This window comes from Curtobacterium sp. 8I-2 (genome assembly GCF_902506155.1).
Taxonomy (GTDB): Bacteria; Actinomycetota; Actinomycetes; order Actinomycetales; family Microbacteriaceae; genus Curtobacterium; species Curtobacterium poinsettiae.
Window position 1 is genome coordinate 531841 of sequence record NZ_LR732827.1, and the last position, 230686, is coordinate 762526.

At 71.2% G+C, this 230686-nt stretch carries 198 protein-coding genes, 4 tRNA genes, 1 rRNA gene, 1 other RNA gene and 2 pseudogenes (1 of these 206 cut by a window edge); 73 read left to right on the forward strand and 133 right to left on the reverse strand.

Translation table 11 applies throughout. From position 1 onward, the window contains the following. The first annotated feature begins 51 nt into the window (after positions 1-51). Positions 52-624, forward strand: a complete 573-nt coding sequence (locus tag BOSE127_RS06215; protein ID WP_159556606.1) for a hypothetical protein — start codon at positions 52-54, stop codon at positions 622-624. Between the two features lie 76 nt (positions 625-700). Here the strand turns inward: BOSE127_RS06215 and BOSE127_RS06220 are convergent, their stop codons facing one another. From BOSE127_RS06220 to BOSE127_RS06230, 3 genes are all read right to left on the reverse strand, one after another. Then, complete coding sequence (locus BOSE127_RS06220; protein ID WP_159556608.1) at positions 701-1180, reverse strand: hypothetical protein; 480 nt, start codon at positions 1178-1180, stop codon at positions 701-703. Between the two features lie 36 nt (positions 1181-1216). Then, positions 1217-1633 (reverse strand): hypothetical protein, encoded by a 417-nt coding sequence (locus BOSE127_RS06225; protein ID WP_159556610.1) that lies wholly within the window; start codon positions 1631-1633, stop codon positions 1217-1219. A gap of 61 nt (positions 1634-1694) precedes the next feature. Next, the gene (locus tag BOSE127_RS06230) at positions 1695-2222 is read right to left on the reverse strand and encodes a hypothetical protein (protein WP_159556612.1); all 528 of its coding nucleotides are present in this window, start codon (positions 2220-2222) and stop codon (positions 1695-1697) included. Between the two features lie 199 nt (positions 2223-2421). On the opposite strand from BOSE127_RS06230, the gene BOSE127_RS06235 reads away from it, so the two are divergent. Genes BOSE127_RS06235 through BOSE127_RS06250 form a run of 4 tightly spaced genes read left to right on the forward strand, consistent with a single transcriptional unit; the run spans position 2422 to position 5916 of the window. Next, entirely contained in the window at positions 2422-3261 is an 840-nt protein-coding gene (locus BOSE127_RS06235; RefSeq protein WP_236559516.1) for an ABC transporter ATP-binding protein, read from the forward strand. After that, entirely contained in the window at positions 3258-4055 is a 798-nt protein-coding gene (locus BOSE127_RS06240; protein WP_159556616.1) for an ABC transporter permease, read from the forward strand. The genes BOSE127_RS06235 and BOSE127_RS06240 overlap by 4 nt, the downstream gene beginning before the upstream one ends. Positions 4056-4084: 29 nt before the next feature. After that, on the forward strand, positions 4085-5287 hold the full coding sequence (locus BOSE127_RS06245; RefSeq protein ID WP_159556618.1) for a sensor histidine kinase: 1203 nt from the start codon (positions 4085-4087) through the stop codon (positions 5285-5287). Continuing rightward, complete coding sequence (locus tag BOSE127_RS06250; RefSeq protein WP_159556620.1) at positions 5284-5916, forward strand: response regulator transcription factor; 633 nt, start codon at positions 5284-5286, stop codon at positions 5914-5916. Before BOSE127_RS06245 ends, BOSE127_RS06250 begins: the two co-directional genes overlap by 4 nt. Before the next feature lie 75 nt (positions 5917-5991). Here BOSE127_RS06250 and BOSE127_RS06255 read toward each other — a convergent pair whose 3' ends face one another. The 15 genes from BOSE127_RS06255 to otsA all read right to left on the reverse strand — a co-directional run bounded on the left by BOSE127_RS06255 (position 5992) and on the right by otsA (position 21667). After that, a complete protein-coding gene (locus BOSE127_RS06255; RefSeq protein ID WP_159556622.1) occupies positions 5992-6132 on the reverse strand; it encodes a hypothetical protein in 141 nt (46 codons plus the stop codon). A 255-nt stretch (positions 6133-6387) separates the two neighbouring features. Continuing rightward, positions 6388-6499 (reverse strand): 5S ribosomal RNA (gene rrf / locus BOSE127_RS06260). A gap of 438 nt (positions 6500-6937) precedes the next feature. Further along, a complete protein-coding gene (locus BOSE127_RS06265; RefSeq protein WP_017888851.1) occupies positions 6938-7708 on the reverse strand; it encodes a fumarylacetoacetate hydrolase family protein in 771 nt (256 codons plus the stop codon). Positions 7709-7738: 30 nt separating this feature from the next. Further along, positions 7739-8848, reverse strand: a complete 1110-nt coding sequence (locus BOSE127_RS06270; RefSeq protein ID WP_071252121.1) for a branched-chain amino acid aminotransferase — start codon at positions 8846-8848, stop codon at positions 7739-7741. A gap of 15 nt (positions 8849-8863) precedes the next feature. Then, positions 8864-9937: a 3-isopropylmalate dehydrogenase gene (locus BOSE127_RS06275; RefSeq protein ID WP_031260625.1), complete on the reverse strand. Its 1074-nt coding sequence runs from the start codon at positions 9935-9937 to the stop codon at positions 8864-8866. Between the two features lie 13 nt (positions 9938-9950). Further along, entirely contained in the window at positions 9951-11540 is a 1590-nt protein-coding gene (serA, locus tag BOSE127_RS06280; protein WP_071252124.1) for a phosphoglycerate dehydrogenase, read from the reverse strand. A 217-nt stretch (positions 11541-11757) separates the two neighbouring features. After that, complete coding sequence (locus BOSE127_RS06285) at positions 11758-12138, reverse strand: hypothetical protein (RefSeq protein WP_017888847.1); 381 nt, start codon at positions 12136-12138, stop codon at positions 11758-11760. Then, positions 12135-12599 (reverse strand): hypothetical protein, encoded by a 465-nt coding sequence (locus BOSE127_RS06290; protein WP_042538764.1) that lies wholly within the window; start codon positions 12597-12599, stop codon positions 12135-12137. Before BOSE127_RS06290 ends, BOSE127_RS06285 begins: the two co-directional genes overlap by 4 nt. 73 nt (positions 12600-12672) lie before the next feature. Next, positions 12673-13863: a mannitol-1-phosphate 5-dehydrogenase gene (locus BOSE127_RS06295; protein WP_042538765.1), complete on the reverse strand. Its 1191-nt coding sequence runs from the start codon at positions 13861-13863 to the stop codon at positions 12673-12675. A gap of 209 nt (positions 13864-14072) precedes the next feature. Beyond that, positions 14073-15098 (reverse strand): ketol-acid reductoisomerase, encoded by a 1026-nt coding sequence (gene ilvC / locus BOSE127_RS06300; RefSeq protein WP_017888843.1) that lies wholly within the window; start codon positions 15096-15098, stop codon positions 14073-14075. Between the two features lie 70 nt (positions 15099-15168). Next, entirely contained in the window at positions 15169-15669 is a 501-nt protein-coding gene (ilvN, locus tag BOSE127_RS06305; RefSeq protein WP_017888842.1) for an acetolactate synthase small subunit, read from the reverse strand. Beyond that, on the reverse strand, positions 15666-17489 hold the full coding sequence (locus BOSE127_RS06310) for an acetolactate synthase large subunit (protein ID WP_031260624.1): 1824 nt from the start codon (positions 17487-17489) through the stop codon (positions 15666-15668). The genes ilvN and BOSE127_RS06310 overlap by 4 nt, the downstream gene beginning before the upstream one ends. 45 nt (positions 17490-17534) lie before the next feature. Further along, the gene (gene ilvD / locus BOSE127_RS06315; RefSeq protein WP_017888840.1) at positions 17535-19229 is read right to left on the reverse strand and encodes a dihydroxy-acid dehydratase; all 1695 of its coding nucleotides are present in this window, start codon (positions 19227-19229) and stop codon (positions 17535-17537) included. Positions 19230-19299: 70 nt separating this feature from the next. After that, on the reverse strand, positions 19300-20082 hold the full coding sequence (otsB, locus tag BOSE127_RS06320; RefSeq protein WP_159556624.1) for a trehalose-phosphatase: 783 nt from the start codon (positions 20080-20082) through the stop codon (positions 19300-19302). Then, complete coding sequence (otsA, locus tag BOSE127_RS06325; RefSeq protein WP_017888838.1) at positions 20075-21667, reverse strand: alpha,alpha-trehalose-phosphate synthase (UDP-forming); 1593 nt, start codon at positions 21665-21667, stop codon at positions 20075-20077. Before otsA ends, otsB begins: the two co-directional genes overlap by 8 nt. A gap of 238 nt (positions 21668-21905) precedes the next feature. Between otsA and BOSE127_RS06330 the strand changes: the two genes are divergently transcribed. Together BOSE127_RS06330 and BOSE127_RS06335 are read left to right on the forward strand one after the other, a co-directional pair. Continuing rightward, positions 21906-24680 (forward strand): hypothetical protein, encoded by a 2775-nt coding sequence (locus BOSE127_RS06330; RefSeq protein WP_159556626.1) that lies wholly within the window; start codon positions 21906-21908, stop codon positions 24678-24680. Between the two features lie 114 nt (positions 24681-24794). Further along, positions 24795-25766, forward strand: a complete 972-nt coding sequence (locus BOSE127_RS06335) for a magnesium transporter CorA family protein (RefSeq protein ID WP_159556628.1) — start codon at positions 24795-24797, stop codon at positions 25764-25766. Positions 25767-25784: 18 nt separating this feature from the next. On the opposite strand, the gene BOSE127_RS06340 is transcribed toward BOSE127_RS06335, so the two are convergent. Continuing rightward, the gene (locus BOSE127_RS06340; protein WP_056070958.1) at positions 25785-26936 is read right to left on the reverse strand and encodes an SLC13 family permease; all 1152 of its coding nucleotides are present in this window, start codon (positions 26934-26936) and stop codon (positions 25785-25787) included. Between the two features lie 93 nt (positions 26937-27029). Here BOSE127_RS06340 and BOSE127_RS06345 point away from each other — a divergent pair, with 93 nt between their 5' ends. Beyond that, positions 27030-27218: a hypothetical protein gene (locus BOSE127_RS06345; RefSeq protein ID WP_042538771.1), complete on the forward strand. Its 189-nt coding sequence runs from the start codon at positions 27030-27032 to the stop codon at positions 27216-27218. Between the two features lie 182 nt (positions 27219-27400). On the opposite strand, the gene BOSE127_RS06350 is transcribed toward BOSE127_RS06345, so the two are convergent. Then, on the reverse strand, positions 27401-28564 hold the full coding sequence (locus BOSE127_RS06350; RefSeq protein ID WP_017888833.1) for a mechanosensitive ion channel family protein: 1164 nt from the start codon (positions 28562-28564) through the stop codon (positions 27401-27403). A gap of 138 nt (positions 28565-28702) precedes the next feature. Here BOSE127_RS06350 and BOSE127_RS06355 point away from each other — a divergent pair, with 138 nt between their 5' ends. Continuing rightward, complete coding sequence (locus BOSE127_RS06355; protein WP_017888832.1) at positions 28703-30247, forward strand: amino acid permease; 1545 nt, start codon at positions 28703-28705, stop codon at positions 30245-30247. Positions 30248-30326: 79 nt separating this feature from the next. Beyond that, on the forward strand, positions 30327-30626 hold the full coding sequence (locus BOSE127_RS06360; RefSeq protein ID WP_042538775.1) for a hypothetical protein: 300 nt from the start codon (positions 30327-30329) through the stop codon (positions 30624-30626). 10 nt (positions 30627-30636) lie between these two features. Here BOSE127_RS06360 and BOSE127_RS06365 read toward each other — a convergent pair whose 3' ends face one another. The 7 genes from BOSE127_RS06365 to BOSE127_RS06395 form a co-directional block, all read right to left on the reverse strand. Then, positions 30637-31296 carry a PepSY domain-containing protein gene (locus BOSE127_RS06365; RefSeq protein ID WP_159556630.1) on the reverse strand — a complete coding sequence of 220 codons (660 nt, stop codon included), beginning with the start codon at positions 31294-31296 and terminating at the stop codon, positions 30637-30639. Between the two features lie 48 nt (positions 31297-31344). Then, positions 31345-32754: a sensor histidine kinase gene (locus BOSE127_RS06370; RefSeq protein ID WP_159556632.1), complete on the reverse strand. Its 1410-nt coding sequence runs from the start codon at positions 32752-32754 to the stop codon at positions 31345-31347. After that, on the reverse strand, positions 32747-33424 hold the full coding sequence (locus BOSE127_RS06375; RefSeq protein ID WP_017888828.1) for a response regulator transcription factor: 678 nt from the start codon (positions 33422-33424) through the stop codon (positions 32747-32749). Before BOSE127_RS06375 ends, BOSE127_RS06370 begins: the two co-directional genes overlap by 8 nt. Before the next feature lie 149 nt (positions 33425-33573). Next, entirely contained in the window at positions 33574-33786 is a 213-nt protein-coding gene (locus BOSE127_RS06380) for an SCO4848 family membrane protein (RefSeq protein WP_017888827.1), read from the reverse strand. 157 nt (positions 33787-33943) lie between these two features. Further along, on the reverse strand, positions 33944-34870 hold the full coding sequence (locus BOSE127_RS06385) for a hypothetical protein (RefSeq protein ID WP_159556634.1): 927 nt from the start codon (positions 34868-34870) through the stop codon (positions 33944-33946). After that, complete coding sequence (locus BOSE127_RS06390; RefSeq protein ID WP_159556636.1) at positions 34867-35328, reverse strand: ImmA/IrrE family metallo-endopeptidase; 462 nt, start codon at positions 35326-35328, stop codon at positions 34867-34869. Before BOSE127_RS06390 ends, BOSE127_RS06385 begins: the two co-directional genes overlap by 4 nt. Next, positions 35325-35765, reverse strand: coding sequence for a hypothetical protein (locus tag BOSE127_RS06395; protein WP_017888824.1), 441 nt, complete (start codon positions 35763-35765; stop codon positions 35325-35327). Before BOSE127_RS06395 ends, BOSE127_RS06390 begins: the two co-directional genes overlap by 4 nt. 100 nt (positions 35766-35865) lie before the next feature. Here BOSE127_RS06395 and BOSE127_RS06400 point away from each other — a divergent pair, with 100 nt between their 5' ends. Next, entirely contained in the window at positions 35866-36516 is a 651-nt protein-coding gene (locus BOSE127_RS06400; RefSeq protein WP_056071084.1) for a YigZ family protein, read from the forward strand. Positions 36517-36654: 138 nt separating this feature from the next. Here BOSE127_RS06400 and BOSE127_RS06405 read toward each other — a convergent pair. Next, positions 36655-36727, reverse strand: a tRNA-Lys gene (locus BOSE127_RS06405). A 95-nt stretch (positions 36728-36822) separates the two neighbouring features. Between BOSE127_RS06405 and bcp the strand changes: the two genes are divergently transcribed. Beyond that, entirely contained in the window at positions 36823-37293 is a 471-nt protein-coding gene (gene bcp, locus BOSE127_RS06410; RefSeq protein ID WP_017888822.1) for a thioredoxin-dependent thiol peroxidase, read from the forward strand. A gap of 79 nt (positions 37294-37372) precedes the next feature. Here the strand turns inward: bcp and BOSE127_RS06415 are convergent, their stop codons facing one another. After that, positions 37373-37804, reverse strand: a complete 432-nt coding sequence (locus BOSE127_RS06415; protein ID WP_159556638.1) for a hypothetical protein — start codon at positions 37802-37804, stop codon at positions 37373-37375. 261 nt (positions 37805-38065) lie between these two features. Between BOSE127_RS06415 and BOSE127_RS06420 the strand changes: the two genes are divergently transcribed. Next, positions 38066-38314 carry a WhiB family transcriptional regulator gene (locus tag BOSE127_RS06420; protein WP_017888820.1) on the forward strand — a complete coding sequence of 83 codons (249 nt, stop codon included), beginning with the start codon at positions 38066-38068 and terminating at the stop codon, positions 38312-38314. Between the two features lie 173 nt (positions 38315-38487). Here the strand turns inward: BOSE127_RS06420 and BOSE127_RS06425 are convergent, their stop codons facing one another. Next, the gene (locus BOSE127_RS06425; protein WP_042538784.1) at positions 38488-39990 is read right to left on the reverse strand and encodes a sensor histidine kinase; all 1503 of its coding nucleotides are present in this window, start codon (positions 39988-39990) and stop codon (positions 38488-38490) included. 118 nt (positions 39991-40108) lie between these two features. Here BOSE127_RS06425 and BOSE127_RS06430 point away from each other — a divergent pair, with 118 nt between their 5' ends. Beyond that, entirely contained in the window at positions 40109-40549 is a 441-nt protein-coding gene (locus BOSE127_RS06430; protein WP_017888819.1) for an Rv3235 family protein, read from the forward strand. A gap of 89 nt (positions 40550-40638) precedes the next feature. Here the strand turns inward: BOSE127_RS06430 and secA are convergent, their stop codons facing one another. The 6 genes from secA to mtrA form a co-directional block, all read right to left on the reverse strand. Further along, positions 40639-43419: a preprotein translocase subunit SecA gene (gene secA / locus BOSE127_RS06435; protein ID WP_056070934.1), complete on the reverse strand. Its 2781-nt coding sequence runs from the start codon at positions 43417-43419 to the stop codon at positions 40639-40641. Positions 43420-43590: 171 nt separating this feature from the next. Next, entirely contained in the window at positions 43591-44307 is a 717-nt protein-coding gene (gene hpf, locus BOSE127_RS06440; protein WP_159556640.1) for a ribosome hibernation-promoting factor, HPF/YfiA family, read from the reverse strand. Positions 44308-44466: 159 nt separating this feature from the next. Next, complete coding sequence (locus BOSE127_RS06445; RefSeq protein ID WP_159556642.1) at positions 44467-45129, reverse strand: ComF family protein; 663 nt, start codon at positions 45127-45129, stop codon at positions 44467-44469. Between the two features lie 97 nt (positions 45130-45226). Beyond that, on the reverse strand, positions 45227-46909 hold the full coding sequence (locus tag BOSE127_RS06450) for a GerMN domain-containing protein (protein WP_159556644.1): 1683 nt from the start codon (positions 46907-46909) through the stop codon (positions 45227-45229). Next, complete coding sequence (gene mtrB, locus BOSE127_RS06455) at positions 46909-48615, reverse strand: MtrAB system histidine kinase MtrB (protein ID WP_017888814.1); 1707 nt, start codon at positions 48613-48615, stop codon at positions 46909-46911. Before mtrB ends, BOSE127_RS06450 begins: the two co-directional genes overlap by 1 nt. A 5-nt stretch (positions 48616-48620) precedes the next feature. Continuing rightward, positions 48621-49295 (reverse strand): MtrAB system response regulator MtrA, encoded by a 675-nt coding sequence (gene mtrA, locus BOSE127_RS06460; RefSeq protein WP_017888813.1) that lies wholly within the window; start codon positions 49293-49295, stop codon positions 48621-48623. A gap of 331 nt (positions 49296-49626) precedes the next feature. Here mtrA and BOSE127_RS06465 point away from each other — a divergent pair, with 331 nt between their 5' ends. The 5 genes from BOSE127_RS06465 to BOSE127_RS06485 are packed head-to-tail and all read left to right on the forward strand — an operon-like array spanning position 49627 to position 55163. Further along, positions 49627-50892: a glycerophosphoryl diester phosphodiesterase membrane domain-containing protein gene (locus BOSE127_RS06465; protein WP_159556646.1), complete on the forward strand. Its 1266-nt coding sequence runs from the start codon at positions 49627-49629 to the stop codon at positions 50890-50892. Next, entirely contained in the window at positions 50889-51530 is a 642-nt protein-coding gene (locus BOSE127_RS06470) for a DUF4129 domain-containing protein (protein WP_056070922.1), read from the forward strand. The genes BOSE127_RS06465 and BOSE127_RS06470 overlap by 4 nt, the downstream gene beginning before the upstream one ends. Continuing rightward, a complete protein-coding gene (locus tag BOSE127_RS06475) occupies positions 51527-52798 on the forward strand; it encodes a DUF4350 domain-containing protein (RefSeq protein ID WP_159556648.1) in 1272 nt (423 codons plus the stop codon). Before BOSE127_RS06470 ends, BOSE127_RS06475 begins: the two co-directional genes overlap by 4 nt. A gap of 5 nt (positions 52799-52803) precedes the next feature. Beyond that, positions 52804-53811, forward strand: coding sequence for an AAA family ATPase (locus BOSE127_RS06480; RefSeq protein ID WP_371831414.1), 1008 nt, complete (start codon positions 52804-52806; stop codon positions 53809-53811). Continuing rightward, positions 53811-55163: a DUF58 domain-containing protein gene (locus BOSE127_RS06485; RefSeq protein ID WP_159556650.1), complete on the forward strand. Its 1353-nt coding sequence runs from the start codon at positions 53811-53813 to the stop codon at positions 55161-55163. The genes BOSE127_RS06480 and BOSE127_RS06485 overlap by 1 nt, the downstream gene beginning before the upstream one ends. A gap of 13 nt (positions 55164-55176) precedes the next feature. Here the strand turns inward: BOSE127_RS06485 and BOSE127_RS06490 are convergent, their stop codons facing one another. After that, a complete protein-coding gene (locus BOSE127_RS06490; RefSeq protein ID WP_042538793.1) occupies positions 55177-56175 on the reverse strand; it encodes a stage II sporulation protein M in 999 nt (332 codons plus the stop codon). A 42-nt stretch (positions 56176-56217) separates the two neighbouring features. Here BOSE127_RS06490 and BOSE127_RS06495 point away from each other — a divergent pair, with 42 nt between their 5' ends. Next, complete coding sequence (locus BOSE127_RS06495) at positions 56218-57087, forward strand: RDD family protein (protein WP_017888806.1); 870 nt, start codon at positions 56218-56220, stop codon at positions 57085-57087. Between the two features lie 115 nt (positions 57088-57202). On the opposite strand, the gene ahcY is transcribed toward BOSE127_RS06495, so the two are convergent. Next, positions 57203-58681: an adenosylhomocysteinase gene (ahcY, locus tag BOSE127_RS06500; RefSeq protein WP_017888805.1), complete on the reverse strand. Its 1479-nt coding sequence runs from the start codon at positions 58679-58681 to the stop codon at positions 57203-57205. Between the two features lie 102 nt (positions 58682-58783). Continuing rightward, a complete protein-coding gene (locus BOSE127_RS06505; protein WP_017888804.1) occupies positions 58784-58999 on the reverse strand; it encodes a DUF3499 family protein in 216 nt (71 codons plus the stop codon). Positions 59000-59058: 59 nt separating this feature from the next. Between BOSE127_RS06505 and BOSE127_RS06510 the strand changes: the two genes are divergently transcribed. Further along, complete coding sequence (locus BOSE127_RS06510) at positions 59059-59499, forward strand: metallopeptidase family protein (protein WP_017888803.1); 441 nt, start codon at positions 59059-59061, stop codon at positions 59497-59499. Between the two features lie 95 nt (positions 59500-59594). On the opposite strand, the gene BOSE127_RS06515 is transcribed toward BOSE127_RS06510, so the two are convergent. The 5 genes from BOSE127_RS06515 to manA all read right to left on the reverse strand — a co-directional run bounded on the left by BOSE127_RS06515 (position 59595) and on the right by manA (position 66861). Further along, on the reverse strand, positions 59595-61004 hold the full coding sequence (locus BOSE127_RS06515; RefSeq protein ID WP_159556652.1) for a DUF5719 family protein: 1410 nt from the start codon (positions 61002-61004) through the stop codon (positions 59595-59597). Next, positions 61001-63838 (reverse strand): glycosyltransferase, encoded by a 2838-nt coding sequence (locus BOSE127_RS06520; RefSeq protein WP_140449320.1) that lies wholly within the window; start codon positions 63836-63838, stop codon positions 61001-61003. The genes BOSE127_RS06515 and BOSE127_RS06520 overlap by 4 nt, the downstream gene beginning before the upstream one ends. A gap of 178 nt (positions 63839-64016) precedes the next feature. Continuing rightward, positions 64017-64349 carry a WhiB family transcriptional regulator gene (locus tag BOSE127_RS06525; protein ID WP_017888800.1) on the reverse strand — a complete coding sequence of 111 codons (333 nt, stop codon included), beginning with the start codon at positions 64347-64349 and terminating at the stop codon, positions 64017-64019. Positions 64350-64537: 188 nt separating this feature from the next. After that, entirely contained in the window at positions 64538-65500 is a 963-nt protein-coding gene (gene galE, locus BOSE127_RS06530; RefSeq protein ID WP_159556654.1) for a UDP-glucose 4-epimerase GalE, read from the reverse strand. A 152-nt stretch (positions 65501-65652) separates the two neighbouring features. Beyond that, positions 65653-66861 carry a mannose-6-phosphate isomerase, class I gene (gene manA / locus BOSE127_RS06535; RefSeq protein ID WP_071252171.1) on the reverse strand — a complete coding sequence of 403 codons (1209 nt, stop codon included), beginning with the start codon at positions 66859-66861 and terminating at the stop codon, positions 65653-65655. A gap of 66 nt (positions 66862-66927) precedes the next feature. Between manA and BOSE127_RS06540 the strand changes: the two genes are divergently transcribed. Beyond that, positions 66928-68307, forward strand: coding sequence for an O-antigen ligase family protein (locus BOSE127_RS06540; RefSeq protein WP_017888797.1), 1380 nt, complete (start codon positions 66928-66930; stop codon positions 68305-68307). Positions 68308-68320: 13 nt separating this feature from the next. Here the strand turns inward: BOSE127_RS06540 and BOSE127_RS06545 are convergent, their stop codons facing one another. After that, the gene (locus BOSE127_RS06545) at positions 68321-69673 is read right to left on the reverse strand and encodes a hypothetical protein (RefSeq protein ID WP_071252173.1); all 1353 of its coding nucleotides are present in this window, start codon (positions 69671-69673) and stop codon (positions 68321-68323) included. A 92-nt stretch (positions 69674-69765) separates the two neighbouring features. On the opposite strand from BOSE127_RS06545, the gene BOSE127_RS06550 reads away from it, so the two are divergent. After that, entirely contained in the window at positions 69766-71067 is a 1302-nt protein-coding gene (locus tag BOSE127_RS06550; RefSeq protein ID WP_056070899.1) for an O-antigen ligase family protein, read from the forward strand. A 155-nt stretch (positions 71068-71222) separates the two neighbouring features. Here BOSE127_RS06550 and BOSE127_RS06555 read toward each other — a convergent pair whose 3' ends face one another. Together BOSE127_RS06555 and BOSE127_RS06560 are read right to left on the reverse strand one after the other, a co-directional pair. After that, complete coding sequence (locus tag BOSE127_RS06555) at positions 71223-71969, reverse strand: polyprenol monophosphomannose synthase (protein ID WP_017888795.1); 747 nt, start codon at positions 71967-71969, stop codon at positions 71223-71225. After that, complete coding sequence (locus BOSE127_RS06560) at positions 71966-74452, reverse strand: glycosyltransferase (RefSeq protein ID WP_042538799.1); 2487 nt, start codon at positions 74450-74452, stop codon at positions 71966-71968. Before BOSE127_RS06560 ends, BOSE127_RS06555 begins: the two co-directional genes overlap by 4 nt. Before the next feature lie 138 nt (positions 74453-74590). Between BOSE127_RS06560 and BOSE127_RS06565 the strand changes: the two genes are divergently transcribed. Continuing rightward, positions 74591-75877, forward strand: coding sequence for a glycosyltransferase family protein (locus BOSE127_RS06565; RefSeq protein ID WP_159556656.1), 1287 nt, complete (start codon positions 74591-74593; stop codon positions 75875-75877). 80 nt (positions 75878-75957) lie between these two features. Here BOSE127_RS06565 and BOSE127_RS06570 read toward each other — a convergent pair whose 3' ends face one another. Continuing rightward, complete coding sequence (locus BOSE127_RS06570) at positions 75958-78450, reverse strand: hypothetical protein (protein WP_159556658.1); 2493 nt, start codon at positions 78448-78450, stop codon at positions 75958-75960. Between the two features lie 77 nt (positions 78451-78527). Next, the gene (locus BOSE127_RS06575; RefSeq protein ID WP_159556660.1) at positions 78528-79133 is read right to left on the reverse strand and encodes a hypothetical protein; all 606 of its coding nucleotides are present in this window, start codon (positions 79131-79133) and stop codon (positions 78528-78530) included. Positions 79134-79322: 189 nt separating this feature from the next. Here BOSE127_RS06575 and BOSE127_RS06580 point away from each other — a divergent pair, with 189 nt between their 5' ends. From BOSE127_RS06580 to BOSE127_RS06605, 6 genes are all read left to right on the forward strand, one after another. Then, positions 79323-80225 carry an ABC transporter permease gene (locus tag BOSE127_RS06580; RefSeq protein WP_017888790.1) on the forward strand — a complete coding sequence of 301 codons (903 nt, stop codon included), beginning with the start codon at positions 79323-79325 and terminating at the stop codon, positions 80223-80225. Positions 80226-80228: 3 nt separating this feature from the next. Beyond that, complete coding sequence (locus tag BOSE127_RS06585; protein WP_017888789.1) at positions 80229-81458, forward strand: ABC transporter ATP-binding protein; 1230 nt, start codon at positions 80229-80231, stop codon at positions 81456-81458. Between the two features lie 59 nt (positions 81459-81517). Continuing rightward, positions 81518-82534 carry a glycosyltransferase family 2 protein gene (locus BOSE127_RS06590; RefSeq protein ID WP_159556662.1) on the forward strand — a complete coding sequence of 339 codons (1017 nt, stop codon included), beginning with the start codon at positions 81518-81520 and terminating at the stop codon, positions 82532-82534. 74 nt (positions 82535-82608) lie between these two features. Then, entirely contained in the window at positions 82609-83760 is a 1152-nt protein-coding gene (locus BOSE127_RS06595) for a glycosyltransferase family 4 protein (RefSeq protein WP_159556664.1), read from the forward strand. After that, positions 83757-84611 (forward strand): glycosyltransferase family 2 protein, encoded by an 855-nt coding sequence (locus tag BOSE127_RS06600; protein WP_042538805.1) that lies wholly within the window; start codon positions 83757-83759, stop codon positions 84609-84611. The genes BOSE127_RS06595 and BOSE127_RS06600 overlap by 4 nt, the downstream gene beginning before the upstream one ends. A gap of 160 nt (positions 84612-84771) precedes the next feature. Then, on the forward strand, positions 84772-85311 hold the full coding sequence (locus tag BOSE127_RS06605) for a DUF805 domain-containing protein (RefSeq protein WP_042538807.1): 540 nt from the start codon (positions 84772-84774) through the stop codon (positions 85309-85311). A gap of 53 nt (positions 85312-85364) precedes the next feature. On the opposite strand, the gene BOSE127_RS06610 is transcribed toward BOSE127_RS06605, so the two are convergent. Genes BOSE127_RS06610 through BOSE127_RS06620 form a run of 3 tightly spaced genes read right to left on the reverse strand, consistent with a single transcriptional unit; the run spans position 85365 to position 88703 of the window. After that, the gene (locus tag BOSE127_RS06610; RefSeq protein WP_159556666.1) at positions 85365-87212 is read right to left on the reverse strand and encodes a glycosyltransferase; all 1848 of its coding nucleotides are present in this window, start codon (positions 87210-87212) and stop codon (positions 85365-85367) included. A gap of 8 nt (positions 87213-87220) precedes the next feature. After that, the gene (gene rfbA, locus BOSE127_RS06615; RefSeq protein WP_017888783.1) at positions 87221-88084 is read right to left on the reverse strand and encodes a glucose-1-phosphate thymidylyltransferase RfbA; all 864 of its coding nucleotides are present in this window, start codon (positions 88082-88084) and stop codon (positions 87221-87223) included. A gap of 10 nt (positions 88085-88094) precedes the next feature. After that, positions 88095-88703 carry a dTDP-4-dehydrorhamnose 3,5-epimerase family protein gene (locus BOSE127_RS06620; protein ID WP_017888782.1) on the reverse strand — a complete coding sequence of 203 codons (609 nt, stop codon included), beginning with the start codon at positions 88701-88703 and terminating at the stop codon, positions 88095-88097. 85 nt (positions 88704-88788) lie between these two features. On the opposite strand from BOSE127_RS06620, the gene BOSE127_RS06625 reads away from it, so the two are divergent. The 5 genes from BOSE127_RS06625 (at position 88789) to BOSE127_RS06645 (ending at position 95943) form a co-directional block, all read left to right on the forward strand. Continuing rightward, positions 88789-89730 carry a glycosyltransferase family 2 protein gene (locus BOSE127_RS06625; RefSeq protein WP_017888781.1) on the forward strand — a complete coding sequence of 314 codons (942 nt, stop codon included), beginning with the start codon at positions 88789-88791 and terminating at the stop codon, positions 89728-89730. Then, the gene (locus BOSE127_RS06630; protein ID WP_159556668.1) at positions 89720-92656 is read left to right on the forward strand and encodes a hypothetical protein; all 2937 of its coding nucleotides are present in this window, start codon (positions 89720-89722) and stop codon (positions 92654-92656) included. Before BOSE127_RS06625 ends, BOSE127_RS06630 begins: the two co-directional genes overlap by 11 nt. 90 nt (positions 92657-92746) lie before the next feature. Further along, positions 92747-93733, forward strand: coding sequence for a dTDP-glucose 4,6-dehydratase (gene rfbB / locus BOSE127_RS06635; protein WP_140449309.1), 987 nt, complete (start codon positions 92747-92749; stop codon positions 93731-93733). 11 nt (positions 93734-93744) lie between these two features. Further along, entirely contained in the window at positions 93745-94596 is an 852-nt protein-coding gene (rfbD, locus tag BOSE127_RS06640; protein WP_017888778.1) for a dTDP-4-dehydrorhamnose reductase, read from the forward strand. A gap of 204 nt (positions 94597-94800) precedes the next feature. Continuing rightward, on the forward strand, positions 94801-95943 hold the full coding sequence (locus tag BOSE127_RS06645; protein WP_017888777.1) for a glycosyltransferase family 4 protein: 1143 nt from the start codon (positions 94801-94803) through the stop codon (positions 95941-95943). A 13-nt stretch (positions 95944-95956) separates the two neighbouring features. On the opposite strand, the gene BOSE127_RS06650 is transcribed toward BOSE127_RS06645, so the two are convergent. From BOSE127_RS06650 to BOSE127_RS06675, 6 genes are all read right to left on the reverse strand, one after another. Continuing rightward, entirely contained in the window at positions 95957-96724 is a 768-nt protein-coding gene (locus BOSE127_RS06650) for a family 16 glycosylhydrolase (RefSeq protein WP_017888776.1), read from the reverse strand. Positions 96725-96963: 239 nt separating this feature from the next. Continuing rightward, on the reverse strand, positions 96964-97236 hold the full coding sequence (locus BOSE127_RS06655) for a hypothetical protein (RefSeq protein ID WP_017888775.1): 273 nt from the start codon (positions 97234-97236) through the stop codon (positions 96964-96966). Positions 97237-97286: 50 nt separating this feature from the next. Further along, positions 97287-97754, reverse strand: a complete 468-nt coding sequence (purE, locus tag BOSE127_RS06660; protein WP_081612388.1) for a 5-(carboxyamino)imidazole ribonucleotide mutase — start codon at positions 97752-97754, stop codon at positions 97287-97289. A 54-nt stretch (positions 97755-97808) separates the two neighbouring features. After that, the gene (locus BOSE127_RS06665; protein WP_159556670.1) at positions 97809-98909 is read right to left on the reverse strand and encodes a glycosyltransferase; all 1101 of its coding nucleotides are present in this window, start codon (positions 98907-98909) and stop codon (positions 97809-97811) included. Between the two features lie 57 nt (positions 98910-98966). Continuing rightward, positions 98967-100622 carry a glycoside hydrolase family 6 protein gene (locus BOSE127_RS06670; RefSeq protein WP_051067421.1) on the reverse strand — a complete coding sequence of 552 codons (1656 nt, stop codon included), beginning with the start codon at positions 100620-100622 and terminating at the stop codon, positions 98967-98969. A 206-nt stretch (positions 100623-100828) separates the two neighbouring features. After that, entirely contained in the window at positions 100829-101965 is a 1137-nt protein-coding gene (locus BOSE127_RS06675) for a 5-(carboxyamino)imidazole ribonucleotide synthase (protein ID WP_017888772.1), read from the reverse strand. A 113-nt stretch (positions 101966-102078) separates the two neighbouring features. Here BOSE127_RS06675 and BOSE127_RS06680 point away from each other — a divergent pair, with 113 nt between their 5' ends. Continuing rightward, positions 102079-102567 carry a GtrA family protein gene (locus BOSE127_RS06680; RefSeq protein ID WP_017888771.1) on the forward strand — a complete coding sequence of 163 codons (489 nt, stop codon included), beginning with the start codon at positions 102079-102081 and terminating at the stop codon, positions 102565-102567. 15 nt (positions 102568-102582) lie between these two features. Then, positions 102583-104139, forward strand: a complete 1557-nt coding sequence (locus tag BOSE127_RS06685) for a DUF2142 domain-containing protein (RefSeq protein WP_159556672.1) — start codon at positions 102583-102585, stop codon at positions 104137-104139. A 278-nt stretch (positions 104140-104417) separates the two neighbouring features. Here BOSE127_RS06685 and BOSE127_RS06690 read toward each other — a convergent pair whose 3' ends face one another. Beyond that, positions 104418-105449 (reverse strand): lysylphosphatidylglycerol synthase domain-containing protein, encoded by a 1032-nt coding sequence (locus BOSE127_RS06690; RefSeq protein WP_017888770.1) that lies wholly within the window; start codon positions 105447-105449, stop codon positions 104418-104420. Between the two features lie 101 nt (positions 105450-105550). After that, positions 105551-107422, reverse strand: a complete 1872-nt coding sequence (locus tag BOSE127_RS06695; protein WP_139179874.1) for a hypothetical protein — start codon at positions 107420-107422, stop codon at positions 105551-105553. Between the two features lie 106 nt (positions 107423-107528). Between BOSE127_RS06695 and BOSE127_RS06700 the strand changes: the two genes are divergently transcribed. Continuing rightward, complete coding sequence (locus tag BOSE127_RS06700; protein ID WP_017888768.1) at positions 107529-108812, forward strand: acyltransferase family protein; 1284 nt, start codon at positions 107529-107531, stop codon at positions 108810-108812. A 125-nt stretch (positions 108813-108937) separates the two neighbouring features. Next, positions 108938-109936 (forward strand): GH25 family lysozyme, encoded by a 999-nt coding sequence (locus tag BOSE127_RS06705; protein WP_201300439.1) that lies wholly within the window; start codon positions 108938-108940, stop codon positions 109934-109936. 107 nt (positions 109937-110043) lie between these two features. Here BOSE127_RS06705 and BOSE127_RS06710 read toward each other — a convergent pair whose 3' ends face one another. After that, entirely contained in the window at positions 110044-111267 is a 1224-nt protein-coding gene (locus tag BOSE127_RS06710; RefSeq protein WP_159556674.1) for a polysaccharide pyruvyl transferase family protein, read from the reverse strand. A gap of 48 nt (positions 111268-111315) precedes the next feature. On the opposite strand from BOSE127_RS06710, the gene BOSE127_RS06715 reads away from it, so the two are divergent. Beyond that, complete coding sequence (locus tag BOSE127_RS06715; protein WP_052481764.1) at positions 111316-112518, forward strand: glycosyltransferase; 1203 nt, start codon at positions 111316-111318, stop codon at positions 112516-112518. A gap of 71 nt (positions 112519-112589) precedes the next feature. Here the strand turns inward: BOSE127_RS06715 and BOSE127_RS06720 are convergent, their stop codons facing one another. From BOSE127_RS06720 to BOSE127_RS06730, 3 genes are all read right to left on the reverse strand, one after another. Then, positions 112590-113897 carry a UDP-glucose dehydrogenase family protein gene (locus BOSE127_RS06720; protein ID WP_042538819.1) on the reverse strand — a complete coding sequence of 436 codons (1308 nt, stop codon included), beginning with the start codon at positions 113895-113897 and terminating at the stop codon, positions 112590-112592. A 70-nt stretch (positions 113898-113967) separates the two neighbouring features. Continuing rightward, entirely contained in the window at positions 113968-114516 is a 549-nt protein-coding gene (locus tag BOSE127_RS06725) for a PH domain-containing protein (protein WP_017888763.1), read from the reverse strand. Positions 114517-114520: 4 nt separating this feature from the next. Beyond that, complete coding sequence (locus tag BOSE127_RS06730) at positions 114521-115321, reverse strand: biotin--[acetyl-CoA-carboxylase] ligase (RefSeq protein WP_056070837.1); 801 nt, start codon at positions 115319-115321, stop codon at positions 114521-114523. 74 nt (positions 115322-115395) lie between these two features. Between BOSE127_RS06730 and BOSE127_RS06735 the strand changes: the two genes are divergently transcribed. Both BOSE127_RS06735 and BOSE127_RS06740 read left to right on the forward strand, forming a co-directional pair. Then, complete coding sequence (locus tag BOSE127_RS06735; protein WP_017888761.1) at positions 115396-116991, forward strand: acyl-CoA carboxylase subunit beta; 1596 nt, start codon at positions 115396-115398, stop codon at positions 116989-116991. Beyond that, on the forward strand, positions 116991-117245 hold the full coding sequence (locus BOSE127_RS06740) for an acyl-CoA carboxylase subunit epsilon (RefSeq protein ID WP_017888760.1): 255 nt from the start codon (positions 116991-116993) through the stop codon (positions 117243-117245). Before BOSE127_RS06735 ends, BOSE127_RS06740 begins: the two co-directional genes overlap by 1 nt. Before the next feature lie 599 nt (positions 117246-117844). Here the strand turns inward: BOSE127_RS06740 and BOSE127_RS06745 are convergent. The 4 genes from BOSE127_RS06745 to BOSE127_RS06760 all read right to left on the reverse strand — a co-directional run bounded on the left by BOSE127_RS06745 (position 117845) and on the right by BOSE127_RS06760 (position 122305). Continuing rightward, entirely contained in the window at positions 117845-118894 is a 1050-nt protein-coding gene (locus BOSE127_RS06745; RefSeq protein ID WP_042538913.1) for a hypothetical protein, read from the reverse strand. After that, complete coding sequence (locus tag BOSE127_RS06750) at positions 118891-120144, reverse strand: sensor histidine kinase (RefSeq protein ID WP_017888758.1); 1254 nt, start codon at positions 120142-120144, stop codon at positions 118891-118893. Before BOSE127_RS06750 ends, BOSE127_RS06745 begins: the two co-directional genes overlap by 4 nt. A gap of 5 nt (positions 120145-120149) precedes the next feature. Further along, complete coding sequence (locus tag BOSE127_RS06755) at positions 120150-120869, reverse strand: response regulator transcription factor (protein ID WP_017888757.1); 720 nt, start codon at positions 120867-120869, stop codon at positions 120150-120152. A 176-nt stretch (positions 120870-121045) separates the two neighbouring features. Next, a complete protein-coding gene (locus tag BOSE127_RS06760; RefSeq protein ID WP_159556676.1) occupies positions 121046-122305 on the reverse strand; it encodes a class I SAM-dependent RNA methyltransferase in 1260 nt (419 codons plus the stop codon). A gap of 14 nt (positions 122306-122319) precedes the next feature. On the opposite strand from BOSE127_RS06760, the gene BOSE127_RS06765 reads away from it, so the two are divergent. Next, positions 122320-123114 carry a Maf family protein gene (locus tag BOSE127_RS06765; protein WP_042538823.1) on the forward strand — a complete coding sequence of 265 codons (795 nt, stop codon included), beginning with the start codon at positions 122320-122322 and terminating at the stop codon, positions 123112-123114. Between the two features lie 79 nt (positions 123115-123193). After that, on the forward strand, positions 123194-124981 hold the full coding sequence (locus tag BOSE127_RS06770) for an acetyl/propionyl/methylcrotonyl-CoA carboxylase subunit alpha (RefSeq protein WP_056070830.1): 1788 nt from the start codon (positions 123194-123196) through the stop codon (positions 124979-124981). A 79-nt stretch (positions 124982-125060) separates the two neighbouring features. Here BOSE127_RS06770 and BOSE127_RS06775 read toward each other — a convergent pair whose 3' ends face one another. From BOSE127_RS06775 to BOSE127_RS06840, 14 genes are all read right to left on the reverse strand, one after another. Further along, positions 125061-126014, reverse strand: a complete 954-nt coding sequence (locus tag BOSE127_RS06775) for a hypothetical protein (RefSeq protein WP_017888753.1) — start codon at positions 126012-126014, stop codon at positions 125061-125063. Positions 126015-126145: 131 nt separating this feature from the next. Further along, positions 126146-127822, reverse strand: coding sequence for a phospho-sugar mutase (locus BOSE127_RS06780; protein ID WP_071252214.1), 1677 nt, complete (start codon positions 127820-127822; stop codon positions 126146-126148). Further along, a complete protein-coding gene (locus tag BOSE127_RS06785; protein WP_056070821.1) occupies positions 127819-128661 on the reverse strand; it encodes a purine-nucleoside phosphorylase in 843 nt (280 codons plus the stop codon). The genes BOSE127_RS06780 and BOSE127_RS06785 overlap by 4 nt, the downstream gene beginning before the upstream one ends. Positions 128662-128690: 29 nt before the next feature. Beyond that, positions 128691-128969 carry a PTS sugar transporter subunit IIB gene (locus BOSE127_RS06790; RefSeq protein WP_017888750.1) on the reverse strand — a complete coding sequence of 93 codons (279 nt, stop codon included), beginning with the start codon at positions 128967-128969 and terminating at the stop codon, positions 128691-128693. Next, on the reverse strand, positions 128966-129412 hold the full coding sequence (locus BOSE127_RS06795; RefSeq protein WP_056070818.1) for a PTS sugar transporter subunit IIA: 447 nt from the start codon (positions 129410-129412) through the stop codon (positions 128966-128968). Before BOSE127_RS06795 ends, BOSE127_RS06790 begins: the two co-directional genes overlap by 4 nt. Before the next feature lie 3 nt (positions 129413-129415). Beyond that, on the reverse strand, positions 129416-130528 hold the full coding sequence (locus BOSE127_RS06800) for an adenosine deaminase (RefSeq protein WP_042538833.1): 1113 nt from the start codon (positions 130526-130528) through the stop codon (positions 129416-129418). 120 nt (positions 130529-130648) lie between these two features. Further along, positions 130649-131947 (reverse strand): thymidine phosphorylase, encoded by a 1299-nt coding sequence (locus BOSE127_RS06805; RefSeq protein ID WP_042538834.1) that lies wholly within the window; start codon positions 131945-131947, stop codon positions 130649-130651. 1 nt (position 131948) lies between these two features. Next, a complete protein-coding gene (locus tag BOSE127_RS06810; RefSeq protein ID WP_017888746.1) occupies positions 131949-132431 on the reverse strand; it encodes a cytidine deaminase in 483 nt (160 codons plus the stop codon). Positions 132432-132540: 109 nt separating this feature from the next. Continuing rightward, on the reverse strand, positions 132541-133830 hold the full coding sequence (locus BOSE127_RS06815) for an ABC transporter permease (protein ID WP_017888745.1): 1290 nt from the start codon (positions 133828-133830) through the stop codon (positions 132541-132543). After that, on the reverse strand, positions 133827-135194 hold the full coding sequence (locus BOSE127_RS06820) for an ABC transporter permease (RefSeq protein WP_194589691.1): 1368 nt from the start codon (positions 135192-135194) through the stop codon (positions 133827-133829). The genes BOSE127_RS06815 and BOSE127_RS06820 overlap by 4 nt, the downstream gene beginning before the upstream one ends. A gap of 114 nt (positions 135195-135308) precedes the next feature. Next, positions 135309-136829: an ABC transporter ATP-binding protein gene (locus tag BOSE127_RS06825; RefSeq protein WP_017888743.1), complete on the reverse strand. Its 1521-nt coding sequence runs from the start codon at positions 136827-136829 to the stop codon at positions 135309-135311. 194 nt (positions 136830-137023) lie between these two features. Next, positions 137024-138088 carry a BMP family lipoprotein gene (locus BOSE127_RS06830; protein WP_017888742.1) on the reverse strand — a complete coding sequence of 355 codons (1065 nt, stop codon included), beginning with the start codon at positions 138086-138088 and terminating at the stop codon, positions 137024-137026. A gap of 234 nt (positions 138089-138322) precedes the next feature. Beyond that, on the reverse strand, positions 138323-138880 hold the full coding sequence (locus tag BOSE127_RS06835) for a hypothetical protein (protein WP_159556678.1): 558 nt from the start codon (positions 138878-138880) through the stop codon (positions 138323-138325). Positions 138881-138956: 76 nt separating this feature from the next. After that, positions 138957-140072, reverse strand: a complete 1116-nt coding sequence (locus tag BOSE127_RS06840) for a mannose-1-phosphate guanylyltransferase (RefSeq protein WP_017888741.1) — start codon at positions 140070-140072, stop codon at positions 138957-138959. A 187-nt stretch (positions 140073-140259) separates the two neighbouring features. Between BOSE127_RS06840 and BOSE127_RS06845 the strand changes: the two genes are divergently transcribed. The 6 genes from BOSE127_RS06845 (at position 140260) to BOSE127_RS06870 (ending at position 145791) form a co-directional block, all read left to right on the forward strand. Next, a complete protein-coding gene (locus tag BOSE127_RS06845; protein WP_056071072.1) occupies positions 140260-141495 on the forward strand; it encodes a glycosyltransferase family 4 protein in 1236 nt (411 codons plus the stop codon). A gap of 78 nt (positions 141496-141573) precedes the next feature. Continuing rightward, on the forward strand, positions 141574-142023 hold the full coding sequence (gene sdhC / locus BOSE127_RS06850; RefSeq protein WP_017888739.1) for a succinate dehydrogenase, cytochrome b556 subunit: 450 nt from the start codon (positions 141574-141576) through the stop codon (positions 142021-142023). Between the two features lie 11 nt (positions 142024-142034). After that, positions 142035-142481 carry a succinate dehydrogenase, hydrophobic membrane anchor protein gene (gene sdhD / locus BOSE127_RS06855; protein WP_056070803.1) on the forward strand — a complete coding sequence of 149 codons (447 nt, stop codon included), beginning with the start codon at positions 142035-142037 and terminating at the stop codon, positions 142479-142481. 49 nt (positions 142482-142530) lie between these two features. Next, the gene (gene sdhA, locus BOSE127_RS06860) at positions 142531-144324 is read left to right on the forward strand and encodes a succinate dehydrogenase flavoprotein subunit (protein WP_042538838.1); all 1794 of its coding nucleotides are present in this window, start codon (positions 142531-142533) and stop codon (positions 144322-144324) included. A gap of 1 nt (position 144325) precedes the next feature. Next, the gene (locus BOSE127_RS06865; RefSeq protein ID WP_017888736.1) at positions 144326-145099 is read left to right on the forward strand and encodes a succinate dehydrogenase iron-sulfur subunit; all 774 of its coding nucleotides are present in this window, start codon (positions 144326-144328) and stop codon (positions 145097-145099) included. A 50-nt stretch (positions 145100-145149) separates the two neighbouring features. Further along, positions 145150-145791 carry a TNT domain-containing protein gene (locus BOSE127_RS06870; protein ID WP_031260557.1) on the forward strand — a complete coding sequence of 214 codons (642 nt, stop codon included), beginning with the start codon at positions 145150-145152 and terminating at the stop codon, positions 145789-145791. Between the two features lie 64 nt (positions 145792-145855). Here BOSE127_RS06870 and BOSE127_RS06875 read toward each other — a convergent pair whose 3' ends face one another. The 9 genes from BOSE127_RS06875 to ptsP all read right to left on the reverse strand — a co-directional run bounded on the left by BOSE127_RS06875 (position 145856) and on the right by ptsP (position 154340). Continuing rightward, positions 145856-146548 (reverse strand): DUF805 domain-containing protein, encoded by a 693-nt coding sequence (locus BOSE127_RS06875; RefSeq protein ID WP_056070800.1) that lies wholly within the window; start codon positions 146546-146548, stop codon positions 145856-145858. Beyond that, on the reverse strand, positions 146545-147069 hold the full coding sequence (locus BOSE127_RS06880; RefSeq protein ID WP_071251836.1) for a DUF805 domain-containing protein: 525 nt from the start codon (positions 147067-147069) through the stop codon (positions 146545-146547). The genes BOSE127_RS06875 and BOSE127_RS06880 overlap by 4 nt, the downstream gene beginning before the upstream one ends. Next, complete coding sequence (locus tag BOSE127_RS06885) at positions 147066-147632, reverse strand: DUF805 domain-containing protein (protein ID WP_017888733.1); 567 nt, start codon at positions 147630-147632, stop codon at positions 147066-147068. Before BOSE127_RS06885 ends, BOSE127_RS06880 begins: the two co-directional genes overlap by 4 nt. An 82-nt stretch (positions 147633-147714) precedes the next feature. Continuing rightward, positions 147715-148260 (reverse strand): DUF805 domain-containing protein, encoded by a 546-nt coding sequence (locus BOSE127_RS06890; protein WP_159556680.1) that lies wholly within the window; start codon positions 148258-148260, stop codon positions 147715-147717. Between the two features lie 103 nt (positions 148261-148363). Beyond that, complete coding sequence (locus BOSE127_RS06895; protein WP_159556682.1) at positions 148364-149296, reverse strand: NADP-dependent oxidoreductase; 933 nt, start codon at positions 149294-149296, stop codon at positions 148364-148366. Between the two features lie 90 nt (positions 149297-149386). Further along, positions 149387-150544: a mannitol-1-phosphate 5-dehydrogenase gene (locus BOSE127_RS06900; RefSeq protein ID WP_159556684.1), complete on the reverse strand. Its 1158-nt coding sequence runs from the start codon at positions 150542-150544 to the stop codon at positions 149387-149389. Next, positions 150541-150978 carry a PTS sugar transporter subunit IIA gene (locus BOSE127_RS06905; protein WP_017888729.1) on the reverse strand — a complete coding sequence of 146 codons (438 nt, stop codon included), beginning with the start codon at positions 150976-150978 and terminating at the stop codon, positions 150541-150543. The genes BOSE127_RS06900 and BOSE127_RS06905 overlap by 4 nt, the downstream gene beginning before the upstream one ends. Positions 150979-151066: 88 nt before the next feature. Then, positions 151067-152614 carry a PTS mannitol transporter subunit IICB gene (locus BOSE127_RS06910; RefSeq protein ID WP_071251839.1) on the reverse strand — a complete coding sequence of 516 codons (1548 nt, stop codon included), beginning with the start codon at positions 152612-152614 and terminating at the stop codon, positions 151067-151069. A gap of 67 nt (positions 152615-152681) precedes the next feature. Continuing rightward, positions 152682-154340: a phosphoenolpyruvate--protein phosphotransferase gene (gene ptsP / locus BOSE127_RS06915; RefSeq protein WP_017888727.1), complete on the reverse strand. Its 1659-nt coding sequence runs from the start codon at positions 154338-154340 to the stop codon at positions 152682-152684. 251 nt (positions 154341-154591) lie between these two features. On the opposite strand from ptsP, the gene BOSE127_RS06920 reads away from it, so the two are divergent. From BOSE127_RS06920 to BOSE127_RS06965, 10 genes and pseudogenes are all read left to right on the forward strand, one after another. Then, positions 154592-155362, forward strand: coding sequence for a DeoR/GlpR family DNA-binding transcription regulator (locus tag BOSE127_RS06920; protein WP_017888726.1), 771 nt, complete (start codon positions 154592-154594; stop codon positions 155360-155362). 69 nt (positions 155363-155431) lie between these two features. Next, positions 155432-155704, forward strand: a complete 273-nt coding sequence (locus BOSE127_RS06925; protein WP_017888725.1) for an HPr family phosphocarrier protein — start codon at positions 155432-155434, stop codon at positions 155702-155704. Between the two features lie 128 nt (positions 155705-155832). After that, the gene (locus BOSE127_RS06930) at positions 155833-156675 is read left to right on the forward strand and encodes an exodeoxyribonuclease III (protein ID WP_071251840.1); all 843 of its coding nucleotides are present in this window, start codon (positions 155833-155835) and stop codon (positions 156673-156675) included. Positions 156676-156716: 41 nt separating this feature from the next. Then, entirely contained in the window at positions 156717-157727 is a 1011-nt protein-coding gene (trpS, locus tag BOSE127_RS06935) for a tryptophan--tRNA ligase (RefSeq protein ID WP_071251841.1), read from the forward strand. Positions 157728-157729: 2 nt separating this feature from the next. After that, positions 157730-158284, forward strand: coding sequence for a GNAT family N-acetyltransferase (locus BOSE127_RS06940; RefSeq protein ID WP_052481769.1), 555 nt, complete (start codon positions 157730-157732; stop codon positions 158282-158284). Positions 158285-158375: 91 nt separating this feature from the next. Continuing rightward, on the forward strand, positions 158376-159455 hold the full coding sequence (gene ribD / locus BOSE127_RS06945) for a bifunctional diaminohydroxyphosphoribosylaminopyrimidine deaminase/5-amino-6-(5-phosphoribosylamino)uracil reductase RibD (RefSeq protein ID WP_236559586.1): 1080 nt from the start codon (positions 158376-158378) through the stop codon (positions 159453-159455). Between the two features lie 29 nt (positions 159456-159484). Then, positions 159485-160114 (forward strand): annotated as a pseudogene (gene ribA / locus BOSE127_RS06950) (GTP cyclohydrolase II); the annotation flags it as partial. Positions 160115-160333: 219 nt separating this feature from the next. Beyond that, entirely contained in the window at positions 160334-161713 is a 1380-nt protein-coding gene (locus BOSE127_RS06955; protein WP_159556688.1) for an MFS transporter, read from the forward strand. 321 nt (positions 161714-162034) lie between these two features. After that, complete coding sequence (locus BOSE127_RS06960) at positions 162035-162250, forward strand: helix-turn-helix domain-containing protein (RefSeq protein ID WP_017888718.1); 216 nt, start codon at positions 162035-162037, stop codon at positions 162248-162250. Positions 162251-162257: 7 nt separating this feature from the next. Further along, on the forward strand, positions 162258-164111 hold the full coding sequence (locus BOSE127_RS06965) for an ABC transporter ATP-binding protein (RefSeq protein ID WP_159556690.1): 1854 nt from the start codon (positions 162258-162260) through the stop codon (positions 164109-164111). A gap of 52 nt (positions 164112-164163) precedes the next feature. Here the strand turns inward: BOSE127_RS06965 and BOSE127_RS06970 are convergent, their stop codons facing one another. From BOSE127_RS06970 to BOSE127_RS07045, 16 genes are all read right to left on the reverse strand, one after another. Further along, the gene (locus BOSE127_RS06970) at positions 164164-165642 is read right to left on the reverse strand and encodes an NAD-dependent succinate-semialdehyde dehydrogenase (protein ID WP_031260549.1); all 1479 of its coding nucleotides are present in this window, start codon (positions 165640-165642) and stop codon (positions 164164-164166) included. A gap of 56 nt (positions 165643-165698) precedes the next feature. After that, entirely contained in the window at positions 165699-166319 is a 621-nt protein-coding gene (locus tag BOSE127_RS06975; RefSeq protein WP_159556692.1) for an isochorismatase family protein, read from the reverse strand. 23 nt (positions 166320-166342) lie between these two features. Further along, the gene (gene dacB / locus BOSE127_RS06980; RefSeq protein ID WP_159556694.1) at positions 166343-167854 is read right to left on the reverse strand and encodes a D-alanyl-D-alanine carboxypeptidase/D-alanyl-D-alanine endopeptidase; all 1512 of its coding nucleotides are present in this window, start codon (positions 167852-167854) and stop codon (positions 166343-166345) included. A 73-nt stretch (positions 167855-167927) separates the two neighbouring features. Next, on the reverse strand, positions 167928-168923 hold the full coding sequence (locus BOSE127_RS06985) for a Gfo/Idh/MocA family protein (protein WP_159556696.1): 996 nt from the start codon (positions 168921-168923) through the stop codon (positions 167928-167930). 103 nt (positions 168924-169026) lie between these two features. Continuing rightward, positions 169027-169587, reverse strand: coding sequence for a BLUF domain-containing protein (locus tag BOSE127_RS06990; RefSeq protein WP_140448915.1), 561 nt, complete (start codon positions 169585-169587; stop codon positions 169027-169029). A gap of 68 nt (positions 169588-169655) precedes the next feature. After that, entirely contained in the window at positions 169656-170453 is a 798-nt protein-coding gene (locus tag BOSE127_RS06995; protein ID WP_071251846.1) for a glycoside hydrolase family 16 protein, read from the reverse strand. 181 nt (positions 170454-170634) lie between these two features. Beyond that, positions 170635-170707 (reverse strand) — tRNA-Thr (locus BOSE127_RS07000). A gap of 44 nt (positions 170708-170751) precedes the next feature. Beyond that, positions 170752-171387 (reverse strand): TetR/AcrR family transcriptional regulator, encoded by a 636-nt coding sequence (locus tag BOSE127_RS07005; RefSeq protein WP_017888710.1) that lies wholly within the window; start codon positions 171385-171387, stop codon positions 170752-170754. 24 nt (positions 171388-171411) lie between these two features. Next, complete coding sequence (locus BOSE127_RS07010) at positions 171412-172554, reverse strand: DNA polymerase III subunit delta' (protein WP_017888709.1); 1143 nt, start codon at positions 172552-172554, stop codon at positions 171412-171414. 25 nt (positions 172555-172579) lie between these two features. After that, positions 172580-173215: a dTMP kinase gene (gene tmk, locus BOSE127_RS07015; RefSeq protein ID WP_017888708.1), complete on the reverse strand. Its 636-nt coding sequence runs from the start codon at positions 173213-173215 to the stop codon at positions 172580-172582. Beyond that, the gene (topA, locus tag BOSE127_RS07020) at positions 173212-176034 is read right to left on the reverse strand and encodes a type I DNA topoisomerase (RefSeq protein WP_159556698.1); all 2823 of its coding nucleotides are present in this window, start codon (positions 176032-176034) and stop codon (positions 173212-173214) included. The genes tmk and topA overlap by 4 nt, the downstream gene beginning before the upstream one ends. Further along, positions 176010-176489: an Rv3654c family TadE-like protein gene (locus tag BOSE127_RS07025; protein ID WP_056070758.1), complete on the reverse strand. Its 480-nt coding sequence runs from the start codon at positions 176487-176489 to the stop codon at positions 176010-176012. Before BOSE127_RS07025 ends, topA begins: the two co-directional genes overlap by 25 nt. Position 176490: 1 nt before the next feature. After that, positions 176491-176796: a TadE family type IV pilus minor pilin gene (locus BOSE127_RS07030; protein WP_052481773.1), complete on the reverse strand. Its 306-nt coding sequence runs from the start codon at positions 176794-176796 to the stop codon at positions 176491-176493. 10 nt (positions 176797-176806) lie between these two features. Next, a complete protein-coding gene (locus BOSE127_RS07035) occupies positions 176807-177046 on the reverse strand; it encodes a DUF4244 domain-containing protein (protein WP_071251849.1) in 240 nt (79 codons plus the stop codon). An 84-nt stretch (positions 177047-177130) separates the two neighbouring features. Then, complete coding sequence (locus BOSE127_RS07040; protein ID WP_042538868.1) at positions 177131-177964, reverse strand: type II secretion system F family protein; 834 nt, start codon at positions 177962-177964, stop codon at positions 177131-177133. Next, on the reverse strand, positions 177961-178890 hold the full coding sequence (locus BOSE127_RS07045; protein ID WP_140448969.1) for a CpaF family protein: 930 nt from the start codon (positions 178888-178890) through the stop codon (positions 177961-177963). The genes BOSE127_RS07040 and BOSE127_RS07045 overlap by 4 nt, the downstream gene beginning before the upstream one ends. Before the next feature lie 766 nt (positions 178891-179656). Between BOSE127_RS07045 and acs the strand changes: the two genes are divergently transcribed. After that, complete coding sequence (gene acs / locus BOSE127_RS07050) at positions 179657-181609, forward strand: acetate--CoA ligase (protein WP_159556699.1); 1953 nt, start codon at positions 179657-179659, stop codon at positions 181607-181609. 79 nt (positions 181610-181688) lie between these two features. On the opposite strand, the gene BOSE127_RS07055 is transcribed toward acs, so the two are convergent. Together BOSE127_RS07055 and BOSE127_RS07060 are read right to left on the reverse strand one after the other, a co-directional pair. Continuing rightward, entirely contained in the window at positions 181689-182150 is a 462-nt protein-coding gene (locus BOSE127_RS07055; protein ID WP_017888700.1) for a RidA family protein, read from the reverse strand. Beyond that, positions 182147-182305 (reverse strand): DUF4177 domain-containing protein, encoded by a 159-nt coding sequence (locus BOSE127_RS07060; protein WP_017888699.1) that lies wholly within the window; start codon positions 182303-182305, stop codon positions 182147-182149. The genes BOSE127_RS07055 and BOSE127_RS07060 overlap by 4 nt, the downstream gene beginning before the upstream one ends. Before the next feature lie 50 nt (positions 182306-182355). Here BOSE127_RS07060 and BOSE127_RS07065 point away from each other — a divergent pair, with 50 nt between their 5' ends. The 3 genes from BOSE127_RS07065 to BOSE127_RS07075 all read left to right on the forward strand — a co-directional run bounded on the left by BOSE127_RS07065 (position 182356) and on the right by BOSE127_RS07075 (position 186037). Next, a complete protein-coding gene (locus BOSE127_RS07065; RefSeq protein ID WP_017888698.1) occupies positions 182356-184917 on the forward strand; it encodes a transglycosylase domain-containing protein in 2562 nt (853 codons plus the stop codon). After that, entirely contained in the window at positions 184914-185870 is a 957-nt protein-coding gene (locus tag BOSE127_RS07070) for a metallophosphoesterase (RefSeq protein ID WP_017888697.1), read from the forward strand. The genes BOSE127_RS07065 and BOSE127_RS07070 overlap by 4 nt, the downstream gene beginning before the upstream one ends. Positions 185871-185963: 93 nt before the next feature. Continuing rightward, a tRNA-Pro gene (locus tag BOSE127_RS07075) sits at positions 185964-186037 on the forward strand. Between the two features lie 263 nt (positions 186038-186300). Here the strand turns inward: BOSE127_RS07075 and BOSE127_RS07080 are convergent. Both BOSE127_RS07080 and BOSE127_RS07085 read right to left on the reverse strand, forming a co-directional pair. Next, complete coding sequence (locus BOSE127_RS07080) at positions 186301-186750, reverse strand: hypothetical protein (RefSeq protein WP_152427353.1); 450 nt, start codon at positions 186748-186750, stop codon at positions 186301-186303. Positions 186751-186927: 177 nt separating this feature from the next. Further along, entirely contained in the window at positions 186928-187467 is a 540-nt protein-coding gene (locus BOSE127_RS07085; RefSeq protein ID WP_152427352.1) for a hypothetical protein, read from the reverse strand. A gap of 606 nt (positions 187468-188073) precedes the next feature. Between BOSE127_RS07085 and BOSE127_RS07090 the strand changes: the two genes are divergently transcribed. The 5 genes from BOSE127_RS07090 to BOSE127_RS07110 all read left to right on the forward strand — a co-directional run bounded on the left by BOSE127_RS07090 (position 188074) and on the right by BOSE127_RS07110 (position 194545). Further along, a complete protein-coding gene (locus BOSE127_RS07090) occupies positions 188074-191835 on the forward strand; it encodes a GDSL-type esterase/lipase family protein (RefSeq protein WP_159556701.1) in 3762 nt (1253 codons plus the stop codon). A 98-nt stretch (positions 191836-191933) separates the two neighbouring features. Next, positions 191934-192332 (forward strand): hypothetical protein, encoded by a 399-nt coding sequence (locus BOSE127_RS07095; RefSeq protein ID WP_017888693.1) that lies wholly within the window; start codon positions 191934-191936, stop codon positions 192330-192332. A 264-nt stretch (positions 192333-192596) separates the two neighbouring features. Beyond that, entirely contained in the window at positions 192597-192809 is a 213-nt protein-coding gene (locus BOSE127_RS07100; protein WP_159556703.1) for a hypothetical protein, read from the forward strand. A gap of 96 nt (positions 192810-192905) precedes the next feature. Continuing rightward, positions 192906-193931, forward strand: coding sequence for a sensor histidine kinase (locus tag BOSE127_RS07105; RefSeq protein WP_017888691.1), 1026 nt, complete (start codon positions 192906-192908; stop codon positions 193929-193931). Then, the gene (locus BOSE127_RS07110; RefSeq protein ID WP_017888690.1) at positions 193928-194545 is read left to right on the forward strand and encodes a response regulator transcription factor; all 618 of its coding nucleotides are present in this window, start codon (positions 193928-193930) and stop codon (positions 194543-194545) included. The genes BOSE127_RS07105 and BOSE127_RS07110 overlap by 4 nt, the downstream gene beginning before the upstream one ends. Before the next feature lie 85 nt (positions 194546-194630). Here BOSE127_RS07110 and BOSE127_RS07115 read toward each other — a convergent pair whose 3' ends face one another. The 14 genes and pseudogenes from BOSE127_RS07115 to ffs form a co-directional block, all read right to left on the reverse strand. Next, complete coding sequence (locus BOSE127_RS07115; RefSeq protein ID WP_159556705.1) at positions 194631-195692, reverse strand: LLM class flavin-dependent oxidoreductase; 1062 nt, start codon at positions 195690-195692, stop codon at positions 194631-194633. Between the two features lie 449 nt (positions 195693-196141). Beyond that, positions 196142-196768: a thymidine kinase gene (locus BOSE127_RS07120; RefSeq protein WP_071247330.1), complete on the reverse strand. Its 627-nt coding sequence runs from the start codon at positions 196766-196768 to the stop codon at positions 196142-196144. Then, entirely contained in the window at positions 196768-197394 is a 627-nt protein-coding gene (locus BOSE127_RS07125; RefSeq protein WP_017888687.1) for a response regulator, read from the reverse strand. Before BOSE127_RS07125 ends, BOSE127_RS07120 begins: the two co-directional genes overlap by 1 nt. A gap of 61 nt (positions 197395-197455) precedes the next feature. Continuing rightward, the gene (locus BOSE127_RS07130) at positions 197456-198685 is read right to left on the reverse strand and encodes a hypothetical protein (protein ID WP_159556707.1); all 1230 of its coding nucleotides are present in this window, start codon (positions 198683-198685) and stop codon (positions 197456-197458) included. Next, positions 198682-199902, reverse strand: a complete 1221-nt coding sequence (locus BOSE127_RS07135; protein ID WP_159556709.1) for a sensor histidine kinase — start codon at positions 199900-199902, stop codon at positions 198682-198684. The genes BOSE127_RS07130 and BOSE127_RS07135 overlap by 4 nt, the downstream gene beginning before the upstream one ends. Positions 199903-200072: 170 nt before the next feature. Further along, positions 200073-201203 carry an Rv2578c family radical SAM protein gene (locus tag BOSE127_RS07140; RefSeq protein ID WP_159556711.1) on the reverse strand — a complete coding sequence of 377 codons (1131 nt, stop codon included), beginning with the start codon at positions 201201-201203 and terminating at the stop codon, positions 200073-200075. 58 nt (positions 201204-201261) lie between these two features. After that, on the reverse strand, positions 201262-202749 hold the full coding sequence (locus tag BOSE127_RS07145; RefSeq protein ID WP_017888683.1) for a malate:quinone oxidoreductase: 1488 nt from the start codon (positions 202747-202749) through the stop codon (positions 201262-201264). Between the two features lie 99 nt (positions 202750-202848). Then, positions 202849-202977: pseudogene (locus BOSE127_RS17340) on the reverse strand (malate:quinone oxidoreductase); the annotation flags it as partial. Positions 202978-203075: 98 nt separating this feature from the next. Then, positions 203076-204128 (reverse strand): aspartate-semialdehyde dehydrogenase, encoded by a 1053-nt coding sequence (locus BOSE127_RS07155; RefSeq protein ID WP_017888682.1) that lies wholly within the window; start codon positions 204126-204128, stop codon positions 203076-203078. Positions 204129-204171: 43 nt separating this feature from the next. After that, the gene (locus BOSE127_RS07160; RefSeq protein WP_017888681.1) at positions 204172-205437 is read right to left on the reverse strand and encodes an aspartate kinase; all 1266 of its coding nucleotides are present in this window, start codon (positions 205435-205437) and stop codon (positions 204172-204174) included. Positions 205438-205553: 116 nt separating this feature from the next. Then, complete coding sequence (recR, locus tag BOSE127_RS07165; RefSeq protein WP_017888680.1) at positions 205554-206153, reverse strand: recombination mediator RecR; 600 nt, start codon at positions 206151-206153, stop codon at positions 205554-205556. Then, on the reverse strand, positions 206153-209011 hold the full coding sequence (locus BOSE127_RS07170; RefSeq protein WP_159556715.1) for a DNA polymerase III subunit gamma and tau: 2859 nt from the start codon (positions 209009-209011) through the stop codon (positions 206153-206155). Before BOSE127_RS07170 ends, recR begins: the two co-directional genes overlap by 1 nt. Before the next feature lie 165 nt (positions 209012-209176). After that, positions 209177-216760: a choice-of-anchor G family protein gene (locus BOSE127_RS07175; protein ID WP_159556717.1), complete on the reverse strand. Its 7584-nt coding sequence runs from the start codon at positions 216758-216760 to the stop codon at positions 209177-209179. A gap of 313 nt (positions 216761-217073) precedes the next feature. After that, positions 217074-217170, reverse strand: an RNA gene (gene ffs, locus BOSE127_RS07180) — signal recognition particle sRNA small type. A gap of 37 nt (positions 217171-217207) precedes the next feature. On the opposite strand from ffs, the gene BOSE127_RS07185 reads away from it, so the two are divergent. After that, positions 217208-217882, forward strand: coding sequence for an SDR family oxidoreductase (locus BOSE127_RS07185; RefSeq protein WP_159556719.1), 675 nt, complete (start codon positions 217208-217210; stop codon positions 217880-217882). Between the two features lie 556 nt (positions 217883-218438). On the opposite strand, the gene BOSE127_RS07190 is transcribed toward BOSE127_RS07185, so the two are convergent. Together BOSE127_RS07190 and pta are read right to left on the reverse strand one after the other, a co-directional pair. Beyond that, entirely contained in the window at positions 218439-219635 is a 1197-nt protein-coding gene (locus BOSE127_RS07190) for an acetate/propionate family kinase (protein WP_159556721.1), read from the reverse strand. Between the two features lie 49 nt (positions 219636-219684). Next, positions 219685-221793: a phosphate acetyltransferase gene (pta, locus tag BOSE127_RS07195; RefSeq protein WP_159556723.1), complete on the reverse strand. Its 2109-nt coding sequence runs from the start codon at positions 221791-221793 to the stop codon at positions 219685-219687. Between the two features lie 121 nt (positions 221794-221914). Between pta and BOSE127_RS07200 the strand changes: the two genes are divergently transcribed. Together BOSE127_RS07200 and BOSE127_RS07205 are read left to right on the forward strand one after the other, a co-directional pair. Continuing rightward, positions 221915-221999, forward strand: a tRNA-Ser gene (locus BOSE127_RS07200). A gap of 299 nt (positions 222000-222298) precedes the next feature. Next, positions 222299-222943 (forward strand): hypothetical protein, encoded by a 645-nt coding sequence (locus tag BOSE127_RS07205; protein ID WP_017888675.1) that lies wholly within the window; start codon positions 222299-222301, stop codon positions 222941-222943. A 19-nt stretch (positions 222944-222962) separates the two neighbouring features. On the opposite strand, the gene BOSE127_RS07210 is transcribed toward BOSE127_RS07205, so the two are convergent. Next, on the reverse strand, positions 222963-224948 hold the full coding sequence (locus tag BOSE127_RS07210; protein WP_159556725.1) for a helicase HerA-like domain-containing protein: 1986 nt from the start codon (positions 224946-224948) through the stop codon (positions 222963-222965). A 39-nt stretch (positions 224949-224987) separates the two neighbouring features. Beyond that, positions 224988-226244: a multidrug effflux MFS transporter gene (locus tag BOSE127_RS07215; RefSeq protein WP_017888673.1), complete on the reverse strand. Its 1257-nt coding sequence runs from the start codon at positions 226242-226244 to the stop codon at positions 224988-224990. 227 nt (positions 226245-226471) lie between these two features. Here BOSE127_RS07215 and BOSE127_RS07220 point away from each other — a divergent pair, with 227 nt between their 5' ends. Continuing rightward, positions 226472-227053, forward strand: a complete 582-nt coding sequence (locus BOSE127_RS07220; RefSeq protein WP_152427349.1) for a TetR/AcrR family transcriptional regulator — start codon at positions 226472-226474, stop codon at positions 227051-227053. Between the two features lie 11 nt (positions 227054-227064). On the opposite strand, the gene BOSE127_RS07225 is transcribed toward BOSE127_RS07220, so the two are convergent. From BOSE127_RS07225 to BOSE127_RS07240, 4 genes are all read right to left on the reverse strand, one after another. Then, entirely contained in the window at positions 227065-227637 is a 573-nt protein-coding gene (locus tag BOSE127_RS07225) for a substrate-binding domain-containing protein (RefSeq protein ID WP_017888671.1), read from the reverse strand. Positions 227638-227667: 30 nt separating this feature from the next. Beyond that, positions 227668-229098 (reverse strand): MFS transporter, encoded by a 1431-nt coding sequence (locus BOSE127_RS07230; RefSeq protein WP_159556727.1) that lies wholly within the window; start codon positions 229096-229098, stop codon positions 227668-227670. 110 nt (positions 229099-229208) lie between these two features. Continuing rightward, the gene (locus BOSE127_RS07235; protein WP_017888669.1) at positions 229209-230354 is read right to left on the reverse strand and encodes a cystathionine gamma-synthase; all 1146 of its coding nucleotides are present in this window, start codon (positions 230352-230354) and stop codon (positions 229209-229211) included. Positions 230355-230367: 13 nt separating this feature from the next. Continuing rightward, positions 230368-230686, reverse strand: partial view of a cystathionine beta-synthase gene (locus BOSE127_RS07240; RefSeq protein WP_159556729.1) — the 3' portion only. 1046 nt of this gene lie beyond the right edge of the window; only the last 319 of its 1365 coding nucleotides appear in the window; its start codon lies beyond the right edge, outside the window — the gene reads right to left on this strand; its stop codon occupies positions 230368-230370.

Here is a 230686-nt window from a genome sequence, read left to right on the forward strand (position 1 = left end):
GGACAGCGTCAGGGGTGCGGTCCACGGCACGTGGTGCGCCATGCTGGCACCGTGCGTTTCGACGAACTCCTCAGCCGGTCCAACGGTCCCGCGATCGCCGAGGAGCTCGCCACCCTCCGCAGACCCGCCCGGTACGTCCTCGAGGGCATCCACCAGGAGTCCCGGCAGAAGTACTGGCAGTTCCGCGTCGACATCGACGAGGCCGCGCGGACCTGGACGCTCGTCCGCCAGCGAGCCAAGCCGGTCTCCTACCGCCACGGCGTGCTGCACGAGCCCGACGACGGACCGATCGAGGTGTCGTTCGCACGGAGCATGATCTCGTCTCCCGTCGTCCGGATGGCCGTCCCCGATCTGATGCTCCGGTGGGGCCGAGCCACGGACGACGTCCACCCGATACTGATCCAGCACATCGGCCAGCACTCGATCCTGGTGACCTTCGAGCACGGCGAGGACCCGGCGTTCCGCTCGACGCTGGTGATCGACGAGCGCGACGGCATCGCCCGCCGTTCGTACGAGTACGGCGAGGCCACGATCATCACGAACGTGCGGACCGCCGAGCCGGACGAGGTCCGGCCCCGCGCCCGCTTCGTGGAACCGACGGACTGGATCCGGCCGCAGTACTGAAGTCGTGACGGTTCCGGTTCGCGATCCCCGACGATCGCGAACCAGAACCGTCAGAACTCATTCGTCATCAGGGCCGTCACCGGTAGTCGTCCGGGTCCCCGAGCACGCAGCGCGAGTCCACATTGACGTGCGCGCGGATCTTCGTGGCTGCGATCGACGCACCAGGCTTGCCGTCGGCGCGCGCGACCACGGCCGACACGTCGCCCGTCGCTGCATCCATCTCGGTCTGCGTCGTTGCGAGCTCGTACCCTTGCTCTCTCCAGTGTTCACCGGCCTGTTCGATGAGCACCTGCGGGTCGTCCGGCCTGTCCACCTCGACGTAGTAGCTGAACTGCACCGCCTTCTGCCCGTCGACCTCACAGTCGTTCGCGACCGGCCTCGGGACTTCCTGTGGCCATGTGTCGGGAGCGAGTTCCAGGACCGACCGGAGTTCGGTCACGGCCTGCGAGCGCGCTTCGTCGATGGTCATGGTCTTGCCCGGCCCTGCCATCCCGCACCCCGACAGCGCGAGGATGATCGTGCTGGCCAGAGCGGCAGCGGTCATCGGCTTGTCCACTCACCTCGTCATCGGAGCCGCCCCGCCTCGACGCCGTCACTCGTCGTAATCGTGCACCGACCCCGTTGCACACGGTGACGTCACTTGCACTGCGACCGACGTCGAACTGATCGGGTACGCCGCTCCTGCCGCACCAGCCCGGTCGGCAGTCGCCGAGTAGAGCGTGCCCCTCGCACCGAAATCCGTCTCGGACGGCGATACTCGAAGGCCTTCCGACTCCCAGAACTGCCGGAGTGACTTCGCGGTTGCCTTCGCGTCGTTGTCGACCGACACCGGGAGGAAGTAGGCGAAGCGGACGCCGTCATCGCACTGCTCGGCGGTCGGTTCCGGGGTGTCGGGCCACGACACGTCCACGGCCTTCTCGGTCTTGCGGAGCAGTTGCAAGGCTTCGGCCTTCGCGTCCTCGGGGGTGTGCATCGATTGGCTCCCTCCTGCACAGGCCGTGATGCCCACGGTCAGCAGACTCGCCGTCAACACGACGAGCCCGATGCGTCGCTTCGCCATCACGGCAGGGTCACCTTCGCCACGGCTGTTGTTCATCGTCCGGAGAGCCAGCAACGCACCGGGAGTTGACGTAGAGGAGTGCGTTCCCGTTCGTGATCTCGAAGGCTGCGCCCGCCTTGCCGTCAGCCTTCGCCGTGGCCGCGTACACGGTCCCGTACTTCGCCCCGAACTCCTGCTGGCTCCGTTCGACCTGGAGTCCCTTGGAGCGCCAGAACTCGGCCAGGGAGTCAGCGAGTTCGGTCTGCTTCGAGGTGACCGGGGCATGCACCATGTACTGGTACCGAACACCCTCGGAACACTTCTTGCTGACTGGGTCCCCGGGCGACGACCAATCGAGGTCAGTGGACGTCGTGGTGTGGTCGAGCAGCGCCAGGGCATCTTTCTGCGTTTCTTCCGGGGTCATGCTCTTCGCTCCGCCCGCGCATCCAACGAGCACGATCGTGGCGGACAGCAGGGCTACCAGCACGGCGAGCAGCTTGCGGATCGGAGCATGAGGAGGGGCGTCGAGCGGGCTCCACGACACTGTCAGATCGCCCATCATCTCCCCCGTCGCGGCCTGCACCACATCCCCGCCAGCAACATATCAGACGAGTTGCCGGACGCAACGACCCGTGCAGCGTTTTGTGCACGACCGACCCGCACCGCGCCTCCCGGCCTGCACCATCCCCCGATCGGACGATGCCGACACCACCGCACCGGCCGATCCGCCACGGCGACCCGACGACGAAGCTGGACCCATGCCCGAGTCCCCCGCCATCGAGGTCCTGCACCTCGGCAAGCAGTACGCCACCGGTAAATGCGCCGTGGACGACGTCTCCTTCACGATCGAACGCGGCGAGACCTTCGCGCTCCTCGGCCCGAACGGTGCCGGCAAGTCCACGACGGTCGAGATCCTCGAGGGGTACCGCTCCCGCACCGCCGGCGACGTCCGCGTCCTCGGCCACGATCCCGCACGGACGAGCCGCAGCCACAACGCACGTATCGGCATCGTCCTGCAGACCAGCGCGGAGTCCCCGAACGTCACCGTCGCCGAGCAGCTGAACCACTTCGCCACGCTGTACCCGAAGCACCGCAGCATCGAGGAGCTCCTCACCGTGACGGGACTCGAGACGCAGCGCAACACCCGGATCAGCCGGCTGTCCGGAGGCCAGCGCCGCCGCGTCGACGTCGCCCTCGGCATCATCGGCCGCCCCGAGGTCCTGTTCCTCGACGAACCGACCACCGGCTTCGATCCCGAGGCCCGCCGGCAGTTCTGGGACCTCCTGCGGCAGGTGCAGCACGAGGGCACGACGATCCTGCTCACCACGCACTACCTCGACGAAGCCGCCCAGCTCGCCGACCGGGCCGCGGTCATCGCCGACGGGAAGCTCCTCGACCTCGCACCCATCGACGAGATCGGCGGCGCCGAGGCCCGCACGCCCCGGGTCCGCTGGCGTGACGACGACGGCGAACACCACGACGAGCGCACCACCGACCCGACGGCGCTCGTCCGCAGCAGCAGCGCCCCCATGCACGACCTCGAAGTCATCCGTCCGTCCCTCGAGGACGTCTACCTCGACATGGTGGGACAGCAGTGAAGACAGCAACCAGCCGCATCTCGTACGAGATCCGCACCTACTTCCGCGCTCCCGACTCGGTCTTCTTCACGTTCCTGTTCCCGATCATCATGTTGGCGCTGTTCTCGGTCGCGTTCTCCGGCGCCGCCGACCTTCAGGCCGGCCCCGGCGTCAGCGCCGACTACGCCACCTACTACCTGCCCGGCCTGGTGGCGACGGGCATCCTGCTCTCCGGCACGCAGTCCCTCGGCGTCGACATCGCCGGCGAGCGCAGCGACGGCACGCTGAAGCGCCTCGGCGGCACGCCCTTGCCGGTCCTGTCGTACTTCGTCGGCAAGATCGGCATGGTCCTCGTCACCACGCTCGTGCAGACGGCCCTGCTGCTGGCGATCGCGAGCGTGGTGTTCGGCGTCGACCTGCCGACCGACGCGGGCCGGTGGGGTGTCTTCGCCGGGGTGATGGTCCTCGGGATCGCCACCAGCTGCGTGCTCGGCATCGCCGTCTCGGCGCTCCCCCGCGAGGGGCGCCGCGCCACCGCCACCATCGTCCCGATCGTCCTGGTGCTGCAGTTCATCTCCGGTGTCTACCTGCCCTTCACACAGCTCCCCACCTGGTTGCAGGACGTCGCGTCCGTCTTCCCCCTGCGCTGGATGGCGTCCGGCATGCGGTCCGTCTTCCTGCCCGGTGCGTTCGAGTCGGGTGAGCCGGGAGGCGCGTGGCACCTCGGCCTCGGAGCCCTCGTGCTGGCAGCGTGGCTGGTCCTGGGCACGGTGGCCTGCCTGTTGACGTTCCGTTGGAACCGCAAGGACGCCTGATGGCGCCCCGCTGGTGGGATGCTGGGCACATGAGCGGCGAGACGTGGATGCGCAACCGGTGGTTGCACGTCTTCTTCGCGGGCACGATGGCCCTCACCGCGGTCATCACCGTGTTCGGCTGGTCCCCGTGGTCGACCCGCTGGCCGGCGTTCACCGCGGTCGTGGTGCTCGTCGTCGCCTACGTCGTGTTCGGCCACCGCGGCTACGACAGCCCCCGCGCCGCCGCGGCCTTCCTCCCGCTGGTCCTCGTCGCGGCCCTGGTGTTGCCCGCCGTCGTGCCGAGCACCGCGTTCGTGCAGTGCATCGCGTTCCCGCTCGTCTGGGTGCAGTCCGAGCGGGTCCGCACCGGCGTCCTGCTCTCGGTCGCGGTCGGCATCGCGAGCGGAATCGGCCTGCAGGTCTCCGACGGCCCGGACGCCCTCGTCAGCACCCTGCTCATCGAGGGCATCAGCGTCATCGGTGCCTGCGCGATGGGCGTGTGGATCTCGAGCGTCGCCGGCCTGTCCGAGCAGCGCCGCCAGCTCCTCGACGAACTCCGCGCCACCCAGCAGTCCCTCGCCGACGCCCACCGCAGCGCGGGCGTCGCGAGCGAACGGGAGCGCCTGGCACGCGAGATCCACGACACCGTCGCGCAGAACCTCGCCGGCATCGTCATGCTCACCGAACGCGCCCGCAAGGACCTGGCGAACGACCGGGGAGCCGCGCTCGACGAACGGCTGGCGGTCCTCGAGGAGTCGGCACGAGCGGCGCTCGAGGACTCCCGCGCCCTCATCGCCGCCGGGGTCGCCGGTGCCACGAGCGGCAGCCTCGCCGGGGCACTGCACCGGCTCGCCGAGCGCTACACCCGTGAGACCGGCACGCCCGTCGCCGTCGACGCGACCGACGGCCAGCTCGACCGTGACGCCCAGGTCGTGCTGCTCCGGGTCGTCCAGGAGTCCCTCGCGAACATCCGCGCGCACGCCGATGCCAGGTCCGTCCGCATCGTCCTGCGGCACGCGCCCGAACACGTCGGCGTCCGCGTGGTCGACGACGGCGTCGGGTTCGACACCGGCGTGCCGACTGCCGGGCACGGGCTCCGGGGCCTCCACGAGCGGCTGGCGCTCTCCGGCGGTACCTGCACGATCACGAGCACACCGGGCGGCGGCACCGTCGTCGACGCGAGCCTGCCCGCCGGACCCGAGCCGAGCCTCCCGGCCGTCGAACGCCACGTCCTCGCAGAGGTGACCCGGTGATCCGTGTCGTGGTCGCCGACGACCACCCGATCGTCCGGTCGGGCATCGTCGCGCTGTTGCAGGACGCCGACGACATCGCGGTCGTCGGTCAGGCCAGCGACGGCCGCGCCGCGGTGACGGTGGCGCTGGCCGAACGCCCCGACGTCGTGCTCATGGACCTCCGGATGCCCCTGCTCGACGGCGATGCGGTGACGGCGGAGATCCTCGCCGCCGACCCAGGCATCCGCGTCCTGATCCTGACGACGTACGAGTCCGACGACCAGATCCTCGCCGCCATCGAGGCCGGCGCCACCGGCTACCTGCTGAAGGCCGCCCCGGAATCCGAGATCCTCGCCGGCGTCAGGGCGACCGCACGGGGCGAGACCGCGCTGGCACCATCGGCGGCCGCAGCGCTCGTCCGCCGAGCAACGGGATCCCTCCCCGCTGCTGCCGGCCCGTCGCTGACCCCGCGCGAGCTCGACGTCCTGCGCCTCGTTGCCCAGGGCAACAGCAACCCGGCGATCGGGCGCGCACTGTTCCTCAGTGAGGCCACGGTGAAGACCCACCTCGGCCACGTGTTCGAGAAACTCGGCGTGAACGACCGCACCCGCGCGGTGATCCGCGCGATGGAGCTCCAGCTCCTCCCCTGACCAACTCCGCAGTCAGGCGCCGCTGGTCACCGCAGCGCACCCGAAGGGCATCGACGTCGTACTCCAGCGCATCCACTATCGCCAGAGCCCGACGTACACCAGTCCGCCGAGGACGACGGACACCCCGCCGATCGCGATCAGCCAGATCGGTGCGCTCATGCTCGACGTCCCCGGTTCTTCGCAGTCCCCCCGCTCCGACCCTACGACTCCGTGCACGACGGGAATCTTTCCCTGCAGCGCGTGTGACGGTTCCGGTTCGCGATTCCCGACGATCCTGAACCAGAACCGTCTCCGGGCAGACAAGAGACCGGGTCCCGCGCAGTGGACCTGACCACGGCGCAACGACGCACACAGCGTGCCGGTGCGCACCGCTGGCATGACCACCGCCGTCAGATCGCTCAGAACAACCCCGTGAACGCAGAAAACCCCTGACCATGAATGGTCAGGGGTTCCCTGGTGTTACTACGTTAAGTCCGGCGGCGTCCTACTCTCCCACAAGGTCCCCCTTGCAGTACCATCGGCGCTGAGAGGCTTAGCTTCCGGGTTCGGAATGTGACCGGGCGCTGACAATCTTCAATCCAAAAGGAATTGCTTCATGACCCAGTCAGCAAGCCGACCAGGCACGAGGTCAATCAATAAATTGGCATTGACAATGTGCACGCTGTTGAGTTCTCAAGGACCAGACGCACTCCCCGCTCGACCCACAAAAGGATTCCGCCAGAGAGGCATTCGTCTTGTACAACACCCGGGCTCACGACCAGAAGGTCATGGATCCGAGGGCTGGTTGCCTGAGCGGGACCCCGTCCGGACTGCATCTCCAGGTGTTCAACCCGGTGATCGTCTCGGCCGTTCCGTTCTCCGCCTCAGCGGCAACGAGTGATTACTTTACGCAGAGGTGAACGGCAGCGCCAAGCCGGGCCACATCCCGGGCGTGTCGGTCATCCCGCCCGGGACGACGGCTCCCCCGACAACGACGGACGGCCCGCTCCCCACCTGGGGAACGGGCCGTCCGAGAGCGTTGTCAGTGCCGAGCGATGACCGGGTTCTTGAGCGTGCCGATGCCGGAGATGGTGACCTCGACGATCTCACCGTCGCGGATCTGGCCGACGCCGGCCGGGGTGCCGGTCAGGATCACGTCGCCGGGCAGGAGGGTCCAGATCGAGGACACGAACTCGACGAGCGAGGGGATGTCGTGCACCATCTCGTTCGTCGACGCCGCCTGTCGCAGGTCACCGTCGACGCGCGTCTCGAGGCGGATGTCCGACGGGTCGATCTCGGTCTCGATCACCGGGCCGAGCGGGCAGAACGTGTCGAAGCCCTTCGATCGGGTCCACTGCCCGTCCCGCGCCTGCAGGTCACGGGCCGTCACGTCGTTGGCGATCGTGTAGCCGAGGATGACGCTCGCGAAGTCCTCGCGCCGGACGTTCTTGGCGAGCGACCCGATCACGATCGCGAGCTCGCCCTCGTGGTCGACGCGGCCGATGTCCGCCGGCAGTCGGATGGGTTCGTCCGGACCGATCACCGAGGTGTTCGGCTTGAGGAACACCACCGGGTCGTCACCGGCACGTTCGTCCATCTCGGAGGCGTGCTCCGAGTAGTTGAGCCCGACGCCGATCACCTTCGACCGCGGGATGACGGGGGCGAGGAGCTTGGCGTCGGCGAGTGCGACGCGCTCCCCCGTGGTCTCGAACCCCTGGTACATCGGGTCCCCGGCGAGCACCACCAGGTGCCGCTCGTCGAGGATTCCGTACCGGGGGTCTTCACCCTTGCTGCTGAACCGTGCGATCTTCACCGTTCGACCCTACCCACGCCTGCCGGTCGATCAGGACGCGTCGGTCAGCTTGGTCATCCACCCGTGCGGGTCGGGACGACGGCCGTACTGGATGTCGGTGAGCTCGTCGCGCAGCGACATCGTGAGTTCCCCGGCCCCCACGGTCGGCGAACCGATCGTGAAGCCCTCGCCCCGGAGTTCGGCGATCGGGGTCACCACGGCGGCGGTACCGCACGCGAAGGCCTCGGTGATGGAGCCGTCGGCGACGCCGTCACGCCACTCGTCGAGCGTCACCCGGCGCTTCTCGACCGTCAGGCCGCGGTCCTCGGCCAGCTGCAGGATCGAGTCACGCGTGATCCCCTCGAGGATGGACTCGGAGTCGGGCGTCACGAGGGTGCCGTCGGACTTGACCAGGACGACGTTCATGCCGCCGAGTTCTTCGAGGTACTTGCCCTCCACCGAGTCGAGGAACATGACCTGCTGGCAGCCGTGCTCGTAGGCCTCTTGCTGGGGCAGCAGCGACGAAGCGTAGTTGCCGCCGGTCTTCGCGGCGCCGGTCCCGCCCTTGCCGGCTCGGGCGTACTGCGTCGACAGCCAGATCGACACCGGCTTCGGGCCCGAGGTGAAGTACGCCCCGGCCGGGCTCGCGATGCAGTGGTACGCCACGGCCTGGGCGGCGCGGACCCCGAGGAACGACTCCGTCGCGATCATGAACGGCCGCAGGTACAGGCTCGTCTCGGGCGCCGAGGGTACCCAGTCGACGTCGGTCTGCACGAGCTGCCGGATCGACTCGACGAACGCCTCGACCGGGAGCTCCGGGAGCGCCAGGCGTCGGGCGGACCGCTGGAAGCGCTTCGCGTTGGCGTCCGGCCGGAACGACCAGACCGAGCCGTCTGCGTGCCGGTATGCCTTGAGCCCCTCGAAGATCTCCTGGGCGTAGTGCAGGACACTCGCGCTCGGGTCGAGGGACAGCGGGCCGTACGGGTGGATCGACGCGCTGTGCCAGCCGTCGTCCAGTGTCCACTCGACCGTGGCCATGTGGTCGGTGAAGTGCTTGCCGAAGCCCGGGTCGGCGAGGATCTGCTCTCGCTCCGCGGCTGCGCGGCGGTCGGCGGACGGGGTGCTGGCGAACTCGAGTCCGAAGGCGGTGTCGGTGCTCATGGGGAGGACTCCTTCTCAGGCGGTGGTGGTGCGTGCCGTGACCGCGGCGGCGATCGCGTCGCCGATCTCGGCCGTGCGACGCGGCGTGGTGCCCCGGTCTGCGAGGTCGGACTCCACCGCAGCCGTCACCGCCGCCGCCAGGTCACCGCGACCGAGGTGGTCGAGCAACAGGGCGACGGAGCGGATCGCGGCAGTGGGGTCGGCCTGCTGCTGGCCTGCGATGTCCGGTGCGGAACCGTGGACCGGCTCGAACATGCTGGGGAAGGTGCCGTCCGGGTTGATGTTGCCCGAGGCCGCCAGACCGATGCCGCCGCTGATCGCGCCGGCCAGGTCGGTGATGATGTCGCCGAACAGGTTGTCGGTGACGATGACGTCGAACCGTGCGGGGTCACGGACCATGTGGATGGTGACCGCGTCCACGTGCTGGTAGTCGACGGTGACGTCCGGGTACTCGGCGCCGACAGCCGCGACGGTGCGCTGCCAGAGGGCTCCGGCGTGCACCAGGACGTTGCTCTTGTGGACGAGGGTCAGGTGCCGACGCGGGCGTCGGTCCGCCAACGCGAAGGCGTACCGCACGACCCGCTCGACACCGAAGGCGGTGTTCAACGAGACCTCGGTCGCGATCTCGTGCGGGGTACCGGTCCGGATCGCACCGCCGTTGCCGACGTACGGCCCTTCGGTGCCTTCGCGCACGACCACGAAGTCGACCTCGCCGGGGTCGGCGAGCGGCGTCGGGACGGCCGGGTGCACCGTCGTCGGGCGCAGGTTCACGTAGTGGTCGAACGCGAAGCGGAGCTTGAGGAGGAGCCCCCGCTCGATGATGCCGCCGGCGAGCCGCGGGTCACGCGGGTCGCCGCCGACCGCACCGAGCAGGATCGCGTCGTGCTGCGCGATGGCCGCCATGTCGTCGTCGGTCAGGATGTCCCCGGTCTCCAGGTACCGTGCGGCACCGAGGGAGAACGGGGTCTCCTGCACCACGAGGTCGTCCGGCAGGACCGCGTGCAGGACCTTCAGGGCCTCGGCGACGACCTCGGGGCCGATGCCGTCGCCACGGATGACCGCGAGTCGGATCGTCTGCGCAGTGCTCATGTCCGCCACTCCCCTAGAGCGTGATGTCGATCTCGCGGAGCGAGGACGCGTCGATCGCCGAGCGGACGTGCTCGAGGATCTCGGCAGGGACGGGTGAGTCGACCGTCAGCACGCTCAGCGCCTGGCCGCCCGCGGCTTCGCGCGAGATCTGCATCGCGGCGATGTTGATGCCGGCCTGGCCGAACTCCTTGCCGTAGACCGCGACGATGCCCGGTCGGTCGGTGTACTCCATCACGACGTGGTGCCGGTCGAGCGGCACCTCGACGTCGTGCCCGTTGATCTCGACGAGCTTCTCGACCTGCTTCGGGCCGGTGAGCGTGCCGGACACGCTGATCGCCGGGCCGTCCGACTGCGCGCCGCGGATGGTGAGCACGTTGCGGTACTCGGGGCTGTCGGTCTCGGTGATCAGGCGGACGGTGACCCCGCGCTGCTCCGCGATGAGCGGGGCGTTGACGTAGGAGACCTGGTCGCTCACGACGTCGGTGAAGACACCCTTGAGTGCCGCGAGCTTCAGCACGCTGACGTCGTACTCGGCCAGCTCGCCGTGCACCTCGACGTCGATGCTGGTGACCGGCGAGGTCGCGAGCGCGGTGAAGACCTGGCCGAGCTTCTCGACGAGCGGGATGCCGGGGCGCACGTACGGGTCGATGACCCCGCCGGCGACGTTCACGGCGTCGGGGACGAGCTCGCCGCCGAGGGCGAGACGGACCGACTTGGCGACCGAGACGCCCGCCTTTTCTTGCGCTTCGTCGGTGGAGGCGCCGAGGTGCGGCGTCACGACGACGTTCGGCAGCGCCAGGAGCGGCGAGTCCTTCGGGGGCTCGGCGACGAAGACGTCGAGACCGGCACCGGCGATGGTGTTCGACGTGAGGGCCCGGTGCAGGGCGTCCTCGTCGATCAGGCCGCCGCGGGCCACGTTCACGACGAACGCGGTCGGCTTCATGAGCGCGAACTGGGCGTCCGAGATCATGCCCAGCGTCTCCGGCGTCCGCGGCATGTGGATCGTGGTGAAGTCCGCCCGACGCAGCAGGTCGTCGAGGGAGACGAGCTCGACCCCGAGCTGCTGCGCACGTGCCGTGGTGACGTAGGGGTCGTACGCGATGACCGTCACGCCGAAGGCCTGCAGCCGCTGGGTGATGAGCGCGCCGATGCGGCCGAGGCCGATGATGCCGACGGTCTTCTCGTAGAGCTCGACACCGGTGTACGACGAGCGCTTCCACGCACCGGCGGCCAGCGAGGCGTGAGCGGCCGGGATGTGCCGCGCAAGCGACAGGATGTGTCCGACCGTGAGCTCCGCCGCCGAGATGATGTTCGAGGTCGGCGCGTTCACGACCATCACGCCGGCGGTCGTCGCCGCCTTGATGTCGACGTTGTCGAGGCCGACGCCGGCACGGGCGACGACCTTGAGGCTCGGTGCCGCGGCGATCGCCTCGGCGTCGATCTTGGTGGCGGACCGCACGAGGACGGCGTGCGCGTCGGACAGCGCCGCCAGGAGCGCCGGACGGTCGGTGCCGTCCACGTTCCGGATCTCGAAGTCGGGCCCGAGGGCGTCGACCGTTGCGGGCGAGAGTTCTTCGGCGATCAGGACGACCGGCTTCGACACAGCAGCTGTTTCCTCACTCGAGACGGTTGGTATCCCACCATGCTATCGACGCGGGCCGGTGGTGACGACCGCGGGAGCGGTCCTGTGGAGAACCACACGACGGCCAGGGCCCACGCCGCCGGTTCCGGAGCGCCGCGCCAGCGGCGGTCCGGCCGTGCCGGTGGGGAGAGGCGCGGGGCGGTGCCGCACCGTGCCTCCTGGCCGTCGGCGGGTCGCGTCAGAAGTCCAGCAGCGTCGGGACGAACAGCTGGAGGTCGAGCCAGAGGGCGCCGGCGCCCGCGAAGGCGACCACGAACACCGCGATCGTGACGGGCAGGCTCGAACGCCGGGTGATGACGATCGCCGCGACGAACGCGACCGGCGCGATGAGGATGTCGAGCACGAGCCACAGCCACGGGGTGCTGGTCTGCAGCGAGTCGCCACCGGAGGTCGTCTGGAGGAACGCGTTGAAGGCGTCCACCCGCTGGTTGATCTGCGTGAGGTTGCCGACGGCCTGCACCGTCATGTACGCGAACAGCGCCGCGAACACGACCCAGACCACGAGCTTCGCGACGACGGGAGCGGTGGCCCGACGGGTCGTCGGGACGGCCCCGGTCACCCGAAGCTCCGGGTCAGGAGGAACGGCCAGGGGAAGAGCACGACGGCACCGAGGAGCATCCAGAGCAGGCGGGTCCGCGTGCGGCTGCTGCGCGCCGCCCAGAGCACCACCGTGAACCAGAGTGCCGGCGCGAGGATCGCGAGGAAGCGGAGCACCTCGACGAAGAGCGTCAGGACCGTGTCGACGCCGGAGACGTACGCGGTCGACGCGGTGAGGAGCCAGGCCACCGTGTAGAGCAGGTAGAGGCCACCGAAGATGCCGAACCCGACGAGTGCACCGGAGGTCTCGGGGGCCTCGGGGTCGCGCGCTCCGCGGTCGCGGACCGCCACCGGGTTGTGCGCCGCGTCGACGTGCGTGGCGTCGTCGGCGTCACCCCAGCTGAGGGCGGCGTCGTCGGTGTCGACGGCGTTCGGCACGTCCGGGTCGATCGACCCGTCTGGTGGGGATGCTGCCGTGGTCATGCCCCGATTCTACGAGGGACGCGACGTCGGGCGGACCAGCGGGTGTCGGCGAGTGGCGCGGCGGCGGCGGCGGTCAGACGTCGGCAGGCTGCGTCGCGAGCACCCCGGCGACCACGTCACGGACTGCCGGGAAGAGCGGGTGGCTCTCCATCAGGCCCGTGAGGATCTCGGTCAGCGCGTGCGCGGTCGCCCCGGAACGCAGGAGCGCGTGCAGCTCGATCGACTCCGGGTCGTTCTCGTCGTCGAAGGCGAGTGCCGCACGGACGGCCCCGAGCAGGTGGTCGACGGGCAGGCCGCGCTCGGCGAGCTGCGATGCCGGGCCGACGAAGCGTTCACGACGGCCGAGCTTGCGGAGCGGATTGCGTCCGACTCGCGCCGTGGAGTCCGGCAGGTGCGGGTTCGCGATGCGGGACAGGTTCGCGGCGACGTAGCGCGCGTGGTCCTCGGGGTCGAAGCCGTGCTTCGCGATGAGCAGCGCGGTGGTCTCGGCGAGCACGCCGTCGACCTCGGCGCGGACGGCGTCGTCCTCCAGGGCTTCACGGATGAGCCGGATGCCCCGCACGTACCCGTGGTAGGCGGCCGTGGCGTGGGCGGTGTTCACCGTGTAGAGCTTGCGCTCGACGAACGGCTGCAGGTCGTCGACCCAGGTGACGCCCTCGATCGTCGGCGGTTCGGCGTCGGAACCCAGGAACGGGGTGCGCTCGATGACCCACTCGTAGAACGGTTCGAGCACGACGTCGAGGCCACCCGACTGGCCGAGGACGCCGGACTGGTCGGGCACGATGCGGTCGATGGCGCAGTTCGCGAAGACGGCGGCGATGTCGCGGTCTTCGAGGATCGGAGCGCGGCGGATGCTGGCGTGCAGGGAGTCGGTCGCGTTGAACGCGTTCTCGCACGCGACGATCGTGACGTCGCCGTGCTCGAGCGGTCGTGCCGCGAGCCCTTCGGCGATGAGCGGCGCGACGAGCGGGAGCGTGCGGGCCCCCACTGCGGTGGTCACGACGTCGGCCTCGGCGATGGCCCGGACCACGCGCTCGCGGTCGGTCTTGCTGTTCAGGGCACGGAACCCGTAGACGAGGTGCTCGACCGGCATCTCGCCGACCTCGTGCACCACGAAGCGTCCGGCTTCGTTGAGGGCCGAGACCACGCGTTCGTCGACGTCGACGAAGGTGAGCTCGTAGCCGCTCGCCACGAGGAACTGGCCCACGAACCCGCGCCCGATCTTGCCGGCGCCGATGTGGACCGCTCGCTTCGTCACCGCCATCCGACGATCATCCCATGCTGGTCGGGGCGGTCCTGACCGCCGGAGCGCAGCACGGCCGACGAGTGTCGGGAATCGGCCGCGGGGAGCGCGGAGGCATGCCGGTCCGCGGCGTGGGGGCTGGAGAAGAGCTGCTGCATAACGTTCGGGTCACATCGCGAGGCGGCGGTGCAGGGTGCACCGCCGCCTCGTCGTCGAGTGTTCTCGGAAGACTACCGCGCGGCCGAGCCGTCGACGTAGTCACCGTCGTTCTGCTTCCACGCGAAGAGCGCGCGGAGCTCACGGCCGGTGGCCTCGATGGGGTGCCCCTCGCCCTTGGCGCGGAGTGCCTTGAACTCGGGGGCGCCGGCGTCCTGGTCGTCGATGAAGCGCTTCGCGAAGGCACCGTTCTGGATGTCCGCGAGCACCGCCTTCATGTTCTCCTTGACGTCCGGCGAGATCACGCGGGGGCCGGAGACGTAGTCACCGAACTCGGCGGTGTCGGAGATCGACCAGCGCTGCTTGGTGAGGCCGCCCTCCCAGATGAGGTCGACGATGAGCTTGAGCTCGTGCAGGACCTCGAAGTAGGCGATCTGCGGCTGGTAGCCCGCCTCGACCAGGGTCTCGAAGCCGTACTGGATGAGCTGCGAGGTACCACCGCAGAGGACGGCCTGCTCACCGAACAGGTCGGTCTCGGTCTCCTCGGTGAAGGTCGTCTTGATGCCGCCGGAGCGGAGCCCGCCGATGGCCTTGGAGTACGACCACGCGAGGTCCCAGGCGGAACCGGACGCGTCGACCTCGACGGCGACGATGACGGGGACGCCACGGCCGGCCTCGTACTCGCGGCGGACGGTGTGGCCGGGGCCCTTCGGCGCGACGAGCGACACGTCGACGCCTTCGGGGGCCTCGATGTAGCCGAAGCGGATGTTGAAGCCGTGGCCGAAGACGAGCGTCGCGCCCGGCTTGAGGTTCGGGCGGATGTCCTCGGCGTAGACGATGCGCTGGACCTGGTCCGGCGCGAGGATGACGACGACGTCGGCCCAGGCCGTGGCGTCGGCCGGCGTGTGGACCTCGAAGCCCGCCTCTTCGGCCTTCTGCCGGCTCTTCGAGCCCTCCTTGAGGCCGATCTTCACCTCGACGCCCGAGTCACGGAGGTTGAGTGCGTGGGCGTGGCCCTGCGAGCCGTAGCCGATGACCGCGACCTTCTTGCCCTGGATGAGCGTCAGGTCGGCGTCAGCGTCGTACACGATGTCAGTCACGAGGGTGTGTCTCCTTGGTTCTGTGGGAGTGCCGGGCACCGTCGGCGCCCGGGAAGGGTGTGACGGGCGCTCAGCGCACCCGATCGGTGATGCTCTTCGGTCCGCGGCCCATGCCGAGGAGACCCGCACGGGCGAGCTCCTTGACGCCGTAGGGCTCGAGCACGCGGAGGATCGCCTGGATCTTGCCGGGGTCGCCGGTCACCTCGACGATCAGGGAGTCGGTCGCCACGTCGACGACCTGGGCACGGAACAGGTTCACTGCTTCGAGCACCGCCGAACGCGTCTGGTTGTCGACGCGCACCTTCACGAGCATGTGCTCGCGCTGGACCGACTGCGAGAAGTCCAGTTCGACGATCTTGATGACGTTCACCAGCTTGTTGAGCTGCTTCGTCACCTGTTCCAGCGGCAGGTCCTCGACGTCGACGACGACCGTGATCCGGCTGAGGCCGTCCACCTCGGTGTTGCCGACGGCGAGCGACTCGATGTTGAACCCGCGTCGGGCGAACAGTCCGGCGACACGGGTCAGCAGACCGGGCTTGTCCTCGACGAGGAGGGAGAGGACGTGGCTCATGCGGTTTCTCCCGTCATGTCGGCGTCTTCGTCGTCCCAGGTGGGCGCGAGTGCCTGGGCGTACTCGATGGACGAGTTGCTGACGCCCTGCGGGACCATCGGCCAGACCATGGAGTCACGGCTCACGACGAAGTCGATGACCACCGGACGGTCGTTGGTGGCGAGGGCGAGCTCGATCGCGGCGTCGACCTCGTCGGCCTTCTCGACGCGGATGCCGAGGGCACCGTACGCGTCGGCCAGCTTCACGAAGTCCGGCACACGGCGCGAGGCGTGCCCCGTCTCGAGGTCGGTGAACGAGTGCCGGCCGTCGTAGAACAGCGTCTGCCACTGCCGGACCATGCCGAGCGACGAGTTGTTGATGATCGCGACCTTGATCGGGATGTCGTTGATGACGCAGGTCGCGAGTTCCTGGTTCGTCATCTGGAAGCAGCCGTCGCCGTCGATCGCCCAGACCACGCGGTCGGGCTGGGCGACCTTCGCTCCCATCGCCGCGGGGACCGAGTAGCCCATGGTGCCGGCACCGCCGGAGTTGAGCCAGGCGTTGGGCCGCTCGTACTTGATGAACTGCGCGGACCACATCTGGTGCTGCCCGACACCGGAGGCGTACACGGCCTCGGGGCCGGAGAGCTCCCCGATGCGCTTGATGATGCCCTGCGGGGCGAGCAGCCCGTCGGTCGGCTCGGCGTACCCGAGCGGGAAGTCGGTCTTGAGCTGGTGGAGCTTCGCCCACCACTCCTCCGTCGAGGCGCGGTCCTCGACCGCGATGCCACCCCAGGCGTCGAGCAGGTCGACCAGGACCTCGCGGGCATCGCCGACGATCGGGACGTCGGCGAAGCGGATCTTCGAGATCTCGGCGGGGTCGATGTCGACGTGCACGACCTTGGCGTCCGGCGCGAACTCGTCGGCCTTGCCGGTGACACGGTCGTCGAAGCGGGCACCGAGGGCGACGATCAGGTCGCTGTCCTGCAGGCCGAGCACCGCCGGCACCGTGCCGTGCATGCCGGGCATGCCGAGGTGCTGCGGGTGCGAGTCCGGGAACGCGCCGCGCGCCATCAGCGTCGTGACGACCGGCGCACCGGTCGCCTCGGCGAAGCGGAGGAGTTCGGCGGTCGCACCGGAGCGGATGACGCCGCCGCCGACGTAGAGCACCGGACGCTGCGCCTCGGACAGCAGCTGGGCGGCCGCGGTGATCTGCTTGCCGTGCGCCTTGGTGACCGGGCGGTAGCCGGGCAGGTCGAGCTTGGGCGGCCACACGTAGGGCGCGGACTTCTGCTGCGCGTCCTTGGTGATGTCCACCAGCACCGGGCCGGGGCGACCGGTCGTCGCGATGAGGTGCGCCGCGGCGAGGGTCGCCGGCACGTCGGCCGGGTCGGTCACCAGGAACGAGTGCTTCGTGATCGGCATCGTGATGCCGACGATGTCCGCTTCCTGGAAGGCGTCGGTGCCCATCAGCGTCGAGAACACCTGGCCGGTGATCGCGATGAACGGCACCGAGTCCATGTAGGCGTCGGCGATGGCGGTGACGAGGTTCGTCGCGCCCGGACCCGACGTGGCGATGGCGACGCCGACCTTGCCGGACGACGAGGCGTAGCCCTCGGCGGCGTGGCCGGCGCCCTGCTCGTGACGGACGAGGATGTGCCGGATCGTGGTGGACGCCATCAGCTCGTCGTAGAACGGGATGATGGCTCCGCCGGGCAGGCCGAAGACGTCGGTGATCCCGAGGTGCTCGAGCGTCCGGAGGACGGCTCCCGAGCCGGTCAGGATCTCCGGCGACCGGCGTGCACCGGCGGCCGCGGACAACGGAGTTGCTTCCGTGGGCATGAGTGGTCCTTGCCTGAGTGGTGGCGGTGGTGCGGGTGTCGGACGCTAGCCCGTGACCGCGCCCTGGGCAGCGGACTTGACGAGCTTGGCGTACTTCGCGAGGACTCCGCGGGTGTAGCGCGGGGGCAGCGGGGCCCAGCCGTCACGGCGGGCCTCCAGCTCGGCCGGGTCGACCAGTAGGTCGAGCGAACGAGCCGCGATGTCGACACGGATGCGGTCGCCATCACGAACGAAAGCGACTGGACCTGCGTCCACTGCTTCCGGTGCGATGTGGCCGATGCAGAGGCCGGTTGTGCCGCCTGAGAATCGACCGTCGGTCAAGAGTAGTACATCCTTGCCGAGGCCGGCGCCCTTGATGGCCGCCGTGATGGCGAGCATCTCGCGCATGCCTGGGCCGCCCTTGGGGCCCTCGTAGCGGATGACGACGACGTCGCCCTTCTGGATGCCTCCCTCGGTCAGGGCGTCCATCGCGGCGCGCTCACGGTCGAACACACGAGCCGGGCCCTCGAAGACCGAGGCGTCGAAGCCCGCGGTCTTCACCACGGCGCCCTCGGGTGCGAACGAACCCTGCAGGACGGTCAGGCCACCGGTTTCGTGGATCGGGTTGTCGAGGGTGCGGAAGACCTCGCCGTCGAGTGCCGGCGGGTCGATCTCGGCGAGGTTCTCGGCGACGGTCTTGCCCGTCACGGTCATGCAGTCGCCGTGCAGCAGGCCCGCGTCGAGCAGCGCCTTCATGATCACGGGGATGCCGCCGTTGCGGTCGACGTCGACCATGACGTACTTGCCGAAGGGCTTCATGTCGGCCAGGTGCGGGACCTTCGAGCCGATGCGGTTGAAGTCGTCCAGCGACAGCTCGACCTCGGCCTCGTAGGCGATCGCGAGCAGGTGCAGGATGACGTTGGTGGAACCGCCGAGGGCCATCGCGACGGCGATCGCGTTCTCGAAGGCTTCCTTCGTGAGGATCTGGCGTGCGGTGATGCCGTGCTCGAGCATGTTCACCACGGCCTCGCCGGAGCGGTGCGCGTAGTAGTCACGGCGACGGTCCGCGCTCGGCGGAGCAGCCGAACCCGGCAGCGACATGCCGAGGGCCTCGGCGACCGAGGCCATCGTGTTCGCGGTGTACATGCCACCGCAGGCGCCCTCGCCGGGGACGATGGCGCACTCGATCTTCTTGAGCTCTTCCTCGCTCATGGTGCCGGCCTTGCACGCGCCGACGCCCTCGAAGGAGTCGATGATCGTGACTTCCTTCATCGTGCCGTCGGCCTGCTTCACGTAGCCCGGCATGACCGAACCCGCGTACAGGAAGACGCTCGCCAGGTCGAGGCGTGCGGCGGCCATCAGCATGCCGGGCAGTGACTTGTCGCAGCCCGCGAGCAGGACCGTGCCGTCGAGGCGCTCGGCGTTGACGACGGTCTCGACGCTGTCCGCGATGACCTCACGCGAGACGAGGGAGAAGTGCATGCCCTCGTGGCCCATCGAGATGCCGTCGGAGACGGAGATGGTGCCGAACTGCAGCGGGTATCCGCCACCGGAGTGCACGCCCTCCTTCGCACCCTGTGCGAGACGGTCGAGCGACAGGTTGCAGGGCGTGATCTCGTTCCACGAGGACGCGATGCCGATCTGCGGCTTGCTCCAGTCCTCGTCTCCCATACCGACGGCCCGCAGCATGCCACGCGAGGTGGTTGCTTCGATCCCGTCGGTGACGACCCGGCTGCGCGGCTTGACGTCGATATCAGGCATGGGATGAGTCTAGGACGGTTTGGGATACCAGCCGTCCACCCCCGTGCTTTCTCATGCTCGGGGGCCGTTATCAGCGGGTGGCGCGCAGCCTCGCCAGCTGCTTCAGGACCCCGGTCAGTGCCGCCGGGTCGGCGATGCGGTACCCGGCCCGGGTCTCGCCCGGTCCGACCTTCACCCCGACGTCGCCGTCGCCGAGCACGCGGAAGGCGTCCTCGTCGGTGACGTCGTCGCCGGCGAAGAACACCGCGTCGGCGCCGTGCAGGTCGCGGAGCCGGGCGATGGCGTCACCCTTCGTGACGTGCCGCACCGCGAACTCGACGATGTCCTTGCCACCGCGCTCGAGCACCTCGGGGTCGGCCCCGTGCGCAGCACGGCTCGCCGCCGCGTCCGCCTCGGCTGCGACCTCGGCGGAGACACGTCGGGTGTGCACCCCGTGCCCGGCGGGCTTGTGCTCGATGACGACGCCCGGGAACCGTGCCCCGACCTCGTCGAGCGCCGCACCGATCCGTGCGACACGATCGACCTCGTCGTCCGTCAGCGCGGCCTCGTCGTGGCCGTCCACGCGCCACTCGACGCCGTGCGAGCCGACGAGCGCCATGTCCTCGGGCGCGAGGGTCACCTCGGCGAGGCTGCCGAGGGGACGCCCGGACACCAGCACCACCTCGGTGTCCTTCGCGCGGTGCAGGGTCAGCACCGCCGCCCACGAGCCGGGCAGCGCCCCGACCTGCGACGGGTCGTCGGCGAAGGGGGCCAGCGTGCCGTCGAAGTCGAGGGCGACGATGAGTCGCGGCGCAGCCGCGAGCGTCCCGAGGGCCGCGTCGATGGCGGACTGGTCGGTGGTGGTCTCAGTCATCACGTGCCTCCCGGGTGTCCTCGGCAGCCCTGGCGGACTGGGCGTCCTGGTCGAAGATCGACATGTTGTCGGTCTGCGCCTCACGGTGCTGCTCGCGCGGGTCGGCGGCGGACGGGTCGATCTGGGCGTTCCGCGGCGCGTGGCGGTCGAGCGCCTCGAGGAACGAGCGCGACCAGCGCGCAACGTCGTTGTCGCGGACCCGCTTGCGGAGCGCACGCATGCGCGTCGACCGCTCGCGACGCGGCATCTGGATCGCACGTTCGATCGAGTCCTTGAGCGCACCGATGTCGTGCGGGTTGACGATCACGGCCTGCTTGAGTTCGTCGGCTGCCCCGGCGAACTCGGACAGGATCAGCACGCCGTCGTTGTCGAACCGGGCGGCGACGTACTCCTTCGCGACGAGGTTCATGCCGTCCCGCAGCGCCGTGACGAGCATGATGTCGGCGGCCAGGTACAGCGCCACCATCTCCTCGCGCGGGTAGCCGTGGTGCAGGTACGAGATCGGCTGGTGGCCGATGACACCGAGGTCGCCGTTGATGCGGCCGACGCTCAGCTCGATCTCGTCGCGGAGCGCCGCGTACGAGTCGACACGCTCGCGGCTCGGGCTCGCGACCTGGATGAGGGTGGCGTCCTCGACCGCGATGCGGCCGTCCTCCACCAGCTCACCGAAGGCCTTGATGCGGTGCCGGATGCCCTTGGTGTAGTCGAGCCGGTCGACGCCGAGCAGCACCGTCTTGGGGTTGCCGAGGCTCGCGCGGATCTCCCGCGCACGCTCCTGCACCTCGGGCTTGCGGGCGATCGCCTCGAAGCTCTCGGCGTCGATCGAGATCGGGAAGTGCCGTGCCTCGACGTGACGGACCGTGATGCCCTTGCGGCTGCGCGGGGCGGCCGGGTCGTCGACGGGGACGTCGATCGTGGTGCCCTTGGTCGTGTAGCCCTTGATGTGCCGCACCGCGCGCAGGAAGTCGCTGGCGTCGTCGTGACGCTGGAAGCCGATGACGTCGGCGCCGAGCAGCCCGTCGAGGATCTGCGCACGCCACGGCAGCTGTGCGTAGATGCCGACCGGCGGGAACGGGATGTGGTTGAAGAAGCCGATCGTCAGATCGGGACGCTTCGCCCGGAGCAGGGCCGGCACGAGCTGCAGCTGGTAGTCCTGCACCCAGACGATGCCGTCCTGCTCGACGATCTCGGCGATCTGCTCGGCGAAGCGCTCGTTGACCCGCTTGTACGCGTTCCACCAGTCGCGGTGGTAGCTCGGGTGCTCGATGACGTCGTGGTACAGCGGCCAGAGCGTGTCGTTGCTGAAGCCCTCGTAGTACTCCTCGACGTCATCGTCGGAGAGCGGCACGGGCACGATGTGGATGCCCTCGTTGTCGAACGGTGCCACCTCGACCTCGGCCTGCCCCACCCAGCCGACCCAGGCTCCGTCGTTCGCGCGCATCACGGGTTCGAGGGCGGTGACGAGGCCACCGGGCGAGTGCCGCCAGCCCTCGTTGCCGTCCTGGTCGACGACGCGGTCCACCGGGAGACGGTTGGAGGCGACGACGAACGAGTAGCGGGTCTGTTCGGTGCGGTCTGCAGGCATGGGGTGGTGTGATCTCCGTTCCGCCCGGCCGGAGCCGGGTGCGTCGGGTGCGTCGGTGCGTCGGCCGGCGTGGTGTGCCGGGTCCGGCGTGCTGCGCCGGGTGCGCTGCCGAAGTTACCAGCGTGGGGACAGCACATTCACGGGCGATCGGCGGTTCCGCTACGCTGCAGGCACGTGTCGGGGGGACACGGGTGCTGGAGTGCGGCGCCGGCCTCCCGGTCGGAGAGGACCCCCAGCCGTGAGCGAGAACCCGCCCAATCAGCCCGTCCCGCCGTCGCAGCCCGGCGGCCAGCCCGGCCCCGGCCAGCCGGCTTGGAACGGCCAGCCCGGCCCCGGCCAGCCAGCTTGGAACGGCCAGCCCGCCTGGCAGCAGCAACAGCAGCCTGGAGGCCCGCAACAGTGGCCGGGTCAGCCCGCCCCCGCCGCGCAGCCGTCCGATGCGTTCGGTCGCTTCCTGCGGTCCGTGTCCGGTCGCGACTGGCTGGCGGCCGTCCTCGCCGCCGTCGGCGGCTGGGTCGCGGCCTACGTCGTCGCGGGGCTCTCCCTGCTCATCACCGTCGGGCTGCTCGCGTCCGGCGGCAGCGGTTCGGCCGCTCCGTCCACCGGGTCCGGCACCGACCTCGGCGCGGGTCAGGCCCCCGACGTGGAGTCCCTGCTCTCCGGCGTGAGCGTCCTGCTCGGTGCGCCGGCGCAGCTCGTCGCCCTCGCCGACCTCGGCCGGCTGCACCTGTCCGGGTCGATCGGGTTCCTCGGTTCCGGATCGGGCTCGCTCGCCGTGGTGCCGGCGCTGGTGCTCGCCGCGCAGGTCGTGCTGGCCGTCGTGCTCACCCGGCGGATCCGCAGCCGTGCACTCGGTCGCTCCCAGGTGCTCGTCACCGCGGTGGTCTCCGGTCTGGTGACCACGGTGCTCACGAACGTCGCGGCCGCACTGTTCGCGATCCGGTTCCCGTCGGTGTCCGGTGCGGTCATCGAGCCGGTGCACGCCGTCGGTGTCGGCAGCATCCTCGGGGCGTTCGTCATCGGTGCCCTGGCGGCGCTCCTCGCTCGGCCCTCCGTGCTCGCCGGTCGCAGCGTCTTCGCCGCCCGTCTGCTCGGCACGCTCCGCGTCGCCGCGTCGCAGCTGACGGTCCTCGTCGTGCTGGTCGCCGTCGTCGTCATCGTCGTCGCGCTCATCGCCCAGCCCTCCTACGGCTCCGCACTGCCGCTGTTGCTCGGCAACGTCGCGATCGGGCTCACGGCGCTCGGGTTCTTCGGTGGTGTGGGCACGTCCGGCTTCGGGTCAGCCAGCGACACCGCCTCGGTGTTCGGCGGAGCGGGTGGCTGGACCTGGCTCGTCGTGCTGTTCGTCGTCGTCACCTCGATCGTGGCCGGGCTCGCACTCGCCGTCCGCCGCAACGACCGGATGCGCTCGACGCTGGACTGGGTCGTCACGCCGCTCGTGTGGTTCGCCCTCGGCCTGCTGTTCTTCGTCCTCGGCACCGGGGTCGTCTCGTACCAGGTGAGCAGCACGAGTTCGGTGGACGGGTCCGGGTCGATCGGCATCGCGCCCTGGACGCCGATCGTCTTCGCCCTGTGGGGTGGCGCGATCGAGGTCGTCGCCCGGTACCTGGCTCCGGTGCTCCTGCCCCGTCTCGGCGGTGCCGTGGTGCTCCGCACGTCGCGTGTGGTCGGGGCGGACCCCCGCCCCGTGGTGCCACAGGCGTTCCCGGCCGCAGCCCCCGCCGACACGGGCATGCCCCCTGCCCCGGCGGCTCCCGCCGACCAGACCGTTCCCGGTGCGCCTGCCGCGCCCGGTGTGCCGGATGCTCCCGGTGCATCGGGTGCTCCGGCGGCTGCCGGCGATCCGGCTGCCGCCGCGTGGACCACTCCCCCGGCCGCCGACCAGCAGGCGCCGTACCCGCCGTCCGGGTCCGCCCCGCAGTCCGCGTCCGGGTCGCAGCCGCCCTACGGCGCGGGCAACCTGCCGCCCTACGGTGCGCAGCCGCAGTCCGGCGGCCAGCCGGCGTACGGGTCGCAGCCGTTCATCGGCGGCGGCGCCCCGGCCCCCGCCCCGATGTCCCCGCGGGCCAAGAAGATCCTGGTCCGTTCGCTCATCGCCGGCGGTGCCGTGATCGTGGTCGTCGTCGCCGGTGCGGTCACGACGAGCGTCCTCCGCGCCAACGTGTGGGGCCCGGCCCCGACGGTCAAGTCGTACGTGCAGGCCATCGCCAGAGGTGACGCCGACACCGCCGCCGACCTGAGCGACGTGCCGGACGACGCCGCGATGCTCGACACGAAGGTGCTGCGGAGCGCGAAGGACCGTCCGTCCGACATCCACGTCGGGCGGGTCGCCCAGACCGGGGACTCGGCGATCGCCACCCTGAGCTACACGCAGGACGGCAAGAACCGCTCCGGTCAGGTGACCTTGCGCCGAACCGGCACCTCGTTCCTGGTGAAGGACGAGTGGCGTGTCACGCAGCCGCTCGCCCAGCAGGTGACCCTGACGGCGTCCGAAGTGCTCGAGGGTGCACCGGTGACCGTCGGCGGCAAGGAGATCGGGAAGATCAGCGACGGCAAGTTCACGTCCCTCGCCTACCCCGGCAGCTACGAGGTCTCGGTCGGCGGGTCGAAGTACTTCACCGGCGGCACCGAGAAGGTGAGCGTCGGGGCGGTCTCGTCCGGCTACGTCGACTTCGCGCCGAAGGCCACCAAGGCCCTCGAGCAGGACGCCGAGCAGTACGTGTCCGACCTGATCGACGACTGCGCCGAGAAGACCGAGCTCCGCGCCCTGAGCGGCTGCCCCTGGTACGGACCGTACGACGCCGACGGCGGCGTGCGGTACGACGTCACGTCGATGCCCGAGCTGGAGGTCGAAGCGTCACGCTCCGGCACCGTGATGGTGACGAGCACGAAGGACGGGAGCGTCTCCTACGACTACAAGTCCTACCTCGGTGACAAGAAGCGCGGCGAGGACTCGTTCAGCGTGAGCGAGTACCTGAAGGTCGAGGACGGCAAGCTCGTCTCCGCGTACTGAGCAGGAGCCGACTGATCGGCGCAGGCTGAACGGGAGTCGCTGCACCGACTCCCCGGCACCACGACGGCCGACCCGCGATCCTCGCGGGTCGGCCGTCTCAGTAGGCTGACGGACATGGTCAGGACACGGGCGTGGTGCAAGGGCGACACGGTCGAGCGGGACTTCCCCGTCGACCGGATCTCCGACCTCGTCGCCGACCCGGACACCTTCGTGTGGATCGACCACACCGACCCGACGTCGGCCGACCTCGAGCAGATCGAGGAAGAACTCGGGATCCACGCCCTCGCCGTCGAGGACGCCGTCGAGCACGGCCAACGCCCGAAACTCGACCGGTACCGGGACAGCCTGTTCCTGGTCGTCTACGACGTGGGCGGCACGGACGACGCCGGTGACCTGATCACGCACGAGGTCAAGGCGTTCGTGACGGAACGCGCCCTCGTCACGATCCACGGGTCCGACGTCGACACCGCCCGGATGGAACACCGTCTGAGCGCGAACGCCGACATGGCCGGACACGGGGTGCCGTGGCTGGTGTGGGCGCTGCTGGACGCCGTCGTCGACCGGGCCACCGACACCGTCGAGGACCTGGAGCGGCAGATCGACGCGCTCGAGGACGACCTGTTCGAGCCGGGCGATCCCCGTGAGCAGCAGGTCCAGCGACGGTCGTTCCGGCTCCGCAAGACCCTCGGGGTACTCCGGCGGCTGGTCGTGCCGACGCGGGACAGCGTCGCGTCGTTGCTGCACGGCGACGCGGAGACGATCTCGAACGGCATCCGGCCCTACTTCCGCGACGTCGAGGACCACCTCGTCTCGATCGCCGACTCGGTCGAACAGCTCCGCGACGCCGTGTCGAGCGTGCTGGAGACGACCCTGAACCTGGCATCGAACCGGCAGAACACCGTGATGAAGAAGGTCACGAGCTGGGCGGCGATCATCGCGATCCCGACCGGGGTGACGAGCTTCTTCGGGCAGAACGTCACGTTCCCGGGCGAGGGCGCCTGGAGCGGACTCTGGGCGTCGCTCGCGATCATCACCGCGTCGTCGCTCGTGCTCTACCGCGTCTTCAAGACCCGCGACTGGCTCTGAGCGACGGCCCCGCCCGCGTCAGAGGGCGAGCGCCAGGACCCCGGCGACGACGGTGAGCGGCGCCACGATGCACCCGAGCGCCATGTACCGGCCCCACGACAGGTGCACACCCTCGGCCGACAGCCGTGCGTGCCACAGCAGCGTCGCGAGCGAGGCCCACGGCGTGATGAGGCAACCGGCGTTCACACCGATCAGCAGTGCCGCGTACCGCAGGGCCTCGTGCCCGGCAGCTGGTTCGAGCACCAGGTACGCCGGCAGGTTGTCGATGCCGTTGGCCGCCACCGCGCCGGCACCACCGAGCAGCAGCAGCGGCCCCGTTCCGGTTCCACCCTGCAGCGCGTGCACGATCGGGTCGGTGATGCCGGTCGTGTGCAGCGCCTCGACCACCACGAAGAGCCCGGCGGCGAACACCAGGGTGGACCACGGCACGCGGGACACCCGGAGCTCGGACGGCGACCGGAACGCCGCGACCACGACGAGCACCACGGCGGCCAGGACCGCGGCGATCCACACGGTCACCCCGGCGGTCAGGGCGACGACGAGCGCGACGAGCACGGCGGAGGCAGCCCAGAAGGACACCGGGTCGCTCGGCTTGCGGACGGACACCGGTGTGTAGCGGCCGAAGAGCTTGCCCCGGAACACCACCAGCAGGACGACGCACGGCACGACCACACCGGCGACCGCGGGCCAGGCCATCAGCCCGGCGAACGCCAGCGGGCCGTCGAGCCCCATCCGGTCGACGGCGAGCAGGTTGGTCAGGTTGGACACCGGCAGCAGCAGCGACGCGGTGTTCGCGAGCCAGACCGTGGTCAGCGCGAACGGCATCGGGGGCAGACCCACGCGCCGTGCGAGCGAGATCACGATGGGGGTGAGGAGCACCGCGGTGGTGTCGATCGACAGGAAGACGGTGCAGAGGACGGCGAGCACGACGACCGCGCCCCAGAGGCCGATGGTGCGCCCGCCACCGACCCGGGCGGCGACGTCGGCGAGGCGGTCGAAGACCCCGGCGTCCGCAGCGAGCTCGGCGACGATCGTCAGCCCGAGCACGAACCCGAGGACCGGCAGGACCCGGTCCGCGAGCACGGCGAGGTCGTCGAGGGGCAGCAACCCGAACACGACGCAGACCGCGCCGACCACGAGCAGGGCCGCTCCGATGACCGCTTGACGCACGAACGCTCCTTCACCCGGTGCCGCGGCCGGGTGACCGGCGGCGCTCCAATGTACGGGCCGGTAGCGTTGTCAGCACGACGACAGGAGGCCTCTGTGCGCAAGTTCATGTTCAACGGTGCGGTGTGGAGTTCGCTCATCAGCGGCTACAGCGTGCTGCAGACCACCCGACAAGGACCGCGTGACTGGCGGCTCGCGCTGACCTGGGTCGCGTGGATCGCCACCACGATCGTGGCAATCGGCACGGTCGTCGAGGACGACCGCGCCGTCAAGGCCCGCCAGTAGGTCGGAAGGCCGAAGGGGCCGCGGTCGCGGCCCGCTGGCGGACGGACGGGCGCCCCGCTCATCGGCGACGCGAAGCGTTGCGCGGGGCGCGCCGACCGAGCCTGCGAGGGAGGCGTGCCAGCTGGCACCGGGCCTCCCGTCCGTCTTCCGTGCCGTCCGCGGCAACCGGTGCCGCAACCGGGTCAGCGCTCGGAATCCGGGATGCCGGAGGTCTGGATCGGTCCGGTGAAGAGCGCTCCGCGCTCGTCGTCGCCGAACAGCTGCGAGTCGCCCTCGGTCGCGCGACCGCTTCCACGTCGGCGGGGCGCCGTCGGCTCGGTGAGCTGTACCCGCTGCACCGGCAGGGCGTCGGGGTGGGTGCGCTGGATCCACTCGACCATCTCCTCGCGGACGTAGCAGCGCAGGTCGAACAGGCCGCCGGCGTCCGGCGCCGTCACGAGGATGCGGACGCGGACCAGTCCCCCGACGGCGTCGGTGACCTGGAGCACCTTGACCCGGCGGTCCCAGATCGTCGACGTCTCGAGGATCCGGTCGAGCTCGGCGCGCATGTCGGCCGGGCTCACCCGCCAGTCGAGGTCGAACTCGACGGCGCCGAGGAGCTCGCTGCCGGTCCGCGTCCAGTTCTCGAACGGGGTGCTCGTGAAGTACGTCGACGGCAGCACGAACCGCCGGTCGTCCCACAGGTGCACGACGACGTAGGTCAGCGTGATCTCCTCGATCCGGCCCCACTGCTGCTCGACCACGACGACGTCGTCCACCCGGATCGACCCGGAGAAGGCGAGCTGCATGCCGGCGAAGACGTTGCCGAGCGTGGACTGCGCGGCGAGGCCCGCGACGACGGAGATGAGGCCGGCGCTGGCGAGCACGCTCGCACCGGCGGCCTCGACCCCGTCGAAGGTGAGCAGGATCGCCCCGACGGCGATGATGACGAGCAGGGCGACGGTGAGCCGCCGGATGATGAGCACCTGGGTGCGGATGCGGCGCGCCTGCCGGTTGTCGGGCACGTCGATGCGGAAGCGGTGCAGCCCGAGGTCCTCGAGGAAGATCGCGACGTGGCACGCGAGCCAGCAGCCGACCGCGATCGTGACGATGAGGAAGCCGTGCACGACCTCGTCCCGCCACGGGTAGGCGTCGGCGTTCCGCGGGATGCTCGAGGTGAACGCGATCCAGAGCAGCACCACCAGCAGCACGGTCCGGAACGGGTGCTTCGTCCGGCGAGAGAGCACGCCGGCCCAGCGTTCCCGGCGCGCGACCGCCCGCAGGACCAGGTGCAGGACGAGGGCGACGACGGCGGTGACGAGCAGGGCGAACCCGGTCGCGACGAGCAGTCGGAGGAGGATGTCCATTCCTCCATGCAAGCAACGGACGACGGCCGTCGTTCAGGTTCGGGCGGCCGTCGGCTGTGCGGACGTTCAGCAGCTTCCGTTCGTCGGAACGGGGGTTTGCGTGACGGCCCGGTCCGGAGCGCATGTAGGTTGTCGCGCATGACAGCGCAGAACGACACGGGTGTGAACCGAGCGCCGGCGAACGACTTCTCGCACGAGCAGGAGGGCTACCAGCACGGTCTGAAGCCCCGGCAGCTGCAGATGATCGCGATCGGCGGCGCGATCGGAACCGGGCTCTTCCTGGGTGCCGGCGCACGACTGCACACCGCGGGCCCCGCGCTCGCGCTGACGTACCTGGTCGCCGGCGTCTTCGCCTTCTTCATCCTGCGTGCACTCGGCGAGCTCGTGCTGCACCGGCCGTCCTCGGGGTCCTTCATCTCGTACGCCCGAGAGTTCTACGGCGAGAAGTTCGCGTACGCGGCCGGCTGGATGTACTTCCTGAACTGGGCGATGACCTCCATCGTCGACACCACCGCCGTCGCGATCTACCTGCAGTACTGGTCCGCCTTCACCGCGGCGCCGCAGTGGCTGCTCGCACTGATCGCCCTGATCGTCGTCCTCGCGGCGAACATGGTCGCCGTGAAGGTGTTCGGCGAGCTCGAGTTCTGGTTCGCCCTGATCAAGGTGGCCGCGCTGGTGGCGTTCCTGGTCGTCGCGATCGTCTGGCTCGTCTTCGCGTTCCCCGTCGAGGCCGGTGGCGAGGCCGTCCGGACCGGGTTCACGATCTGGGGTGACAACGGCGGGCTGTTCCCGAAGGGGCTGCTCCCCGCGGTGATCGTGATCCAGGGCGTCGTCTTCGCCTACGCCGCGATCGAACTCGTCGGCACGGCATCGGGTGAGACGCAGAACGCCGAGAAGGTCATCCCGCGTGCGATCAACTCCGTCGTCTTCCGCATCGCGGTGTTCTACGTCGGGTCGATCGTCCTGCTCTCCCTGCTGCTGCCGTACACCTCGTACAAGGACGGCGAGAGCCCGTTCGTGACGTTCTTCTCGTCGCTCGGCAACCCGCACGTCGGCGCGATCGTCGGCGGCATCATGAACTTCGTCGTGCTCACCGCCGCGTTGTCGTCGCTGAACGCGGGCCTGTACTCGACCGGTCGGGCGCTGCACTCGATGGGCATGAACGGGTCCGCGCCGAAGTGGACCACGAAGATGTCGAAGGGCGGTGTGCCGTACGCCGGCATCCTGCTCACGGCGGCCTTCACCGTCGCGGGTGTCGTGCTCAACTACTTCGTCCCGAAGCAGGCGTTCGAGATCGCGCTGAACATCGCCAGTCTCGGCATCATCACCGCGTGGGGCACGATCATCCTGTGCCAGATGCGGCTGCGCCAGTGGGCCAAGCAGGGTCTGGCGAAGGAACCCTCGTTCAAGCTGCCCGGCGCTCCGGTCACCGCCTGGCTGACCCTGGCGTTCCTCGCCTCGGTCATCGTCCTGATGGCGATCGACTACCCGGTCGGCACGTACACGATCGCGTCCCTCGTGGTCATCATCCCGCTGCTCATCGTCGGCTGGTTCCTGCAGCGCGACCGCATCCTGCGCATCGCCGCCCTGCGCGAGGGCGTCACGGGTCCGTACCCGATCGGCGTCCGCAACCCGGCTGCCCAGGTCCGCCGTGACGACGACCGGAACGGAGACGGGGTCTAGCACGCCCCGGTTGTCCCCGGAACGCAAGGCCGCACCGCGCGATCACGAACGGTCCGGCACCCGTCGCTACCATCAGCGGGTGCCGGACCGTTCTGTTTCCCCCACCCTCGACCTGCAGCTCAGCTGGCGGGGTGCGTTCGGACGCCTCCGGGTGTTCGCGGACCGGCTCGAGGCCGAGACCGACTACCAGCGCGAGGCACGCACGGTGGTGCCGATGGACGCCGTGCAGGGGTGGCGCCTCGGGCCGTGCGACGAGGACGCGGTCTGCGTCGAGTTCGTCGCGGAGCAGGAGACCTACCGGGTGCTGCTCGACACCCCGGACGAGCAGCTCGCTGCGCTGGCGATCCGGAAGGTGCTCGGGCCCCCGCTGGAGTCCTGAGGCCGCAGGGTCAGTCGTCGGTGTCGACGCGGTCGGTGACGACGTCACCGGAGCCGGCGTCGATGCGCACGCTGTGCTTCGTGCCGGACGAGTCGAGCACGTCGCCCTCCCAGACCACCGTGCCGACGTGGTCGTCGAGCCCGAGCTCGGTGACGGTCCCGGCGTGCAGGTCCTGGAAGGCGTCGACGGCCTGCTTGACGCTCAGGTTGGCGGCTGCGACGAAGCGCTCGTGCTCGGCCGTGTCGTCCGCGTCGCCGGCTTCGGTCTGCGGGGCGCCGGCGACCGAGGTGCCGTCGGCGTTCGTGTGCACCTCGTGCTCGGTGCCGTCCTTCGTCACGACGAGGACCTCGTAGGCGGAGGCGTCCTGCTCCTGCTCGACCGAGATGACGGTGCCCGAGCCGACCTCGCCGCGTGCGGTGGCGACCGCTGCGAGCAGGGCCTTGTTCGAGCCGACCGCCGCCGCGCCGGGCGAGGACGAGCCGGTGCCGCTGCCGCTGCCGGCGGAGTCCGTGGCCGACGAGCCGACCGAGCCGGAGCCGGCCGAGCCCGTGTCGTCGTCGGAGTCGTCGCTGGCGCAACCGGTGAGGGCGAGGGCCGCCACGATCGGCAGGGCGGCGAACGCGGCGACGCGGCGGGCGGAGGGCTTCTGGTGCTGGGTGCGGAAGTTCATGTGACGAGCATCTCGTCGGGGTGCTGAAGCAGGCCTGAAGCGACCTGTTCAGCCGCCGAGTGCGATGCGGACGACGAACCGGGCGCCGCCGAGCGGCGACGCGACGACGGTCGCGTCGCCACCGTGCGCACGGACGGCATCCCGCACGATGGCGAGCCCGAGGCCCGCGCCGCCGGCATCGCGGCTGCGGGCCTCGTCGAGACGGACGAACCGCTCGAAGACGCGTTCCCGCTCGCCCTCGGGCACGCCGGCGCCGTCGTCGTCCACCGTGAGCACCGCCGAGCCGTCGTGCTCGGTGAGCGAGACTGCGACGCGGGTGCTCGCGTGCCGGACGGCGTTGTCGACGAGGTTCCGGACCACTCCGGCCAGCACGCGCTCGTCGCCGAGGACCCGCGCCGCCGAGATCGCCGAACCGTCCACCCGGACCGCGCGCACGGCGCCGTCCGGTCCGGACCATGCCCCGGCCTCTGCCCCGGTCGTGGCCCGTGCTCGTGCGCGGGCCACGGCGTCGAGGGCGAGGTCGTCGAGGTCGACTGGGCGCCGTGCCCGGATCCCGCCCTCGTCGAGGCGGGAGAGCTCGAGGAGCCCGGCGACGAGGTCCTGCAGGCGCACCGCCTCGGACCTGACGACGTCGGCGAGGTCGGCCACGTCGGAGCGTTCCGGGTGGGCGACGGCGACCTCGGCGTGCTGCCGGATCGACGCGATCGGTGACCGGAGCTCGTGGGAGGCGTCGGAGACGAACCGCCGCTGGCTCTCCGCGGACCGGTCGAGGCGGTCGAGCATCGCGTTCATCGTCGTCGCGAGCCGCGCGACCTCGTCACCGGTGTCCGGCACCTCGACCCGAGCGTCCGGGTGGGCGGCACGGATCGTCTCGACCTCGGTGCGCATCCGCTCCACGGGCCGCAGCGACCGCCCGGTGACGGCCCAGGTGACCGCCACCAGCAGCAGCACGAGCACGGGCACCCCGACCGCGAGGAGCGCGACGGCGGTGCGGACCGCGGTGTCGGCCTGGTCGAGCGAGGCGCCGTAGACGAGCGTCGCCTCGCCGCCGCCCGGCAGGTCCACGTCGTCCGCGACGAGCAGCCACCGTTCACCGTCGTGGGACCACCGGGACTCGTCGGCGGTGGGCAGGGCGTCGCCGTCGGCGTCCTCGCCGTGCGCCAGGACCGCTCCGCCGTCGCCGATCACCTGCACCAGGACGTCCTCGTAGTCGGTGACCGCGGACGCGCCGTCCGCCTCGACCCGGGAGGACACCTGCTCGAGCCCGGCCTCGGCCGAGGTGCGCACGCCGTCGAGCAGCACGAGCCGCAGCACGACGACGAACGCCACCGCGCCGATGACCAGGGCCGCGAGCACGACGAGCCCCGCGCCGAGGGTGGTCCGGGCGCGGACCGACCGGAAGCGCCGTGGTCGGGTCGGCGCGCCGGGACGCGTGCCCGGGCTCGACCCGTCAGCCACCGTCGGCCGCCAACCGGTACCCGGCGCCGCGGACCGTCTCGATCGCGGCACGCCCGAAGGGCCGGTCGAGCTTCCGGCGGAGGTGCCCGACGTACACCTCGACGATGTTCGGGTCCCCCTCGAAGTCGACGTCCCAGACGTTCTCGATGACGTCCCGCTTCGACCGCACCTGCCCCGGGTGCCGTGCGAGGTACTCGAGCACGGCGAACTCGCGGCTCGTCAGCTCGACCTGGGTCCCGCCCCGGGCCACGGTGCGCGCCGCGGGGTCGACCACCAGGTCGCCGAGCGTCAGCACCGTGGGGCGCTCCCGTGCGCCGCGGCGGACGAGCGCCCGGAGCCGGGCGACGAGCACCGGGTGCGAGAACGGCTTCGTGACGTAGTCGTCGGCCCCCGCGTCGAGTGCCTCGACCTGGTCCCACTCGCCGTCCTTCGCGGTCAGCATCAGCACGGGGGTCCAGTCACCGTCGGCACGGAGCTGGGCGCACACGGCCCAGCCGCTCAGGCCGGGCATCATCAGGTCGAGCACGATCGCGTCGTAGCGGAACTCCCGCGCGTGCCACAGGCCGTCCACGCCGTCGTTCGCGACGTCGACCGCCCACCCCTCGGCTTCGAGCCCGCGGCGCACCCCGTCGGCGAGCCGGACCTCGTCGTCGACCACCAGCACACGCATGGCACCGATCCTGCCGTGTCCCGCTGAAGCAGGGCTGAAGCGGGCCGCGATGGTGGCCAGGGGCGGACGGGAGGCCCGTGGCGGCACCGCCACGCGCCTCCTGTCCGGCGGTGGTCCGGACCAGGGCCGCGCGGCCCGCCTGCGCGGGCTCAGACCAGCAGCAGGATCCCCGCGATGACGGAGGCGACGGCGATGGCGAGCGCGACGAGCAGGAGCACGAGGTGCACCGTGTAGAACGTCGTCGGCTTGCCGGCGGCGTCACGGGCACGCGTGTCCTTCGCGACGCGCTGGAAGAAGCGCGGCCAGGTGATGACGTTGAACACGGCACCGAGGAACAGGACGACTGCGGCGAAGACGAGCACGGTCCGATCCTAGACAACCCACGACCGGGACGAGACCGGGCAGGTGGTGCTCGGCCGCCCCCAACGCGGCCGAGTCCCGACCCGGCGAGGCCACAGGATCTGTAGCACTTGCTACAGACTGTACACGGCATGCCCCACAGCGTCGAGCACCGAACGGCTACGCGGTCTCGAGGGCGGCCTCGGCATCGGCGAGGACGGCACGCTCCGACTCGGTCAGGGACGCCCGTGCACCGCGGACCCCGTCGTTGATCTCGACGATGCGGCGGCTGAGGAGCGTCGCGGGGTCGTCGGTCGGCGGGTAGGCGTTGTCCACCCCGAGCCGCTCGTGCAGGGGCGCCAGACGCTGCAGCGCGGCGTCCACCCTGCGGGCACGGCCTCGGCGCGAGATCCGGTGCCCGAACACGAGCAGGAGCATCCCGGACGCCACGCACAGCACCGCTCCCGGCGTGGTGACGTCGTAGGGCAGCGAGAGCGCGTGCGTGACCTGCAGGTCGCCGACGACGTGGGCGACGTCCATCACGACGACCACGACCATGCGGACGACCCCGAGGACACCGCCGAGGATCAGGACCCACAACCCCACCAGGTCCGTGGTCGTCCGGGCCTCACGCAGGCGCAGCACGCAGATGAACCCCGTCGCGCCGAGTGCCACACCGAGGTAGACGGTCTGCGCGATCGAGTAGACCGTGGCCGCCGGGTGCGAACCGGCGTCGAGCATGAAGGTCGTCGTGGTCGCGGGCTTGTCGAGCACGGTGAACGCGACGAGGACCACCACGATCACCACCACGAAGGACACCAGGACCGCGTTCCGGAGCCAGGGTCGTGCCGCCCCGACCGCCTTCGCCACGCCCCACAGCAGCGTGCTCGTGCCGGCCACCATGAGGCAGTCGCTGATCACGGTCACGACGTTGAACCCACCGAGCCGCGGATCGAGCCAGCGGTACAGCGGGTCGACGTTCGTGACGATGGTGGCGGCGAAGAGCAGGAACGTGAACGCGAGGGTGCGGTCCTGCCCGCGCTGCAGGACCAGCAGCACGATCGTCCCGACGAGGAGCAGCACCGCCTGGACGACGGCGATGATCACCCGAAGACCCCGCGGAAGGCACTCGGGCGGCCGCGGTGCTGGCGGATCACGGTGGCCAGGCGGTCGGCGAAGACCTCGGCCTCGTGCTCGTACGTGTTCGAGAACAGCCCACGGGCCAGCGCCCGTTCGACCTTGTACTCGGGCAGGTCGGGGATGACGTCGCGGATGTAGGCGCTCTGCGGGGCGTGCTCCTGGTGCCGGTGCAGGACGTGGCCGAGCTCGTGGCCGATGACGAACGACCGGAAGGTCGGCGACGCGGTCGGCGAGATCATCACGAGGTGCGCGTGGTCGAGCGTGGCCACGAAGCCGCAGACGGGCTCGGCAGCCAGGAACGACTCCTCGCGCACCACGATCGGCTTGCCGACGACGTCGGCCGCGGCAGCGACGGCCTGGTCGACGTCCGACCAGCCCTCTGCCGCACCACGAGCCCAGAACGCGTCGACGAGCGCGTCGGTCATGCGACGCTCCCCCGCTGCGATTCCTCCTCGAGCACCTCGGCGATGCGTCGGAGCGCGTCGGGCGACAGTTCGCCGGGGAAGGTCCGCGCCGCGAAGCCGCTCACGCGGGCGGACCGCAGGGACCGGACGAGGGCGAGCTGGGCGCCGATGCGTTCCGGTACCTCGCTGTCCTCGAGCAGGAAGCGTTCGTCGACCTCGAAGAACCCGGCCAGCAGGCGCAGGAGCTCGGTGTCGCGGTTGCGGCGGCCGTCGCCGGAGAGCATGTAGGTCCACTTGGCCCGGGACAGGGAGCCGCCGTGGGCCGCGACGTATTCTTCGATCGAGGCGAACGGCACGGGGGCACCGCGCTGGGACTCCTCGAAGTCGAGGAGCAGGTTGAGGCGGCGCGCGAGCTCGGCGGCGTCGAGCGCCCCGCCCTTCAGATCACCCGTGTCCATCTCGGACTCCTCCCCAGCCGTGTCCGCGCGGGGTGTCGGTCCGGCGCGTGGACGCCATGCTAGCGCGGACACCCGACACCGCGCCGTTACCCTCGTGGGCATGCCCCGCCGCTTCCCCGCCACCGTCGCGGCACGCGTCGAGCACGAGATCGTCATCACGAAGTCGCGCTTCATCACCACCGTGGCGCCCGTGTCCGGCGTCGAGGACGCCGACCGCGTGATCGCCGAGGTCCGCCGACGGTACTGGGACGCCCGGCACAACTGCACGGCGATGGTCACGGGCGTGCTCGGTGACCAGGCCCGCTCCTCGGACGACGGGGAACCCTCGGGCACGGCCGGCGTCCCGATGCTCGAGGTCCTGCGCCGCCGCGACCTGACCGACGTCGTCGTGGTCGTCACGCGCTACTTCGGCGGGGTGAAGCTCGGCGCGGGCGGGCTCGTCCGGGCCTACTCGACCTCGGTCTCCGAAGCGCTCGACACCGCCGTGCCCGTTCGTCGCGAGGCCCTGACGCAGGTGCGCTTCGACGTCGACCACGCCGATGCCGGGCGGCTCGACAACGTGCTGCGCGACTGGGTCCGGCACCACCACGCGACGCTCGGCCCGACCGAGTACGGGCAGGCGGCGACCTTCGAGGTGTGGGTCCCCCACGACGCGCTCGGGGCGCTGACCGCCGACCTCGCCGCGGCGTCGGCCGGCGCGCTCGAACCCGTCGTCGGCGAGGAACGGATCGTTAACGTCCCCACCGGCTGACGTCCGGTCCGACCGAAGCCCGGTCCGGACTGACTTCTGCGCTCCGGCGCACCTCGGGCGTGTCCAGGTGCCGGAGCGTGAAGACCCCTGGAACGCACGAACGCCCCGACTCGATGAGCCGGGGCGTTCGTCCTGCGGTGCACCCCCTCGGACTTGAACCGAGAACCCACTGATTAAGAGTCAGTTGCTCTGCCAATTGAGCTAGAGGTGCATGTTCCGGCTTCCGTGCCGCAACGGGAATCAACAATAGCATGGGTTTCGCGCGCCCACGACCACTCGCGGGCGCACGACGCGAACAGGAGCACCATGACCGACCGTCTCGTCCCCGGCGACACCGCCCCCGACTTCACGCTGCCCGACCAGGACGGCGTCCAGCACTCCCTGGCCGCCCTGCGCGGCAAGAAGGTCATCGTGTACTTCTACCCGGCGGCCTCCACCCCGGGCTGCACCACCGAGGCCTGTGACTTCCGCGACAACATGTCCTCGCTGCAGGCCGCCGGCTACGAGGTGCTCGGCGTCTCGAAGGACGACCAGGCGAAGCTCAAGACGTTCCAGCACGAGCAGGCGCTGACCTTCCCGCTGCTGAGCGACCCCGACCTCGCCGTGCACAAGGCGTACGCAGCCTGGGGCGAGAAGAACAACTACGGCAAGATCGTCACCGGCACGATCCGCTCCACGATCGTGGTCGGCGAGGACGGCGCCGTGCAGCTGCCGCTCTACAACGTCAAGGCCACCGGGCACGTGGCGAGCCTGCGGAAGAAGCTCGGCCTGGTCTGAGAGCCGGCCACGCACCGGAGGCCCGGTGCCGGTTCCGAGAACCGGCACCGGGCCTCCTGTGTGTGGCGGACCAGACCGTCTACTCGACCGGGCGCGCGAGCGCGGCCGTCACCGACCGCGACAGCACCAGCGTGATGCCGAGCAGGGCCGGGATGAGCAGCACCCAGCCGACCGCGGCGACCCGGAAGACGCCCTGGAACGCTCCGATCGCGATGGCGCCCTGCAGGACCTGCCAGACGATGATGCCCGAGCGCACCCACGACCGGCCGTGCCACAGGCCGTTCAGCAGCGCACCGAGCCAGAGCGCAGCGATGGCGACGAGGACGGTGAGGGCGATGCCCGACGCGATGCTCGTGGCCGGCGCGACGAGCAGTTCGACGATCAGCACGACGGTCACGACCACCAGTGCGAGGAACTCGAGGCCGACCACGACGAGCAACCCCAGCATCGCTGGCGACCGGCGCGCGATGGGGGCGGAGGGTTCGGTGTCGTTCGGGGTGTCGTCGTGCACAGTGATCCTCCAGCATCGGAACCCTTGATTTGGCCCTACCAGTATGGAACGATATTGGAGGTCGTTTGGACGGCACGATGTGGTGTGCGTCTCCCGTGGTTCATCGCTCCTCCCCCGAGCGTCTCGCGGGCGTCAGATTCGCTTCATGCGGACTCCTCCCCACAGTTGTCCCCTCCATGCCTCATGCATGGTCAGCGGTCCGATCCCCCGAACCACGGCCCCGGCCTGCCGTTCGAGCATCGACATCAAGGAGCACCACACATGGACTGGCGTGACAAGGCTGCCTGCCTCACCGCAGACCCCGAGCTCTTCTTCCCCGTCGGGAACACCGGGCCCGCCGTCGACCAGATCGAGAAGGCCAAGTCGGTCTGTGCGCGTTGCACGGTCACCGAGATGTGCCTGCAGTACGCACTCGAGAACAACCAGGACTCGGGTGTCTGGGGTGGTCTCAGCGAGGACGAGCGTCGTGCGCTGAAGCGTCGCGCCGCTCGCGCCCGCCGCGCGTCCTGACCCCGGTCGTCTGACACCACGACGCCCGTCGTCCCTTCGGGGACGGCGGGCGTCGTCGTGCGCGCGGGGATCGGCATGCGCGAGGGTCGTCATGCACAACACCGGTGTTCACGCATCGAACACCGGGACATGGGTGTTCGACCGGTGAACACCGGTGTTGTGCGGCGCTCGGACTAGGCGGCGGGGGCGGTCAGCCAGCGGAACGGGATGCTGATCGTCACCTCGGTGCCGCTGCCCGTCAGCGTGTGCCAGTCGATGGTGCCGCCGAGCTCGCCCTGGATGAGCGTGCGGACGATCTGCGTCCCGAGGCCCGACCCGACCTTGCCCTCGGGGAGCCCGACGCCGTTGTCGCGGACCTCGATCTCCAGGTGGTCGTCGAAACGGCGGGCGACGATCTCGACCTCACCGTCGCGGCCGTCCAGCCCGTGCTCGACGGCGTTCGTCACGAGTTCGGTGAGGCCGAGGGCGAGCGGCGTCGCGGCCTCGGAGGGCAGCACCCCGAACTCACCGGTCTTCTTCGGGTGCACGGTCGTGTTGTGCGACGCGGCGACCTCGGTGACCAACTTGAGGACCGAGTCGAACACCTCGTCGAAGTCCACCGTCTGGCTGAGGCCGCTCGACAGCGTGTCGTGCACGACGGCGATGGCGGCGACACGGCGCATGGCGTTCTGCAGCGAGGTCCGCGCTTCGTCCGAGTGTGTGCGTCGTGCCTGGATCCGCAGCAGGGAGGCGACGGTCTGCAGGTTGTTCTTCACGCGGTGGTGGATCTCGCGGATCGTGGCGTCCTTGGTGATGAGCTCGCGCTCCTGGTGCCGCAGCTCGGACACGTCGCGGCAGAGCACGATGGCGCCGATGCGCTCACCGTGGTCGCGGAGCGGGATCGAGCGGAGCGACACCGTGACGCCCTTCGACTCGATGTCGGCCCGCCACGGCGCCCGGCCGGTGACCACGAGCGGCAGGGACTCGTCGACGTCGAGCTGGGCGCCGATGAGCTCGGTGGTGACCTCGGCGAGGGACTTCCGCTCGAGTTCCCCCTCGAAGCCCATCCGGTTGAAGGCGCTCAGGCCGTTCGGGCTCGCGAACGTCACGGTGCCGGCGGTGTCCAGGCGCAGCAGGCCGTCGCTGGCGCGGGGCGCCCCACGGCGGGGGCCCGCCGGTGCGCCGAGGTCGGGGAAGTCACCGGTCGCGATCATGCCGAACAGGTCGTTCGCGCTCGCGGTGAAGTTGAGCTCCTGGCGGCTCGGGGTCCGCATCTCGTCCTGGTTGGAGTGCCGGGTCACGACGGCGATCGGCCGTTCGGTGGTCTCGGCGCTCTTCGGGCTCAGGCGGCGGAGCACCGGGATCGCGCGGACGCGGGTCGGGGTGTCCTCGTACCAGTCCGGCTCGGCGGAGTCGACGACGCGGGAACCAGCGAAGCTCTCGGTCACCTGGCCGCGCCACTCCTCGCGGATCTCCTGCCCGACGATGTCCCGGTAGAACAGCGTCGCCGCGGAGCTCGGGCGGGCGTGCGCGACGGCCACGAACGAGCCGTCCTCGGCGGTCGGGACCCAGAGCACCATGTCGGCGAAGGACAGGTCGGCGAGGAGCTGCCAGTCCCCCACGAGCAGGTGGAGCCACTCCACGTCTGCTTCCGAGGAACGGCCTTGCGCGAGGACGAGGTCACTGAGGGTCGACACCCAGCCAGTCTAGGTCCGCCGCCTTGTGGAGAACGTCGCCCTCTCCACAGGGTAGACAGCGTTGTATTTCGTATGTCGTACGCCCCATACGCTCGCTCCAACGACGGAAGGGGCAGGGGTGGCAGAGCAGGCACGCCGCATCGATCACGAGACGACGGCGGTGCACCCACCGCCCCTGCGGATCGTGGAACCGGCACCGGAACCAGCCGCGGCGTCAGGTCCCCCGGAGCCCGAGTCGACCGCTCGGGCGCTCGGGCTCTGCGTCGCCGAGGTGCTCACCGGGGCACGCGAGGTCGACAGCATCGCCCGGTGGATCAGCGACGACGTGCAGCGCCACCTGCAGCAGCGGGCCGCGGTGGCGGCGCACGCCCGGGGATCCGGCCAGCGGGCTCGAGGGCGCCCGGTGCTCCGGGTCGGCAGCGTCCTGGTCTGCCGCCCCGCGGACGGCGTCGCAGAGGCGACGGTCATCGTGCACACGCGCAGCCACGCGCGAGCGGTCGCGATGCGCCTCGAGACGCGGCACGGTCGGTGGCAGGCGACCGCCATCGGCGTCCTGTAGGTGTGCCCGCTGCCGACCTGGAGGCCCGTGGCGGCGCCGCCACGGGCCTCCGATCCGGCAGGCGGCACGCATCGCTCGCGCGCGGGACGCTAGTTCTTCTTGGTGGCCTGTCGACGCTCGGCGCGGTTGCTCGCCGCAGCCTGTCCGGAGGCCGTGGCCGCGTTGCCGAACGCGGAGCCCTGCTCCGGCTCGGCAGCCGCTTCAGCCTCGGCCTGGGCGCGCTGCGCACGAGCGGTGGCGGCCTGCTCGAGGCGCCCCTTCTCGTCGCGGACCTCGACCTCGCCGTCGATGGACGGTGCCGAGTACTCGAGGCCGGAGACCTCGTCCTCGCCGAGCCCCTTGGCCTCGATGACCGCGTTCTCGCCGTCGGACTGCACCTGGACCTCGAGGTTGAACAGGTAGCCGACGGACTCTTCGCGGATCTGCCCCATCATCGTCTGGAACAGTGCGTAGCCCTCGCGCTGGTACTCGACCAGCGGGTCACGCTGCGCCATCGCGCGGAGGCCGATGCCGTCCTTCAGGTAGTCCATCTCGTACAGGTGGTCGCGCCAGCGGCGGTCGATCACCGAGAGCACCACACGACGCTCGAGCTCGCGCATCGCCTCGTCGCCGAGGAGTTCCTCACGCTGCTGGTAGGCCAGCTTGGCGTCGGAGAGGATCTCGCGGGCCAGGAAGTCTCGCGACGCCTTGCCCTTCGAGCCGGCCTCGGTGATGACCTCGTCGATGGAGATCGAGATCGGGTAGAGGGTGCCGAGCTCGGTCCACATGGCGTCGAGGTCCCAGTCGTCCGGGGAGCCTTCGCCCGTGTGGGTGTCGATGACGTCGTCGATGACCGCCTTGAGGAAGGCCTGCGCGCGGTCGTGCAGGTCGTCGCCCTCGAGGATGTGGCGGCGGTCGCTGTAGATCGCCTCACGCTGACGGTTCAGGACGTCGTCGTACTTCAGGACGTTCTTGCGGATCTCGGCGTTGCGGCCCTCGACCTGAGACTGGGCGGACCGGATCGCGCGGCCGACGAGCTTGTTCTCGATCGCCAGGTCGTCCGGGACGTTCGAGCGGCCCATCAGGCTCTCGGCGGCACCGGAGTTGAACAGGCGCATCAGGTCGTCGGTCAGCGACAGGTAGAAGCGGCTCTCGCCCGGGTCACCCTGGCGGCCGGAACGACCACGCAGCTGGTTGTCGATGCGTCGCGACTCGTGGCGCTCGGTGCCGAGCACGTACAGGCCGCCGACTGCGCGGACCTTGTCGCCCTCTTCCTCGACCTCGGCCTTGACGCGGGCGAACACGTCGTCCCACGCGGCTTCGTACTCGTCGGGGGTCTCGGTCGGCGACAGGCCCTTCGCGTGCATCTCCTGCACGGCGAGGAACTCCGCGTTGCCACCGAGCATGATGTCGGTACCACGACCGGCCATGTTCGTCGCGACGGTCACAGCGCCGAAGCGACCGGCCTGGGCGACGATCGCGGCTTCACGGGCGTGGTTCTTCGCGTTGAGGACCTCGTGCTTCACACCCTGCTTGGCGAGGAGCTTCGACAGGTACTCGGACTTCTCGACGCTCGTGGTACCGACGAGGACGGGCTGGCCCTTCTCGTGACGCTCCGCGATGTCCTCGGCGACCTGCTCGAACTTCGACTTCTCGTTCTTGTAGACGAGGTCCGTCTGGTCGATGCGCTGCATCGGCTTGTTCGTCGGGATGGCGACGACGCCGAGCTTGTAGGTCGACATGAACTCGGCCGCCTCGGTCTCGGCGGTACCGGTCATGCCGGAGAGCTTCTGGTACAGGCGGAAGTAGTTCTGCAGCGTGACGGTGGCGAGGGTCTGGTTCTCGGCCTTGACCTCGACGCCTTCCTTGGCCTCGATCGCCTGGTGGATGCCCTCGTTGTAGCGGCGGCCCATCAGGATGCGGCCGGTGTGCTCGTCGACGATGAGCACCTCGCCGTTCATCACGACGTAGTCCTTGTCCTTCTTGAACAGGGCGACGGCCTTGATGGAGTTGTTCAGGAACGAGATGAGCGGGGTGTTCGCCGACTCGTACAGGTTGTCGATGCCGAGGTAGTCCTCGACCTTCTCGATGCCGGGCTCGAGGACGCCGACGGTGCGCTTCTTCTCGTCGACCTCGTAGTCCTCGCCCGGGGTCAGGCGCGTGGCGATCGAGGCGAACTCGGTGAACCACCGGTTGGCCTCGCCCGACGACGGACCGGAGATGATGAGCGGCGTCCGGGCCTCGTCGATGAGGATCGAGTCGACCTCGTCCACGACGGCGAAGAAGTGGCCGCGCTGCACCATGTCGGAGGCCTGCCACGCCATGTTGTCGCGCAGGTAGTCGAAGCCGAACTCGTTGTTCGTGCCGTAGGTGATGTCGGCGGCGTACTGCTCGCGACGCTCCGGCGGGCTCTGGTTCGCGATGATGCAGCCGGTGGTCATGCCGAGCGCGCGGAAGACGCGGCCCATGATCTCGGACTGGTACGAGGCCAGGTAGTCGTTGACCGTGATGACGTGCACGCCGCGCGACGGGATCGCGTTGAGGTACGCGGCGGTCGTCGCGACGAGGGTCTTGCCCTCACCGGTCTTCATCTCGGCGATGTTGCCGAGGTGCAGGGCCGCGCCACCCATGAGCTGCACGTCGAAGTGCCGCATGCCCAGGGTGCGCTTCGCGGCTTCACGCACGGCGGCGAACGCCTCGGGCAGGAGGTCGTCGAGGGTCTCGCCGTTGGCGTACCGCTCGCGCAGCTCCTTGGTCTCGTCGTGGAGTTCCTCGTCGGTGAGGCTCGAGAAGTCGTCCTCGAGGTCGTTGATGGCCGAGGCGTACGCCTTCAGCCGACGGAGGGTTCGTCCTTCGCCGATGCGGAGGACCTTCTCCAGCACGTTTGCCACGTGAACTCCTTACGGGGTCGTCGCGCGCGACCTGCACGCCCGATCGACCAGTCATGCTAGCAACCCGCGAACGCTCGGCGCTGTGAGCGCCGCGGCTGTCGCGGACACGGGTGTGCGCGGCCCGCGAACGGACCGCGCACACGGAGCGGAACCGGAGGCTCCGCGAGGACGTCAGGCGATCGCCGCTGCGCGCTCCGCGTCGGAGTCCGCCGTGGCCGAGGCCTGCGCATTGCCGGCGGGCACCTCGTCGATCCCGATCACGCCGTAGTCCCAGCCCTTGCGTCGGTAGACGACGCTCGGACGACGGGTCTCCGCGTCGAGGAACAGGTAGAAGTCGTGCCCGACGAGTTCCATGTGGTACAGGGCGTCGTCGACCGTCATCGGGGCGGCCTCGAACACCTTGTGCCGGATGACGACCGGGCTGTACACCTCGTTCTCGTCCTCGGCGGTGTCCTGGTCGACGACCGGGACCGCACCGGTCGCGACCTCCTCGATGAGCTTGCCGTCGGCGGGGACGACACCCATGCCGTCGAACGCACTGCCGGCGGCCTCGGCGACCGAGGTGGGACGGTGGCGGCCGTGGTGCACCTTGCGGCGGTCACGCGCCCGACGGAGGCGCTCCATGATCCGTGCGAAGGCGAGGTCGAAGGCGGCGTACTTGTCCGACGCCGCGGACTCGGCCCGCACGAGCGGCCCCGGCCCGATCAGCGTGAGCTCCACGCGGTCCTCGCCCTGGCTGCCGCTCGACTTCTCGTGGTGGCGGCTGATGCGCACCTCGAAGGCGAGGGCGCGGTCGGCGAGCACGTCGATCTTCTCGGACTTCTGCTCGACGTAGGTGCGGAAACGGTCGGTGACCCCGACGTTCCGGCCCGTGATCGTCACGTCCATGTGGCGGCTCCCATCCAGTGTCGGCGCGTCGCCTCCGTCCGGCGACCCGAACGCCTTGCCGCGAGGCTAGACCCGGCGCACCCTCGGCGTCACGGGGCGTCGGCGAGTCTGTCGGACACTCACCGGACGCACAGTGGACACCGGGTGTTCACGGAGCCGTCAGTCGTCGACGCTCGCCAGGGCGACGCAGCGCACCACCCGACCACCCGCCGACCGCACGGCGCGGACACCCTCGGCCATCGTCACGCCGGTCGTGACGACGTCGTCGACGAGCACCACGTGGCGGCCGGCGACCCCGACCGCGCGCAGGGTGCCGACGGTGGCGGCGACCCGCTCCACCGCCGATCGTTCCTTCTGCCCGGGCCCCGCACCCCGGCGTCCGGCCCGGGTCCGGACGAGCCGCCCCGTCCGCCGGACACCGCCGCGGGCGAGCAGGAGCACCACCGGGTCGAACCCGCGGCGCCGGGCACCCGCACGGGACGGCGGGACGCGGAGCACCACGGTGCCGTCCGGTGCCGCGGCGAGCGCCGTCCGGACGAGTGCACCGAACCGGCCACCGAGCGGACGGGCGACGTCGACCCGGCCGCGCAGCTTCAGCTCGAGGACCAGGGTGCGGACCAGCCCCTCGTACTCGAAGGCGGCGTCGAGCCGGACGCCGGCGACGAGCCGGACGCGCCCGAGGCGTGCGTCGAGCGCCGCGCGGCACGGCGGGCAGAGTGCGCGGTCCGGGCGGCCGCAGCCCAGGCAGGCGACGGGGAGGAACAGTCCGAGCACGGCGAGCAGGGCGTCACGCCACGGGGTGGGGGCGTCGGCAGGGGGCACGACCACGATCGTGGCGGTGACCGGACGACGGCGGTGGGCCGGTGTGCCGGGCTGTGGACGGGCCTCCAGGCCGGGTGCGGTGTGGAGGAGGGTGCCGTCAGCGCTGGACGCCGAGCACGTCGGCGGTGACGCCCGTCGTGTCCCAGCCACCACCGGTGGACTGCAGGACGTCACCGCTCGACATCCGGAGCAGCAGCGCCCCGCCGCTGCCCCCGCTGATCGCGGTCGCACGGCCGTCGGGCTTCGGCAGGGTGCTCGACTTGCCGCCGATGGTCGTGCGCACGATGTTGGGGCCGCTGGTGGTCTGTCCGACCGAGGCGACGTCGGTGTCGTTCACCCACGTGGCGTCCACAGCGGTGCCGCTGGCGGCCTGCACCCGGACGGGAGCGCCGAACGAGCTGGGTGACCGGTCGGACCCGCGGATGATCGCCATCACGTACAGGCCGGGCCCGTCGGCGGTCTCGATGAGCGCGAGCGCCCTGGTGGAGTCGCGGGACACCTGGAACGACACGAGGTCGCCGCGCGGCAGGGTGGTGCGGACCTCGTGCGGGTCGCCGCCGAGGCCGTACGCGGTGATGCGGCGGGTGTCGGACTGTTCTCCGACCCACACGAAGCCGAGGTCGTCGACGGCGGGGGCGACGAGGTCCTCGCGTGCGTCGACGCGCAGGCGGTCCTTGCCGCGCACGACGACGGCGCCGTCCCGGTTGCCGACGGCCGCGGTGGTGCCGGATGCCGACAGGGCGATCGAGGTCGGGTCGAGGCCGGCGATCGCCGCACCGACGCCGCTGCCGAGTTCGGCGACCTTGCCGGTGCCCGAGGCTGCGTAGCCGACGACGCCGTCGTGTTCGACCAGCGGTCTGGGGTCGACGTCGGGGTTCTGCTGGGCGTCCGCTCCCCCGGAGTCCGGCACCGACAGCGTCGCGCCCTCGATCGTCATCGACACCGACGAGATGGTGGCGACCGAGGCGAGGGACTTGCTGAGCTGTTCGCGCATCCGGACCTTGTCGATGGTGCTCGCGCCCAGGGCGTCCCTCGACAGGTCGACGAGGGCCGTGCCGCTGTCGATCGTCACGGCGTTGAGGGACAGTTGGGTGCCCTCCGGGAACGACGAGACGACGGCCCCCTTCAGCCAGTCGGCGGGGCCGGCGAGCAGGGCGCTGGCGATGCGGGTGCTGGTGGAGGACCGGGCGAGGAACCAGCGCTGGTCGGGCACGAGGAAGCGGTAGGTGGGGTCGTAGAAGTACAGCGCGTGCGGCTGGAACACCGACTCGAAGCTGACCGGCGACAGGATGATGCCGTCCGGGGCGTAGGCGATGCGCCACTCGCCGTCCTCGCGGACGAACTGGAACGTCAGCGTCGACGAGGTGGGGCGGACGGCCTGGGTGTACTCCCCCTCGGCGTCCACGGTGGCGCTGGCCGTCATCGTGTACGTGAGCTCACGGTCGTCGGCGCGCTCGACGGTGCCGCTGCCGTCGCGGATCGTGACGCCCTGCCGCGGGTTCCACCGCTGGGCGAAGTCGTCCGCCAGGAACTGCCGGGCGATCGCGTAGTTGTCCTGGGCGCCGGTGGCCGCGGCGATGAACCCGCGGAGGATGGCCGTCTGGTCGGATCCGGTGATCGGCTTGTCCGGCCGGAAGTCGACGCCCGAGAGCGACTCGTCCTTGATGGTCTGCCCGGTGCGCACGGCGCCGTCGGTGGGGATCGCTGCGCAGGCGGTGACCGCGAAGAGGCTGACCGCGGCGAGCACGACGGCGAGGACGTGGCGGATCCGGTGGCGCATCAGGACTCCTCTCGCACGGCGCGGGGGCCGTCGTACGACTCGTCGAGTTCGGGCAGCGGGATGGCCGAGGTGGCGGTCGTCCCCTGTTCGTTGCGGGGCAGGGTCAGCACGAACGTCGACCCTTCGCCCGGCCGGGACCACACGTCGATGCGGCCACCGTGGAGCTTGGCGTCGCCGAGGCTGATCGCGAGACCGAGCCCGGTGCCGCCGATGGTGCGCTTGCGGCTCGGGTCGGCGCGCCAGAAACGGTCGAACACCCGTCCGGCGTCCTCCGGCGGCATGCCGACCCCCTGGTCACGGACGGCGATGGCGACGGTGCGCGCATCGCTGTCGACGACGACCTGCACGGGCTTGGCGTCGCCGTGCTCGATCGCGTTGCCGACCAGGTTGCGGAGGATCCGGCGGACGCGCTTGGCGTCGAGCCGCATGGTCGTGTGGCCGCCGGGCGTGGCGAGCTGCAGGTCGATGCCGGCGCGTTCGGCCAGCGGACGGAACTCGTCGACGATGTCCGCGGCGATGGACGCCGGCACGACGGGCGCGGTGTCGAGCTGGACCGCCTGGGCGTCGTAGCGGGAGATCTCGAGCAGGTCGGCGAGGAGCAGTTCGAAGCGCTCCACCTGGGCGTGCAGGAGCTCGGCGGACCGACCGACCGACGGTTCGAACGCGTGCCGGGAGTCGTAGAGCATGTCGCCGGCGAGCCGGATCGTGGTGAGCGGGGTGCGGAGTTCGTGCGAGACGTCGGAGACGAAGCGCTGCTGCACGCGCGAGAGCTCGGCGAGCTGGGTGATCTGGCGGCTGACCGCCTCGGCCATCCCGTTGAAGCTCCGCGCCAGGGTCGCCAGGTCGTCCTGGCCGCGCACCGGGATGCGTTCGTCGAGGCGACCAGCGGCGATCTTCCGGCTCGTCTCGGCGGCACCGCGGATCGGCACGACGACGAGCCGGACGACGAGCGAGGTGACCAGGGCGATGAGCACCATGAGCGCCACACCGCCGATGGACAGCGTCTGGGACACGAAGTCCAGGGTCTGCTGCGCGTCCGAGAGGTCGTAGACCAGGTAGAGCTCGTACTGCCCGGCGCTCGGGATCTGCAGGGTTGACCCGACGGCGAGCCCCGGCACCCGGCGTCCGTCGTCGTCGAGCTGGACGGGCTGCAGGCTGAGTCGACCGGTGTTCTGCCCCACTTCCTTCCGCAGGTCGTCGGTGATCACCGCGTCCGGGAAGTCCTGGCTGGCGATGGTCTGCAGCGTCTGCGGGGTGGACTGGCCCGGGCTCCGCTCGATCGCGATGCTCGTCCCGCCGGGGCTCGTCGTGTTCGACAGGATCGCCTGCTGCGCCTCGTTCTGCAGGGTCTCGAGCTCGGACTGGTTGTTGTCCTCGGCCGCGGTCGCCGCGTCGAAGATCCCCTGGGCGACGATGGTGGCCCGGGCCGACTCCGACTCGATCTGGTCACGGCGCTGCGAGTAGACGTTCGTCGAGATGCTCACCATGACCGCGGTGCCGATGATCCCCACCGCGAGCCCCGTCGTCATCACGGTGATGGCGACCGAGCGGAACATGAGCGAGCGCCGCCACAGGTACGCGATCGGGCGCCAGCCCCGTCGGAGCCAGCGCCGCATCCGGCGACGGCCACGGTCGACGACACCGATCGAGACCGTGGCGCCGCTGACACCGCGGGCCGGGCCCGACGGGCGCGTCGAGGGCGGCACGGTGCTCAGGCTCCTCCGGCGCGGTACCCGACGCCGCGCACCGTGGTGACGGTCTTCGGGTTGTCCGGGTCGTGCTCGATCTTCGCGCGGAGCCGCTGCACGTGGACGTTCACCAGCCGGGTGTCCGCCTTGTAGTGGTAGCCCCAGACCTGTTCGAGCAGCATCTCGCGGGTGAAGACCTGGTTGGGCTTCTCGGCGAGCGCCCGGAGCAGGTCGAACTCGAGCGGCGTGAGCGCGATCACGGTGTCGCCGCGGCGCACCTCGTGCCCGGCGACGTCGACCGTGACGTCGCCGACGTGCAGCACGGTGGCGTCGGATGCGCTGGGCCGCAGTCGGGTGCGGATGCGCGCGACGAGCTCCTTCGGGTTGAAGGGCTTCACGACGTAGTCGTCGGCACCGTTCTCGAGCCCGAGGACGACGTCGGCGGTGTCGCTCTTCGCGGTGAGCATGATGATCGGTGTGCCGCTCTCGGCACGGATGCGCTTGCACACCTCGATGCCGTCGATGCCGGGCAGCATGACGTCGAGCAGGACGAGGTCCGGCTTGGTGGCGTGGAACGCGTCGACGGCGTCGTTGCCGTCGGCGCTGAACTCGGGTTCGTACCCCTCGGAGCGGAGCACGATGCCGATCATCTCGGAGAGGGCCTGGTCGTCGTCGACGACGAGGATGCGCGGTGTCATGTGATCTGGACTCCGGGTGGCGTGCGGGAGTGCCGTGGTCGGCACGTGTCCCCACACGATAGCCGAGGCCCCGCCGCGCGGGGTTTTCCGACAGGATGGGGGTGGGACGTGCATCGCTGGCACGGTCCGACACGACGAGGGGGCTGGAGTCATGTCCGATTGGCACACACCGGGCGGTGGGCAGCAGGGTGCGCCGACACCGCCGGCGTCCGGACCGACACACGGACCCGGACCCCAGCCAGGAGGCCCGCCCCGCTTCTCGGTGCCGCCGCAGCCCGCCCCGGGGTCGGGTCCGGGGCGACCGGGCGGTCCGTCCGGCGGCTCGCGTCCGGTGATCCCGCTGCGCCCGCTCGGTCTCGGCGACGTCCTGGCCGGCGCGTTCACGGTCTTCCGTCGGAACGCCCGCGTGCTGCTGCTCTGGAGCGTGCTGCTGAGCGGTGTGCTCGGCCTGCTGTCGACGCTGGCCAGCACGTTCGGGCAGCAGGCACTGCAGTCGCGGATGTTCTCCGCCCTCGACGGCGGCAGCGGCGCCGGCTCGGTGGCCGCGGGCACGCTGACGCTCACGGCGCTCATGTCGATCGGGCTGCCCTTCCTCGCCTACCTCGGTCGCGGGTTCCTCGTCGCGCCGGTCGCCGCGGACACCGGGCAGCGGGTGCTCGGCCGCCGCGCCACGTTCCGCGGGCTGTGGGCGCTGCTGGCCGGACGCCGCTGGCCGGTCGTCGCGTGGATGCTCGTGCAGACCGCTGCGGGCGTCGTCATCGCGATCGTCGCCGGGCTCGTCTTCTTCGGGGTCTTCGCGACGATCGGTGCCGCCGGCTCCGGGACCGGCTGGTTCGTGCTGGCGCTCGTGCTCTTCGTGCTCGGGCTCGGTGTCGTGGTCGTGTGGCTCGGCATCCGCTTCGTGTTCACCGTCCCGACGATCGCGCTCGAGGGCCGACCGGTCTTCGCCGCTGCCGCCCAGTCGTGGCGCCTGACCCGCGGGGCCTTCTGGCGGACCTTCGGCATCCTGCTGCTCGTGCAGCTGATGTTCGGCTTCGCGGCGTCCATCGCGTCGATCCCGCTCACCGTCGGCACCGTGCTCGTCGGGGGCACGTTCGACCCGCTCGGGCAGACCGGCGGTCCGTCGGGCGCCGGCGCCGGTGCGGTCATCGCGATCGTCATCGGCAGCCTGCTCGCGATGGCGGTGCAGTGCATCACCGACGTCCTGAGCGCGTCGGTCACCACGTTCCTGGCCATCGACCGGCGGATCCGCACCGAGGCCCTGGACCAGCGGATCGCGTCGCACCTGGACTCCGGGCAGCCGACCGACCCGTTCGCGCCGTCCCAGCCCGTCGCGCGGCCGCCGTGGCCCCCGCAGCAGCAGTGGGGCGGCCAGCAGTGGCAGGCGCAGCAGCAGCAGTGGCCGGGGCAGCAGCAGTGGTCCGGGCAGCAGCAACCGCAGTGGCAACCCGCACAGCAGCAGCAACCGCAGTGGCAACCCACCCAGCAGCCGTGGCAGTCGGGGCAACAGCAGCAACAGCCGCAGTCGCAGTCGCAGTCGCAGCAGCCGCCCTGGCAGCAGGGTCCGGGCCAGTCGCCGCCGAACGGCAACGCGTGACGGCGGTCGACCCGGACGAGGCGCGTCGTCTGCTCGAACGCGAACTCGACCGGTCCGCCTACGACGGTGCCCAGCCGACGTGGTGGGACCGGGCCTCGCGGTCCTTCCTCGACTGGCTCGGCTCGCTCCGCGCCGACGGTCTCGACTCCCCCGCCGCGGCCCGCACCGCGCTGGTGATCGCGATCGTGGTGCTCGTCGCGGTCGTCGTGCTCGTCGTCGTCGCGCGGGGGCTCCCCCGACGGCGCGCCCGGGCCGGCGACGGCGACACCGGCGGGGTCTTCGACGCCGACGACCTGCGCTCCGCCCGCGAACTCCTCGAGGCGGCCCAGGCCGCAGTGCGCCGCGCCGACTGGTCGGCAGCGGTGCTGGACGGCTTCCGCGCGATCGCCCGCGGACTCGGTGAGCGCGACCTGGTGCCCGACGTGCCCGGTGCGACCGCCCGCACGATCGCCGCACGCGGCGCCGTGCCGTTCCCCGCGTCAGCCGGTGCGCTCGACGCCGCGGCGACGTCCTTCGACGCGGTCCGGTACCTCGGCGCCGAGGCCGACCAGGACACCGCCCTCCGCGTGCTCGACACCGAGCAGACCGTCCGACAGGCCCGCCCGGCGCGGGTCGAGGCACCGGTGGTGCCGGCATGACGGCCGACACCGCCACCCGGACGAGCGCCGCCCCGGCCTCGGCCCCGGCCTCGGCTCCGGCCTCGGATCCGGCTTCCGGTCCGGCCGAGGGACGCCGGTTCCGCTTCGGTTTCTGGGTCGTGATCGTCCTGGTCGGGGTCCTGCTCGCCGCCCTGACGGCGGTCGTGCAGGGCACTGAGAAGGGCGCACCGCGCGCACTCGACCCGACCTCGACGACGGCGAGCGGATCCGCCGCCCTGGTGCGCGTCCTCGAGCAGCGCGGCACCGCGGTCACCGTGACCGACACCCTCGACGGCACCGGCGCGATCGACGGCGGCACGGTGTTCATCGACGACGCCGACGGCGCGCTCGACCCCGCCGTCGCGGAACGGATCGCGCGCACCGCCCGGCACGTCGTGGTCGTGGGGACGAGCGGCGCCGGCCTCGACGCGCTGCTCGGCTTCCCGATCGACCCGCCCGGCCAGATCGACGGCGACGCCACCGTCTCGACGACCTCGTGCGGGATCCCCGCGGCGGCCTCGGCAGCGCGGGTCACGACCGCAGGCTCCGGGTACACCGTGCAGGACGAGAGCGCCGAGCGGTGCGCGCCGACCGGTGCGGGCGACTCCCGCGTCTGGGGCCTCGTCCGCACCACCACCCCGGGCGGTGACGTGACGCTGGTCGGCACCACCTCGGCGTTCCGGAACGACACCATCGCCACCGCCGGGAACGCCGCGCTGGCCCTCGGGCTGCTCGGCGGCGACGAGCGGCTCGTCTGGTACACCCCGACGGTCGGGACACCCGACGCCGCTCCGACCCTCGGCGAGCTCGCCCCGCCGTGGGTGCCGAGTGCCCTCGCCCTGCTCGCCCTCGTCGCCGTGGCTGCGGGCGTCTGGCGTGGTCGGCGCCTCGGCCCGCTCGTCGTCGAGCGGTTGCCCGTCGTCGTCCGGGCCGCCGAGACGACCGAGGGACGCGCCCGGATGTACGCCCGCACGCGGGACCGCACCCACGCGCTGGACACCCTGCGCGTCGCCGCCGTCCGACGGATCGCCCGGCTGCTCGGGCTCCCCCGCTCCGCCCACGTCGACGAGGTCGTCCGCGCCGCTGCGCAGGCGACCGGCATGCCGCACACCCGTGTCGGCGCCGTGCTCGTCGGCGGGACCACCGACGACGACCGCGCGCTCGTCGACGGCACCGCGGCGCTCGACGACCTCGAACGCGCCGTCCGCCGGGTGACCTCCGGCGACCACCCGACCTCTGACCCCGACCGACCAGGAGCACGACCGTGACCGACCTGCCCCCTGCCACCACCGAGCACGCCGCGGCGGAGCCCGACCACTCGAGCGCCGCCGGCACCGACCTGCGCGACGCGTTCGGCCGGGTCCGCACCGAGGTCGCCAAGGCCGTCGTCGGCCAGGAGGGCGCGGTCTCCGGCATGATCGTGGGCCTCCTCGCCCAGGGGCACGTGCTGCTCGAGGGCGTCCCCGGTGTCGCCAAGACCCTGCTCGTGCGCAGCCTCGCCGCCGCGATGACGCTCGACACGAAGCGCATCCAGTTCACGCCCGACCTGATGCCCGGCGACGTCACCGGATCGCTCGTCTACGACGCGTCGACCGGCACGTTCCCGTTCCGCGAGGGCCCCGTGTTCACCAACGTCCTGCTCGCCGACGAGGTCAACCGGACGCCCCCGAAGACCCAGTCGGCCCTGCTCGAGGCGATGGAGGAACGCCAGGTCAGCGTCGACGGCGACGCCCGTGCGCTGCCCGACCCGTTCTTCGTCGCCGCGACGATGAACCCGATCGAGTTCGAGGGCACGTACACGCTGCCCGAGGCGCAGCTCGACCGGTTCCTGATGAAGCTGACCCTCGACATCCCCCCGCGTGACGTCGAGTGGCAGGTGCTCCGACGCCACGCCGACGGGTTCGTCCCGCGCGACGTGCGGTCGGCCGGCATCACCCCGGTGGTCGGCGTCGACGAGGTCGTGCGGGCGCAGCGCGCAGTCCGCGGCGTCGGTGCCCGCGACGACGTGCTCGCCTACATCGTCGACCTGGCCCGGGCCACGCGTCAGGCGCCCTCGGTCCGGGTCGGCGTCAGTCCCCGTGGCGCGACGGCCCTGCTCGCGGCCGCGAAGGCCTGGGCGTGGCTCACCGGCTACGACGCGATCACCCCGGACCACGTGCAGGCGATGGCCCTGCCGGTCTGGCGGCACCGCCTGCGGGTCGCCGCGGACGCCGAGCTCGAGGGCGTCGGCGCCGACGGCGTGCTCCAGCAGGTGCTCGAGCAGGTGCGGGTGCCGATCTAGTGGCGGTCTCCGGTCGGTTCGTCGCGCTCCTCGCCGTCGCCCTCGTCCCCACCGTGCTGCTCGGCAGCGGGTGGGCGGGCCTGGCGTGGGTCGGGGTGGTGCTGCTCGCCGCCGTGCTCGACGTCCTGCTCGCCGCCGACCTGCGCCGGGTCCGGGTGGAACGCCGGATGCCGCGGCTCGCCCGACGTGACAGCCCCGCCGACGGCACGCTCGTGCTCGCGAACGACGGGACCCGGACGGTCCGTGGCGTGGTCCGCGACATGTGGGAGCCGTCGGCCGGCCACCGCCCCCGGCGGATCCGGATGACGGTGCCCGGCGGGGAGCGACGGACGGCGCGGATGCGCTTCACACCGTTCCGCCGCGGCCGACGTCGCACCACCGGGGTCGCCGTGCGGTCCTTCGGCCCCCTGGGCCTCGCGGCGCGCCAGCGGGTCGTGGCAGCACCGGGCGAACTCGTCGTCACGCCGCCCTTCCGGTCGCGGCGGCACCTGCCGTCACGCCTGGCACGGCTCCGCGAGCTCGACGGCGAGACCACCCTGCAGCTCCGCGGGCACGGCACCGAGTTCGACTCGCTGCGCGACTACGTCCGCGGCGACGACGTGCGCTCCATCGACTGGCGGGCGACCGCTCGGCGACAGGACCTCGTCGTCCGCACGTGGCGGCCGGAGCGCGACCGGCGCGTCGTCGTCGTGGTGGACGCGGGGCGAGCGGGTGCCGGCCGTGTCGCCGACGAGCCACGGCTCGACACGTTCATCGAGTCGGCGCTGCTCCTCGGCGCGCTCGCTGCCGCCGCCGGTGACCGGGTCGACCTGGTCGTCCTCGACGACACCGCGCACGACCGCGTGCACGGCGCCACCCGCACCGACGTCGTGCAGCGCTTCGGCGAAGCACTCGCGATGGCCGAACCCGGGCTCGCCGCGACCGACTGGGCGTCCGTGCCCGCACTCGTCGACTCGATCACGACCTCGCGCGCACTGGTCGTCCTCGCCTCGAGCCTGGACTCCGTCGGTGCCTCGGGTGACCTGCTCGCCGTGCTCCCCCGGCTGTCCCGGCGGCACGCGGTGGTCGTGACGAGCATCGAGGACCCGGCCGTCGAGCGGATGGCACACGGCGGGGTGGACCCGACCACGTCGATCCGCACCGCGCGGGGCGGACGGGTGCCGGGCCTCCCCACCGGCGCGGAGCGCGACGTCTACCGACGCGCCGCCGCGGAACGCACGCTGCTCGACGCGGACGGAGCGGCCGACGTCGCACGCCGATCCGGCGCCGAGGTCGTCCGTGGCGCGCCGGCGGACGTCCCGCCGCTCGTCGCCGACGCCTACATCCGGGCGAAGGCCTCCGGCCGACTCTGAACCCGGGCAGGCCCTAGCCGGCCACCAGGGCGGTGGAGCCGCGCTCGAACTCCTCGAGGTCGCCGCGCTCCCCCGCCCGGTAGGCGCGGCCGCCGAGCACCCACTGGTACGCGAGCACCGCGGCCAGGGCGATCGTGCCGATGCCGATCTTGATCGGCCACGGCCAGTCCTGCCGCGTCACCACGCCCTCGACGATGCCGGACAGCAGCAGGGTCAGGGTCAGGCCGATCGCGATGGTGATGAGTGCCCGGCCGTCCTCGGCGAGAGCCTGGGCGCGGGTGCGACCGGGGCCCGGTGCCACCCACGACCAGAAGATCATCAGCCCCGCGCCACCGGCCAGGAAGACTGAGTAGAGCTCCAGCTGCCCGTGCGGGGAGATGTAGAGGAAGAAGTCGGCCAGGCGTCCCTGGGAGTGCATGATCGCTGCGGACACCCCCAGGCTGACGGCGTTCTGCATGATCGAGAACGGTACGAAGACCCCGGTGATCCCGAAGGCGACCATCGTCGCGGCGATGTACGCGTTGTTCGTCCAGACCTGCGCCGTGAACGCCCCGAGACCGCGGTTCGAGTAGTAGTCGACGAAGTCCTGCGTGGCGTACCGGCGCAGGGCCTCGTCGCTGCCGAAGGTCGCCGTCGCGCCGGGGGTCGTGGTGATCCAGATCGCGACGATCGCCCCGATCGCCACCGTCGCGAGCGCGACCCAGATGGTCACCCAGCGGATCCGGTAGAGCGCCGCGGGGAGCTGCCGCGTGAAGAACAGTGCGACCGCGGTCAGCGGGTCGACGGGGGTACCGGTGAAGCGCAGTCGGGCGCGGAACAGCGTCAGCGAGAGCCGGTCGCCGGTCACGGTGCGCGGTGCGGCACCGCGGATGCGGGCGAGGTCGGTGGCGGCCTCCTGGTAGCCGGCGACGAGCCGGTCGACGTCCGCACCGGACCGGTGCCGGGCACGCGCCAGCCGGTCGAGCTCCTGCCACCGGTCACGATGCACCTCGGCGTAGGCATCCAGGTCCACGAGTTCCCCCTCAGGTCGCGCGATCTCCGACAGAATGATCCCATGCCGAAGCCCCGCACGCCGCGTGACCTCGCCGACGCCCGGTTCTCGCGCGATCTCGACGAGACCGCCGACGAGCTCGTGGTGGGCGAGGGCGTCGCGCTCGACGTCCAACCCGCCGGACTCGTGCTGCGGCTCGCAGCGGCCCTGCTGGACGGCCTGTGCGTCCTCGTCCTGTTCGTGCTCGCGATGTTCGGGGTCGCACGACTCTGGCCGAGGGGCCTCGAACCCGCCTGGGGTGCTGCGCTGAACATCGTGCTGCTCGTCGTCGTGCTGGTGCTGGTCCCCGCCGCGGTCGAGACGGTGACGAAGGGGCGGAGCGTCGGACGGTTCGCCACCGGCACCCGGGTGGTCCGGCTCGACGGCGGTTCGATCGGGTTCCGGCACGCCTTCACCCGGTCGCTCGTCGGCCTGTTCGAGCTCTGGATGACGTTCGGGTCGGTCGCCCTGCTCGTCGCGCTGTTCGGCACCCGGCCGAGGCGCCTCGGGGACCTGCTCGCAGGCACGATCGTGCAGCACGAGCGCCTGCCGAAACAGCGCGACCCCGAGGTGCTCCTGCCACCGGAACTGGCGGCGTGGGCCGGCGTCGCGGACGTCTCGGCGCTGCCGCAGCGGTTGGAGAACCGGCTCGGCGCGTTCTTCCGCGGGGCGGCGCTGATGCGACCGGAACTGCGCGAGGCAGCGGCGCAGTCGCTCGCGGCCGAGGTGTCGGCGTTCGCCCACCCCGTGCCGCCCGTGCCGCCCGAGGTGTTCCTGGCCGGGGTCGTCGTGCTGCGTCGTCGTCGGGACGTCCGGGCGCTGGGCGCCCGCGCCGAGCTGCTCACCGCAGCGGGGTCCACGGCGTCGGCGCGCCCGCCGGGCTTCCCCCGCTGACGCAGCGCGCGGCGCGGGCTGCTCGCAAGACACCGGTGTTCGCGCGCTGAACACCCGCGTGCCGGGGTGCAACGTGCGAACACCGGTGTCGTGCGGGAGCGCAGGAACGCCGAGCTCAGTAGCGGTAGTGGTCCGGCTTGAAGGGGCCCTCGACGGGGACACCGATGTACGCCGCCTGCTCCGGACGCAGCGACGTCAGCTGCACCCCGAGGGCGTCGAGGTGCAGGCGCGCGACCTTCTCGTCCAGGTGCTTCGGCAGCACGTACACGCCGGTCGGGTACTCGTCGCGCCGGGTGTGCAGCTCGATCTGCGCGAGCACCTGGTTCGTGAACGAGTTGCTCATCACGAACGACGGGTGGCCCGTCGCGTTGCCGAGGTTCATGAGCCGCCCCTCGGACAGCACCAGGATCGACCGCCCGGTCGGCAGCCGCCACTCGTGCACCTGCGGCTTGATCTCGACCTTCGAGACGCCGGGCAGCGCCTCGAGCCCGGCCATGTCGATCTCGTTGTCGAAGTGCCCCACGTTCGCGACGATCGCCAGGTGCTTCAGCCCGAGCATCTCGTCGACCCCGACCACGCCCAGGTTGCCGGTGCACGTGATGACCATGTCGACGGTGTCGACGACGTCCGCCAGGCGCGCGACCTGGTAGCCGTCCATCGCCGCCTGCAGCGCACAGATGGGGTCGACCTCGCTGACGATGACGCGGGCGCCCTGCCCGCGGAGCGCCTCGGCCGCCCCCTTGCCGACGTCGCCGTAGCCGACGACGAAGGCGACCTTGCCGCCGATGAGCACGTCGGTGGCGCGGTTCAGACCGTCGGGCAGCGAGTGCCGGATGCCGTACTTGTTGTCGAACTTCGACTTCGTCACGGAGTCGTTGACGTTGATCGCCGGGAACTTCAGCTCGCCGTTCCGGAACAGCTCGTACAGACGGTGCACGCCCGTCGTGGTCTCCTCGGTGACGCCCTGGATGTCGGCCGCGATGCGGGTCCAGCGGTCGGACGAGGTCTCGAGCGACCGCGCGACGGTGTCGAGCACGATCTTCCACTCGGCGCTGGCGTCCGGCTCGGCGACCGGGGCGGCACCGGCGGCCTCGGCGTCGGCGCCGGTGTGCACGAGCATGGTGGCGTCGCCGCCGTCGTCCAGGATCAGGTTCGGGCCGGTCCAGTCGGCACCGGCCGCGGCGGCCTCGTCGCTCCAGTCGAAGATGCGGCTGGTGCACCACCAGTACTCCTCGAGCGTCTCGCCCTTCCACGCGAACACCGGGACGCCGGCGGGGGCGTCCGGGGTGCCGGTGGGTCCGACGGCGACGGCTGCGGCGGCTTCGTCCTGGGTGGAGAAGATGTTGCAGCTGGCCCAGCGCACCTGCGCGCCGAGGGCGACGAGCGTCTCGATGAGCACGGCGGTCTGCACCGTCATGTGCAGGGACCCGGCGATGCGCGCGCCGGCGAGCGGCTGCGCCGCGGCGAACTCGTCACGCAGTGACATCAGGCCCGGCATCTCGTTCTCGGCGAGGCGGATCTGGTGCCGGCCCGCCTCGGCGAGGGACAGGTCGGCGACGCGGAACACAGCAGCGGTGCGGGTTTCGGTGGGCATGCCCGCCAGTCTCCCATGCCGGGAGGCGCGGGTCACCAGCCGATCCCGGTCACGTTCCCCGGGCCTCCAGATCGCCCTCACCCACGCCGCGGACGCGCGCCGTCAGTCCGCGTCGCGCGGGAGCGGCTCGCGCCGCACCACCTGCCAGCCGCGCGGGACGCGCAGCGTTGCCGCGTGGCGGGCGCAGAGGTCGTAGCCGTGCGGTTCGACCCGGGTCGACAGCGGACCGATGACGACCATGGAGTCGCCGTAGTCGTAGGTCAGGGTCGACGAAGCGCTGTTGGCACACGCCACCTTGCTGCAGATCCGCACGTCCATGTCGTCAGGGAGCCTAGCGGAGCGTCCGGCGTGCACCCGTCCCCGCGTACGATGTGGGGATGCGTCGGAAGCCTCGCCTCGTCACCCCGGTCGACCGCGGTCGGGGGCGCTCCCGGCACGGCCGTGGCGGGCGTTCGAGCGTCACCGGACCCGAACTCGCGCCGATCATCACCCGCGCCGAGGCGTTCGACCGCATCGTCGGTGACAGTGCGCACTACCTGCTCGGCCTGTGGCCCGAGGAACTCGCGGGCGTGGTCTTCCAGGTGGCGGACATGCCGAGCGACCAGACCCTGCCGGACGAGATGCCACGTTGGCGCATCGACCGTGACACCCGCCGCGTGACCGTGTTCCGCATCCCCGTGGAGCGGGTGAACCGGAGCCCCGAGAAGGACGACTCCGACCGCCGCATCATCATCGAGACCGCGGTGTTCCGCGCGGTGGGCGAGCTGATCGGCAAGGACCCGTGGGACCTGGCACCGGACCGCTACCGACACTGGTGAGCCGGACCGACCGGCCGCACCGCGCCGACAGGCCGGTGAGCCGGACCGACTGCACCGTGCCGATCAGCCACTGAACGGGGCCGCCGGTCCGCCCGTCAGGGGTAGACGCGGACCGGCGTGGACACGTCGGTGGCCGGGCGCACCGGGAACCCGGCGATCCCGTCGGCACCGCGGTACGTGACCCCCGCGACGACGCCGTCGGTCCCGGTCAGCGTGAGCTGCTTCGCCGTCGGCACAGACAGTGTCCCGGTGGCGCCGGACAGGAGCGTCAGGGTGCGTCGTTCGTCGCCCGACCGCACCGTGACCGTGCGGTCCTCGCTCGTGGGGTTCACGAAGTTCAGCCGCACACCCTCGCCCGGCGCGATGGCGGTGATGGTCTCGTCGCCGAGCGGCTCGGCGGAGGCGAACCACCCGAGGTCGGTGCCGGCGCTGGTGCCGTCGGTGGGCGTCGTGGTGCGCGCCCCGGTGACGATCGGCTGGGTCGACGTGACGGTGAACGAGTACCGGCCGTCCGGGAAGTCGTCGAGCGGGACGTCGGTCACGACGCCGGGCTCGGCGGTGGCGTTGACGGTCGTGCCGCCGCCGTCGGCCGTGCTGATGCCGAGGGTGACGCGGGCCGACTTCGTGCCCGGCACGAACAGTCGGACGACCGGTGCCGCGTCGGCCGTGTCGTCACCACGCTGGGCGGCCTGCGCGTCGGCGAGGACGACGGCGGGGATGACCTGCGACCGGGACGGCGCAGCGCCGCCGGAGACGATGTCGAAGCCGCCCGGGGTCAGGGTGCGGACGACGGTCTCCTGCATGTGCGCGACGATCTGCCCGCCGGACGACGTGACGTGCACGACCGTCGACGCGGCGTCGGACACGAAGCCCGACAGCGGGACGACCTTCTGCGTGTTCGGTGCCACGACGATGCCGGTGGTCCCGGGGGCGCTGACCGTCCCGTCGCCGTCGTAGATCGCCAGGTCGACCGTGGCGTTGACGTCCGTCGGGTTCGAGAGCGTCACGAGGCTCGTGCGACCGGTCTCGGTCGATCCGCCGACGAGCCACGTGGACTGGGTGGGGTCGTCGCACGAGGCCGCTCCGGCCCCCACCAGGTCACCGCTCGAGACGCTCTGGAAGCTGCTGCCCGCGACCTGTGGGGTCGTCTCCCCCGCTGGCGCCGTCAGGAGCCGGGGGTCGCTGCCGCCGGTGGTCGAGGCGTCGAGCGCGGACCGCTCGACCGTGGAACCGGTCGTCGCGGTCGCGACGGTGGCGGTGCCGACGGTGCTCGCCTGCGTCGCGTCGTTGCCCGCGTCGTCGGACAGGCGCAGTGCGCTGCCGGCGCAGACACGTTCGGCGGCGGCCGGGACCGGCGTGACGGTGCGCCCGGCGGGTCGGCCGGGTTCCGACTCGGTGCCGATGGCGTGGGCCGCGGTGACGGCGCAGGCCGCGACGACGACGGCGACGGCCGTGGCGGTGCCGCGGACGATCCAGCGCCGGACGGAGGAGGGGGTGGTGCTCATTCGTCGCGCTCCTCGTCGAAGGTGGTGGCGGGTTCCTCGGCCTCGATGACGTTCGAGGTGGCACGGCGGCGGCGCGGGGCCGTCGGGACCGCGAGCAGGGCTGCGGCGCCGAAGACCACGCCGAGCACGACGAGGTACAGCACGTGGGTGGCCTGGGTCGCCGCGGAGCCGGAGCGCGTGCGGTCGACCTCGCCGTCGTAGTGGAACAGCTGCCCGTTGGTGGTCTCGCCGATGCTGGTGAAGAGCGCGTTCTGGCCGATGGCACCGGCGGCCCGGTCGTGCACCGTCTGCGCCTCGGGGTCGTCGCCCGCGTCGTCGATGAGCACGAAGCTCACGCCGAGTTCGCGGAGCGCCGGTCGGGGGTCGTACCCGCTGCGACTGGCCAGGTTGCCCGCGAGCGTGGTCAGCCGCGAGCCGGACTCGCTCAGCCGGAGCGCGGTCGCGTCGAGCGTCGACTGGTCGTCGAGGGTGGACCCCTGCCCGCGTTCGAGCGTGACGGCGAGCGACCCGTCGTCCTGCGGCACGACCACGAGCGTGCCGACGTCGGGGTTCGCCTGGGCCTCGGCGTTCACGTAGGCGCTGAGCACGCGGCCCGTGGTCGGCTCGATCGTGGCGGTGCCGAGGTAGAACGCCGCGAACGCCGGCGCGACGGCGATCCCGGCGAGCACGGTCGCGACGAGTCCGGTGACCGGTGCGGCCTTCGGCAGCACGTCGATGCCGATGCACGCCGCCACCACGAGGGCGAGCCAGTACACGGACAACCCGCTGCCGGGCCAGACGATGGTGGTGGTCGAACCGACACCGGTGACGGTGACGTGGGTGGCGGCGAAGGCCGTGGCGAAGCCGAGGAGCGCGATGACGAGCGCGGAGCCGGCGACCGCCCAGCGGTGGCCGAGCACCGCCCCGATCGCGGCGACGGCGACCGGGAGTGCCAGGACGGCCATCACGATCGGCAGGGCCCCGACGACGAGCGTCAGCCCGGAGGTCGCGGGCAGCCAGCCGCTCCAGTCGGGCAGGGGCTGCCCGATGGCCAGCTGCAGGGCGGACGGTGCCCGGGTCGCGGACGGCGCCCCGGGGTCGGCGAACACGGCGAGCAGGTTGCCGCGTGCCGCCTGCGCCAGGATCAGCGGCAGGAACAGCACCGCGGTCGGCACCGGGATGAACACGCGACGGTGGGCCCGGCGCCAGCCGACCAGCAGCGCCACGAGCCAGCCGATCAGCAGAACCGGCAGCAGTGACGGAGCCGAGGCGGCGACGACGGCGAACAGCAGCGACGCACCCGAGGCCCAGGCCCACGAGCGGTGCGCCTCGAGCACGGCGACGAACAGCCACGGCAGGACCAGGTGCGCGATCACGGCGCCGAGGTGCCCGGTCGTCACCGCGCCGACGAGCGACGGGGCGATGGCGTAGAGCGACGCGCCGATGACCGGCACCCAGGTGCGGGTCGTGACCTTGCGGACCGCGAACCAGGCACCGAGGGCGGACAGCGGGAACGCGACGAGCATGACGAGCACGACCGCGGTGGACGGCGACCAGAAGACGATCGAGCCGAGCACGGCGAGCACCGCGGTGAAGGGGTCGGACGGGCCGGTGAAGCCGGTGCCGAGCGAGTGGAAGCCGTACCCGACGTTCTGCCAGAGCTGACCGGGGGTCGCGGAGAGCGGCAGGAGTCCGCCGCCGGTCAGGGCCGGCGAGCCGAGCAACGGGTAGAGCGTCACGACGCTGAGCGCCGCGGCAGCCAGGACCACCCAGATCCCGCCGTCACCGAGGAACGACGCCCTGGCGATCGGGGCGTCCTCGACGCGGGCGAGTTCGACGTCGCGCGAGGTGGTGCGGTGCTCGTACACCCGACGCCAGCTCACCCGGAGCGGTTCGACGGCCGCCCAGCCGAGCTGCTTCGTGCGGGCGAGGTTCTTGCGTGCACGGCCCGTGCCGCCGCCGAACGCGACCGCGAACGCGGCGGAGAGCTCGGGGACCACGGCGGCGGGGTGCTTCGCGACCAGGTGCCCCAGGGCGCGGCCGACGGCGAAGGGCACGAGCGTGAGCCAGTGCAGCCAGACGAGCGCGACGGGGGCGTACGTCATCCGACGGTGCAGCTGCGCCTGCCGGTGCATCCGGACGCGCCGCGCCTCGGACACACGCTTGCGCCCGAACTCCTCGATCGGTCCTGCGCTGGTGACCCTGGCCTCGGGCACGAGGGCCACGCGGTGTCCGGCGAGGCGGACCCGGACCGAGAAGTCGAGCGCCGCGTCGACGTCCGGCAGTGCCGGGTCGAAGCCGCCGAGTTCGTTCCAGACCGAGCGACGCACGAGCATGCCGCCGGCGGTGACGCCGAGCACGTCGGTGTTGCGGTCGTGCTGGCCCTGGTCGAGCTCGTCCTGCACCAGGACGATCGAGCGGCCGAAGCGGGTCATGCTCTCGCCGAACGCGCGGATCAGCGACGGATCGTCGTCGGCGACGAGCTTCGGACCGGCGACGACGACCGACGGCGCGATCTCGACGGCGCCCAGCAGGTCGGCGAGCGCGGTCGGTGCCGGCGCGTTGTCGTGGCCGAGGATCCACAGCCACTCGTCGACCGGCTCGTCGGTCGCGGCGGGCGGCGCGCTGCGCTCGCCCTGCCGGACGGCGTCACCGAACGACCGGCCCGCCGGGAGGCGGACGAGCTGCGCGGACCCACCGAAGGACAGTTCGGCGGTCGATCCGTCGGTCGTGCCGACGTCGACGACCACGAGGTTCTCGGGGTGGCGGGTCTGGGCGGCGAGCGCGTCCAGGGTCCGGTCGAGGTGGGCCGCCCCGTTGGCGGCGACGAGGATCGCGGTGACTCTGGGCTGCATGACGGGCGTCACTCTACGGTCTGGAGGCGCGGTGTCGGCTGCGGACGGCGGCGCGCCGTGAAGCTGTGGACGCGCTCACCGCGCGGTGCGGGGCGGGCGGAGAACGGCTGGTCCCGGCGTCCTCGTCGCAGGCTCCTCAGGGGCGCAGTCGCACGGCGCTGGCGCGCCGTGGACGCTCCTACGCCCGTTTCCGCAGCTTGCGGCGTTCCCGCTCGGAGAGGCCACCCCAGATGCCGAAGCGTTCGTCGTTCTCGAGCGCGTACTCGAGGCACTGCGCCCGGACCTCGCACGAGGTGCAGATCTTCTTCGCCTCGCGCGTCGAGCCGCCCTTCTCGGGGAAGAACGCCTCGGGGTCGGTCTGTGCGCACAGCGAGTCGACCTGCCAGGCGAGCGGGTTCTCCTCGTCGTCCGCCTCGGGACGTCGGACCCCGGGGACGCCGAGCGCCACGGGATCGACGTGCCAGTCCTCCGGAACTCCGGCGTGGAACTCGGAACCGTTCACCCTGATCACCCCTGCCGCCTCGACAACGAACCCCAACTCTTGCGGCCGCTGCCTGTAATTACAGCGGTGTCATTCGCCTGAGTCAAGTCGCGGATCATAGAAGGCACTGACCGCTCCAGCGTGTCATGTCCCCCGTTTGGGCGTGTCGCGCCGCTCGGGTGGGCCTTCCGGGGGACAACTGACTCGTCCTCAGGCGCTCAGGAGGCGCTGCGGCGGGCCTCCCACGCGCTCGAGACCATCTCGTCCAGGGAGTGCCGCATCGCCCACTCGAGGTCTCGGGCGGCGGCTTCGCCGGTCGCGACGATGCGGGCCGGGTCGCCGGGGCGCCGCGGTGCGATCTCCGGGTCGAAGGCGATCCCGGTGCCGGCAGCCATCGCGTCCATGATCTGCCGGACGCTCACGCCGTCGCCGCTGCCGAGGTTGTAGGCACGCTCGAGCGGCTCCCCGGCCTCGAGCTTCCGTGCGGCCACGGCGTGCGAGTGCGCCAGGTCGGCCACGTGCACATAGTCGCGGACACAGGTGCCGTCCGGGGTGGCGTAGTCGTCGCCGTTGATCCGCGGGGTCCGGCCGGCGAGCAGCGCGTCGAAGACCAGCGGGAACAGGTTGTGCGGGCTGGCGTCGTACAGGTCGGGCTCCCCCGAGCCGACGACGTTGAAGTACCGGAGCGACGTGGTGGCGAATCCGGCGGCGACCTCCATGTCGCGCAGCAGCCACTCGCCGATGAGCTTCGACTCGCCGTACGGCGACTCCGGGTTCTTCGGGGTGGACTCGACCACGGTCTCGACGTCCGGCGTGCCGTAGACCGCCGCGCTCGACGAGAAGACCGCCTTGGTGACGCCGGTCTCGGCCATCGCGCGGAGCAGGGTCGCCATGCCGGTGACGTTCTGCTCGTAGGTGTGGAGCGGGCGCTCGACGGAGACGCCGGCGTACTTGAACCCCGCGACGTGGACCACGCCGGTGACCTCGTGCTCGCGCAGGGTGCGCGCCACGAGCTCCCCGTCGAGGATCGTGCCCTCGACGAACGGCACGTCGTCCGGCACGAACGCGCGGAAGCCGCTCGAGAGGTCGTCGAACGCGACCGTGTCGATGCCGGAGGAGCGCAGTGCTCGGACGACGTGGGACCCGATGTACCCGGCACCGCCGGTGACCAGCCAACTCATGCTCGCCACGCTAGCGGACGTCGGCGACGCCACGGTGGCGGTGAGCGGGTCCGCGCCGCCGCGTGCGGTTCCGCGCCGGTTCCGCGACGGCGTCCCCGGCCAGGACGCCTGTCATGGGCGTGGGTCCTGGACGCCTGTCCTGGGCGCCGGTCCTAGGCGCCGGTGGCGATGAACACCGTCGACGTGATGCCGTCGGACGAGTCCGCCTCGACGGTCACGTCGCCCTCGTCCGGCGTGATGAAGCACGACTCGCCCTTGCGGAGCAGGGTGGCCGACTGCGCGCCGACGAGCGTGACGACGCCCTCGGTGCAGATCGCGATCGACGGTCCGACGAGCGGCGCGACCCCGCCCGTGCTCAGGCCGGCCGGGCGGCCGTCGCCGTCCACCCGCAGCAGCGCGAAGCCGACGCCGTCCGGTGCGAACCGGTCGACGCCGCCGGCGATGCGCTCCGGCTCGAGGACCGGGGCCGGGTACGCGGTGAAGTCGAGCACCCGCAGGAGCTCCGGCACGTCGACGTGCTTCGGCGTCAGCCCGCCGCGCAGCACGTTGTCCGACGGCGCCATCAGCTCGATGCCGAGCCCGTCGAGGTACGCGTGGATGTTACCGGCGGGCAGGTACATCGCCTGCCCCGCACCGAGCGTCACACGGTGCATGAGCAGGGAGACCACGATGCCGGGGTCGCCCGGCCAGCTGGTCGCCAGGTCGCGGACGGTCGCGGTGTTCGGGGTGAGCAGGTCGTCGTCGAGGGCGACGGCCAGGTCGCTCGCGGCCTGCACCACGGCGAGTGCGGACTCGTCGGCGGTCTCGAGCCAGCGGACGGTGTCCTCGAGCCCGTGCAGCAGGTGCACCTCGAGCGGACCGAGCCGTCCGGTGCCGGCGTCGAGCACGCGCACCTCGGCGAGGGTCTCCTCGACGGGGCGGAAGCCGCTCAGCGCCTCGAACCGCTCGCTCAGCGCGACGACGAGCTCGGGCTTCGGGAACGGGTCCTTGTAGTTGCGAGCCGGGTCGTCGAGCGGGATGCCCTCGCGCTCTTCACGGGCGAAGCCCTCCGCCGCCTGCTCCGGGGTGGGGTGCGCCTGCAGCGAGAGCGGTGCGGCCGCCGCGAGCACCTTGAGCAGGAACGGCAGGTCGGTGCGGTCCGGACCGAGGGCGGTCTCCGGCTCGTCGGCGATCCAGTCGCGGAGCGTGTCGGCTCCGCCCACCATGGCGGGGTTGACGACGACGCTGGGGCTGCCGGCGTGGGCGCCGAGCCAGAGCTCCGCCTGCGGGGCACCCGTGACGGTGCGGCCGAGGAGCTCCGGGATCGCGGTGACCGAGCCCCAGGCGTAGTCGCGGGGGGTGTTCGTGATGCCGAGGAACATGGGCCAGAGCCTACCGGCGCCGCCGAGGGAGTCCTGCGGACGGCGACCGGCCGGTACCCTGGCGTCGTGACGAACACCTGGCCGCTGGCGCGCGGGGCCGTACCGGAGCGCGAGGCGTTCGCCTTCGGGGCGACGACCCTGTTCGTGTTGTTCGCGGGCGACGCCGTGCCGAACACCCTCACCTGGGTCGGGGCCGGTGTCCTCTGGGCCCTCGTCGCCGCCTGGGGCACCACGATCCTGGTCCGGGCGAAGCCGCCGCTCGTCCGCACCCCCTGGGCGCTCTGGGCATTCCTCGGCTGGTGCCTGGTGACGCTGGTCTGGTCGCACTGGCGGTTCGCGACGATCTCGAGCCTGACCGTGCAGGTGATCTGCGCCGCGGTGGCGTTCACGATCGCCTCGACCCTGACGTGGCGGCGGATCACCGACGCCATGAGCCTCGCGCTCCGCTGGGTCCTGATGCTCTCGCTGCTGTTCGAAGCCGTCGTCGCGGTGTTCGTCCGCCACCCGATCGCGCCGATCTGGACCGACTACGGCGACCGCGACGTCCCCGACGCGTTCTACTTCTCGCGCGCCGAGCTCTTCACCGGTGGTCGGATCCAGGGCCTGCCGGGCAACGCGAACCTGCTCGCCATGGTCGCCCTGCTCGTCGCGATCGTGGTCGCCGTGCAGTTCGCCGAGGGCCGGATCCGCCGCAACCAAGCGATCGGCTGGCTCCTCGTCGCCGCACTCGGCTTCGTCCTCACCCGCTCGTCGACGGTCATCGCCGCTGCCCTCGTGGTCGCCGTGGTCGCCCTGGTCGCGGTGTGGATGCGCCGTGTGCCGACCGAGCGCCGCACCCCGCGCTACCTGCTGCTCGCGGTGGGTGCGATCGTCGTCGCCGTCGCCGCGGCCGTGCTGCGTGGTCCGGTCTCCGAGCTGCTCGGCAAGGGCTCGGACGCCACCGGTCGGGGCGAGATCTGGGGCAAGGTGCTCGGGCTGATCGACCAGCACCCCGTGGGCGGCTGGGGCTGGATCGGGTACTGGTGGCCCGGCATCCCGACGCTCGCCGACCTGGCGCACCGCAAGGGTGTCACCTACCTGCAGGCCCACGACGCCTACCTGGACGTCTGGATGCAGACCGGCATCATCGGCCTGGTGCTCTTCGCGATCTACGTGGTGACGACGCTGTCGCGCTCGTGGGCCTGCGCGACCCGCATCGGGTACGACGCCACGCTGCGTCCGCGGTCGTTCGACCCGGTGTCGCTCCTGCCGCTCCTGGTCGTCGTCGCGCTGCTCGTGCAGTCCGTCGCCGAGTCCCGCCTGCTCTACCAGGGGAACTGGGTGCTCTTCGCCCTGCTCGCGATCAAGACCCGCATCGTGCTGACCGGCGAGGAACCCGTGTCCACCGGCGACGGCCCCCGCACGCCGCTGGCCAAGCGCGAGTTCCGCTGGGCCGGCACGCGCTGACCCGGGCGCTCCCTCAGCGCGACAGCCAGGAGCACGCCACCGGGGACGACCACGGGTTCGACCGCACCCGGGCGACCTCGAGCGACGGGTCCTCGTCGCACGCCTCGACCGCCGCCGGCAACTGCCCGGCCCACACCGGGCCGTCGCTGCGCCGCGTGTCCGCCGGCGCGACGTGCAGCACGGCCGACGCGACGACGGCGGTGACCACGCACCAACCGGCCAGCGTGCCGACGAGGCGACCCGCGCCTCCTGTCCCTGCCGCCACACGCGACCAGCGGGGCGCGTCCACCAGCGCGGCGGCGGCGACCACCGCGGCGCTCACGAGCAGCAGGCCGGCAGCGGCGGCGTAGCGCTGCGGCGGCAGGGCGGCCATCGCGCTCACCGGCGCGGACCAGCGGACGCCGGCACCGTGGTTGGCGAGGACGGCCACCCACCACACCGCGACCGAACCGGCGGCGAGTGCCGTGACCATCCACCGGGTGCCTGTCGGCCCGACGACCACGGCCGCCACCAGGACGACCAGCAGCAGGGCGGCGGGGACCAGGACCACGGCCCAGCCGTGCTCCACCACCGCCGTCAGCGCGGCGCCGAGGTCCGGACCCCAGGCACCCGCCACGGGACGCAACAGGTACCCGGCGAGCACGTCCACGACCGCCGGCGACCCCGTGGCCAGGGCACGCGGGTTCGTCAGGGCCGTGACGCCCTGCGCGGCCAGGGCGACGACCACGACGACCGTGACGGGCAGCGCGGACCACCGACCGGATGCGCCGGGCGTTCGGCCTCGGGGCGTCCACGCGAGGAGCAGCAGGGGCGCGAACAGTGCGGTGAGGGGTTCGGTGAGCACGGCGACACCAGCGACCACGGCGAGCGCGCCAGCGCCCCACCAGGAGCGGCTGCGGAAGGTGAAGACCCACGGCACCAGGACGAGCAGGAACCAGTGCAGGTTCGCCGCGTTGCCGCTGATCTCGTACGGGGCGAGCGGCAGGACGACGGGGACGGCGGCGAGCACCAGCCGGAACGGCCACGGGCGGACGACGTCGCGGGACAGCACGAACACCAGGGCGCAGACCCCGCCGACCACCGCGCAGGACGCCAGTGCCACCACCTGCGCGTACCGTTCGGGCGGCAGCGCGTAGCCGAGGTCGACGATGAGCCGGGGCAGCAGGTGCAGGTAGCCGGCGTAGGGGTGCAGCAGCGTGTCGACGGGCCCCATCGCGATCCGTTCGCGCAGGAACACGCCGCCGTCCTCGGCCCAGACGGTGTTCCGCGTCACCGGACCGAGGCGGTACCAGGCCAGTGCGGTCGTGAGCAGGCCGACGAGGACCGCGACGAGCGGGACGCCGACGACCCTGCGCGCGACGTCCATTCGGTGAGGATAGATCGCTCATCGCGCATCGTCGATACAGCCACACCGCGATGTGGTGTGCTCGTCACAAGGTCGTGCGCCAAGATGGACGCGTGACGGACGGCCGGGTGAGCAGACAGGTGCTCGGGCGCCGGTACCTCTCCGCCTGGATCGGCTTCTCGGCCGGTGGACGGTTCAGCCAGGCGCTCGCGACGGTCATCGTGCTGTTCGGGTTCGGCCAGCCCACGGTGGAGACACTCGTCGGTCAGGCGGGGACCTGGGCGGTGCTCGTGACGCTGTTCGTGCTCGCGGGGCTGAGCCTGCTGGGACAGCGCTACCGGATCGAGTGGCACGGGGTCCTCCCCCTCTCGCTGTTGGCCTTCGTCGGCTACTGCGCGTTGAGCGTGCTGTGGAGCGAGTACTCCTGGTTCGCGCTCCGCGGGCTCGTGCAGACCGTGTGCTTCATCGGCCTCGGGCTGTACCTGGCGCTCGGCCGCGACCTGGTGCAGGTGATCCGGGCCTCGGGCGACGCCTTCCGGATCCTGCTCGTGACCGCCCTCGGGCTCGAGGTCCTGTCCGGCCTGGTGCTCGACGTCCCGTTCCCGGCGTTCGGCATCCGCGGTGACATCGCGTACGGCGGCCCGATCCAGGGCATCGGCGGCACACGCAACTTCATGGGCTTCATCGCCGCCATGGCACTGGTCACCTTCGTGGTCGAGTTCCTCACCCGGTCCGTCACGCTCTGGCGCGCGATCGCCTCGACCTCGCTCGCCGTCATCGCCCTGATGCTCGTGCAGTCCCCCATCACCGGCCTGGCGATGATCGCACTCGCCGTCACCGCACTGGCGCTCTGGTCACTCCGGCACGCGCGACCGGCGACCAGACCGGTGGTCAACGGCGTCCTCGGCGCGGTCGTCCTGCTGACCCTGGCCGTCGGGGTGCTCGCGCGGCACCGGCTGCTCGCCGAGATCGGGGCGGCCGGCGGCACCGCGACGCGCACGGACCTGTGGTCCCAGATCCGGGTCCTGGTGGAGCGCTACCCGATCCAGGGCTGGGGCTGGGTGGGGACCTGGCCGACCGAGCCGGTGGTGCCGTACGTGACGCTCATCGACCCCGCCGGCGTCCGCTTCACCTCGGGCCTGAACGCCTTCGTGGACGCCTGGCTGCAGATCGGCTTCGCGGGCACGCTCATCCTCGGGATCACGGCGCTGCTCGCGTTCGCGCGGGCCTGGGTGACGGCGACGACGTTCCCCGGGGTGGCGTACGTGTGGCCGGCCGCGGTGCTCGTGCTGCTCGCCGTCACCAGCACGGCGGAGAGCTACCTGCTGCACGGTGCGGGGCTGATGTTCTTCGTGACGGTGCTCGTGATCGCCGCGCGGCGGCGCTCGTGGCGCCGGCACCTGCCGCGCGTGTAGCGACGGACCGGAGGCCCGTGGCGGCCCCGCACCGCGCCTCCAGGCCGTCACGCCGAACGTTCCGGGCCCGCGCATCGTGAGCAGGAGTGGTCGCCCCGGCGGACGGGACCCGACCGTTCCTGTGCACGAAGCGATCGCGCGCTCCGGGGCCCGCGCTACGGGCGCGTGCGGCGACCGAGACGGCGCTGCACACCCCACCGGGTGACACGGAGCATCGCCTCGACCACGATGGACCGGCTCATCTTGGAGACCCCGTGCACGCGGTCGCGGAACCGGATCGGCACCTCGACGATGCGGCCGCCGAGGGCGTCCACGCGCAGCGTCATGTCCACCTGGAAGCAGTACCCCTTCGAGTCCACCGACCCGAGGTCCATCCGCGCGATCGCCGACGAGCGGTACACGCGGTACCCGGCGGTGATGTCGCGCACGTCGAGGCCGAGCACCAGGCGGGCGTAGGTGTTCGCCCCGCGGCTGAGCGCCTGGCGTCGGAGCGGCCAGTCGACGACCGAGCCACCCGGCACCCAGCGGGACCCGATCGCGAGCAGGACGTCCTCGGACGCGGTCACGGCGTCGATCATGGCCGGCAACCGGTCGGCCGGGTGCGAGCCGTCGGCGTCCATCTCGACCAGCAGCGGGTAGCCGCGCTCCAGACCCCACCGGAAGCCGGCGACGTACGCCGTGCCGAGCCCGGCCTTGCCGGGGCGCTGCAGCAGGTGCACGCGGTCGTCAGCGGCGGCCAGCGACCGCACGATGTCCCCGGTGCCGTCCGGGCTGCCGTCGTCGACGACGAGCACGTGGGCACCGGGCACCGCCGCCAGCACGGCGGCCGTGATCGCGCGGATGTTCTCGGCCTCGTCGTAGGTCGGGACGATGACGAGGGCGGCGGTGTCCCCCGGGGTCACCGGTTCAGGCGCCGCTTCACCTTGCCTGCGACGCTGCGGGGGCCCTCGGTGCGCAGGTAGTGCACGGCGCGACCGAGGTCGTAGCGGACACCGGAGAGCTTCTTGCGCTCCGGCACGCGGACGCGCATCTTGTGCGGCTCGATCGAGGACGTCGTGTCGCGCACCGACTTGTCCGCAGCGCGGATCGGGTTCCGGCAGAACTCGACGAGCGGGGCGAGGACGTTCTCCCACGTGAACTGCTCGCGCACACGGTCGACGTTGCCGATGAACTCGGTGCGGGCCTTCTTGTCGAAGAGCGCCGTCTCGAGCGCGGTCGCCAGGCCGTCGACGTCCTGCTCGTGCACCGCGATGCCGAGCTTCTGCTCCGCGACGAGGTCACCGAACGAGTCGCCGGCCGTCGTGACGATCGGCAGACGTGCCCACAGGTAGTCGAGGATGCGGGTGCGGAACGAGAACGTCGTCTCGAGGTGCTCGTAGTGCGTCGAGACGCCGGCGTCGGCCTCGAGCAGGTAGGCGCCGCGCTCCTCGTACGGGATCCACTGGTCGTTGAAGAACACGTGCTTGCCGGTGAGCCCGAGGGCGTCCGCCTCGGCGCGGACCTTCGCCACGATGTCCATCTCGGGGACGTCGGGGTTCGGGTGCTGCACACCCATGAAGAAGAGCTTGACCGACGGACGGCGCTCGGCGAGCCGGGCGATCGAGCGGACCAGGGTGATCGGGTCGAACCAGTCGTAGATCCCCCCGCCCCAGACGACGAGCTTGTCGTTCTTGCCGATGCCCGGCACGACGCCCTTGACCCGCTGCTGGTCGTGCACCGGCGGGGTCGAGGACAGGCCGAACGGCACGACGCCGATGAGCGAGCGCAGGTCGGCGTCACGCGAGTACGTGCGGGCGTTCACGCGGCCGGAGCCGGCGAGCTGCCCGAGCCAGAACATCCGCTGACGCTCCGAGGCACAGATGAAGTAGTCGCCGAGCTCGAGCTGGTGGTTCAGCGTGTCCGAGGCGTCGAGGATCTGGCGGTTCCACTTGTCGACGTCGTCGCTGCGGCCCTGTTCGAGCTGCTCGAGGTGCAGCGGGTCGTAGACGTCGACGACCAGGATCTTGCTGGTCGACTCGAGCACGGGGAACAGCCGGAGCGCGTGGCCCTGCACGATGATGACGTCGGCCCAGCCCTCGTGCTCGACCATCTGGCGCGGGTGGCGGTGCGGGACCGTGACGACCTCGTACGAGGGGTCGATCGGCGACGAGCGGGTGAGGCTGACCACGCGGACGTCGTGCTCCGATGCCAGCTGCTTCGCCATCTGGGTGGCACGGATCGCCGGACCGGCCATCTTCGCGCCGATCGAGTCGCCCGTGATGATGAGGACGCGGCGACGGGTGCCGACCTCGAGCACGCCGAGGGAGTGCACGATCTTGTCGTAGCCGGCCAGGTAGTTCTCGATCGGGTACGCGGGCTCGTCGCGGTTGCCGAACAGGCGGAGGAGCTCGCGGTCGGACCGGACACGGGTCGCCTGGATCTGGCGGCGGGACTCGGTCATCGACGGCAGCTGCTCGACGAACTGGTCGACGCCGTAGATGCCCGCCATGCTCGTCTTCGGCACCGGGATGGTGGGGACGCTGTCGTCGCCGGGGTTGCGCAGGTCGAGCTCGGTGGAGTCGAGCTCCCCGCGGCCCACGGCACGGCGGACGGCGAGCGCCAGCGAACCGGGCAGCGCCGCGGCGAGCTGTTCGTCACCGAGGTTCTTGTAGAGCGTGAACAGTGCGTTGCGCTCGAGCAGGTAGGTCTCGCGGAAGTCGCCGAACTTGTTCATCGACGCGTGGTGCTTGTGGAACGCGACGGACTTCGGCTGGTACCGGAAGCGCCAGCCGAGCAGGTTGAGCCGCCAGCCGAGGTCGACGTCCTCGTAGAACATGAAGTAGCGGTCGTCGAAGCCGTCGAGCTGCTCGAAGAGCTCGGCGCGGATGAACATCGCGGCGCCGGTGCCGAACAGGACGTCGGTCTCGCTCTCCCACCGGCCGGTGTCCGGCGACCCGGCGAAGGGCTTGTAGCCCATGCCGTACCAGGTCATCGCGGCCTCGGTGAAGTCGACGTTGACGCCTTCCCAGTCGAGGACCTTCGAGGCGACGGCACCGATGTCGGCACCGGAGGCGAACGTGGCCATGGCCTCGCGCACCCAGCCGGTGTCCGGACGGGCGTCGTTGTTGAGGAACGCCACGACCTCGCCGGAGGACTTCTCGACGCCGAGGTTGCACCCGCCCGTAAACCCGAGGTTCGCACCAGCGTCGATCAGGGTGAAGTCGAGGGACGAGGCCTTCAGCCGACCGAGGTGCTCGGGGCCCGAACCGTTCTCGACGACGATCACCTCGAGCTTGTCCTGCGGCCAGTCCTGCTTGCGGAGCTCCGCGATGCTCGTCAGGGTGTCGTCCGTGCCCTTGTAGTTCACGAGGATGACGGAAACGACTCCCGGCTTGCGCTCTGTCACGCGAGTTCCTCCAGCAGCTGCCGCGCACCGGGCGCGGGTAGGTGGCTCGGCCAGCGGGGTGCCGCGGGCCGATGACACCCTACAAGGCGCGCCCACGGACTCCCTGCCGCCGCTGCGGATTCGTGCAGAATGGCGTGCGTGACCGCTGTGATCCCGAGCACCCCCATGCCCTCCCCCCTCCGCGAGGACTACGCGGCCCTCGCGGCCGACGAGCACGCCGAGGGCCCCCGCGGCACGATCCGCTTCGCGGTCTCGACCGCCGATCCGGCCGAGGGCAAGGGCGACCTGTTCGTCGCGCTCGGCCTCGCGCGGGCACTCCGGGCCGAGGGCTGGGGCGTGGCGATGTGGCCGTTGGCGCGCTGGGGCGAGGAGCTCCCCGCCGACACCACCGTCGTGGTCAGCATGATCGAGTCCTTCGTGCCCGGCTACGTCCCCGCCGGCACCGCCCTGGTGGCGTGGGTGCGGAACTGGACCGCCAAGTGGGCAGCCCTGCCGTACCTGGACGAGTTCGACGCCGTCTGGACCTCGTCCGAGGCCGCCCGCGACGCGGTCGCCGCGGCCTACAGCGGCCCCGTCGAGGTCGTGCCGATCGGCGTGGACACCGAGCTGTTCACCACCGACGCCACCGCACCGCGCGAACGTACCGACCGCGCCGTCACCACCGTCAACTTCTGGGGTGTCCGCCGCCGCGTGCAGGACGTCCTGGCCGAGGTCGCCCCGACCGAACCGATCGTCTGGTTCGCCGCGAACGTCGACCACGTCGAGGCCTCGGCCGGCGTCGAGCTCCGCCCAGCGGTGTCCTACTTCGCGCTGCCCGAGGTCTACCGCGCAGCCGGTTTCGTCGTCGACGACGTGATCGAGCCGGCCGCCGAGTACGGCACCCTGAACTCCCGCCTGTACGAGTCGCTCGCGTCCGGCGCGCTGCCCGTCACCGACTGCGCGCTCGGGCTCGACGAGCTCGGCCTGTCCGACGTGCCGGTGTTCGACGACGCCGACTCGCTCGAGCGCGTGCTCGCGATGCCCCGCGACGAGCGCACGGCCCTGGTCGCCCGGCTCCGCGCCGTGGTGCTCGAGCGGCACTCGTTCCGCACCCGTGCCGAGCAGGTCGGCCCGTCGCTCGACGCCGCCGTCGCCGCCGCCTCGGGTCGGAGCGGCGAGCGTGGGGCGTTCCTGCGCTGGGCCACCGCCCAGCGCGAGACGCTCCGGCAGGCCGAGCACGACCGCGACGTCCACCTGTCCGGCGTGCACGACATCAACGCACGCCTGGTCGCGTCGGAGCAGCAGGTCGGCGCGTACGACACCGCACGCCGCCGGGCCGAGGCGGAGCGCGACCAGATCGCGGCCCGCTTCGAGGGCCTCACGCGCTCGCCCGAGTACCGGCTGCTGCACGGCGTCGGTCTGATGGCGCGGCGCGCACGCCGCTGACGGCGGTCGACGCGACCAACGGACGGACGGGAGACCCGGTACCAGCTGGTACCAGGCCTCCCGTCCGTCGTGGTGACCGTCTACTGCACGGTGACGGTCTTGGTGCCGAAGCTCTTGTAGGTGCCGCTCGGCAGGTCCTGGAAGTAGACGCGCACGGTGTGCGTGCCCTTCTTCAGCCCGGTGAACTTCCGCGACAGTCCCACGTCCGACCCCCAGTCCGGGTGCGCGGCCTGCACGTCGGTCCGGGTCGCGTTCGCGGTGCCCGGCGAGACGGCCACGCCGTCCAGGTGGATCTTGTAGCCGACCGGGTCCCAGACGTCCGGGTCGATGGCCCAGCCGGCGACCGTGATGGTGCCGACGCCGCCGGTGACCGACTCGTACAGGCCCTTGACCGAACCGGTCTTGCCCGTCTTGCCGGTGGTGGGCGGGTCGGTGACCCGCACGCTCTTCGTGCCGAAGCTCTTGTAGGTGCCGCTCGGCAGCTCCTGGAAGTACACCCGCACCGAGTGGGTGCCGGCGGTCAGCCCGGGGATCTTCAGGGACAGGCCGACGTCGGAACCCCAGGCGGGGTGCACGGCCTCGACGTCGGTCCGCTTCGCGTTCGCGGCTCCGGGGGCGATGGCGACACCGTCGACGTGGATCTTGTACTGCACCGGGTCCCAGACGTCGGGGTCGATCGCCCAGCCGCGCACCGTGGCGCTGTTCACGCCGCCGGTCACGGACTCGTACGCGCCCTTGACCGAACCCGTCTTGCCCGTCTTGCCCGTCGTCCCCGACGCGTCGGGTTCGGCGGACGATGCGGCGGTCACGGTCACGGACTTGGTGCCGAAGCTGACGTACTTGCCGCCCTGCAGGTCCTGGAAGTAGACGCGCATGGTGTGCTTGCCGGCCTTCAGTCCGGTGAGCCGGAGCGTCAGGCCGACGTCCGAGCCCCAGGTGGGGTGGTCCGCCGCGACGTCGGTGCGCGTGGCGTCCGCGACACCGCTGTTCGTGCTCACGCCGTCGACGTGGATCTTGTACTTGACCGGGTCCCAGACGTCCGGGTCGATCGCCCAGCCCCGCACGGTGGCCGTGCCGACGCCGCCGGTGACGGAGTCGTACGAGCCGCGGACCTTGCCGGTCTTGCCGGTCTTGCCGGTGGTGGGTGCGTCGACGACGACGGACTTCGACGCGACCTTGACGTACTTCGTGCCGGGCTTGTCCACCACGTAGAGCGTCACCGCGCGCTTGCCGGCGGACATCCCACCGATCGTCTTCGAGAAGCCGAGGGTGCTGCCGACGCCCGGGTAGACCTTCGCCACGTCGGTGCGGGTCGTGTCGGCCGTGCCGGTCGCCTTGCTCACGCCGTCGACCAGGATCTTCCACGAGCCGGGCTTCGACGAGTCGGGGTCGAGGACCCAGCCGCTCGCCGAGATCGTGCCGACGCCGCCGGTCACCGAGTCGAGGACGCCCTTCGGCGCTTCACTCGTGACGGTGCGGGTGTAGCAGCCGAGCAGGGTGTTGCCGCCGCGGCCCTGGTTGATGGCGTACGTGCAGACGTTGTGCTTGCCGAGGCTCAGCCCGGTCAGGGTCGTCGAGAACCCGTGCCGGGTGTTGTTCGCCCCGAGGGTGCCCGCCAGGTCGCTGCGGTTCGCGTCGGCGGTGATGGTCTTCGCGCCGTCACCGTCGACGTAGAACGCGACGCGCAGGGGGTTCGTCGTGTCGGGGTCGGCGGCCCATCCCCGGACCGTCAGGGTCGAGGTGGCGGTGGCGGTCACCGCGTCGACGTTGCCGACCGGGTTGCCGCTGCCGCTGGAGGCGCCGAACCAGTCGGTGTACATGCGCCAGAAGTTGCGGTTGCCGTAGGCCGAGCAGCCGTCGCCGCTGCCGTAGAGGTTCGACATCGCCGCGGCGTTCGGCGTGTACGGCGTGTAGATGTAGAGCGCCGCGGTGGCCTGGTTCTGGATGTAGACGGACTTGCGGCCGCACGCGGCGTTCGGGTTGAGCAGGATCGAGTTCGTCCGGCCCGCCTGGTACGCCCACGAGGTCGGCGTCGCCTGGTACCGCTTGAACTGCAGCGCGGCGGCGTAGACCTGCTGGCCGAAGCCGAAGTACGCCGGGTCGCACGGGGCGGTGTCCGGGCACGCGAAGCCGGTGGCGTGCAGGTACATGTAGGACGTCGGCGAGGACGTCGTCACGATGCCCTGCTCCTTCTGCAGGAGCACGAGCAGCACCTTCTGGCTGATGCCGCACGCGGCACCGACCTGGGCGATCATTGTCGCGGCGCTCTTGGTGCCGCCGGCGATGGCCTTGCACCGGCCGGAGACCGCGCCGATCGAGCTCATCTTCTGCGAGAAGTCCTTCAGGCAGGCGGGCCCACCCGAGGCCTTGCGGCAGTTCGGTGCGACGCTCGTCAGGAACGACTGCACGGCGGCGGCGCTCATGGCCGAGCCGTTGTAGAAGTTCGCGTCGCTGATGATGTTGCCCGGGTCGAAGTCCGAGGCGACGGCGGCCGACGCCGATTGGGTCGTGGTCTGCTCCGAGAGCACCGTGCCGAATGTCAGACCGCTCACCGCGACGGCGAGGGACGCCACCAGCGCGAGGGAACTGCGGAGGGACCGCCGGACGGGGCGGTCATCGCTGTCGGGACGGGGGGAACGGGTGGGACGCATCACGGGACCTCGGCGGTCAGGGGGTCGGACGTCGTCGACGCGGAGCCGATGGCGTAGGTCAGGGTGACGGACCAGGTGCCGCTCGGCACCTTCGCCGCGGGGAACGACACCTGCGCGCAGTTCACCGACGAGGCACTCGCCTGCGCGGTGCTCGTGGCCTTCCGCGTGACGCCGTTCTTCGTCGCGGTGAAGGTGCACTTCCCGCTCGTGTCGGTGGTGCCGGAGACCAGGCCACCGGCCTGGAGCGTCTTCGAGCCGGTGTCCCAGCCGGCGTAGGTCACGACGGCCGTGGCCGGGAACTCCGACGGGTCGGTGTCCGGCTGGTTCGTCGCGCCGCTGCCCGGGAACGGACCGGGGGTGTCGTCGTCGCCGGCGCCGGAGTCGGTGCCGCCGTCGCCGGACGCACCGTCGGTCGGCGAAGGGGCCGCTCCGGTGGGTGCCGCGGTCGCCGAGGCGTCGCCGGTCGGGGTCGCACTCGGGGTGCGCGTGGCGGAGGCCGACGGCGACGGGGTGGCGTCGTCGCCACCACCGGAACAACCGGCCACGAGGAGACTGAGTGCACCGACCACCGCGAACGCAGCGATCGGCCTGGATGCGAGGAGCATGCTGACGGGCCGTCCTGAGGATGTTGACAAGGGTCCGGGTTGCAACAACGGTAACTCGAAAGTGAAGGTTGAGGGTTGGATCGGCCGGAATCACCCCCACTCGGGGTGCACGACGGCCGTCGCCCAACCCCGCCACGCGGGCCCGGTGAGTATGCTGTTCCGGTCCTGCCCCCACGAACGAAGAGACGTATGGTCGACCAAGCCCGCATGACCGCGCTCGCGAAGGAACCCCTCGTCGTGATCGGCGCTCCGACGAGCGCCTTCCGCGGAACCTTCCGCGAGCTGCGCGACGTCTTCCGGCAGCGCGAGATGCTCGGCATGCTCGTCCGACGTGACCTGAAGGCCCGGTACAAGGACTCGGCACTCGGGTTCGTCTGGACGCTCGTGCGCCCGCTGACCCAGCTGCTCATCTACTACTTCGTCATCGGCAAGGTCCTCGGCGCCGCCAACGGCATCGACAACTTCGCCATCTACGTCTTCACCGGCCTGACCGCCTACACGCTCTTCAGCGAGATCGTCGCCGGGTCGACGGGCTCGATCGTCGGCAACTCCGGGCTGATCAAGAAGGTCTACGTCCCGCGCGAGGTCTTCCCGCTCGCCAGTGTGGGCGCGGCCCTGGTGAACTTCACCATCCAGTTCGCGATCCTGCTCGCCGCGACGGTCGTGATCGGGGTCTTCCCCTGGCACGAGGGCCTGGTCTACCTGATCCCCTCGCTCGCCGTCATCCTGGTCTACGGCGCGGCCATCGGTCTCGTACTGTCCGCGCTCAACGTGTACCTGCGCGACGTGCAGTTCGTCATCGACGTCGGCCTGATGGTCCTGCTCTGGGCCTCGCCGATCGTCTACTCCTACGCGCGCGTGGTCGCCACGGTGAACGCCGACTGGCTCATCACCGCGTACACGAACAACCCGCTGACGCTGGCGGTGCTCGGCCTGCAGAACGCGATCTGGCTGCACGACCCGGCCGACGTCACGTACCCGGAACACCTGATGCTGCGGCTGGGGATCGCCTTCGTGATCGGGCTCTTCTGCCTCATCGGTGCGCAGCGGATCTTCTCCCGCCTGCAGGGCAACTTCGCGCAGGAGCTCTAGACCATGGCCATCAGCACCCCCGTCGCCCCGACGACCACCGGCGACACCGCCGACCGTCCCGACGTCATCGTCATCGACCACGTGCGCAAGCGCTTCACGGTGCGCAAGGACAACACCCTGCGCGAGCGCATCGTCACCCTCGGTCGCGCCGGCCGCAAGCACCGCCAGGACTTCTGGGCCCTCGACGACGTCACCGTGTCGATCCAGGCCGGCTCGACCGTCGGACTGATCGGTCAGAACGGCTCCGGCAAGTCGACCCTGCTCAAGGCGATCGGCGGCATCATCCAGCCGACGTCCGGCACGGTGTCCCGCCGCGGTCGCCTCGCCGCGCTGCTCGAGCTCGGCGCCGGGTTCCACCCCGACCTGTCCGGCCGCGAGAACGTGTACCTCAACGCGAGCCTGCTCGGCCTCAGCCGCAAGCAGACCGACGAGAAGTTCGACGACATCCTGGCGTTCTCGGGCATCGGGGACTTCATCGACACGCAGGTGAAGTTCTACTCATCGGGCATGTACGTGCGGCTCGCCTTCGCCGTCGCCGTGCACACCGACCCCGACGTGCTGCTCGTCGACGAGGTCCTGGCGGTCGGTGACGAGGCCTTCCAGCGCAAGTGCCTCGACCGCATCCGCACCTTCCAGGAAGCCGGCAAGACGATCATCATCGTCACGCACTCGCTCAGCCAGGTGCAGGAGATGTGCGACCGCGTCGTCCTGCTCAACAAGGGCAAGGTGCTGCACGACGGCGACCCCGTGCAGGCCGTGAGCATGTTCCGCGAGGTGCTCGAGGAACGCCGCCAGGGCGAGCTCAGCACCGACGTCGCCGTCGGCCGCGGCAAGGTCCTCGGTGCGAGCGTGCACGTCGACGGCAAGGAGCCCCGCGCGGACGTCATGCCGGGCGACGACCTCGTCGTGGACATGGAGTTCGAGCACCTGGACGGCATCGCCGACTGGGAGGCCGCAGTGCAGATCAACAACGCCGGCGGCCAGGTCGTCTACGGCACCACCACCGGCATCATGGGCCTCGAACTGCACCCGCTGCACGGCCGCCGGAAGCTCCGTCTCCGCATCGCGGACACCGCCTTCGGCACCGGCAAGTACTTCATCAACGTGTCGATGATGGACTCCGCGGGCCGCCACCTGCACGACATGCCGGAGTGCGACTCGTTCGAGGTCCCCTCGTTCGGCAACGCCGTCGGCACCGTCTACGCGCAGCCCACGGTCGAGGAGCTCGACTGACCCCGGTCGACGGCGACACCGGGGCCCGTGCCGTCGGCGCTCCCCGAGCTGACGACACGTTGCGCACCGCCGTCGTCGTCGTCAACTGGAACCGCGCCGACCTGACCACCGCGGCCGTCCGCGCCGTGCTCGACGAGGGCACCGCCGAGGACGTCATCGTCGTCGACAACGGGTCGTCGGACGACTCGGTCGCCGTGCTCCGCCAGGCACTGCCGGACGCGACCGTCGTCGCGCGGGACGACAACGGCGGGTTCGCGGCCGGAGCGAACACCGGCATCCGGCACACGGACGCCGACGTCGTCGTGCTCCTGAACAACGACGCCGTGCCCGCGCCGGGCTTCGTCGCGGCGCTCCGCGACCACCTGGCGCACGCCGGGCCCGAGGTCGCGGCGGTGACGGGCCGCATCGTGCTCGCCGGACGCTGGACGGTCCTCCCGGCCGGTGCGGAACCTGCACCCGATGCGCGCGTGCTGCGCGACCACGACGGGCGGCGCTGGACGCCGTCGGCGGACGGCGAGGTCCGGCTCAACTCGACCGGCGTCCGTGTCGACCGCGACGGCAACGGCATGGACCGCGACTGGTTCGCCCCCGTGGACCGGGTCGCCGACTTCGACGTCTTCGGGTTCTCCGGCGGCGCCTCCGCGCTGCGGCGCACGGCCCTGGACGACGTCGGCCTGCTCGACGAGTCGCTCTTCATGTACTACGAGGACACCGAGCTCGCCTGGCGGCTCCGCCGCCGCGGCTGGCGCGTCGAGCACGCCGCCGACGCGGTCGTCGAGCACGACCACTCGGCGTCGTCCGGCGTGCAGAGCGACTTGTTCGTCTTCCGGAACGCCCGCAACCGCATCGTCGTCGCCCTCTGGCACGCCCCCTGGCCGACCGTCGCGCGGGCGACCGTCCGGACCCTGGTGCGCGGCCTGCGCGGGCTGGCCTCCGGTCGCACCCGCCGGGAGGCGCGGCTCGTCCTGGCGGCGTTCGCGGACGTCGCGGGGACCCTGCCGGTCCACCTCGCGCGCCGGCTGCGCGAGACCCGGCGCGCGTCCGTCCCGCGCCGCCGCGTGGACCCGGGCGCATGAGCGCAGCGGGCTATCCTGGACACTCCCCCGTCGACGGCCACGGCCACGACGCCCCCGCCCGGAAGGAACCACGCGTGCCGCAGCTCACCGTCCTCGTCGACGGGACCGCGGTACCGCAGGCGCTCGGCGGCGTCGGACGCTACGTCGAAGGGGTCGTGTCGCACCTGACCGACCCGTCGCTCGACGTCCACCTGGTCGTCCGTCCCGTGCACGCCGCGCACTTCCGCTCGCTCGCGCCGCACGCCACCGTGCACACGGCGCCGGCGTGGACCGACTCGGTGCCGCTGCGGTTCCTGTGGGAGCAGACCGGACTGCCGGCACTCGGCCGTCGGCTCGGTGCGCGGGTGCTGCACTCCCCGCACTACACGTTCCCGTTCGGCTGGCGCGGCGGGTCCGTCGTCACGCTGCACGACGCCACGTTCTTCTCGAACCCCGAGTGGCACTCGCGCCTGAAGCGCACCTTCTTCACGTGGTGGAGCCGTCGTTCGCTGCGCACCCGGCCCGTCGTCATCGTGCCGAGCGCGGCCACCGCGACCGAGGCCGCCCGGGTCGTCCGCGGCATCCGTGCCGACGTCCGGGTCGCACCGCTCGGCGTCGACCGCACGGTGTTCCACGAGCCCGACGTCGCCGCGGTCGAGGACGCCCGGATCGCCGCCACCCTGCCCGAGGGCGCTCCGTGGATCGCGTTCCTCGGCACCATCGAACCGCGGAAGAACGTCACCGCGCTGCTCGACGCGTACGCCGCGGTGCGGTCCGCGCGTGCGGCCGGCGGCGCGGACACGCCGTGGCTGGTCCTGTCGGGGGCGCGCGGCTGGGACGAGACCGCGATCGCACGCCTCGACGCCCTGCAGCCCACCGACCACGTCATCGAGGCGGGGTACCTGGCGCTCGAGGACCTCGCCGGCTTCCTCGGCGGTGCGGACTTCGTCGTCTACCCGTCCCTGGGCGAGGGCTTCGGCCTGCCCGTGGTCGAGGCGATGGCCTCCGGCGCCTGCGTCCTGACCACCCGGCGGTTGTCGCTGCCCGAGGTCGGTGGCGACGCGGCCGTCTACACCGAGCCCGACGCGACGGCACTGGCCGCCGCGATGACAGCGCTGCTCGACGACCCGGCGCTCGTGGCCTCGCACCGTGCGGCGGCGCTGGCGCGGGCGGACGAGTTCACCTGGGACGCCACCGCCGCCGTGCACGTCGAGGCGTACGAGTCCGTCGGTGGGGGGACGCGGTGATCCGGGTCGCGGTGCTCACGGTCACCTACAACACCGGTGAGACCATCCGGCCGTTCCTGGCGAGCGTCGCCGGCGCCTCGAAGGACCCGGTCGCCGTCGTCATCGCGGACAACGGCTCGGCCGACATCGACGCGCTCCGGGCGATCGGTGAGTCCTACGGCGCCGTCGTGGTGTCCTCCGGCGGCAACCGCGGGTACGGCGGCGGGATCGACGCAGCCCTGAGCGCCCTCGACGACGTACTGCCCGACGTGCGACCGGAGTTCCTGCTCGTGACGAACCCCGACGTCGTGCTCGGCGAGGGCTCGATCGACGAGCTCGTGGCCGCGGCCGACCGGATGCCGTCCGGTGGGTCGTTCGGCCCCCGGATCCTCGACGACCAGGGCGAGACCTACCCGTCCGCCCGGCAGCTCCCCTCGCTTCGCACCGGCCTCGGCCACGCGGCGTTCTCGCGGTTCTGGCCCGCGAACCCGTGGAGCCAGCGGTACTGGTCCACCACGAAGGTCGTCGAACGCGAGGCCGGCTGGCTCTCGGGTGCGTGCTTCCTCATCCGCACCGACCTGTTCCGCCAGCTCGGGGGCTTCGACGAGTCGTACTTCATGTACTTCGAGGACGTCGACCTCGGGCAGCGCATCGGTCGTGCCGGCCGGGCGAACGTGTACGTGCCGTCGTCGGTCGTCACCCACACCGGTGCCCACTCGACGTCGTCCAACCGCCGCCGCATGGAGATCGAGCACCACCGGAGCGCGTACCGGTTCCTGTCGCGGAAGTACCGGGCGTGGTGGCTCTGGCCCCTGCGGGTCGCCCTGCACGCAGGCCTGTCGCTCCGCGCCCGCTGGGTGACGCGCAAGTAGCCCCCGCCCACCGGTGGCCCCGGTCGCCCAGGTCGCCCAAGTCGCCCAAGTCGCCCAGGTCGCAAAACACCGGTGTCCACGTGTTACACCGCGATCTGGGAGTGTTCGACGTGCGAACACCGGTGTCTTGCGGGTACCCGGCGCCACTAGGCTCGGCGCCGTGCAACGTGATCCCGGACCCTGGCTCGGCTGCGGCCCGATCGACGCCGCCCGCCGCTACTGGACCGGAGCCTTCACGTTCCGCAGCGGCCGTGCGAGCCGCGCCGAGTTCTGGTGGGCACGCGGGGCCGACCTGCTCGTGGTCTGGCTCGTGCTCACCCTCGTGCCGATGATCACCGGTGTCCGGGGCGCCGACGACTCGATGACCGACTTCCAGAACACCCCCGGGTTCCTCGGGATCGGACAGTCCGTCCTGACCCTCGAGGGCAGCGACCACGGATGGCGCATCCTCGCCGAGGGCTCCCCGTCGCAGTGGGTGCTCTTCGCGTGGTGCATCGTCACCGCGATCCCGAACCTGGCACTCGGCGCACGGCGGCTCCGTGACATCGGGACCCCGGCGTGGATGGCGTTCTTCGGTGCCTTCCCGGTCATCGACTGGTTCCTCCTACTCGGCGCGCTCCGACGTAGTTGGCGCCCGACGCTCCCACCGGAACCGGACCCGTCAGGCGCCGAACTCCCTGTCGCCCACCGCGCCGCCTGACCCGCCTGAGCCGAACCCCGCCCGCGCCGGAACCTGGTTCGCGAGGAGTCGGGTCAGGAGCGGAGGCGGGTGCGTTCGGTTCGAGCTGCCTCGAGCAGGACGGCGGCACGGGCGTCGAAGGAGTGCTCGGCGGCGATGTACTCGGCCACGACGGCCCGCTCGGCAGCAGTCGGCCACGCGTACGACGGGTCCAGCAGCGCGGCGAGTTCGTCGCGGGAGCGCGCGACCGCGAGCGTCGGCACGTCGAGCACGTCGGACAGCCCGGCGACCTCGTCGGTGACGACGACTCCCCCGGACGCCAGCACGTCGAACACCCGGTTCGACACGAAGCCGCCCGCCGCCATGTCCGGCCAGTGGTCGTTGAGCACCACACGCGCCGAGGCGTAGGCCGCCGCGACCTCGGGCCGGGTCAGCGACGATTCGCCGAGCGACTCCGCGGGGACGACCTCGTCCCACCCCGGACCGTGCACGCGCAGGTCGGCACCGAGCCCGACCGCGTCGGACACGATGGGGCGCGCGGCGCCGCGGGTCGAGCCGACGAACACCACGCGGTCGGCATCGGGGCTCGTCGCCGCCCGCGCGCCCGGGTGGAACACCGCGGGGTCGGTCGCCTGCAGCAGCGTCCGGACCGGCACGCCCGAACGATCGGCCGCGGCAGCCGCCCACACCGGACCGGCCGCGAAGGCGACGTCGAACGACCGCAGCTCGGTGTCGGCGACGTCAACAGGGTGGCTGATCACCCAGAGCAGGTTCACCGAGGCGGGGTTCGGCGGCACCCGATCCAGCCCGCGGATCACCAGCGTCACGTCGTCCGCAGCATCGTCGTCGCGCACGTGGGCGTCCCGCCGGTCGATCCGGACGCGCTGCCCGAGCCGTTCGAGGGCACCGGCCAGCTCGGCGGCGAAGTGCACGTCGCCCCACCCGTCGCCCTCCGGCCCGGCAGGCGCGGCGATCTTCAGCGACCAGGCGAGCGTATCGCTGGCGCGACGAGGCGTCTGACGGACCGGGGTCACCGGGCGCGCCCCCCACGGTGGCAACGGCGGCCCGGCGGAGACTGCAGCACCCCGGCCGTCGACCGAGTCCCGTCTCGCATCCCGCCAGGCCGAGAACGCGTCCACGGTGGCGGCGTCGATCGTCCGCCCGGGTTCAGTGAGTCGGACGGTCTCACCGACGTCCTCCACCAGGATCGTGGGACCCGACTGCGGTCGCTGGCGCACAGCGCACGCGTGCGTCCACCCGACGAGCGTCGTCGGCTCGTCCGTGAGCACGGGCACAGGGACGATCGCGGCCCGGGGCACAGCGAGCACGGGCTGATCGGCACCGAACACCGAGTCCCCCGTGCCGAACGGACGGTCGTCCGACCACGGGAGTGCGCCGGGACGGATGAGCAGTGCACCGTTCCTCGCCGAACCGTCCGCCGTGCGCACCGAGGCCTGCACCAGGCGGTGGACTCCGGTCTCGGCGAGTGCCAGGAGACCGCCGGCATCGATCGTCACCGAGGTGTCGACCAGCAGGAGGACCCGTCCGACCCCGGCGGCGAGGCCGGCGTTGATCGCGGACCCCAGGCCGTCCACGGGCACGGTCCGCACCCACGGCAGGCGACGCCCGAACGGGTCGACCGGCGACGCATCGGCGACGTAGCTCACGGCCCGGACGTCAGCGCCACGACCGAAGGCATCGTGGGCGACCGACACCAGCCGGGCGACCTCGGCGTGCCGGTCCGAGCGGGTCGTCACGAGCACCGTGACGTCGTGGTCCAGCCGCGGCAGCGGGTCCGGGAACCCGGCCACGCGGACGACCTCAGCCGTCGTCGCGGGCGCGGGACGGGCCTCCCGGTCGGGGTGGTCGGCCGCCGTCGCGTCGCGACGACGGCGACCGAACCACCCGGAACCGGAGGCCACGGGCGGTGCTAGACGCCGAGGAGTCGCTGGAGGTAGACGCCGTAGCCGCCCTTGACCAGCGGCGCGGCGAGCTCGGCGAGCTGCGCGTCGTCGATCCAGCCGTTGCGCCAGGCGATCTCCTCGATGCACCCGATCTTGAAGCCCTGACGGTCCTCGATGACCTTCACGTACTCCGACGCCTGCATCATCGACTCGAACGTGCCGGTGTCGAGCCACGCCGTGCCGCGGTCGAGGACCTGGACGCCGAGCTCACCGGCCTCGAGGTAGCGCTCGTTGACCGTCGAGATCTCGAGTTCCCCGCGGGCGCTCGGCTCGATGGTCTTGGCGATCTCGATGACCTTGTTGTCGTAGAAGTACAGGCCGGGGACGGCGTAGTTCGACTTCGGCTCGGCCGGCTTCTCCTCGATGGAGACGGCGGTGAAGTCGTCGTCGAACTCCACGACGCCGTACGCCTTCGGGTCGGCCACGTGGTAGGCGAAGATCGTCGCGCCGTCGACCTCGGTGTTCTTCCGCAGGTTCGTGCCGAGGCCGGTGCCGTGGAAGATGTTGTCGCCGAGGACGAGCGCGACGCTGTCGTCGCCGATGAACTCCTCACCGATGACGAAGGCCTGGGCGAGACCGTCCGGGGACGGCTGGACGGCGTACTCGATCTCCATGCCGAACGCCGAGCCGTCGCCGAGCAGGGCCCGGAACTGGTCGTTGTACTCCGGGGTCGTGATGACCAGCACCTGTCGGATGCCCGCCATCATCAGGGTCGACAGCGGGTAGTAGACCATCGGCTTGTCGTAGATCGGCATGAGCTGCTTGCTGATGCCCTTGGTGATCGGCCAGAGGCGCGTGCCGGAACCGCCGGCGAGGATGATGCCCTTCATCGCTTTCCCCTTACTTCTTCGTCCGGAGCGATTCGGTGTACGCGACGCACTCCTCGTACGTCGGCAGCAGCCCCTGGGCCGCGGCTTCTTCGAGGGTGGGGGCGCTGGTGTCCTTCTCGGACAGCACCAGCTCGCCGAGACCCTCGGGCAGGTCGAGCCCGACCGTCGGGTCGAGGATGGTGATCCCCTTCTCGCGCTCGGGGTCGTAGTGCGCGCTGACCAGGTAGTTCACCGTCGACTGGTCCTCGAGCGCGACGATCGCGTGGCCGAGCCCCTCGGACAGGTAGACGGCCTTGCGGTCGACGTCGTCGATGCGGACCGAGTCCCACTGGCCGAACGTCGGGGACCCGACGCGGATGTCGACGATGTAGTCGATGAACGCCCCGCGCACGGCGGTGACGTACTTCGCCTGGCTCGGTGCGACGAGGGCGTAGTGGATGCCGCGGGCGACACCGGCCGCGGAGATCGACATGTTCACCTGGCGGAGGTCGAGCGGGTGACCGACGGTCTCCTCGAGGACGTCGGCGCGGTACGCCTCGAGGAATGCTCCTCGTGCGTCGCCGTGCTGGACGGGCGTGAACTCCCACGCGCCAGGGATCTTCAGTTCGCGGATCTGCACCGGGGAAGCCTAGCAAGCCGTGAGTTCGCATAGGCTGTCATGGTTCTGCGCATTGCCGACTCCCGAAACGAGACCAAGCGAGCCCGTGAAGCTATTCGTCCAGATCCCCTGCCTCAACGAGGAGAACACCCTCGCCAGCGTCATCGACTCCATCCCACGGGAGATCGACGGCATCGACGAGATCGAGATCCTGGTGATCAACGACGGCAGCACCGACCGCACCGTCGAGGTCGCCAAGGAGCACGGCGTCAAGCACTTCGTGCACCACACCACGAACATGGGCCTCGCCCGCTCGTTCCGTGACGGCGTCGACTACGCGCTGCTGCACGGTGCCGACATCGTCGTGAACACCGACGGGGACAACCAGTACCCGCAGGCACAGATCGCCGAGCTCGTGCAGCCGATCCTGCGGAAGGAAGCCGAGATCGTCATCGGCGACCGGCAGACGCGCACCATCGAGCACTTCTCCGGCTTCAAGAAGGCCATGCAGCGCTTCGGCTCGTGGGTCGCGAGCCGTGCGGCCGGGCTCGACCTGCCCGACGCGGCGAGCGGGTTCCGCGCGTACTCGAAGTACTCGCTCATCCGCCTGAACATCGTGACGCGCTTCAGCTACTGCATGGAGACCATCGTGCAGGCCGGGTACAAGCGCCTGGCGATCGCGTCGGTGCCGATCACGACGAACCCGAAGACCCGCGAGTCGCGGCTCTTCAACAACATCTTCCAGCACATGTTCGAGTCCGGCTCGGCGATCGCCCGCGTCTACCTGATGTACCGGCCGATGGCGCTGTTCCTCTGGGTCGCGGCGGTGCTCGGAGCACTCGGACTCTGGCCGCTCATCCGGTACCTGGTGCTCCTGGCGATGCACACCGGCGGCAACCACCTGCAGTCGATCATCCTCGGTGTCGTCCTGCTCATCACCGCGCTCCTGTCGATCGTCATCGGCGTCGTGGCCGACCTCACCCGCCTGAACCGCACGCTGGCCGAGGAGCAGCTCGACCTGCAGAAACTGCAACGGTATGGCGACTGACCCGGCGTCGGCGATGCTGAAGGGCCGAACGCGGTTCGCGCTCTGGCTCCGTCGCCCTTCGTCCTGGGTCGAGATCGTCGCCTGGGCCGCGCTCGTGGCGTTCATCGCCTGCACCATCGGGCCCGCGCTGATCGCTCAGGGCACGTTCCTGAACACTGGCATGCTCAGCCGATACACCCCGTGGGGTGAGTCGCTCGAGACCCTGCGGAACTCGACGAACATCCTGAGCAGTGACACCCTCGACAGCGTCACACCCCAGACGACGCTCCTGGTCAAGCTCGCGCACGAAGGCGTGTTCGGGTCATGGAACCCGTACGTCGCCGGGGGCGTCGAACTCGGCGGCGTGCCGAACTCCGGGGCGTGGTCCCCGCTGTCGCTCCCCTGGTGGATCCTGCCGTTCTCGGCCGCGGCCGGCGCGGTGAAACTCCTCGAGATCGTCGCGATCACGGCCGGCATGTCCCTGCTGCTGCGTCGGTGGGGCGTCCCGCGGCCCGCGTGGCCGATCGCCTCGCTCGTCTTCGCGTCGTCCGGCTTCATGGTCGCGTGGTCGAACTGGCCGCAGACCCGGGTGGCCGCCTTCCTGCCGCTGCTGTTCTGGGCCATCGACCGGGCCGCAGTCGAGCTCCGTGCACGCGACCTGTTCAGCGTCGGCCTCGTCGTCACCGCGATGCTGCTCGGGGGCTTCCCGGCGATCGTCGGCTACGGACTCTTCGTCGGTGGCCTCTTCTTCCTGGCCCGCACGATCGTGGCCCACCGCGCACTCCGCCAGGTGCTCGTCAGTGCGGGGATCGCCCTCGGCGGGATCGTCCTCGGTGTCCTGCTCGCCGCCTGGCAACTCGTGCCGTTCGCGATCAGCGCCGCGAACGTCGTCGACTTCGGCGGTCGCGGTCAGCGCGGCGGTGCCGGCATCGGGTCCGCGCCCCTGGTGAGTTCCTGGATCCCGGACATCACGTCGCTGGCGAGCACCGGCCGCGCGTGGGGCCTCCGCAACCCGGTCGAGGAGTACTCGTACATCGGCATCGCCGCGGTGGTGCTCATCGCCGCCGCCGTCCTGATCCGCCCGGGTCGACGCGACGCAGCGTCCGCCGGCGGAGCAGCGCCCGCCGTCGACGCAGCGCCCGCCACCGCACCGGCGCGCGACGCCGACGCCGCGCTGGTCCGGCGTCGGCAGCGCGGTGTCGTGCCGATCGTCGCGTCGCTGCTGGCGTTCAGCGTCGTGCTGGTGTTCCTCGGCGGCCCGCTCCTGGCCGCGGTCCGGGAACTCCCGGTGTTCGACTCGAGTCCGATCGGTCGAGCGCGTGTCGTCGTGGGCTTCTTCGCCGCGGTGCTCGCCGGCATCGGGTTCGGACGCGTCGTCGAGCCCGAGACGCTGCGCGACGAACTCGCACGGTTCCGCCGTGCCACGCCGCTCCGGCGCGCGGGCCGGATCGCGACGGTCGTCCTCGTCGTGCTGTTCACCGCGTCGGTCGGGCTGCAGACGGCGCTGGCGCTCGACACGGTGCCGGCCGACGTGCTGCACCGGACCAAGCTCCTCGTCCTCGTCACCGGGGTCGTCGGTGCCGGGACGGCCGTCCTCGTCCTCGTTCCGTGGCTCGTGCGGATCCGTTCGCTCCGGATCGCCGCCGCGATGGGCATCGTCGCTGCGGTCTGCGTGCCCGCCGTCGCCGCGACGGTCCGCTGGTGGCCCATCGCGCCGAACTCGACGTTCTACCCGTCGTCGCCGGCGATTGACTACCTGCAGGAGCACGTGTCCGCCCAGGACCGCTTCGCCACCGCCGGCACCGCGACGTTGCCCGGGTCGGCCTCGTACTACGGCATCCGCTCGACCACCGGGCACGCGTTCCAGACGCGGGAGTGGAAGCAGCTCATGCGGACCGTCGACCCGACGACGTACCCGACGGCCACGTACCTGACGTTCGCGCCCGACGAGATGACCCACTTGGTCGACTCCGCCGTCCTCGACCGCGTCGCCACGAAGTACGTCGTCGCCGACCCCTCCGCCCCGATCGCCGGGACCCCCGAGGCCGGCGCCCGCCGTACGGGGTGGACGGACCTGACGACGAGGCGACCGTCCGTCGACGGGCCGAGCAACTCCGGTCCCGTGAACGGCGTGACCCTCACCGGCCCGCCGCAGCTCACGACGTCGGCTCGGGGCATGACCCTCACCGTCGCGATCGTCGCGGACGGCACCGGGAAGACCCTCGCCGAGACCGAGAGCTGGGTGCCCGCCCTCGGCGGCCCCCGCAACGTCGCCGTCGCGGGGTCGAGCATCCCGTCGCGTGTGCAGTGGCACGCCGAGATCACCGTCACCGGGCAGTCGCAGCCGGTCGCGATCGGCACGGGCACCGGCGGGAAGGCCGTCCTGGACACCGTCCGGCCCGTCGCCGGCCAGGGCGTGTCGGTCGTGCACACCGGCGACGCAACGATCTACCAGCGCAGCTCGGCGCTCGACCGGGTGCGGTGGGCGTCCGACCAGCGGGTGCTCGCGTCGACGGACAACCGGCTCGCGGCACTCGCCGGGCACGCGCTCTCCGACGACACCGTCGTCCTCAGCACGTCCACCGACCACCGGGCCGACCGGACGGGTGACGCCGTGGTCCGGCTGCGGCCGAGTACCCCGAGCGAGACTGTCGCCGACGTCGACGCGACCGGTGGCGGCTGGCTCGTGGTCGCGGACTCGCTCCGGCGTCCGGGCTGGCACGCCACGGTGGACGGCGAGCCGACCGACCTCGTCGCCGCGGACAACGCCGGTGGCGCGGTCTGGGTCCCGCGGGGCTCGCACACCGTCCGGCTGTCCTACTCGGTGCCCGGGCTCACCGCCGGGTGGCTCGTCACGGGCGGGACCGTCGGGATCGCCGTGCTCACGACCGTGACCGTGCTCGTCGTCGGCCGTCGTCGACGTCGACGTGCCCGCACGGCCGACTGAGCCTCGGCCCCGTACAATCGGCTTTCGATCCGACGACCCCGCCGGTGCCGCCATCCGCGTCGCCGTCGACAACGCTAAGGAAGAGACCTCGTGAAGATCCTCGTCACCGGAGGAGCCGGCTTCATCGGCTCGAACTTCGTCCGCCGCACGCTGGAGGACGCGTACCCCGGCCTCGAGGGCGCCGAGGTCGTCGTCTACGACGCGCTGACCTACTCCGGCAACGAAGCGAACCTCGCCCCGGTCGCCGACTCCCCCCGCTACACCTTCGTCCACGGTGACATCCGCGACGCCGCGAAGCTCGACGAGGTCGTCCCGACCGTCGACGCGATCGTGCACTTCGCCGCCGAGTCCCACGTCGACCGCTCGGTCCGCGACTCCGGCATCTTCGTCGAGACCAACGTCGTCGGCACCCAGCGTCTGCTCGACGCGGCACTCCGCCACGGCACCGAGCGCTTCGTGCACGTCTCCACCGATGAGGTCTACGGCTCCATCAGCGAGGGTTCGTGGGACGAGGAACGCCCGCTCGAGCCGAACTCGCCGTACTCGGCGTCGAAGGCCGGCAGCGACCTGCTCGCCCGCAGCTACCACCGCACGCACGGGCTGAACCTCTCGATCACGCGCTGCTCGAACAACTACGGCCCGTACCACTTCCCCGAGAAGGTCATCCCGCTGTTCGTCACCAACCTGATCGACGACGTGCACGTCCCGCTGTACGGCGAGGGCAACAACATCCGCGACTGGCTGCACGTCGACGACCACACCCGCGGCATCGCGATGGTCCTGACCCGCGGCCGCGCCGGCGAGATCTACAACATCGGCGGCGGCACCGAGCTGACCAACAAGGAGCTCACGCAGCTGCTCCTCGACGCCACCGGCAAGGACTGGTCGTACGTCGACCGCGTCGCCGACCGTCTCGGGCACGACCTGCGCTACTCGGTCGACATCTCGAAGATCCAGGCCGAGCTCGGCTACGAGCCGCAGGTCCCGTTCGAGCAGGGCCTGGCAGACGTCGTGCAGTGGTACCGCGAGAACCGCGCCTGGTGGGAGCCGCTCAAGCAGCGTGCGGCCCTGAGCTGAACCGGCGCACCGTGACCAGGTACCTCATCACCGGAGCGGCCGGCATGCTCGGCCAGGACCTCCAGGCCGCGCTCGCGGGCCGCGACGTCACCGCGCTGTCGCGGGCCGACCTCGACATCACCGACCCGGCCGCGGTGGACGCCGCCGTCGCCGGGCACGACGTCGTGGTCAACTCGGCCGCGTACACCAAGGTCGACGACGCGGAAGACCACGAGGACGACGCCCACGCGGTGAACGCGACCGGGCCGAAGCTCCTCGCCGAGGCCGCCGTCCGCCACGGCGCGAAGCTCGTCACCGTGTCGACCGACTACGTGTTCGACGGCAACGGCACGGCGCCCTACGCCGAGGACGCCCCGACCGACCCGATCAACGCCTACGGCCGCACGAAGGCCGCCGGCGAGGCCTTGGTGCGCGCGATCGCCCCGGACACCTCGTACGTCGTCCGCACCGCGTGGATCTACGGCGCACACGGGCCGAACTTCGCCGCGACGATGCTCCGGCTCGCCGGCTCGCACGACACCGTCAGCGTCGTCACCGACCAGGTCGGCCAGCCGACGTGGACCGGCGACCTCGCCGCCCGGATCGTCGAACTCGTCGACGGGGACGCCCCGGCCGGCATCTACCACGGCACGAACGCGGGCCAGGGGTCCTGGTTCGACTTCACGCAGGCCATCTACCGCGAGCTCGGGCTCGACCCGGAGCGCGTCCTGCCCACGGACAGTGCGGCGTTCGTCCGTCCGGCACCGCGTCCGGCGTACAGCGTGCTCGGCCACGACGGCTGGTCGCGCGCCGGCCTCGCGCCGATGCGCGACTGGCGCGAGGCGCTGCACGCCGCCGTCGCGGCGGGTGCGCTGACCGCGTAGGCGCGGCTCTCGGCCAGGAGGCGCGGGTCGGTCCCGGGACGTCGGGAACCCGACCCGCGCCTCCAGACCGCCCACCGACCGCGCCCAGGGGGCGCCGGGACCACCCTGGTAGTGTCGGGCAGCCGAGCGCGGGGCCGGCTCTCGGCCCCTGACCAGGGGTCCACGGACCACCGGTCCACGAACCACGACGAGGAGCACAGCACCATGACCACCCTCCACGTCATCGTCGACCAGATCGTCGCTCCCGTGCCGGGCGGCATCGGGCGCTACGCCGAGGAACTGGCGCGGCACCTCGTCGAGCACGCGCCGAGCGGCTGCGAGGTCGCGGGCGTGGTCTCCGCCGTCGGGTCCGACGAGATGGCGCACCTGCGGACGCTCCTGCCGGGGCTGTCCGACCTGCAGCGGCTCCCGCTGCCGCGTCGCGAGCTGTCGCTCGCCTGGCAGGGCGGGTTCGTCGGCGGCATCGCGAAGGGCATGGTGCACGCGCCGAGCGTGCTCGCACCACTGGTCAAGCACGACCGCTTCCAGGACCCGGGTCGGCAGACCGTGGTCACCGTGCACGACGTCGTGCCGTGGACCAACCCCGAGACCCTGACGCCGCGCGGCGTCCACTTCCACAAGGCGATGGTGAAGCGGGCGTGGAAGCACGCCGACGCCGTCGTGGTGCCGACCCACGCCGTCGCGGGGGCCCTGAACGAGATCCACCGCTTCGACGACCGGCTCCGCGTCATCGGCGGCGCCCCGAGCGGACGCCTCCGCCTGCCCGTCGACGCCGACCTGCGCGCGGAACGTCTCGGCCTGCCCGACCGCTACGTGCTCGCGGTCGGCACGCTCGAGCCCCGCAAGGCCCTGGCCTCCCTGATCGAGGCGATGGCCCACCCGGACGCTCCGGCCGACATCCCCCTCGTCATCTCGGGCCCGGACGGCTGGGGAGACGTCGACGTGTACGGCACCGCGGAGCGTGCGGGCCTGTCACGCGACCGGGTGAAGGTCCTCGGCCGCATCGACGACGCAGACCTCGCGGTGGTCTACGACCGCGCGACGGTGTTCGTGTTCCCGAGCCTCGCCGAGGGGTTCGGCCTGCCCGTGATCGAGGCGATGAGCTTCGGTACCCCGGTGATCCACTCCGACGACCCCGCCGTGGCCGAGGTCGCCTCGGACGCCGGGGTCACCGTCGCCCGGTCGCCGCGGGAGTCCTACCCGGCACGACTCGCCCAGGCGGTCTACCAGGTCGTGCACGACCCGAACCTGGCCAGCCGACTGGCGGTGGCGGGTCCGGACCGCGCACGCATGTACGACTGGTCGGACTCCGCGGCGGAGACCTGGCAGCTGCACGCCGACCTCTGACGGTCGGACCGCGTCAGCCCTTGTACGTGTAGGTGCTGACCCAGTCGATGTACAGGTGCCCCGCGTCGCCCCAGTCGCCGACCTGGAACATGTACCGGTGCGCCGTCTTCGGCACATGGCTGGTGACCGTCTTGATCACCTTGCCGTCGAGGCGGTAGCGGACGGACTTCCCGGGGATCCACTCGATCGAGTACGTGTGCCACGACCGCCAGGAGACACCGGTGCCCACGCTCACCGCGTTCGCCTCCTGTCCCGCGATCATCGAGTGGTGGTGCAGCATCGGCTGCTGGTCGAAGTTGGCTTCGGGGTAGTCGATCTCCCCGTCGGCCCAGCGGTCGGACGACGGCCAGAGCATGAAGGCCGCGCCGTTGCCGGCACCACCGGTCGCCTTGGCGCGGACGATGAACTTCCCGCCCTTGTGGCCCCAGGCGCCCGTCGGCGTGCCGAAGGTGCCGGCGGCGCCGTGCTTGCCGTCGAGCTTGACGTCCATGTACCCGTGGTGCGAGCTGATCTGCGACCCCGAGTAGTACATGCCGCCGGTGCCGTCCGGGTACGGCTGCCACGACCTCGCGTACTGCTTCGCGAAGGCCCCCTTGGCGCTGGCCGGGGTGCTGAACTGCTCGCGGAAGGTCTGCTTGAACTTCCCGACGTCGCCGAGCGGTGCCGAGCTGGCGGTCGCTGCGGTCCCCTGGCCGAGCGGGCCGGCGACGAGTGCTGCTCCGAGGAGCACGACGGCGAGTGCGGCTCTCCTGGTGGCGCGTTCCTGCATGGGCTCGGTCACTCCCTGACGTGACGGTTCGCACCCGTTCGGTGTGGGTGCCGGGCGACCGGATCTCGGCTGCCCGGCGTTCACGGTAGTTGCTGTCCACGATGTGCGTCCGGGGGTTGACACAGCTGCGTACCCCCAGTGCGCGGGCCTTGCACGATGACCGAACCGTCGGCTGGGAGTCCTGGTCAGAGCGCGTGGCGCGACCGGGAGCCCCGTCGACTCGAGCAGGGGTCGTCGTCTGCGCCGTCCGATCAGGGCCGGGCGCGACGACGACGCATGACGAGCGCGACCACGACGGCTGCCAGCACCGCGACGACGACGACCACGGCCGCGACCTCGGCGACGTGCACCGAGGTGAGCATGGAGTCGTACTGCGACTTCGTCGAGACGAAGCCCCGTTCAGCAGGGCCGAACCAGCCGGACACCGGGTTCAACGGACCGGCGGCGTGCAGGGCGAACCCGCAGACCACCGCGGCGACCACGGCGATCACGGCGAGGACGAGGACGGGGACGGCGCGGCGCATCCCGCTACCGTAGCGCGGCCCTGGACCCGATCGCGGCCCCGCCCTGCCCGTCAGAGTGCGTCGCGGAGGCGCGCAGCCTTCTCCTCGACCAGGCGCTCGAGCCCGTCGGCGTACTCCGTCAGCCGAGCGGCGACGGCCGGCTCCGAGGAACCGATGATGCGCGCCGCCAACAGACCGGCATTGGCGGCACCGTTGATCGCCATCGTCGCCACCGGGATGCCCGCCGGCATCTGCACGATCGAGAGCAGCGAGTCGAGGCCGTCCAGGCGCGCGAGCTGCACCGGGACGCCGATCACCGGCAGCGTGGTCATCGAGGCCACCATGCCGGGCAGGTGTGCTGCGCCGCCGGCCCCGGCGATGACGACCCGGATGCCGCGCTCGGCGGCGGCGCGGGCGAAGCGGGTCATCTTGTCCGGGGTGCGGTGCGCCGACACGACGTCCGCCTCGAACGGGATGCCGAGTTCGGAGAGGATCTCCGCCGCGGCCCGCATGGTCGGCCAGTCGGAGTCCGACCCCATGATGATCGAGACGAGCGGCTGTGCGGGTGCGGCGGTGTCGGTCACGCGACGAGCCTAGCCGAGCAGGACCCGCCGCCAGGTGTCGCCGTCGTGGCCGATCGTGCGGTCCTCGGCGACCCAGCGCGCAGCGCGCTCGTCCGGTCGGCCACGTTCGACAGCGGTCCGCACGGCGTCCCGCCACGCTCCGACGTCATCCGGGACGGCCACGGCGCCGTGCGCCCGTGCCACCGCGTACGACGGCCGGTCCGAGACCACGGCGGGCAGTCCGAGCGCGGTGTACTCCAGGAACTTCAGGTCGCTCTTCGCGCGGTTGAACTCCTCGTCGCGCAGGGGTGCGACACCCGCTCGCCAGCGCTCCCGGTGCGCCACGAGCCAGCGGGAGAAGGCCGGGTAGTGCCCGTCGGGGACGACGACCCGGCGGAACCAGTCCGCGCCGCCCTCGTCCGTCACGCCGATGACCTCGAGCCGGACCGGGGTGCCGTCCGCAGTGGCGAGGTCGGCGAAGACGTCACGGAGCAGTTCGAGGTCGGCGGCGTGGGTGAGCGTGCCCATGTACAGCACCCGGTGCTCCCCCTCGGGGCGCTCGTCGTCATCGTCGTCCGTCGGGCCGGCGGTCCAGATCTCCGGGTCGAGGGCGTTCGGCACGACGACGACGTCCCGCGCGACCGGACGGACGACGTCGGCGAGTTCGGGCGTGCTCACGACGACGGTGTCGGCACCCCGCACCAGGGCGTCGATCGAGGCGAGCCGGTCGGGGTCGTACTCGGCACGGGCCAGTCGTTCGCGCCCGGAATCGGTGAAGAAGTCGTCGTCGACCTCGGCCACGACGCGGATGCCCCTGGCCGCGGCGGCCGCCAGGAAGGGCTGCACGTCGTCACGCGGCAGGATGTCACGCTGCACCAGGAGTGCGGCGTACGGCGTCGTGTCGGAGCCGTCGACGAACGCGGCCGGGTCCACCTGACGGGCCTCGGCGGTGCCGCTCGACGCCAGGTGCTCGGTGCGCCGGACCACACGGACGTGTGCCGAGGCCGGGTGCGCGCCCCCACCGCCGGCAACGACGTACCCGAGCACGGGCAGGGGCACCGGCTGCGGTGGGGCCCCGACGACCACACGGCGCAGGCGTCGGGCGGCCCGGCGGACGAGATCACGCGGCATGCGTCCATCCTCTCGCACCCGGGACCTCGCACCGGACGCCGAACGCCGCACGCCGCCTCAGCGCACCCGCACCGTCCGGCACGTTGACGCCGTGCGGTCCGCTCCGGTCCCGGTGTTGTGCGCGACCGCGCAGACCGTGTGCTTGCCGGCCGCCACCCGGACCGTGCCCGCGAAGCCGTGCGAACGGCCGGAGCCCCAGGTCGCGTCCACGTCGGCGCGCTTCCGGCCGGCGTCCAGTGACGTCACCCGTCTGCCGTCGACCGTGATCGCCACCCGGGTCGCCGCGGTCACCGCGTCGCCGTCGAACGCCCAGCCGCGCACGGCGATGCCGCGGGCCACGGCCGTGGCGGACTCGAGCCCGGCGTAGGGGTCGTGCCGGTACGCGCGGACGGTCGAGCAGCCGAGCGCGGTGTCCGATCCGGCGCCGATGTTCACCGCGGTGACGCAGACACGGCGAGCGCCGGCCGCGGTGGGCAGCACGACGTCGAAGCCGTGGGTCGCGCCGACACCGGCACGGGCGTCGACGTCGGGACGGTCGAGCCCGGCGGTGGCGACGCCGGCCGCGGCCCCGTCCACGGTGGCACGGACCCGCACGGGCTGCGTGGGGTCGTCCTCGTCGTAGGCCCACCCGGACACGCGGACGCCGCCGCCGGTGCCGGCGACGGCCTCGAGCGACCCACGGGGTGTCATGTCGGCAGCGGGTGCCCCCAGGCGTGCGTTCGCGACGAGGGCCTGCGCGTAGGCCGAGAACCACTTGCCGGCGGCCGGGGCACCGTTGCAGGTGCCGTCGCTCGCGCCGGGGGTCTTCACCCACAGCAGGGCGTCGAGCGCCGTGCCGTCGGACACCACCCGGGGCGAGGTACCGAGCCCGGCGCCGGGTCCGTTGCACCACGTGCCGCGCCAGCCCTGCCCGTTGCGCGAGGTGTCGATCACGTAGTGGGAACCCCCGGTCGCGGCGGACACCTTCTGCGCGTACGCCTGCTCCTGGGCGGTCGGGTAGTAGTTCGCGACGTTCGTGAAGAAGCCGCGGGCCTGCTGCACCCCCGCGCTGTTCAGTCGCGACGCCATCAGCGCGGGCTGCACCCAGTTCGAGTTGCCGGCGTCCAGGTAGGCGGGGACCCCGGCAGCGGTCAGGCCGGCGACGGTGCGGGAGAGGATCCGGTAGCGCTGCTCGTCGAGCGCCGTGCTGCACTTGGCGTTGCTGAGCATCGCGAGCGAGTCCGGTTCGACGACGACGGCTGCACGGTGCCCGGTGAGCGCCGCGGTGACCTGGTCGACCCAGTCGTCGTAGGAACGCTCGTCGAACCCGCCGGCCGAGTACCCGCCGCAGTCACGGTCGGGGATCGCGTAGAGCACGAACACGGGGGTGGTGCCGGACTGTTCGGCCCCGGTCAGGGCGGTGCTGATGGTCTTGGTCAGCTGTGTCCCCTGCGTCCAGTCGCCGAGCCAGGTGGCGACGGGGTAGCGGGCGATGGTCCCGGCCGCCGCGGCACCGGCCGGATCGGTGGCTGCGAGGGCGGTCTGGGCCTTCGCCGCCTCGCTCGTGGGCGACCGGTACGGCCCGGCGCCGTAGAGCGACGCGGACGTCGCCGAGCGGATGGCGGATGCCGAGGTCGCTGCCGACGCGGTCGCGGTCGGCAGCAGGCCGGCGACGGCAGCGACGAGGGCGACTGCGGCGGCGCAGACGGCGGTACGGCGCGGACGGCGGCGCATGGAGACTCCCCTGGACGTGTGTTCCCTGACTGCTCCAGGAGAACACGCGTTCCCGTCCCCCACCAGCCTCCCGAGCGGGTGCCACCCGAGGGGGTGTCCGCAGACCGGCCGACAAGTGCGTCGCGCGCCGACACGACACGGGAGGCCCGTGGCGGCGTCGCCACGGGCCTCCCGTGTCGTCATCCGGTCACGTCGAGGACGCGACCTCAGTCGTCGAAGTGGGCAGCGGCCGCGCGAGCGCGGTAGACGACGTCGTCGACGTCGTCACCGAGCACCGTGACGTGCCCGATCTTCCGCCCGGCCCGGGGCGCCTTGCCGTAGAAGTGGTACTTGGCTTCGGGGAAGGCCTGGAGTGCGGCTGGGTACCGGGCGGCGAGGTCGCCGTCGGCGGGTCCGCCGAGCACGTTGACCATGACGGACGCCGGGGCGAACGAGCCGGTGGCACCGAGCGGCAGGTCGAGGACGGCACGCAGGTGCTGCTCGAACTGGCTCGTGGTGGCGCCGTCGATGGTCCAGTGCCCGGTGTTGTGCGGACGCATCGCGAGCTCGTTGATGAGGATGCGCTCGTCGTCGGTCTGGAACAGCTCGACGGCGAGCACACCGGTGACCCCGAGTTCCTCGGCGATGCGGACGGCGATCGACTCGGTCAGGTCGGCGATCCGGCCGGCGCTGTCCGGGGCCGGAGCGATGACCTCGGCGCAGACGCCGTCGCGCTGCACGGTCTCGACGAGCGGCCAGGCGACGACCTGCCCGGAGGGGCGGCGTGCCACGGACTGCGCGAGTTCGCGGGTGAAGGGGACGAGCTCCTCGACCAGGAGGGCCTGGTCGCCGCCGGCCTCGGCCACGGCGATGAACCAGTCGTCGACCTCGGCGGCGTCGGAGACGACCCGGACGCCCTTGCCGTCGTACCCGCCCCGCGGGGTCTTGACGACGGCTCGGCCACCGTGGTCGGCCAGGAACCCGCGGAGCTCGTCGGGGTCGTGCACGGCCGCCCAGTCGGGCACCGGCAGGCCGAGGTCGCTCAGCCGGCGACGCATCGTGATCTTGTCCTGCGCGACGGCCAGCGCGTCGGGGCCGGGGTGGACCGCCACGCCCGCGTCGACCAGCGTGCGCAGAACGTCCTGGGGCACGTGTTCGTGGTCGAAGGTGACGACGTCGACCTGTCGGGCGAACTCGAGCACCGTGGCGGCGTCGTGGTAGTCACCCTCGGCGGTGGCGGCGATGCTCGCCGACATGCCCGGCCCCTCGGCGAGCACCCGGATGTCGATCCCCAGTTCGACCGCGGCCGGCACCATCATCCGTGCCAGCTGTCCCCCACCGATGACCCCGACGCGCAACGCCATGCTGTGTGATCCTTCCGGCGCTCCCACCGCGCGGTGGGAACGCGTTGTCTACAATCGCTGTTCGGGTCGTGCTCTGGACGACCGGTCACAACTCTACGGATCCTGGAGGGCTCGTGCGGCGCCTCATCGCCCAGCTGGCACGCTTCGGCGTCGTCGGTGCCGTCGGCTTCGTCGTGGACACCACGGTGTTCAACGTGCTGCGCATCACCGTCCTGAACCCCGAGGACGTCCACTCGGGCCCGTTCTGGGCGAAGGTCATCTCCACCGTCGTGGCGATCTTCGTCAACTGGATGGGCAACCGGTACTGGACGTTCCGTGAGCAGCGTCGCGCCGTGGCCACCCGCGAGGGTGTCGAGTTCGTCGTCGTCTCGCTCGGCGGCATGGTCATCGCCCTCGCCTGCCTCGGGGTCTCGCACTACGCCATGGGGCTCACCTCGGTGCTCGCCGACAACGTCGCGAACATCGTCGGGCTCGTGCTCGGCACGGTCTTCCGGTTCTGGCTCTACAAGGTCTGGGTCTACCACCCCGAGCGCACCGCCACGCAGCCGGCCACCGCCGACGAGTCGGTGTCCGACGGGCCGCGGGTCCCCCACGACGCCTGACCTAGGATCGGTGGGGTGACGGCCGAGACGACCACCACCCCTGCTCCACCCCGCACCGCGCGCTGGGAACGTGTCGCGATCGCGGTGATCACGGCGACCTTCGGGCTGTGGCTCGTGGCGTGGGCGTTGATCGTCCCGGTGTTCGAAGCGCCCGACGAGACCGCGCACATCGACGCCTCGGTGCACCTCGCCCTCGGCGACGCGTGGGCGGCCCCCGGCGAGCTGTTCGTCACCAACGCCGTGCAGGCCGCCAAGGTCGAGCAGGCGACGAAGCCGTCCGACGAGTGGTCGACGGTGGGCGAGTTGCTGCAGAACGCCCCCGGCCCCTCGGCGACGGTCAACCAGATGACCCAGCACCCGCCGACCGCCTACCTGGCCGGAGCCGCCGTGCTCCGTGCCGTCGACTTCGGCGAGCTCCGCTGGGACCACGCGTTCATCGCCCTCCGCCTGGCCGACGTGCTGGCCGTGACCGCGCTGCCGCTGCTCGCCTGGGCGTCGGTGCGCCGGGTGACCCGCAGCCCCCGCGCCGCGCTGATCGGCGCCCTCGCCGTGTTCGCGACGCCCGAGCTCGCGTCCATCGGTTCGTCGTTCTCCAACGACGCCCCCGTCCTGCTCGTCGCCGGGATCGTCGTCTGGCTCGCCACGCGTCTGCTCACCGGGGACATCCGCTGGCGCACCACGATCGCACTGGCGGCGGTCCTCGGGGCCCTGGTCTGGATCAAGGGCACGGGGTTGCCGGCGGTGCCGTTCGTCGCGGTGGTGGTGCTGTTCGCCGGCGCCGGGGTGCTGTCCCTGCGGCAACGGATCGTGCGCACGGTCGTCGCGATGGCGGTCTCCGGCGGCATCGGCGCGTGGTGGTGGCTGCACAACCTGGTGTCGTACGGCCGGATCCAGCCGAACGGCTACACGGCCATGCGGCCCCCGAAGGACTTCCCGCCGGGTGAGAGCCCCACGCTCGGGCACTTCCTCGACGTCAGCTGGGGCACCCTCGCCCGCACGTTCTGGGGCAGCTTCGGCGGCCGGGCACAGGTCACGATCGGCGATCTGCTCACCGCCGTCCTCACCCTGGTCGCCCTCGTGGTGCTCGTCGGCTGGGCGTTCCGCCGCGGCCCGGACCTGCGGACGGCGCTCTGCCTCGCGGTGTTCCCGGCGCTCCTGATCGGCATCCAGAACCGCACGAGCGCGCACTCGTACCTGACCACCACCGAGGTCGCCGCCACCCAGGGCCGGTACTACTTCCCCGCGATCGTCTGCCTGATCGTGCTGAGCGCGCTCGCGTGGCGGCGGCTGGTACCGGCCGGACGGGCACGCGCCTGGGGCGCCGTGGCACTGGCGGTCGTGCTGCCCGCCGTGGGCGTGTACGGCTTCGCGGTGGCGTCCGCCTGGTTCTGGAACGCGGCGGTGTTCCCGGTGACGGGGCGTGGGCTGCTGCGCTACTCCGAGATCGGCCCGGTGCCACCCGCGGTGCTCGTGGTCGTCGTGGCGCTGGTCGCGGTGGGCCTCGTCGCCTCGGTCGTGCAGGTCGCGCGCGCCGACCGTCGCGCCCTGTCGACGACGGTTCCCGTCCGCTGACACGCCCGGCCGCGGAGCGCCGGGCGGGCACGACGTGCCGCAGGCGCGGCCCCGAGGGGTCGCGAACCATCGTCTGGAGCGTCTCCAGGCGACACTTCGTGACCACTCGGCGGACGGCGCACGGCGCGGGTTGGACGCCCCTGCGAGACGGACGGGAGGCCCGGTGCCAGCTGGCACGGGCCTCCCGTCCGTCGCCAGGCGCGCCACGGCCGCCCAGTGAGCAGAAGACGTCGGGTCCCGACACGGGACCCGACGTCTTCTGCACACTCGCTGCCGCGTCAGGCGGCGGGGACGCCACCCTCGACCGCGGAGGGGTCGTCCGTCGGCCGGTCGCGCCGGAACCACGTGGGGGCCGCGGCGCAGAGCAGGAAGAGTCCGTCGACCGCGAGGCTCCAGACACGGGTGACGACGACGACCACGAGGGCGATCGGCACCGGCATCACGAGGGCCAGCAGGAGGGCCTGGACGCCCTCGCGGACACCGAGCCCGCCGGGCGCGAAGACGGCCAGCATGCTGATCGCCGAGGCCATGCTGGCGGCACCGATCACGAAGGCCGCGTCGGTGATCTTCAGCGAGGGGTACACCCCGAGGGTGATGAAGTAGTACGCCGTGCCGGACAGCACCGCTCCGGCGACGTAGAGACCGGCCCCGCCGAGGACGGTGCCGAGGTTCGGGCGGACGTCGGCTTCGAGCGGCTTGCGGCGCAGGATCTTCAGCGCGATCCCGATCAGGAACACGAAGACCCGCGGGATCAGGCAGACGACACAGCCGACGAACGCCGCGATCATCAGGACGATGAGCCACGGGTCGAGGTTGTGGGTGCGCGGGTCGATGAGCAGCAGCACGAGCGCCAGGGCCAGGGTCGCGGCGATCTGCAGGGCTCCCTCGAGCAGGCCGCTCACACCGAGACGGGCCTTCGAGACGCCGTGCTTCGAGGCGAAGTAGACCTTGCCGATGATCCAGGTGGCAGCACCCGGGATGTAGCGGCCCATCCAGGACTTCGCGTACACGTAGGTCAGGGTGACGCCACTGCCCTTCAGCCCGGTCGCACCGAGTCGTCGCAGCAGGTAGAACCAGATGCCGACACCCCAGTAGCGGAACCCGAGGCTGATCACCGTCGCGAGGGCCACCCACGACCACTGCCAGTCGAGTCCGGCGAGCTGCCCCCAGTCGACGCCGCGCACGTACAGCACGAGGAACACCGCGAGCAGGACGTAGAAGACGATCGGGATCGCCTTGCCGAGGAACCGTCGTCGCTTCGACGGACGCTTCCCCTCGGGCGCGGGGGTGTCGCTGGTGCTGACGGACAAACGGGTCTCCTGCTCAGGTCTCGGGCTCAGGTCATGGTAGACGGTGGGGCGGGCCGCTCCCTGCAGTGCCGCTGCGGCCCTCGCTCGCCCCGTCGCTCGCGCTACCGGGCGAGCTTGATGACCTGGACGCGGCAGGGGACCTCGGGGTCGGTCGACCGGTCGGTGCTGCACGAGATCGTCGCGTTGTACGTGCCGACGACCTTGCCGGCCGCCGAGTAGTCGCGCGCCGGGGCAGTGGCCGCGTCGAACTGCACGAAGTACTGCACGCCCTGGTCGAGGAACAGCTTGCGCATCGCGTCCGACTGGTAGGTGTACCCCTGACCTGAGCGACCGTACACACGCGTGTCGGTCAGGAAGGCGAGCGACGCCAGCGACCGGTAGTTCGACCCGATGACGGTGGCGTCCTCGGGGAGCGCGCCGCTCGCCCGGATCTGGTCGGCGAGCCGGACGATCTCCGGCACCCGGGTCGGGCCGAGGACGCGCAGCGGCTCGGTCCGGTTCACCGACGGGTAGAACGGCGCCGGCGATCCGAGCCAGTTCTGCGTGTACGACGCCAGGGGCACCACGGCGATCGCCAGGCACGCGACGATCGTCCGCACCACACCACGACGGCGCACCAGTCGCCAGACCGCCGGCAGCATGAGCGCACCGATCATCGCGGTCAGGTAGAAGAGCGGCCAGTAGTAGCGCGCGTTGCCGCCGCCGCTCGACGACGACGTGATCATGCCGTAGCCGACGAAGTAGACCAGGGTCGTCGCGGCGACGATGCAGGTGAAGGCGTAGCGGCGGAAGCGCACGACACCGATGACGAGTGCGGCGGCGAAGAGCAGCGCGATCGGCGCCGCGAACGGGGCGAACGTGCTGATCTTCTGCAGGTAGTACGGCAGGGCGAGCATGCGCTCGTGCAGGTAGTAGCCGGCGCGGGCGGCGATGCCGGACTCCTTCGTGACCTTCGGCGCGGTGTCGTCGCTGGACGACGAGGTGGCCGGCGGCACCACGGCGGGGTCCGGGTTGTCCATCGGGCCCTGCTTGTAGACCGACGGGGTGAAGTCCTCGTTCGGCGAGAAGGCGTGGTCGTTGGGCGGGACCGGCAGGAACGGCCAGTCCGTGGCTCGACCGCCGTCGTCGAACTTCGAACCGATGTTGACCGACAGCGACGACCCGAGCGTCACGGTGTCGTACTTGGCGGTCAGGGCACCGACCCAGGGGGCGATGACGACGACGAACACGACGATCGTCGCGACGGGCGCCGTCCACCAGTGCCGCACGGGCTCGTGGCGACGGCGGGCGGACCAGACGCGCAGCAGCAGCCAGAGGATCACGGCACCGATGGCCACCGGCAGCAGGAACAGCTTGGTGAAGTAGCCGAGGGCTGCGACGGCACCGAGCACGGCCCCGGAGACGACCCGCGCCCGCGTCGATCCGTGCAGCGCCTGGTCGGCCCACCGGAGTGCCCAGAGGAACCCGACGACCCACGCGACGACGAGCAGGTCCGGGGTCTGCACCGGCACGGCGCTCATCAGCGCGGGGATCGCCGTGACCATGAAGACCAGGGCCGGGACGATGCGGTGGTTCTGCGACCAGACGAGCCACCCGCCGATGCCGAGCACCACGGCCGCGGCGAAGCAGTTGACGATCGCGAAGGCCGTCTGCAGGCCGAGGCCGAGCGCGACGAACGGCGCCATCATCCACGAGACCAGCGGCGACCAGTACGCGTTGATCGCATCGGGCAGCCAGCCGTTCGCGTACTCGCGCGCGATGCCCATGTAGGAGATGCCGTCGACGTTGGTGACGCCGAGACGGTTGTGGTAGGCCACCGCAGCGCAGAGGACGACGCCGACCACCGTGAGGACCGCGAGGAGCAGGGGTGCGACCAGGTGCCGGTACCGTCGGGAAGCCGTCCCCGAACGGCCTCGAACGGGCTCGTGGGCGGACTGCGGTGCTGCGGGCGTCGTCACGGTCACGTGCTTCATCATGACATCCGATCGCTTGTCGGACCGCACCGGGCCGGATCGCGAGGGACGCTCGGCGTGTGGGAGACTGCCGGGGACCCCGCTCCGACCACCACGAGGACGTTCGTTGGCCACCGAAACCCGCGCAGCCGAAACCGCAGCCGAACCGAGGGCCGCCGCTCCCCGAGCCGGGGGCCGTCTCGAGTTCCCGTACCTGGACGGTCTCCGCGGACTCGCCGCCCTCGCCGTGGTGTTCTACCACGCGTACCTCTTCACGGGGATGCGGGGCACCGGTCCGACCGAGCTGCCGTGGCTCCGTCCGTTCATCGGGTGGGGCTACCTCGGCGTCCCGCTGTTCATCGTGCTGTCCGGCTACGTGCTGATGCTCCCCGTCGTGACCCGGTTCGACCGCTACCGGTTGCCGGGCGGCTTCTGGAAGTTCATCTGGCGCCGCGCACGACGGATCATCCCGCCGTACTGGGCGTCGCTCGTCGTCTTCGCGCTCATCATCCTGTTCGTCCCCGTGATGGGGCAGCCGGGTGGCACGCAGTGGGACACGAAGTTGCCGATGGGTTGGGGAACCTTCCTCACGCACTTCTTCCTGGTGCACGACTTCTTCCCGCAGTACATCGGCAAGATCAACGGCCCGATGTGGACGGTCGCCGTCGAGTGGCAGATCTACTTCCTCATGCCGCTGCTGATCCTGCCGCTCTGGAAGGTCTTCGGCGGCTGGGCGACGGCGTCCTCGCTGGTCCTGATCGGCATGTGGATGGGCTCCGAGAGCCGCTACTCGTGGATGCACCCGTGGTTCGTCGGCCTCTTCGCGGTCGGCATGCTGGCCGCCGAACTCACCGTGAAGGCCCGTGACGAGCACCTGACCGGCAAGCTGAACGCCTCGAAGCTCGGCGGCCCGCGGTGGCAGGGCGGCGTGTTCGTCGCCGCGATGTTCGTCGGGATGCTCCTCGTCTTCTTCCGCAACCGCGACTACTGGCAGCACCAGACCTGGCCGTCCGAGGTCGTCCTCGGCATCTTCGCCGGCATCCTGCTGACCTGGATGGGACGCCGAGCCGTGTCCGGGCAGCACACCTGGCTGGCACGGTTCTTCGCCTGGAAGCCGTTCGTGCTCGCCGGCCTCGTGTCGTACTCGGTCTACCTCTTCCACAGCCCGCTGCTCGGACTCGGCAACCTGCTGCTCCTGCCGATGGGCCTGTACCCGAAGTGGCAGTTCCTGCTGATGGTCTTCGTGGTGATCCCGGTCACCCTGGCCATCTGCGTCGGGATGTGGTGGCTCGTCGAGCGCAACTTCCTCAACCGCCGGCAGAAGCACGCCACGCGCGAGGTCGCCTCGCGCGGGCGCCTGCCGGAGGTCGAGACCGACGACACCGACACAGCGCCGCGCCGGCGGCGGTAGCCCACCGCGGCGGGTGCCGCCCGTGTGCGCCTGACGGACATGTGTCGCCGAGGCCGGGTAGCATCACTCGGACCTCGGCGTGGGAGATCAGGCCCACGGCATCTCGACAGGGAAGACGAGACCACATGCGCGCACCGATCAGCAGACTCCTCGGACTCGGCACCGCCGCCGTCGTCGCCGGGGCCATCACCTTCGCCAGCGGCCCGGCCGTCGGCGTCACCACGACCGACCCCGCGACCGCGGCACCGGCCCCCACGGCGGGTACGTCGGCAGCGGCGCCGGCGGCAGAGGCACCCACCGAGCAGCTGTCCATCGCCGAGATGGACCGCACCGGCAACCACACCATGGGTGCCGGCATCGCCGCGCACGCCGGCGAGTCCCACGTCACGACCGCCTCGCCCGACGCCCTGTCCGCCGGCGTGAGCGCGCAGGCCCTCAGCTCCTCCGCCGCTGCCGCCTCCGCCGGCGGTCCGCCCCCGGGCCGGGTGCAGGGCTTCGACATCAGCGCGTGGCAGCCGAGCGTGAACTTCCGGCAGGCGTACGGCAACGGCGCCCGGTTCGTGTACGTCAAGGCGACCGAGGGCACCTCGTACGTCAGCTCGACGTACAAGCAGCAGTACGCGACCGCGAAGCAGCGCAACCTGTACCGCGGTGGCTACGTCTACGCCCAGCCGAGCCAGGCGAGCGGCGCCGCGACGGCGAACTACTTCTTCGCGCACGGCGGCCAGTGGAGCAAGGACGGCAAGACCCTGCCGCCGCTGCTCGACATCGAGTACGGCAGCGCCGCCCAGGGCACCTGCTACGGCAAGTCGTGGTCGTCGATGCGCAGCTGGATCAAGGACTTCAACCGGACGGTCGTCGCCAAGACGGGTCGGTACCCCGCGATCTACACCACGACCGACTGGTGGAAGCGCTGCACGAACAACAGCAACCAGTTCTCGAAGAACCCGTTGTTCGTCGCGATCTACCCGGTGAAGGACTTCACCACGCCCGGCACCCTCGGCCGCAGCTGGTCGAAGTGGACCTTCTGGCAGTGGGCGTCCAGCGGCACGCTCCCCGGCGACCAGGACGTCTACCGCAACGACATCACCTACCTGAAGCGCTTCGCCTCCCGGACGAGCTGACGCCCGTCAGGCACGCGGCTGCACCGTGCGCACGACGGACAGGAGGCCCGTGGCGGTGTCGCCACGGGCCTCCTGTCCGTCACGGGCGCGCGTTCGCGCCCGTCGTGTCAGCGGACGTCGCGCGTCGCCTCGGCGAAGTCGGCGTCGAGTGCGGTCGCCATGCGGGCCACGCCCTCGGCGAGCTGCGCACGGACCGTGTCGCGGTCCGCGTCGAGCGCCTCGAGCTGCGCCGTGACGTCGTCGACGAACGTGGGCTCGAGCGCGGCCTCGATCGGCTTCGAGTACGCCTGCTGCCCCATCTGCTCGAAGAACAGCCGACCCTTGTCGACGTAGTAGAGCACCGCGGCCGGCACCCCGGCGATGGTCGCCACGATCGCCGAGTGCAGGCGGCTCGCCAGGAACAGGCGGCTGCGGGACATCAGCCCGGCGTACTCGGACGGCGAGAACTCGTCGGCCTCGACCACGTGGGTGCGGTCGGCGTGCCGCATCAGCGCGATGACCTCGCGGGCGAACGCGGCGTCACCCTCGGACGCCTCCATGTGCATCGGGTAGAACACCACGTCGGCGTCCCAGCGGTCGATGACGCGGTCGGCCAGGTCGGCGACGGCCTGGCGGTAGGTCACGAGCTTGTCGCTGTCGACACCGGTCTGGCGGAAACGCTTCGGCAGGAACCGGAACGGGATCCAGCCGCTGCGCTTGTAGTGGAACCAGCGGCGGACGCCGAAGCCGATCGAGCCGTCGAGCTGCTCGGCGGTCAGGCCGGTGGTGCGCTCGAGCCGCTCGAGCACCTCGGCGTCGGGCGGGGTGACCGTCCCGACGACGGCGGGGTCGAAGGACGACACGATCGGCGTCGTCACGCCCCAGGACAGGAGCTTCTCGCGGGACTCGTCGTCACGGACGGCGAACGCGCTGCACAGGTCGACGGTGGCGCGGATCAGGCGCTTGCTGACCCCGGCGGTGGTCGGGCCGATGCCCTGGAACGCCCCGACGAGGTTCTTGTTGACCGCACGGACGAGCAGCATCTTGCCGAACCAGTACACGAGGCCGAGCTTGTTCGTGTAGTCCTTCAGGATCTCGCCGCCACCCCAGAGCACCACGTCGGCGCCGCGGGCGGCACGCAGCAGGGCGAACAGGTCGCCGATGCCCGTGCTGTACGGGGAGACCGGCAGGAACCGGATCCCGAACCACGCGGCGTCCCGCTCGGGGTACTGGGACAGGGACACGATCTCGGCGTCGGGCCACCGGCGGCGGACGAGCTCGACGTTGCCGGCGAGGATCGCCCGGTCCCCGCGGTTGTGGGGCGAATCGCTATTGTGGATCAGTACGCGCACGGGGTGAGAGCCTACCGGACCGTCCCCCGCCACCCCCGGAAAGGCACGATGTCCCGCACCACTCGCTCCGCCCGCTCCCCCCAGGGACGCCCCCGCCTGCTCGTCCTGGGCTCGACGTTCCCGGCCCGGCCGGACGACGGGGTGCCGGCGTTCGTGCTCGACCTCGCCCACCAAGAGGCGACCGAGTTCGACACCCTCGTCCTCACGCCCCGCGTGCCCGGCGGTGCCACGAAGGAGCGCATCGGCGAGGTCGCGGTCCGTCGCTACCCGTACTTCCCGCGTCGCTTCGAGGACCTGGCCGACGGCGCGATCCTCGACAACCTCAAGGAACGCCGCTCCCGCATCGTGCAGGTGCCCGCCCTGGTGCTCGCGCAGTACCTGGCCGTACGGCGCGTGGTGCGTTCTGCGAGGCCCGACGTCATCCACGCGCACTGGGCCATCCCCCAGGCCCTCGTCGCGACCCTGGCCGCTCCGGGCGTGCCCGTCGTCGTGACCACCCACGGCGGGGACATCTACGCGCTCCGTGCGGCTCCCCTCGTCCGCCTCAAGCGGTGGATCTTCGGGCGGTCAGCGCACGTCACCACCGTCAACTCCGAGATGCGTGATCGGCTGACCGAGTGGGGTGTGCCCGAGTCACGCTCGACCGTGATCCCGATGGGTGTCGACCTGGGCCCGGCCCGCGACACCCGCGCGCGCGTCGCGCCACAGGAGCACCACGTGGTCGCCGTCGGGCGGTTGGTCGAGAAGAAGGGCTTCGGCAACCTGATCGAGGCGCTCCGCGGCCTGGGCGACGACGTGCCGTGGCGGCTCACCGTCGTCGGTGACGGCCCGTACCGGACCCAGCTCGAGCAGCAGGCCGCAGGGCTGCCGGTGTCGTTCCTCGGCCAGCGTGGCCGCACCGAGGTCCTCGAGACCCTGGCCTCGGCGACCGTCGTCGCCGTTCCGTCGATCCCGGCGGCGAACGGCGACCAGGAGGGCCTGCCGGTGACCCTGCTCGAGGCCGCGGCGGTCGGCGCCGCGATCGTGGCGAGCGACCTGCCCGGCATCCGGGACGTCGTGCAGGACGACGTGTCCGGCGTGCTCGTGCCCCCGGGCGACGTCCCGGCACTCCGCGCGGCACTGCAGCGCGTGCTCACCGACGACACGGCGCGGACGCGCTACCAGGAGCAGGCCGTCGTCTCGGCGGCGGAGTTCTCCACCGAACGGATCGGCGAGCGGTACCGCGCGGTGCTGCGCGCAGCCATCGGCTGACGACGCGATGAACGCACAGGAGGCCCGGTGCCGGTCCCACGGACCGGCACCGGGCCTCCTGTCGGTCGCGGCTAGCGCCCCATGCCGCGGTACGTGAAGCCGGCGGCGGTCCACGCCTCGCGGTCGAGGCAGTTGCGGCCGTCGATGACGACGGGCGACGCAACGAGCGCGGCAGCGGCCGTCGCGTCGAGCTCGCGGAACTCGGTCCACTCGGTCAGCACGAGCACGAGCTCCGCTCCACCCAGCGCCTCGGCAGCGCTCTCGACGTAGTCGAGCTCGGGGTGCACGCGGCGCGCGGTGACGACGGCCTCGGGGTCGTACGCCGAGACGACGGCGCCGAGTTCGTGCAGGCGAGCAGCGATGTCGAGTGCCGGCGAGTCGCGGACGTCGTCGGAGTTCGGCTTGAAGGCCAGGCCGAGCACGGCGACGCGCTTGCCGCTGACGACCCCACCGAGCAGCTCCTGCGCCAGCTCGACGACGTGCGCGCGACGGCGCAGGTTCGTGGCGTCGACGTCGGCCAGGAACGCCAGGGACTCCCCGACGCCCAGCTCGTTCGCCCGCGCCTGGAACGCGCGGATGTCCTTCGGCAGGCATCCGCCACCGAAGCCGAGACCGGCGTTCAGGAACTTGCGGCCGATGCGGGCGTCGTGGCCGATCGCGTCGGCGAGCGCCGTGACGTCGGCACCGGCGACCTCGGCGATCTCGGCCATCGAGTTGATGAAGGAGATCTTCGTGGCGAGGAACGCGTTGGCGCTGATCTTCACGAGCTCGGCGGTGGGCAGGTTGACGACGAGTCGGGGCGTGCCGGTGGACAGTGCCTCGGCGTAGACCTCGTCGAGGGCGGCGACGGCCTGCTCGCCGGCCGCACCGTCGGGCACGCCGTACACGAAGCGGTCCGGCGCGATGGTGTCCTGCACCGCGAAGCCCTCACGCAGGAACTCGGGGTTCCAGACGAGCGTGGCACCGGGGACGGCCTCGCTGACCTCGGCGGCCAGGCGCGCCGCGGTGCCGACGGGCACGGTCGACTTGCCGACGACGAACTCGCCGGCGGCCAAGTGCGGGGTGAGCGCGGCAACGGCGGCGTTCACGTAGGTCAGGTCCGCGGCGCCGGTGGGGCCCTGCGGGGTGCCGACGGCGAGGAAGTGCACGCGGGCACCGGCGACCTCGGCCATGTCGGTGGTGAAGCGGATCCGACCGGACTCGAGGGCCTCGGTCAGGATCTCGGGCAGGCCGGGCTCGAAGAAGGGGGCCTCGCCGGCAGCGAGCCGCTCGATCTTGGTGGGGTCGACGTCCACAGCGACGACCTCGTGTCCGAGTTTGGCCATGGAGGCGGCGTGCACGGCACCGAGGTAGCCGCAGCCGATGACAGAGATACGCACGTCGAAGACGGTACCGGTTTCTCGCCGAAGTCTCACCACTGCTCCCCAGGGGGTGTCGCGGCGTCCGCGGTCAGGCCCGCACGTCGCCCCACGGCGGACGGTCCGGACCGCCGACGATCTCGTCCCAGTCCGGCTCACGGTGCCGACGCCTGGCCTCGTACGCCTCCACCAGGTCGTGCAGCACGGCGACGACGAGGTCGGCGTGCGGCACGTCGGCGAGGACCACCGCCGGGTCGTCCCCGGGGAACACCAGCACGTCACCGGAGCGGAACAGGCCCTGCAGGCCCCGACGCCGCACCGTGACGTCGTAGCCGCGGGAGTGCAGGAGCTCCCGCCGCGTCCGGGTGCCGAGGCCGCCCACCACGACCAGACGACGGGTGGTGACCACGTACCGCTCCGACATCCACCGGAACAGCGGGACCGCGCCGCCGAACACGACGAGCACCAGGACGACGAGCGCGACGACGGCGTTCAGCCACGCCAGCTGGGCCTGGAACACGCCGAAGCCGAACCCGCCGGCCGCGGTGACGAGCACGACGAACACCGCCGGGCGCACCAGCCGACGGGCGTGCGGTCGCAGGCGTGCGACGACACGTTCGGGCGGGGGCTCGGCGGTCATGCCGTCATGCATACCGCAGGTGGGTGACGTCCCCCACCGCGACGCCCCTGGTGCGCCCCGCCTGGTCCCGGATCGTGATGCGACCGGCGTCGTCGATGCCGGTCGCGTCGGCTTCCTCGACGCTGCCGTCCGGCAGCTCGAGACGGATGCGGCGACCGATCGTGCCGCACGCGGCGCGGACGTGGGTCCGGACCGTCTCGGCGGCGTGACCACCCGCGACCAGGCCGGCCACCGCCTCCAGGACGGAGCGCAGGAACGCGGACAGGACCGCGTCGGCCAGGGCGGGTGCGTCGTCGGCCGCGCCCGCGAGCAGGAGCGAGGTGGACGTGGGGGTGGGCAGCCGGTCGGCCGGGATCGTCAGGTTGACGCCGGCGCCGACCACGACGCTGCCGTCGGCGGCGACCTGGCAGAGGATCCCGCACACCTTGTGCCCGCCGACCTGCACGTCGTTCGGCCACTTCACCACGACGTCCGCGCCGGCGGGGAGCACCGACGCGATCGCGTCGCGCATCGCCGCACCGGCGACCAGGGGCAGCCAGCCGCGGTCGTGGTCGTCGAGGTCGGCGCGGACGAGCACGCTGGCGGCGAGCGTCTCACCGGCCGGAGCGGTCCAGGTGCGGTCGAGCCGGCCCCGCCCCGCGGTCTGGTGCAGGGTCGCGACGACGCTGCCGTGCTGCTGCTCGGGCGCTGCGGCGAGCAGGTCCGCGTTGGTGGACCCGGTCTCGGCGGGGGCGGTGATGGTCGCGCCCGTCGACCGGACCGCCTCGCTGGTGGCGGGGAACGACGGCGACGGGGATGTGGACATGCACGCAAATGTACGGGCAGGAACCGTGGGGGTCCTCCAACCGGCAGCGTCCCACCCGCCGGTAGGGTGAGCGGGTGACTTCAGGAGACACCCCCGATCTGTCGACGACGGCCGGCCGGCTGGCCGACCTCCGCGACCGGTACCACGAGGCCGTGACCGCCGCGGGCGAATCCGCCATCGCCAAGCAGCACGCGAAGGGCAAGGGCACCGCTCGCGAACGCATCGAGCAGCTGCTCGATCCGAACTCCTTCGTGGAGTTCGACGAGTTCGTGCGGCACCGCACCACGTCGTTCGGCATGGACGCCAAGCGCCCCTACGGTGACGCGGTCGTCACCGGCGTCGGCACGATCCACGGCCGGAACGTCGCCGTGTACGCGCAGGACTTCACGGTCTTCGGCGGGTCGCTCGGCGAGGTCGCCGGCGAGAAGATCATCAAGGTCATGCAGCACGCGCTCAAGACCGGCGTGCCGATCATCGGCATCCTCGACTCCGGCGGCGCCCGCATCCAGGAAGGCGTCGTCGCGCTCGGCAAGTACGGCGAGATCTTCCGCCTCAACACCCAGGCCTCCGGCGTCATCCCGCAGCTCTCCATCGTGATGGGCCCGGCGGCTGGCGGTGCGGTGTACTCCCCCGCCCTCACCGACTTCGTGATCATGGTCGACAAGACCAGCCACATGTTCGTCACCGGTCCGGACGTCATCAAGACCGTCACCGGCGAGGACGTCGGCTTCGAGGAGCTCGGCGGCGCCCAGACGCACAACGCGGTCTCCGGTGTGGCCCACTACATGGCCGAGGACGAGACCGACGCGCTCGACTACGCCCGCTCGCTGATCGGGTTCCTGCCAGACAACAACCTGTCCGACCCGCCCGCGTACGACGTCGCCCCGGAGCTCGAGACCACGGACGCCGACCACGAGCTCGACGTCGTGATCCCGGACTCCACGAACCAGCCGTACGACGTCACCACGATCATCGAGCACATCGTCGACGACGGTGAGTTCCTCGAGGTCCAGCCACTCTTCGCGCCGAACATCCTGATCGGCTTCGGCCGGGTCGAGGGCCGAACGGTCGGCATCATCGCGAACCAGCCGCAGGCGATGGCCGGCACGCTGAACATCGACGCCGGCGAGAAGGCCGCCCGCTTCGTGCGGTTCTGCGACGCCTTCGGCATCCCGATCCTGACCCTGGTCGACGTGCCCGGCTACCTGCCCGGCACCGACCAGGAGTGGACCGGCGTCATCCGCCGCGGCGCGAAGTTGCTCTACGCCTACGCCGAGGCCACCGTCCCGCTCGTCACCGTCATCACCCGCAAGGCCTACGGCGGCGCGTACATCGTGATGGGCTCGAAGCAGCTCGGCGCCGACATCAACCTCGCGTGGCCGACCGCCGAGATCGCCGTGATGGGCGGTCAGGGCGCCGTCAACATCCTGTACCGCGCCGAGATCAAGCGGGCCGAGGAGTCCGGCGAGGACGTCGCCGCGGTCCGGACGAAGCTCGCCAACGAGTACACGTACAACGTGGCGTCGCCGTACCTGGCGGCCGAGCGTGGTGAGCTCGACGGCATCATCCAGCCGCACGCCACCCGCGTGTCGGTCATCAAGGCCCTCCGGTCGCTGCGGGGCAAGCGTGCAACGCTGCCCCCGAAGAAGCACGGGAACATCCCGCTCTGATGGGACGCCACGCAGCACCCGTGCCCTCGGACGAGCCCGCTTCGGTGGCGGACGTCCGGGTGGTCTCCGGCGAACCCACCCCCGAGGAGCTCGCCGCCGTCGTGGCCGTCCTGCAGCGGCAGGCCGACGAGGCCGCGGCGGCCGGACGCGCTGCCGTCGTCGTCGAACCGCGCACCGGCTGGGACGTGGCGGCTCGGGGGCTCCGCCGCCCGCTCGAGGACGGACCGGGCGCCTGGGGCCGATCGCTCCGCTGATGTACCCCTCGGTGCGCGGCCGATCATGACGGTCACGGCGCGCACTTCCCGGTCGGTATCCCCTCGCTCGGGGGACACGATCTGCGGATGCGGACCGGAAATGCCGAAATTGTCCCCCATAATGACGACTGACATGCAGCTGGTGCGTGGGCATAGTAGTTGGTGTTCGGTGTCCTTCAACGAAAGACATCGCTGGTCGGTGGCCGACTAGGGTACGAAGCCACCGCCCGCTGCGGGGCAGGGCGACATTCGGGTTGTCGCTCAGCCTCGGGTCGCGAACGGGCCGGTCGGTATCCGACCGGCCCGTTCCCCGTTTCCGGGGGCGTCCGGCGCGGGCCGACGGGCGTCGGTGCGGCTCGCGGGGCCGATGCAGAACGACAGCGCCGCCGTCGTACGACAGCGACGTGGTCGCTTCCACGCACGCGCCAGCCCGGCGCACCCACGTGACGGCCGGGAGGCTCGTGCCGGGGCCGCCGCGCGCCTCCCGGCTGTCCCACATCGCGCCCACCGCAGTGCGCGTCCGCACCACGTTCGCGACGGTCCACGCGTCGATCACGTGGTGCATCGTCGCGACACGCGCGCGGCCGCGTGGCCGCGCGCTACGCCGGCTCGTGCCGCGGGATCTCGAGCCAGAGCGCGACGGAGTCGTCCTCGTCACCGTCGTCGTCGTCCAGCCCCGCTCCGAGCGCGGCGGACTCGCTCGCCGCCACGTCGAGGCGGAGCCCGACGACGGTCACCGCGGAGTCGGAGCCCTCGCTGACGGTCCGGACGATGACGTTGTCGGCGTCGCGGGCCTGCCGCAGCGCCTCGGCGACGCGGGCGTGGATGCGACGGATGTCCGGGGCGTCCAGGTCGTCGAGCCCGCCGTCGTCGTGCAGCTGGACGGTCGCTCCACGGCGACGCAGGCGCATCACCTCGTCGCGGACGTCGTCCGACAGCAGGGACCGGCCGCGGATCTCGTCACGGATGGCCTGCTCGAGGTGCAGGCACTCGGCACGGTCGGCATCGTCCAGGTCCCCGCAGGAGTCGATGATGCGCTGGAGCATCGGCAGGGCCATCCGGGTGGTCTGGCTCAGCCGGAACTGCCGCTCGAACACGTGGGCGTCCTGCGCAGCCTGCCAGTCGGCGGTCTCCTGCTCGGCGAGGACGAGCTCACGGGTGTTGCGGATGGCGCGGCTCATCGCGGCCGCGAAGACGGTGGCGATCGCGACCCAGGCGACGCTGCCGACCACGCCCAGGCCTCCGAGCGAGCCGAGGCCGGCCCAGGCGACGGTGTACACGGTCAGGAACAGCACGCCGGCCCACGCGAACGGACCCCGGCCGCGCACGACGAGCACGACCATGAGCGTGCCGATCGCCGCGATCCACCAGGTGGCGGAGCCGGGTCCGCGACCCTCGACGACGACCGGGGCGGCGATCACCGGCATCACGATCGCGGTGGCGAGGGAGAAGCAGGCCGTCCAGACCGGCAGGATCTTGCCGGGGACGAACAGTGCGAGGCCGGTGGCCGCGGCGTAGAGCGCCATGCAGGCGATGATCGGGGCGACCTGGTCGACCCGCGGGAGCGTGGCCGCGGCGAGGACCAGGTGGTAGACGGAGAACAGCGACGCGAGTCCGAGGGCGATGCTCGCCGGCAGGGAGACCTTCATGCGGTCGTCCTCGCAGCCGGCGACCACGTGAGCACGATGCGGGTGCCCTCGCCCGGCGCGGTGTGCACCTCGGCGTGCCCGTCGACGGTCGCGATCCGCTCGACGATGGAGCGGCGGACCCCCAGGCGTTCAGCGGGGATGGCCGCGACGTCGAACCCGCGGCCGTCGTCGCCGACCTCGACGCGCACGCCCTGCCCCTGCTGCTCGATGCTGACCCAGCGGGAGACGTCGCAGTCGCCGGCGTGCTGCACGCTGTTCACCGCGGCCTGCAGCGCCGCCGAGGCCAGCGCGTCCGCGACCGACGCGGGCAGGCGGACCGACCCGGTCGTCGTCGGGACGAGGCGGACAGGCGCGGGGAGGGCGCCGATCCCCTCGCGGATGCGCGCCCGGAGTTCCCCGAGCGCGACCGGTTCGACGTCACCCGGGCCGTCGGTGGCCGCGGCCTCGAGGTGGTCGATCGCGTTCCGGGCCATCCTCGCCGCGAGGGTCTTGGCCTCGAGCGTGTCGGCACGTGCAGCGGAGAGCAGCGTCGTCAGGACGCTGTCGTGCACGATCGCGTCCACCTGGACCCGTTCGACCTCCGTCGCGTGCTCCCGGATGGCGAGCGAGTACCGCCGCACGGCCGTGGACTGCGCCGTGTCGACCGCCGTGGCCGCGCGGCGCAGCACCACCGCGATGACGAGCACCGCGCCGCTGAGGAGCGCCGTGTAGACCCCGTCGAGCAGCACCGCGAGGACGCCGACGTCGCCGCCGAGCGGGCTGAGCCGGACGACGACGTACACCGCCGGCACGAGCGCGGTGTAGACCGTCGCACGCCACGTGGCGAAGCCCATCGCTGCCGCCGTGCAGCCGACCGTGCAGAACCACCACGGCCACGGCTGCTGCGACGACGGGATGGGCTCCTGCACGGTCGCCGTCCACGTCACGAGCGCGACGAGGAACAGCAGCGCGCAGATGATCTGCGCCATCTGGGCGACCCGCTGCACGAAGGCCGCTACGCCGATGAGCACGAACGACGCCGCGAGCGCGAGCATCAGCGTCGGCCCCCAGAACGGGTCGAGGTACGGCAGCTGCTGCACGACCGCCGGCGCGTCGACGATGCCGAGCCCGATCGCGGCCATCGCCAGGAGGATCGCGAACGCCCGCTCCACCGATGCCTGCGTGATCGAGGCGCGGACGCTGCGCGCCGGATCGGCACCGAACGGTGCCGGTTCGACGGCCGTCCGCCCCGGCTCAGCCGCGGTGACCATCCGTGTCAGCGACCGTCGCCGTCGGGGTCGATGCCCGAGTCGAGCCCCGGGAGGATCCCGTCCTCGACGGCCCGACGCAGCAGGTCGACCTTCGTCGGGGCCGGACGGCCGACCTCGACGTACTTCACCCGGATCCGGTCGAGGTACTCACGCGCCGTCGAGTAGCCGATGCCGAGCTGCTGGGCGGCGAGCTTGAGCGGGAGCCCCGAGGCGTAGAGGTGCAGGATCTCGCGCTCGCGGCGGCCGAGCTGCGCCTTCGCGAAGTCACGGTCGGCGTCGATGGCGCTCGCCCACTCGAGGTTGTTGAGCACGTCGCCCCGAGCGACGGTGGCGACCGCGGCCATCACCGTCTTGGTGGCGGAGGACTTCGGGATGACGCCGGCAGCCCCTGCTGCGAGCGCCTCACGCACGTTGGCGACCCGGTCCGCGATGGAGTGCACGAGCACCGCCGATCCCGTCCCCTGCACGCCCTTGACGTTCTCGGTGACGGTCGAGCCGTCACCGAGGGACAGGTCGAGGACGACGACGTCGACCTCTCGCCCGTCGAGGTTCTGGACGTACTCGGGGACGCTGGCGGCGGTGAGCACCACCTCGAACCCCTCGTTCTGGCACGCCGCCTGGATCCCGAGTCGGACGGACTCGTGGTCGTCGACGATCGCGACCCGGACCGGCCTGGTGGCCGCCCCTGACGTCTCGGTGCTGGTGGTTGTCGTTCCTGCTGCCACTGTGGCCTCTCGTTCCGATGCGCGACGCCGGCCCCTGAAACCGGAGTGCCATCAACGACCCAGGATACCCAGCCCGGACTCAGGTGCGGGGCTTCTCGGCCGCGCCACGCTGGTCGGTCCGCCTATTGGTGGACACCCCGACACGCAAGGCACGGCGGTCGAACGAGCCCCGGCCCTCAGCGCGTGGGGACCAGGCGCGCGACGGCTTCCAGGTGGTGGGTGTGCGGGAACAGGTCGAAGGCCCGCAGGGCCTCGAGCCGGTACCCCAGGTCGGCGAACGTCGCGACGTCGCGTGCCAGTGCCACCGGGTCGCACGCCACGTAGACGACCTGCTCCGGCTGGAGCGCGGCGATCTGCACGACCACGTCCCGCCCGGCGCCGGAGCGCGGCGGGTCGAGCACGACCGTGCCGGCGCGGAAGCGGTCCTTCTCGGCGCGCGAGGCGTTGGCCACGGTGTTCGTCAGCCAGCGGTCGACCCGGCCGGTCTCGGCACGTGCGCCGAGCCACTCGGACAGGTTCTCCTGCGCGTGCTCGGTGGCACGGGCGGCGCTCTCGACGCTCGTGATGCGCGCCTTCGGGCCGACCAGGTCGCCGAGTGCGGCGGCGAGCAGACCGACACCGCCGTACAGGTCGAGGTGGGTGCCCTCGGGGTCGAGGCGGTCGCGGTCGACCAGGTCCTGCACGGCCTCGGTCAGCACGGAAGCGGCGGCACGGTGCACCTGCCAGAACCCGTTGTCGTCGACCTGGAAGGTGCGCTCCCCCACGACCTCGGTCACCACGGTGGGCTTCTGGTCGTCGATGACGAGCCGTGCCCCCTCGGAACCGCTCGGCGCGAGGACGTCGATGACCGACGAGCCCGGCAGCGCACCACGGCCGAGCGGGGCGCTCTGCTGCACGACGGCGGTCGCGAGCGGCAGGCTGGCGACGGGGATCACGGAGTGGGAGCGGACAGCGAAGGGGCCGGCGGTGCCCTGCTCGTCGACGTGCAGTCGGACACGGGTGCGCCAGCCGAGGCCGTTCGCCGCGTCGTCGCCGGGCGCGGCCTCGACGACGACGTCGTGGCCGAGCACCTCGGCGAGGTCCATCCGCGCGAAGCGTGCGAACGAGTCGACGAGGACGTCGTGCTTCAGCGTGCGCTGGTGTGCGAGGGCGATGTGGCCGAACTCGGCACCGCCCGGGCGCGTCTCGGGGTCGCGATCGAGGGCTGCCTCGGGCCACACGTGGTCGACGCGGTGCTCGCTCGGCGTCAGGACACGGACCGTGTCGGCGCGCCAGAACGACTTCTTGCGGTCCTCGGTCACCCGGGCGACGACGCGCTCCCCGGGGATCGCGTCCGAGACGAAGACCACCCGTCCTTCGTGCCGTGCCACCGAGATGCCGCCGTGGGCGATCCCGGTGACGTCGAGTTCGAGCAGCGTGCCGACGGATTCACCCATGGTGAGATGGTCCCATGCGTCTGTACCTCGCGAGTACATCCCCCGCCCGCCGAGCACTCCTCGCCCAGTCCGGGATCGAACCCGTCCTCGTGTCCCCCGGGGTCGACGAGGACGCCGTCGGCGCCGCCGCCGCGGCATCGCTCGGCCGCGACCTGACCGGTCCGGAACTCGTCTCGCTCCTCGCCGTCGCGAAGGCGTCGGCCGTCGCGGACGCCACGGTGGCCGGGTCGCCGGTCGACGGGGTCGTGTTCGGCGGCGACTCCGCCTTCGAGGTCGACGGGCAGCTGTACGGCAAGCCGCACGACCCGGAGGTCGCGCGCGAGCGCTGGCGGCAGATGCTGGCCGCCGGCGGCGGCACGCTGTGGAGCGGGCACTGCGTGATCGACCGGCGACGGGACGACCGGCGCCCGGACCTGGAGCCGACCACGGGACGGCCTGGAGGCACGGGACCGGCACGCACCGTGCCTCCCGTCCGGTCCCTGGTCACGTCCGCCGCCGGCGTCCCCGAGCTCGGCGACGTCGCCCCCGGCGGGTCGGCGCTGGCCGCCGACGGCGACCGCGTGGTCGCCGTCGACAGCGCGGTGCTGACCTTCGCCGACGACGTGTCCCCCGACGAGATCGACGCGTACGTCGCGACCGGCGAGCCGCTCGAGGTCGCCGGCGCGTTTACCATCGACGGCCGGGCCGCCGCGTACATCACGCGGATCGAGGGGGCACCGTCCGCGGTGATCGGGATGTCCCTGCCGATGCTGCGCTCGATGCTCCTGCGTGGCTTCGGCATCGACTGGCACGATCTGTGGGCACTGTAGACATCCGCACCTGATCCGGGTGCTTCTTTGTGGGCGTCAGTCAAAACGCACGCACGCCGCACGAATACGCTGCTGTGTCATGCCCCGTATCAGCAAGGTCCTCATCGCGAACCGCGGCGAGATCGCCGTCCGCATCATCCGCGCGGCCCGCGACGCGGGCAAGGCGTCGGTCGCGGTCTACGCCGACCAGGACCGCGATGCCCAGCACGCCCGCCTCGCCGACGAGGCCTACGCGCTGAACGGCACCACGAGCGCCGACACCTACCTGGTCATCGACAAGATCATCTCGGTCGCCCGCCGCTCCGGTGCGGACGCCGTGCACCCGGGCTACGGGTTCCTTGCCGAGAACGCCGACTTCGCCCGCGCCGTCATCGACGCCGGGCTCGTCTGGATCGGACCGTCGCCGGACTCGATCGAGCGCCTCGGTGACAAGGTCTCCGCACGCCACGTCGCCGAGAAGGTCGGCGCGCCGCTCGCTCCCGGCACCATCGAGCCCGTCAAGGATGCCTCCGAGGTCATCGCGTTCGCCGACGAGGTCGGCCTGCCGGTCGCCATCAAGGCGGCGTTCGGTGGCGGTGGCCGCGGGCTGAAGGTCGCACGGACCCGCGACGAGGTCGCCTCGCAGTTCGAGTCCGCCACGCGCGAGGCGATCGCCGCGTTCGGTCGCGGCGAGTGCTTCGTCGAGAAGTACCTGGACAAGCCGCGTCACGTCGAGACCCAGTGCCTGGCGGACGAGCACGGCAACGTCGTCGTGGTCTCCACCCGCGACTGCTCGCTGCAGCGTCGCCACCAGAAGCTCGTCGAGGAAGCCCCGGCACCGTACCTGACGCCCGAGCAGCAGACGGCGCTGTACGAGTCGTCGAAGGCGATCCTGCGCGAGGTCGGCTACGTCGGCGCCGGCACCTGCGAGTTCCTCATCGGCGCCGACGGCACCGTGTCGTTCCTCGAGGTGAACACCCGCCTGCAGGTCGAGCACTGCGTGTCCGAAGAGGTCACCGGCATCGACCTGGTGCGCGAGCAGTTCCGCATCGCCGAGGGCGGCGTGCTCGACTACTCGGACCCGGAACCGCGTGGACACTCGTTCGAGTTCCGCATCAACGGCGAGGACCCGGGCCGCAACTTCTTCCCCGCGCCCGGCCCCGTACACGCGTTCAACGCACCGTCCGGCCCCGGCGTCCGCGTCGACTCGGGTGTCGTCGCGGGTGACGTCGTGTCCGGCTCGTTCGACTCGATGCTCGCGAAGCTGATCGTCACCGGTGCCACCCGTGCCGAGGCGCTCGAGCGTTCCCGGCGCGCACTGGCCGAGTTCGAGGTCACCGGCCTGCCGACCGTGCTCCCCTTCCACCGTGCCGTGGTGTCCGACCCGGCGTTCGCGACCGACGACTCCTCGCCGTTCTCGGTGTACACGCAGTGGATCGAGACCGACTTCGTCAACGAGATCCCGGCGTGGAGCGGCTCCCCCGAGGAACTGCCGGCCCCGGCTGCGCGCGACAGCGTCGTCGTCGAGGTGCAGGGCAAGCGCATCGAGGTCACCATGCCGTCGATCGTCGGTGGCGGTGCTGCCGGTGCCGGTGTCGCCGGTCGTCGTCCCGCCGGGCCAACCGCTCCCCCGAAGCGCCGCTCGTCGGCCGTCCGTGGCGGTCTGGCGAAGTCCGGGTCGTCCGTGGCGTCGCCCATGCAGGCCACCGTGGTGAAGCTCGCGGTCGCCGAGGGTGACACCGTGGTGAAGGGCGACCTGCTCGTCGTGCTCGAGGCCATGAAGATGGAGCAGCCCGTGCAGGCCCACAAGGACGGCGTCGTCACCGGGCTGAACGCCCCGGTCGGCCAGACGGTCTCGTCCGGTCACGTGCTGCTCGAGCTCGCGTAGCGCGCGGGTTCCCTCTCGTCCGCTCGAGCCGCGCCCCGCTGCGGTCATCGCGCCCCGACTCTTCGGGGCGCGATGACCATCAGAGGGCGCGGCTCGCAGCATGACGCCAGGCGGCACCCCAGTCCGGACCGAGCGGCACCCCAGCGTCGTGCAGGATCCGTGGGAGCTGCCCCGCGGGCATCGCGTCCGACCACATCACCCGTGCGAAGCCGTTGACCCCACGGCGGCGGCGGAGACGGTCCTCACGGCGCTTCTCGTCGACCAGGGCGTCTGCCGCTGTCCGCCCTCGCCGCGGGTCGTCGAACTTCACCCGACCGTCGAACTCGACGATCACCCCGGCTTCCGCGAACCACAGGTCCACCCGGTCGCGGAGCATGCCGTCGTGCCGGAACTCCTGCTGCAGCACCGGGTCCGGAGCGCCGAGCACGTGCGCACCCCATCGTGTGATGCTCTCCCCCGGTGACTCGGCGAGCGGGTCCGCGTGCTCGACCAGTTCCCGCGCGCGTCGATGCCCCCGAGCACGGCGATTCCCCAGTGCTTCGAGGATCGTCGCCCGCTCGACGCCGCGCCGCAGGACCGCGTCGAGCACGACGATGGCACGCCACGGGTGTTCGCGGAGGGCGACGTCGACCGCCGTCTCGGTCAACGTCGTGACGGGCACGCCGTCGACCTGGACGGAGGACGGTCGCCGACCGGCGCTGCCGACGCGTTGGATGCTCCGCTTGACCTGGCCCCGGTCCCGGGACGGATCGGTCACCGTGACACGCTCGCCGAACACCCCGATCCACGGAAGTCCGAGCATGGCGACCGCCGACCGGTGTGACACCACGACGGAGCCTCTCCCGCCGGCGAGCACACTCCGCACGAGCATGCGGTGTCGTTCGCGTCCCGTCATGGACGCCCACTCACCCGACCCGACGTACGTGCCACGGTGCACCCGGACGAGGGCGCCGGCATCCGCTGCGCGGCGGATCGCCGACGCACGACCTGGGTCCTGCCCGAGGCCGACGGTCGAGATGGGGTCGTGGTCCATGCTCCGATGATCGCGACGCACGGGCCACCGTGGGCGGGGTCCGCGCGATCTGTGGACAGGCAGCGGGGCGCAACACGAACGAGCAGGGCGCGAGCAGGGCGCGACGCGAACGAGCGGAAGCCCACCCCGCCCTAGGACACCAAGGGGCGCACGGCGTCGGCGATGGCGTCGACCAGGCGCTGGGCCTCGGCGGGGGTGTTCGCGACGGTGTCGATGTAGACCTTCACCTTGGGCTCGGTCCCGCTCGGGCGGACGATCACCCGTGCGTCGCCGGCCAGGTCGTAGCGCAGGATGTCCGACGGCGGGAAGCCCTGCACCCCGTCCGAGTAGTCCGTCACCGTGTGCACGTCGAGGCCGCCGAGGGACGCAGGCGGCGTGGACCGGAGCAACGTCATGACCTCGCCGATGCGCGACAGGTCGTCGACCCGGGTCGCGACCTGCCCCGAGGCGAACGCCCCGAACTCGGCGGCGAAGGCGTCGAGCTGCCCGGCGATCGACGATCCGGCCGTGGCGAGGTCCGACGCCAACGACAGCAGCTCCAGCGCCGCCGAGATGCCGTCCTTGTCGCGCACGACCGACGGGTCGACCAGGTAGCCCAGGGCTTCCTCGTAGCCGAACAGCAGCCCGGGCACCCGCGACACCCACTTGAAGCCGGTCAGGGTGTCGCGGTACTCCAGCCCGTGGCGCGCAGCCACCCGGGCCAACGCGGGCGACGAGACGATCGACGCAGCGAGGGTGCCGGTCGCGCCGGACTCGGACGCCCGTGCAGCGGCCCGCCACCCCAGCAACCAGCCGACCTCGTTGCCCGACAGCCGACGGTACGACGGCGCACCGGCGTCCGAGGCGGTCGGGATCGCGAGCGCGAGCCGGTCGGCGTCGGGGTCGTTCGCGATCACCAGGTCGGCACCGACGGCGACACCGCGGGCGATCGCCAGGTCCATCGCGCCCGGTTCCTCGGGGTTCGGGAAGGACACCGTGGGGAACGCACCGTCGGGATCGATCTGCTCCGGGACGACCGCCGGCTCGGCGAACCCCGCCGCGGCGAACACCGCACGCGCGGTCTCCCACCCGACGCCGTGCATGGCCGTGTAGACGACCTTCGGCTGCTCGTCGACCGGGAGCGCCGGAGCTGGCACTATCGCGGCCGTGGCGGCCACGTAGGCATCGACCAGGGCCGACGTCGCCACGGTGTAGTCGGTGCCGCGCGGCAGATCGGCGACCGAACCAGCGGCGACCGCGTCGATGGCGTCCGCGATCTCGCCGTCGACGGGCGGCACGATCTGCGAACCGTCGTCGTCCTGTCCGAGGTAGACCTTGTACCCGTTGTCCCGCGGTGGGTTGTGGCTCGCCGTCACCATGACGCCGGCGCCGACGTCGAGGTGCCGGACGGCGAACGCGAGCACCGGCGTCGGCAGGGCCGAGGGCAGCAGGGTGACCTCGAGTCCGAGACCCCGCATGACCTCGGCGGAGTCGCGCGCGAAGACGTCCGAGTTCACCCGGCCGTCGTAGCCGATGACGACACTCGGCGAACGCCCGGTCTCGATCAGGAACCGTGCGAGCCCCGCCGCCGCCTGGGTCACGACGACACGGTTCATCCGCAGCGGGCCCCAGCCGAGCTCGGCGCGGAGTCCGGCGGTGCCGAACTGCAGTCGCCCGTCGAACCGCTCGGCGAGCGCCCGGACCGCAGGACCGTCACCGTCGGCGGCCTCGTCGATCGCCGCGGCCAGCTCGTCGCGGGTCTCCGGGTCGGGGTCCTGCGCCAGCCACGCCCGCGCGGTGCCGAGCACCCGGTCGAGGTCGAGCTTCACGACGCCGGCTGCCCGAGTGCGGTGACGACGCGTGCGAGCAGGTCCGCGATCACCGGCTCCGCCTGCTTGCCCGCCTCGAGCACCTCGGTGTGCGACAGCGGCGTCTTCTGGATGCCGGCGGCGAGGTTCGTGATGAGCGAGAACCCGAGGACCTCCATGCCGGCCTGGCGGGCAGCGATGGCCTCGAGCGCGGTCGACATGCCGACGATGTGCCCGCCGATGGCCTTCGCCATCTGGACCTCGGCCGGGGTCTCGTAGTGCGGGCCGCGGAACTGCGTGTACACGCCCTCGTCGAGCGACGGGTCGACCGTCCGGGCCATCTCACGCAGGCGCGCCGAGTACAGGTCGGTCAGGTCGATGAACGTCGCGCCCTCGAGTGGGCTGTCGGCGGTCAGGTTGATGTGGTCGCTGATGAGCACCGGGGTGCCGGGCGTCCAGTGTTCCTTGATGCCACCGGCACCGTTGGTCAGCACCATGATCGAGGCACCCGTCGCCGCGGCGGTGCGGACGCTGTGCACGACCCGGCGGACGCCGTGACCCTCGTAGTAGTGCGTGCGGGCGCCGATGACGAGCGCGTGGCGGCCGTCGGCGAGGCGGATCGACCGGATCGTGCCGGAGTGTCCGGGGACGGCCGAGGCGCTGAAGCCGGGGACCTGGTCGGCCGGGATCTCGGACACGGTCTCACCGATGATGTCGGCGGCCTTGCCCCAACCCGAACCGAGGGTCAGTGCGATGTCGTGCCGCTCGATGCCTGACTGTTCGGCGATGACGGCGGCGGCGTCCCGCGCGACCTCGAACGGGTCGGCAGCGGGGTCGTTCAGCGGGTTCTCGGTGCTCATGCCCCAACTCTAAAGGGCGCACTACGCGCTCAGTGCTCGCCGAGCGCCCGGTCGACCGCCGCCGTGATCTCGCCCTGGTCGAAGTGGTTCTTGATCACGATCACCTCGGCGTAGGTGTCCCCGATCGCCTCGACGAACTCCTGACTCGTCAGGATCACGTTGGCGTCGTCGGAGACGTCCCGCACCGATGCGACGTCCGCAGCGACGACGGACGCCGACAGCCCGAGGGTGTCGAGCGCCTTCTCGGCGTTCACCTTGAGGATGCCGCTCGACCCGATGCCGGCACCGCAGATGGTCACGATCTTCACGCGGAGACCCCCATGATCGCGCGGACCTCGTCCGCCGTGGTCGCCGCCGCGATCCGCCCGGTGACGGTGGCGTCGTTGAACAGGTTCGCGATCTCGCCGATCGACTCCAGGTGGGTGCCGACCTCGGCCACCGCGAGCCCGAGCACGACACGGACGGGGTCGTTGTGCGGGTGGCCGAACGCCACCGGCGATGCGAGCGTCACGACCGCGAGTCCGTCCCGCACCACGGCGCCACCGGGCCGGGCATGCGCGAACGCGAGCCCCGGCGAGATGACGATGTACGGCCCGTGTTCCTCGACCATGCCGATCATGGCGTCGGTGTACTCGTCGGTGGTGGCGCCCGACGCGACGAGCGCACCGCCGACCAGGCGCATCGCGTCACGCCATGCGTGCGCGTCCGCACCGAGGAGGACGGCGGTGTCCGGCAGCGGCGGCAGTCCCATGCGTCAGGCCTCCTGGTACCCGGCCGTGATGGTGGCGATGATCTCCTCGCGGTCCTCGAGCGGCAGGAACGAGCCGAGCGCGGCGTTGATCTGGAACGCCGCCAGGTCGTCGAGGTCGTAGCCGAACGTGCCGGCGAGCAGTGCGAGCTCCTTCGACAGCGAGGTGCCGCTCATCAGGCGGTTGTCGGTGTTCACCGTGACGCGGAAGCCGAGCTGGTAGAGCACGTCGAACGGGTGGTCGGCGAGGTCGTCGCCCCACGCGGCGATCGCTCCGGTCTGCAGGTTGGACGACGGCGAGACCTCGAGCGGGATCTCGCGGTCACGGACCCACGAGGCGACCTCGCCCAGGGAGGCCAGCGTCGAGCCGTCCCCGGCGTCGGACAGGGCGACGTCCTCGAAGATGCGGACGCCGTGTCCGAGGCGGAGCGCCCGGCCGTCGACGAGCGCGGAGCGGATCGAGGCGAGTCCGTCGGCTTCGCCCGCGTGGACGGTGACCGGGAACAGCTCGGAAGCCAGGTGGTCGAAGGCTGCGCGGTGGTTCGAGGCGGGGAACCCGGCCTCGGCACCGGCGATGTCGAAGCCGACGACTCCGGCGTCGCGGTGACGGACGGCGAGTTCAGCGATCTCGAGCGACCGGTCGGCGTGCCGCATCGCGGTGACGAGCTGGCCGACACGGATGCGCCCACCGGCGGCGTCGACGGCTTCCTCGATGCCGGCCTGCACCGCCTCGACCGTCTGGTCGAGCGTCAGCCCGCCCTGCAGGTGCTGCTCCGGCGCCCAGCGGACCTCGCCGTAGACGACGCCGTCGGCGACCAGGTCCTCGACGAACTCGCGGGCGACGCGGGTGAGCTGCGGTGCGGTCTGCATGACGGACGTGGTCACGTCGAACGTCTTCAGGTACTCGACGAGCGAGCCGGAGTTCGACTGGTCGGCGAACCACTGCCCGAGCTCTTCCGGGTCGGTGGTGGGGAGCGTGACACCCGCGGATGCTGCGAGCTCGATGATGGTCGCGGGACGCAGGCCGCCGTCGAGGTGGTCGTGCAGCGAGACCTTCGGCAGGTCGTTGATGACCGCCCCGGCGTCGGGCAGGCGGTAGGTCGGGGCGTCGGCGCTCATTCCCCCAGGCTATCGGTGGTCACCGCCGCCGCGCAGGCACCTGTGCACAACCCACAACGGAAGACACTGGAGGCTCCCCACAGCTGTGCAGGGAGCCTCCGGTCGGCCGGGTGGCCGGGTTCAGGACCCGATGCGCTCGCGCACGATCGGACCACGTGCTGCGGCGGGAGAGTCCGCCGAGCCGATCGCCCACGCCCCCTCGAGCGACTCCAGCGCGCGCGGGATCCGCGACGCGTCATCGGAGTGCAGCGTCCACAGCGGCTGCCCCTCGGTCACGGTGTCCCCCGGCTTGACGTGCAGCTCGATGCCCGCACCGGCCTGCACCGGGTCCTGCGCACGGGCACGACCGGCTCCGAGCCGCCAGGCCGAGACGCCGAACGGCAGCGCGTCCTGCTGCGTGAGGACCCCGGACGTCGGCGCAGTCACGACGTGCTGTTCCCGGGCGACGGGCAGCGCCGCGGACGGGTCCCCGCCCTGCGCCTCGATCATCCGACGCCACGTGTCCATGGCCCTGCCGTCGGCGAGTGCCGCAGCGGGGTCGGCGTCGGGCAGTCCGGCGAGCGTCAGCATCTCGCTCGCGAGTGCCACGGTCAGCTCGACGACGTCGGCCGGTCCGCCACCGGCGAGCACCTCGACCGACTCCCGCACCTCGAGCGCGTTGCCGATCGTCAGCCCGAGCGGGACCTCCATGTCGGTCAGCAGCGCCGAGGTCGCCACCCCGGCGTCGTTGCCGAGGTCGACCATGGTCTGCGCGAGCTCCTTCGACGCCTCGTACGTCGGCATGAACGCGCCGGACCCGAACTTGACGTCGAGCACGAGCGCACCGGTGCCCTCGGCGATCTTCTTCGACATGATGCTCGACGCGATGAGCGGGATGCACTCGACGGTGCCGGTGATGTCGCGGAGCGCGTAGAGCTTCTTGTCCGCGGGGGCCAGCCCGGACCCGGCGGCGCAGATGACCGCGCCGACGTCCTGCAGCACCTGCATCATGCGGTCGTTCGAGATCGACGCCTGCCACCCGGGGATCGACTCGAGCTTGTCGAGCGTGCCGCCCGTGTGCCCGAGTCCGCGGCCCGACAGCTGCGGCACGGCGACGCCGAACGACGCCACCAGGGGTGCCAGCGGCAGGGTGATCTTGTCGCCGACCCCGCCGGTGGAGTGCTTGTCGACCGTCGTCTTGCCGAGCGACGAGAACGACATCCGCTCCCCCGACGCGATCATCGCGAGTGTGAGGTCCTTGATCTCGCGCCGCTCCATGCCGTTCAGGAAGATCGCCATCGCCATCGCGGCCATCTGCGGGTCCTCGACGTAGCCGCGGGTGTACGCGTCGACGAGCCAGTCCACCTCGGCGGTGCTCAGCGCGCCGCCGGAGCGCTTCGTACGGATGAGGTCGACGGTGTCGAACGGCTCGACTGCCATGTCAGTGCTCCTGCTGGTAGGTGGCGAGGGTGCGCGGCCCGAAGGCGTCCGGCAGGACCTCGTCGATGGTGCGGATGCCGGAGAGCGTCTCGAGGAGCATGCCCTCGGTGGAGTGCTCGAACAGCAGCTGGCGGCAGCGCCCGCACGGCATCAGGGTCGCCCCGTCGCCGTCGACGCACGTGAACGCGACGAGCTTGCCGCCGCCGGTCATGTGCAGCTGCGACACGAGCGAGCACTCGGCGCAGAGCGTCACCCCGTAGCTCGCGTTCTCGATGTTGCAGCCGGAGACGATCCGGCCGTCGTCGGTGAGCGCCGCGGCGCCCACCGGGAACGACGAGTACGGCGCGTAGGCGCGCCGCATCGCGGCCGTGGCGGCGTCCCGCAGGGCGCCCCAGTCCACGTCGTCGGCCGGGAGGCCCGTGGCCGCGTCCGTCAGGTCGGTGGCGGTGACCCCCTGGTCACCCGCAGCGTGCGTGTCGGTCATGTGTCGTGCCTCCAGGCCGGTGGGTGGTCCGCAACACACCGGTGTTCGTCGATCGAACACCCGCGAACCGCGGTGCGGAGGGCGAACACCGGTGTCTTGCGGAAGGGAACTAACTCTTGATGTAGGGCTTGCCGGACGCGGCGGGGCCGCGCGACTGCCCGACCAGGCCTGCCACGGCGAAGATCGTCACCACGTACGGCAGCATCAGCAGGAACTCGCTCGGCACGGGCGAGTCGATCGCCCCGAGCGTGTTCTGCAGGTTCGACGCGAAGCCGAACAGCAGCGCCGCGAGCGTCGCCTTGATCGGATCCCACCGGCCGAAGATGACGGCGGCCAGGGCGATGTAGCCGGCGCCCGCGGTCATGTCCTTCGTGAACGGCCCGACCGCGTCGAGCGTGAAGTACGCCCCGCCGAGACCGGCGATCGCACCGGCGAGGGAGACGTTCCAGAACCGGGTGCTCGTGACGTTGATGCCCACCGTGTCGGCGGCCTGCGGGTGCTCGCCGACGGCGCGGAGCCGCAGCCCCCAGCGGGTCTTGAACAGCCCGAAGGTGACCACCGCGACGGCGATGTAGGCGAGGTAGACGACGACCGTCTGCTCGAAGAACACCGGTCCGATGACCGGGATCTGGTGCAGCAGCGGGATCTCGACCTTCGGGAACCGGATGCCGATGTTGAGCGTCTCCTCGTTCGGGGAGAGCACCTGCGAGTACAGGAAGCCGGTCAGGCCGGAGATGAACGCGTTGATGACGACACCGACGATGACCTGGTCGACCAGGTACTTGATGCTGAACGCCGCGAGGACGAACGACACGAGCATGCCGGCGACGAGCGCGGCGACGAGGCCGACCCAGGGCGACCCGGTGATCGACGCGACCATCGCGGAGCTGAACGCACCGGCGAGGAACTGGCCCTCGATCGCGATGTTCACGACGCCGACCCGTTCGGAGATGACGCCGCCGAGGGCACCGAACACGAGCGGCACGCTCAGGCTCAGCGCGCCGAGCAGCAGGCCGGGGATCGGCAGGGACGAGCCGGCGGCGGCCCAGGTCAGGAACCCGACGACGAACACCACCGCGAAGACCGACGTGACCCACAGCGCGACCCGGCGCAGCGCACGCGTCTCGATGAACGCGTAGACCGTCAGGATCGCGAGCAGGACGATGACGACGATGCCCGTCCCGAGCGCGGGCAACGGGACGTTCGGCAGCGCGAAGAAGTCACCGGCGTTCGCCAGGCGGAACGTGGTGGTGCCGGAACGCGGCAGCAGGCCGAACAGCACGATCGCGATGAGCGTGAACACGCCGTACCCGATCGGGAGCTTCCAGCTCCTGGTGGTCTCGAGCGGACGGTCCGCGAGCGGCGACGCGGGGGCCGCGGTGGGGCTGAGGGTGCTCATGCGGCGACCGCCTTCTTGCTGGTCTTGTTCGTCTTCGTGCGCTTGCGGGCACCCGGCTGCGGGATCCGGAAGATCGCGCGGACGAGCGGCGGCGCCGCGATGAAGAGGACGATGAGGGCCTGGATGACCCCGACGATGTCGATCGGGATGCCGTTGGCGGCCTGCATGGCGTAGCCACCGTTCTTCAGCACGCCGAACAGGATGGCCGCCCAGAACACGCCCCACGGCTTGGAACGGCCGAGCAGGGCCACGGTGATGGCGTCGAAGCCGATGCCGGCGTCGATGCCCGAGGTGAAGCCCGACGTGACGGCGCCCTGCACCTGGTAGGCGCCGGCGATGCCCACCAGGGCACCGGAGATCAGCATCACCCAGATGGTCAGCGACGGGACGCTCATGCCGGCCACGCGGGCGGCACGGGGGTTCTCACCGATGGTGCGGAACCGGAAGCCGAGGGACGACTTGTTGACGAGCCACCAGACCACGATGACCGCGATGATCGCGACGATGAACCCCAGGTCCACGCCGTACCGGACGCCGAAGAGCTGCGGCAGCAGGGCGCTGTCCTTCGTGGGGGGCGAGATCGGGTTGCTGCTGCCCGGGGCCTGCAGCAGGCCCGGGGTGCGGAGCAGGTAGCTGACCAGGTAGAGCGCGACGTAGTTGAGCATGATCGTGACGACCACCTCGTTCGCACCCGTCCGGGCCTTCAGCACCCCGACGATGCCACCCCACACGGCGCCGCCGACGATGCCGGCGAGGATCGTGAGCGGGATGTGGACCGCGGCGGGGCCGTCGAACGAGAACCCGACCCACCCGGCGGCCGCGGCCCCCATCAGGATCTGGCCCTGACCGCCGATGTTGAACAGTCCGGCGCGGAACGACAGCGCGATCCCCAGGCCTGCGGCGATGAGCGGCACCGAGTAGTCGACGGAGCGCGTGAGCGGCCCGATCGCCTGCTGGAACGAGTCCGCGCCGAAGTTGAACACCGAGCCCTGGAACAGCGAGGCGTACGCGCCGCCGACCGCGGTGCCGACCGCCTGGAGCATGTCCGTCGGGCGAGCGAAGAAGTACCCGGCGGTGGCACGGACGTTCTCGTCCGTCACCGCGATGAGGATGCCGCAGGCGACCAGCGCGAGGACGACGGCGAGCACCGTGACGAGCACGGAGCCGTTCAGGATCCCCTGCAGGGCGGCGTGCCAGCGGTCGCCGCCGGCGCCGTTGCGGCGCTCGGTGTCCGCTGCCGAGTCCGTCATCAGGTGCGGGGTCGACTCGACCTCCTGCAGACGGTCGTCGGTGAGCGGGGCGTCGGCGGTGTCGTTCGCCGCCGGGGCCGGCTGCTGCGTGTTGTCTGGCGGTGGGGTGGTCACGCTGCCAGCTCCGTTCCGGTCGTGGGTGTGGCGTGGATCTCGCCGGCCGAACCGGTCATGCGGCCAGCTCCGTTCCGGTCGTGGGTGTGGCGTGGATCTCGCCGGCCGAACCGGTCATGCGGCCAGCTCCGTTCCTTCAGGGATCTCCCCGGCCATCATGAGGCCGAGGACGTCGCGGGGGGTGGTCGCGGGGACGATGCCGACGATGCCACCGCGGTACATCACGGCGATGCGGTCGGCCAGTGCGACGACCTCGTCGAGCTCGGTGGAGACGACGATGACCGGCACACCGGTGTCGCGGGTGGCGACGATGCGCTTGTGGACGAACTCGATCGAGCCGACGTCGATGCCGCGGGTGGGCTGCGCGGCGACGAACAGCCGCAGTTCGCGGCTCAGCTCGCGCGCCAGGACGATCTTCTGCTGGTTGCCGCCGGACAGCCGACCGGCAGCGGTGGTGCGACCAGGCGTCCGGATGTCGAACTCGGCGATCTTCTCGTCGGCGAACGCGTCACGCTCCGCCGACCGGATGGTGCCGGCGCGGACGAACTCGGCGTGGTCGGCGCGGTCGAGCATCAGGTTCTCGGCGATGGTGAACTCGCCGACCAGGCCGTCCTCCTTGCGGTCCTCGGGGACGAAGCCGACGCCCGCGTCGAGCACCTGCTTGACGCTCCGGCCGGTGAGTTCCTTGCCGTCCAGGGTGATGCGGCCACCGTGCGCGGGCTCGAGGCCCATGATCGCCTCGGTGAGCTCGGTCTGCCCGTTGCCCTGCACCCCGGCGATCGCCAGGACCTCGCCGCGACGCACCGTGAAGGAGACGTCGTCGACGAGCACGATGCCGGACGGGTCGGTGACGGTGAGGTGCTCGACGACCAGGGCGTCGTCGCCACCGGTCGAGGGTTCCTTGTCGACCACGAGCGAGACGGCGCGGCCGACCATCAGCGCGGCCAGCTCGTTGTTCGTGGCGGTCGGCGAAGCTTCGCCGACGACCTTGCCGAGGCGGATGACCGTGATGCGGTCGGCGACCTCGCGCACCTCACGGAGCTTGTGGGTGATGAAGACGATGGCGGTGCCGGCTTCGCGGAGCTGGCGCATGATGCCCATCAGCTCGTCGGTCTCCTGCGGGGTGAGGACGGCCGTCGGCTCGTCGAACACCAGCACGGAGGCATCGCGGGACAGCGCCTTGATGATCTCGACGCGCTGCTGCACACCGACGGGCAGGTCCTCGACCTTGGCGTCCGGGTCCACGTCGAACCCGAAACGGTCCGAGATCTCCTGCACGCGCTTGCGGGCACCGGCCAGGTCGAGACGGCCACCGAAGGTCGTCTGCTCCTGCCCGAGCATCACGTTCTCGGCGACCGTGAACACGGGCACGAGCATGAAGTGCTGGTGCACCATGCCGATGCCGGCGCGCATGGCGTCACCGGGGCCGTCGAAGTCCTGCACCACGTCGTCGAGCAGGATCTCGCCCTCGTCGGCGTCGTACAGGCCGTACAGGACGTTCATCAGGGTGGACTTGCCGGCGCCGTTCTCACCCAGGAGGCAGTGGACCTCACCCGGCTCGACGGTGAGCGAGATGTGGTCGTTGGCGACCAGGGCGCCGAACCGCTTGGTGATGCCGCGGAGTTCGAGCTTCATGTTCGGGAGTCTATTTCTGTCTCGCGCGCGCCACGCGGGCGCACGGTGTCGCGTGCACCCTGCGGAAGCACGGTCTGGCGCGCACCCTTGGGTGCACGGTCTGGGGTGCACCCTGGGGATGCACGGTCTGGGGTGCGCCACCTGGGCGCACGAGAACGCGGGCGAGGGATGCTCCCCCGCCCGCGTTCACCGGGTCAGGACTGGGTCTTGACCTTGATCGAGCCGTCGATGATGCCGGCCTTCACGTCGTCGAGCTCGCCCTGCAGGCCCTTGTCGACCTTGGACTCGAAGTCGTGGAACGGAGCGATGCCGACGCCGTCGTTCTTCAGGGTGCCGACGTACGGCTCCTTCGAGAACTTGTCGTCAGCCGCCTGCTCGACGACGTCCTTCACGGCCGGGCGCATGCCCTTCTCGACCGAGGTGAAGGCGATGTCCTTGTAGCGGGGGTCGGCCTCGTAGAGGTCGCTGTCCGCGCCGATCAGGACGGAACCGTTGTCGGCGTCCTTGATGGCCTCGGCAGCGGACTGGTAGATCGGGCCACCGACGGGCAGGATCACGTCGGCGTCCTGGTCGAGGAGCGTCTGCGCGACCGACTTGGCCTGCGTGCCGGCCTCGAAGCCACCGGTGAAGGAACCCTTGCCGGTGTCGACGTTCCAGCCGACGACCTTGACGTCCTTGTCCTTCTGCTCGTTGTAGTACTTCACGCCGTCCGCGAAGCCGTCCATGAAGATGGTGACGGTCGGGATCTGCATGCCGCCGAAGGTGCCGACGACGCCGGTCTTCGAGTACGACGCCGCCGCGTAGCCGGCGAGGAACGCGGCCTGCGAGGTGTCGAACGTGATCGGCTTGACGTTCTTGGCGTCGATCGAGTTGTCGTCGATGATCGCGAAGTCGGTGTCGGGGTTCGCAGCGGCCTGCTTCTTCGTGGCGTCGGCCAGGTTGAAGCCGACGGTCACGACGAGGTTGCAGTTCTGGCCGATGAGCTGCTCGATGTTCGAGTCGTAGACGGTGGCGTCCTTGGACTCGGCTTCCTTGTAGGTGGCGCCGAGGTCCTTGGCGGCGTCCTTCATGCCCTCGTAGCCGAGCTGGTTGAACGACTTGTCGTCGAACCCACCGGCGTCGGAGACCATGCAGGGGCGGAAGTCGGTCTTCTTCGCCGTTTCGGTGGTGGACGGCGCCGAGGCACAGCCGGCCAGGACGGCGACGGTGCCGGCGAGCGCGAGGCCGCTGAGGACGACCTGTCGGGTACGAGATGTCACGGGTTGGTTCCTCCGGGGAGCGTGCCCGGACCACGTGCGTTCCGGGCGATCGTGGCGACAGTACACGACCGTCGGGTCGGTACAGGACCCGTTGCGGGGGTCCCGTGGATCGGTTACGGGATCGCGACCCCGCCGAAACGCGCCCGTAACGCGGGGTCGCCCGCTCACCCCCAGTTCGAGGGGTTTGTCGGTGGAGCGCTACAGGACGTCGCCGCGAGAGCGGATCTCTGGAGGTCAGAGTTCGTCGGGGTCACCCGGGAAGCACAGCGAGATGGCCTGGACGGTGTAGTTCCCCGAGTAGGCGTAGACGCTGATCGAGACGACCTTCCCTGCGCCGTCGCCGAAGATGGCAGGCCCGTCGCTCGAATCATGCTGGGTGACCCGCATCCCCTGACCTTCCCAGTGCTCCGTCATCCGGGCGGCGTCGGCATCGGGCCGCCCGGTCATCGTGCTCCCGGTGAGGTAGCGCCAGTGCGCACCTCGCTCGCCGTCCTCGAGGACGCAGCCTTCCGCGTAGTCCGGCCCGGTGCGTGCTTTCCATTCACCGCCGAGTCGCCCTGTCGCGTCATCGACCGCTTCGACCATCTGTCGCTTCGCGGCGTTCTCACTCACCGGGGGCTCCGTTCGTCGTGGGTCTCGAGTGTCCGGCTCATGCAGGACGCAACCCGCCAGGGTCGTGGAGATCACCACCAGTGCGAGCAAGCCCGAGACGGTCCGGCGGATCGTGGTGCAACGATCGGCGATCATCGTTCTCCGATCAGGGGTCGAGGCAGTCGAGGCGTTCTTGGTCACGGGCAGTCGGCGGCTTCGGATTGCAGGGAGTCGCGTCACACCTGGAACATCACCGGCCGGTTGCGGATGCTCGGACCTACAGGACGTCGCCCCGGCCGCTGATCTTCAGGGCATCCACGACACCCTTCACCCGCTGGGCGTTCGCGCTCGTGGTGACGAGCAGGGCGTCCGGGGTGTCCACGACGACGATGTCCTCGACGCCGATGAGTGAGATGAGTCGCTGGCTGTGCGAGATCACGATGCCGCTCGACGAGTCCGCCAGGATGCGCGCACCGTCCCCGAGCACCGCGAGGTTGTTCGGTCGCCCACCGGACTGCAGCTTGGCGAGCGAGGCGAAGTCGCCCACGTCGTCCCAGTCGAAGTCGCCGGGCACGACGGCCATGCGACCAGCAGCAGCAGCGGGCTCGGCGACTGTGTAGTCGATCGCGATCTTCTCGAGCGTGGGCCAGACCGCGTCGACGACCGCGCCGCGCGCCGAGGTGTCCCAGGCGTCCGCCAGCTCGTTGATGCCGGCCAGCAGCGTCGGGTTGTTCCGGCCGATCTCCTCGAGCAGCACGTCGGCGCGGGCGATGAACATGCCCGCGTTCCACAGGTACGTGCCCTGCTCGACGTACGAGCGGGCGGTGTCCAGGTCGGGCTTCTCGACGAACGACCGGACGGCGTGCGCGGTCGGTGCGCCCTCGATGTCCAGGGTGTCGCCGTGCGCGTGGATGTACCCGAAGCCGATCGCGGGCTCCGTCGGGGTGATGCCGATGGTCGTGACGTAGCCGGCGCGGGCGACGGCGACGGCTTCGCGGACCGAACGGCGGAAACCGCGTGCGTCGCCGATGACGTGGTCGGCCGCGAAGGAGCCGATGACGACGTCGGGCTCGCGGCGCACCAGGATCGCCGCGGCCAGGCCGATGGCCGCCGTCGAGTCCTTCGGCTCGCTCTCGAGCACCACGTTGTGGTCCTCGACGCCGGGTAGCTGCGACTCGACCGCGACGCGGTGCGCACGGCCGGTGACGACCATGATCCGCTGGTCGCCGGCGAGCGGCGCCAGGCGGTCCCAGGTCTGCCGCAGCAGCGAGGTGCCGGAACCCGTCAGGTCGTGCAGGAACTTGGGTGCGTCCGCGCGCGACAACGGCCACAGGCGCGATCCGATGCCCCCTGCGGGGATGATCGCGTAGAAGTCTTCGAGAGCGTCAGCCACGCGCTCACCGTACCGCCCCCGCCGGGCGGATCCTGGGTGGTCTCCGCACGATTCCCGCATGCGGCCTCCCGCAGGACGCCGTCCGGCGTCCGCACCGGAGGGCGTCGCGTTGTTCACCCGGCGCGCGCGTCCCGTTCACGTCGTCGGCCCCGTCGGGTCACGTCACGCCCGGAGCATGGGCAGCACCATGAGCGCACGCAGCGTGGAGCGCGGCACGTCCCCCCGGACCGTCGCCGTCGTGACCGAGAGCTTCCTGCCCACCCTCAACGGCGTGACCACGAGTGTCCTGGCGGTCCTCGACCACCTGGAACGACGTGGTCACCGCGCGGTCGTGATCGCCCCGGACACCCCCGGACTCGCGCAGTTCCGCTCGCGCAGCGCGGTCGAGCGCTACCGCTCCTTCGACGTCCACCGTGTCCCTGCGGTCGCCTACCGGCAGTTCCCGGTGGCGCTCCCCCACCCGGTGCTCGACACGATCCTCGCCGCCTCCGGCGCCGACGTGCTCCACGCCGCGAGTCCGTTCCTGCTGGGTGGGCGCGCGATCACGGCGGCCGGGAGGCTCGGCATCCCCTCCGTCGCCGTCTTCCAGACCGACGTGGCCGGGTTCGCCCGCCGCAACGGCCTGACCGCGACCATCCCGTTGGTGCGGAAGATCCTCGGACGCATCCACGCGGGCGCCTCGCTGACGCTCGCCCCGTCGAGCGCGACGGCCGCGATGCTCGCCGAGGACGGCGTACCGCGCGTCGCCCGCTGGGGTCGCGGCGTCGACACCGAGCTGTTCCACCCCGCACGCCGGACGTCGGGGCACGTGCGGGCGCTCCGCCGCCGGCTCGCCCCGAACGGCGAGACGATCGTCGGGTACGTCGGTCGCCTCGCCCCGGAGAAGGAGGTCGAGCGACTCGCCGAACTCGGTGGTGTCCCCGGCATCCGGGTCGTCGTCGCCGGCGGCGGTCCGTCGCGGGCGATGCTCGAGCGGCGGCTCCGGCACCTCGACGTCACCTTCACCGGCCCCTTGCGCGGCGACGCCCTCGCCGACGCGTACGCAGCACTCGACCTGTTCGTGCACACCGGTCCGGCCGAGACCTTCGGGCAGACCCTGCAGGAGGCCCACGCCTCCGGCCTACCGGTGATCGCACCGGCGTCCGGCGGCCCGCTCGACCTGGTCGCCCCGGGGCTCGACGGGGAGCTCTACGACGCCGACGCACCCCAGGCCCTGCGGCACGCCGTCCTGCGGCTGCACCACGACCGCGCCCTGGCCGAGCGGATGGGTTCGGCCGGTCGGCTCCGCGTCGAGGGGACCACGTGGGAGGCCGTCGGCGACCAGCTCCTCGACCACCACGACACGGCCCGGACCATCGGCGCGCCGCCCGTCGGACGGGGCCTCCGGGCAGGTCGGGACGAGAAGGTCAGCGCTCGCGCATAGGATGGGTCGTGTTCCACACGAACACGAACGGCAAGGGCTCGCCGATCGGGCGAGCCCGTCCTATGGAAGGACGAGCTCATGGCTGAGCACACCGGCGGGGGTACGGCGACGGCGGTGCCCGACGTCTCGATCGAAGCGCCCAGGGCTTCTCGGACGCCACAGGGCACGCTCTACCGCGGATCCATCGGGATGTGGTCGTGGGTCCTCCACCGCATCACGGGCGTCGCGATCTACTTCTTCCTGCTCGTGCACATCCTCGACACGGCACTCGTGCGGCTCTCCCCCGAGGCCTACAACGCCGTCATCGGCACGTACAAGACCCCGATCATGAACCTCGGCGAGATCGCGCTGGTGATGGCCATCGTGTTCCACGCGTTCAACGGCCTGCGGATCATCCTGATCGACTTCTGGTCCAAGGGCCCGAAGTACCAGCGGGCCATGTTCTGGATCGTCATGGTCCTGTGGGCGGTGGCGATCGCGGGCTTCCTGCCCCGCCAGCTCATGAACCTCGTCGCGGACTTCAACTGAGGGGCACGGACATGACCACGCAGATCGTCGAACCTCCCCGCTCGGCAGCGGCCGCCCGGAGCACCACCAACTGGGAGAAGTGGGGCTGGATCTACATGCGCGCCTCGGGCGTCCTGCTCGTCGTGCTGATCTTCGGCCACCTCTTCGTCAACATGGTGGCGGGCGAGGGCGTCAAGCAGATCGACTTCGCCTTCGTCGCCGGCAAGTGGGCCAACCCCTTCTGGAAGGTCTGGGACTCGCTCATGCTGGTCCTCGCCCTCATCCACGGCTCGAACGGCATGCGCACCATCGTCAACGACTACGTGTCGAAGCCGGGCATCCGCAAGACGCTCCTCATCGCGATCCTGGCCGCCTGCGTCGTGCTGATCGTGCTCGGGCTCCTCGTCTGCTGGACCTTCGACCCGTGCCCCGCCGGCGCAGCTGCCGCCGACCTGCCGTCCTTCTGCCCGGCGCAGTAGCACCACCACCGTTGCTGCCCGCGTTCCCACCGTCTACGGAAAGACCCCTGTGACCGAGACCACCGTCCACCACCACCAGTTCGACATCGTCATCATCGGCGCCGGAGGCGCGGGCATGCGAGCCGCGATCGAAGCCGGCCCGAAGGCGAAGACGGCCGTCATCTCGAAGCTCTACCCCACCCGGTCGCACACCGGTGCGGCGCAGGGCGGTATGGCCGCAGCCCTCGCGAACGTCGAAGAGGACTCGTGGGAGTGGCACACCTTCGACACGATCAAGGGCGGCGACTACCTGGTCGACCAGGACGCCGCCGAGATCCTCGCGAAAGAGGCGATCGACGCCGTCATCGACCTCGAGAACATGGGCCTGCCGTTCAACCGCACGCCCGAGGGCAAGATCGACCAGCGTCGTTTCGGTGGGCACACCCGCGACCACGGCAAGTCCCCGGTCCGCCGGGCCTGCTACGCCGCCGACCGCACCGGGCACATGATCCTGCAGACGCTGTTCCAGAACTGCGTGAAGCTCGGCGTCGAGTTCTACAACGAGTTCTACGCACTCGACCTCATCATGGTCGACGTCGTCGGCGAGGACGGCGTCACCCGCCAGCAGCCGGCCGGCGTCGTCGCGTTCGAGCTCGCGACCGGTGAGCTCCACGTCTTCCACGCCAAGGCGATGATCTTCGCGACCGGTGGCTTCGGCAAGATGTACAAGACCACCTCGAACGCGCACACCCTGACCGGCGACGGCGTCGGCATCGTCTGGCGCAAGGGCCTGCCGCTCGAGGACATGGAGTTCTTCCAGTTCCACCCGACCGGCCTCGCAGGGCTCGGGATCCTGCTGACCGAGGGTGCCCGCGGTGAGGGCGCGATCCTCCGGAACGCCTCGGGTGAGCGCTTCATGGAGCGGTACGCCCCCACCATCAAGGACCTCGCTCCGCGTGACATCGTCGCGCGCTGCATGGTGCAGGAAGTGGCAGAAGGTCGCGGCGCCGGTCCGAACAAGGACTACGTGCTGCTCGACTGCACGCACCTGGGTGCCGAGGTCCTCGAGACGAAGCTGCCGGACATCACCGAGTTCGCCCGGACGTACCTCGGTGTCGACCCCGTCGTCGAGCCGGTCCCCGTCATGCCGACCGCGCACTACGCGATGGGCGGGATCCCGACGAACGTCAAGGCCGAGGTCCTGTACGACAACACCACCGTCGTCCCCGGGCTGTACGCCGCCGGCGAGTGCGCCTGCGTCTCCGTGCACGGCTCGAACCGTCTCGGCACGAACTCGCTGCTCGACATCAACGTCTTCGGCAAGCGCTCGGGCAACAACGCCGCCGAGTGGGTCCAGACCGCCGAGTTCCTCCCGCTGCCGGAAGACCCGGCTGCTGGCGTCCGCGGCATGCTCGACCAGCTCCGCGCCTCCACCGGCACCGAGCGCGTCTCTGCCCTCCGCAAGGAACTGCAAGAGGAGATGGACAAGAACGCGCAGGTGTTCCGCACGGACGAGTCGCTCGCCCGTGTCACCGAGACCCTGCACACACTGCGCAACCGTTTCATGCAGGTCTCCGTGCAGGACAAGGGCAAGCGGTTCAACACCGACCTGCTCGAGGCCGTCGAGCTCGGGTTCCTGCTCGACCTGGCCGAGGTCGTCGTCTACTCCGCACGCAACCGCAAGGAGAGCCGCGGCGGACACATGCGCGACGACTACCCCAAGCGCGACGACGAGAACTACATGCAGCACACCATGGCGTACCTGACGGGCGACCCGCACTCGTCACTCGCCGACGACCACATCACGCTCGACTGGAAGCCTGTCGTCATCACGCGGTACCAGCCGATGGAGAGGAAGTACTGAGATGACCGACACCCTGGTCTCCGAAGCACCCCGCACCGACACCGTGCAGGACGCCCCTCCCGGATCCTTCTCCGTCACGGTCATCGTCCGTCGCTTCGATCCCGACGTCGACGACGAGCCGCGCTGGCAGGACTTCGACGTCATGATGCTGCCGACCGACCGCATCCTCGACGCCCTGCACAAGATCAAGTGGGAGCAGGACGGGTCCCTGACCTTCCGGCGTTCCTGCGCGCACGGTGTCTGCGGCTCCGACGCGATGCGCATCAACGGTCGGAACCGTCTGGCGTGCAAGACCCTGATCAAGGACCTCGACGTCTCGAAGCCGATCTACGTCGAGGCGATCAAGGGCCTGCCGCTCGAGAAGGACCTCGTCGTCGACATGGAGCCCTTCTTCCAGAGCTACCGCGAGGTGCAGCCGTTCCTGCAGTCCTCGTCGGCCCCGACGCCCGGCAAGGAGCGTGTGCAGTCCGTCGCCGACCGCGCCCGGTTCGACGACACCACGAAGTGCATCCTCTGCGCGGCGTGCACGTCGTCCTGCCCGGTGTTCTGGACCGACGGGCAGTACTTCGGCCCCGCCGCGATCGTGAACGCCCACCGCTTCATCTTCGACTCCCGCGACGACGCCGCGAACGTCCGTCTCGACATCCTCAACGACAAGGAAGGCGTCTGGCGCTGCCGGACAACCTTCAACTGCACCGACGCGTGCCCTCGCGGAATCCAGGTGACGAAGGCGATCTCCGAGGTCAAGCAGGCGATCATGCGGGGTCGGGCGTAGTCCCGGCTCCGTCCAAGCTCCGCACCACGCCGACCGATAGGCTCCCGACCATGACGTTCGCGGACACCCGCCCCATCCTCGACCAGCTCGGCTACACGACCCGGTACGTGCAGCTCCCCGGTGAGACCCTGCACGAACCGCCGGTCGAGGGGGCGCTCCGCATCGTCCAGACCGACGCCTCCGACTACGCGCTCGAGGTCGTCGACTACGGCACGGCTCGTCGGCTCGCGCAGGCGACGGGCGAGGACGACGCCGTGGAGATGCTGCGCCGGTTCCTGAACCGTCCGTTCCCGCAGCCGCGCGACATCCCCCGCCACGAGCTCGACGGGCTCCGTGACCGTGCGGCGTCGACCTACCCGCAGCTCGCGCAGCAGGTCTCCCAGGCGGGCGAACAGGGCCTGACCATCCAGATCCCGGCCGGCGTCCCCGTCGACCGCATCGGTGGCCCGGACGGCTACCTGCTCCACCCGCTCGACACCCCGCTGCCCAGCCGCTCGCTGCCGCCGCACGTGACCTCGTCGCCCGAGACGCACCGCTACGTCGTCGACCGGCCGTTCCTGGTGAACGTCCGCTTCGTCCAGCCGTGGTTCGAGCAGCCGGGCGGTGCCCTGCGCTTCCAGATCGCCGACCCGTCCGCCACCGTGCGCGACCTGGTCGTCGACGGCGCGCTCGTCCGTCTCCGGGTGGTCTGACCGTCCAACGAGAACAGCCCACCCTGCGCTCGATGCGTGGGGTGGGCTGTTCTCGTTCGTGGAGCTACCGCAGGTCAGGGCGGTCGTACTGCGCGCCGGCCGGGTTCGACGGCAGGCAGCCGAACACGATCGCAGCCGCGCTGACGAACAGCGCGATCAGCCAGAACGGGCCTGCCAGGTTCGCGTCGTGCACGCGACGCCAGCCCAGCGCGATGCCCGGCACGATCGTGGCGAGCCACCACAGGAAGGAGAGGCCGAGCAGCACGAAGGCGAACGGCGACGGAGCGCTGCTCCCCGTGGGGTTGCCGTACTCGTCGACGCCGCTACTCGCCCCGACCGTCGCGAACAGGACGGCGTAGAACCCGCCGAACAACACGATGGTCACGATGGCGTTGGCGAGGACGAAGTACCAGAACTCACTCCGACTGGCGCGCCCGTCGAACCGGGCGTACTTCTTGAAGAACCGCGTGAACGCATCGAGGAACCCGATGCCGTACCACGGCGCCCAGAGCGGCGGGGTGCCATCAGGCCCGAGCGGGATCGGCTGCGCGAACTGCGGGTACGGGTCGACGTAGGGCTGGGCGTACGGCTGCTGCCCGTACCCAGGCTGCTGCCCGTACCCAGGCTGCTGCCCGTACCCGGGCTGCTGCCCGTAGCCCGGCTGCTGCCCGTACCCAGGCTGCTGCCCGTACCCGGGCTGCCCCTGCGGCTGGTCGCCGCCCGGCTGGCCCCACTGCGGCGTCCCGTCGTTGCTCATCGGCTCGTGTCCGGACGGTCGTACCGAGCGCCCTGCGGGTTCGACGGCAGCAGTCCGAAGACGACACCGGCGACGCCGATGAACAGCGCGATGATCCACAGTGCACCGGACAGGTTCGCGTCGTGCAGGCGTCGCCAGCCCAGGGCGAGCGACGGCACCAGGGTCGCGAGGCCCCAGAGCACCAGCAGGACGAGCACCACCCAGAAGATCGGCGGGACCGGGTCCACCACCTGGTACGCAGTGCCGTAGTAGTCGACCGTCCGGGCGTTGAGCGTGGTGAGGCGGATGACGGCGCCGATGGTCACCAGGGCCCCGGTGACGATCGTGTTCGCCAGGAACCACCACCAGAACTCACTCCGACTCGCACGACCGCTGAACGTGGCGTACTTCGCGAAGAAGCGGGCGATGGCCTTCGGGAACGAGATGCCGTACCACGGAGCCCATCGCGGCGGGACGCCCGCGGCGCCGGTCGACTGACCGGTCTGCTCCGCGGGCGTCCACTGCTGCGTGCTCTCGGTCATCGGACACCCTGCGGACGGTCGTACCGCGCGCCCTGCGGGTTCGAGGGCAGCAGACCGAAGACGATGCCGACGATGCCGACGAAGAGCGCGATGATCCACAGCGCACCGGGGAGGTTCGCGTCGTGCAGTCGGCGCCAGCCGAGGGCGAGCGTCGGGACGATGATCGCCAGGCCCCAGAGCAGGGCGACGATGCCGACGATGACGAAGAGGGCGGACGGCTCGGTGACGGTCGACTGGACGCTGGTGGACGTCGCAGTCGACATCGACACGGTCGAGCGTTCGGAGGTGGCGATGCCGATGCCGTACAGGATGCCGAGGACGATGCCGATGATCCCGTTGGCCAGGTACCACCACCAGAACTCGCTCCGGCTGGCGCGACCGCTGAAGGTCGCGTACTTCTTGAAGAAGCGGCCGACGGCCTTGCCGAACGAGATCCCGTACCACGGTGCCCACAGCGGCGGTTCCCCGTCGGGCCCGGTCGGCGGCTGCTGGCCGTACTGCGGCGTGCCACCGAACTGGGCGTTCGGCTGGTTGTTCGGATCCTGCGGGTACTGGTCGCTCACGTGGTCCCCCTCGAGTGTTGGCTGATGTACACGTCCGAGTCAACCAGAACTCCCGAGCGGGCGGCAGGGCCGATCCGCCGCGCTACCCCTGCTGCGGTCGGTCGTACTGCTGCCCCTGCGGGTTCGTCGACATCAGGCCGATGATCAACGAGAACAGGATGCCGATGGGCGGGATGATGAAGAACAGCGCGAACATGCCGCTGAGGTTCACGTCGTGCAGCCGGCGCACGGTCAACGCGATGAACCCGAGGGCGCAGGCGAGGCTCCAGAGGCTGCCGAGTCCGTCCGAGCCGTCGTTGACGAACGGCAACACGTCGAACCCGCTGCCGATGATGCCGGCGGCCGCCGAGCCGATCAGGTACCAGAGCGCCCAGAACCAGTACTCCGACTGGCTGGCCCGACCGTCGAAGCGCACGTACTTCTTCCAGAACCGCAGGAACGCCTGGGGGAAGGGGATGCCGTACCAGGGCGCCCAGAGCGGCGGCTCGGATCTCCCACCACTCGGCTGAGCCGGACCGGGCTGCCCGTACTGCCCTGGAGGCTGCTGACCCGGCTGCCCCCACGGCTGCTGGCCGGACTGACCCGGCTGCTGCCCGTACGGGTCCCTGGGTGGGTACTGGTCACTCATGCGTGCGTTCCTTCCGGCGCGGGCTGTCGGTCCACACAGAGTGTGGCACTCCCCCGAGCCGGCGAGCGTCATCCGCGGGGACGACACCCGGCTCGGTCTCGCGTCAGGGCAGGAGGGCGAGCTTGCCGCCGGGGTGCCCGGACTCCAGCAACTCCGCCGCCGCCTTCGCCTCGGACAACGGGAACGTCCGCGCGACCGGGACCTCGAGCCCTCCGGCACCGGCGAGGTCGATGAGCCGCTGCCGCACCGAGTCCCGGAACGCCTTGCTGGCCGGCTGCGCCCCACCCACGGCGGCGATGCCGTCCGATGCGGCCCGCGCCTGCGCGGCGATCGTCACGATCCGTGACCGGTCCGCGACCAACGCGAGCGAGACGTCGACGGCCTCGTCGGTGCCGACGCAGTCCAGTGCCACGTCGATGCCAGAGGGGGCGAGATCACGGACACGCGCCTCCAGGCCGTCGCCGTACGCGACCCATTCGCCACCGAAGCGTCGCACGACGTCCGCACCACGCTCCGACGCGGTGCCGATGACGCGCGTGCCCAGCAGCCGCAGCTGCTGGAGCAGGCTGACGCCGACCGCGCCCGAGGCGCCGTGCACCAGGACGGTGTCGCGCCCCTCGGCGCGGGTGACGCGGAGCATGTCGGCGGCGGTCGAGCCGGCGAGGAGCAGGTTGGCGGCCTCCGCGAAACCGAGCGCGGCGGGCTTCGCGAAGACGTCGGCCGCGGGCACCGTGACCGACTCGGCCCAGCCGCCGCTGATGCGGAAGGCGAGGACCTCGTCGCCGACCGCTCCCCCGCCGGACGCGATCTCGGTGTCGGGGCCGACGGCGGACAGGACACCGGCGACCTCGTACCCGACGGCGATCGGCAGGTCCGCGGGGTCTCCCTGGCGGGTGTGCTTCGTGTCAGCAGGGTTCATGCCGGCGGCGCGGACGGCGATCGTGACCTCGCCGGGGCCGGGCGCCGGCACCTCGGTGTCGGCGTACTCCAGGACTTCGCTGCCGCCGAACCGTGGGGCGACCCAGTGCTTCGTCATGCGGGCGACGCTACGCGTCGCGGCCCCGGGACGGACGGGAGGCCCGTCACCAGCTGGTGACGGGCCTCCCGTTCGTCGGTGCTGACGTCGTCAGGCGCGTGCGGACCGGATCCGGTCGGCGAACGCGGCGTGCAGCGGGTGCTCCGCACCGAGACCGGTGATCTGCGTGGCCACGTCGGCGTCCGACGTGTCCGAGGCCAGGAGGGCCTGCAGTTCGACGCTCTGTTCGTCGTCCGCGACGTCGAAGCGGAGCGCAGCTGCCATCGCGTCGAGCAGCGCGGTCGGTTCGGTGCCGTCATCGGCCAGCGCTGCGGCGGGCGAGACGAACCGCTCGTCACGCGACAGCTTGCGGAGCGGCTGTCGGCCGACGCGCGTCACCGTGTCGGGCAGGTGCGGGTTCTCGAACCGGCCGATGATCGCCTGCACGTAGGCGCGGTGCACCTCGGGGTCGAGCTCGTGCCGGCGGACCAGCAGATCGCTCGTCTCAGCGAGTACGGACTCGAGCTCGGAGCGCACGGCGGGGATCGCGATGGCGTCCGAGATCTTGTCGGCCCCGGCGACGAAGCCGTGGTACGCGACGGTGGCGTGTCCGGTGTTGACCGTGAAGAGCTTGCGCTCGATCGAGGCGGCGAGGCCGTCGACGTAGTGCGCGCCGGGGATCTCCGGCTCGTTCCCACCGAACGGTGTGCGGTCGATGGCCCACTCGAAGTAGGTCTCCACGGTCACGTCGAGTCCGCCGCCCTCGGGCTGCGCGGGCACGATGCGATCGACGGCGGTGTTCGCGAACACGGCCTTCGCCAGGGCGGCGTCGCGGCCGTCCTCGGGCAGGGCAGCGACGATGAACTCGCGCAGGCGGTCCGTGGCGTTCAGGGCGTTCTCGCATGCCATCACGGCGATCGGTGCGGCGTCCGCGTCACGGGCGACCAGCGCGCGTGCGATGACCGGGGCGATGAACTTCAGGACGTTCGGGCCGACGGCGCACGTGACGATCGCGGCCGTCGCGATCTCGGCGACCACGCCGTCCTCGTCCTGCGCGCTGTTCAGTGCGCGGAAGTCCGTGACCTCGTGGTCCTGGGCGCCGGACCCGACCTCGTGCACGGTGTACGAGTCGGCTGCGGCCAGGGCGTCGATGAGCGGGGCGGCGACGTCGGCGAAGACGACCTCGTACCCGGCCTGGTGGAGCAGGAGCCCGACGAAGCCACGGCCGATGTTGCCGGCGCCGAAGTGGACGGCGGTGCTGGTGCTCACTCGTTGACCTCGCCGAGGATCGCCAGGATCGCGGCGGTGTCGGCGGCGTCGGTGAGCTTCTGGACCTCGTCCTCGTCGGAGAACACGATCGCGATCTTCGACAGGATGTCGAGGTGCTCGTTGTTCACGCCGGCGATGCCGACGACGAAGCGCACGGGGTTGCCGTCCCAGTCGATCGGGCTGGCGTAGCGGATGAACGACAGGGCGGACGACTTGATGGCGTCCTTCGCGTCGTTGGTGCCGTGCGGGATGGCGAGGAAGTTGCCCATGTAGGTGGACACGCTCTTCTCACGCTCGAGCATCGCCGGGTAGTAGTCGGCCGTGACCGCGCCCGCAGCTTCGAGGATCTCGGCCGCCTCCTTCATCGCCTCCGACTTGGTCGGCGCGGTGTCCTCGGTGTGGATGCGGATCTGGCTCTCCTGCAGGACGGGCATCGGGGGTTCTCCTTGTGTTGAGGACGTGATGGAGGGGACGGGTCAGCCCCGTCCCCTCCGATACTGCACTTCGTTACTGGTTGTGGCGTTACTGGTTCTTCAGCTGCTCGACGACCTGGTCGTACTGCGGCGCGTTCATGAAGTTGCCGACCGACACGTGCTGCGCGTTCGGGTTCTTCTGCTTCGCGCGGTCCGTCAGCTCTTCCTGCGTGATGATCAGGTCCTCGTCACCGGACAGGTTCGCGATCGCCTTGTTGGAGACCGTGACCCCTTCGATGCCCGCCTTCTTGATCTTGTTGCGCAGGACGCTGGCACCCATGGCGCTGGAGCCCATGCCGGCGTCGCAGGCGAAGACCAGGTTCTGGACCTTCGTCGCCGTCGCCGTGCTCGCCGAGCCGACGCCGCCGAGGGAGGCCTCGGCCTCTTCCTCGTTGGCCGGGGAGTTGTTGCCGAGCAGGCCGGCGGTCGCGGAGTTGACGTCGCGACCCTTGTTCGCCTGGAGCTTCGCCATCGCGGCGCTCATGTCGCCGTCGTTGCCCATCTCGCGGTCACGCTTGCGGGTGGCGAGGAGGAAGAACGACGCGACCGCGAACGTGACTGCCGCGGACAGGACGACCGACAGGATGACGCCGAGGAAACTGTCCCGCGGCGTGTTCAGGAACACCGCGAAGATCGACCCGGGGGACGCAGGTGCCGTCAGGCCGGAGTTGAAGATGACGTTCGTCAGCACGCCCGTGCCGCCACCGAGGATCACCGCGATGAACATGACCGGCTTCTGCAGCACGTACGGGAAGTAGATCTCGTGGATGCCGCCGAAGAACTGGATGATGATCGCGCCGGGGGCGGTCGAACGAGCGATGCCGACACCGAAGATGGTGAACGCCAGCAGCAGGCCGAGGCCGGGGCCGGGGTTCGCCTCGAGCAGGAACAGGATCGACTTGCCCGACTCCTTGACCTGGTCCACGCCGAGCTGGTCGAGCACGCCGTGGTTGATCGCGTTGTTGAGGAAGAACACCTTCGCCGGCTCGATGAAGACGCTCGCGAGCGGGAGCAGGGAGTGGTTGATCAGGAACTCGACGGCTGCACCCAGTGCGGTCGCGATCCCGGTGAAGACCTTCGACAGCCAGAAGAACCCGGCCAGGAACAACCCGAACCCGAGGATGCCGGCGGCGTAGTTGTTGACCAGCATCTCGAAGCCCGGCTTGATCTTGCCGTCCCAGAGACGGTCCAGCTGCTTGATGATGTACGCACCGAGCGGCCCGCAGATCATCGCACCGAGGATCATCGTCGAGTCGGAGCCGAGGATGACGCCCATAGCGAAGATCGAGCCGACGACTGCACCGCGGGTCTCGTAGACCATGCGGCCACCCTGGAACGCGATCGCGAGCGGGATGAGGTACGTCAGGATCGGGCCGACGACACCCACGACACTGCCGTCGCGGGACCCGCCGAGGGCTGCGACCGGCGTCCAGCCGTCCGGGATGAAGAAGGCCGTGATGATGCCCCACGCGATGAAGATCGCGATGTTGGGCATGACCATGCCGGAGAGGAACGTGCCGAACTTCTGAACGGCGACGCGTGCGCCGCCCCGCGACTTCGCGGGTGCGTCGGGCGCTGCAACGGACGACGTTGTCATGTGCGGTGACTTTCTGTGTGGTGGAGCTGCTGCGTGGTGCTGGGAGGGTGGTGCTGGGAGTGGTGGGTCAGGCGGCGTGCACCGCGGACGCGGCAGCGGACTTCGCGGCCGCCGCCGTGCTCGCGGCGAGTGCCGCCGTCGCCATCTCGCGGGCCTGTTCGAGCGTGTAGCGACCGAGTTCGGCGCGCACGTCGGCCAGGGCCGCGGGGGTCATGGAGAGGGTGGTGGCGCCGAGACCGACCAGGACGACGGCGAGCAGCGGGTCGGCTGCTGCCTCGCCGCAGATCCCGACGGGCTTGCCGGCGGTCGCGCCCGCGGTGCCGAGCTGCGCGACGAGGCGCAGGACGGCGGGGTGCCACGGGTCCTGGTAGGACGCGACGGTGCCGAGCATGCGGTCGGCGGCCATCGTGTACTGGGTCAGGTCGTTCGTGCCGATCGACACGAAGTCGGCGTTCTGGAACACCTGGTCGGCCATCAGCGCGAGCGACGGCACCTCGGCCATGACGCCCGCGGTGCGGATGCCCAGCTCACGCGCCAGGGTGACGAAGTACTCGGTCTCCTCGGCGTCGGCGACCATCGGGGCCATCACCCACAGGTCGGCCTCGGTCGCGGCGTCGGCCTGGGCGAGCGCGGTGAGCTGGTCGCGCAGGACCTCGGGGTGGTTCCGCAGGGCACGGAGACCGCGGCGCCCGAGGGCGGGGTTCTCCTCGTCCTTGTCGGTGAGGAACGGCAGCGGCTTGTCGGCGCCGGCGTCGAGCGCACGCACGACCACCTTCTTGCCGGGGAACGCCGCGAGGAGCTGGCGGTACGACTCGGTCTGCTCGTCGACCGTGGGGGCCTTGGGCGAGTCGAGGAAGAGGAACTCGGTGCGGAAGAGCCCCACGCCCTCCGCACCGAGAGCAACGGCGCCGGCGGCGTCGGCGGGGCTGCCGAGGTTCGCGAGCAGGGGCACGACGTGGCCGTCGGCGAGGGCACCGGCGGTGAGCGGTGCCGCTGCGGCGGCGAGGCGGTCGGCGATGCGGCGCTCGACGTCCGCGACCAGTGCGGCGTCGGGGTCGGTCACGACCGTGCCGGCGATGGCGTCGACCACGACGGACTGGCCGTCGACCAGGTCGTCCGCACCGGTCACACCGACGATTGCGGTGATGCCCTTGGCACGGGCGAGGATGGCGGTGTGCGAGGTCGGGCCGCCGTCACGGGTGACGAGCGCCAGGACCTTGTCGAGGTCGAGCAGGGCGGTGTCGGCCGGTGCGAGGTCGCGGGCGACGAGGACGAAAGGGGTGTCCGACTCGGGGACACCGGGGGCGTGCACGCCGCGGAGCTTGGCGATGATGCGCTGGGCGACGTCGTCGAGGTCGGCCGCGCGCTCCCCCATGTAGCCGCCCATGCCGACGAGCAGGTCGCGGAACTGTGCGAAGGCCTCGTACACGGCACGCTCGGCGTTCGTGCCGCCGTCGATGCGGGCGTGCACGTCGTCGAGCAGCGTCGGGTCCTGCGCCATCAGCGCCTGGGCCTCGAGCACGGCCTGGGCGTCGCCACCGGCGAGCTGTCCGCGCTTGTTGAGGTCGTCCGCCACGGCGGCGAGTGCGTCGTGCACGGCCTGCTTCGCGTCGTCCGCAGAACCCACCAGGGCATCCTTCGACGGTTCGCCGAGCGGGTCAGCCATCCGGAGCACGGGGCCGTGGGCGACGCCACGGCCGACGCCGGTGCCGAGCAGTTCGGACATTCGAGACTCCTTCATCTCACACGCGCTTGCGGTGGGGTGGATCGTTCGGTGCACGCGGCACGGGAACAGACCACGCCCGTGCGGCTGATCAGCACACTACCCCGATCAGCGTTGACAAACAAACACATCCGGGGATAAAAATACAGAAACAGATGCCCGTTTGCGTCTGGCGGATCGACCGACGGCACCGACATCACGGATGTCGCGCCCGAACATGTCCGTTCCGTTCCGACCCGAGACGACGAGGTCCGATGTACGCACCAGAACGCCACCAGCGCATCGTCGAGCAGGCGCGCGCGCAGGGCCGGGTGGACGTCAAGGACCTGGCCGAGCTGCTCGCCGTCACGCCCGAGACCATCCGCCGCGACCTGACGAGCCTCGAGCGCCGCGGCCTCGTCCGGCGCGCGCACGGCGGGGCGATCCCGGTCGAGCGCATCACCCTGCACCCCGGCGTCGGTGACCGCGGCGGCATCAACCAGACCGAGAAGATGGTCATCGCCGAGGCCGCCCTGGCGGAACTGCCCGAGAACGGCTCGATCATGATCGACGCCGGCACCTCGACCATCTGCCTGGCCGAGATGCTCCCGACCGACCGCGGCCTGACGGTCGTCACGCACTCGCTGCCGGTCGCCACCGCCGTCGCGAACCGCCCGGGCCTCGACCTGCACCTGCTCGGCGGCAACATCCGCAGCGACTCGCTGGCCGGCGTCGGCACGTGGACGCACCAGCTCATCGGCATGGTCAGCGTCGACGTCGCCTTCATCAGCATCAACGGCATCACGCCGGAGCGCGGCCTGACGACCCACAACGTGGCCGAGGCCGCCGTGAAGAGCGCGATGATCAAGTCCGCACGGCGGAGCATCCTGCTCGCCGACCACACCAAGTTCGGCCGCGAGGAGTTCGGACGCGTCGCCCCGCTCGCCGCGATCGACACGATCATCACCGACCCCGCCGTCAACCTCGACCTGGTCCGCGAGGTCGAGGCCGCCGGCACCGAGGTCTTCTGGCCCGGCCGAGCCTGACCGTGCCCCGTTCCCGCCCACCCAGCGCTCGCTAGCATGAGCCAACCACCCGTCGACAGGAGTACATCGATGTCCGAAGCCACCCGCACCGTGACCGTCGCCAGCGCATCCGGCCTGCACGCTCGCCCCGCCTCCCTCTTCGTCCAGACCGTGACGGCGTCGGGGCACCAGGTCACGATCGCCAAGGGCGACAAGTCCGGGAACGCCGGCAGCATCCTCGCCCTGCTCGGACTCGGCATCGAGCACGGCGACGAGGTCACCCTCACCGTCTCGGGCGACGACGCCGAGACCACCGCGGACAGCCTGGTCGAGTTCCTCGGGACGGACCACGACGCGGCCTGATCGCGCAGGTCGCGTCCTGCACGCGACCACAGGGCGGACGGGAGGCACGGTGCCAGCTGGCACCGTGCCTCCCGTCCGTCCGTCGGGGGCGTCCAGGGCTGTCGGCACCCGCCGATAAGGTGTTCTGCATGACACGCCTGCGCCTCGCATCCGTCAACGTGAACGGCGTCCGCGCCGCCTTCCGCAAGGGCATGGGCGACTGGCTCGCCACCCGTGACGTCGACGTGCTGGCCCTGCAGGAAGTGCGCGCGTCGAGCGACGACCTGACGGCGCTGCTCGGCGACGAGTGGGACATCGTGCACGACCCGGCGACCGCGAAGGGTCGCGCCGGCGTGGCCATCGCGTCCCGACACTCGGCGCAGATCCACCGCGTCGCGCTCGGACCGGACGACTTCGACTCCGCCGGCCGGTGGCTCGAAGCCGACTACGAGATCGGCGGCACCACCGTGACCGTCGTCTCGACGTACGTGCACTCGGGCGAGGTCGACACCCCCAAGCAGGACGAGAAGTGGAAGTTCCTCGACGCGATGACCGAGCGGCTGCCCGCACTCCGGGCGCACAACCCGCTCGCGGTCGTCGTCGGTGACCTGAACGTCGGGCACGACCAGCGCGACATCAAGAACTGGAAGGGCAACGTCAAGCGTGCCGGCTTCCTGCCGCGCGAGCGTGCCTACTTCTCGCGGTTCTTCGGTGCCGACGGCGAGCCCGTCGACGGCGCCGACGGCTCCACGGGTCCCGGCCTCGGGTGGGTCGACGTGGGTCGCGCCCAGGCCGGTGACGTCGACGGGCCGTTCACGTGGTGGTCGTGGCGCGGTCAGGCCTTCGACAACGACACGGGCTGGCGCATCGACTACCAGATGGCGACGCCCGACCTGGCCGCGAAGGTCACGGAGTACACGGTCGACCGCGCTGCGGCGTACGACCAGCGATGGTCCGACCACGCCCCCGTGGTCGTCGACTACGAACTCTGACCCCTCTTCTCTCGCTTCACCTGACGCACCGGAGCACCACCATGACCAAGACCCGCATCTTCTCGGGCATCCAGCCGTCCGCCGGCTCGCTGCACCTCGGCAACTACGTCGGGGCACTCATGCAGTGGAGGACTCTGCTCGACGACTACGACGCCATCTACTGCGTCGTCGACATGCACGCGATCACGTCCCCGCAGGACCCTGCCGAGCTCCGTGCGAACACCCGGGCCACCGCCGCGCAGTACATCGCGTCGGGCATCGACCCGTCGAAGGCGACGCTGTTCGTGCAGTCCCACGTCCCCGCACACGCCGAGCTCGCCTGGGTGCTGAACACCCTGACCGGCTTCGGCGAGGCGAGCCGGATGACCCAGTTCAAGGACAAGTCGGCGCGCCAGGGCGCCGAGGCGGCGTCGGTCGGGCTCTTCACCTACCCGATCCTGATGGCCGCCGACATCCTGCTGTACGACACCAAGGTCGTGCCGGTCGGTGACGACCAGCGGCAGCACGTCGAGCTGACCCGCGACCTGGCCGGACGCTTCAACTCGCGGTTCGGCGACACCTTCGTCACGCCCGAGGCGCGGATCCTGACCGAGACCGCGCGCATCTACGACCTGCAGGACCCGACCAGCAAGATGAGCAAGTCCGCAGCGTCGGAGAACGGCCTCATCCGCCTGCTCGACGACCCGAAGCGCACCGCGAAGAAGATCAAGTCGGCCGTCACCGACGACGAGCGCGAGATCCGGGCCGACCGCCAGGCCAAGCCCGGTGTGACGAACCTGCTGTCGATCCTGTCGGCGTTCACCGGCACGTCGATCGCCGCGCTCGAGGAGTCGTTCGCCGGCAAGGGCTACGGCGACCTGAAGGGCGAGGTCGCCGACGCCGTCGTGGCCGAGCTCGAACCGGTCCGCGCCCGCACGCTCGAACTGCTCGACGACCCGGCCGAGCTCGACCGCCTGCTCGCCGTCGGTGCCGACCGTGCCGAGTCCATCGCGCAGGACACCCTGGCCCGCGTCTACGACCGCATCGGGTTCGTCCCGCGGTCGCGCGGCTGAGCGTGCAGCCCGTCACGCTCGAGTCGGCGCGCGTCCGGCTCGACCTGCCCACACGCGCCGACACAGCGGCGATCACCGAAGCCTGTCAGGACCCGGAGATCGTCCGGTGGACAACGGTCCCGAACCCGTACCGCGAACAGGACGCCCGCACCTTCGTCGACGCGCTCGTCGGCCCGGGCTGGGCCTCGGACCGTGAGTACACCTGGGCGATCAGGCCCGCCGGCTCGACGTGGCTCGCGGGCATCATCAGCTACCGCACCGCCGGCCGCGACCTCGGGTTCTGGCTCGCGCCGTCCGCGCGCGGCGCCGGGATCATGCACGACGCCGTCCGGCTCGTCGTCGACTGGGCGCTCGAGCAGGGCGCCCCGGACGTCTACTGGGAGTGCTACGAGGGCAACACGGCGTCGGCGGCTGTCGCCCGTGCGGCCGGGTTCTCGTACACGGGCCGCGGCGAAGCCCGTGTGCCGGACCGGGACGGGGGCCCCACGGCGGCGTGGACGGCGCTCCGACGCGCCGACGGCGCACCTGCCTCCGACCTCCCGTGGCCCGTCGTCTGAACACGCTCACAACCATGGTGACGCGTCACCCGAATGCCGCCGGTAGGCTCGGCCCGTGAGCGACACGGCACGACCCACCGAGGTCCGAGCGATGCGCCGCGGGCTCGAACTCGCGGCCCTCGGACCCGCTGTCGGCGACCACGCACGCGTCGGCGCGGTGATCCTGTCCCCCACCGGCGAGGTCCTCGCCGAGGGCTGGCACAAGGGTGCCGGGACCCCGCACGCCGAGGTCGACGCGATGGCCAAGGTCGACCCGGCGCTGCTCCGCGGCGCGACAGCGGTCGTCACCCTCGAGCCCTGCAACCACGTCGGTCGCACCGGCCCCTGTGCCGTGGCACTGCTCGACGCCGGAGTCGCCCGGGTCGTGTACGCGATCGACGACCCCGGAGCCGACGTGCACGGCGGCGCCGACCGACTGCGCGCAGCGGGGGTCCGGGTCGTCTCCGGGGTCCTGGCCGACCAGGCCGAAGCGTTCCTCGAACGGTGGCTCCTGTCGGTGCGGCTCGGTCGCCCGTGGGTCACCGTGAAGTGGGCGTCCAGCCTCGACGGGCGTGCCGCCGCTGCCGACGGGACGAGCAAGTGGATCACCGGCGCCGCCGCCCGCCAGCACGTCCACGAGCAGCGTGCCGCCCACGACGCGATCCTCGTCGGCACCGGCACCGTCCTGGCGGACGACCCGAGTCTGACCGCCCGCGGCGACGCCGGCGAGCTGCTCGCCGACCAGCCGCTCGCCGTGGTGCTCGGCGACCGCCCGGTGCCCGACGACGCCGCGGTCCGCCGGCACCCGCGCGGACTCATCGCCCTGCCCGGACACGACCTGGCCACGTCGCTCGGAGCCCTGCGTGGGCACGGCGTGCACTCGGTGTTCGTCGAAGGGGGTCCGACGGTCGCCTCGGCGCTGATCGCCGCCGGACTCGTGGACGAGTACCTCGTGTACATCGCCCCGGTCCTGCTCGGCGGTCCCCGAGTGGCCCTCGGCGACCTGGGCGTGGGAAGCATCTCCGACCGTCGCCGGTTGGACGTACTATCGACCACCAGCCTCGGCCCCGACCTGCTGGTCCGAGCCCGGCCGCAGCGGACACAGCACCACGACCACCAGCTGCAGCGGCAGCACGACGCGACATCCGGGCTCGGGAACGACGGGCCCACGAACGACCGGAGCACCACATGACCGACGCGCTGACCTCACCCACGCCGGGGAGCCCGGTCCACTTCGAGGTGTCCACGAACGTGCCGACCACCCACGGCACCTTCCAGATGCGCGCCTACCGCGACCTCGTCACGAGCGCGGAGCACGTCGCCATCATCGGCGCCCTGCCCGACGGCTCGCTGCCCGCCGACGGCGCGCTCGTCCGCGTGCACTCCGAGTGCCTGACCGGTGAGGCCTTCGGCTCGCTGAAGTGCGAGTGCGGCCCCCAGCTCGACGCGGCGCTCGACACCATCGCGGCCGAGGGCGGCGTGGTGATCTACCTGCGCGGGCACGAGGGCCGCGGCATCGGTCTCATCAACAAGCTCAAGGCCTACCGCCTGCAGGAAGACGGTCTCGACACGCTCGACGCCAACCTCGCGCTCGGGCTGCCTGCGGACTCCCGTGCCTACGGCGGTGCCGCGGGCATCCTCGCCGACCTCGGCATCACCCGCGTCCGGCTGCTGTCGAACAACCCCGAGAAGCGCCGCCAGCTCGAGGAGCACGGCATCACCGTCGACTCCCTCGTGCCGCTCGTCGTCGGCATCTCGGCGCAGAACGCCGGGTACCTCGACACCAAGCGCGACCGGATGGGCCACCAGCTGCCCGAGCACCTCGAAGCCGGGGCCGGCGCCGGCGCCTGAGCGCGCACGGGCAACGGACGGCCGCGACCAGCTGACTCTGGGCTGATTCGCAGCCAGACGACATCTGTCGTATGATCGGGCTTCCGTCACAAGCGGTCCCCCTCAGCCGAACGCACCCGATCGGTGCCCGCGCCACCCCGCGCGAACCGATCGGTGTCCGCCGTCCGGACCCTCGTGCTCTCCCCCGGGAGCACGCAGCACGGAAGACCCCGCCCTGTCATGACCGCCGCTCCGGCACCCGCAACGCCCACCTCCGCTCCGGCCCCCGCCGGCAACCCGCGCTCCCGCGTCGTCATCGCCAGCCTCGTCGGCACGTCGATCGAGTTCTACGACTTCTACGTCTACGCGACCGCCGCAGTGCTCGTCTTCCCCACGCTGTTCTTCCCCAACGAGGACCCGACAGCCTCGCAGCTGTCATCGTTCGTCACCTTCGCCCTGGCGTTCTTCGCCCGGCCGGTCGGGTCGATCATCTTCGGGCACTTCGGTGACCGGATCGGCCGCAAGACCACCCTCGTCGCGTCGCTGCTCGTGATGGGCACGGCCACGTTCCTGATCGGCTGCCTGCCGACGTTCGACACCATCGGGGTGTGGGCTCCGGTCCTGCTCGCCGTGATGCGCTTCACCCAGGGCGTCGGCCTCGGCGGCGAGTGGTCCGGTGCGGCGCTGCTCGCGACCGAGAACGCGCCGAAGGGCAAGCGCGGCGTGTTCGGCTCGATGCCGCAGCTCGGTGCCCCCATCGGCTTCCTGCTCGCGAACGGCCTGTTCATCGCCATCAACGCGGCGATGCCCGCCGGTGCCGACGGCACCCCGAACGCCGACTTCCAGGCGTGGGGCTGGCGCATCCCGTTCCTGCTGTCCGCGGTGCTCGTCATCATCGGTCTGTACGTGCGGTTCAAGCTCGTCGAGTCGCCGGTGTTCCGCGGGGTGCAGGAGTCCGGCACGGTCGCGAAGGTCCCGCTCGGCCGGGTGTTCCGCACCTCGTGGAAGGCCGTCATCGTCGGCACCTTCGGCATGGTCGCCACCTACGTGCTCTTCTACTTCCTGACGACGTTCACCCTGCAGTACGGCACCACCGGCACCGTGAACAGTGCGCTCGTGCCGAAGGTCGGTCTCGGGTACTCCCGCGGTGAGTTCCTGACGCTGCTGATGATCGGCGTCGTGTTCTTCGGGATCTTCACGCCGATCGCGGGCCTGCTCGCCGACCGGTTCGGCCGCCGCAAGACCCTCATCCCGACCACGATCGGCATCGCGCTGTTCGGCCTGACGTTCCAGTTCTGGTTCGCGGCGTCGAGCGGGCCGATCACGGTGGTGACGTTCCTCATCGTGGGGCTCTCCCTGATGGGTCTGACCTTCGGCCCGATGGGTGCGCTGCTGCCCGAGCTGTTCCCGACGAACGTCCGGTACACCGGCTCGGCCATCGCCTACAACGTCGCGTCGATCCTCGGTGCGTCGCTCGCGCCGACGGTCGCGCTGGCGCTCTGGCGGCCGGACGGCGACATCTTCCTCGTCGGCCTGTACCTGACGATCGCCGCGGTCGTGACGCTGGTCGCGCTGCTCTTCGTGCGCGAGACGAAGTCGAAGGACATCGCCGACGCCTGATCGGCGACCACCTGAGGGACGGGAGGCCCCCGCTCAGCAGCGACGCGAAGCGTTGCGCGGGGTGCGCCGACCGAGCCTGCGAGGGAGGGATGCCAGCTGGCACCGGGCCTCCCGTCCGTCGTGTGCGTGCCTCGCGCCCCCGCCCTGCGCAACACGCCGTCGTACCGGCAAGGCGCCGCAAGCCCGCCGAGACGCCGCCGAATCCGGCGGCGTCTCGCGCGCGTGGCGGCGTCGAACGAAGACGCCGGCGTCTGCGCACCTCACCCGGCACTCGTCAACCCAGATTGACGAGTGTCGGTGCGTCAATGTACGTTGACAGGCGTGGACCGACCGACCATCACGAGCCTCGCGGCCGGAGCCTCGGGGGACGACCCGTTCTCCGCCCTCGCCAGCGTGCGGGAGCTGCGTCGTGAGCTCGACCGGGCCGAGGAACTCGCCGCACGCCGTGCACGCACCGCCGGCGCATCGTGGCAGGAGATCGCGACGCTGCTCGGTGTCAGCCGACAGGCAGTGCACAAGAAGTACGGCAGAAACTAGGAGCACGATGAGCTTCCCCTTCGCACGCCCGAAGACCTCCGACGGCCCCCGCGCCACGTTCGGTCGCCTGCTGTCCTACCTGTTCGAGAACAAGCCCGCGATGGTGGTCATCATCGTGCTGAGCGTCCTCGGCGCGGGGGCGTCGCTCGCCCAGCCGCTGCTGGTCAACCAGGTGATCACGGCGGTGCAGCAGGGCAACACCCTCAGCACGCTCGTGTGGCTGCTGGTCGGGCTCGTCATGATCGCGGGCGTGCTGAACGGCGTGCAGCACTTCCTGCTGCAGCGCGCGGGTGAGGGCGTGGTGCTCTCCACCCGCCGCAAGCTCATCGCGCGCATCCTCAACCTGCCCATCTCGGAGTTCGACACCCGCCGCACCGGCGACCTGGTGTCCCGCGTCGGCAGCGACACCACGCTCCTGCGCGCCGTCCTGACCCAGGGGCTCATCGAGTCGATCGGCGGCGCGCTGACGTTCGTCGGCGCCGTCATCGCGATGGCCGTCATCGACCCGCTGTTGCTCGTGATCGTCGTGGTCATCGTCCTGGTCGCGATCGTCGTCGTCGGCGGACTGAGCCGTCGCATCCGGGTCGCGTCGAAGCGCGCGCAGGAGAAGGTCGGCGACCTCACCGCCGCGGTCGAACGCGGGATCGGCGCGGTCCGCACCATCCGTGCAGCCGGCGCGACCGAGCGCGAGGTGCACGAGGTCGACGGCCACGCGACCGAGGCGTACAAGCGGGGGCTCGACATCGCCAAGATGTCCGCCTTCGTCGTCCCCGTCGCGAGCATCGTCATGCAGGTCGCGTTCATCGCCGTCCTGGGCGTCGGCGGCGCGCAGGTCGCGGCCGGCACCATCACCATCGCGACGCTCATCACGTTCATCCTGCTGCTCTTCATGATGATCATGCCGCTCGGCCAGGCGATGGGCGCGGTCGTCGCCGTCGCCCAGGCGCTCGGCGCCCTCGGCCGCATCGAGGAGATCCTGCACCTGCCGACCGAGTCCCAGGACGACGCGTCCGTCCGGCCGGCTGCGGCGGTCGCGACCGACGACGCCATCGCGTTCGAGCACGTGTCGTTCCGGTACCGCGGCCAGGCGGACGCCTCGGGTGCCGACGGCGCGGTCGCGTCCGACGCCGCGGATCACCCAGGAGGCCCGGATCGCGTCGACGACGAGCGACCGGTCGACGACGTGGTGCTCCACGACGTGTCGTTCCGCGTGCCGCGCGGGTCGCGCGTCGCACTCGTGGGTCCGTCCGGTGCCGGCAAGTCGACGACCCTGGCGCTGATCGAGCGGTTCTACGACCCCACCGACGGCGTCATCCGCCTGGGCGGCATCGACGTGCGCGGCATGGACCGCGACGAGCTCCGTGCCCAGATCGGCTACGTCGAGCAGGACGCACCCGTGCTCGCCGGCACGATCCGCGCCAACCTGCTGCTCGGGTCGCCCGACGCCACCGAGGACGACTGCGTCCGCGTGCTCGAGGCGGTCAACCTCGGCGAGGTCCTGCACCGCGACCCCCGCGGCCTCGACGCGCAGGTCGGTGAGGACGGCGTGATGCTCTCCGGCGGGGAACGGCAGCGCCTGGCCATCGCCCGTGCGCTGCTCGCCGCTCCCCCGATCCTGCTGCTCGACGAGTCGACGTCGTCCCTCGACGGGGTCAACGAGCAGAAGATGCGGCTCGCGATCGACGCCGTCGCCGAAGACCGCACGCTCCTCGTCATCGCCCACCGGCTGTCGACCGTGGTCGACTCCGACGTGATCGTCGTGCTCGAGTGCGGCCGCGTCGTGGGCAGCGGCACGCACTCCGAGCTCGTGCAGTCGACCCCGCTCTACCGCAACCTGGCGAAGCACCAGCTGCTGGTGTGAGCGTCGGTGCGGCCGCGTCCACCGCGGCCGCACCGTGGGACCACGCGCAGGCTCAGGCGGCGAACGGGTCCGGGGTGAGCACGTAGACGGTCTCGAGGTACTCCTCGATGCCCTCGTGTGCCCCCTCACGGCCGAGGCCGGACGACTTCACGCCGCCGAACGGGAACGCCGCGTTCGACACGACGCCCGTGTTCAGGCCGAGCATGCCGGTCTCCAGGCGCTCGGCGAGCCGCTGACCACGCCGGAAGTCGGTCGTGAAGGCGTAGGCAACGAGGCCGTACTCGGTGTCGTTCGCGAGCCGGATGCCCTCGTCCTCGGTGCTGAAGCGCGTGACCGACGCGACCGGTCCGAATATCTCCGTCGTCATGATCTCCGAGCCGGGCTGCACGTCGTCGATCACCGTCGCCTCGTAGAACGTGCCCGGACGGTCGATCCGGTGTCCGCCGGTGACGAGCCGCGCACCCCGGCCGACGGCGTCGTCGACGAGCCCGGCGGCCTTGTCCACGGCGCGGTCGTCGATGAGCGGTCCGAGCGTCGTCCCGTCCTCGGTGCCCCGGCCGACGCGCAGTGCGTCGACCTTCGCGGTGAGGGCTGCGACGAACGCGTCGGCGATGCCGTCCTGCACGAAGAACCGGTTCGCAGCGGTGCAGGCCTCGCCCGTGTTCCGGAACTTCGCGAGCATCGCGGCGTCCACAGCCGTGTCGAGGTCGGCGTCGTCGAACACGAGCAGCGGAGCGTTGCCGCCGAGCTCCATGCTCGTCTTGAGCACGTTGTCGGCCGCCTGCTTGAGCAGTGCCGACCCGACCGGGGTCGAGCCCGTGAACGTGAGCTTGCGCAGGCGCGGGTCGGCGATGATCGGTCCGGACAGTCCCTTGGCGTCGCTCGACGGGATCACGTTGAGCACACCGTCCGGCAGCCCCGCGCGGCGGAACAGCTCGACCAGGAACAGGGTCGTCAGCGGGGTCAGGTCGGCAGGCTTCGCGACCACGGTGCAACCGGCGGCCAGCGCCGGGCCGATCTTCCGGGTCGCCATCGCGAGCGGGAAGTTCCACGGCGTGATGGCGTAGACGGGGCCGACCGGACGCTTCAGCACGATCGCCCGGCCGGTGCCCTCGGGGTTCGTGCGGTAGTCGCCGGTGATGCGGACGGCCTCCTCCGAGAACCAGCGCAGGAACTCGCCGCCGTAGACGACCTCACCCCGGGCCTCGGCCAGGGGCTTGCCCATCTCGAGCGACATGAGGGCCGCCAGGTCGTCGGTGTGCTCGTGCACCAGGTCGAAGGCCCGGCGGAGGATGTCGGAACGCGTGCGCGGGGCCGTTGCCGCCCAGGACTCCTGCGCTGCGGCCGCGGCGTCGAGCGCGGCGATGCCGTCCTCGGCGCTGGCGTCGGCGACCTCGGCCAGCACGGCGCCGGTCGACGGGTCGTGCACGGCGAAGGTGGACCCGCTCGACGAGGCACGCCAGGTGCCGCCGATGAACAGGCCGGTGGGGACGCCCTGGACGCGGACGTGTTCGTCCGCGACGGTCGTCACGAGACGCGCGTCGTCCGCGGCGTCGGTGGTGGGGGTGTCGTTCGTGGTGGTTTCGGTCACAGTCGTGCTCCTCCTGGGTTCGCGAGGCTCTCGTCCATGTCGCTGCGGTCGACGTGTCCGCCGGCCGCCCGGATCTCGTCCAGCGCCCGGGCACTGCGCTCAGCGTCGACGCCGGCCACCAGGTCCTGGTACACGGCGACGTCGAGGCCCGCGGCACGGGCGTCGAGTGCCGATGCCCGGACACAGTGGTCGGTCGCCATCCCGACGACGTCGACCGTGTGCACGCGGCGTTCGGCGAGTACTGCGGCGAGCGGGACGCCCGCCTCGGTCCGGGCCTGGAACGCCGAGTAGTCCGGCGTGCCCTGGCCCTTGAAGACCTCGACGTCGATCAGGGCGGTGTCGAGATCGGGATGGTAGTCGGCGCCCGGCGAGCCGGCGACGCAGTGCACCGGCCAGGTGTCCGCGAAGTCGGGTCCCTCGGGTCCGGCGAAGTGCCCGCCGTTGTCGTCGTCGCCGTGGTGCCAGTCACGGGACGCCACGATCAGGTCGTACTCGTCCCCGTGCCGACCGAGGAACGCGGTGATGCGCTCCGCGAGCGCCGCTCCCCCGGTGACCGCGAGCGCACCGCCCTCGGTGAAGTCGTTCTGGACGTCCACGACGAGCAGTGCTCTTGCCATGGATCCATCCAACACCCGTCGGCTCAGGAGCCGGTGAGCTTGCTCCCGCACGAGTAGGTGGCGGCCGTCACCGCGTCCAGTGCCGGCAGGGCAGCCGCGCGTGGTGAACCGATGGCGTAGAAGGCGAAGGTCAACCGGGAGCCGTCAGCAGCGTCGATGTAGCCGCCGAGGGTGTTCGCGCTGTCGATCCAGCCGGTCTTCGCGTGCACCTTGCCGCGCGCGACGGCGTTCGCCCCGGTGAACCGGCTGGCGAGGGTACCGGACTGCCCGGACACCGGCAGGGCGTTCGCGAGCGTCCCGAGGCCCTTCGCGCCCGAGGCGACCTGCACCATGAGGTGCGCGACGAACTCCGGCGACACGGCGTTCGCGGCGCTCTCGCCCGAGCCGTCCTTGATCGTGATGCCGGCCGGGTCGAGGCCGTACGAGCGGAGCGCCGACTGGTACACCGATGTCAGTGAGGCCGCCGAGCCGTTCGACCCCGACTCCTTCGACGAGATCCGGGCGAGCATCTCGGCCAGGGTGTTGTCCGAGTTCGGGATCATCTGCCCGATGAGCGTCGACACCGGCTGCGAGTTCACCGTCGCGATCGTCTCGGTACCCGTGGTCGCACGCTTGACGATCTGCGCGGAACCTGCGCCCGCGACGCCCGCGTTGGCCAGTGCCGTCCGGAACGCGGCGCCGGCACGACCGACGGGGTCCTCCGACCGGGGCGAGGTCGCCGCGGCGGGGTTCGCCCGGTCACCGTCGACCATCAGCGCGGTGACCTCCGGCTGGTACCCGATGGTGCGCTCGGACACCGGCCACGTGGGGTCCCAGGCGTCGGCGTCGCTCCAGTAGGAGTCGTCGGTGACGATCGTGGTGATCGGGGTGTCGCCGACCTTGGCCTTCACCTGCTGCGCGAGCTGCGCGAGGGTCGGGGCGCCCGGGTAGACGGTGCCACCACCGGCGGACAGGGTGGCGTCCCCGTGGCCGACCAGGGCAACGGTGTTCGCGGACTCCCGAGCGACCGTCGTCGGGATGCGGTGGTCGCCCCCGAGCACCGAGAGCGCGGTCGCCGAGGTGAGGGTCTTCATGACGCTGCCGGTCTGGGCAGCCCGCTCCCCGTTCTTCGAGAACAGGACCTTGCCCGTCTTCGCGTCCATCACGTACCCCTCGAAGTCGCCGAGGCCGCTCGCCGACGCGGCGGTGGCGATCGAACAGGTCCGGAGTGCGGACGGGCCGGCCAGGTCCTTCGGCACGGCACGGGCGGCCGCGGTCGGGGTCGGGGACGGCTTCGTCGTCGGGCGCTTCGTGGTGGTCGTCGAGTCCGGCGCCGAGGACCCGCTCCGGGTCGGGCTCGGCGCGGCGGCCGACCGGGAGTCCGAAGTCGTGGCCGCCGCGACGGCGACGGCCCCACCGGAACCGACCACGAGGAGCGCCGCGAGCCCACCCGCGATCCAGGGCACCGGGCGTCGCGCCGCGGAGGCACGCACCGCAGCGACGGCGGCGTGGAACCGCTCCGGGACGGAAGGCGGGGTGGGCTGCTGCTCGGACATCGCGACCGATCCTACGGAACTGCGGCAGGAGCCTCCAGGCCGGATGCGGGATCCGTGGCGGACGGGAGCCGGATCAGGGCGCCGTGGCGGGACCGTCGGCCGGGTAGTGGACCCCGACCTGGCGACGTGCCTCGTCCAGCACGGCCATGATCGCGACCGTCTCGTCCGGGTCCATCGGGCCGCCGTCGTGGCGGCCGGACGTGATCATCGACTCGAAGGCGTGGGCCTCGTGCGCGTAGCCGGCGAGCTCCTCGCGACCGTCGAACTCCTCGACCACGACGCCGTCTCGATCGCGGATCCGCCAGGTGGTCGGCGTGTACCAGGTGGAGTCGATGTCGATGCGGCCGGACTCACCGATGACCGACGCCGTGTTCGGGCTGCGCAGGTCCATGCCGAAGTGGATCATCGACTGTGCGCCGCCCTCGTGTGTCATCACCAGGCCCATCTGCTCGTCGACGCCCTGCTCGCTCAGCGTGCCCGCCGCGACCAGCGCTGTCGGCACCCCGAGCACGTCCACCGCGAAGGACACCGGGTAGATCCCGAGGTCGAGCATCGCTCCCCCACCGAGTGCCGGGTCGCGCAGCCGGTGGTCGGGGTCCGTCGGCAGGGCCTGGTGGTGGGTCGCCTCGACGACCATCGGGCGGCCGATGCGGCCCTCGGCAACGACCTCGCGGATCATCGCCATCTGGGGCAGGAACCGCGTCCACATCGCCTCCATCACCGCGACACCCGCCTGCCTCGCGGCGTCGACGACCGTCCGGGCCTCGGCCGCGGTCATCGTGAAGGCCTTCTCGACCAGGACATGCTTGCCCGCGCGGATCGCGAGCAGGGCGTCCTCGGCGTGCCGGACGTGCGGGGTCGCGACGTAGACCGCGTCGACCTGGTCGTCCGCGACGAGGTCCTCGTACGACCCGTGCGCCCGCTCGACGCCGAACTCGGCGGCGAAGGCCTCGGCGTGCGCGCCGGTGCGACTGCCCACAGCCGTGAACGCGACGCCTGCCGCGGTGCAGTCACCCACGAAGGAGCGTGCGATGCCGCCTGTACCGATGACTCCCCAGCGAACCGTCATGGGTCCTGTCTACCAGCGCCGCGGCGGTGGCGCCTCGCGGTGCTGGGCTGCTGCGCGGGGCTGCCGGTGCTGGGCTGCTGCGCGGTGCGGCCGGTGCCGTGCGTCAGCGGCGGTGTTTGCCGAGCGCGGCGTCGGGAGCGGCCAGCGGGTGGTTCCGGAACCAGCGCAGGAGCTCGCGCGCGCGGCTGGTGTCCGCACTCGCGTCGCCCTGGGCGAGGAACGCGTCGAAGCCGTCGGGCAGGTCGCCATCGACCTCGCGGTGGAACGCCATCTTCCACTCGCCGAAGCGCCGGGTGTGGATGCGCTCCTCGACCAGCAGGCCGATCTCGGTGTGCCGCGGGTCGTCGGTGATCCGCCGGTAGGTCTCGAGCACGGCCGCTTCGGGACCCTCGAGCAGCTGCATGAACCGGCCGTCCTTGTAGACGAGCAGGCCGGACAGGTCGGACGCGGTGTTGTGCTCCCGCGCGTGCTCGAGCAACGCGTCGAGCAGCTCCTGGTCGAACACCTGGTTCGCCGCGCTCATGTAGACCAGGGACAGCAGCATGACGACCTCTCGGTGACGACGGAACGGGTTCCCACTCATCGTGGACCGCCCCGACGACGACGGGCAGCCCCAGAACGGGGAACGGCCCCACCCGCGCACCCGCGTCGAGGTTCGGGTCATCGACGCGAGCACACGGGTGTCGGGTCGTACGACCGGACTGATTCGGAGCCCCCGTCCGGGGGGTTTGGTCACTCCGCGTCGTAAGTGCGGACCCAGTCGATCTGGACGTGCCCCGGGGCGCCCCAGTTGCCGATCTGGAACATGTAGCGGTGCGGGGTGGTGGGCACGTTCCGCGGCACCGTGAACACGAGCTTGCCGTCGAGGTAGTACCGGATGATCTTCCCCGGCACCCACTCCGTCGTGTAGGTGTGCCAGTCGTTCCAGGACACCCGGGTGTTGTAGTGCTCGGTGCGGCGTTCGAGTCCCTGGAGCATCGAGTGGTGGAAGACCCGCGGGGAGCCGTCGAACTGGCCCTCCGGGTAGTTCAGCTCGCCGTCCGCCCAGGCGTTGGACGTCGGCCAGAGCATCACCGCGATCCCGTTGCCGTCGCCCCCGGTCGCCCGCGCACGGATGCTGAAGGTGCCGCCGACGTGCGACCAGGCGCCGGTGGGGGTGCCGAAGGTGCCGGCGGCGCCCCGCTCACCGTCCAACGCGACGTCCAGGTAGCCGTCGTGCGCGCTGATGAGCTCGTCCGAGTAGTACTTGCCGCCGGCGCCGTCGGGGTAGGGCTGCCACGAGTTCCGGTACGTCTCGGCGAAGGGACCACCGGCCGCAGCGGGGGTGTCGAAGTCTTCCGAGAAGGTCGGCTCACGGTCGGCCAGGTACGCCGGCCCGGTCGAGGACCCCGTCGGCGTCGCGGACGATGGGGCACCCGGCGACGCGGTCGACGCAGATGTCGCCCGCGACTCGGGCACGGCCGCTGCGGTCATCGCAAGCGCTCCGGCGGTGGCGGCGACCAGGACGACGACCAGCACACGCTTCAACACGGCGTCACTGCCGTCGGTGCGATGAGCTGGCGCTCGGTCATGGTGTCCCCCGTATCGCGGACAAGGCTAGTCCGCGCGAACGCCAGGGGTCTGTCCCTCGGGTGAGGGACACGGATTTCGTCCGGAATACGAAAACCCCGGTCAGAGCCACTTCGTGCGGGCCTGACCGGGGTGTTCACGGAGCCGCCTGTCGGAATCGAACCGACGACCTATTCATTACGAGTGAATCGCTCTACCGACTGAGCTAAGGCGGCGCACACTCCATGTCCGGAGTGGCACGAGCAATGACTATACAGGTTCAGACGAGTGAACGCGAAACCAGCACGCCGAGCTCGGAGAAGGACCGTTCGAGTTCGTCGACCAGGTGGGTTCCGGCCTCGGAACCCGACCACTCCCACCACGCGTGGCGCAGGGCGGCGAGGGCGACGATGGCCGCGAGACCGGCGCGGCGACGGAGCGCATCGGCGTCCGCGGCGAGCTCGGGGTCGGCGCGCTCGAGCCGACGTGCGACGGCAGCCTGCAGTTCCGCCTGGAACTCCTTCATCGACGCCATCCGCCGGCTGAACAGCTCCGGGTTGGCGCGGAGGACCTGCTGCCGCTCCTCGATGAGTCCACGTTCCTCGATCAGTTCGCGCGTGGAGTGCACGAGCAGGGTGCCGATGTCAGCGAGCAGTTCACCGTTCGGCCCCCCGGCGACGAACGTCTGCAACGCCTGGTCGTCCGGCAGCTGCGGGTCGTCGCCGAGGATCGCCTGTTCCTTGCTCGGGAAGTAGTTGAAGAACGTCCGGGGCGAGACGTCGGCACGGCGGGAGATCTCGTCCACCGTCACCGCGCCGAGGCCGTCCTCGATGGCGATCCGGAGCGCAGCCTGCTGGATGGCGCGCCGGGTGGCGCGGCGCTTCCGTTCGCGCAGGCCGGGTTCAGCGTCGGGCATGCCGTGATTCTCGCATGCCCGGCCTCAGCGGCGGGCGCGTGCGATCGTGACGAGCAGCGCTTCGAGGGCCAGCAGTGCCGCGACGTTCGCAGCGATGCGCTGACGCGCCAGGGCCACGGCGTCCAGCACCTGGAGCGCGGCGGCGGGCGGGGTCGTCGGCAGTGCGTGCTCGAGCTGCTCACGCATGGCCAGGTTGACCGGTTCCGCCGGAGCACCGAGCCCCATCAGGAGCAGGTCGCGGTACAGGGACGAGACGTCCACCAGGATCCGGTCGAGCCCGTCGCGCAGGCTCCGGGTCGCTCGGCGTTTCTGGTCGTCCTCGAGCGCACGGAGCTGCGACCGGAGTGCCGGCGGGATCGTCCCGCCCGGCTCGACACCGAGCGAGCGCAGGGCCGCGTCGCGTTCTTCCGAGTCGCGCTGCTCGGTGATGGACTTGGCGTCTTCGTCGGCGACGGCGAGGAGCTCGGCGGCAGCCATGACGGCGTCACCGACGCTCCGCACACCGAGCACGGTGGTCAGGGTCCGGCGTCGACGATCACGGGCCGGCTCGCTCGTGGCCAGGCGCTGCGCCATGCCGATGTGGCTCTGCGCCTGACGAGCGGCGTCCATCGCGAGAGCACGGTCGACACCGGTCCGGGCCACGAGCAGGTCGGCGACGGACTCGATGCCGGGCACACGCAGGCGGACCGAACGGACGCGCGACCGGATCGTCGGCAGCAGGTCGGCTTCACTGGGCGCGCAGAGGATCCACACCGTGCGCTCCGGTGGTTCCTCGAGCGCCTTGAGCAGCAGGTTCGAGGTCCGCTCGGTCATGCGGTCGGCGTCCTCGATGATGACGACGCGGTAGCGCCCGACCGACGGCGAGTAGTACGACGAGGTGACGAGCTGCCGGATCTCGTCGATCGTGATGATCACGCGCTGGGTCGTGAGCACCGAGACGTCGGGGTGGGTCTTCGCGGTGATCTGCCGCAGGGTGTGGTCGTCGTCGGGGCCGTTGCCCACGAGCGCAGCCGCGAAGGCGGTCGCCACGTTCGACCGACCGGACCCGGGCGGGCCGGTGATGAGCCACGAGTGGGTCATGCCGCCGGTACCGTCGGTCGACTCGGCTGCATTGCGCAGCGATGCGACCGCTTCTTCCTGCCCGGTCAGGCCGTCCCACACGCTCACGGGACCATCCTGTCAGTGACCACCGTCACGCTGCGTCGATCCCGACGAGCGGGGCGACCGCGCGACGGACTGCGTCCTGCACGGCATCGGTCGGAGCTGCGGCGTCGACCACGAGGAAGCGTGCGGGCTCGGCGTCCGCCATGGCGAGGAACGCCTGCCGGACGGACTCGTGGAACGCCGCGGCCTCGGATTCGAGGCGGTCGAAGGTGTCCCCCCGTGCCGCGGCCACCCGGGCACGCCCGAGCGTGACGTCGAGGTCGAGCAGGATCGTGAGGTCCGGTGCCAGGCCGTCGGCGGCCCATTCCGAGACCGAGCGGACCTGCTCGGCGCCGAGCCCCCGCGCGACACCCTGGTAGGCGACGGACGAGTCGATGTAGCGGTCCTGCAGCACGACGTCACCGCGTGCGATCGCCGGACGGACGACGGTCTCGACGTGCTGGGCGCGATCAGCCGCGTACAGCAGCGCCTCGGCCCGGGGCGCGATGTGGCCCCGCTCGTGCAGGACCATCTGGCGGATCCGGACGCCGAGGTCGGTGCCACCGGGCTCGCGGGTGCGCACCACCGTCCGGCCGTGCGCACCGAGCCACGCCGAGAGCAGCTCCGCCTGGGTCGTCTTGCCCGCGCCGTCGCCGCCCTCGAGCGTGATGAAGCGACCGGTCACTTCTTCTTGGCCGCCGTCCGACGAGCCGGGGTCTTCTTCTTGACGGGCCCCTTGGCGCGCTTGTCCGCGATGAGCTGGACGGCGCGGGCGTGGTCGACGGCCTCGACGTCCTCGCCCTTCGGGATGGTCGCGTTCGTCTCGCCGTCGGTGACGTACGGACCGAACCGGCCGTCCTTCATCTTGATCGCCTTGCCGGACACCGGGTCGGCGTCGAACTCCTTGAGCGCGGCACTGGCGGTGCGGCCGCCGTACTTCGGCTGTGCGAACAGCTCGAGTGCGCCGGGCAGGTCGATGTCGAAGATCGCGTCCTCGCCGGGCAGGGTCCGGGTGTCGGTCCCCTTCTTCAGGTACGGACCGTACCGGCCGTTCTGCGCCGTGATGTCGTTGCCGGTCTCCGGGTCCTGACCGACGACGCGGGGCAGGTCGAGGAGCTTCAACGCGGTCTCGAGGTCGACCGTCTGCGGGTCCATCGACTTGAAGAGCGAAGCGGTGCGTTCCTTCGGAGCCGCGGCCTTCTTCGTCGTCTTCTTCGCGGGGGCCTTCTTCGCGGGGGCCTTCTTCGCCGTCGCTGTCGCCGTCTCGCTCGTCGCGGTCGCAGCAGCCGCCTCGTCCGCCGGGGCCTCTGCCGGTGCAGGCGACTCGACGACCTCGCCGGTCTTCGGGTCCACGGTGGGCTCGGGCTCCGGGGTGCGCTCGGTGACGTACGGACCGAAGCGGCCGTCCTTCGCCAGGACTTCCTTGCCGGTCTCCGGGTTGATCCCGACGACGCGGTCGCCGATCACCGGAGCGTCGACGAGTTCCTTCGCCTTCGCGACGGTCAGTTCGTCGGGGGCGAGGTCCTCGGGGACGTTGACGCGCCTGGGCTTCTCGGGGTCGTCGCTCGGCACCTCGATGTAGGGACCGTACCGACCGATCCGGAGCGTGAGGCCCGGAGCGAGCTCGACCGAGTTGATCTCGCGGGCGTCGATCTCACCGAGGTTGTCGATGACCGTCCGCAGGCCGCGCTGGTCGTCGTCGCCGCCACCGAAGTAGAAGCCCTTGAGCCAGTCCACCCGGTCGGCGTCGCCGCGGGCGATGCGGTCGAGGTCTTCTTCCATCTCGGCGGTGAAGTCGTACTCCACGAGCTCGCCGAAGTACTCCTCGAGCAGGCGCACCACGCTGAAGGCGATCCAGTTCGGCACGAGTTGCGTGCCGCGGAGCGAGACGTAGCCGCGGTCGATGATCGTCGGGCTGATCGTGGGGTAGGTCGACGGGCGTCCGATCCCCAGCTCTTCCAGCGTCTTGATCAGGCTCGCCTCGGTGAAGCGCGGCGGCGGGGTGGTGTCGTGCCCCTTCGCCTCGACGTCGGTGACGGCGAGGTGCTCGCCCTTGGCCACGTTCGGCAGGGCGACGTCCTGGCCGGCGCGATCGCTGGACTCGTGGCGGTCCTCGTCGCGGCCTTCTTCGTACGCGCTGAGGAAGCCGCGGAAGGTGATGACGGTGCCGGAGGCGGTGAACTCGGCGTCGGTGCCGTTCGCGGTCGACGCGATGCCCTCCACCGACTCGGTGGAGGCGATGCCGAGCACGATCGACGCGGTCGAACCCTTGGCGTCGGCCATCTGCGACGCGATGGTGCGCTTCCAGATGAGGTCGTAGAGACGCCACTCGACACCGGTCAGGGTGCCCTGGAGGTCCTGCGGGGTGCGGAAGGAGTCGCCAGCGGGACGGATCGCCTCGTGCGCCTCTTGCGCGTTCTTGCTCTTGCTCGCGTACAGGCGGGGCTTGTCGGGGACGGTGGCCGAGCCGTACAGGTCGGCCGCCTGCTTGCGGGCCGCGTCGATCGCCTGCTTCGAGAGCGAGACCGAGTCGGTACGGATGTAGGTGATGTACCCGTTCTCGTACAGCGTCTGCGCGGCACGGGCGGTCTGTCGCGGCGACAGACGGAGCTTGCGCGCGGCTTCCTGCTGGAGCGTCGACGTGGTGAACGGAGCGGCCGGGCGTCGCGTGTAGGGCTTCGAGTCGACGCTGCGGACGGTGGCGTCACCGGCGCGCTCGAGGACGGTCGTCAGCGACGCGGCAGCGGCCTCGTCGAGGCGGACGACGTCGCCGCTGAGCGCGCCGCGGTCGTCGAAGTCACGGCCGGAGGCGACGCGGGTGCCGTGGATCCGGGCGAGTCGCGCGGAGAAGGAGGACTCTCCGGCCTTCTCGAACCGGGCGGACAGGTCCCAGTAGTTAGCGGACACGAACGCCAGGCGCTCGCGCTCACGGTCGACCACGAGACGGGTGGCGGCGGACTGCACACGGCCGGCCGACAGTCCGGGGGCGACCTTGCGCCACAGGACCGGCGAGACCTCGTACCCGTAGAGACGGTCGAGGATGCGGCGGGTCTCCTGTGCGTCGACGAGGGCGGTGTCGAGCTCACGGGTGGCTTCCTGCGCGCGCTGGATCGCCTCCTTCGTGATCTCGTGGAAGACCATCCGCTTGACGGGGACCTTCGGCTTCAGGACCTGCAGCAGGTGCCACGCGATGGCTTCGCCCTCGCGGTCTTCATCTGTTGCGAGGTAGAGCTCGTCGGCGTCCTTCAGGGCGCGCTTCAGCTCGGAGACGGTCTTCTTCTTGGCGTCGGACACGACGTAGTACGGCTCGAAGCCGTTGTCGACGTCCACCGAGAACTTGCCGAGGGAGCCCTTCTTGAGCTCAGGCGGCAGGTTCTTCGGCTCGACGAGGTCGCGGATGTGTCCGACAGAGGCCTGGACTTCGTATCCGTCACCGAGGTATTGCGCGATCGTCTTCGCCTTCGCAGGGCTCTCGACGATCACGAGCTTCTTCGTGCCTGGCACGTGTCTCCTTGATCGATGGTGCTGATCGGCCCTGTCCACGAGCGTGTCCGGGTCGACCGGGACATCGGTGACCGCGGGCCGACAGGCACACCATACACATAGTGTTCGGGCGGGTTGCCTGCCGGACCGGCCACCGCGAGCGCGCCGGTGACGAACGGACCGGTGCCCACGACCACGCGGACCCGGGCCGTGGTCGCGAGGAGTTCGCAGGTGTCGAGGGTGGCCCCGTTCGCCGTCGCGATCCGGGTGGCGACCGCGCACGGCTCCCCCGACACGAGCCCGGTGGCGGCCGCAGCGGTCCCGACGGCCGCGGCGTCGGCGGCACCCTGTGCGCGGAGGGCCTGCGTGCGGTGGCCGGCTGCGGCGAGCGCCGTCGACCCGACGAGGACCCCCACGCCGAGGACCGCCACGAGCAGCACGGTCGCCGAGCCCCGTTGACCGTCGGGACGCACCACGTCAGCCCCCTCGGGCCACGGCGCACCCCGTCGCGGTCAGCGGGAGCGCCGCGAAGGGACCGGTCCCGCCGCGCGTGGCGTCGACGCACACCATGTCGCCGTCGGCCCGGACGACGATCGAGGCCCCCGGGGCGATCCGTTCGGCCGCGGACCGCCCCTGGGAGTCGTCGTCGCGACCGATCGCCCGCGCTGCGGTGGCGGCGGCGAGTTGCAGCCGACCCTGCGCATCGACGACGAGCACCGCCGCGACGAGCGCGGTCAGCACGAGGGCCACCACGGGCAGCGCGACCGCGAACTCGACCGTCACCGAGCCACGCTCACAGCGAGAGCGCGCCACGGACGAGGTCGGTGAGGATGGTCTGGACCTCGCCCGAGCGCATCACCGCGACGAGCACTCCGGCGAAGGCCACGGCGGCGAGGATGACGACCGCGTACTCGGCGGTGGCCGATCCCCGGTCGTCGCGCAGTCGGGCGCGCCACCGTGCGACGAGGGAACGGTGGCGACGGTGGCGGATGGCCCGACGGATGCGGTGGTCGGGAGGTGACGTGGTGCTCATGGAGTCCGTCCTTTCTGTTCGGTGGGACCAGCCTGTCCGGGCTGCGGTGGCGACGACGGTGTCCCGACCGCATCTGTGGAGAGGTCACCCCGGTCCGCCCACCGTGGAGGAGAGGACCCCCACCACCACGGGCACCACCCCCACGAGCACGAACGCCGGCAGGACGCACACCCCGAGCGGCAGCACCAGGCGCACGGCCAGGCGTTCCGCCGCCACGAGCCCGTCGGCAGCGGCTTCGTCGCGGACGTCCTCGGCAGCGCGTCGGAGCAGCCCCGCGGCGGGGACCCCAGCGCGCCGGGCGAGGTCGAGCACCTCCCGCAGACGATCGACGTCCCCCGCGGGTGGGACGGCTGCGGCGGACGCCTCGGCGACGGCCTGCCCGGCGGTGGTCCACGATCCGCCTCCGGCCACCGCCACGGCCCAGGCGTCGAGGAGCACCCCGGGGACGTGGCCGTCGGGCGTCGCGGAACGGACCAGCCGCGCCGTCCACCGTCGTCCGGCGAGGACGAGGGCTGCGGCGGTGCCCGAGCACACCCAGCCGGCCGGCGAACCGACCAGGACCTCGACGGCGCCCGCACCCCAGGCCGCCCCGAGGCCCAACCCGAAGAGCGGCAGCGCGAGGACGACGCGGGCGCTCGTCCGCGGACCGGCCAGGGCGACCCGGATCGCGCGGTCCGAGGCGGCGGCGCGCCGGAGCGCGCCGGCGAGCCCGCGGAGGGTCTCGGCGACGGGTGCTCCCGTCCGGTCCGCGACGCGCAGGACGACGGCGACGTCCTGCTGGGCCGGTCCGCCGGCGCCGGGCAGCCCGCCGACGAGCTGCCACGCTCGCGGCGGCGGGACACCCGCCGCGACCAGCGTCGCCACCCGGTCGAGCACCCCCGCCACCCGAGCGGGGCCGTCAGCGGTGTGTCGGCTCACCGCAGCCCGTCCACCGGGCGCACCTCGAGCCTCCCGTCCGGACCGACGTGCAACGTGCCCACGCCGCCGAGCCGCCGCTGTCCGGCTCGTCGCTCCACGTGCAGGACCAGGTCGAAGGCGCTGACGGCCTGCCGGGCCAGCACCTCGGCACCGAGGCCGGCGAGCGCTCCGAGTGCTTCGAGGCGCGCAGCGACGTCGGCGATGCCGTTGGCGTGCACCGTGCCCGCTCCGCCGTCGTGCCCGGTGTTCAGGGCGGAGAGGAGTTCGCGGACCTCGGCGCCACGGCACTCCCCCACGACGATCCGGTCGGGTCGCATCCGGAGCGCTTCGCGCACGAGTCGGTCGAGACCGAGCCCGCCGACCCCCTCGGCGTTCGCCTGCCGCGCCTCGAGCGCGACGACGTGCGGGTGGGCGATCCGGAGCTCTGCGACGTCCTCCACCGTCACGATGCGCTCGTCGACGGGGACGCTCCCGAGCATCGCCGCGAGCAGGGTGGTCTTGCCGCTGCCGGTCGCACCGGTGACCAGGACGTTCCGGCGCGCGGCGACGGCGTCCTCGACGACCGACCGCGGAACGAACGCGAAGGTCCCGCCGCGTTCGAGGGCGGCGAGCGATGGCCGGTGGACCTGTGGCAGTCGGATCGACACCGCGGTGCCCCCGACCGACACCGGGGCCAGGACGACGTGGACCCGGACACCGTCACCGTGCCGGACGTCCGCGCACGGCGTGGTCTCGTCGACGTGACGACCACCGAGCGCGACGAGACGGGTCGCGAGTTCGCGGGCACGCGTCTCGGTCAGCCGAGGCTGGACGGCTTCGAGTCCGGTGCCGCGGTCGACCCACGTCCCCACGCCGCCGAGCACCAGGACGTCCGTCACGGCGGCGTCCGCCACCAGGGCCGCGAGTTCCTCGAACTCGACGACCACGGCCGCACGGCGACGTGCCGGCGGTGCGGCGCCGGGCAGGAACGGGGCGGAAGGAGGGGGCGGTGGCGAGAGCGCTGCCGACGCAGACGCAGACGCAGACGCAGACGACGTCAGCGCGTGCGACGCCGACGTGGACGTGGACGAACCACGCGCAAGCGGAGAAAGCGGAGGAGCACGGTGGAGTGGCATGCCGCCGACGGTAGGGAGCGCTCGAGGGCGCCGATCGGCCAGTCCCCACTTCTGTGGACAACACCGAGCTGCCCTACCAACGGACCGGTTTGTCCCCCGAAACGGAAAGCCGTACCCCGGTCGATGATCGGACACCGATGCCACCGGGATCACCCACCGCCCCTGCTCCCGGCGTCCGGACTGGACGTAGCACCTGCTACGCAAGAACATGCAGAATGCATGCACGAGCATGGACCGGTCTGTCCACGCGACCGGCGTCCTTGTGCGGATCGGGGCACATGCCAGAGCCCGACGAGCGGCCGATGCTCGAGTCAGACCCCGGGAAACAGAAGAGGCGGCACCGGTTGGGGGGAACAGGTGCCGCCTTGACATCGAGGGATTGGGGGGAATCCGATTCGATGCCGCCGGAAACGAGTCCAGCGAGAACTACTGTACCCCACGATCACCCCTCCGGGGCAACCCCGGACACGACCTCCGGGCGTGCCGCACCCCGACCCGGCCGAGGGGTAGTCTCCGGATGCACGCAGGCACCGGCGACGGATGCCACCAGAGGCCGCAACGACGCGAAAGGACATCGATGTCCACTCCGACCCAGACCGACCCCCGAGGCGACGACGGAGCGACGTTCGCGCCGCCACCCGAGTTCGTGGCCGACGCGGTCGCCGGCGAGGACCTCCACCACGCAGCATCGGCCGACCGCGAGGCGTTCTGGGCCGAGCAGTCCCGCTCCCTGCTCGACTGGCGCACCCCGTTCACGCAGACCCTGGACTGGTCGGGCGCCCCGTTCGCGAAGTGGTTCGCCGACGGCACGCTCAACGTCGCCGAGAACTGCCTCGACCGGCACGTCCGCGCCGGCAACGGCGACCGGGTGGCGATCCACTTCGAGGGCGCTCCCGGCGACACGCGTCGGATCACCTACGCCGAGCTGACCGCCGAGGTGCAGCGCGCCGCGAACATGCTCACCGACCTCGGCGTGGGCCAGGGCGACCGGGTGGTCGTCTATCTCCCACTCATCCCCGAGGCCGTCGTGACGATGCTCGCCGTCGCCCGCATCGGTGCCGTGCACTCGGTCGTCTTCGGCGGGTTCAGCGCGGAGAGCCTCCGTGCCCGCATCGAGGACGCCGGCGCGAAGCTGGTCGTCACCGCGGACGGCGGGTGGCGGCGCGGTGCCGTCTCACCGCTCAAGCCCGCCGTCGACGAGGCGCTGACCGGCGAGGGCACCGACACGGTGGAGCACGTCCTGGTCGTCAAGCGCGGCGGCAACGACATCGTGTGGAATGACCGCGACGTCTGGTGGCACGACGAGCTGGCGAAGGCGGCGCCGACCCACGAGGCCCAGGCGTTCCCCGCCGAGACCCCGCTGTTCATCCTGTACACCTCGGGCACGACCGGGAAGCCGAAGGGCATCGTGCACACCTCCGGCGGCTACCTGACCCAGGCGGCGTACACGCACAAGAACGTCTTCGACATGCACCCGGAGAAGGACGTCTACTGGTGCACCGCCGACATCGGCTGGATCACCGGCCACTCCTACGTCGTCTACGGCCCGCTCGCCAACGGCGTCACCCAGGTGCTCTACGAGGGCACCCCGGACGAGCCGAAGCCCGGCCGCTGGTGGGACCTCGTCGACGCGTACGGCGTCACCGTCCTCTACACCGCACCCACGGCGGTCCGCGCCGCGATGAAGGCCGGCCGCGAGATCCCCGAAGCGCGCAGCCTCGAGACCCTCCGCCTGCTCGGCAGCGTCGGCGAACCGATCAACCCCGAGGCGTGGCAGTGGTACCGCCAGGTCATCGGCCACGACCGCACGCCGATCGTCGACACCTGGTGGCAGACCGAGACCGGCGCCATCATGATCTCCGCGCTGCCCGGCGTCACGAAGCTCAAGCCCGGCGCCGCGCAGACGCCCCTGCCGGGCATCGTCGCCGAGATCGTCGACGACGACGGCAACCGTGCCGACCCCGGCGAGAGCGGCTACCTCACGATCACCGAACCGTGGCCGTCGATGGCCCGCGGCATCTGGAACGACCCGGACCGCTTCGTGGAGACGTACTGGTCACGGTTCCCCGGCCGCTACTTCGCCGGCGACGGCGCGCGGCTCGACGGGCAGGGCGACATCTGGGTGCAGGGGCGCGTCGACGACGTCATGAACGTCTCGGGACACCGCCTGTCGACGGCTGAGATCGAGTCGGCCCTGGTCGGCCACGAGGGCGTCGCCGAGGCCGCCGTGGTCGGGGCCGCGGACGAGACCACCGGGCAGGCCGTCGTCGCCTTCGTCATCCTGACGGCCGAGGCCGCCGCAGACGTCGACCGCGAGACCGCCTCCGCGGAGCTCCGCAACTGGGTCGGCAAGCGGATCGGCGCGATCGCGAAGCCGCGCCAGGTCGTCATCGTGCCGGAGCTGCCGAAGACACGCTCCGGCAAGATCATGCGGCGCCTGCTCCGCGACGCGGCCGAGGGCCGCCGCATCGGCGACACGACGACGCTCGCCGACCCGACGATCATGGCGACCATCGCGGAACTCATGTAGTCCGTGTCACGCAGGTGGGGCCTCCAGTCCATGTCGGACGGGAGGCCCCACCTGCGTTCGCTTCACTGCTGACGGTCCGTCAGGACGTCAGTTCCACCACCAGCTCGACCTCGACCGGTGCGTCCAGCGGGAGCACCGCGACGCCCACCGCGCTCCGCGCGTGGACGCCGGCGTCGCCGAAGACCTCGCCGACCAGGGTCGACGCGCCGTTCGCGACACCGGGCTGGCCGGTGAACGACGGGTCCGACGCGACGAAGACGGTGACCTTGACGACCCGGGCAACGCGGTCGAGCGAACCGGCGACCGACTGCACGGCAGCCAGGGCGTTCAGCGCGGCGACGCGTGCCTGGGCGGCAGCGGTCTCCGCGTCGACGTCGGTACCGACCTTGCCGGTCACGGGCAGGGTGCCGTCGACGAAGGGCAGCTGACCCGCCGTGTAGACGTACTGGCCCGTCACGACGGCGGGCACGTAGGCGGCGACGGGCGCGGCGACCGCGGGGATCGTCAGGCCGAGTTCGGCGATTCGGTCCGAGACGGTCATGCGTCGGCCTTGGGGCGCTTCAGGTAGGCGACGAGGCCACCCTCGGGTCCGGTGACGATCTGGACCAGCTCCCAACCCTCGTCCCCGTAGTTGTTGAGGATCGCGGTGGTGTTGTGGATCATCAGCGGCGTGGTGAAGTACTCCCAGCGAGTCATGCGGTTCCTTGCCAGCCTTTCAGTCGGGGGTGTCGTTTAGGCTGCATCCTATGTCTGCCCAGAAGACGTCTGCATCGCGGACCAAGCCCGTCTCAGCAGTCGGCGCCTTCATCGGATTCGTCGGGTTCAGTGCCCTCGCCGGCCTGCTCGTCACGATCGGCGTCACGCCGGCCATCGCCGTCGCCGGTGTCACGACGACGTCCACGATCGGCGTGTTCGAGTCCCTGCCGGAGTACATCGAGATCGGTGACCTGCCGCAGCGCAACGAGCTGTACGCGTACTCGGGCGGCAAGTCCGTGCACTTCGCGACCCTGTACGACCAGAACCGCCAAGAGCTGAAGTTCGACCAGATCAGCGACCAGCTGAAGAACGCGGCGATCGACGGCGAGGACAAGCGCTTCTACGACCACGGCGGCGTCGACATGACGTCGCTCATCCGCGCCGGTGTGGGCAGCATCGCGGGCGGCCTCGGCGACTCGGGCGGTGGGTCGACGCTGACCATGCAGCTCGTCCGCAACATCAAGATGAACGAAGCCCTGAACCTCCCCACCAAGAAGGAGCAGGAGAAGGCCTACAACGAGGCCGTCGAGCAGACCATCCCCCGCAAGCTCGAGGAGATGAAGCTCGCGATCGGGCTGGCGAAGAAGTACTCCAAGAAGGAGATCCTCACCGCCTACCTGAACATCGCCTACTTCGGCGACCAGACGTACGGCGTCCAGGCCGCGGCGCAGCACTACTACAACAAGAGCGCCACCGACCTGACCCCGGCCGAGGCCGCGTCGCTCATCGCGATCGTGCAGTACCCCGAGGCGCGCAACCTGTCGAACCCGAAGAAGTACGACGCCAACGTCGCCAGACGCAACGTCGTGCTCCGATCGATGTACGCCCAGAAGAACCTCACCGAGGCCGAGTACCGCAAGGCCCGCCTGTCGAAGCCGGCGGACTACGTGCACCTGACGCAGCCCTCGCAGGGGTGCCGGTCCTCGGTCGGCGACGGCTCGCAGTTCTTCTGCGACTACGCCAAGAAGGTCGTGCTCGAGATGTCGCAGCTCGGCTCCTCGCAGAAGGCCCGCGACACCGCGTGGCGCAACGGCGGCTACAAGATCCAGACGACGCTGAACATCGATCTGAACGCCGAGCAGAAGCGCCTGCTGAACACCTACGACAACAAGGCCGAGACGAACCTGGCCCTGGGGTCGACGCTCAACTCGATCGAGGCCGGTTCGGGGCGCATCATCACGATGGCGCAGAACAAGGACTTCGACGAGTCGCTGAAGTCCGCACCCACGTCGACCAGCATCAACTACAGCGTCGACTACAAGTACGGCAGCTCGGGCGGCTTCCAGACGGGCTCAACGTACAAGCTGTTCACCCTGCTCGACTGGGTCAAGGCCGGACACGGCTTGAACGAAACCGTGAGCGGCGCGGAACGGACCATTTCCCCTTGGACCATTTGTGGGGAAACCGTTGGAACCCCCTTCCCGGTGTCGAACGACGCTCCGGGCGAGGGCGGCAACTGGAGCGTGATGGGAGCCACTGCTGGCTCGATCAACGGTGCGTTCGCCTCGATGGCCCAGAAGCTCGACCTCTGCGACATCCGTGACATCGCGCAGTCGCTCGGTGTCCACCGGGCGGACGGCGGAGAGCTCCAGTACCAGAACCCTTCCGCGATCCTTGGCACGAACGAGATCGCTCCGATGACCATGGCAGCTGCCTACGCCGCCGTCGCGAACAACGGCATCTACTGCAAGCCGATCGCCATCGACGAGATCACCTCCCCGTCCGGCAAGAAGCTGGGCGGTCAGACCAAGGACTGCCAGCAGGCCGTCGATCCGGCCTTCGCCCAGGCGGCCATCTACGCGATGAAGGGCACGATCAGGAGCGGAACGGCAGTGGGCGCGCAGACGCCCGACGGAACCCAGCTGTTCGGCAAGACGGGTACCACCGACGAGGCTGACCAGATCTGGCTCGTCGGTGCGAGCTCGCGAGTCGCCACCGCCTACTGGCAGGGCAACACCGACGGTAAGAAGAACAACCTCCGTCACTACAGCAACGGTGTCGGCGGTACGTACGCCGGAGACCGCGCCAAGGTGTGGCGCGAGGCCATGACCCCGATCAACGCGATCTACCCCGCTGGCCCGTTCACGGACCCACAGCAGACCGCGATCCGCGGCAACGCCAAGGCCCTGCCGAACCTGCAGGGCAAGACGGCGGACGAGGCCCGCGCGGCGATCTCGGGCGCCGGGTTCACCTACGTCGACGGCGGAGCACGCCCCGGCCCGGGGAACCCCGGTTCCGTGACCTCCACCTCCCCGGCGGCGGGTGCGCTCCTGTCCTCGGGTTCGAGCGTCACCGTCTACACGTCGGACGGCACCCAGGCGACCGTTCCGGAGATCGGCGGCAACTCCCTCGGGGATGCCCGCTCGGCCCTGAACGACGCCGGCTTCACCAACGTCAGCATCACCGATGACTACGCCAAGGGCGGCGGCGGCAAGACCTGCAAGGTCGCCGCGGTCGACCCGGCGATCAGCGCCACGGCGAACAAGGACGACCAGGTGCGGATCAAGCTCTACGGCGACAAGGACGGCAAGGCGCCCAAGGACTGCAAGTGACCCGCAGCCGCGCCGCACTCGGCGTCCTCGCTGCAGGCGCGGCCGTCGGGGCTGCTTCGGCAGCGTGGGGCTCGCTCGTCGAACGTCGCCGCTTCGGGATCCGGTGGGAGACCGTCCCGGTGCTCCCGCCGGGTTCCCGTGACGTGACCGTCCTGCACCTGTCCGACATCCACATGGCCCCGTGGCAGGCCGACAAGCAGCAGTGGCTGCGCGACCTGAGCCTGGTCGAGCCGGACTTCATCGTGAACACCGGCGACAACCTCGGCCACGCGACCGCGAACGCTGCCGTGGAGTACGCGCTCGAGCCGTTCCGCGGGGTCCCCGGGGTGTTCGCCTACGGGTCGAACGACTTCTTCGGGCCGTCCCCGCGCAACCCGCTCAAGTACTTCTCGGGCCCGAGCCGGATGCACAAGGCGGCGGAGCCCGTCGGTCTCGACATCGACCGGCAGACGGCGTTCTTCGAGTCGCTCGGCTGGCTCGACCTGAACGACCAGGCGCACGCGATCGAGCTCCGCGGCTCCCGGTTCGAGCTGTTCGGCACCTCGGACGCGCACCGCGACTGGGACCGCCTCGACCTGCTGCCCACCAACGTCGACGAGATGCGCAGTGACGTGCCGTGGTCCGAGGACGAGGACGGCCCCGCGCCCGTCGCGATCGGTGTCACGCACGCCCCCTACCGTCGCGTGCTCGACGCGTTCGTGACGCAGGGCGCCGACATCATCTTCGCCGGTCACACCCACGGCGGCCAGGTCGCGGTCCCCGGGGTCGGTGCGCTCGTCACGAACAGCGACCTCCCCCGCCGGTACGCCAGCGGGCTGCACAAGTGGGAGCACCGCAACCACTGGTCGTGGCTCGAGGTCTCGGCCGGCCTCGGCACCTCGATCTACGCGCCCGTCCGGTTCGCCTGCCGACCCGAGGCCGTCGTGGTCACCCTCACCGCACGGGCTTCCTGAACCGACGCGCCCGGGAGTTCGCCGGATGGTCGTGAGCACCCTGGATCATCGGATAGTATTGTCTGGTTGCTCCGGTACGGAGTGATCACACCGCGGGGTGTGGCGCAGCTTGGTAGCGCGCCTCGTTCGGGACGAGGAGGTCGCAGGTTCAAATCCTGTCACCCCGACACTGTGTTGAGACAGTGGACAGCGAAGGCCCCGATCCATCAGGATCGGGGCCTTCGCTTGCATGGCTGAAGTTCGAGACCCATAGGGCATCGAGGGGCACCGACTGGTTGCCCAGGAGACTCCACTCGACGGATCCGTTGCGATCAGTCGGAGAACCTCTTCTCGCGGGCTGCAGTAGCGATGATCGGCTCCCCTGTGCTCGGTGCGTGCGGCGTTCCGCCGGCGTTGTGTCGGCCGCCGTAGGAGCACCGCACGCATCAGATCAGGGGGTCCAGCGCACGTTGTAGGTGAACGAAGCCGACCAGGAATGCCCCTGCGCACAAGTCGACGAACCGCAAGCACCATTGATGCCCGCGTTGATGTAGAAGGTTCCCGCTCCCACCCAGTACTTGCCGTTGTCAGCCTTGATGGCGACGGTCTTGCCAGAGTTCGCCGTCCCACGAGCGAAAGTCGAACCGGAAGAGTTGCGGAGAGCAAGCGTCAGCGGTGCTCCGCACCCACCGGTGTTCGTCGGACGGAACGAGACCGCGTTCTGCGCGTTGCTGTTCGTCCGCGCGACGCCGTACTTCAGCGTGAAGTTGCATTCGGAGATCGGCCCACTGAGCGTGGTGGTGGTTGCCTGGGCCGGAGCCGCCGTCAGTACGAGGCCGAGCGTCCCGACGATGGCGGCGAGCGTCATCATTGCCGAACGACGGCCGAATTTCTTGAACATGTTTTCCCCTAGGTGATGGTCGAGGTAGCACTGGTGAGCGATACCTCTTGTACTAGGCGTCGGAGCAGTGGCTCCGACACCTTCCAACCGCTCGATTGGCGGATGCTCTGGCCCGCGAACAGCGGGATGCCGTCGACGAGCACCAACGGCTCATCGTGCCGCCCAGCGGGGCGGCGATTAAGACTCCGGCGTGTAAACTAACTTCCCGCAGTCGAGTTCGTATTCGAGGGCAAATGGGGTCTTGCCCGCTTCGCGAGCTGCCGACGCCATGCGCGCGTCGTAGTCGACGAACGCTTCGTTCCCCCGCATGCCAGGCATGTCGTTCCACTCGTCCACCACCGAACGAGCTTCTTCCGGCGCGACAGTCGCCCTACTGGATCCGGGGTGCAGCGACGCGTCGATCCAGGCGCAACGCCACCACCGAGCTGCGATCTGCGCAGGAAGCATCGGCGAGTAAACCGGTTCAGGGCCGCTCGCTTCGTCGTCAAAGAAGGGCGGCGGGTCCGTCTGGAACTCCATGCCATTGGGCAGCGGCTGCCGGATCGCGGCAGTGGCAGCTGTCCATGCCCCCGTAACGTCGTGCTGAGTGATGATCGACGGCTGGGCTGATGGAGCAGCCTCGGCGGCCGAGCGTTCCTGTGAACGCACCGCACTGAACCCGACCGCGACGACCAACAGCGCTCCGAGCGCGAACATGAGTTTCGTCGATTTCTGCACGCCAACCCCCTGGCCCGGCAACGGTACGGGAAAGGTTTCCCCGCTCAACCTTGCGTTTTCCTGGGCTCAACCTAGTGAACGGCCGAGGAAGTGCGCTGTCGGTTCTTCGCAGGACTCTCCTGTCCCCCGATCACTCGCCGCATCACGACGAGGCCTCCGGGGGGTCTGCGCCACCGAAGATTCGCGCTTCACCAGAAGCTCGCTTGCGACGCCCTTTGGTCGATGTGATGACCCCGCCGCGCTCGTCGACTGACCTCGAGCCCTTCGCAAATAGAACCGCGGTACCGTCCGCCGAAGAGAGGACAGACATCGCGCTTTGCGCGCCGCTAGCGTGAGCGAGCATCGGAGAATACACAGCGGATTCACACCGCTAACCTGGGGGAAATCTTGCGCTCGACTCGATCGTTATACGCCGCTGCGTTGGTCGCTGCCATCACCGTGAGTACGCTCACCTTGCAGCCCGATACGGCGCAAGCCGTCGCGGATCCATCCGCGGATCTCCCGGTCCCGCGCAGCGACAGCAGCGCAGCCGCACCTTCGGCGCTACCCGAGCGATCCCGTGACTCATTTTCCGGGAAGAGTTGGAAGCGGAGCACCGACGCCGTGGTGACCTCCACCGGGGATGCTGACGGCTTCTCGGTACTGCGGGGCACGGCGAAGAGCGGGTACGCGATGCAAACATTGACCACGCTTGCAGTGCCGGGGGTTGAGACCGACCAGTGGATCGGGAACACGTGCGTCACTGAGAACGGCGAGTACGTCGGCGTGGTTTACGGGCCGCGTGAGTTCACGAACGACGACCACGCGTTTAACGAGGGTGGATGGGCCGCCATCGTCGACACCGCAGACGGCTCTGTCCAGTCGCTCGGTCGGGGCTACTCGATGGCGTACTTCAACCCTGGTTGCAGTTCGACCAGCACCGTGGCGTTCTCACGCTTCGACGGCATCCGCACGCACATCGGTGCCGCCGACGCCGCGACCGGACGGCATCTCCTCGACGTCGCAGTCGATGGTCAGGTGACCTCGCCGATCGCACAGGAAGGCGGGCGCGTGCTCGCCGCTGGCCCTCACGGCATCCTGGACATCAGCGAGGACGGCGCTCGGTCGCTGGTGAAGACGCAGGGTGTTGCGTACGACCTCTCCCTCGCCGAGGACGGTGCCCTCTCCTGGATCGACCGGAAGGGCGACGTCGCCACGGTCCGGCGGCTTCACGACGCCGTCGATCCGTCCGGACCTGCCACACCGGAAGTAGTTGCGTCCGGAACGGTCAATCGAGTCGGCGTCCGTTCCGACGCTGCGGGTCGCACGTGGGTATTGGGCGCATCGAACGACCGACGCTCGGCCACACACACTTCACTGCGTTTCGCTCCTGATGTCGCCCCGACGAGCGAACTGTCCACCGAGGGAGCGGTAGCTTCCGAGACTCCGGAGGCTCTCGAAACGAACGGCGGGGCGCAAGTAGTTGTCCCACTCACGAGCACTGCCAGCGGGGCAACCGCGGAGGTCCGCGCGACCACGACTCCTGACGGGGTCCCAGCAGTCACTCAGAGCATCGACGGCACCCGCATCGACGGTCCGCGCCGCTCCGTCGCAACTCCCGCGCGCACCGCTCGCGTCACGCCGGCGGCAGCCACCGGTCTCGCCGCGACAACTGTCGGTTCGGCGAGCAACCCAGCCGAGGCCGAGCGCACCTGTGCTGTCGCGCGGAACGACGTCCGCATGCAGGCCGCACAACCTATGCCACGGCAGGTGGAGTGGGCGGTGAACCGGGCCGTGCGCGGCGAACTCACCGAAGCACGACCGGCGAACTGGCGTAACCTCGCGATGTCCGCGTACACGCCACAGGGCATGTTTCCCCGCACCGCGTTGACGGGCGGTGGCCAGATCCCGGATCAGGTGCTGCTGGGCGTCCTCATGCAGGAGTCAAACCTGTGGCAAGCATCGAGATACACGAGCCCCGGGGAGACCGGGAACCCGCTCATCGGGAACTACTACGGTACTGACCGCGACGCCTCGACCAGCGAGGCCTCGTTCTGGAAGGTCGCGTTCGACAATGCCGATTGCGGGTACGGCGTGGGCCAGATCACGGACGGGATGCGCGTCTCGAGCTCGTCGCCGGCGAACAACCCGGCGATGCCCGCAGCGAAGCAGCAGGCGGTCGCGGTGGACTACCAGGCGAACATCGCACGTGCGCAGCAGATGCTGGCGGCCAAGTGGAATCAGCTCCAGGCCAAGGGCATCACGATCAACAACAACGACCCCTCGAAAATCGAGAACTGGTTCGGGGCAGTGTGGATCTACAACACTGGCTACCAGGGCCCGGATGACAAGGGGTATGAGGGTCTCGGCTGGTCGAACAACCCGGGCAACCCCAACTACCCGCAGAACCGACTACCTTTCCTGGACGGACGTCCGTCCGACGCCTCCAAGCCGCAGAACTGGCCGTACCCCGAGAAGGTCATGGGTTTCGCCGCCTTCTCCCAGGGCCTGATCGAACGACAGACGGCGCGCGGTGGCCCTGAGGAGGTCGGTGGGTTTCGGACTGCATCGTGGAACGGTGGCGATGTGGAAGGCCCGCGCAACCGCAGCAAGGTGAAGCCTCCGCTGGATACTTTCTGCAACCCGAAGGTTAACGCGTGCAACACCGGCGCCGCTCCCGGATGCACCCGGGTCGACTCGCACTGCTGGTGGGAGGCCAAGGCGGTCTGGAAGCAGGACTGCGCGACCACCTGCGGCGTCGCGTTCCACCGCTTCTCGCCGGCATCGTCCTATATGACCGAGGCAAGCGCGTCCGTCGGCAAGTCGCCGAGCTTCCCGCCGGCCTGCGCGAGGACCGCCGAGCTGCCGTCCGTGGCAAAGATCGTGGACGACCTCAGTCTCTCGGTCGAGAGTTCGACTATGTCCCAGAAGCCCGTGAACCCAGCATGCGGGAGCCCCGTCGCGTCGCAAGGATCATTCCGGTTCGACTTCGGTCGTGCCTCCGACGGGTCATACCCATCGAAGATCGACACGCATCAGCTCGGCGGCGGCTTCAACGGGCATTTCTTCTTCACGCATACGAGGGCCGACGCCGCTGGTTACCCGTCCCGAGTCAGCGGGACATGGAACCTCGGCGAATCGATGGCTGGGAAGTGGGGACGCGTTTACGTCCATACTCCGGACCATGCCGCCTGGACGCAGCAAGCCGTCTACCAGGTGGACCGCGGGGACGGGAAGCCGGTGAGTCGTGCGCTCCCCCAACGGACCTACGCCAACACGTGGCGGTCCATCGGTGTCTTCCAGTTCAGTGGCACGCCGAAGGTCACACTGACAAATCTGACCGCTGACGGAGAAGACTACCTCGACGACATCGCCTGGGATGCGGTCGCGTTCGAGCCACTCAGCGCCAAGCCGAAGGACATCATCGTCAGCATGGGCGACTCGTTTTCCTCGGGTGAGGGCGCGCGGGGCACGAAGAACGGCAACCCCTACTACGCGGAGACAGACAACTTCGGCACCGAGGAGCGTTCCAGGAACGCCTGCCACCGCTCGGATGCGTCGTGGTCGCGCAAGGCAGCCGTCTCAACGTCGACGATGTCCATTGGTGCCCGGGCTGACGCGAATGACCCCACACTCGACTACCATTTCATCGCCTGCAGCGGCGCTGTGGCAGCCGATGTCAGCGCTAATGCGGCCGGAGAGCGAGGCACGAAGACCAGGGAACTCCCGCAGATCGAACAGGGCTACCTGGACGAGAACACGACCCTCGTCACGATCACGATCGGTGGGAACGACATCGGGTTTTCCGACGTGGTCCGACAGTGCGTCGTCGCGGGCAAGCTTCAGACCCCATGCCGCGAGCTCCCACAGCTATCGAACGGCAAGAGCTTGGAGAACAAGACCAAGGACCTCACGGACGCGTCCGAAGACAAGGTCCTTGAGGTACTTTCCTCGATCCAGCAAGCCGCGCCCAATGCGAAGATCGCAATCCTCGGGTACCCGCCGATGTTCTCGAACGGCGTTTCCTGCGTGAGCATCAAGGCCGTCGACCAAGAGTGGCTCGATGCCGCGGCCGAACACCTCAACGCGACGGTGAAAGCCGCCGCAGCACGGGCTAACCGAGCGGGACATGCCGTCTACTTCGGCGACCCCAAGACCACCTTCTCCGGCCGGAACATCTGTTCGAGCAGCCCTGCGATCAACGGCCTCGTAGAGTACGACGCGAAGAATGGGGGTACCCCTTGGAACGGGGACAAGCCCTTGGTCGACTTCCCTTGGCCCGGTGACAACGTGCAGTGGGGTGTGTCGCAGCAGAGCTTCCACCCAAATACCGTCGGCACAGGGCTGTACGCCACCGTCCTGCAGGACACACTCAGGGGACGCTATTGACAACTCAATCGCAGGCTCGTTCCGCCAGGGCTGGTTTCGCCCTCGCATTCCTCTTGTCCGTGACAGGATGCAGCGCTGAGGCGAAGGTCACTTCTAACATGGACGACGCCGCACGGCAGGTGCGGGAGCGCGTGGCGGTCGTGGCCGACGAGAGTGGGAGCCTCACCGAGCTGCGCCGTCGGGTAATAGCTGGCGAGGCCTACACGCTGCTCCTCCCGGACGCCAACCCCGAAGACATCCGGACGACCGAGCCCTTCCCGACGACGGCCATCACCGCGCTGCACTCAACCGGTGGCCGACTCGAGCTCGAGCTGTTCACCACCGGCCACGGGTCACGCCAGACCGGTTGGTTCGGTGACGAGGCGATCAACGTTTTCGGGTGCGCCCGGGTGACAGCGGAGCCCGGTGGGGGCGCCTCGGCGCGCGGCACGACCTGCGGTCGCACAGTGCTGGAGGTGTTCCCCGAACCATGGGAACAGGTCAGACTTCACCCCTGACGTCGCGAGGACGTGGAAGCCTGCATGCTCCTAGAAGACCGGGCGCCGCACCCCGTCCGGCTCGTCGCCGGTCAGGCCAGGGACCCAACGCCCGTTGCGGATGCTTGAGGCCTTCCAAGGCTCCCCCCTAAAAAAATGTTCAGAGTCAGAGGCTCCGCACGGGCCGTTGGACGACGCTCCGATGGAGAACGTGACCGCACCGGGTCAACGCTGCTCCTGCTCGACACGACTCCGGAGGAGATCCGGACGACGGAATCGTTCCCGGTGACGGTGATTACGGACCTCCGCCGTGACGGCAACCGCGTCAACGTCAACGTCAACGTCAACGTCAACGTCAAGATGTACACGACCGGGCAGGGCTCGTTCGGCGCGAGCTCGTTCGGCGACGAGTCCGTCAACGCATCGGGCATGCAGCGCGGCGACACCGTGTGGGCGGTGGTCGCCGCCCCCTGGGTCGAGGTCCGACTCCGTCCGTGATCGGGGCGCTCATCGTCGCGGCGATGTGTCCGGTGGCCCATCGTGCGGCGTGCGACACATCCGCGCGGCACCACGGCCGATACGCTCGCGACCGTCATGGACATCCCCGATCGACTCACTGCCCTCCTCGCGCAGATCGCCGCGCAGTTCCCCGACATCGCCGACGACCCGGTGCTGACGCAGAACCTGGTCGAGAACGTGACGTCGATGATCGCCGAGGCGCACGAGCGCTACGCAGCTGGAGCCGAGGCCAGCGTGGTGAGCAACGCCTACCTGGATCCCGACCACCTGGCGACCGGCAGTCTGCACGCCGAGCAGGCGCAGCACCCGGCCGGTGCCATGCTCGCGGCGGAGATGCTGTTCGACGCCTACCTGCCGGTCTTCGTCGACGAGGTCGGTGCGACGTCCACCGCCGAGGTCCTGCGGGCCACGAGGGCCCTGCACGCCGGCATCTGGAGCCGGTTCCCGGCCGGGGCAGTCGCGTACACGGAGGCACTGCGCCAACGCCTCACCACGGCGCACCTGGACTCCCGCACCCGGATCGCGCGGGACCTGCACGACCGCGTCGCCCACGGCATCCTCGCCGGGTTGCAGCGCCTCGACCTCGTCCTGCTGACGGACCCGCCGTCCGACGAGCGCGCCGACCAGCTCGAGGACGCCGCACGGCTGCTCCGGAGCGCCCTCGGCGACGTGCAGGACCTCGCGGTGAGCCTGCACGCCCGGGTCGGGGATGCCCTGCTCGACGATGCGCTCCGACGGCACGTGCGCGACCTGTTCCCCGACGACGACCGGCTGTCCATCGAGTCGACGGGGACGCCCGCTGCGCTGCCGAACTGGCAGGCCGAGGAAGCGCTGACGATCCTGCTCGAGGCGCTCACGAACCGCAGCAAGCACGCCCCGGGCTCGACGACCTCGGTGCGCTTCGCGTGGTCCGCCGCCGCCGTGGTCGTGACGGTCGCCGACGACGGCCCGGGCTTCGACGTGCAGGGCGACGCCGGCGGTCGCCTCGGGCAGCAGACGATGCGCGAGCGCGCCGCGGTGATCGGCGCTCGGCTCGCCGTCGAGAGCTCCCCGGGCACCGGCACCACCGTCCGCCTGACGATCCCGAAGGGCACCCTGTGACCGTCACCCACGTCGCCATCGTCGACGACCACCGGCTGTTCCGCGAAGGACTCGCCACGATCCTGGCCGCCGTCCCCACGATCCGCGTCGTCGCACACGGCGAACGACCGTCCGACGTCCTCGACTCCCCCGAGGCCGCCGCCATCGACGTCCTGCTCCTCGACGTCGAGCTCGACGGCCCGCCGGCGCGCACCACGATCGCCACCGTGCGCCGCACCCGCCCGGACATCCGCGTCGTGGTGCTCACGATGCACCGCGACGCCGTTCTCCGTCGTACCCTGCTCGACGCCGGTGCGGTCGACTTCGTCACGAAGGACACCCCGAGCCGCGAACTCGTCGACCGCATCGCCCGGGCAGCCCAGGCCGATGCGGCACCCGTCACGTTCCCCGTCGACCTGGTCACCGAGGCCCGTGCCGGCTCACCGTTGAGCGACCGCGAGCTCGAGGTCCTGCGACTCCTCGCCGCCGCGCGCACCAACGCCGAGATCGCCGCCGACCTGCAACTCGCGATCGGCACCGTCAAGCGGCACGTCTACAACGTCTTCCGCAAGCTCGACGTCGGGTCCCGCGTCGGGGCGGTCGCTGCAGCCACGCGCCTGGGCCTGCTCACCTGAGGCACCACACGAACGAGTGAGCAGAAGAAGTCGAGTCACGAGCGGTGGCCCGACATCTTCTGCTCACTCGACGAACGAACCCGGACTAGCCGACGGACGACGCCCCGGCGCCAGCTGACGCACCCGCGGGCACGAGCTTGCCGGCAGCGTGCAGCCCCGCCACGACGTCGAGCGCCTGGTGCCGGTACCGCGCCTGCGCAGCGCCAGGCGACACGATCACGCCGTTCGCCCCCGTCGAAGCCACGAGCGCGTTGATCTTCTCCGCGACCTGTTCGGCGTTGCCGTAGGCCTGACGCTCGGTGCGGGCCTCGATGAACCGACGCTCCAGGTCGTTGAACTCGTACGCACGCGCCTCGTCCATCGACACCGGCTCGGGCTTCCGGCCGGAGCGCATCCGGATGAACGAGATCATGCCCGGCGCGCTCTGCTCCTCGATCACGGCGGGGTCCTCGTCGGTGACGACCTGCACGCCGATCAGCGCGTTCGGCGTCTGCCGGAAGCGCGACGGACGGAACGAGTCGCGGTACAGGGCGAGCGCCGCCTCGGTGTTGTCCGACGCGAAGTGGTGGGCGAAGGCGAACGAGATGCCGAGCGCACCCGCGACCTGGGCGCTGTAGCCGGAGGACCCGAGCAGCCAGAACTCCGGCACGTCCCCGTACCCGGGCACGGCGCGGATGCGGGACAGCGGGTTCGCCTCGTCCATCCCGGTGAAGAAGCCGATGAGGTCGGCAAGCTGCTGCGGGAAGTCGTCGACGTCGAGTCGGTCGGTTCGGCGCAGCGCCATGGCGGTCGCGCCGTCGGTGCCGGGAGCGCGCCCGAGCCCGAGGTCGACACGGTCGCCGTACAGGGCACGGAGGGTGCCGAACTGCTCGGCAACGACGAGGGGTGCGTGGTTCGGCAGCATGACGCCACCGGATCCGATGCGGATCGTCGAGGTGGCCGCGCCCACCGCGCTCAGCAGCACCGCCGGGGCCGAGGACGTGATGCCCGGCATCCCGTGGTGCTCGGCGACCCAGAACCGCTCGTACCCGAGCTGCTCGGCGTGCACGGCCATGTCGACGGACCCCTGCAGGGCCTCGGTGTTGGACTGGCCGTACTCGCGTGTGGCCAGGTCGAGGACGGACAGGTGCAGGGTGTCGTCGGTCATGTGGTCACCAACGCGCTCCGGCGCACCTGCATTCCACGCGGCACCGGGACCTCGACCGGTCAGGACATGCCGCCGCACCGCCGCCGACCGGTCACCAGGTGACGCTTGGAGGTTGCGGCACCGACAGTCCGCGACCACTCGGCTGACGCACGCGGCGTGCCCTGGACGCGCGATGCGACGGCCAGGAGGCCCGTGGCGGGGCCGCGCCGCGCCTCCCGGCCGGCCTTCGGTTCCGTCTCGGACGCCGAGCGGTCACGACGTGCCGCGCGCGCCTTTCGGACCGGTCACGGACGGTCGCTCGACGGGCGCACCGCCGACGCGGCGTGACCGCGCGGCGAACCGAAGCGGGGTGTCGTGACCGGCGAGCGGACACGATCAGGGCGCATCACCGACGGAACGAGACCACTCGACGAATCCGACCTCGTGTCGTCGTCAGCCGGCACGAGCGGTCAGGCGCCGTCGAGGCGGCCGCCGGACTCCGTCAGGTAGCAGTTGGCGCAGAGCGACTCGTAGGCGACGTCGACGCCGTCGATCGCGACCTGGGAGCCGTCGAAGACGAACCGGCCGTCGACCGTGCGGGCGTTGAAGACAGCCTTGCGGCCGCAGCGGCAGATGGTCTTCAGCTCTTCGAGGGAGTGCGCGACCTCGAGCAGGCGGGCGCTGCCGGGGAACGCCTCGGTGCGGAAGTCCGTGCGGATGCCGTAGGTGATGACCGGGATCTCGTCGAGCACCGCGATGCGCAGCAGGTCGTCGACCTGCCGCGGGGTGAGGAACTGCGCCTCGTCGACGAGCACGCAGCTGACGGGCCGCACCATGCCGTCCAGGCGGTCCGACTCGGGGTCGACGGCACCGGCGGCGGTGACCGCCTGGCGCACGTCGGCGTCCGGCGAGAACACGATGTCGACGGTCCGGGTGACGCCGAGGCGGGAGACGATCTCACGGTCGCCCTTGGTGTCCACCGCGGGCTTGGCGAGCAGCACCCGGTGCCCGCGCTCCTCGTAGTTGTAGGCGGCCTGCAGCAAGCCCGTGCTCTTGCCGCTGTTCATCGCGCCGTAGCGGAAGTAGAGCTTCGCCACTACGCGAGGAACCCGTCCTCGGCGGCCCGACGGATGAGGTCGGACTTCTTCGAGGCGGGGCGGCCCACCTTGCTGTACTTCTCGCGCACGCGACGCAGGTAGGTCTTCGCGGTCTCGTACTGCACGTTCATCTGCGCGGCGACCTCGTTCGTCGAGTAGCCGGACACGTAGAGCCGCAGCGCCTCTTCCTCACCGGCGCTGAGCTTCGGCCGCTGGTGCGCGGTGGCCCCCGTCGGCAGCGGACGCCACTCGCGGGGCTGCGGGGTCTCGCGGGCGACGCCCATGATCTCGCGCGCGACGTCCATGACCTCGCGCATCGGCAGCGACTTCGACAGGAACGCCGCGGCGCCGGCGGCCAGGGCGCGGTCGCGGGACTCACGGCTGTCGACGCTCGAGAGCACGATCACCTTCGCTCCGGCGGCACGGCAGGTGCGCACGCGGGCTTCGATGGAGACGGGTTCCTTGAGCTGGAAGTCGAGGAACACGAGGTCGGTCGGGAAGCTGTCACTGTGGACCATCTCGAGCCAGGTGTGCGCGGTCAGGGCCAGGTCGAAGTCGAACGCGTTCACCGCGATCCAGCTCGACAGGCTGTCCAGCAGCACCTCGTGGTCGTCGAGGATGGCCAACCGAACACGTCGTGCTCCCGGGTTCGGGAGGGACGGCGACCCCTCCGAGAGCCTGTTCGGGTCAGTGCTGGTCATAGGAGAACCTTAGTGCGAGGGCGGAAGGACGGACTGCGACGTCGAGGTCGGGGAACGTCACGCGGAGGACGGCGAAGTACGGGTCGAAGGTGCGGTGGATGCCGATGTCGGAGTCCGCGACGGCGAGCTCCATGTCGACCTCCACGCGGGCTGGTGGCGTGGCTGGCGTCGGCGCACCAGCCGGCGACGCGGGGCCCGGCGTGGGGCCTGACGTATCGTCGGCTCGTCGCACCGTCGTCCGGAACCCGGCCGGGTCGACCGTCGAGGCGCGCAGGGCCGCTCGGACGAAGGTGCGGACCACCGTCCGCTGGTCGGTGTCGAGCGTCGCGATGAGGCCGTCGGGGTCGTCGACCAGCGGTGCTGCACCGCCGTCCACCCGGACGGCGAGCTCGAACCAGGTGCGGTCCGCGTCGGCGACCATCGATGCCCGGATGCCGTCGGCGATCGCACGCGCACGGGCACGGTCGGCGTCGGTGATGACGTCGCGCGTGCGGAGCTCGGCGAAGAACGGGGCGACGTCACGGGACAGGATGGTCGAACGGTCCAGCTGCACGCTCGCCGCGATGCCGTCCCGCTCGGCGCGAGCGACGGAGTACGACCCGGCACGGATCTGCACCCGCTCGGCGAGCCCCGTGAAGGTCCGTGCGAACACCGCCGCAGCAGCGGTCAGCACGAGTGTCGGGGCCGCGGCCAGGAACGCCGCGACGGCGACCGGCACCTCGTGCGGGAACTCCGCTGCGCCCGCCCCCCAGGCGACGGCGTTGACCGCGGCCAGCACGAGCCCGCCGATCGTCAGGTCCGTCCACGGTCGGTACGGGGCGACCATCACGATGCCCGTCGCGGTGAGCAGGGACATGAAGTCGTTCAGGGCGCTGCGGTCCGGCCCCCACTGCGCGGCGATGCTCGCGACCGAGGCCAGGCCGAGCAACCCGACGTGTGCGATGAAGGCCCAACGGGGGAACGGTGCGCGGAACGGACTCGAGGCGGTGAACACCACCACCGCCGAGGCCGCGACGAGCAGCACCGTGAGGGCGCTCAGCGTGGGGCTGCCCACGACGTCGCGGTCGAAGATCGACACGAGCAGGGCCCAGACGACGCTGCCCGCCCCGAGCACGACGACGAGCGGACGGGACCCCATCGCGCCGAGCGGGTCGTACTGCTGCGCGGTGCGGCGGGGACCAGGGCGGGTCGCCCGGCCCGGACGGACCGCGGTCACCGCACAGCCCCTCGGTCGTCGGCGGCGGCCGGCACGGTGACGGCACCGGTGGCCGGCACGTACGGCACCGTCATCATCACGCTCGTCCCGGAACCCGGTGACGACCAGATCTGGACGTCACCCCCGACCCGTCCGATGCGGTCGCGGACCGACCCGCGGAGCCCCATCCGGTCGGCGCCGGTGGCGTCTTCGTCGAACCCACGACCGTCGTCCACGACCATGACGGTGCAGGACGCACTGTCGTCGAAGACGCTGACCTCGGCTGCGTCGGTGCCGGCGTGCTTCCGCACGTTCGCCAGGCACTGCGCGACGGCCCGGACGATCGCCGACAGTGCGCGTTGGTCGAGGCGGTCGAGCGCCGAGGTGTCACCGGACACGGTGACGTCGAGTCCGAGCGCACGGTGCTCGTCGACCATGCTGCCGAACGTCTCGGCCGCCGCACCCGGGCGCGGACGGGCGGCCGGGGCGAGCCAGCCCTTGCCGGTGAGCACCGCGACGTCGGCGTCGACGGTCTCGGCGAGGTGCGGGTCCATCGGACCGTCCGGTGCCAGCGCGATGGCGCCGAGGTGGTTGAGCACCGTGTCGTGCAGGATCGCGGATGCCTCGGCCTCGACCCCGGCACGGTAGGCGGAGACGTGCTCTTCACGGGCCGAGCGCAGGAGCTCGGGCTGCACCCGTTCGCTCCGCCCCGTGCTGCGGGTCGTGAAGAGCACGAGCGAGACCACGAAGCCCAGGGTGATCCAGGCCAGGATGAGCGGCCGGGGCGGCGCACCGTCCTGCGCGATGGCGATCCAGGTGGCGAGTCGCCCGGTCAGGAAGCCCACGAACGACCACAGCACGACGCGTCGCGGCACGGCACCGGCTCCCCCGACCAGGATGAGCGGGATCACCGCGAGGGACATCAGGTACGAGGTCACCCAGCCGGTCGGGACCTGCTGCTGGACCCCGACGGCGAACCACCAGGCGCAGACGCCGCCGACCGCCAGGAACGCGATCGCCGAGAGCCGGGTGCCGAACTGCACGTGCACGCCGATCATGGCGAGCATGGGGACGACCGCCAGCGCGGTGCCGACCACCTGCACCCCGGGCTCGGACAGGCCGTAGAGCACGAGCGTGATCACCGCGGCCAGCAGGGACCCGACGGCGCCGGCGTGGAAGGCGCGCACGGTCGACCACGCGTTCACTCGCGGCGCGAGGTGCGTGGGGATGCCGAGCACGAGGTGAGTCCTTCCGGGTGGCGAGGGCGCCGTCCACGATCCAACCACCGGAGCAGCGGCCGTGTACCCCGAAACCCGGGCCGTACGGCGACCCGCTCGATGATAGCCGCCCGACCCCGGGTCTTGCTGTCCCCCGAACGTGGACCGGCCAGCGCCCGGCGGATGACCGATCAGAAGAGCGTCTGCGACACCTGGGGCCGGAGCGACCGTCGGTCGAACCCGGGGTCGGCACGCTTCAGCGGCGAGACCGTCGGCACCGACTGCTCCTGCGGCGGGCCGTCCGGCACACCCGGCGGCAGCGCACGCGGCCCCGAGAACCCCATCGACCCCGTGGCCGGGTCCACCCGCCCGAGCCCCACCCCGTGCGCCGCCAGGATCGGCCGGATGCGCTCCGACAACCACCGCCGGTAGTCCTTGGGTGCGTAGGTGTTGTCGAGGTACATCGCGCGGTACCGCTGCACCAGGTCGGGCCGTTCACGGCCGAGCCACTCGAACCACCACGGCTTCACACCCGGCCGCAGGTGCAGCGCCGAGTACGTGATGCTCGTCGCTCCGGCCGCGACCGACCGACCGACGGCGTCGTCGAGGTGCGCCCGGGTGTCGGTGATGTACGGCAGCACGGGCATCAGGAACACGGAGCAGTCGAGCCCCGCGTCACGGATGGCACGCACGGTCGCGAGCCGCGCCGACGTCGTCGGGGTGCCCGCCTCGACCGACTGCTGCAACGAGTCGTCGTACACGGCGATCGACATCGCGAGGTCCACCGGCACGACCTTCGCCGCCTCGGCCAGGAGCGGCAGGTCGCGCCGCAGCAGCGTGCCCTTCGTCAGGATGCTGAACGGAGTGCGCGACTCCGCCAGCGCCTCGATCACCCCGGGCATCAGCCGGTAGCGTCCCTCGGCCCGCTGGTACGGGTCGGTGTTCGTGCCGAGGGCCACCGGGTGGCGGTCCCACGTGGGCTTGCCGAGCTCACGACGCAGCACGTCGGCGACGTTCGTCTTCACCACGATCTGCTGGTCGAAGTCGGCGCCGCCGTCGAACTCCAGGTACGTGTGCGTCGGGCGGGCGAAGCAGTACACGCAGGCGTGGCTGCACCCGCGGTAGGGGTTGATCGTCCAGCCGTACGTGCCGGACCCGTCTGCGCTCGGCACCCGGTTCAGGGCGCTCTTCGCCAGGACCTCGTGGAAGGTCACCCCGGCGAACTCGGGCGTCGTCACGCTCCGGACGAACCCGCTGTTCGATTCCATCCCGGGCAGCGCGTCGCTCTGCTCCGCGTCGATCGCCTGTCCACTCCACCGCATGTCGTCATTCGAACACACGTTCGAACGGACTGCAAGCCGGAGCGGATCGCTGCAGGCCTCAGTGGTGCAGGCCGAGCACCTTCGCCGTGCGCTCGAGCGTGGCGTCGGCCAGCTCCGGGTCGTCACCGAGGTCCTGCCCGTACGTCGGCACCATGGCGCGGACGTCGTCCTGCCAGCCGTCCCACCGGTCGGGGAAGCACCGGTGCAGCATCGTGAGCATGATCGGCACGGCCGTCGACGCACCCGGTGACGCCCCGAGCAGCCCCGCGATGGAGCCGTCGGCGGCGGTGATGACCTCGGTGCCGAACTGGAGCACGCCGCCCTTGTCCTTGTCGGGCTTGATCACCTGGACGCGCTGTCCGGCCGTGATGCGGTGCCAGTTCTCGGGCTCGGCGCTCGGCATGAAGTCACGGAGCGCCTCGAACTTGGTGCGCTTCGAGGCGAGGAGCTGACCGACCAGGTAGCGGACCAGGTCGAAGTTCGAGAACGCCACGCTCAGCATCGGGCGGAGGTTGTGCGGTCGGATCGAGCGGAACAGGTCGAGCACCGATCCCTGCTTCAGGAACTTCGGGCTGAACCCGGCGTACGGGCCGAACATCAGCGACGAACCACCGTCGACGATGCGGGTGTCGAGGTGCGGCACCGACATCGGCGGGGCACCGACACTCGCCTTGCCGTAGACCTTGGCCGAGTGCTTCTGCACCACCTCGGGGTCGTCGGTCCGCAGGAACTCCCCCGACACCGGGAAACCGCCGTAGCCGCGGATCTCGGGGATGCCGGACTTCTGCAGCAGGTGCAGGGCGCCACCACCGGCGCCGACGAAGACGAACTTCGCGGCGATCCGCTGCGTCGACCGACCGATCTCGTTGCGGACGTTGAGCACCCAGCCCTCGGACACCTTCGAGCGGGTCAGGTTGGTGACCTGGTGCGAGGGCTCCATCTCGACGCCGTCGAGCTCGAGCTGGTCGAAGAGCTGGTGGGTGAGCGACCCGAAGTCGACGTCCGAGCCGGCCGCCGAGTACGTCGCAGCGATCGGCTGGTCCTTCTTGCGACCGGGGATGAGCGCCGGTGCCCACTGCCGGATCTGTGCGGGGTCGTCGGAGAACTCGATGCCGGCGAAGAGCGGGTGGTCGCGCATCGCTTCGTACCGCGCACGCATGTAGGCGACGTTGGCCTCGCCCCAGACGAAGGAGATGTGCGGCGTCGGGTTGATGAAGTTCGTCGGTTCCGGCAGCACGCCGGTCTCGACCAGGTGCGCCCAGAACTGTCGCGAGACCTGGAACTGTTCGTTGACCGTGACCGCCTTCGCGATGTCGACGCGGCCGTCCGGCAGTTCGGGCGTGTAGTTCAGCTCGCACAGCGCCGAGTGCCCGGTCCCCGCGTTGTTCCACGGGTTCGAGGACTCCTGCGCGACCGTGCCGAGCCTCTCGTACACGCGGATCTTCCAGCTCGGTTCGAGCTTGTGGATGATGGCCCCGAGCGTGGCACTCATGATGCCTCCGCCGATCAGGACGACGTCGATGGGGTCCACCTGCTTCTCTGCCACCCGTCGATCCTACCGGCGTCCCCCGACAGACGGACGGGAGGCCCGTGGCGGTGTCGCCACGGGCCTCCCGTCCGTCTGCTGGTCGCGCTCGGCGCGCGNGCCGAGCCTCTCGTACACGCGGATCTTCCAGCTCGGTTCGAGCTTGTGGATGATGGCCCCGAGCGTGGCACTCATGATGCCTCCGCCGATCAGGACGACGTCGATGGGGTCCACCTGCTTCTCTGCCACCCGTCGATCCTACCGGCGTCCCCCGACAGACGGACGGGAGGCCCGTGGCGGTGTCGCCACGGGCCTCCCGTCCGTCTGCTGGTCGCGCTCGGCGCGCGCTACGCGTCGACGGAGCGACGCGCGACGATGGTCTCGGCGATCTGCACCGCGTTGAGCGCGGCGCCCTTGCGCAGGTTGTCGTTGCTGACGAACAGCACCAGGCCGCGGCCCTCGGGCGCGGACTGGTCGGCGCGGATGCGGCCGACGAACGCCGGGTCCTGGCCCGCGGCCTGCAGCGGGGTCGGGACGTCGGACAGCTCGACGCCGGGCGCGCTCGACAGGATCTCGGTCGCGCGCTCGGGCGACAGCGGACGCTCGAACTCGGCGTGCACCGAGATGGAGTGACCGGTGAACACGGGGACGCGCACGCACGTGCCCGCGACGAGCAGGTCGGGGAGCTCGAGGATCTTCCGGCTCTCGTTGCGGAGCTTCTTCTCCTCGTCGGTCTCGCCCAGACCGTCCTCGACGATGCTGCCGGCGAGCGGCACGACGTCGAACGCGATCGGGCGGACGTACTTGACCGGCTCGGGGAACGTCACGGCGGATCCGTCGTGCGTCAGCGCAGCGGTGTCCTGCTCGAGGGCGGCCTTCGCCTGGCCCAGGAGTTCCTCGACGCCGGCGAGCCCGGAGCCGGAGACCGCCTGGTAGGTCGTGGCGACGAGGCGACGGAGCCCGGACTCGGTGTCGAGCACCTTGAGCACCGGCATGATCGCCATGGTCGTGCAGTTCGGGTTCGCGATGATGCCCTTGGGCGCCTGGTCGATGGCGTGCGGGTTCACCTCGCTCACGACGAGCGGGACGTCGGGGTCCATGCGCCAGGCGCTCGAGTTGTCGACGACGAGCGCCCCGGCGGCGGCGAACTTCGGCGCGAGGGCCCGCGAGGCGGTGGCCCCGGCGGAGAACAGCGCGATGTCGATGCCGGACGGGTCGGCGAGCTCGGAGTCCTCGACCACGATCTGCTCGCCGCGGAACGGCAGCGTCGTGCCGGCGGAACGAGCGCTCGCGAAGAAGCGGACCCGGTCGGCCGGGAACGCGCGCTCCTCGAGCAGGCGGCGCATCACGGCGCCGACCTGGCCGGTGGCGCCGACGACGGCGACGGTGAGGGTGGTCATGCGGTGCTCCTGGTGGTTCAGCGGATCAACGAGCCGGCGGGTGTCAGCGGCCGGTGCCGGCGTAGACGACGGCCTCGGCGTCGGCGTCGAGGCCGAACGCGCTGTGCACGACCCGCATCGCCTCGTTCAGGGTGTCGGCGCGGGTCACGACCGAGATGCGGATCTCGGACGTGGAGATCATCTCGATGTTGATCGACGCGTCGTGCAGGGCGCGGAAGAGCTGCGCCGAGACACCGGCGTTCGTGCGCATCCCAGCGCCGACCAGGGCGAGCTTGCCGATCTGGTCGTCGTACTGGATGCTCTCGTAGCCGATGTCGGCCTTTGCGACCTCGAGTGCCGTCAGCACCGTCTGGCCCTGGTCCTTCGGCAGGGTGAACGAGATGTCCGTCCGCCCGGTCGACGCAGCCGACACGTTCTGGACGATCATGTCGATGTTCGCCCCGGCGCGCGCGACGTTGGTGAAGATCTCGGCGGCCTTGCCCGGCTGGTCCGGGACCCCCACGACGGTGATCTTCCCCTCGGAGAGGTCTCCGGCGATCCCGGTGATGATCGGTTCTTCCACGGTTTCCCCCTCGGCAGGGTTGTAGACGATGGTGCCCTCGTTGTTGTTGAACGAGGACCGGACGTGCAGCGTGACCCCGTGCCGACGGGCGTACTCGACGGCGCGGATGTACAGGACCTTGGCACCCGAGGCTGCGAGCTCGAGCATCTCCTCGCTGGTGACGCGGTCGACCTTGCGGGCCTTCGGCACGACACGGGGGTCGGCGGTGAAGATGCCGTCGACGTCGGTGTAGATCTCGCAGACGTCGGCGTCGAGCGCTGCGGCGAGGGCGACGGCCGTGGTGTCGGAGCCGCCGCGACCGAGCGTGGTGATCTCGCCCGTGGTGCGGTTGAAGCCCTGGAACCCGGCGACGATCGCGACGTGGCCGGAGTCGAGCGCCTCACGCACGCGCTTCGGGGTGACGTCGACGATGCGGGCCTTGCCGTGCTGGGCGTCGGTGAGCATGCCGGCCTGGCTGCCGGTGTACGACGACGCTTCGACCCCGAGGCTCTTGATCGCCATCGCGAGCAGCGCCATCGAGATGCGCTCCCCCGCGGTCAGGAGCATGTCGAGTTCACGGCCGGCGGGGATCGGCGTGACGGAGTGCGCCAGGTCGACGAGTTCGTCGGTGGTGTCGCCCATCGCCGACACCGCCACGACCACGTCGTTGCCGGCCTTCTTCGTCTCGACGATCCGCTTCGCCACGCGCTTGATGCTCTCGGCGTCCGCGACGGATGAACCACCGAACTTCTGCACGATCAAGGCCACTGGCTGGTACTCCCGGAGACGGCGACACCGCGAGGTCACGCGGTCTCACAATGGTAGAGGGTGTTTCGGGGATGTTGCGTGCGAGTGGGCCCCGACGCAAGGATCCTGCGTGGGGGTCAGCCGCCGACGACGCGGCGGCCTTCGAAGGCACGACCGAGCGTGACCTCGTCGGCGTACTCCAGGTCGCCACCGACCGGCAACCCCGACGCGAGCCGCGTGGTGCGGATGCCCATCGGGACGAGCAGCCGGCTGAGGTAGGTCGCCGTCGCCTCGCCCTCGAGGTTGGGGTCGGTCGCGATGATGACCTCGGCCACGGTGCCGTCGGCCAGGCGCGTCATGAGCTGCTGGATGCGCAGGTCGTCCGGGCCGATGCCGTCGATCGGGCTGATCGCCCCGCCGAGCACGTGGTACAGCCCACGGAACTCGCGGGTCCGCTCGATCGCCGCGACGTCCTTCGCCTCTTCCACCACGCAGATGGTGGCGGGCGAACGACGCGGGTCACGGCAGATGCTGCACTGCACGTTCTCGGTGACGTTGCCGCAGATCTCGCAGAAGCGGACCCGCTCCTTGACGTCGGCGAGCAGCTCGGACAGTCGGCTCGGGTCGAACGACTCGGTCTGCAGGATGTGGAAGGCGATGCGCTGCGCCGACTTCGGGCCGATGCCGGGCAGGCGGCCGAACTCGTCGATGAGGTCCTGGACGATCCCGTCGTACATCAGGCACCGTCCTGGTGGAGGGCGGTCTCCTCGATGAACTGAGCGTTGAGGATCTCACGCACGACCGCCTCGCCGTACCGACCCGCGACCGGCGCGCGGCGCGCGGGCGGCGCGGTGCGCGGAGCAGCGGCGGCAGGTGCCGACGGCTGGGACGCGCGCTGCGGCGCGGCCTGCTGCGCCGGGGCCGCCGGCGCGGCGGCTGCGGTCGCCGCGCCGCGACCGATCCCCGGGTCGGGGAACGGTGCGCCGTCGTCGTACGGTTCGTCGTCGAGCGGGTAGTCGTCGACGGGAACGCCAGGCACGACGGTACCGCCGGGAGGCACGGCTGCCGCTCCGGACGCCGCCTGCTGCCCCGGGCTGGTCGGCTGGTCGGGCTGCCCACCCGTGGCACCAGCAGGTCGCGCGGGTGCTGCTGGCTGCGTCGGCTCCGTCGTGGTGGTCTCGGCGGGGGCGACCGGTGCGGACGCCGGTGCGGTGCCGAACGGTGCTGCCCAGCTCGGCTCGACGGACTCCGGGACGGCGTCGGCGGTGGGGTCGTTTGCGGGGATCGTCGCGACCGCCCAGTCGGTCACCGGTGCGCCCGAGGGAGCAGGGGTGGGATCGGCGGGTGCCGCGTCACGCTGCGGCGCGGGCGAGGTCGGTGCTCCGGGGGCCGGCGCGGCCTCCGGTGCCGGCGCGGCCTTCGCCGCCTGCTGTTCCGACACAGCCTCGGGTACCGCTGCTGCCGCAGGGGCTGCTTCCGGCTCCGCAGCTGCAGCGGGCACTGCCTGCGACTCCGGCGCCGGAGCAGCCGTTGTCGCGGGCGCAGGCGCGTCAGCAGACTTCGGCGCCGGGGACTCCGGTGCCGCGGCGGCGGGGGCCTGGGCAACGGGAGCCGGACGCTGGGCCGGCGCAGCCTGCTGCGCCGGAGCAGGTTGCTGGGCCGGAGCCGGTTGCTGGGCCGGAGCCGGTTGCTGGGCCGGAGCCGACTGCTGCTGCTGCTGCTGCTGCTGCTGCTGCGGACGCTGCTGCTGACCCGGCCCGCGGGCGACGAACTTCACGCGGAGCCCGAGCACGTCGACGATGGCGGCGCGCAGCAGTTCGCTGACGCTGGCCGAGGGATCGGACATCTCCTTGAACGAAGCGACGTCCTGCTGACTCGGGAACGTCAGCGTCAGGACGTCGTCGCGGAGCGCGGTGACCTGCGCCGTGACGACCACCGACCACGCCGAACGCTTGGCGTGCTGCACGTGCTCGACGATCTGCGGCCAGGAGTCACGCATCTGCTGGAAGCCGACGGCACCGACGGTCCGGACGGCGGGCTCGTCGCCGATCGTCGTGCCCTGACCGGTGGACGACGGACTGACCGGCTCGGCCGCCGACTTCGCGTCCTGGGGCTTCGAGGCCCCGGTCGAGGTCGGCGTCTGCGCGGGCCCTTCCGGAGCGCTCGGAGCGACCGCGGCCCAGGACGCCGCGGCGTCGCGAGCAACGGCCCCGGAATTGGCCCGGGGCGCGCTCTGCTGTGCAGCCGGGCGCTCGGGGGCCGTCGTGCGAGCCGCAGCCGGTGCCGGAGCGGGCGTCGGAGCGAGGGAGGGAGCAGGAGCTGCGGGAGCCGCGGCCGCCGGCTGCTCACGACGCGGTGCAGCGGCGACGGCCGGAGCGGACTGCTCACCGGCGCCGACCTGGTGCCCACCGGCGTCGTGTCCACCGACGTCACCGACACCGACGCGACGTTCCAGGCGCTCCACCCGGGCGAGGGCTCCGCGCTGGGTGTCGTCGGCCTCGGGCACGAGCATCCGGGCCGTCATGAGTTCGAGGTGCAACCGGGGCGAGGTCGCACCGGTCATGTCGGTGAGGGCACGGTTCGCGATGTCGGCGGAGCGTGAGAGCCCCGTCGCACCGAAGACCCCGGCCTGGCGGCTCATGGTGTCGAGCTCTTCCGGCGAGACGCCGCGCAGGACGGCGGCGGCGCTCTCGTTCGTCGCCGCCACGACGATCAGGTCGCGCAGGCGCTCGAGCAGGTCCTCGACGAAGCGGCGGGGATCCTGCCCGGTCTGCACGACGCGGTCGATCGCGGCGAAGGCGGAAGCCGGGTCGGCGACGGCCAGGGCGTCGACGACGTCGTCGAGCAGGGCTGCGTCGGTGTAGCCGAGCAGGGCGACGGCACGCTCGTAGGCGATCGCACCGTCTTCGCTGCCGGCCATCAGCTGGTCGAGCAGCGACAGGGTGTCACGGACCGACCCGCCACCCGCGCGCACCACCAGGGGAAGGACGCCGGGTGCCACGGAGACGGACTCCTGCGTGCAGAGCTGCTCGATGTACTCGAGCATCACCGCGGGCGGGACGAGCCGGAACGGGTAGTGGTGGGTGCGCGACCGGATGGTGCCGATGACCTTCTCGGGCTCGGTCGTCGCGAAGATGAACTTGACGTGCTCCGGGGGTTCCTCGACCAGCTTGAGCAGCGCGTTGAAGCCCTGCGGCGTCACCATGTGCGCTTCGTCGAGGATGAAGATCTTGTAGCGGTCGCGGGCCGGGGCGAACACGGCACGGTCGCGCAGGTCACGTGCGTCGTCGACACCGTTGTGGCTCGCCGCGTCGATCTCGATGACGTCGAGCGATCCGCTGCCGTCGCGGGCGAGTTCGACGCAGCTCGGGCAGACACCGCACGGGGTGTCCGTCGGACCTTCGGCACAGTTCAGGCAGCGCGCGAGGATGCGGGCCGAGGTCGTCTTGCCGCAGCCACGGGGCCCGCTGAACAGGTAGGCGTGGTTGACGCGGTTCGTGCGGAGCGCCGTGCGGAGCGGGTCGGTGACCTGCGACTGCCCGATCAGCTCGGCGAAGTTCTCGGGCCGGTAACGGCGATACAGGGCGGTGACCACGCGACAAGGGTAGCCGTCACGACCGACAACCCGCGTGCCCGTCCACAGGTCGTCCCGCCGGGCCGGACCACCCGTCGGCGGCGGGCCGAGCGCCGGGACGACACCGCGCCTCCCGTCCGTCTGGCCGACGGGCGGGAGGCGCGGTGTGTGACGCGGGTGGCGGACTCAGCCGCGGGTGCGGCGACGGAGGCTGCCGGCGAGGCGGGAGAGCCCCAGCAGCAGGAACCCGAGGGCCACCAGGCCCGCCGCGGTGCCGGCGATCGGGACGACGTCCGCGCCGGTCCAGGCGAGGCCACCGGTGCCGTTGCCGGAGCCACCGATCCCGGTGCCGGAGCCGTTCCCGGTACCGGTGCCCGTGCCGCCGCCGCCGCCGGTCCCCGGTGTACCGGGCAGACCGGGTGCCCCCGGCGTTCCAGGGGTGCCGGGCGTTCCGGGGGTCCCGGGCGTGCCCGGTTCCTCCGGGTCGACCGAGTCGTCCATGACCACGACGCGGACCATCTGCGCCTGCGAGGTGGAGCCACCGACCGTCTGGGTGACCCGCAGCATGTGGACGCCGACCGGCAGCGTCACCATGACCTCCCACTCGCCACCCCGGTCGGCCGTGGTGGCGACCGCGTCCCGGCCCATCGGCTGCACCGTGACGGTCGCAGCGGGCTCAGCGGTCCCCGTGACCACGAGGTCGTGGAAGCCGTCCTCGTCCGCCATCTGCTGCTCGCCCGGCATGGGCGAGGTGACCGCGAGCGGGTCCAGGGTGTCGACCACGATCGGCACCCGGGGCGCCGCCGAGTCCGTGCCGTTCACGGACTGCGTGGCACCGATCGTCCACTCACCCTCGGGGACGCGTTCGAACACGACGCTCCACGCGCCCTCGTCGTCGGCCGTGGTGGTGCGGACCTGCCCGGTGGACAGGGTCACCGTCACCGCGGCGCCGGGGGTGGCCTGACCGGTCACCGTGAACGACCCGGTGTCACCGAAGCCGTCCGCCGGGATCAGCTGCCCGGGGTCGGGACTCGTGATGACGATGCCCGTCGCCTGTGCGGCCACGACCGTGACGTCGACCGCGACCGGGTCGGAGGTCCGACCGCCGACCGTCTGCGTCACCGACACGGTGTGGTCCCCGAGGGGGACGCCACCGATCGTGACCGTCCACGAACCGTCGTCGCCGGCGGTCGTCGAGGCGGTCCGGCCGTCGATGTCGACCGTGACGGTCGCCCCCGGCTCGGCGGTGCCGCTCACCGGGACCGACGTCGACGACCCAGTGGTCGGGAACGCCTGGCCGTCGGCCGGGCTCGAGATGACGACCGGCGTCACGGCCGTCACGGTGAAGCCGACCTGCGGAGCGTCGGTGGTGACGCCGTCGACCGTCTGGCTGGCTGTGACCGTGTGGGACCCCTCGGCGACGTCCGGCACCGTCACGGACCACGCACCGTCGTCGTCCGCGGTCGTGGTGACCGCGGCGCCGTCGTCGATGCGGACCGAGACGGCGGCGTTCGGTGCCGAGGTTCCCGTCACGCGGACATCGGTCGAACCGCCGAGCACGCGGTAGTCGGCGCCGTCGGCCGGGGCCGTCACGACGATCGCGTCCGCGGCGGCGACCACGACCGTCACGTCGCGCTCGATCGGGTCGGACGTCGTGCCGTTGACAACCTGGGTGACGACGAGCGTGTGGTCCCCCGCCGGTACGTCGACGAGCGTGGTCTCCCACCGCCCGTCGGTGCCGACGCGCACCACGACCGGGTCGGCGTCGTCGAGGACGACGCGGACCGTCGCGCCGGGCTGGCCTGCGCCGCCGACCGGGACGGTCGCGGTGGGGTCGGTGCTCGGCACGGTGAACGTGGTTTCGTCCGCCGGGGCGGTGACCGTCAACGCGGCGCCGGGTGCCACGGTGAAGGTGCTGCGGACCGGCGCGGACGTCGAGCCGTCCACCGTCTGGGTCGCACGGATCGTGTGCGCACCGACGGCGGTGTCCGGCAGCCCGACACTCCACGTTCCGGCGTCGGTCGCCGTCACGGTCACGGCGTCGCCGCCGTCGATCGTGACACGGACCTCGGCACCGGCCTCCGCCGCACCCGCGGCGGTGAGGGTCGCGAGCGAGTCGCGCTGGGCGACCCGGATCGTGGTCCCGTCCGCCGGGGTGGCGATCGTGATCGGGTCGGCGACGAGGACGCGGACGTCCACGGTCACCGGCGCGGACTCGGTGTCGTCGATGCGCTGCGTGACGCTGACGGTCGTGGTGCCGGCCGGCACGCCGGGGACCGAGACGCTCCAGGCGCCGTCGTCGTCCGCGGTGGTCGACTCGCTGCGACCGTCGCCCAGGTCGACCACGACGGTCGCACCCGGCTCGGCGGTTCCCGCCACGTCGACCGTCGTCGTGCCGTCCCCGTCGGCGACCGTGTACTCCTGGTCGGCCGTCGGCTCGGTGATGACGACGGGTGCGCACGCCTCGATCTCGAAGGTCGTCTCGGCCGGGGTGGTCGAGGTCGAGCCGTCCACGGTCTGCGTCACCTCGACGGTGTGCTCGCCGACGCCCAGGTCCGGCACGTCGACGCTCCACGAGCCGTCGTCACCGGCCGTGACCTCGACGGGGTCGCGGTCGTCGACGGTGATCGTCACGGTGGCGCCCGGCTGTGCGTCACCGGCGACCGTCACGGTCGTCGTCGCGTCGCCGTCGGCCACCGTGATCGGGTCGTCGCCGGGCTCACGGATGACCAGGTCGGCAGCGGCGACCACGGACACCGGTCGGTCGACCGCCGCACTCGTGGTGCCGTTCACGGTCTGCGTGACCGAGGCCGTGAACGAGCCGGTCGGCACGTCCTCGACCGTGGTCGACCAGCGGCCGTCCTCGTCCACGGTCGCCGTGGCGGTCCCACCGTCGCCGAGGTCGACCGTGACGGTGGCACCCGGCTCACCGGTGCCCGCGAAGTCGACCCCGGTGGTGGCGTCGTCGTCCGCCACCGTGACGGTGGTGGCACCCCGCGGGGTGGACACGACGAGCGGGGCTCCGGCGCGGACCGACACGGCGGCGGTCACCGGCGTCGACGTCTGCCCGCCGACGATCTGCGTCGCGGTGACGCGGTGGTCGCCGACCGGGACGTCCCGGAAGGTGGTCTCCCACCGGCCGTCCTCGTCCGCGGTCACCGTCTCGGTCTCGCCGGTCGAGAGCCGGACCGTCACCTCGGCGTCGGGCTGCGCCCGACCGGTCACCTCGACGTCGGCGGTGCCGGACGTGTCGGCGACCGTCAGGACGTCGCCGTCCTCCGGGGTCACTATGGCGAGCGCCGTTCCGGCCCGCACCGTGACCGTCTGGTCCGGACTGGAGGCGGTGGTGCCGCCGACCGTCTGGCTGGCGGTCAGCGTCGGGGTGCCGACACCGACCCCACCGAACGTGACCGTCCAGTCGCCGTCGGTGTCCGCGGTGGTGGTCGCCTCGGCGTCGCCGAGTCGCACCGTGACGGGCGCGCCCGGCTCGGCCGAGCCGGTGACCACGACGTCGCGCGTCGCGTCCGCATCCGGCACGAACAGGACGACGTCCGTGGCCGGTGCGGTGATGGCGACCGCTGCGGCGGCCTCGATGGTCACCGTGCGCTCGACCGGGTCGGAGGTGCGCGGGTCGGAGACACTGCCGGCCAGGGTCTGGGTGACCGCGACCTGGTGCACGTCGACCCCGAGGTCGGGGAACGTGACCGACCACGTGCCGTCGGCGCCGACCGTCGTCCGCTGGTCCTCGGCCCCGGCGAGGGTCGCCGTGACCGCGGCACCGGGCTGGCCGGTACCGGTGACCGTGACGTCGCGCTCGACGTCGGGGCCGGCGACCATGATCGGGTCGGTGTCCGGGCCGGTGATCGTGAGCGCGTTGGCCGTGACGACCTCGAAGGTGATCGGGACGGCGCTCGTCACGACGTCCTCGACCTCCTGGCTGGCCGACACCGTGTACAGGCCCTTCGGGGCGAGACCGGTCGCGTCGACCGCCCACTGCCCGTCGTCGTCCGCCGTAGTGGTGAACCGGGTGCCGGGTCCGACCGAGACGGTGACCGCGGCGCCGGGCTCGGCCGTGCCGGTGATCCGGACGGTCGCGGTGGCGTCGGTGTCGATCACGACGAATCGTGCGCCGCTCGCCGGGGTGTCGATGACGATGGCGTTGCCGGGGACCACGGTGAAGTCACGCGTGACCACCGGGCCCTCGGTGCCGTTCACGGTCTGCATGGCCTCGACGGTGTGCTCGCCGATGCCGAGCTGCGTGGTCGGGAGCTCCCAGTTCCCGGCCGTGTCCGTGACGACCTCGACGGGGTCGCCCTCGTCGATCGTGACGGTGACGGTCGCGCCGGGCTCCGCGGTGCCGCGGACGACCACGTTGGCCTGCCCGCCGGTGCCGGCGGGGACCTGCTGGGCGTCACCCGGTGCCACGATGACGAGTTCGTCGCCGGCCTCGACCGCGAAGTCACGGCCGACCGGTTCCGAGGTCGCGCCGTCGACGGTCTGGGTGACCGTCGCGGTGTGGTCGCCGGTGCCGACGTCGGCGAGGACCACCGACCAGGCACCCTGCGGGTTCGCGGTGGTGGACACCGCATCGCCGTCGTCGAGGACGACCTCGATGCGGGCGCCGGGCTGCGCGGTGCCCCGCACGGTGACGTCGACGACGGAGTCGTCGGTGGCGACCGTGACGGTGGCATCCTGCGTCGGGGCGGTGACGGCGAGCGGGGCGCCCGCCTGCACCGTGACGACCTGGCGGACGGCCGGCGAGGTGGTCCCGCCGACGGTCTGCGTCGCCGAGATCGTGTACCGACCGACCGGGACGTCGGCAACGGTGAGCGTCCAGGTGCCGTCGTCAACGGCCGTCGTGGTCGTGGTCAGCCCGTCGCCGAGCGAGACCCGCACCCGGGCGCCGGCCTCGGCCGTGCCGGCCAGGTCGAGATCAGTGGTCGTGTCGGCGTCGAGCACGGTGACCACGTCGCCGTCCTCGGGCGCTGTGATCGCCAGCGGGTCCCCGGCCTCGACGGTGAAGGTGGACTCCACCGGACCCGAGGTGGTGCCGTCGACGGTCTGCAGTGCGGTGACGGTCCGCTCGCCGACCGGGACGTCCGCGAAGGTCGTCGTCCAGGCACCGTCCTCGTCGGCGGTGACCGCGGCGGTGAAGGACCCGCCGATCCCGACGGTGACCCGCGCGTCGGGCGCGGCCGAGCCGGACACCCGCACCGGGGTGGTCGAGGTCGCGTCCGCGACGGTGATGGTGCTGCCGTCGGTCGGTTCGTCGATGGTGAGCGCGGGCGCTGCCGTGACGGTGAAGTCGCGGGTGACAGCAGCGCTCGTCGTGCCGCCGAGGGTCTGCGTGACCTCGGCCGAGTACTCCCCGGCCGGGACGTCCGTCACGCTGGTCGACCAGGTGCCGTCGGCGTTCGCGCGGGTGGTGGCGGTCAGGCCGTCACCGAGGTCGACGTCCACGCGGGCTCCGGCCTGTGCGCTGCCGGAGAACGGGACGGACCGGGTGTCACCGGCGAGCGGGAAGTCCTGGTCCGGCGTGGGGGTGTCGACGGTCAGGCCGGCCGCGGCAGCGACCCGGAAGGACCGCGTCACGGGTGCCGAGGTCGTGTCGCCGACGGTCTGCGTCACGCTCGCCGTCTGGTCGCCGATGGGGACCTCGGGGACGGTGACGCTCCAGGCGCCGGCGTCGTCCGCGGTCCCGGTCGCGGTCACGCCGCCGCCCAGGTCGATGCTGATGGTCGCGTTCGGCGTCGCGGTGCCCGTCAGGGTGACCGGGGCGCTCTCCCCCGTGGTGGTGAAGGTCTGACCGGTCGTCGGGGTGGTGATCGTGAGGGCGCGCTGTGCGACGACGGAGAAGTCCTGCGTCGCGGTGCCCGCCGTGATGCCGCCGACCGTCTGGGTCGCGGTCGCGGTGAAGGAACCGGTGGGGACGGCGGTGATGGTGGTCGTCCAGGTCCCGTCGGCAGCGACGGTCGCCGTGCCGGTCCGGTCCCCGCCGAGGCTGACGGCCACGGTCGCACCGGGCTCGCCGGCACCGCTCACGTCGACGCTGCGGGTCGAGGTCGCCGACGGCACGGGGAACTGCTGTCCGGCCGTGGGTGCCGTGATGGTCGGAGCCGCGAACGCCGTGGCGCGCACGGTCGAGGTGGCGAGGTCCACGGTGGCGACGTTCACCCCGGGGAGCACGGAGAGCCGCAGGGCGTGCACGCTCCGCGATCCGGTGTCGTACCCGCGGGGGTCGCGGAAGCCGGTGGTGTCCTGCGCGTTCACGGTGAGGTCGACGACCTGACGGAGCAGCAGCACCACGGGGCGCAGCAGGGTGGAGACGGCCGAGGTCGTCGCCGTGAGCGTCGTGCCGAGGTTCGTCAGGGCGGCGCCCGTGACGAGCGGACGCACGATGGTCTGCACCGCCGGGACCACGATCGTGTTCACCGCCGGGGTGAGCAGCGTGCCGAGGGCGTTCAGCCCGAGCGGCCCACCGGTCGCGGTCACGGTGGCGGTGGCTGGCGCCGTGCCGGCCAGGGCGCCGAGCGTGGTGTCCGCGCGCAGCGCGAGTCCGGCGAGCGGGAGGCCAGCAGCGGTGATGTTCGCGGTGATGTTCACCCGGACCGCCGTCGAGTTGATCGTGTTCACGACCGCGGTCTGCAGCGCCGTCGGCAGCTGGGTACCGAGGATCGTCGTGATGCTCCGGTTGATCGAGTCCACTGCGGCCTCGGTCAGCACCGACGTGTTCGCCGGCTGGCCGTTCAACGTGGTCAGCTGGTCGAGGTCGACGGTGATCGCGCCCGTCGCCGGCGTGATCGTCACGGCACCGTCGGTCAGGGGTTCCTGCAGGACCCGGGTCAGGGTGTCGTCGAGGTTGAGATCGACCGTCGCGGTGACGTTCGTGCCGTTGACGTTCACCAGGCCGAGGGCCGTGCCACGGAGCAGCCGCTGGATGTCGGCGGTCAGGGCGGTGGTGGTGCCGGAGAGTGCGCCGTTCGCGCCGACGGCCGAGTTCACCGAGGACGACAGTGTCCGCAGGTCGGCCCGCAGCGCGGTGCTGAGCCCGGCGACCGCCGGGCTCGTCAGGTCGAGGTCCGCGCCGGCGATCCGGTAGTCCGTCGTCGTCTCGACGGTGGTGCCGCGCGTCGCCTGGATCCGGGACGCCAGGGCGCCGACCCGCAGCTGCGCGTTCGACAGCACCGTGGTGTCGGCACCGACGCGCGAGAACAGCGGGTTGAGGTCGAGCGTCGCGGCGCCGGCGCCGGTGCCGGCCCCGGTGCCGACGCCGATGCCGCCGTCGTTCGTGAGCAGGCCGGACGACGCGGTCGCACCCGTCGCCGAGGTCGTGGCGTACTGGCCGTCGACGCCGAGGGTCAGGATGCCGTTCTGACCGAGCAGGTCGATGTCGTTGCCGAGGTCGACCCCGACGGCCTCGAGCGCCGTCAGGTTGAGCGGCTGGTTCGTGGTGCCGCCGCCCGAGGTGGCGCCCCGAGCCGAGTACGCGCCGCCGAGTTCGGCGACCGCATCGGCGTCGACGATGCCGGAGCCGCTGAGCAGCAGCCCCTCAGCCTCGACGACGTCGGTCTGGGCGGCCGCAGCGGGTTGGATCGCCACGGTGGCGGCGATGAGCGCCGTCACCGTGGCGACGACGCCGCCGCGCAGGAGGAGCCGCCGGTGGTCCGTCGCTCGTCCTCGAGCTGGGCCGCCGGCGCGGGTGATCCGTCGTGTCCGTTCGTCCGCTGCGGTGGGTACAGGGGTACCGGGCAGCGACGCGTGCCTGCGCATGCGTGTCTCTTTTCCTGGCGGGCACGCCCGCCACCTGATCCTCGGAATCCACCGCTGGTGAGGCGGTGGTGGCTCCTCCGCTGGTGAGGCGGTGGAGGGTCGGAATCCTGGTTGGGGATTCCTGAGCGGAATCTTTACACACGATCAGGTTGGTGTCCGCACGTGACGCCGAAAAAGTGGGCTGGCCCTCCCGAACGGGGGGGGTGTCGGCCCGGGCCGGGCCGGGCCGGAGCGGAGCTCAGGCCGGCAACGAAGAAGACTCCTCACGCACCCGCACACGAGATCAGCGCAGCCCTGGTTACCCTCCGGGAACGAAGAAGACTCCTCACGCACCCGCCAGAGCCTGGTTACCCTTGCTGCGTTTCCGCCCTGGGGGAGTTGGCCTGGATGGCGTCACGTGAGGAGCCGCGGAGAAGTCTACCGGACGCGACGGGCAGACTCGAACACATGAAGATCGCCATCGCCGGAGGACACGGCCAGATCGCCCTGCTCCTCGCCCGCCAGATCACCGACGCCGGCCACGACGCCGTCGCCATCGTCCGCAACCCCGCGCACGTGGCCGATGTCGAGCAACAGGGGGCCCGTGCGATCGTCGCGGACCTGGAGCAGCTCGGCGACGACGACCTGGCGCTGCGCCTGCGTGGGGTGGACGCCGTGGTCTTCGCCGCCGGTGCCGGACCGAACAGCGGCGCCGAACGGAAGCTCACGGTCGACCGCGACGGCGCGATCCTGCTCGCCGACGCCGCCGAGCGCGCCGGCATCGAGCGCTACGTGATGATCTCGGCGATGGCGGCCGACACCTACGACCCCCAGCTCGCGGTCGTGCCCGCCCAGGACGACGCCGCGGTGTTCCAGGTCTACCTGCGGGCGAAGGCCGAGGCCGACGCGAACCTGCGGGCTCGACGCCTCCGCTGGACGATCGTGCGTCCCGGCGGGCTGCTGGACACTCCCCCGCAGGGAACCGTCGACGTCGGCCGGACGGTGCCACGGGGCTCGATCCCCCGTGCGGACGTCGCGACCGTCGTCCTGCACGCGCTGCTCGACGATGCCGCGGTCGGCGTGCAGTTCGAGGTCACCAGCGGCGACACCCCGATCCCGGCGGCGCTGAACGCCCTCACCTGACCCGTCGGTGCAGCCGGCACCGTGCGCGCTTCGTCACCCCGTGCGAGCTCCTCGCCGAAGGTGCCGGGCCGCGCACCGTGCGCGCCTGCTCACCCCGTGCGGACTTGCGCGCCCCGTGCCGCGCCGCAAACGCACACCCAGCAGGCAACCCCGCACCCACCCACGAACACCGCACCGTGCCGCCGCGACGCAACCCACCGACGGACAGGAGGCACGCAGCCAACCCACCCCGCGCCTCCCGTCCGCACCGTGCGCACCTACTCAACCCGTGCGGACTTCCGCGCCCCGTGCCGCGCTACAAGCGCGCACCCAGCAGCCAACACCGCACCCACCCACGAACACCGCACCGTGCCGCCGCGACGCAACCCACCGACGGACGGGAGGCACGCAGCCAACCCACCCCGCGCCTCCCGTCCGCACCGTGCGCACCTACTCAACCCGTGCGGACTTGCGCGCCCCGTGCCGCGCTACAAGCGCGCACCCAGCAGCCAACACCGCACCAGCCCACGAACACCGCACCGTGCCGCCGCGACGTGCGACGCCGCGACGCCACGCCTCAGAGCGCGACCGCAGCCGACTGCCGAGCGATCTCGAGTTCCTCGTTCGTCGGGATCACGAGCACCGCGACCCGCGAGCCGTCCGTCGAGATGCGGCGGGCGTCCCGCGACGCCAGCTCGTTCCGGTCCGGGTCGACCTCGATGCCCAGGTGCTCGAGCCCCGCGAGCACGCGGCGCCGCAGCAGCGCGTTGTTCTCGCCGACCCCCGCGGTGAACACGACCGCGTCGAGCCCGCCGAGCTGTGCCGTGTAGGCGCCCACGTAGCGACGGATGCGGTGGCGGTACACGGCGAGCGCCGCCTCCGCCTGCTCGTGGCCCTTGGTGGCGGCGTCCTGCACGTCGCGCATGTCGCCGCTGCCCGTCAGGCCGAGCAGGCCGGACCGCTTGTTGAGCATGGTGTCGAGCTCGTCGAAGGTCATCCCGGCCTCGCGGTGCAGGTGGATCAGGACCGCGGGGTCCAGGTCGCCGGAGCGGGTGCCCATGACGAGCCCCTCGAGCGGGGTGAGCCCCATCGAGGTCTCGATGGACTTCCCGCCGTCGATCGCTGCGACCGAGGCGCCGTTGCCCAGGTGCAGCACGATCGTCTTGAGCTCGGCGAGCGGCCGGTCGAGGAACTCCGCGGCCTGCTCGGAGACGTACTTGTGGCTGGTGCCGTGCATGCCGTAGCGGCGGATCCCGTACTCGGCGGCCAGGTCGGCGGGGATCGCGTACGTGTAGGCGTGCGGCGGCATCGTCTGGTGGAACGCGGTGTCGAACACGGCGACGTGCGGGACGTCCGAGAACACCTGCTTCGCGGCCCGGATCCCCTCGAGGTTGGCGGGGTTGTGCAGCGGCGCGAGGCTGTTGAGGTCCTCGATCTGCTGCTCGACCTGGTCGGTGACGACCGTCGCGCGGTCGAAGGTGGTGCCGCCGTGGACGACGCGGTGGCCGACGACTGCGGGCGGGTGCTCGTCGAACGACGGGCCGACCTTCGCGAACGCGTCGATCATCGCCTGGAACCCGGCCGCGTGGTCGGGCACCGACGCGGCGTCGTTCGACGACGACTCCCCCGTCAGCGCGTTGGTGTGCTTCCAGGCCCCGGCGGATTCGCCGATGCGCTCGACGAGGCCGGAGGCGAGCGTGCGCTCGTCCTCGAGCTCGATGAGCTGGTACTTGAACGAACTCGAGCCGGAGTTGACGACGAGGGCTGCGGTCACGGGGTGGTCACTTTCTGTCGGGCCTGGAGGCGCGGTGCGGGTCGGGCGGTCAGGCCGCGTCGGTCGCGGTGCCGGCCTGGATCGCGGTGATCGCGACGGTGTTCACGATGTCGCCCACCAGGGCGCCGCGCGACAGGTCGTTGATCGGCTTGCGCAGGCCCTGCAGGACCGGGCCGATCGCCACGGCACCGGCCGAGCGCTGCACGGCCTTGTACGTGTTGTTGCCGGTGTTGAGGTCCGGGAAGATGAACACCGTCGCCCGGCCGGCCACCGGGGAGTCCGGCATCTTGGTCGACGCGACCGTGGGGTCGGCTGCGGCGTCGTACTGGATCGGGCCCTCCACCAGCAGGTCGGGGCGGCGTTCCCGCACGAACGCGGTGCCGGCGCGCACCTTGTCGACGTCGGCGCCGGAGCCGCTGTCGCCGGTGGAGTAGCTGAGCATGGCGACGCGCGGGTCGATGCCGAACTGGGTCGCGGTCTCGGCGGAGGAGATCGCGATGTCGGCGAGTTGCTCGCTCGTCGGGTCCGGGATCACCGCGCAGTCGCCGTAGACCAGCACGCGGTCGGCGAGCGCCATCAGGAACACGCTCGACACGATCGAGGTGTCCGGACGCGTCTTGATGATCTCGAACGACGGCCGGATGGTGTGCGCCGTGGTGTGCTTCGCGCCGGAGACCATGCCGTCGGCGAGCCCGAGCTGCACCATCATCGTGCCGAAGTACGAGACGTCGGTGACGGTGTCGCGGGCGAGCTCGATCGACATCCCCTTGTGGGCTCGGAGCCGGGTGTACTCCTCGGCGAAGCGTTCGCGCAGCTCGGGGTCGAACGGCGAGACGAGCTGCGCGGCCTCGAGGTCGAGGCCGAGCTCGGTCGCCCGGGTGCGGACGGCGGTGGGGTCGCCGAGGATCGTGAGGTCGCAGACCTGGCGCTGCAGCAGGGTGGAGGCGGCGCGGAGGATGCGGTCGTCCTCGCCCTCGGGCAGGACGATGCGCTTGCCGTAGCTGCGGGCCCGGTCGAGCAGACCGTGCTCGAACATCAGCGGGGTGACGACGCCGGAGGGGGCGAGCTGCAGGCGGTCGCGCAGGGCCTCGGCGTCGACGTGCTGCTCGAACAGCGCGAGCGCCAGGTCGGCCTTCCGGGGCGAGTCCGCGGCCAGACGGCCACGGGTCTGGGTGATGCGCAGGGCGGTGTCGTACGTTCCGAGGTCGTTCTGCGCGATCGGCAGCGAGCTCGACAGGCCCTCGAGCAGCCGGGACACCTGCGGGGCGATCTCGAACCCGCCGTTCAGGATGACGCCGGCCAGGCTCGGGAAGGTCTCGGACTGGTTGGCGAGCAGCGTGGCGATGAGGACGTCGCTCCGGTCACCGGGGACCACGACGATGCCGCCCTCGATCAGCCGGGGCAGGACGTTCTCCATGCTCATGCCCGCGACCACGGTGCCGAGTGCCTCGCGGTCGAGCAGGGCGTCGTCACCGCGCACCAGGGTGGCACCGGTGGCCTGCAGCAGAGCGCGGACCGTCGGGGCGACGAGCACGCGGTCCTCGGGGATCGCCCACACCGGGACGTCGGGGTGGTCGTCGTGCACGGCCTGCTCGACGCTCGTCACGATGGCGGCGAGGGCGTCCGGGTCGGCGCGGTTCACCACGACGCCGAACAGCTGCGCGTGTGCCGCCCGCAGCTCGCTGGTCGTGACGTCCGCGACCTGCGCCATGCCCTCGGGGCTGCGGGCCGCACGCTCGGCGGCGTCGCGGCCACCCAGCACGAGGAGCACCGGGGCGCCGAGGTTCGCGGCGACCTTCGCGTTGAAGGACAGCTCGGTTGGGCTGCCGACGTCGGTGTAGTCGGACCCGAGCACCACGACGGCGTCGCACTGCCGCTCCACCTGGGCGAACCGGGTGACGATGGTGCCGAGCGCCGCCTCGGGGTCGGCGTGCACGTCGTCGTAGGTGACCCCGACGGCGTCGTCGTAGGAGATGCCGACGGCCGTGTGCTGCAGCAGCAGTTCGAGGACGTAGTCGGGCTCGACCACCGAGCGGGCGACGGGCCGGAACACGCCGACGCGGCCGACGGACCGGGCGAGGGTCTCGAGGACACCGAGGGCGACGGTGCTCTTGCCCGTGTGCCCTTCTGCTGACGTGATGTAGATGCGGGTCGACACGACGCCCAGGGTAGTCGCCGGACGTGTCACGACATCTGGGAGCACCGGCGCCGACGACACGCGGTCGTGAGCACCGCGCAGAACCTGTACCATTGGGTGTCGCCGTCGCGAGACGGTGTCAGGAGAATTCGCCTAGTGGCCTATGGCGCACGCTTGGAAAGCGTGTTGGGTGCAAGCCCTCGGGGGTTCGAATCCCCCATTCTCCGCAGCGAACGAACAGCACGAACGAAGGACCCGCACCGGCTCGGTGTGGGTCCTTCGTCGTTCCGCAGGCGCAGTGGTCCCCCACCCGGCGGACCAGCACGTGCCCTGGTGCCCCTGCGTTGGCCGGGAAACGCTGATCAGGGGTGGAACGGGCTGTCCCCGATACCCGTCGGTCGCCTATGCTGGCCGAGCGAACGGCTCCGGGACGAGCCGACCGCGGTGCATCGAGCGGCAGGGGCGTCGCTCGGAAGGCGTGCTGGTCAGCGTGCCCGGAACACCCGAGGGGACGAGGAGACGCGCCATGGGGGAAACCACCGTGCCGGCGGCCGTGCCCGTTCGCCTGTCCGTCTTCGACACGGTCCTCCGCCCGCGCCGCTCGCTCGTCCGCTCCACGGCGCTGAGCATCGCCTTCTCGGCCGTGCCGCTCGCCGTCGCCCTGGTCTGGGTCTCGTTCCCGTTCCGCACCTGGGCTGTCTTCGCCGGCATCGTCGTCGCGATGGCCGCGGCCGTCGGCGTCGTGTTCGTCCGGCTGCACACCGCGTTCATCGGGATCGACGACGACGGCGTGACGATCCGCGGGGTGCTCACCGCGCACCGCCGGATCCCCCGTGACCGCGTGCACAGCCTGGTCCTCGCCACGACGTTCGGCTCGTCGGTGGACCGGACCGTGCGAGAACTCGTCGCGTTCGACCGGATCGGCACTCACCTGTTCCGGCTCCGGGCCGACGTCTGGGGCGACGACGGACTCGACCGGGTGGTCGACGCGCTCGGCGTGCAGGTCGTCGAGGACGCTCGGCCGGTCTCGGTCCGCACCTTCGCGAAGCGGTACCCGACGAGCCGCGCCTGGTACGAGCAGCGTGCGGTGTTCCTGCTCGTGGGCGGCCTCGTCGTGCTGGTCGTCGGCGGGCTGCTCGCCGTCGAGTTCGCCGGCCTCGACGCCCGCTGAACCAGCCGCACGGCATCGGTCAGCGTCGCCGCCGCAGCGTCGAGAAGATCCCCCGGACCACTTCCTTCGCGATGGTCCCGCCGAGCCCTGCGCCGAGCAGATCGGTCAGCGGGTCGTCCGCGGAGCGCCGCGTCCCGGGCCGGGTCGTCCGACCGGAACCACCGGTCCGACCGGAACGCCGCGACTCCGACGCCCGCTCGGCACGCTCGAACTCCCGCTGTTGCCGTTCGAACTCCCGCTGGGCCTCGACCGCCGACGCGTCCGCGGCGGTGTCGGCAGCGGCGGCTTCGGCAGCAGCAGCGGCCTCGGCGGCCGCGGCCTCCATGCGACGCGCGAGCACCTCGCGGGCCGAGTCCGGGTCGACGCGGGTGCCGTAGGTCGCCAGGAGCGGTGAGGCCTGCACCCGGGCGGCCATCTCGTCGGCCGGCATCGGGTCCATCGACCCCTGCGGTGCGCGCAGCCGGGTCCACGCGACCGGGGTCGGAGCACCACGTTCGTTCATCACCGTGACGATCGCCTCACCGGTCGCGAGCGACGTGAGCACCTCCCCCAGGTCGTAGTCGCTCGTCGGGTACGTCGACACCGTCGCCCGGAGCGCCTTCGCGTCGTCCGGCGTGTGCGCGCGGAGCTGGTGCTGGATGCGCGATCCGAGCTGCGCGAGCACGTCGTTCGGCACGTCCTTCGGGGTCTGCGTCACGAAGAAGACCCCGACGCCCTTCGACCGGATGAGCCGAACGGTCCGCACGATCTGCTCGGTGAAGTCCTTCGACGCACCGCTGAACAACAGGTGCGCCTCGTCCAGGAAGAACACGAGCTTCGGCTTCTCCTGGTCGCCGACCTCGGGCAGCTCGTTGAACAGGTCGGCCAGCAACCACATCAGGAACGTCGAGAAGACCTCCGGCCGGTCCTGCACACCGGGCACCTCGAGCAGGCTGACGATCCCCCGCCCGTCCGCCGCCGTCCGCAGGAACACCTGTGTGTCGATCTCGGGCTCGCCGAAGAACTGGTCGGCACCCTGGTCGGCGAAGGTGACGAGCTCGCGCAGGATCACCCCGGCGGTCTGCTTCGACAGGCCCCCGAGCTCGGCGAGTTCCCCCTTGCCCTGGTTGCTCACCAGGAACGTCAGCACGCTCCGCAGGTCGTCGAGGTCCACCAGCGCGAGGCCCTGCTGCGCGGCGTAGTGGAACACCAGGCCGAGCGAGGACTCCTGCGTGTCGTTCAGCCCGAGCACCTTCGACAGCAGCAGCGGTCCGAAGCCCGACACGGTGGCACGGATCGGCACGCCGGTGCCCTGCCCGCCCAGCGAGAACAGTTCGGCCTGGCTCGCGACGCCCTGCCACTGCTGACCGATGCCCGCGGTGCGGTCGAGGAGCTTGTCGTTCGCCTGCCCCGCGACGGCCAGACCCGACAGGTCGCCCTTGACGTCGGCGGCGAACACGGGCACCCCGTTCGCCGCGATCTGCTCGGCGAGCACCTGGAGCGTCCGGGTCTTGCCGGTGCCGGTCGCCCCCGCCACCAGCCCGTGCCGGTTCAGCATCGCGAGCGGGATCCGGACCTGCACGTCGGGCACCGCTGCGCCGTTGACCAGGGCGCCGAGTTCGATCGCGCCGCCGTCGACGGCGTAGCCGTCGCGGATCGCGGCGACCGCGTCCGGTCCGAGCGGGCCGGCTTCGGCACGGACGGGAGGCACGGTGCCGGTCGCCGTCGTCGCCACCGGATCCGGGGCGGTCGCGTCGACCCGCGCGCCAGGGGTGGTGGGAACCGGTGCGACCGGAGCGGTGGGCTCCGCGTCGGGCGCGAGCCGCGCCTCCTGGCCGGTGGGTGGCGGGGACCCGACGACCGCGGGTTCCGCGTCGGCGGTCAGGCTCGCCTGTTCCTCCGCCGTCAGGGCGGCGGCGAGCTCCTCGGCGCGCAGCACCGCTTCGTCGGCGAGCCGACGTGCCTCGTCGGCAGCCTGCCTCGCTGCCTCGGCAGCCGCCCGTGCCCGCTCCGTCGCGTCGCTCATGGGCACAGCCTAGGGAGTCTGACCCGCGGCGGTTCGGGGTCAGTGCGTGAGCGCGGGGACCGTCCTGGGGCGGACCACGAACCAGAGCACGAGGATCGCGACGGCGGCGGTCGACGCCATCACGATCGCCATCGGGCTGGCCGTCGTGATGCCGAGCCAGCCGACCACCGGCGAGATGAGCCCGGCGACGCCGAAGTTCAGGGCGCCGAGTACCGAGGCGGCGGTCCCCGCCTCTTTCCCGTGGGCGGCGAGACCGATGACCTGGACGAGCGGGAACGAGAACCCGCACGCGGCGATGAAGAACCAGAGCGGCACGAGCACGCCGACCAGACCGGCACCGAGCTGGTCGAGGACGATGATCGCGAGCGACGCCAGCAGCAGGGTCGCGGTCGAGCATGCCAGGATCCACTGCGGACCGACACGCTGGGCGAGCCGCGACGAGATCTGCACACCGAGGACGACCCCGACCGAGTTGACCGCGAAGAGCAGTCCGTACTGTTGCGCGTCGAGACCGTAGACCTGCTGGAACAGGAACGGCGACGCGCTGAGGTACGAGAACAGGCCGCTGAACACCATCGCGCCGATGAGCGCGACGCCGACGAAGATCCGGTCGGAGAACAGCGCCTTGTAGCGCTGGCCGATGGTGGAGTGCCCGGCCTCGTGCCGGCGGGCCGGCGGCAGGGTCTCGACGATGAGCAGGACCGAGGCGATCACCACGGCGAGGCCGTAGCAGGCGAGGAAGACGAAGATGCCGCGCCAGCTGGTGAACTGCAGCATCTGCGAACCGATGAGCGGCGCGAGGATCGGCGCGAGGCCGTTCACCATCGCCAGCCGGGACAACATGCGCACGAGCGGCTTGCCGCCGAACAGGTCGCGCACCGTCGCCATCGCCACCACACCACCGGCCGCGGCACCCATGCCCTGCAGCACGCGGAACACCGCGAGCAGCTCGATGTCCGGTGCGGTCGCCGCACCGATCGAGGCGGCGATGTGCACCGTCGTCGCGATGATCAGCGGCAGGCGGCGGCCCACCTTGTCGCTCCACGGGCCGACCAGGAGCTGCCCGATGGCGAAGCCGAGCGTCGTCGCGGTGAGCGTCAGCTGGACCGCGCCGTCGGTGACGCCGAACTGGTCCTTGATCGCCGGGAACGCCGGCAGGTAGAGGTCGATCGTGAACGGGCCGAGCGCCGTCAGGGCGCCCAGGACGAAGACGTAGACGAGCCGCTGCCTGCGGGAGAGCGAGTCTCCCGGGTGCAGGACGACCCGGAGCGAACCGGTGGTGGCGGGCGCGGTCACGAGACAGGAGTCCTTCGACGATGAGGGGGCGGAGGGTGATCGCGGGCCGATCGAATCGATTCGTCCGCGGAACCATCCTACGGTCGCCCGTGTGTGCTCGGCGCCGCCGGTGCCGGCCGCCCGCGTGAAGCGGCTCGTGCTGTCCCGCTGCCGCGCGCGGACCATGCGGTAGCGTCGGACTGCTCGGGGGCCTTCCGGGTGAAGCGGATCAGAAGGGGGTGGGCGTCATGGTGGATGCCCGGATCCTGCACACCACAGCAGCACTGCGCGAGGCGATCCTGCGCCTCGCCGCAGACCGACCGGTCTCGGAGATCACCGTCGCCGACGTCACACGTGCCGCAGGGATCAACCGCGCCACGTTCTACTCGCACGCGGTCTCCCCCGGGTCGTTGCTCGCCGACGTCCTGACACCGGAGCTCGACCGCATCCGGCAGGAGGACGCCGACGACCGCCGGGCCGCCGCCGACCGGGGCGCCGGAGCCGACGAACTCGCGACCATCACCCGGCGCGGCATCAACGCCGTCGTCGAGCACGTGATGACGCACCGTGACATCTACGGCAAGGCCCTCCCCGACCCGAACGACGCCTCGCTGCACCGGCTGCTCGTCGAGCACTTCACGGTGTCGAGCGCCCTGCACATCCGCGAGCTCGACCCCGCCCGTCGGCCCGACCTGCTCGACGACGTCGCCGCGGGGTTCGTGGCGCAGGGGTTCGTCGGGGCGATCGAGGCCTGGCTCGCCGGGCCCCGACGGTCGCGGAAGGCGCTGGTGGAGACGATCACGCTGTCGTTCCCGGCGTGGTGGAGCTGAGCGGACTGCTCCTACTCGGCGTCGGCCGTCTCGCCGTCGGTGGGCTCGCTCTCCGGCTTCTCACCACGCTGCAGGGACTGCACGACCTGGACCGCCGCCGCCGCGGTGGCGGCGTCGTCGCCCTCTGACGGCACGCGGTAGTCGGCGGACACCCCGTCGCCACCGGTGCCGGTCGCGGGCAGCGGTTCCCCCAGGGACACCACCACGACCCCGGCGTCGTGGGCGGTCTGGACCACGCCGGTCAGTGCAGAGGCCCGGGCGGGGTGCACGAGCAGGGCCTTGGCGCCCTTGCGGACGAGCTGGGCGACCGCGGTCCGCTGGGATGCAGCGGCACCCGATGCCGGAGCGACGCGGACGTCGGGCCGGAACCCGGCGTCGGCCAGGTCGGTGCGGAGCCGGTCGGCCAGGGCCGCGTCGTCGTGGACCAGGACGACACCGATCACTGCCTGCTGGTCGAAGCCCCCGTCGGAGCTCGTCAGGTCAGTGCTCTGCACCGGCGTGGGGGCAGCCGACGTCGTCCCCTGGCACCCGGCCAGGGTCAGGGCCGCCGCCAGGGCGACGGTCACGGCGACGATGCGCAGCACGGTGTCTCCTCTTCGGTCCGGTGTGCCACGCTACCCGGCGGCCGGGCCCTGCGACGACGACACGGCTCCGCCCGGGCTCGCCGGGGCCGTCGTCGCCGGTGCCGGCACCGGGCCGAGCCGTCGGACGGCCGCGATCGCGACGCCTGCGAAGCCGATCATCGCCGCGAACACCAGCGGGAACGACACCGTCCCGTCGGCTCCGCCGGTCGCGGTGAAGAGCAGGCCGGTCACCGCGAGGCCGATCACGCTGCCCGCGGCGTCCGCGATCGTCAGGGCCGAGCTCGCGAACCCGTCGTCGCCCTCACCCGAGAAGCGCAGGGTCAGCATCGACGCGCGGGGGTAGATCGCTCCCATGCCCGCGCCGCCGACGAACCAGCCGGCGACCAGCACCCACCACGACAGGTCGAACGTGGCCACCGCGAGCGCTGCGACCAGGCTCACGAGCACGAGTGTGAGTCCGGCCCCGAAGGTCCGACGGGCGGTGAGCCGCTGCTCCCCCAGGCGGCCGTGCGCCCAGCTCGACGCGGCCCAGCTGATCGCCGCCACCGTCAGGGCGAGTCCGGCAGCCGACGGTGACAGCCCGTGTTCGGCCAGCAGCAGGAACGGCACGTACGCCTCGCTCCCGAAGAAGGACGCGGCGACGAGCCCCCGCAGCAGCACGACCGACGGCAACCCGGCCGCGGCCCGGAACGTGCCGGTCGGCAGCAGCGGCCGCAGGGCGAACCAGGTGCCGACCAGCCCGACGACGACGGCTGCGACCATGCCCCACGGGGTCAGGTCGGGCGCGACGTTGAGCAGCAGGATCGACACGGCCGCGGCCACCGACCAGCCGATCCGGACCCGCTGCCACGGTGGGCGGAGCGCCGCCGCCGGAGGGTGCAGCCGGCCGAGCGTCGGCACGAGCAGGACGAACGCGGCGAGCGCGATCACCAGGGCCCCGGCGAACACCCAGTGCCAGTTCCAGGTGTCGGTGACGATGCCGGCCAGGGCCGGGCCGATCAGTGCCGGCACCACCCAGGCGGCGGCGAACCCGGCGAACACCGGTCCGTGCAGCTCCGCGGGGAAGATCCGGGCGACCAGCACGTACAGCACCACGTCGATGGCCCCGGCGCCGAAGCCCTCGATGAGCCGCCCGGCCAGGAACACCTCCATGGTCGGCGCGAGCATCACCACGGCGGTCCCCACCGCGAAGAACACCGCCGACACCCAGGCCACGATCCGGCCGCCCGCGCGGTCGCTCCAGTTGCCGGCGAGCACCATGCCGGGCACCCCGGCGGCGAGCGGGGCGGCGAAGGCGAGCGCGTACAGGGTCTCGCCGTCCAGGTCGCGGCTGATCACCGGCATGATCGTCGTCATCGCCAGGTTCTGGAACGCCGCGACGCCGACGATCGCGACCATGCCGATCGTCGCCAGGGCGTACGGCCCGCTCAACAGGCTGGTCCGCGACGCCGTCGTGCTCACCCGATCATCGTAGGGGCGGCCGCCGACGACGCGTCAGCGTGTCCCGCGGGCGCGCGTCGGCCCGGCAGCAGGTCCCGCGGGCGCGCGTCAGCGCGGCAGCAGGTCCCGCGTCAGCGCGTCAGCGCCTGCTCCAGGTCCGCCACCAGGTCACCGGCGTCCTCGATGCCCACCGACAGCCGCACGACGTTCTCCGGCACGGCCAGTTCGGTGCCCTTCACCGACGCGTGGGTCATCTCGCTCGGGTACCCGATGAGCGACTCCACACCGCCGAGCGACTCGGCCAGGGCGAACAGCTCCGTCGACTCGGCGAACCGCTTTGCGGCCTCGGCGCCACCGGACAGGGCGACCGAGAGCATGCCGCCGAACCCGCGCATCTGACGGGCGGCGACGTCGTGCCCCGGGTGGTCGGGCAGGCCCGGGTAGTAGACGCGCTCGACACCCGGCGCGACGACGAGGGCCTCGGCGACGGCCTGCGCGTTCCGCGAGTGCCGCTCCATCCGCACGGCGAGCGTCTTGATGCCACGGGTGGTCAGGTAGGCGTCGAACGGCGACGAGATCGCACCGGCGCCGAACTGCAGGAACTGCACCTTCGCCGCGAGCTCCTCGTCCGCCAGCACGACGGCGCCGCCGACGACGTCGGAGTGTCCGCCGAGGTACTTCGTGGTCGAGTACACGACGACGTCGGCGCCGAGCGACAGCGGCTGCTGCAGGTACGGCGACGCGAAGGTGTTGTCGACGACCACCAGCGCGCCCGACTCGTGCCCGAGGGTCGCGAGCGCGGCGATGTCGGCGATCTTCATGAGCGGGTTCGTCGGCGTCTCGACCCAGAGCACGGTGGTGGCCGGTGCGCCCTGCAGCGCTGCCCGGACCTGGTCGAGGTCGCTCATGTCGACGACGACGAGCTCGACGCCCCACGGCACGTGCAGCCGGCTCACCAGGCGGTGGGTGCCGCCGTACACGTCGTTGCCCATCACGACGCGGCCACCGGGGACCAGCGCGGCGCGGAGCAGGGCGTCCTCGGCGGCGAGCCCGGACGCGAACGACGACGCCGCGACGCCACCGTCCAGGTCGGCCAGGAGCACCTGCAGCGAGTCACGCGTCGGGTTGCCGGCGCGCGAGTACTCGTAGCCGTTGCGCATGCCACCGACGCCGTCCTGCACGTAGGTCGACGTCAGGTGGATCGGCGGGATGACGGCGCCGGTGGTCTCGTCGGGCTCCTGGCCGGCGTGGACGGCCCGGGTGCTGAACTCGGTCATGCTCGGTGGTTCCTTACTCGGAGAGGTAGGTGAGGAGGTCGTGCCGGGTCAGCACGGTGACGGGTTTGCCGTCCGCGACGACGAGGAGCGCGTCGGCCGACTCGAGCGCACGACGAGCCGCTGACACCGACTCGCCGACGCCGATGAGCGGCAGCGGGTCGCCGACGAAGTCCGACAGGGCGTCCGACATCTTCGCGGTACCGGTGAAGACCTGCTCGAGCAGTGCCTTCTCCTCGACGGCACCGACGACCTCGCCGATGACGACGGGCGGCTCCGCGTTGAGCACGGGCATCTGCGAGACGCCGTACGTGGTCATGATGTCGACGACGTCG

Bases quoted from the DNA above. Each gene is read 5' to 3' on its own strand.
- BOSE127_RS06230 (WP_159556612.1), bottom strand. From the start codon at position 2,222: ATGGGCGATCTGACAGTGTCGTGGAGCCCGCTCGACGCCCCTCCTCAT.
- BOSE127_RS06235 (WP_236559516.1), top strand. From the start codon at position 2,422: ATGCCCGAGTCCCCCGCCATCGAGGTCCTGCACCTCGGCAAGCAGTAC.
- BOSE127_RS06245 (WP_159556618.1), top strand. From the start codon at position 4,085: ATGAGCGGCGAGACGTGGATGCGCAACCGGTGGTTGCACGTCTTCTTC.
- BOSE127_RS06270 (WP_071252121.1), bottom strand. From the start codon at position 8,848: ATGAGCACCGACACCGCCTTCGGACTCGAGTTCGCCAGCACCCCGTCC.
- BOSE127_RS06275 (WP_031260625.1), bottom strand. From the start codon at position 9,937: ATGAGCACTGCGCAGACGATCCGACTCGCGGTCATCCGTGGCGACGGC.
- BOSE127_RS06290 (WP_042538764.1), bottom strand. From the start codon at position 12,599: ATGACCACGGCAGCATCCCCACCAGACGGGTCGATCGACCCGGACGTG.
- BOSE127_RS06295 (WP_042538765.1), bottom strand. From the start codon at position 13,863: ATGGCGGTGACGAAGCGAGCGGTCCACATCGGCGCCGGCAAGATCGGG.
- ilvN (WP_017888842.1), bottom strand. From the start codon at position 15,669: ATGAGCCACGTCCTCTCCCTCCTCGTCGAGGACAAGCCCGGTCTGCTG.
- BOSE127_RS06310 (WP_031260624.1), bottom strand. From the start codon at position 17,489: ATGCCCACGGAAGCAACTCCGTTGTCCGCGGCCGCCGGTGCACGCCGG.
- ilvD (WP_017888840.1), bottom strand. From the start codon at position 19,229: ATGCCTGATATCGACGTCAAGCCGCGCAGCCGGGTCGTCACCGACGGG.
- otsB (WP_159556624.1), bottom strand. From the start codon at position 20,082: ATGACTGAGACCACCACCGACCAGTCCGCCATCGACGCGGCCCTCGGG.
- otsA (WP_017888838.1), bottom strand. From the start codon at position 21,667: ATGCCTGCAGACCGCACCGAACAGACCCGCTACTCGTTCGTCGTCGCC.
- BOSE127_RS06335 (WP_159556628.1), top strand. From the start codon at position 24,795: ATGGTCAGGACACGGGCGTGGTGCAAGGGCGACACGGTCGAGCGGGAC.
- BOSE127_RS06350 (WP_017888833.1), bottom strand. From the start codon at position 28,564: ATGGACATCCTCCTCCGACTGCTCGTCGCGACCGGGTTCGCCCTGCTC.
- BOSE127_RS06355 (WP_017888832.1), top strand. From the start codon at position 28,703: ATGACAGCGCAGAACGACACGGGTGTGAACCGAGCGCCGGCGAACGAC.
- BOSE127_RS06365 (WP_159556630.1), bottom strand. From the start codon at position 31,296: ATGAACTTCCGCACCCAGCACCAGAAGCCCTCCGCCCGCCGCGTCGCC.
- BOSE127_RS06375 (WP_017888828.1), bottom strand. From the start codon at position 33,424: ATGCGTGTGCTGGTGGTCGACGACGAGGTCCGGCTCGCCGACGGGGTG.
- BOSE127_RS06390 (WP_159556636.1), bottom strand. From the start codon at position 35,328: ATGACCGACGCGCTCGTCGACGCGTTCTGGGCTCGTGGTGCGGCAGAG.
- BOSE127_RS06395 (WP_017888824.1), bottom strand. From the start codon at position 35,765: ATGGACACGGGTGATCTGAAGGGCGGGGCGCTCGACGCCGCCGAGCTC.
- BOSE127_RS06400 (WP_056071084.1), top strand. From the start codon at position 35,866: ATGCCCCGCCGCTTCCCCGCCACCGTCGCGGCACGCGTCGAGCACGAG.
- bcp (WP_017888822.1), top strand. From the start codon at position 36,823: ATGACCGACCGTCTCGTCCCCGGCGACACCGCCCCCGACTTCACGCTG.
- BOSE127_RS06420 (WP_017888820.1), top strand. From the start codon at position 38,066: ATGGACTGGCGTGACAAGGCTGCCTGCCTCACCGCAGACCCCGAGCTC.
- hpf (WP_159556640.1), bottom strand. From the start codon at position 44,307: ATGGACGTGACGATCACGGGCCGGAACGTCGGGGTCACCGACCGTTTC.
- BOSE127_RS06450 (WP_159556644.1), bottom strand. From the start codon at position 46,909: ATGCGCCACCGGATCCGCCACGTCCTCGCCGTCGTGCTCGCCGCGGTC.
- mtrA (WP_017888813.1), bottom strand. From the start codon at position 49,295: ATGACACCGCGCATCCTCGTCGTCGACGACGACCAGGCCCTCTCCGAG.
- BOSE127_RS06475 (WP_159556648.1), top strand. From the start codon at position 51,527: ATGACGGCCGACACCGCCACCCGGACGAGCGCCGCCCCGGCCTCGGCC.
- BOSE127_RS06495 (WP_017888806.1), top strand. From the start codon at position 56,218: ATGCCGAAGCCCCGCACGCCGCGTGACCTCGCCGACGCCCGGTTCTCG.
- ahcY (WP_017888805.1), bottom strand. From the start codon at position 58,681: ATGCCCACCGAAACCCGCACCGCTGCTGTGTTCCGCGTCGCCGACCTG.
- BOSE127_RS06505 (WP_017888804.1), bottom strand. From the start codon at position 58,999: ATGGACGTGCGGATCTGCAGCAAGGTGGCGTGTGCCAACAGCGCTTCG.
- BOSE127_RS06510 (WP_017888803.1), top strand. From the start codon at position 59,059: ATGCGTCGGAAGCCTCGCCTCGTCACCCCGGTCGACCGCGGTCGGGGG.
- BOSE127_RS06515 (WP_159556652.1), bottom strand. From the start codon at position 61,004: ATGAGCACCACCCCCTCCTCCGTCCGGCGCTGGATCGTCCGCGGCACC.
- BOSE127_RS06520 (WP_140449320.1), bottom strand. From the start codon at position 63,838: ATGCAGCCCAGAGTCACCGCGATCCTCGTCGCCGCCAACGGGGCGGCC.
- galE (WP_159556654.1), bottom strand. From the start codon at position 65,500: ATGAGTTGGCTGGTCACCGGCGGTGCCGGGTACATCGGGTCCCACGTC.
- manA (WP_071252171.1), bottom strand. From the start codon at position 66,861: ATGTTCCTCGGCATCACGAACACCCCCCGCGACTACGCCTGGGGCTCG.
- BOSE127_RS06545 (WP_071252173.1), bottom strand. From the start codon at position 69,673: ATGGACGTCGCGCGCAGGGTCGTCGGCGTCCCGCTCGTCGCGGTCCTC.
- BOSE127_RS06575 (WP_159556660.1), bottom strand. From the start codon at position 79,133: ATGCTCCTCGCATCCAGGCCGATCGCTGCGTTCGCGGTGGTCGGTGCA.
- BOSE127_RS06580 (WP_017888790.1), top strand. From the start codon at position 79,323: ATGGTCGACCAAGCCCGCATGACCGCGCTCGCGAAGGAACCCCTCGTC.
- BOSE127_RS06585 (WP_017888789.1), top strand. From the start codon at position 80,229: ATGGCCATCAGCACCCCCGTCGCCCCGACGACCACCGGCGACACCGCC.
- rfbA (WP_017888783.1), bottom strand. From the start codon at position 88,084: ATGAAGGGCATCATCCTCGCCGGCGGTTCCGGCACGCGCCTCTGGCCG.
- BOSE127_RS06630 (WP_159556668.1), top strand. From the start codon at position 89,720: ATGGCGACTGACCCGGCGTCGGCGATGCTGAAGGGCCGAACGCGGTTC.
- BOSE127_RS06645 (WP_017888777.1), top strand. From the start codon at position 94,801: ATGACCACCCTCCACGTCATCGTCGACCAGATCGTCGCTCCCGTGCCG.
- BOSE127_RS06655 (WP_017888775.1), bottom strand. From the start codon at position 97,236: ATGCGCCGCGCCGTCCCCGTCCTCGTCCTCGCCGTGATCGCCGTGGTC.
- purE (WP_081612388.1), bottom strand. From the start codon at position 97,754: ATGGGGTCGGACTCCGACTGGCCGACCATGCGGGCCGCGGCGGAGATC.
- BOSE127_RS06665 (WP_159556670.1), bottom strand. From the start codon at position 98,909: ATGCCGCGTGATCTCGTCCGCCGGGCCGCCCGACGCCTGCGCCGTGTG.
- BOSE127_RS06670 (WP_051067421.1), bottom strand. From the start codon at position 100,622: ATGCGCCGCCGTCCGCGCCGTACCGCCGTCTGCGCCGCCGCAGTCGCC.
- BOSE127_RS06675 (WP_017888772.1), bottom strand. From the start codon at position 101,965: ATGGCGTTGCGCGTCGGGGTCATCGGTGGGGGACAGCTGGCACGGATG.
- BOSE127_RS06695 (WP_139179874.1), bottom strand. From the start codon at position 107,422: ATGAAGCACGTGACCGTGACGACGCCCGCAGCACCGCAGTCCGCCCAC.
- BOSE127_RS06705 (WP_201300439.1), top strand. From the start codon at position 108,938: ATGCGCGCACCGATCAGCAGACTCCTCGGACTCGGCACCGCCGCCGTC.
- BOSE127_RS06715 (WP_052481764.1), top strand. From the start codon at position 111,316: ATGTCCCGCACCACTCGCTCCGCCCGCTCCCCCCAGGGACGCCCCCGC.
- BOSE127_RS06725 (WP_017888763.1), bottom strand. From the start codon at position 114,516: ATGACCGCCGAGCCCCCGCCCGAACGTGTCGTCGCACGCCTGCGACCG.
- BOSE127_RS06730 (WP_056070837.1), bottom strand. From the start codon at position 115,321: ATGTCCACATCCCCGTCGCCGTCGTTCCCCGCCACCAGCGAGGCGGTC.
- BOSE127_RS06740 (WP_017888760.1), top strand. From the start codon at position 116,991: ATGGGACGCCACGCAGCACCCGTGCCCTCGGACGAGCCCGCTTCGGTG.
- BOSE127_RS06745 (WP_042538913.1), bottom strand. From the start codon at position 118,894: ATGAAGGTCTCCCTGCCGGCGAGCATCGCCCTCGGACTCGCGTCGCTG.
- BOSE127_RS06750 (WP_017888758.1), bottom strand. From the start codon at position 120,144: ATGGTCACCGCGGCTGAGCCGGGGCGGACGGCCGTCGAACCGGCACCG.
- BOSE127_RS06760 (WP_159556676.1), bottom strand. From the start codon at position 122,305: ATGGGTGAATCCGTCGGCACGCTGCTCGAACTCGACGTCACCGGGATC.
- BOSE127_RS06765 (WP_042538823.1), top strand. From the start codon at position 122,320: ATGCGTCTGTACCTCGCGAGTACATCCCCCGCCCGCCGAGCACTCCTC.
- BOSE127_RS06770 (WP_056070830.1), top strand. From the start codon at position 123,194: ATGCCCCGTATCAGCAAGGTCCTCATCGCGAACCGCGGCGAGATCGCC.
- BOSE127_RS06775 (WP_017888753.1), bottom strand. From the start codon at position 126,014: ATGGACCACGACCCCATCTCGACCGTCGGCCTCGGGCAGGACCCAGGT.
- BOSE127_RS06785 (WP_056070821.1), bottom strand. From the start codon at position 128,661: ATGAGCACCGAGAACCCGCTGAACGACCCCGCTGCCGACCCGTTCGAG.
- BOSE127_RS06795 (WP_056070818.1), bottom strand. From the start codon at position 129,412: ATGGGACTGCCGCCGCTGCCGGACACCGCCGTCCTCCTCGGTGCGGAC.
- BOSE127_RS06800 (WP_042538833.1), bottom strand. From the start codon at position 130,528: ATGAGCGCCGACGCCCCGACCTACCGCCTGCCCGACGCCGGGGCGGTC.
- BOSE127_RS06805 (WP_042538834.1), bottom strand. From the start codon at position 131,947: ATGGCAGTCGAGCCGTTCGACACCGTCGACCTCATCCGTACGAAGCGC.
- BOSE127_RS06810 (WP_017888746.1), bottom strand. From the start codon at position 132,431: ATGACCGACACGCACGCTGCGGGTGACCAGGGGGTCACCGCCACCGAC.
- BOSE127_RS06815 (WP_017888745.1), bottom strand. From the start codon at position 133,830: ATGAGCACCCTCAGCCCCACCGCGGCCCCCGCGTCGCCGCTCGCGGAC.
- BOSE127_RS06825 (WP_017888743.1), bottom strand. From the start codon at position 136,829: ATGAAGCTCGAACTCCGCGGCATCACCAAGCGGTTCGGCGCCCTGGTC.
- BOSE127_RS06845 (WP_056071072.1), top strand. From the start codon at position 140,260: ATGAGCGCACGCAGCGTGGAGCGCGGCACGTCCCCCCGGACCGTCGCC.
- sdhC (WP_017888739.1), top strand. From the start codon at position 141,574: ATGGCTGAGCACACCGGCGGGGGTACGGCGACGGCGGTGCCCGACGTC.
- sdhD (WP_056070803.1), top strand. From the start codon at position 142,035: ATGACCACGCAGATCGTCGAACCTCCCCGCTCGGCAGCGGCCGCCCGG.
- BOSE127_RS06865 (WP_017888736.1), top strand. From the start codon at position 144,326: ATGACCGACACCCTGGTCTCCGAAGCACCCCGCACCGACACCGTGCAG.
- BOSE127_RS06870 (WP_031260557.1), top strand. From the start codon at position 145,150: ATGACGTTCGCGGACACCCGCCCCATCCTCGACCAGCTCGGCTACACG.
- BOSE127_RS06875 (WP_056070800.1), bottom strand. From the start codon at position 146,548: ATGAGCAACGACGGGACGCCGCAGTGGGGCCAGCCGGGCGGCGACCAG.
- BOSE127_RS06880 (WP_071251836.1), bottom strand. From the start codon at position 147,069: ATGACCGAGAGCACGCAGCAGTGGACGCCCGCGGAGCAGACCGGTCAG.
- BOSE127_RS06890 (WP_159556680.1), bottom strand. From the start codon at position 148,260: ATGAGTGACCAGTACCCACCCAGGGACCCGTACGGGCAGCAGCCGGGT.
- BOSE127_RS06895 (WP_159556682.1), bottom strand. From the start codon at position 149,296: ATGACGAAGCACTGGGTCGCCCCACGGTTCGGCGGCAGCGAAGTCCTG.
- BOSE127_RS06905 (WP_017888729.1), bottom strand. From the start codon at position 150,978: ATGCCCGTCCTGCAGGAGAGCCAGATCCGCATCCACACCGAGGACACC.
- BOSE127_RS06910 (WP_071251839.1), bottom strand. From the start codon at position 152,614: ATGACAACGTCGTCCGTTGCAGCGCCCGACGCACCCGCGAAGTCGCGG.
- ptsP (WP_017888727.1), bottom strand. From the start codon at position 154,340: ATGTCCGAACTGCTCGGCACCGGCGTCGGCCGTGGCGTCGCCCACGGC.
- BOSE127_RS06920 (WP_017888726.1), top strand. From the start codon at position 154,592: ATGTACGCACCAGAACGCCACCAGCGCATCGTCGAGCAGGCGCGCGCG.
- BOSE127_RS06925 (WP_017888725.1), top strand. From the start codon at position 155,432: ATGTCCGAAGCCACCCGCACCGTGACCGTCGCCAGCGCATCCGGCCTG.
- BOSE127_RS06930 (WP_071251840.1), top strand. From the start codon at position 155,833: ATGACACGCCTGCGCCTCGCATCCGTCAACGTGAACGGCGTCCGCGCC.
- trpS (WP_071251841.1), top strand. From the start codon at position 156,717: ATGACCAAGACCCGCATCTTCTCGGGCATCCAGCCGTCCGCCGGCTCG.
- ribD (WP_236559586.1), top strand. From the start codon at position 158,376: ATGCGCCGCGGGCTCGAACTCGCGGCCCTCGGACCCGCTGTCGGCGAC.
- BOSE127_RS06955 (WP_159556688.1), top strand. From the start codon at position 160,334: ATGACCGCCGCTCCGGCACCCGCAACGCCCACCTCCGCTCCGGCCCCC.
- BOSE127_RS06965 (WP_159556690.1), top strand. From the start codon at position 162,258: ATGAGCTTCCCCTTCGCACGCCCGAAGACCTCCGACGGCCCCCGCGCC.
- BOSE127_RS06975 (WP_159556692.1), bottom strand. From the start codon at position 166,319: ATGGCAAGAGCACTGCTCGTCGTGGACGTCCAGAACGACTTCACCGAG.
- dacB (WP_159556694.1), bottom strand. From the start codon at position 167,854: ATGTCCGAGCAGCAGCCCACCCCGCCTTCCGTCCCGGAGCGGTTCCAC.
- BOSE127_RS06985 (WP_159556696.1), bottom strand. From the start codon at position 168,923: ATGACGGTTCGCTGGGGAGTCATCGGTACAGGCGGCATCGCACGCTCC.
- BOSE127_RS06990 (WP_140448915.1), bottom strand. From the start codon at position 169,587: ATGACCCGAACCTCGACGCGGGTGCGCGGGTGGGGCCGTTCCCCGTTC.
- BOSE127_RS07005 (WP_017888710.1), bottom strand. From the start codon at position 171,387: ATGCCCGACGCTGAACCCGGCCTGCGCGAACGGAAGCGCCGCGCCACC.
- BOSE127_RS07035 (WP_071251849.1), bottom strand. From the start codon at position 177,046: ATGAGCACCACGTCACCTCCCGACCACCGCATCCGTCGGGCCATCCGC.
- acs (WP_159556699.1), top strand. From the start codon at position 179,657: ATGTCCACTCCGACCCAGACCGACCCCCGAGGCGACGACGGAGCGACG.
- BOSE127_RS07055 (WP_017888700.1), bottom strand. From the start codon at position 182,150: ATGACCGTCTCGGACCGAATCGCCGAACTCGGCCTGACGATCCCCGCG.
- BOSE127_RS07060 (WP_017888699.1), bottom strand. From the start codon at position 182,305: ATGACTCGCTGGGAGTACTTCACCACGCCGCTGATGATCCACAACACC.
- BOSE127_RS07065 (WP_017888698.1), top strand. From the start codon at position 182,356: ATGTCTGCCCAGAAGACGTCTGCATCGCGGACCAAGCCCGTCTCAGCA.
- BOSE127_RS07080 (WP_152427353.1), bottom strand. From the start codon at position 186,750: ATGTTCAAGAAATTCGGCCGTCGTTCGGCAATGATGACGCTCGCCGCC.
- BOSE127_RS07095 (WP_017888693.1), top strand. From the start codon at position 191,934: ATGGACGACGCCGCACGGCAGGTGCGGGAGCGCGTGGCGGTCGTGGCC.
- BOSE127_RS07105 (WP_017888691.1), top strand. From the start codon at position 192,906: ATGGACATCCCCGATCGACTCACTGCCCTCCTCGCGCAGATCGCCGCG.
- BOSE127_RS07115 (WP_159556705.1), bottom strand. From the start codon at position 195,692: ATGACCGACGACACCCTGCACCTGTCCGTCCTCGACCTGGCCACACGC.
- BOSE127_RS07140 (WP_159556711.1), bottom strand. From the start codon at position 201,203: ATGCGGTGGAGTGGACAGGCGATCGACGCGGAGCAGAGCGACGCGCTG.
- BOSE127_RS07155 (WP_017888682.1), bottom strand. From the start codon at position 204,128: ATGACCACCCTCACCGTCGCCGTCGTCGGCGCCACCGGCCAGGTCGGC.
- recR (WP_017888680.1), bottom strand. From the start codon at position 206,153: ATGTACGACGGGATCGTCCAGGACCTCATCGACGAGTTCGGCCGCCTG.
- BOSE127_RS07175 (WP_159556717.1), bottom strand. From the start codon at position 216,760: ATGCGCAGGCACGCGTCGCTGCCCGGTACCCCTGTACCCACCGCAGCG.
- BOSE127_RS07185 (WP_159556719.1), top strand. From the start codon at position 217,208: ATGAAGATCGCCATCGCCGGAGGACACGGCCAGATCGCCCTGCTCCTC.
- BOSE127_RS07205 (WP_017888675.1), top strand. From the start codon at position 222,299: ATGGGGGAAACCACCGTGCCGGCGGCCGTGCCCGTTCGCCTGTCCGTC.
- BOSE127_RS07210 (WP_159556725.1), bottom strand. From the start codon at position 224,948: ATGAGCGACGCGACGGAGCGGGCACGGGCGGCTGCCGAGGCAGCGAGG.
- BOSE127_RS07220 (WP_152427349.1), top strand. From the start codon at position 226,472: ATGGTGGATGCCCGGATCCTGCACACCACAGCAGCACTGCGCGAGGCG.
- BOSE127_RS07235 (WP_017888669.1), bottom strand. From the start codon at position 230,354: ATGACCGAGTTCAGCACCCGGGCCGTCCACGCCGGCCAGGAGCCCGAC.